The sequence below is a fragment of the Aureimonas ureilytica genome (assembly GCF_001475935.1).
Taxonomy (GTDB): Bacteria; Pseudomonadota; Alphaproteobacteria; order Rhizobiales; family Rhizobiaceae; genus Aureimonas; species Aureimonas ureilytica_A.
Genome location: NZ_LDQA01000015.1, coordinates 1 through 179336 on the forward strand (window position 1 = coordinate 1; position 179336 = coordinate 179336).

Below are 179336 nucleotides of genomic sequence, written 5' to 3' on the forward strand. Positions count from 1 at the left end.
CTTCCGCATGACGGATGCCGAGCGCGACGCGCTGATCCAGGCGGAAGCCTTGGAGATCGAAACCACCAACCGCCAAGTGGACGCGCGCAAGTCGGGCGCGTCTCAGGCTCCTGCCCTCAAGCGCGGAGCGCCCAGCGCATCTTCGGCCCGGCCTGTGTCCAAGGCCCCCGCGCGCGCTCCGGCACCGTCCGCTACGGGCAAGGGCGCGGCTCAGCCTGCCAACAAGCCGACCTCGCCCGCCAAGGCCCCGGCGGTGCATCTTGCCGATGCCGACGACCTGTTCGAAGCGGGCGATGCCAACCCCGTCCATTCGCTGCAAGCCAAGGCGGCCGGCTTTGCCGCCACGCAGCGCGACGTCAAGGGCGGCTTCTCGCTGGATCTCGGCGGCAACGATGGGTTCGAGCGCATGAGCCGCTGAGGCTCGTCGCGCCGTCAGGGCCGATCACGAAAAAGCCCGGCGCGGGACGGTCCCGCGCCGGGCTTCTTTTTTGAATGATTTGCGAGGCTTCACCGATCAGGCGCGAAGCGCACTTGCCTCGATCTCGACCTTCATTTCCGGCCGGATCAGCCCCGCCACGATCATCGTCGCGGCCGGACGAATCTCGCCGAACCAGCGACCTGTGACCGCGAAGACCGCATCCGCGAAGCGAACGTCTGTCACGATATAGCGAACGCGCACGATGTCGCTCATCGCAAAGCCGGCTTCGCGCAGCGCGGCTTCGATCGTCGCCAGCGCGTTCTCGGTCTGCTCGCCGACATCCTCCGGCATGGTCATCGTGCGATAGTCGTAGCCCGTCGTGCCCGACACTTCGCAGATGTTGCCGAGCGCCACGGCGCGGCTGTAGCCGGCCTGCCGCTCGAAGGGCGAGCCGGTGGAGACGAGCCGCCGGCTCCTGGCCTCACTCTCCATCAGGCCCAGGGGCGCTCGGCGCCGAGGCGCTGCTCGAAGCCGGAAATGGAGGCTTCGCGCTCCAGCGTCAGGCCGATATCGTCCAGCCCGTTGATGAGGCAGTGCTTGCGGAACGGGTCCATCTCGAAATGGATCACGCCGCCGTCCGGCCGGCGGATTTCCTGCGCTTCGAGATCGACGCTGAGCGTGGCGTTCGCGCCCTTCTCGGCGTCCGCCATCAGCGCGTCCAACTCTGCCTGGCTGACGCGGATCGGCAGAATGCCGTTCTTGAAGCAGTTGTTGTAGAAAATATCGGCGAAGGACGTCGAGATCACGCAGCGGATGCCGAAATCCAGAAGCGCCCAGGGCGCGTGCTCGCGCGAGGAGCCGCAGCCGAAATTGTCGCCCGCCACCAGAATCTCGGCCTTGCGATAGGCCGGGCGGTTCAGGACGAAGCTCTCGTCCTCCGACCCGTCTTCCTTGTAGCGCAGATTGGCGAAGAGCCCGACGCCGAGGCCCGTGCGCTTGATCGTCTTCAGGTAATCCTTGGGGATGATCATGTCGGTATCGACATTAAGCGTCGGAAGCGGCGCCGCGACGCCCGTCAGCTGATCGAACTTCTGCATGATGGCGATCCTTTCCCCTGAGGCTCGGATGGAATTTTCCTGAAGAGAGGCCGGAAAATTTTCGTGTCGGTGTCGTTACACCCTCCAATGCCCTTCGACCAACCCCTTTCGGCAGGAGGGGCGCTTTCGAAAATGCAGATGATGATGAAAAAACGCGTTGCAATGTTTATCGCGATAAACTAAAACCGAATCAACAGAGAGGAACACCAGGCCATGACGCGGTTGGAGCGTCCGATCCCGTTAGACGACAGGCTCTGCTTCTCGCTGTATGGCGCGTCCATGGCCGTGGGGCGAACCTACAAGCCGATCCTGGATCGGCTGGGGCTTACCTATCCGCAATATCTCGTTCTGTCCGTTCTCTGGGAGGGCGACGGGCCGAGCGTCAGCAGCATCGCCGACCGGCTCGACCTCGAGCCGAGCACGGTGACACCGCTGGTCAAGCGCCTGGAAGCATCCGGCTTCGTGACGCGCCGGCGCAATCCGGAGGACGAGCGACAGGTCACGGTGTCGCTCACCGAAGCGGGGCGCGCCATACGCGAGGAGAGCGCCTGCCTTGCCCAGGAGCTGCTGTCCGCATCCGGCATGTCGCTGGATCGGGTGATGGCCCTCAACGAAGAGGTTCGCGCCCTGCGGGATGCCTTGGCGAGCACCTACGGGCACCAGCGCCGGGCCGTCTGAGACGCCTCGACGATTTCGGTCGGCCCGCCTCGGCGGGCGTGGCCCTTCCGCGTGTCGCTTGTCGGGCGACGCGCTCCGTTCAACCCTTCTACTTCCCATAAATTCAAAGGACGATTCCCATGCCCGTTGACGTCATCTACAAGACCAAGGCCACGGCCAACGGCGGCGGCCGCGACGGCGCGGCGCGCTCCGACGACGGTTCGGTCGATGTGAAGCTCGTGGTTCCCAAGGAAATGGGCGGCCCCGGCGGCGTCGGCGCCAATCCGGAAAAGCTCTTTGCCGCCGGCTATTCGGCCTGCTTCCTGGGCGCCATGCGCGCGGTCTCGTCCAAGGTCGGCGTCAAGGTTCCGGCCGAGGCGACGGTGACGGCCGAAATCGGCTTCGGCCCGCGCTCGGAAGGCGGCTACGGCATCACCGCCGACCTCACGATCGACCTTCCGGGCGTGGATCGTGCAGAGGCCGAAAAGCTGATCGCCGCCGCGCACGAGGTCTGCCCCTATTCCAACGCCACGCGCAACAACGTCAATGTCGGCCTGACGTTGGCCTAAGCGCGGCGCTCATGTGAGCGCAAAGCTTGCCTGAGCTCTCGTCACGACTCGAGGCCGGGGCGCGTCCGCGCTCCGGCCTTTTTCATGGCCTTCTCCATCACGCCCGCCTTGAACAGGCCGGGGGGATCGGGCAGACCTTCACGCCATGACCGAAGCCGAACCGCTCCTGCGATCCGTTCTCTTCGTGCCCGCCGCCAACGGCCGGGCGCTCGACAAGTCCGCCACGCTGAAGGCCGACGCGCTGATCTTCGATCTGGAGGATTCGGCGGCCGATGAGGAAAAGGACGCCGCGCGCGAGCGCCTGCGCGCCCATCTTCTCGCCCGCCCGCCCGGTTCCATCCTGCGCGTCGTGCGCATCAATCCGCTCGCCACGCGGCATGGCACGGAAGACCTCCTGATGGCGCGCGGGGCTCGCGTCGATGCCATTCTCCTGCCCAAGGTCGAGGGGCCGCGTCAACTGCACGAGGCCGACGACGCGCTGGTGGAAACCGACGCGCCCAAAAGCCTCCGGCTCTGGGCCATGGTGGAAACGCCTCGCGGCGTGCGCCATGCCCCCGACATCGCGGAGGCGCGCCTGCGCCACCGGCTCGGCGCGCTCGCGATCGGGCCGAACGATCTCGTCTCGGCCGCCGATCTCCAACTCTCCCCCGGCCGCCCCGAACTCATGCCCTGGCTCGGCCCCGTTCTCGTCGCCGGCAAGGCGGCCGGCGTTCCCGTGCTCGACGGCGTCTGGTCCGATCTCACCGATATCGGGGGCTTCGAAGCCGAATGCGCGCAGGCGCGCCGCATGGGCTTTGCCGGCAAAACGCTTGTTCATCCCGCGCAGATCGCGGGCGCCAACGCGGCTTTCGGGCCATCGAGCGAGGAGATCGAGCGCGCCCGCCGCCTCGTTGCCGCCTTTGCCGCGCCGGACAATGCCGGGCGCGGCGTCATCCGCCATGAGGGGCGGATGGTGGAACTCCTACACTTACAGGCGGCCGAGCGCCTGCTCGCCCGCGCCGCTTCGATCGAGGAAAGAACAAACCCATGAAGCTCTATCGCCTGCTCACCGGCGTGGACGACGCCGCCTTCTGCCACAAGGTTTCGCTGGCCCTGTCCAAGGGCTGGGAACTCGCCGGCAGCCCGGCCTATGCGTTCGACGCAAAGGAAGGCGTCATGAAATGCGCCCAGCCCGTCACCAAGATCGTCGAGGGCAAGGACTATGATCCCGCGATGAAACTCGGCGAGCAATGAACCCGCTCGGTCTCGGCCGTCTGGGTCTGCGGGCCGGACGCGCAGGGCTGCGGTCTGGCGAAGCAGGGCTTCGCGAGGGCGAAGCCGGCTTGCGCCAAGCGGAAACGGCTCTGCGCGCGCTGGGCTCGCTCCGGGGCGCGCCCTTCGATCTTGGTGCCGAAGTGTTGCGCCGAGCCGGCGCTGCGGTCCGCACGGGACAGGACGCTGTGCGCCAAGGCGACGAAGGCCTTGCACGCGGGGAGGAGGCGCTGCGTCGGGCCGAAGAGCGGTTGCAGCGTCGAAGCGCGCGCCGCTCTTGAGGCGCTGGGGTCGGGCGCTCTTCGCCGCAGGAGTGGCGCTTGCCGCGAGCCTTACCGGCCTCGCGCTTCTGGCGCTCGCCATCCCGCGCGCGCCCGAAGTCCGCTTTCCGCCACCGGAGGCCGGCAACGAGCGGGTCGTGCTGCTGGCCGCCAACCCGATCCACACCGACATTCTCCTGCCCGCGACGCCGGATGTTTTGGCACGCTTCGCCTTTCTGGCCGGCGACGGGCTGCCGCTGGACGATCCGCGTGTCGGCGCCATCGCGGTCGGCTGGGGCGGGCGGGCCTTCTACACGCAGACGCCGGAATGGCGCGACCTGACGGTGGGCGCGCTCTGGCACTCCTTCACCTATGATCGCTCGGTGCTGCATCTCTCGCTCGCCCCCGCGCTGACGGGCGAGGAGCCCGGCCTGCGCCGCCTCAGTTTGAGCGAGCCGGCCTTCCAAGCGCTTCTGCGCTTCATCGATGCGAGCTTCCAGCGCACCCCATCCGGCGCGCCGGAGATCCTGCCCGGCTTCTCCTACGGCCCCTATGACCGCTTCTACGAAGCGCGCGGCGGCTTCAATCTCCTGTTCGGGTGCAACACCTGGACGGCGCAAGCCCTGCGCCAAGCCGGCCTCACCACCAGCCTCTGGTCCCCCTTGCCCCCGCTGCTTTTGTGGGGGCTGGACTGGCACGAGGCCAAGGTCTTGGGGTGATCAATCCGCCTCGGCCTCCAGCGCTTCCATGTCGTCGTCCGACAGGCCGAAATGGTGGCCGATTTCGTGGATCAGGACGTGGGAGACGAGGGCGCTGAGGGTTTCTTCGTGCTCGGCCCAATAGTCGAGGATCGGGCGGCGGTAGAGGAGGATGCGGTTGGGGAATTCGCCCGTCGCGCCGACCGCCATTTCCGCCACGGGCCGGCCTTCGAAGAGGCCGAGAATATCGAAGGGGCTTTCGAGATTCATCGCCTTGACCACCTCGTCCTCTGGGAAGTCGGCGATGTGGAAGCGAATTTCGCCCGACAGCGCGCGAAATTCGGGCGGCAGCTGCGCATAGGCGTCGAGCGCCAAGGCCTCGATCTCCTCCAGGCTCGGCGCCATGCGCTGGCCCCAGTCCCCCGCCTGATCGCGCTGACCCATCGCATTCCCTTTCCCAGTCCCACGAAGCTCATCGTGTCGTGGCATATCGCGGCGCACCCTGCGAGCCCGCTTCGGCTCACGAATGCGCGCGGACGCGCATCTTTCCCTATGAGAGACCCAAGCCCCCGGTTTTCCACAGGGCCGCGCAAGAGCTGTGAACAAGGAATGTAATCCTTGATGCTGATCGATTGACTCGAATCGGCAGCTCTGGAATTCATAGGAACATAGAGGGAACAGATGCCGTTTCGGACAAAGCCTCAGGGCTGACGAGGGTTTGTCCGAAGGAGACGTTCATGTCGGGGGTCCAACCAAAAGCCGCCTTTGCCGCGCCTTGGGATGAGGGGCCGGTGTTTGACAGATGTCTGGATTCATCCAGAGAAAACAAGGCTTCGTCAAGCGTTTCGGCGGACCCTCTATTGTCTGCCGACGCCGCGGGCGCGACCCCAAATGGGCGGCAGCTCAACACCCTGCGCGAGGCGATCCGCCGGATCGAGCACCGCCCATCCGAGACGTGGGATACTCCCCGTAAAGCGGGAACAGACGGTCCGGCACAAGCCGAGATCGAAAAAGCGGAAGAGGAATTTCGTCCTGCTCTGCCCGTCTGCCGGCTCGGCGCGGACAGGATCGACCAAGCGCTCGGCGGTGGCTTTCCCGAAGCCGGCCTGTCGGAAATCCGGGTCGAGACCGTGCGGGACGGAGGCGCGGGGCTCGGCTTCGCCTTGGCGCTCGCGGTGCGGCTGGGCGCTTCGCCTCGGCGCCCGCTCGTCTGGATCGCGCCCGCCGCGACGCTGACGGATGCCGGCTATCCCTATCGGCCGGGGCTCGTCGCCTTCGGGCTCGACCCCGCCGCGCTGGTGATGGTGCGCGCGCGCCGGCTGGAGGACGCGCTCTGGGCGGCGGAAGAGGCCGCGCGCTCCGGCGCGCCGGCGCTGACGCTTCTGGAGGTGCAGAACAACCCCGCCGCGCTGTCGCTGGAGGGCTCGCGCCGGCTGCACTGGCGCTCGCGCCACGCGACGCGGCCGGTTCTCGTTCTGCGACAGGGCGGCTCGGCCGAAACCACCGCCGCGCCCTTGCGCCTGCAACTTTCCGCCGCGCCGGCGGGCCGCGTGCCGGGGCTGGAGGTCCATTCCTGCCTCGGCGCGCCCGCCTTTGCCGTAGCGATCGAAAAATCCCGCGATGGCCGTCTTGGCCAATTCCATCTGGAGTGGAACGTCCATGAGCGTCGATTCGTCCAAGCCGAGCGTGCCGCCGCGCTTTCTCGCCCTGTTCTTTCCCCGCCTGCCGACGGACCGGCTGCGACGGCAGAAATTCGGTCGCTCCTGGCGGCTCGAGACGGAGGGAGTCGAAGGGCCGAGCCTCGCCTCCACGCCTCCTGACACGAGTGCTGGCGCGCCCGTCCTGACGCCGCGCCTGGGGGCAGGCAATGGCCATCGGCCGCCGGCCACCATGCCGCCCGCCACGCTGCGCCCCTCGCAGCGCGAGCCCGCGCCCGGCGCCGAGGTGCTGCGCCCGCTCGCCCTTTATGAACGGCAGAACGGCGCCGAGCGGCTCGTGGCGCTCTGCGATCTGGCAGCTCGGCTCGGTCTGCGTCCGGGGCTGGGCGTCGCCGAAGCGCGAGCGCGCTTTCCCGAACTGGAGCTGTGCGAGAGCGACCGCGCGGCCGACCGGCATCTTCTGGAAGCCTTGGCGGACGCGGCCGAGCGTTACACGCCGCTGGTCGCGTTGGATGGGCGGCAGGGGCTCGTGCTCGACATTTCCGGCTGCGCGCATCTCTTCGGCGGGGAAGGGGGCCTGTGCCGCGAGGTGCAGTTGCGGTTTCGCGCGCAAGGCTTCGCGCTCGGCTGGGGCCTCGCCTCGCATCCTGCGCTGGCTTCCGCCTTGGCGCGGCACCGGCCGGGCACCTGTCTGCTGGAGGGAGCCGAGCCGCCCGTCCTGACGGCGCTGCCGATCGCCGCGCTGCGGATCGGGGCAGAGGAGCGCGGGCGTCTCGCCCGGCTCGGCCTTGCGACCATCGGCGACCTTCTGGCCCTGTCGCGCGCGCAGCTCGCGCGGCGTTTTGGCTCGGGGCTTCTGACACGGCTCGACGCCCTGACCGGCCGCCATCGCCCACCGATCGAGCCGCGCCGCTTTGTGGCCTCGCTGACGCACGAGCGGCTTCTCTTCGAACCCGTGAGCCTGTCCGACGACATCCTGCGCATTGCGAACCACTTGGCGGGTCATCTCAAGCCCGAGCTGGAAGCGCGGGGGCAAGGCGCGCGGCGGCTGGAGCTCACGCTGTTTCGCGTCGATGGACGGGTGGAGCGGCTTCCCGTGCGCAGCGCCCGCCCCTTGCGCGATCCCCGGCGCATCGAGCGTCTCTTCGCCGAGCGGCTGAAGGGGATCGGCGACGATCTCGATGTCGGCTTCGGCTACGATCTCCTGCGCCTGTCGGTGGTGGAGACGGAGGCGATGGCGGAAGCGCAGACGAGCCTCACGCAAGAGGAGAGCGCGCCCGAAGCCTTGGCCGAACTTCTCGACCGCCTGTCCACGCGGCTCGGCGAAACCGCGCTGTTCTCGCTGGAGCCGGACGAGAGCCACCGGCCCGAGCGCGCCCAGCACCGCGTCCAATGGCTGAGTGCGTCGGACGCGGGCGGCTCGGACACGCCGCTCGCCCCCCGGCCGCTCCGGCTTCTCGTGCCGCCCGAGCCGGTGAGCGCCACGGCCGAGGTGCCGGACGGGCCGATCCGCCAGTTTCGCTGGCGGCGCGCACATTACCGCGTGGAGCGGATCGAGGGGCCGGAGCGCATCGCGCCCGAATGGTGGCGCGAGGATGCCGCGCCGGAGCGCGACTATTTCCGCGTCGAGGACGAGGGCGGCCGGCGCTACTGGATGTTTCGCGAGGGGGCGCGGCCGGACGGCGCGTCCGGCTGGTTTCTGCATGGGCTCTTCGCGTGACATCGGGCTTCCTGCCGCCCGGCCCCGGCTTTTGCGAGATCGGCGCGGCCTCGACCTTTTCCTTTCTGCGCGGCGTCTCGCAGCCGGGCGAGATGGTGGTGGCCGCCCAGGCGCTGGGGCTGGGCGGGCTGGGGCTGGCCGATCGCAACAGCGTCGCGGGCGTGGTGCGCGCCTATGGGCAGGCGCAACTGGTGCAGATGCCCTTTCGCGCCGGGACGCGCCTCGTCTTCCAGGACGAGACGCCCGACTTCTTCGCCTATCCGCGCGACCGCGCCGCCTGGGGGCGGCTTTGCCGGCTTCTGACAACAGGAAACCTGCGCGCGCCCAAGGGTGAATGCCACCTGACCTTGGCCGATCTCGTCGAATGGGGCGAAGGTCTCAGCCTCGCGCTGCTCGCGCCGGAGGAACTCGGCGGCGACGGGCAGGAAGCGCAGGAGGCGGAACGCCGGCTAACTCAGTCCCTCGCGCTACTCGTCACGGCCTTTCCCAAGGCCGTGCGCCTCGCGCTCGCCCCGTGCTTCGACGGCGGTGATCGACGGCGGATCGAGCGCGCCGAGGCGCTGGCGCAACGCTTCAAGGCGCCGCTTCTCGCGACCAATGACGCGCTCTATCACGGCACGGAGCGCCGGCCCCTGAGCGATGTGGTGACCGCCATTCGCGAGCATGTGCCGCTCGCCCAAGCCGGCTTTCGGCTGGCCCGCAATGCCGAGCGACGGCTGAAACACGAGGGCGAGATGCTGCGGCTGTTTCGCGGGCACGAGGGGGCGATCCAGGAGGCACGGCGCTTTTTCGAAGAGGTCGAGTTCGACCTTGCCAGCCTCAGATACGATTATCCCGACGAGGCGTTGGGCCTGTCCGTCAGCCCGGCCGAGGAGTTGCGGCGTCTCGCCTATGAAGGCGCGGCCTGGCGCTACCACCCCAAACCCGTTCCGCCCGCGATCTTCGCGCGGATCGAAAAGGAAATGGAGCTGATCGAGAAGAAGAAGTACGAGCCCTATTTCCTCACCGTCCACCGCATCGTGCAGGCCGCGCGCGATATGAAAATCCTCTGCCAGGGGCGCGGCTCGGCGGCCAACTCGGTGGTCTGCTACTGCATCGGCGTGACGGAGGTTCACCCCGACAAGGCCGGGCTGCTCTTCGACCGCTTCATCTCCGCCGAGCGCGACGAGCCGCCCGATATCGACATCGATTTCGAGCACGAGCGGCGCGACGAGGTGATCCGCTGGATCTACGATTTCTATGGGCGGGACTCGGCCGCGATCGCCGCCACCGTCATCACCTATCGCGCCCGCTCGGCGGCGCGCGAGGTCGGCAAGTGCTTCGGCCTGTCGGAAGACGCCTTGAGCGCCCTGTCGGGCTCGGTCTGGGGCTATTCGGCGAGCGATCTCGGCGCGGCGGAGGCCGAGGCGGCGGGCCTATCGGCTGGGGATCGCACGACGCGCCATGTGCTCGACTTCGCCCATCAACTCGCGGGCTTTCCCCGCCATCTGTCGCAGCATGTCGGCGGCTTCGTGCTAACGCGCGGCCGGGTGGACGAGACCGTGCCCGTGCTGAACACGGGGAGCAAGGGGCGCATCATCGTCGAGTGGGACAAGGACGATCTCGACACGCTCGGCATTCTCAAGATCGACATTCTGGCGCTCGGCATGCTCTCCTGCCTGCGCCGCGCCTTCGAGATGCTGAACCGATTTTATCCCGGCGAGGCGACGGGCGATGGGCGGGCGGCCTCGCTCGACACGCTGCCCGTCGAGCCACCCAATGCCCCGGTCTGGCGGATGACGCACCGGGCGGATACGCTCGGCACCTTCCAGATCGAAAGCCGGGCGCAGATGACCATGCTGCCCAAGCTCCGGCCCAACGAGTTCTACGATCTCGTCATCCAGGTCGCCATCGTGCGCCCCGGCCCGATCCAGGGCAACATGGTGCATCCCTATCTTCGGCGGCGCATGGGGCTGGAGAAGCCCGACTTTCCGAGCGAGGAATTGCGCGAGATTCTGGAGCGCACCTGCGGCGTTCCACTGTTCCAGGAACAGGCCATGCGTATCGCCATGGTGGCAGCCGGCTTCACGGGGGCCGAGGCGGACAAGCTGCGTCGCGCCATGGCGACCTTCAAGCGCTCGGGGCAGGTGACGCATTTCAAGGAGCGGATGATCTCCGGCATGATCGCCAAGGGATACGAGGCCGATTTTGCCGCGCGCTGCTTCAGCCAGATCGAGGGCTTCGGCGAATACGGCTTTCCCGAAAGCCATGCCGCCTCCTTCGCGCTGCTCGTCTATGCCTCGGCCTATATCAAGTGCCATTTCCCGGATGTCTTCGCCGCCAGCCTTCTCAACTCGCAGCCCATGGGCTTCTACGCCCCGGCGCAGATCGTGCGCGACGCGCGCGAGCACGGGGTGGAGGTGCGTGCCGTCTGCGTCAACCGCTCGCGCTGGGATTCCGCGCTGGAGCCCGGCCGCTTCGACCCGCGCGACATGCACCCGCGCCATCGCGAGATGGCCGGCGCGATCCGCACGCGCCATGCGCTGCGGCTCGGCTTTCGGCAGGTGAAGGGCTTGGGCGACGCGGATATGAAGCGATTGGTCGAGGCACGCGAGGCGGGCGGCCCCTTTCGCTCGTTGCACGACCTGCGCCAGCGCAGCGGCCTGTCCCGCCGCGCCTTGGAGCGGCTGGCCGATGCCGACGCCTTTCAGGACATGGGTCTCAAGCGCCGCGCCGCGCTCTGGGCGGTGCAGGGGCTGGACGAGCCGGTGGAGGACCTGCCGCTCTTTGCACTCGCCAAAGGGCCGGACCTGCGCCCCGAAGCGCCCGCCCAACTGCCTGACATGCCGGAGGGCGAGGAGGTGGTGAACGACTACCGCTTCCTGTCCCTTTCGCTGAAGGCGCACCCGATCTCCTTTCTGCGCGGGCACCTGAGCGATCTCGGCATCGTCCAGACGGCGGCGTTGGATCAGGTGAAGCCGGGGCGGCGGGTGGATGTCGCCGGGCTCGTCTTGATCCGCCAGCGGCCGGGCTCGGCCAAGGGCGTCGTCTTCATCACGGTGGAGGACGAAACGGGCGTCGCCAATATCGTGGTCTGGAAGACCATGTTCGAGCGCTTCCGATCCGTCGTGCTCGGCGCGCGCTTCATCCGCATCTCCGGACGCATCCAGCGCGATCATGGCGTGCAGCATCTCGTGGCCGAGCGGCTGGAAGACCTCTCGCCGCTTCTCGTTCATCTCTCGAAAGGTGGGCTGGAGCGCACCAACACGCTGCAACCGGCCGACCATGTGCGCAAACCCCTGCGCTATCACGGGAATGAGCGCGCGTTGCAGCGGCCCATTCCGGCCGATGTGGTGGAGGCGGCGAGCGCGCTCGGCGCGGTTCTCTCGCGCGCCGACGAGTTCCGCCGCCCGCAGCCCGAAGGCCGCGTCAACCTGCACCGAACCCCGCGCGAGGGCCGCGCCATGCCCGATGTGCCCTGGGAGGCGCGATTGGGCGAGCGGCCGGGCGCGGTGGAGGACGAGGCGCGGCGCACCCATGCCGTCCTGCCCAAGGGGCGCAACTTTCATTGAGAGCGTCGGGGTATCAGGCGTCCCGCGCCAAAATCTCCCGCAGCGCCTCCACCAGCCGCTCGCATTCGGCCGGTGTGCCGACCGTGATGCGCAGGAAATCCGCGATGCGCGGGCGCGCGAAATGGCGCACCAGAATGGCCCGCTCGCGCAGCGCCCGCGCGAGGTCGGCGCCCGCCCGCGCCGGGTGCCGAGCGAACAGGAAATTGGCGCGGGACGGCAGAACCCCGAAGCCGAGGCCTCCAAGCGCGACTGAAAGCTCGTCCCGCGCGGCGACCGTCAGCGCCGTGTGATGCTCGAACCAGTCCCGGTCCTGCCAGGCGGCAAGCGCGCCGGCCTGCGCCGGGCGGCCGAGCGGATAGGAGTTGAAACTGTCCTTCACCCGCTCCAGCGCCTCGATCAGCCCGCGCTGGCCGAGCGCGAAGCCGACGCGCAGGCCCGCCAGCGAGCGCGACTTGGAAAAGGTCTGCACCACCAGAAGGTTGGGATGGTCCCTGATGAGACCGGCTGCGCTCTCTGCGCCGAAATCCACATAGGCCTCGTCGATGACCACCGGCTGGTCGGGGTGATCCTCCAACAGCCGGCGGATCGCCGTCAGCGGCAAGGCGATGCCGGTCGGCGCATTGGGATTGGTCAGAATGATCGCGCCGCAGGGCCGGCGGTAATCCTCCACCCGCACCCGGAACCCCTCGTCCAGCGCCACGGTCTCGTAAGGAATGCCAAAGAGCCGGGCATAGGTCGGATAGAAGGCATAGGTGATGTCGGGGAAGAGCAGCGGCCGCTCGTGGTTCAGAAGCGCCTGGAAGACATGGGCCAGAACCTCGTCCGACCCGTTGCCGACGAAGACCTCGCCTGCCGACAGGCCGAAGCTCGCGCCGATCGCCTCGCGCAGCGCCAGCGAGGACGGATCGGGATAGAGCCGCAGATCGTCCGAGGCCGCCGCGCCGATCGCCTCCAGCGCGCGGGGCGAGGGGCCATAAGGGCTCTCGTTGGTGTTCAGCTTCAGAAGATTGGCGACGCGAGGCTGCTCGCCCGGCACATAGGGCTCCAGCGTGTGGACGATCCGGCTCCAGAAACGGCTCATGAAACGACAGCTCCCCGCGTTGCGCGCGCCTTTGATAGACCGGCGAAAGGCGCATTGGCGAGGGGCGAAGCGCTCCCATGTCGGCCGGCTCAGGTTGCCTTTCTTCCCATCCGTTAGCCCTATCCACAACTGCGAGTCGAGCGTTTACGGGTCTGTGATAGAGGTGTGAGATTGTCTCCGGCGGCCCACATCCGAGACAGTCCCTTGACCTATCTCCTGCTGAAATACCTGCATATTCTCGGCGCCACCGTCATTCTGGGGACGGGAACGGGCATCGCCTTCTTCATGCTGATGGCCCACCGCACGCGCGACGCCGCCTTCGTCGCGCGCACGGCCGGCGTGGTGGTGACGGCCGATCTTCTGTTTACCGCCTCCGCCGTGACGCTTCAGCCCATCACCGGCTATCTCCTGATGCGCGAAGCCGGCTATGCCATGAGCGAGCCCTGGGTTGTCGCCTCGCTGGCGCTCTATGGCGTCGCGGGCCTGTTCTGGCTGCCGGTGGTCTGGATTCAGGCCCGGATGCGCGATCTGGCGCAGGAAGCCGCCGCCCGGGCCGAGCCGCTGCCGCCGCGCTATCACAGGCTTTTTCGCATCTGGTTCGTCTTCGGCTTTCCGGGCTTCGGCGCGGTTGTTGCCATCCTCTGGCTCATGATCGCCAAGCCGAGTTTCTGACCGATGGCATCGCTCCCGACCATCGCGATCCTGGGTGCCTCCGGCCTGATCGGCGAGGCGCTGGCGCGTTACCTGCAGGCCGAAGGCTACCCCGTCCTGGCGCTTGCCCGCCGCTTCACGCCCGCCCAGCGCCAAGCCCTGCGACGCCCCGTCGAGACGCCGCTCGTGGAAGCGTCCGCTGCCGATCTCTCGCGCCTTCTGGACGCGGAAGGGGCGGAGATCGTCGTGAACTGCATCGGCGTGTTGCAGGACAGCCGAAAGGGCCGGGCGCGGGCGGTGCATCGTGATTTCGCCGCCCGGCTGGTGGAGGCGACGCGAACGCGCCTTCTCGTCCAGATTTCCATTCCCGGCCGCGAGGCGGAGGATCGGACAGGCTTCAGCCTCACCAAGCGCGAGGCCGAGCACCTGATCGCGCAGAAGGCCGTTTCGTTCGCGATCCTGCGCCCCGGCTTCGTCTGGGCTCCCGCAGCCTATGGCGGCAGCGCGCTGATCCGCGCGCTGGCCATGCTGCCCTTCGCCCTGCCGGCGCGCGAGGCCGCAAGCCCCTTTGCTGCGACGGATGTGCGCGACATCGCCCGCACGGTGGCCTTTCTCGCGCATCGCTGGGCCGAGGGTCAGCGAGACTGGCGCGTCACATGGGACGTGATGGAGTGCCGGCCCGGCACAGTGGAAACCGTGGTCGAGGCCGTGCGCCTCCATCTCGGCGGCCCGCCCGCGCGGCTGCGCCTTCTCGGTTTTCTGATGATGGCCGGCGCGCGCTTGGGCGATCTCGCCGCGCGCCTCGGCTGGTCGCCGCCCATCCGCACCACCGCGCTCATGGAAATGCAGCGCGGCGTTTCGGGCGATCCCGGCGTCTGGATGGAGGCGACGGGCCTCCAGCCCACCTCGCTCCTCGATGCTCTCTCCGGCACGCCCGCCACCGTTCAAGAGCGCTGGTTCGCGCGTCTTTATCTCCTCAAGGCTCTGGTTCTCACCATGCTCGTTCTGTTCTGGCTCGTGTCCGGCCTTGTCGCGCTCACGATCTCCTTCGAAGCGGCCACCGCGATCCTGATCGGACTCGGCCTGCCGGTGGGCCTTGCCAAGGGCGCGACGGTGCTGACCAGCCTTCTGGACATTCAGATCGGCACGATGATCGCCACCCGTCGCACCGCCCGTCTCGGACTCTGGGCCGCCATCGCCCTGTCGCTGGCCTATGTTCTCGGCGCGATCCTCTTCGACCCCGACCTCTGGCTCGACCCGCTCGGCTCCATGGTCAAGACCCTACCCGCCATCGTCCTCGCGCTGGTCGCACTCGCGCTGCTGGACGAGCGGTAGGAGTCGATCGAGACCTTTCCGTCACGCTGCGCCTAAGAGCGTCTAACAAAACCTCCGGGCGGAGGCTGGTCGAGGGATTTGCGTTAGCCCGCGCGGAGCGAAGCGCAGTCGATGCCGGCAGCATCAGCGATCATTCGCGGCAAAGCGGGTAGCGAAAAGACCCGACCAGCCGACCCGCGAGGTATTGTTAGGCGCTCTGAGTTCCATGACATCACGTGAGCGTGATGCCGCCAAGCGTCTGCCTGCGCATCGCCAAAAGCATCGTGCGCCATAGTTTGTCCCTTCAGGAACAGGGGCCGACGTCTTGAGGGAGACGGCGGCCGGGGGCAGGGCGCGGACGCGCCGGGGGAACGACGCTGACACGGGCCACTTCATCCACTCGAAGGCAAGGCTGCTGGCGCGACATCGCGCTCCCGCGAAGCGCCAAGCTCCCGCGAAGCGCCAAGCTCCCGCGAAGCGCCAAGCTCCCGCGAAGCGCCGAGCTTCCGCACAGCGCCAAGCTTTGGTGCGGTGCCAAGCCTGCACGAGGCCTCGCGCTTCGGCGCGCGGCGTCGCTTCTGCCGCTTCTTGCCCTCGCTGCCTGCCAAGGGCCGCAATCGACCTTCGCCCCGGCGGGCATGGAAAGCGACCGCGTGCTCGGCCTGTTCTGGGTCATGCTCGCGGGGGCTGTCGCCATCTGGCTCTTCGTCATGGGCATTTCGGTCTATGCCACGCGCAGCGAAAGCCGGCCCTTGAGCGACAAGGCCGGCCAGCGCTTCATCCTGTGGGGCGGCGTCGCCTTTCCCGTCGTGGTGCTGACGGCGCTTCTCGTTTTCGGTCTGCGTCTCATGCCCGAGTTCCGCGCTCCGGCCGATGGCCCGCGCATCGCCGTCTCGGGCGAGCGCTTCTGGTGGCGCGTTCATTACAACACGCCCGATACGCCGGGCGTCGCCAAGGCGCTGTCGGGCGAGGGCGTGCCCTCCGCCAACGAAATCTGGCTGCCGGTGAACCGGCGCTCCGAGCTGCTTCTGGGCTCGCCCGACGTCATCCACTCCTTCTGGGTGCCCAATATCGCGGGCAAGACGGACACGATCCCCGGCCGCATCAACCGGCTCGTGGTGGAGCCGACCAAGCTCGGCCTCTACAACGGCATCTGCGCCGAGTTCTGCGGCACGGCCCATGCACAGATGCTGTTTCGCGTGCGCGTCGTCAGCCAGGAGGAGTTCGACGCCAAAGTGGCAGCGGAGGCCGCGCCCACGAGTGTTCTCGACCACCCCGGCCGGATCGCCTTCGAGCGCAATGGCTGCGGCGCCTGCCACGCCGTGCGCGGCACGGACTCGGCCGGCCTCGTCGGCCCTGATCTCACGCATCTCGCCAGCCGCCAGACGCTCGGCGCGGGCATTCTGGACATGAACCCCGACAATATTATGCGCTTCGTCGCGCTCACCGAACACGAGAAGCCGGGCGTCGAGATGCCGTCCTTTTCCATGCTGCCGCGGGACGAACTCCGGCAGATCGCCGAATGGCTGGGGGCGCTGAAATGAGCATGGCGGCCGAACTCAATGCGATGCGCCGCCCCGAGGACCCGGACCAGGAGGACGAATCCGTCCGCAAGGCCCAGGCCGAACGCCTGATCGCCGTCTGGGACAGCCCCAAGGGCTGGCGCTACTGGTCCGACGTCAACAACACGACGGTCGGCGTCTGGTACACGGCGACGGCCTTCGCCTTCATGCTCTTTGCCGGCGTGCTCGGCCTGATGATCCGCGTGCAACTGGTCGCGCCCGACACCGACTTCCTGTCGGCGACCATGTACAATCAAGTCTATACGCTGCACGGCACGGTGATGATGTTCCTGTTCGCCGTGCCGATCTTCGAGGCGGTGGCGGTGATCCTCCTGCCGCAGATGCTCGGCGCGCGCGACCTGCCGTTCCCGCGCCTCTCAGCCTTCGGATACTGGTGCTTCCTGATCGGCGGCATCTTCGTCTGCGGTTCGATCTTCTTCGGGCAGGCGCCCAATTCCGGCTGGTTCATGTATCCCCCGCTGACCACGCAGGCGCGCTTCACACCGGGCTACGGGGCGGATATCTGGCTGCTCGGCCTGTCCTTCATCGAGGTCGCGTCCATCGCGGCGGCCGTGGAGCTGATCGTCGGCGCGCTGAAGTGCCGCCCGCCCGGCATGAAGCTGAACCTCATGCCGCTCTACGCCTGGTATGTCCTCGTGGTTGCGGCGATGATCCTCTTCGCCTTTCCGCCGCTGATCGCGGGCGACGTCCTGTTCGAGATGGAGCGCCTGTTCGACTGGCCCTTCTTCGATCCGACGCGCGGCGGCGATCCGATGCTCTGGCAGCATCTCTTCTGGATCTTCGGTCACCCGGAGGTCTACATCATCTTCCTGCCGACCATCGCGCTCTTTGCGATGATCATCCCGACCTTCGCGCGCCGCCCTCTGATCGGCTATTCCTGGATCGTGCTCGCGGCGGTCGGCACCGGCTTCCTGAGCTTCGGCCTGTGGGTCCACCACATGTTCACGACAGGTCTTCCCGCGATGTCGCTCGGCTTCTTCTCGGCGGCGTCGGAAGCGGTCGCGATCCCGACTGGCGTGCAGATTTTCGTGTTTCTGGCGACATGCCTTGCCGGCCGCGTGATCTTCGCCGTCCCGATGCTCTTCGTGTCCGGCTCGCTCGGCATTTTCGTGCTGGGTGGTCTCACCGGCGTCATGGTGGCGATCGCGCCCTTCGACTGGCAGGTGCACGACACCTATTTCGTCGTGGCCCATCTCCACTACGTCATCATCGGCGGCGTTCTGTTTCCGATCGTGGCGGGCCTCTACTATTATTGGCCGATCGTCTCCTCGCGCAAACTCTCGGACCGCTGGGGCAAGATCGCCTTCTGGCTGATGTTCGTCGGCTTCAATGTCGGCTTCTTCCCGATGCACTATTCGGGCATGATCGGGATGCCGCGCCGCGTCTACACCTATCCGGCCGCGCTCGGGCTCGAACTGCCGAACCTCATCTCGACAATCGGCGCCTTCATCTTCGCGGCCGGCTTCCTGATCGTGGTGGCCGACATGCTGCGCCCCCGCAAGGATCCCTATGCGGACCGCAATGTCTGGAACGCCGGCACGCTGGAATGGTCGGGCGAGGTGCCGGACCAGCCCTGGGGCGTGCGCTCCGTGCCGATCATCCGCTCGCGCTACCCGCTCTGGGATCAGCCTGGCTTCGTGGACGATATCGACAAGGGCCGCTTCTATCTGCCCGATGCGCAGGAGGGAAAGCGCGAGACGCTGGTGACGAGCGTGCTCGACGCCGAGCCGATCCAGTGCCTGCGCGTGCCCGGCCCGTCCTTCGTGCCGATGGGCGCGGCGGTCTTCCTGGGCGCCTGCTTCATCGCCGCGACCTTCCACTACTGGACGCTGACCATCGCCTCGCTGGTGATCGCGATCTTCGTGATCATGTTCTGGCTCTGGAAGGCCACCGCCGTCATTCCCGAGAAGGACGAGAAATATGTCGGGCTCGGCCTGACCCTGCCGACCTACATGTCCGGCCCGCATTCGGTCTCCTGGTGGGCCATGTTCATCACCATGATCGGCGATGCCACGGCCTTCCTCAGCCTCGTCTTCGGCTATTATTTCTTCTTCACGATCCACGAGAACTTCCCGCCGCCCGGCGACACCGGGCCGGGCCAGTTCTGGCCGAGCGTGTCGCTAGCGCTTTTCGCGCTCGGCTGGGGCGCGACGCTCCTGTCGCATCGCGTGTTGAAGCGTAGCAGTACGATGCTCGCTCGCGCTCTGATGGCGTTGGGGCTCGTGGCCTTCCTTGGCGCCGGCGCGGCCCTGCTCTGGGCACCGCATGTGACCGGGCTTCAGCCGACCGTCCATGTCTATCCCGCCACCGTCTGGATTCTCTGCATCTGGACCGCGATCCATGCCGGCGTCGGCGCGCTGATGCTGGCTTACTGTCTGGCGCGCTCCTTCGCGGGCAAGCTGACGGGGCGCTACGATATCGATCTGTCGAATGTCGCGCTCTACACGCATTTTGCGGCGGCCACCGGCCTCGTGACGGTGCTCACCGTCGGCTGGTTCCCTCTCGTGGCGGGGAGCTGATCCCATGCTCGGTCTGCGGCGCGGCACGCGCGACAGTCTCATCACCATGATCGCGACGCCCACCGTCTGGGCGCTGCATTTCCTCCTGTCCTATGTCTGGGTGGCGAGCGCCTGCGCGCCCAACGAGGACGTGTTCAAGTCCATCACCCCGGCGCGGATCGGGGTGGCCATCGCCACCGTTCTGGCGCTGGCCTTCTGCTTCTTTGCCGGCTTGCGCGCGTGGCGCGAATGGCGCGCGGAAGGCGGCGAGCCGCCGCATGATCAGCCCACGAAGGCCGACCGCGAGCGGCAGATGGAGATCGCCTCCGTGCTTCTGTCGGGCCTGTCCTTCCTTGCCATCATCTTCACGGCGCTGCCCGTGCTTCTCGTCGCGGATTGCCGATGAGCTCCCCCGCGCTCCGGCGGCATGGGCCGCTTGGTCTCGCCCTCCTGCTTCTCGCCATGCTCTGGGTCGGCCCCCTGCCGGCGCGGGCCGAAACCTCGTTTGCCGCGCATATGGTGCTTCATATGGGCGTCGTGGCGCTGGCCGCGCCGCTTCTGGCCTTCTCGCTCGGGCGATCCGGCCTTTTGCCGGCGAGCGGCGGCACCGGGCGCTTCGTCCTGCCCGCCGCGCTTCTCGAATTCCTGCTCATCTGGGGTTGGCACGCCCCGGCGCTGCATGACGCCGCGCGCCAGCATATCGGCCTCTTCGCTCTGGAACAGGGCTCGTTTCTCCTCGCCGGCCTGTTTCTCTGGACGACGGCGCTCGGGAGTCTCGGCAGCCCGCAGACCGGCGCGCGGGCGGCCGGGGCGGCGGGCCTGCTTCTCACCTCCATGCATATGACGCTGCTCGGCGCGCTTCTGCTTCTGGCGCCGCGCCCGCTCTATCGCTGCGGCACGCTCTGCTCGCCGCTGGCGACGCTCACCCCGCTGGAGGACCAACAACTCGGCGGTACCTTGATGCTGCTCGTCGGCGGCGCGGCCTATCTCGCGGGCGGGATCGCTCTGCTTGCCGGCGTCCTGAGAATACCAAAGGTCGAGGCGCGCCCATGAAGCGGACCATCAAGATCACCTGGACCCGCCTTGCGCTTCTGCCGGTTCTGGGCGTTGCCGGCGCGCTTCTCGTCGGTGGCTCCGGCCTCGTGTCGATCGCCGCCTCGTCGGGCCATTTCGCGCCGGTCGAATGGTTCCTCCACTGGACCTTCAACCGCGCCGTCTCGACCCAGTCTCTCCCGATCAAGGTGCCGGACGGCGTCGATCTGAAGGACCCCGTGCTGATCCAGCGCGCGGCCGGCCATTTCGCCAGCGGCTGCGCGCCCTGCCACGGCGGGCCGGCGGAGCTTCAGTCGCCGCTCACCTCCTACATGGTGCCGCCGCCGCCCCGGCTCGAAGCGCGCATCGGCGAGTGGAAGGATCGCGAGCTTTACTGGCTTGGCCTCCATGGCATCAAATATTCCGGCATGCCCTCCTGGACCACACAGACGAGGCCGGACGAAATCTGGTCGCTCGTCGCCTTCCTGCGCGCTCTGCCCGACATGACGCCCGAAAGCTATGCCGATCTGGCGCTCGGCGGCGCGGGCGGCGGCATGGGCGGCGCGCCCGTACCGGCGGCGTTGAAGCCGGCGCTGGCGGGCCTTGGGCAGAAAAGCGTGCCGGCGCTCGCCGACTGCGCGCGCTGCCATGGCTATGACGGGCGTGGCCGCGGCGCGGCGGGCTCCTTCCCTAATATCGCTGGCCAGCCGGAAGCCTATCTCGCCGAGACGCTGATCGCCTATGCCAATGGCACGCGCGAAAGCGGCATCATGACGCCCGCCGCCGGCATCCACGATCAGGCGGTCTTGCGCGAACTCGCCGCCTGGTATGCCAGCCAGGACCCCGGCCCGGCGGCCGGCGGAGACATTCCGCCGCCCTCGGGCGTCACGATCGGATACGAGGGCGCGGCACGCCTCCCGCGCGGCAGCGTCGGCACGAATGCGCCGGCGACGGAGCCCGCCGCCACCGGCTCGGCCGCCGATGTGGATCATGCCGCCGCGCACGGCCCGCCCTACAGCCCCTCGGGCCTTCTGGACCTCGGCCGGCGCATCGCGGAGGAGGGCCTGCCCGAGCGCAAACTCGCCGCCTGCGACACCTGCCACGGCGCGGCGGGGCGCGAGAAGAACCCGCATTATCCGCGCCTCGCTGGCCAGCCGGAATGGTTCATCGCCACGCAACTCCAGCTCTGGAAGGACGAGCACCGGGGCGGCACGCCGTTCAACCATGTGATGATACCGATCGCCACCAACATGACCGAAGAACAGATCGACGCGCTGGCGCTCTGGTATGCGCGCGCCGCGCCTTGAAGGCGGGTTTGGTCGGGAAGAGCGGTCCCGGCGCCTCCGCTCGACGGCCCAACACCCCGCGCCGAACCGCCAGGCAGCGGCGGAGCGCCGGTCTGTCGCTCCGTTTCATGCGGGCTGCGGTGGCGTCGGCGTGGGCCGGCGTCCGACCCATCCATCGGGATGCCCGCCTCGAAGTGGCCGTGCTGCTCGCCGGATCCTTCAAGGGGGGCAGCCCTTCCCAGCGCGACATCGGGGCGCTAAGCCGGCCTTTCGAACGAGCTGGCGAGCACGTGCCGGCTTTGTGGGGAAAGCCGACATGCCGCTTCATATCGAGACGCCTCTTATCGCTTCCTCGCCTTTGTCGAGGAAGGGGCTCGACGTCCTGTTGAAGCTCGAAGCTCTCCAGCCGCCCGGCTCCTTCAAGATCCGGGGCATCGGCCACGCCTGCGAGCGCCATGCGCAAGCCGGCAAGCGGCGTTTCGTCTCCTCCTCCGGCGGCAATGCCGGGCTCGCCGTGGCCTATGCCGGCCGCCGGCTCGGCCTGCCCGTGACGGTCGTCGTGCCGGAAACCACGAGCGCCCGCGCCCGTGCCCTGATCGAGGCCGAGGGTGCGGAATTGCGCGTCCACGGCGCGGCGTGGCACGAGGCCAACGCGCTGGCGCTGTCGCTCGTGGACGAGGCGACGGCCTTTCTTCATCCCTTCGACGATCTGCTTCTCTGGGAGGGCCATGCGAGCCTGATCGACGAGGCGATCGGCCAAGGCGCGCGCTTCGACGCGGTGGTGCTCTCGGTCGGCGGGGGCGGGCTTCTCGCCGGCGTGGTGGAAGGGCTGAAGCGCAATGGATTGAGCACGCCGGTCTTCGCGGTGGAAACGCACGGCGCGGCCTCGCTGGCGCGCTCGGTAGAGGCCGGGCATCGGGTGGAACTTTCGGAGATCGCGACCGTCGCGACCTCGCTCGCCGCCCGACAGGTCTGCGAGCAGGCGTTCGAGATGACCAAGCGCCACGACATCCGCCCCGTTCTCGTGAGCGACCGCGCGGCGCTGGCGGCCTGCGAGCGCTTTCTGGAGGATCACCGCATTCTGGTCGAACCCGCCTGCGGCGCGGCGCTGGCCGTTTTGGACGAGGGCGCGGCCGACCTTTCGGGCCTCCGTTCGGTTCTGGTCGTCGTCTGTGGCGGAGCGGTTGCGACGATCGACACGATCCGCGCCGCCCAAGCCGCGCTCGCGAATGCGGCCTGACGCGTTTCTACGGGATGCATGGTTTTCGCCTCGGCCCCTCTCGCCTCGCAGGCGTCGGCCGCGCATCATCCCGAGCTGATTCGGGGGAGCGGGCATGAGCATCTTGTTTCTGGGCATCGACGCGGGCGGTACGGCCTGCCGCGCCCGGCTGATCGACGAGAGCGGCGCGCTGTTCGGGGAAGGCGCGGCGGGGCCGGCCTCGGCGCGGCTGGGCGTCGAGGCGGTGTTCGACGCCATCATGTCGGCCGCGCGCGAGGCATGGCGGGCCGCAGACCTTGGCCCCTTCGCCTTCGGCCGGGTGCGCGCGGCGGCCGGCATTGCCGGCTTTCGTCGCGAGGGCGTGGCGGAGGATTTCGCCCTGCGGCCTCATCCGTTCGAAAGCCTGACTCTCACCGATGACGGCACGATCGCGTGTCTGGGTGCCCATGGCGGGGCGGATGGCGGGGTGGTGATCGCCGGCACGGGCTCGATCGCCTATGCGCTGCGGGGCGGGGAGACGCTGCGCTTTGGCGGCTACGGCTTTCCGGCGTCCGACGAGGGCTCGGGGGCGCGTCTCGGCCTCTCCGCCATGGAAGCGGCCTTTCAGGCGCTCGACGGCCGGCTTCAGCCGACGCCGCTGACCGAAGCGCTGCTGGATCGCTCCGGCGCGCGCGCTCCGGCCATGACGCATTGGTGCGACGGCGCGACGCCGACCGACTATGCCGCATTGGCTCCGCTCGTGACGCTCCATGCCGAGCGCGGCGACAAGGTGGCCCAGCTTCTGATGGAGAGCGCGGGCGACGCTTTGGCCGCGCTCGCCGCGACGCTGGAGGCCGCCGGCTGCCCGCGCATCGCGCTGATCGGCGGCCTGTCCACCGCGATCCAGCCCTATCTCCCCCAAGCGCTGGCCCGCCGGCTTGCCGAGCCGATGGGCGATGCCCTGGACGGCGCGCTGGCGCTGGCCGGGCTGCCGCTGGCGGGGGCGTCAGCATAAGGGCGTCAGGCGAAGCCTTTGGGCCGAACGTGGACAACACGTTTCCGTCCCTCCCGGTGGAGCGGAGCGCGTGGATGCGACGGGGCATGGGCAAGTCTTCGTGGGACGCGACCCACGCACCGTTCGACCATCTGGCTCGCAGAATGTTGTTGCGCTTTGCCGGCTTATCATCTGCTGATTTGCGTCCAGCGGACGCCGCCATGTCGGATAGACGCCCGTCCTTGTCGCTCGCATGGTGGCGCGACCCGCCTCGTATCGTGTAACGACAGCGCGAGGGAAATAGCCGTGTCGCACCGGCGCGGCCTTGCATGAGGAAGCGAAGACGATGAAATCACGTGCCGCCGTAGCCTGGGAAGCCGGCAAGCCGCTGACGATCGAGACCGTCGATATTCGCGGTCCGCAGCCGGGCGAAGTGCTGGTGGAGATCATGGCGACGGGCGTCTGCCACACCGACGCCTACACGCTGTCGGGTCTGGATTCCGAAGGCAAGTTCCCCGCCATTCTCGGCCATGAGGGCGCGGGCATCGTGCGCGAGGTCGGCGCGGGCGTCACCTCCGTGAAGCCGGGCGACCATGTGATCCCGCTCTACACGCCTGAATGCCGCAATTGTAAAAGCTGCCTGTCGCAGCGCACCAATCTCTGCACCGCCATCCGCTCGACCCAAGGCCAAGGCGTGATGCCGGACGGCACCTCGCGCTTCCGCTGCGATGAGGCGACCGTTTTCCATTACATGGGCTGCTCGACCTTCTCGAACTTCACCGTCCTGCCCGAGATCGCGGTGGCGAAGGTGCGCGAGGACGCGCCCTTCGACAAGATCTGCTATATCGGCTGCGGCGTGACGACGGGCATCGGCGCTGTCATCTACACGGCCAAGGTCTGGCCGGGCGCCAATGTCGTGGTCTTCGGTCTGGGCGGTATCGGCCTCAACGTGCTTCAGGGCGCGCGCATGGTCGGCGCGGACAAGATCATCGGCGTCGATCTCAACCCCGGCAAGGTCGAGATGGCCCGGAAGTTCGGCATGACCGACTATATCAACCCGAACGAGATCGGCCACGACAAGGTGGTTCAGGCGATCCTCGATCTGACGGGCGGCGGCGCGGACTTCTCCTTCGACGCGACCGGCAACACGACCGTCATGCGTCAGGCGCTGGAATGCTGCCATCGCGGCTGGGGCGAGTCGATCATCATCGGCGTGGCCGAGGCGGGCAAGGAAATCTCGACCCGTCCGTTCCAGCTCGTCACCGGCCGCGTCTGGAAGGGCACGGCCTTCGGTGGCGCGCGCGGCCGCACCGACGTTCCCAAGATCGTCGACTGGTACATGGACGGCAAGATCAACATCGACGACCTCATCACCCACAAGATGCCGCTGGACGAGATCAACACGGCCTTCGACCTCATGCACGAGGGCAAGTCGATCCGCTCGGTGGTGGTTTACTAAGATCGCTTTTGTCGATGCGGTCGGGCCTGTCCCGATCCTAGGGTCGAGCCCTGCCGCGTCCGCGCGGCGGGGTTTGTGCGTTGGCGCCGAGCTTGCCAGGGCGGGGGCTCGGCCCTTAGCATGACAGGGATCGGCGCCTTGCGACGTCCATGATTCTCTTGTCGGCCGTCCGGCCGACGAATGTCCAGACAGGTGCCGGGAATGACGGATGAGGAATGGCGCTGGCGGCGGTTCGATGAACTGACGGTTCGCGAACTCCACGACCTTCTGAAGCTGCGCTGCGATGTCTTCGTGGTGGAGCAGGCCTGCGCCTTCGCCGAAATCGACGGGCAGGACCCGGCGGCCTTCCATCTCCTGCGGCGGGAGGCGGGCTTCTTGGCCGGATGCCTGCGCGTCTTTGCGCCGGAACGGCTTGGCGAGCCGGCGCGCATCGGGCGCATCGCGACCTCGCCGGCGCATCGCGGCACCGGGCTCGGCCATCGCATGATGGGCGAGGCGCTCGATTTTTGTGCCGAGAATTTTGCCGGAGCCGACATCGTTCTGTCGGCGCAAAGCCATCTTCAACTCTTTTATGGCAAGCACGGCTTCCAGCCCGTGTCGGAGACTTATCTCGAAGACGACATTCCCCATGTCGATATGCGACGCCACGCGGGCGCCGCGTTTCATCCCTGATCGCTTCTCGCGCAAGGACCTTTGACCATGCCGCTCGATATCGTTTCCACCGCGAAGGCCCATGGCGGCACGCAGGGCGTGTATCGCCACCATTCGCGGGCGACCGACACGCTGATGACCTTTGCCGTGTTCGTGCCGCCGCAGGCGAGCGAGGGGCGCGTTCCCGTTCTCTGGTATCTTTCGGGCCTCACCTGCTCGCACCAGAACGCCATGGACAAGGCGGAATACCGGCGGCTCGCCGCCGAACTCGGCCTGATGATCGTTCTGCCCGACACCAGCCCGCGCGGGGCCGACGTGCCGGACGAGAAGGACAATTGGCAGTTCGGTTCGGGCGCGGGCTTCTATGTGGACGCGACGCGCGAGCCCTATGCCGAGAACTACCGCATGTACACCTACGTGACGGACGAGCTGCCCGGCTATCTCGCCACGCACTTCCCGGCCGACATGAAGCGCCAAGGCCTATTCGGCCATTCCATGGGCGGGCACGGCGCGCTCACCATCGCGTTGCGCAACCCCGAGACCTATCGCTCGGCCTCGGCCTTCGCGCCGATCGTCCAGCCGACCACGGCCGACTGGTCCAAGCCCGCGCTCGACAAGTATCTGGGCGTCGGCGCCAAGTCGCAGCGCCTCTACGACGCGACGGCGCTGATCGAGGACGGCCACCGCTTCCCGGAATTCTACGTCGATCAGGGCACGGCCGATTCGTTCCTCGACACCGGCCTGCGCCCGCAGCTTCTCGCCAAGGCCTGCGAGCGCGCCGGCATCAAGCTGACCCTCAACATGCGCGAGGGCTACGACCATTCCTACAACTTCATCTCCACCTTCATGGACGATCATCTGCGCTACCACGCGGACCGTCTGAAGGGCTGACGATCGGGTGGGGCGGCGGAGCGATCCGACCGCCCTTTTTCATGATGTGGACGGCGGCAGGCGGGATGCCGCAACAGGGGGACTGACGACATGAGCGAACAACAAGCCGATCTCGGCGTGCTCGGCATGGGCACGATGGGCGCCAATCTGGCGCTGAACTTCGCCGACAATGGCGGCTTCACCGTGGCGCTGGGCAACCGCACGGTGGAAAAGGCCTATGGCATCAGGGACAGCAATCCCGCGCTCGCCGAGCGCCTCGTGCCCGCCGACTCGATCGAGCATTTCATTTCGACGCTCAAGAGCCCGCGCGTCGTGGTCATCATGGTCAATGCCGGCAAGCCGGTGGATGAGCAGATCGACCTCGTACTGCCGCATCTCGCCCCCGGCGACATTCTGATCGACGCCGGCAATGCCGATTTCAACGATACGGTGCGCCGCGAGCGCGCGATCAAGGACACCGGCATCCACTTCGTCGGCATGGGCGTCTCGGGCGGCGAAGAGGGCGCGCGCCACGGCCCCTCCATCATGGTGGGCGGCGATCAGGCCGTCTGGCAGCGCCTAAAGCCGCTTCTGGAGCCGATCTCGGCCAAGTTCGACGCCAGCCCATGCGTGGACTGGCTCGGCACGGATGGCGCGGGCCATTTCGTCAAGACGATCCATAACGGCATCGAATATGCCGACATGCAGATGATCGCCGAGATCTACGGCGTCCTGCGCGACGGCATCGGCCTGTCGGCGGGCGAGATCGGGGACATCTTCTCCGACTGGAACACGCGCGGCCTCCAGTCCTATCTGGTCGAGATCACCGCCGTGACGCTGCGCGAGAAGGACCCCGAGACCGGCAAGCCGCTGGTGGACGTGATCGTGGACGAAGCCGGCCAGAAGGGCACGGGCCGCTGGTCGGTGATCGAGGCGCAGAAGCTCGGCGTCGGCGCGACCACGCTGGAAGCGGCCGTTTCGGCGCGCGGCATCTCTTCGCGCCGCGCCGAGCGCGCCGAGGCCGAAAAGCTGTTCGGTGATATCGAAACGGCGCGCGCGGAGTTCCATGGCGACCATGACGGGCTCGCGGAACTGGAAGCTGCGCTCGAGACCGCCAAGATCATCGCCTATGCGCAGGGTTATGCCGTGATGGCCGAGGCCAGCCGCGAGTTCGGCTGGAACCTGCCGCTCGGCGGCATCGCCCGTATCTGGCGCGCCGGCTGCATCATCCGCTCGCGCTTTCTGGACGACATCACGCAGGCCTACGAGGCGGGCGAGGTCGTCAACCTCCTCCAGTCCCCGCACTTCGCCAGCCGCGTGCGCGAGGGGCAGGCGAGCCTTCGCCGCGTCGTCGCCAAGGCGGCGCTGGCCGGGCTTCCCATTCCGGCCCTTTCGGCCGCGCTCGCCTATTTCGACGATTATCGTCACGCGCGCGGCACCACCAACCTGACGCAGGCGCAGCGCGATCTCTTCGGCGCGCACACGTTCCGCCGGCTCGACCGGGAAGGCGTGTTCCACCATAAGTGGCCGCAGGTCTGATCCGACCTCCCACGATCGTGAAGGGCTCGCGCAAGCGGGCCCTTTTCGTTGGAAAGCCATATGGAAGAAGGCTTTCAGGTCGAGCGCGCGCCAGACAATCGCGTCAACACGGATGAATCACATCGGCGCGAAGCCGGTTGTTGGGCGGCGGGCCGACGCCACTTGGCTGGGTCAGAGCGGCCGAAGAGTCGCTGCCTCCAACTCGTGAGACCCGACCCGATGCGCTCGTCATCCCGCCTTCTCGCCGTGCTTCTCGCTTCTACGCTTCTCAGCGCCGGCCCAGCCCTTGCCCAGGCCGAGGGCTCGCAGGCCGACCGCCTGTCGCATGTGGACGGCAACCTGCCGGATGCCGGCAACGCGCCCGGCCAGCCCGCCGAAACGGCCGAGGCCAACGCGCCGAACCAGAAACCCGCCTTCGAGAACCAGACGCGCGCGCCGCAGCCAGCCGAGCTTGCCAAGGTCACGACCACCACCGTTGTCGAAGACCTGCCGCATCTCTGGGCCATGGAGTTCCTGCCCGACGGCCGGATGCTCGTCACCGCCAAGAAGGGCGAGATGATGGTGCTCTCGGCCGACGGCAAGACCAGGACCACCGTCAGCGGCGTCCCGAAGGTGGAGTCCAGCGGCCAGGGCGGCCTGCTCGACGTCGCGCTCGCGCCGGGCTTTGCGGATGACGGCATGATCTACTTCACCTTCTCCGAGCCGCGCGAGGGCGGGGGCAACGGCACCTCGCTCGCCAGCGCCAAGCTCGTGATGGAGGGCGACGAGGCCAGGCTGGAGGGAATGAAGGTCATCTTCCAGCAGGTGCCCGCCTATGACGGCGACAAGCATTTCGGCTCGCGCATCGTGTTTGCGCCCGATGGCAAGATCCTGCTCGGCGTCGGCGAACGCTCCGACACGCCGATCCGCGATCAGGCGCAGGATCTGAATTCGGGCCTCGGCAAGGTCTTCCGCATCAACGCTGACGGTTCGATCCCCGAGGACAATCCTTTCGTGAAGCGCGAGGGCGCGCAAGGCGCGATCTGGAGCTATGGCCACCGCAACATCCAGTCCGCCGCGCTGGGTGCCGACGGGCGGCTCTGGACGGTGGAGCACGGCGCGCGCGGCGGCGACGAGCTGAACCGCCCGGAAGCGGGCAAGAACTACGGCTGGCCCGTCATCACCTATGGCATCGACTATGGCGGTGGCCCGATCGGCGAGGGCAAGACGGCGATGGAGGGCATGGAGCAGCCCGCCTATTATTGGGACCCGGTGATCGGCCCATCGGGAATGACACTCTATCGCGGCGAGGAATTTCCGGCCTGGCAGAACGCCTTCATCATGGGCGGTCTCGTCACGCAGGGTCTGGTGATCGTCCATCTCGACGGCGACCGGGTGAAGAGCGAGGAGCGCGTGCCGCTCGAAGCGCGCATCCGCGACGTGAAGGTCGGCCCGGACGGCGCGGTCTATGCGCTGACCGAGCGCCGGCAGGGCGAGGGCTCGTCCACCATCCTGCGCGTGGCGGCGGCGGACTGAGCGGCGTTCTCTCTTCTCATGAATCATGAAGAAGCCGGCTCGAAAGGGCCGGCTTTTGAACTCAGAGCGGAAACGCCATCGGGTCGCCCGAATGGGGATGCGGCATGACGGCCATGTCGAGCCCGTAGATGCGCTTGAGCGGCTCGGGCGCCACGACCTCACGCGGCCGCCCGCGCGCCACGACCCGCCCGCCTTTCAGCGCCAGGATTTCGTCGCAGAAGCGCGCGGCCATATTGACCTCGTGCAGGACGGCGACGACCCCAACACCCTTCTCGTGGCTGAGCCGGCGAACGAGATCCAGAATCTCGATCTGATGCGCGACGTCGAGCGCCGAGATCGGCTCGTCCAGGAGCAGGCAGCGCGCGTCCTGCGCCACCAGCATGGCGAGCCAGACGCGCTGGCGCTCGCCGCCCGACAGCGCGTCCACCGCCTGATCGCTCATCGCCTCCGTATCCGTCAGCGCCAAGGCCTCGGCGACTTTCCCCCGGTCGGCCGCGCTGAAGCGTCCGAACGGCCCGTGCCAGGGATAGCGGCCGAGGGCGACGAGTTCGCGCACGCTCATGCCCGGCGCGGCGGGCGTCGATTGCGGGAGATAGGCGACGGCGCGGGCGAAATCGCGCGAGCCCCATTGGCTTATGTCCCGGCCGGCGAAGGCGAGGCGACCGGCGCTCGGGCTTTCCTGCCGGGCGAGGAGTTTCAGAAACGTCGACTTGCCCGAGCCATTGTGTCCGACCAGCCCGACGACGCGCCCAGCGGGCAGGTCCAGCGTCACGTCATAGAGGAGCCGGCGACCCGGCACGTCGAAGGAGACGCCCTCCAGCGAGAAGCCATCAGGCTCAGGTGAGGCGGCTGCGGCGTGCGCGGGCGCGGGCGTATCGAGCATGGCGGACCTCATGCGGAGCGGCGGTTGAGAAGCAGCATCAGGGCCGGCGCGCCGATCAGCGCGGCGACGATGCCGGTCGGCATCTGCCAGGGATAGGCGAGGGTGCGGCCGAGCCAGTCGGCCATGACGAGAAGCAGCGCACCCGACAGGGCGGAGGCGAGAAGCGCGGGCGCGGCGCGGTGCAGCCCCAGAAGCCGCGCGGCATGAGGGGCCATCAGCCCGACAAAGGTAAGCGGGCCGACCAGCGGCGTGGCGGCGGCCGTGAGGCAGGCGGCCAAGAGGAAGAGATACAGCCGCGCACGGGCGAGCGGCAGGCCGAGCGAAGCCGCTCCGGCGGGGCCGAGCGGGAGGAGGCCGAGTGGGCGCGCGGCCAGAAGCGTCAGCGCCGTGAAGAGGACCGCGCCGCCGGCCGCCCAGAGCGATGTGGCGGCGTCGAGCCCGCTGGTGGAGCCCGCCATCCAGGCAAAGAGCATGAGCGCGCGGGGGTCTCCCGTCGCCGAAAGAAGCCCCACCACGGCGTCGAGCAGCGCGTTCAGCGCGATGCCGGCGAGCAGAACCCGCTCGGGCTGGAAGCCGGAGCGACGGCCGAGCGCCAGGATCGCGAGGATCACTGCGAGGCTGCCGAGCACCGCCATCAGACCGATCAGCGAGGCATGGGGCGTCGCCGCCAGAAACAGCGAAAGCGCGGCGGCAAAGGCCGCGCCGGCGCTGATGCCCAGCACTTCCGGGCTCGCCATCTCGTTGCCGGTGAGGCGCTGGAGAATGAAGCCGGCAAGACCCAGCATGCAGCCCGCCGCCGCCGCGCCCACCATGCGCGGCCAGCGCCAGGGTAGGATGTCCGCGAACTCGGCCGGCGCGAGCCAATGCCAACCGCCCGTCAGCTCGTCGCGGCCGAAGAAGAGGGCGAATATCATAAGCGCGAATGTCAGGCCGAGGATCAGCGCCTTGCGTGAGGCGGGCGACAGCGCCCAGTTCTGCGAGGCACGAACGGCTCCGAGCGGCGGGCGCTCGGCTTTGGGCAGGCGCGGCAGGAATAGGAGCAGGAGCGGCGAGCCGAGAAGCGCGGTCACGGCCCCGGTCGGCAGGAAGGCTTCCAGCGGCCCGGCCAGAAGCTGCACGCCGCTATCGGCCAGAAACAGAAGCAGCGCGCCGATCAGCACCGCCCCGAGAAGCCGGCTCTTGAGGCTGCGCGCGCCGGCGAGGCGCGACAGGATGGGCGCGACGAGGCCGATAAAGCCGATGACGCCGACCGTGCTCACCACGACGCTCGACATCACGACCGCGAGCCCCACCGCCAGCGCGCGCAGGCGGCCGGCATCGAGCCCGCGCGCCCGCGCGCTCGCATCGTCGAGATCGAGCAGCGCCAGGGGCCGCAGGATCAGGAGCACGAAGGGCAGAAGCACCAGCAGCCGCAAGGCCAGTTGCTGCACCGGCTGCCAGCTTTGCTGGCTGAGCGACCCCGCGCCCCAGATGAAGAGCGAGGCGAGATAGCGCTCGTTGAGAAGCGTCAGCAGGGCCGACAGCGCACCGGCATAAAGGCCGACCACGAGCCCGGCGAGGATCAGCGTGACGGCGGCAAAGCCGCGCCGACGCACCAGGGCGAAGACGAGAAGGGTCGAGAGCGCCGAGCCGCCCAGCGCCACGAGATCGCGCCCCAAGCCGAGCAGCCCCGGCGCCCAGAGCGTCGCGACCGCAAGCGCCAGCCGCGCGCCGGCATCGATGCCGAGCGTCGTGGGCGAGGCGAGCGGGTTGCGCAGCGCCTGTTGCAGGAGCGCGCCGGAGGCACCCAGCGCCGCGCCGCACAGAAGCGCCATGGCCGCGCGCGGCAGCGTCGCATAGAGAAACACCATGCGCGCGGGATCGTAGCCGGCTTCAAGCCCGCCGCCCCGCCAGAGATGAACCAGCGGCGGCCCGAGCAACGCCGCCGCCGCAACGAGGCTGAGCGCCAGGAGCGGCAGCACGAGAGGGGCCGCGCCGAGACGTGGGCGCAGGCGCGGGGCGGCGCGGGCCAGCGGCGACCCGCTCAAGACGCGCGCTCCGGCGGCAGCTGGTCCAGAAGGCGGGCGAAGCGCAGCGCCGAGGGCAGGGTGCCGAACATCAGCGAAGCCGGCATGGTGGCGACGCGCCCGGCGCGCACGAAGGGCAGCTCCGTCCAGAGCGGCGAGCGGGCGAGAGCCGGCCAGACATCGGGCGGCACGGGCTCGATGGCGACACACTCGGCCTCGCCGGCCTTCACCAGCTCCTCGACGCCGACCGTCGCGAAACCCCAGCTGTTGACCTCACCCGTCCAGGCATTGGCGAGGCCGAGCTTTGCCAGCGTGTTGCCGTAAAGGCCGGCCTCACCGTAAACGCGCACATGCCTCGGCTCCAGAAAGGACACGAAAAGCATGGGCCTTGGGTGCCGGGGGCGCAGCTTGGCGCCAAGCGCGGCGATCTCGGCGTCGAAATCCGCGATGGCTTTTTCGGCCTCGGCCTCGCGCCCGGTCAGGCGACCCAGCTCGCGCGTCACTTCGGCGGAGCGCGCCAGCGGGGCGTAGCCGTCCGCACCGCCATGGATCGTCAGCTGCCGGACGGGCGCGATGCGCCGCAGCGTCGGCTCGGCCATGGCGACATAGTTCGTTGTCAGGATGAGGTCGGGCTTGAGCGCCGCCAGCCGCTCGAAATTGGGCTCCACCGACGCGCCGAGATCGGCGACCTCATGGGGCAGGGCAGGCTCCACCACCCAGATTTTCCAGTCCGCTGCCGACATGACGGCGATCGGCGTGATGCCGATCAGCATCAGGGCCTCGGCCAGTCCGTAATCGATCACCGCAATGCGTCGGGGAAAGGTCTGCGCCTGCGCCCTGGCAGGCCAAGCTGCAAGACTCGCGCCCGCGAGGCAGAACCGGCCGAAGCTCCGGCGCGTGAGCGCGTTGCGGCTCATTCGATAATCCTGACTTTTTATTTCATGTTTCTCCTAGCGGCGGCGGCGGATGCGTTCAAGAGCGCTGTCACGCGCCTCGCGCTCGGCATCGGGCCAGCGAACGAAAAAAGGGCCGTGATGCGGCCCTTTCGTCTGGTCTTCAGGGAGGACGTGTCAGGCGCTGAGGCGCTCCCACTCGTCCGCGTCGTCCTGCCGGGCGGCGGGGCTGCGGGGCGGCTGTGGGCGCAGCTTCGTCACCTCGGCCGAGCGGGGCGCGGGGATGGACGCCTTCGGGGCTGCGGCCTCGGGAGCGGACGCGGCCAGCTGGAAGAAGCTGGAGCGCTCGTTGAGGCCCGCGGCTTCCGCTTGGAGCTGCGCTGCGGTGGCGGACATGCTGCCGGCGGCGGCTGCATTCACCTGCGTCACCTGTTCGAGCTGCTGGATCGCCTGATTGATCTGCTGCGCGCCGAGATTCTGCTCGTTGCAGGCGGCCGAAATCTCGCTGACCAGTTCGGCCGTGCGGTGAATGCCGGGCACGAGATCGCGCAGGAGATCGCCCGCTTCCTGCGATGTGGCGAGCGAGCTGCCGGACAGGTCGGCGATTTCGCCCGATGTGCGCTGGGCGCGCTCGGCGAGCTTGCGCACTTCCGAGGCGACCACCGCGAAGCCCTTGCCGTGCTGGCCAGCTCGCGCCGCCTCGATGGCGGCGTTCAGCGCCAGAAGATCGGTCTGGCGAGCGATCTCGCCGACCTCGGCGATCTTGCCGGCGATCTCGCGCATGGCCACCAGCGAGTTGGCCACGGCCTTTTCGCTGCGCTCGGCGTGATGGCTGGTTTCCATGGCGACCTTCTCCGTCAGGCGGGCATTGTCGGCCGTCTGGCGAATGGTCGCGCTCATCTCTTCCATCGCGGCGGAGGCCTGCTCGGTCGCGGCGGCCTGTTCACTCGCGCCCTGGCTCAGCTGCTCGGCCGTACTGGCGGAGAGGTGCGAGCCGCCGGCGACATGCTCCGCCGACTGGCGAACGCCTGTCACGATGTCGCGCAGTTGGGTGACCATATCGTTCATGGCAGTTTGCAGCGTGGTGATCTCGTCGCTTCCGCGCGTTTCGAGTGTCTGCGTCAGATCACCCTCGCCGATGGCACGCGCGAAACTCGCCGAGCGCGACAGGGCGCGGGAGATCGAAATCGCGATCCAGAGCGCGGCAAGGGTTCCGATCATCATCGCGCCCGCGACGATGGCGACCAGCGTCAGGCGCATCGTCTCGTAATTGCTGCGCGAGTGCTCGACATAGGTCTGGCTGATTTCCTGCGCGCGGCTCACCAGTTTGGCGACCTCGGCGGACACGGCCTTGGCCTTGGGAATGGCGGAGCCGTTCAGATATTCGAACATGGCTGCGTCGGTACGGTTCACGCCATCCTGCGTGATGGCGCGCCCGGTGGCGAACAGCGAATCGGCGCTGGCCTTCACGCGCGACAGGGCATCAGGCGCGACAGTGGGCAAGGTACGCAGCGCGGCAAGGCCGGAGGCGAAGGCGGTCTCGGCCGAGACGAGATCGCGGGCGGCTTGCTCACGCAAACCAACATCGGTGCTGGCAAAGGTGGAGACGAGCGCCAGACGCGCGGCCCCGGCGGCTTGTACCAGTTGCAGGGGAATGGGGCTCGCGGGATAGCGCGCGCCGAGCTCGCGGAGCTGCGTGTTCAGCGCGTTGAAGTCGTCGGCCGTGCGGGCCAGACTGGTCGCGACCGGCGCCTTGTCCTGTGCCTTGATCAGCGCCAGAGACTTGTCGATGATCTCGCGATAGGACTGGATAAGGCCAGGCAGATCGGCGACTTCGCTCTTTCGCGCTTCGGGGATGGCGGCCATGAACTGCTGGAGATCGGCGTCGATGGACTGCCAGATCCGCGCGAAGTCCTTTTGGATGGCGTCCTGGCTCTTGGCATCCTGATAGACGATCAGGGCCAGAAGCTGGCGACGTGTCGCCATCACGTCCGTGTCGAGCGCCTTGATCTGGCGGAGCTGCTCCAGCGGCTGCGCCGCGAAGGTCTCCATGCTCTTGTAGCTGTGGGACAGGCTGGATACGCCCGCATAGCCGGCGACCCCTGTCAGAAGCAAAAGACTCCCGAAGGAGGCGAGAAGTTTCGTCTTGATGGTCACGCGCATGATCAACCTGCCTCGTTGCATGGGATGCCGCCGCGACCAGGGACGCCACACGCCTCCCGCTCCCTGTCGCAACGTCGCCGCCGACTCGCCAAAGCCTTGATTCGCTAGGGCTCGCCGAGGCGGAAGGGGGCTCCCTTCTTCTGGATGCAGGGATACTGGTGAGCCGTTTAAGGAGTTTGTCCGGCGAAGCTTCAAATGCACCGGATCAGGTCAAGCGCAGGGGAGCCATGCGATATTGCAAGGGCTGGGCAGGTGTTTCAGCGCGTTGCCACTGCCGCGTCCGGCTCGGACGCCGTGTCCAGGAGAACCACCACGGAGAGACCGGGGGACAGCTCGTTCATCCGCGGCTGGCCGGGGTCGATGCGGATCCGCACGGGCACGCGCTGGGCGACCTTGGTGAAATTGCCCGTCGCGTTGTCGGGGCGCAGCACGGCGAATTCCGAGCCTGTCGCGGGCGCGAAACGCTCGATATGGCCGCTCATTTCCTGACCGCCGAACGCATCCACCAGGAAGCGCACGGGCTGGCCGACCTGCATTCCGGGAAGCTGGGTTTCCTTGAAATTCGCCACGATCCAGATCGCGTCCGGCACGACGCTGGTGAGCTGTGTTCCGGCCTGCACATATTGGCCGACCTTGACGCCGACTTCGCCGAGCTGGCCGGCCTTGGGCGCGAGAATGCGCGTGTTGGCGAGATCGATCTCGGCGAGCTTCACGGCGGCCTCGGCATTGTCCACCGCCGCTTCCAGCGTCTGGCGGTTGACGATCACGGTTTGAAGATCCTGCCGGGCGACTTCGAGCTGCGCCTTGGCCTGATCGAGCGCGGCGGCGGCCTGGTTGTTCTGGCGCGTCGCGACATCGAGATCGCTGCCTGGCACATAGCCCTGGCGGGCCAGGGGCTGGACGCGGGCGAGACTGGCGCTGGCGGTTTCGGCCGCCGATTGCGCGCTCTTCACCGCCGCTTCGTTGGCCGCGATCTTGGCCAGACTCGACTGGCGCTGCTGCTGCGAATTGGCGAGCGCGGCCTTCTGGCCCGCAAGACCCGCGCGCGCCTGCGCCAGACGCTGATTGAAGATGCGATCGTCGATCCGCGCGATGAGCTGGCCCGCCTCCACCGTCTCATAGTCCTGCACCGGAACTTCGGCGACGATGCCGGCGAGCTGGGGCGCGATGACCGTCACCTGACCCCGGACATAGGCGTCGTTGGTGCGCTCCACGCTGGAGGCGAAGGGCGGCAGGCGCCAGGCATAGAGCGCCAGAAGAACGCCGGCGAGGCCGACGAGAAGAGCGACATAGGTGCCAAGAGAGCGAAAGATGCGCATGGGAAACGGGTCCGGGCGAAAGATCAGGCGGAGGCCGGCGCGGGCGCAAGACGGGCGCGCAGTCCGTTGAAGGCCAGATGGAGAAGAAGAAAGGCAAGACCCATGGCTGCGAGCACCGCTGTCATGAGGAAAGCGTCGTTATAGGCAAGGATATTGGCCTCGCGCGTCGCTTGGCTGCCGAGCAGCGCCAGCCCTTCGGCCTGCCGCAGCACGGGGTCGGCGATGGTCGTGCGGTAGCTGTTGCCGAGCACCGCGATGCGCGCGGCCACGATCGGATCGGCCAGCGTGATGTTTTCCGCGATCTGGCTGGAATGGAACTTCTCGCGGATCGTGACGAAGGTGCGAAACAGCGAGGAGCCGATCGCCCCGCCGAGCGCCTGCGTCGTCAGGAAGATGATCAGGAAGGAGAGGATGTAGTTCATCCCCTTCTTCATGGCCGAGGCGAAGCCCTGCGCCATGGCGGGCGGCAGAAACAGAACGCCTGCCGCCGAAATGAGGCCTTGGCTCAGATACATCTGCTCGGGCCGGGTCAGCGAGGTCGCTCGGGCGTCCATGAGCGCGCCGGTGATCAGGAAAAGCAGCGCGACGATATGGATGTAAGGCGCGCGGCCGGGTTTCAGGATGGAGGCGCAGACGAGGCCCGCCGTGACGCCCGAGCCGAGCATCACGAGATAGAGAACCACCATCTGTTCGTTGCGCAGGCCGAGAACCTGGAAGAAGCCTGACGCGCCGCTCGTCTGCTCCGACAGAAGCAGGCGAAACAGAAGGATGACGCCGGCAAAGTGCAGCACCTCCTTGGAGGTGATCCAGCGCAGGTCCACCAGCGGATTGGTGCGGTTCAGCTCGATCACCGCCGCGACCGTGAGGCTCAGCGCGCCGGCGGCCAGCGCCCAGCCGATCCAGGGCGCTTCGAACCACCAGTCGAAGGGGCCGAGCGTCATGCCGATGGCGATGCAACCGAGCCCCAGAGCGATGAAGACATAGGACACGATGTCGAGCGTCTCGATCACCGGCGTCTTGGGTGGCGAGTTGAGCGGCAGGAGACGGATGGCGCAGAAGCTCATCAACGCCATCGCCGTTTCCAGCATGAAGAGCCCGTTCCAGTCGTCGATATCGAGCAAGGACGGCGAGATGAGGCGCGCCAGGGTGGGGGCGATGGCGGTGTTGGTGAGGGCCAGACTCATGCCGATGGACAGCTTCTTCTCGGGGGGGAAGCTTTCCAGCATGTAGAGAAAGGCGAGCGAGGACATGGGCGAGGCGGCCGCGCCCGCGAAGAAGCGGACCACCAGCGCCGACTGGAGATCGTCCACGAACAGATGCAGCAGCGTCACCGTGACGAAGCCGGCGATCGCCCATTCGGCGAAGTTGCGCAGGCCGAACTGCGCGCGCAGCTTGGTCAGAAGCAGCGTGAGGCTGACATTGGGGGCCAGATAGGCCGCGCTCAGCCAGACGGTTTCGTTCACGGTCGCGCCGAGCGGACCCTGAAGCTGGTAGAGATTGGCGGTGATGAGGTTGAGGCCGAGACCTTGCGTGGCCGCGATCAGTGTCGAGGCCAGCATATAGAGCGCCATCATGGCGTGTGGCTTGCGCACATAGGGCGCGGGCGCGGGCATGGGCGCGCCGCGCCGGCGCGGCGGAGCCGCCGGGCCGCTGTCGGGTCTGGTGTCGGACGGGGCCGGGCCGCCGATGGAGGCGGTCGGCTTCGTCGGCTCGACGTCCGGTTCGTTGCCACGAAGGGTTGCGCTATCCGCCATGGGTCCGATCCCGTTCGATGGCGTCCGACACCAGATGCAGAACCTTCAGGGCCGTCTGCATGTCGGCCTCCGGGACGTGGCGCAGGATGAGATCGCGCAGCTCATGCGAGATGCCCGAAACGACGGCGGCGGTTTCCGCGCCATGCGCGGTCAGCTCGATGCGCTTCAGACGCCGGTCTCCCGGCACTGGTGTGCGCCGCACGAGGCCTTGCTGCTCCATCCCGTCGAGAAGGCGCACGACCGTGGGTCCTTCCAGTTCCAGATCCTCGGCGAGTTCCCGCTGGGTCATCGGCTGGCGGCTGAGCGCGGCGAGCGCGCGGGCGCGGGGATAGGTGAGCCCACGCGCCACGACCCGCGCGTTGAAGCGGGTGCGCAGCTTGCGCGCCGTCTTGACCAGCGTTTCCGCAAAGGCGGCCTTCAGGTCGGCGGGCGCGAGTTGGAGATCAGCCTGTTCCATATCCCTCATATAGATAGGGGGCTCTTAATAAGCTATATATTATTTACGAAAAGCATTGGAATCGATCGGCGGGACGGCATGGTCCGGGCAATTGACGACACGTCGCCCGAGCCGGCACAAAGGTCGCAGCCCCCGCGAGCGGTTGGTTCAATCGCCCGATGAAACGCCGACGATCGAAGGAAAGCGCCCGATGTCCGATCTCGCTCCCACGCCCGGTCCCCGCGTCTCGATTCGCTACTGCACCCAGTGCCAGTGGCTCCTGCGCGCGGCCTGGCTAGCGCAGGAGCTTCTCTCCACGTTCGGACCCGACCTCGGCGAGGTGGCGCTGGTGCCGGGCACCGGCGGCGTGTTCGAGATTCATTGCGACGGGCAACAGGTCTGGGAGCGCAAGGCCGATGGCGGCTTTCCCGAGGCGAAGGTCTTGAAGCAAAGGGTACGCGACGTCATCGACCCTGAGCGAAGCCTCGGCCATAGCGACCGCTGAACGGGCCGAGTCCGTCTTTGAAACAAGAAAGGCCGTGCTCCCGCTGGCGGAAGCACGGCCCCTGATGGTCAGAAGACGAGGGCTGCCGCGCGGGGCTCAGCGCTCGACATAGGCGACCACGCGGCGGTCGGCCTTGGAGACGATCACCGGACGATCGTTGGTGTAGAAATAGACATAGTCCGGGTTGGACGGCACGGGCGTCAGCGTCACGGTTTCGGGCACCACATAGCCCGTCTTCACGTCGCCCTGCACGACGACCGGGTTGACCGGATTGGCGACGACATATTGCTGCACGTCGTCCGGGGCCGAGGCCGCGCCGCCGATCACCGTGCCCGCGACGCCGCCAACGACGGCCCCGACCGGGCCACCCACCAGCGCGCCCGCGACGGCTCCAGCGCCTGTGCCGGCCAGCGTGCCCGCTGCGCGCTCGCCATCGCTCTTGGGTTCGGTCGTGGTGACCACCGTGGTCTGAGCCAGAGCGGGGCCGGCGAGCAGTGCCAGGGCGGCGGAAGCGAGAATGATCTTACGCATGATATGGTATCCTTAAAGGTCCCTCGGCGGCCACAATGGCGGGACAGCCTGTTCCGTTCCCGCCGCCCCGCAGCAAAAGATGCTGCCGGGCGCAAAAGATGCGGATGGGAGGAAAATCAGCGATCCTCGGCCACCGCGATACGCACCTTGTCGGGATAGAAGGCGAGGTGGCCGGCGATGGCGCGGGCCGCTTCCTTGGGCTGCTCGTAGCTCCAGACGGCGTTCTGTGCGGCATAGCCCTCGGCCGAGATCGACCAGTAGCGCGCCTCGCCCTTGTGCGGGCAGGTCGTGGTCCGGTCGCTGTCCTGGAAGAAGGCCATCTCCACATCCTCGCGCGGAATGTAATAGACGGGTTCGCGCGTGCCTTCGATCAGCTTTAGCGCCCGCTTGGTGCTGCCGATCACCGCGTCGTGGAACAGGATCTGCACGGCGCGCGGCTCGGGTTCGATGCGGATGGCCGGGGTCTGGGGCATGGCGGGTCTCCCTTGAAAGAGGTCGAGCGGTTGTTTCCTGAACGAAAATAAGCGGGCGTCATGGCGTCGGGTTCCCTGCGGGTGACGCCCGATCGATGCTCCCCCGATTGACAAGCGGCGGCCGGACCTGTTCGGTGCGCCCGCTCGCCGGAGGAGACGGATGCCGCCACGATCCATGCCGAACACCTCTCGCGATCATCTCGCCCGCCGGCTCAATGCTGTGGCGGAGGGAGACCGCGAAGCGCTGCGCGACGTCTATGATCTGACCTCCGCGAAGCTTTTCGGCGTGTGCCTGCGTATCTTGAACGACAGGGTCGAGGCGGAAGACGTTCTGCAGGACGTCTATGTCACGGTCTGGCACAAGGCAGGGCGCTTCGACGCGGAGCGGGCCAGCCCGATCACCTGGCTGGCGACGATCGCGCGCAACCGCGCCATCGACCGGCTGCGGGCGCTCGGGCCGGCGCGTGCCGTGGCGAGGGATCTGGACGCGGCCGAGGCCGTGGCCGACGAGACGCCCGACGCGCTGGCTCAGCTGGAAGCGTCGGACGAGGCGGCGCGGCTGAAGAGCTGCCTCGAAGAGCTGGAAGGGCGCGCCCGATCAGCCATTCTGGGCGCCTTTTTCGGAGGGCGCACCTATGACGATTTGGCTTGCGAAGCGGGCGTTCCGCTCGGCACGATGAAGAGCACGATCAGGCGCGGCCTGATCCGATTGAAGGGATGTTTGGGCGAATGAAGGACGGCGAGGCCGATCGCGGCGGCGAGGACGGTGGAGAGAACTGGCTGGCGGCGGAATACGCGCTCGGCGTTCTGCCCGCGCCCGATCGCCTGCGCGCCGAGCGTCTCGCCCGGCAGAACCTGAGCTTCGCCGCCGAGGTGGAGGGCTGGGAACGCCGGCTCGCGCCGCTGGGCGAGGCGATCCGTCCGCAAACCCCGCCCGCCGCGCTTTGGGCCGCGATCGAGCGCGAGTTGCCAGCGCCTCGCCCCGTGCCCCGGCCCGTTCCGCAGCCGGCCCCCGGCGCACGCGTGGAGCGCCTGGTCGCGCCCGTCTGGCGCTGGTTCGCGCTCGGCTCCACCGGGCTTCTGGCGGCGAGCCTTGCGGCCATCACGCTGCTCGTCACCGCGCCCGCGCCCATGCCCGCCATGATGGCCTCCGTCGCGTCCGCTGACGGCGCGTCGCTGGTCACGGCCGTCTTCGATCCGGCCAGTGGCCACGCCATGCTCATGCCCGCCGACATGACCATGCCCGAGGGGCGCGTGCCCGAACTCTGGCTGATTCCAGACGGGAAGCCGCCGATCTCGCTCGGCCTTCTCCAGCCCGGCCGGTCCCTGCGCATCGAGTTGCCCCGCAGCGATATGTCGGAAGGCATGATGAAGCGCGGCGGAGTCACGCTCGCCATCTCGGCCGAGCCCGAGGGCGGCTCGCCGACGGGCCAGCCGACCGGCCCGGTCATGGGCACGGGCGCGCTGCGCTCGGTCTGAGAGACTGTTTGGAGTTCCGCCGGGTCGGCCCGGCGGTGCTTTTCGCTCAAGCCTTCGTTGTCGATGTCAGCCGATGCCGGCCATGGACGGGCACCGGCAACGATGCCCGGCGGCAACAAGACCGGGTGGACCGACCCGAAGGGGTCTGTCCCGGTTTTTAAGTCGGCGCACGCCCTTTCGACCCAACGATAAGCCGGCGGAACGCAGCCGGTTTGTTGGCAGGTGCCCGATGTCGGAAGACCGGCCCATCGCTCCGAAAAAAACGTCACGAAAAAAATGTCCGCGCCCCTGCATCCGCCGCACCGTCTCGCCTCGTAGCTCTGCCCGACCCCGCCGGAACAAGGCGGGACGCTTCAGGGGAGACTATCCATGATCCGCAAGTCCTTCGCCGTCCTGCTCGTCGCCGCTTCGCTGGGCGTGTCGGGCGCAGCCCTCGCACAGTCGCCCGTCATGGTCGGCGGCGCGCCGATGTATGCCAATAAGACGATCGCCCAGAACGCGCCCGAAGCGCCGAACCTCACGACACTGGTCGCCGCCGTGAAGGCCGCCGGCCTTGTCGATACGCTCGCGTCCAAGGGTCCGTTCACCGTCTTCGCGCCCACCAACGACGCCTTCGGCAAGCTGCCCAAGGGCACGGTGGAAACGCTGGTGAAGCCGGAGAACAAGGCGACCCTCACCAAGATCCTGACCTATCACGTCGTGGCCGGCGACTATTCGGCCGAGCGCCTGATGCGCGAAGCGCGCCGCAATGGCGGCGAGGTTCGTTTGAAGACCGTGGAAGGCGAGCCGCTGACCGTGAAGCTCTCCGGCAAGAAGCTCACCGTGATCGACCGCACCGGCAAGAGCGCCGCCATCCAGACGCCCGATGTGAAGCAGTCCAACGGCGTGGTGCATGTGATCGGCTCGGTGCTGATGCCCAAGATGAAGGCGGCCAAGGGCGCCTGATCGTTCGATCTTTGACCGCATGACAAGGCCCGGACGCCAGCGTCCGGGCCTTTTTCGTCGGCGGGGCGACGGCGCGCTCTTTTCCCGCTAGAGAGGGCCGAGATCGTCTAGCAAAACCTCCAGCCGACCCCGCGAGATATTGTTAGACGCTCTGAGGGCACCGGCGGCGCGCATGAACAAGATCTTCTCCTTTCTCATCATCCTCGTGATGGCCTTCCACATCTGGCGTCCGCTCGGCTGGCCGGGCCTGCGTCGGCGCGGCGATTTCTGGAAGATCGCGATTGCCGCCATGATCCTGTTCGGCCTCGACGTGGTGCTGCGCCCGCATTGAAGACCTCGCCTGCCACGATCACGAAAAAGCTTCGATGCGGTGGGAAGGCGCGACGAGGCGAACCGCTCAAATACCCGAATCGCTCGGGTGGCTGACGGATTTGCTCACCGGGGCTCGCTCGTGTAGAGCACCGGGCTTCGTCGCTTGTCGGCGCTGGAGGGGCCGCGTATTCGCGGAGTTCGTTTGGGACGGGGCTTCGCCTCGCCCCGAGAGACCGCGAATGACCGTATCCCCCGGCGCGGACCATCGCCATGTCTTGTCGGCTTCCCGCCGGCGAGCCGTCCCACCAGACTGCAAGGGCTTCTCATGGATCGGATTCGCATTCGCGGCGGCAACGCCCTCAACGGCACGATCGCGATTTCGGGCGCCAAGAACGCCGCCTTGCCGCTGATGATCGCCTCGCTCCTGACGGACGACACGCTGACGCTGGAAAACGTGCCGCATCTGGCCGATGTCGAGCAGCTGATCCGCATTCTCGGCAATCATGGCGTGGATTATTCGGTTTCCGGCAAGCGCCTCGCGACCACGATGGGCTCGGGCCGCACCATCCATTTCAACGCCCGCACCATCGTCGATACGACCGCTCCTTACGAACTGGTCTCGAAGATGCGCGCGAGCTTCTGGGTCATCGGCCCGCTTCTGGCGCGCATGCGCCGCGCCCGCGTCTCGCTGCCGGGCGGCTGCGCCATCGGCACGCGTCCGGTCGATCTCTTCATCGACGGCTTGCGCGCGCTCGGCGCGCAGATCGATATCGACGCCGGCTATGTCGTGGCCGAAGCGCCGAAGGGTCTCGTCGGCACGCATTTCTCCTTCCCTAAGGTTTCGGTCGGCGCGACGCATGTTCTCATGATGGCCGCCTCGCTCGCCAAGGGCGAGACGGTGCTGGACAACGCCGCGCGCGAGCCCGAAGTGCAGGATCTCGCCGCCTGCCTGAACGCCATGGGCGCGCGCATCTCCGGCGCGGGCACCTCCACGATCACGATCGAGGGCGTCGAGGCTCTGTCGGGTGCGCGCCACCGCGTCCTGCCCGATCGCATCGAGACCGGCACCTATGCCATGGCCGTCGCCATGACGGGGGGCGACGTGACGCTGGAAGGCACGCAGGGCGACCTCCTGCGCAACGCGCTGGTGGCGCTCGGCGATGCGGGCGCCGAGGTCAGCGACGTGCCGAACGGCATCCGCATCCGGCGCAACGGCAACGGCATCCGGCCCGTCGATGTCGTGACCGACCCGTTCCCCGGTTTCCCGACCGATCTCCAGGCGCAGTTCATGGCGCTGATGACGCGCGCCGACGGGGTGTCTCATATCACCGAGACGATCTTCGAAAACCGTTTCATGCATGTGCAGGAGCTGGCGCGGCTCGGCGCGAAGATTTCGCTGTCGGGCCAGATGGCGCGCATCGAGGGCGTGCCGCGCCTGGCCGGCGCGCCCGTCATGGCGACGGACTTGCGCGCTTCCGTCTCGCTCGTCATCGGCGGGCTGGCGGCCGAGGGCGAGACGACGGTGAACCGCGTCTATCATCTCGACCGTGGCTTCGAGCGGCTGGAAGAGAAGCTCGGCGCCTGCGGCGCGGAGATCGAGCGCATCTCTTCCTGACGCGATCCAGCGGCGCTGGACGCGCCAGCGTCGGAAACGCTTGCTTTTTCGCGCCCGAAGACCGATCTAGGGCGCGAATCCATTGATCAGACCTGCCGAAGGCGGGCCGTATCCCTTATCCGAGGGGCGGGGTCCGATCCCGCTGCCCCTATACCCGAAGGTTAACAGACGCATGGCGAAAGAAGAAGTTCTCGAGTTTCCGGGAGTCGTCACCGAACTCCTGCCGAACGCGACGTTCCGCATCAAGCTCGAGAACGACCATGAGATCATCGCGCACACGGCGGGCCGCATGCGCAAGAACCGCATCCGCGTTCTCACCGGCGACAAGGTGCTCGTGGAAATGACGCCCTACGACCTTACCAAGGGTCGAATCACCTACCGCTTCAAGTAAGCCCGCATGAAGCCGCCGAGCGCCCTGGTTCTGGCGTCGGCCTCGCCGCGCCGTCTCGAACTCCTCCAGCAGGCCGGGATCGAGCCCGAGCGCCTTCTGCCCGCCGATGTGGACGAGACGCCCGAGCGCTCCGAACACCCCCGCCATCTCGCCAAGCGCCTTGCGCGCCTCAAGGCGCTGAAGGCCTACGAGGCCCTGAAGGGGCGCGGGGAAACGGCCGGTCGCTTCACGCTGGGCGCCGATACGGTGGTCGGCGTCGGCCGGCAGATTCTGCCCAAGGCCGAGATCGAGGACGAGGCGATCGAATGTCTGCGTCTCCTGTCGGGCCGCACGCACCGCGTCTTCACGGGCGTGTGCACCATCTCGCCGAACGGGCGTGTGCGCGAGAAGCTGTCGGAAACGCGCGTGCGCTTCAAGCGCCTTTCGCGCGACGACATCTCGCGCTATATCGATTCGGGCGAGTGGCAGGGCAAGGCCGGCGGCTACGCCATCCAGGGTCTGGCCGGGGCCTTCGTCGTGCGCCTTGTCGGCTCCTATACGGGCGTCGTCGGCCTGCCGCTTTACGAGACGATGGCGCTTCTGCAAGGCGAAGGCTTCGTCATGCCCGCGGTTTCGGCGGGCCTTCCCGCCTGAACGAAAGGGTCATGCCATGAGCGCCAGCGTCACGCCGCTCCGCCCCCGTCGCAAATGTCCCGAATGCAGCCGGCCTTCCTCGCAGGCCGACTTTCCTTTCTGCTCCCCCCGCTGCAAGTCGGTGGACCTCCATCGCTGGCTGTCGGGCGCCTATGTCATTCCCGGCTCGGCCGACGAACCGGACGCTTCGCCGGGCGGCAGCGGCAGCGGCGAGGAGCGCTGACGGGGCGCGGACTTGAGCCGACCCGGCGCGGTGCCGGTGATGCGCTTGAAGGCGCGGCTGAAGGACGCTTCCGAATCATAGCCCAGCCGATGCGCGGCCTCCGAAATGCGCATTCCGTCGCGGCCGATCCATTGCCGCGCCTGATGGATGCGGATCTCAGTGACGTAGCGCGCCGGGGTCGTGCCCACCAGCGCGGTGAACTTCGCGGCGAAGCCCGAGCGCGAGACGCCCATCCGGTCGGCCAGGTCCGCCACCGTCCAGTCGCGCTCCGGCTCGGCATGGATCGCGGCCAGAACCTGGCCGAGCTGCGGATCGCGCAGGGCCGTCAGCCAACCCTTCGACAGATGGCAGCCGACCTCCACCCAGGATCGGATGATCTGCGCGGCCATCACATCGGCCAGCCGGGCCAGAATGCCGCTCGCCCCGACGCGGCTCATGGCGCACTCGCTCACCATGGCCTGGAGGAGATGCGGGATCGCCGGCTCGCTCACCATGAGTTCGCGCGCGCGCATGAGGTCGGGCATGAGCTTCAGGAGCGGATGCAGCCCGTCGAGATTGAAGCGCATGGAGCCGCAGAAGAGCAGCGTCTCCTCGTCGCTGTCCACATCCGTGGCGGTATAGTCGAAGACGCTTTCGCAGATGGCGAGGCATTCGCGGCGCGGAAAGGCGCGCGGCGTCACGCCCGGCGCGCTGGCCAGCGTATGGGCCGCGCCGCGCGGCACGAGAATGGCGTCGCCCGCCGTCAACTCGCTCCAGGTCCCGTCCGGCTCCTGCAGCCAGCAGCCCCGGCCCGCCACGAAGTGAAAATAGGCATGGGCCTGCGCCGGGTAATGAAAGCTCCACTCGCCCGACAGGCGGCAGCGGCCATAGTCCACCCCGTCGAGGCGAAGGCCCCGCAGCATATCCGTCAGTGCATCCATCGCCGATCCCTCGCCCGTTCGAGTTTTTCTGGCTCCAACACGCTTCGCTTGACCGCTCATCCTTGGGACCTTGGACGATCGGACAAGAAGTTGAGAGTTTCTAGCATGGAAGCGCCAAGGCCACGAGCCTATGGTGCGGCCATCTCGCACTGCACCAACCTGGAGGACATTCATGTCCGACACGATCTGCTCGCCTGATCTGGCCCTTGCGGAGGTTCGTCCGCCTGCGGAGCGCACGGCCTGGGCCCCCGTCGTCTCCTTGTCCTTCGGCGTCTTCGGCCTCGTGACGTCGGAATTCCTGCCGGTCAGCCTCCTGACACCCATGGCCGCCGATCTTGGCGTGTCGCACGGGGCCGTCGGGCAGGCGATCACGGCGACCGCCGTCGTTGCCGCCTTTGCCGGCCCGCTTCTGGTGCTCAGCTCCGGCCGGCTCGACCGGCGCAGCATCGTCTTCGCGCTGATGGCGCTTCTGATTGCCTCCAGCGTCATGGCGGCCTTTGCGACTGGCATCACCATGCTGCTTCTGGCGCGCGGCCTGCTCGGCTTTGCGCTTGGCGGCTTCTGGGCGATGATGACGGCGCTCGCCCTGCGGCTCGTGCCCTCCGCGCAGGTGCCGCGCGCCATTTCCATCATCATCATGGGCGTGTCGCTCGCCACCGTCTTCGCCGCCCCGCTCGGCTCGGCGCTGGGTGAACTCTGGGGCTGGCGCGCGACCTTCCTCGCGGCGTCCGGCATCGGCGCGGCCGCGCTCCTGTTTCAGCTGGTGACGCTCCCCTCGCTCCCGTCCAGCGCCGCGCCGAGCCTGTCGGACTTTCGCACGGCGCTGTCGCACCGGGCGGTCGCGGTGGGCCTCGTGACGGTGGTGATCGTCGTGTCCGGCCATTTCGCCGGCTTCACCTTCATCCGCCCGTTTCTGGAAGAGGTGCCCCGCCTTGGCGTCTCGACCATTTCGCTGACGCTTCTGGCCTTCGGCATCGGCGGCTTTCTCGGCAATGTCGCGGGCGGTGCCATTGCCGAGCGCAGCCCGGCCTGGGCCGTTGCCAGCGCCTCGCTTCTGATCGGTGTAACGGCGCTGGTTCTCGTCCTGCAAGGGGCTGTGCCCACGGTCGCCATGGCCGCGACGGCGGTCTGGGGTTTTGCCTTCGGGGGCTTTCCCGTCTCGGCCTCGATCTGGAACGCGCGTGCCGCGCCGGCTCTGGCCGAAAGCTCCGGCGCGCTCCTGTCTTCGGCCTTTCAGGTGGCGATCGCCAGCGGCGCGATCGTCGGCGGGCTGCTGGTGGACAGGTTCGGCCCGGTGGGCGTCACGCTCTACTCGGCGCTTGCCGTGACGGTCGGGGCCTTCGTCATGCTGACGATCGGCCGGGGCATCGAGCGCACACGGCTGGCGGCCTGACAGGACAGGGTGGGCGGCATGGGCCGCCCGCCTCCTTACTTCTCGACGGCGCTGACCAAAGGCTCGCCGTCGCGCTCGATCGAAACCCAGCGGCCGGGATGTTCCACCTGCTGGCGCTTGATGAAGCGGTAGGACACCTCGGTCCAAGGCCGCACGCGCCAGTCCAGATTGTCGAGCACGAAGTCGCCCGAGACCGTGCGCAGCGTCAGGATGGCGTGACCGGTGCCATCGGGCTTGCGCACCACCGTCATCAGAAGATCGCCCATGGGAATGCCGGCCTCGTGCAGGCGGCGGCGCTTTTCCAGCGCGTAGTCCTCGCAGTCGCCCTTACCCTTGGTCGGATAGGTCCAGTATTCCTCGGTGCCGTAGAGGTTCTGATCGGAGTCGGGGGCGATCTCGGTGTTCACGTCCGTGTTCACCTGCGCCACCAGAAGCTTCAGCTGAAGGTCGAGGGTCACAGGCGTGGCGGCCGGTCCCGCGATCGGATCGCACTCACCGGGCTGACGCAGGCAGAAGTCGCGATGGCCGAAGGGCTGAAGCGTCGGATCGCCGAGCGGCATGAAGGCGTCCGCCGCCAGAGCGCTCAAGGGCATGAGCGCCGAAAAAAGGCAAAGCGAAGCCGTTGCGCCCAATACGCGCCGAAAAATCATCGCGATCTCCGTCTTTGGACAGGCCCGTTTCCCTGGTCCGACCGCATCGTGTGTGCGGCGCGATAGCCTGTCAACCGGACGGGACGGGCAGCCGAGCTGCGATGGCCCCCTTATATCGAGAAGATAGGCGAAAAGGCGGCGCAAAATGGCGCAGCCGATAGGGAGGGCAAGGGTCTATCTCGGCGAAAACTCGCTGATTTACGCCGGGTTCGACGTCGTGACGTCGAAATGTTGCGTAACTGTCACAATTCTCGTGAAACAGCCGCGGTGGCCTCGTCGCTCAAGACTGCGCGAGTTCCAGAAAGCTCGCAACCGCCTTTTCCATGCGCGACAGATCCTCTTCGCGCGACAGGCGATGATCGCCACCCGGCACCAGCGTCAGCGCCACGCCTTCGCCCGGCAGAAAATTCAAAAGCTCCAGCGCATGGGTGTGCGGCACGTCGGGGTCCGCCATGCCCTGGATGATGTGGACCGGGCAGCCGGTGCGGATCGGGCCGGTCATGACGCTGGCGTTCCGCCCGTCTTCGATCAGCGTGCGCGTGTAGACGGTGGGGCGCGGGTCATAGGGCGAGGCTTCCGATACGAAACCGTTCTGCGCCATCTCGGCGCGTTGCGCCTCCGTCAAACGCGGCTCCAGGAGACGCGAGGTGAAGTCCGGCGCGGGGGCCAGAAGTACGAGGCCGGCGACGCGGCCGGGCTGGTCGGCCCAGGACATGGCAAGGCGCAGGGCGATCCAGGCGCCCATCGAGGAGCCGACGAGAACCAGCGGACCTTGGGGCGCGAGCGCCTCGATCGCGGCCCGTGCGTCTTCGGTCCAGGAGGAAATGGTGCCGTCCTCGAACCGACCCTCCGATTCGCCATGGCCGGAATAGTCGAAGCGCAGGAAGGCGTGGCCTGAGCGTGCGGCTTGCTCCGACAGGCGCTCGGCCTTGGTGCCGCGCATGTCGGAGCGAAAGCCCCCGAGCCAGACGACGGTCGGCGCGCGGCCCGCCACATGGAGCGCGGCGAGCCTGTGACCCTGAGGCGCGGGGACGGAAAGGGGGCTGTCGGCCGAGGATGTCACGGGTCTCTCCATCGTTCGGAGGGGGATCAGGAGTGGCATTAGAAGCCCGCGTCCTTGAGGTCCAGCACCCTGCGTACCGGAGCCAAAGCGCCGCTTGTCAAGACGGCTTTAAGGAAGACTTATGGAAAAAACTCGACAGGTCCGGTGAAATCGTGTCGCCACCGTGTTATATGAGAGGCCAAGACCTCGACTTGAGGGCAGCCTTCGCTTTCGCGGCGAGGTCGCCGCTTGGGCGAGGCATTGTTTCAAGACTTCGCACCACGTCGTCAACAGCGGGAGTGAACGACCATTCGCAGACCATTTCGTGCGCCGCCGACCCAGAAGGAAGGTCCGCGCTCCAACCGGGACATCCGCGTTCCCCAGATCCAGCTGATCGATGCGGACGGGCAGAACCGGGGTGTCATCAATACGGCCGAAGCCATGGCGCTGGCCGAAGAGGCCGGCCTCGATCTCGTGGAGATCGTGCCGAATGCCGTTCCGCCCGTTTGCAAGATCGTCGACCTCGGCAAGCTGAAATACGAAGGCCAGAAGAAGGCGGCGGAAGCGCGTCGTCGTCAGAAGGTCATCGAGGTCAAAGAGATCAAGATGCGCCCGAACATCGATGATCACGACTACGAGACCAAGATGAAGGCGGTTCGCCGCTTCTTCGAGGAAGGCGACAAGGTCAAGGTGACGCTGCGCTTCCGTGGTCGCGAAATGGCGCACCAGGAACTGGGCATGCAGCTTCTGAGCCGCGTCAAGGAAGACACGGCCGAAATCTCCAAGGTGGAAGCCGAGCCCAAGCTCGAAGGCCGCCAGATGATGATGGTTCTCGCCCCGCGCGGGTGAGCCTCTCCGTCATCCATGAACAAAAGGCGGCTTCGGCCGCCTTTTTTGTTGTCGGCTTCAGGTGCGTTGTTTCACGTGAAATCGAAGAGCGTTCGGTTTCCCCGCCGCTGCGGCCGGGTCAGCCCGCGCGCCAGCGCCAGACCGTCGTGCGCTTGACCTCCGCATCTTCCAGAATGCGCGTCACCGGCACCTCATAGACCGCCTGCTCGATCACGCGGGCATGGGGCAGATAGAAGCGACCGGGATCGCCGACATAGATGGCGACGCCGCTGGCCGCCAGCCGGTCGAACCAGGGCTCCAGCGTCAGCGAGAAGTTCGGGTCGTAGAACACGTCGCCGGCCAGAAGAATGTCCGTGTCCAGCGCTTCGCCGATCGCGTCCCGCCGCTCCAGCGTGAGGGCGACGCCATTGTGCTCGGCATTGAGCCGCGCCGCCTCCACCGCGAACGGATCGATGTCGAGCCCCAGCGCCGCAGCCGCGCCCGCCTTCATCGCGGCGATCGCGACGAGACCGGAGCCGGTGGCGAAATCCACCACGCGCCGGCCGGCAAAACGCTGGGGGTGGTCCAGCACGAAGCGGGCGAGCCCCTGACCGCCGGCCCAGGCAAAGGCCCAGAAGGGCGGCGGCAGGCCCTCGGCCTCCAGTTCTTCCTCGGTGCGAATCCAGAGATCATGCACCTCGCTCGCCAGATGCAACTCGAGCTCGGGCACATGGGGCGGGCGCAGACACGACGTGTTGGCGAGAATGAAGGCGCGCCGATCGGCTATCTGGCTCGTCATTGTTTGGCCGGCTGACGAAGGGCGGAACCATTCGAGCTCCCAGAGCCTTTTTCTCTCAACAAAAGACAGCAGGGAGTTCGTGCGATGCTCAAGGGTGGATTGTTGTGGTTGATCGGCATCCCGCTCCCCATCATCCTGATCATCTGGTTGCTCGGCTATCTCTGAGCCGAACGCAAGCACCAACAGGCAAGCACCAACATGCAAAAGCCCGCCGCGAGACCATCGCGGCGGGCTTTTGCATGATTACGACGAGGTGGCCCGCTCCAGAAAGCGGGCCTTTCTGTCTCAGGCGTTCTTGAGGCGTTTGCTCTTGCCCTGAAGCTCGTCGATCAGCTTCGAGGCGTCGGCCTTCGACAGGTCGGGGTTGAACGCCTGATCCGTCTCCTCGCAGAGCGTCTGCAGATAGGAGGCCTGCGCGCCCGTCATCGGCTCGTCGCCGGTGGTCCATTCGTCCGGGTTCTTCTCGGCGTTGGACGGCGCGTCGACCTTGGGCTGAGATGACGTCATGGGAACTCTCCTGATAGGGTCTGTTCCCAGAATGTTCTACCCTGCCCCAGGTTCCGCCCGCCTCCTGCGACGCTTTGAGCCGGCTCGGCCGATCAGCCGAGCGCCTTGGCCGGATCGAGCCCGCCCATTTCGCAGATGACGTGGAACTCCGCTTCCGTCACCGGCTGCACCGACAGGCGCGAATTGGTGGCGAGCACCATGTCCTTCAGGCGCGGCTCGGCCTTCACGACATCCAGCGACACGGGGCTCGGCATGTCGCAGACGGCGCGGATGTCCACGCATTCCCAGCGCGGGTCATCGGCGGTGGAATCGGGATGGGCGAGGGCCGAGACCTCCACCACGCCGACCACGGCCTTGCCCTCGTTGGAATGGTAGAAGAAGCCGCGCTCGCCGATCTGCATGGAGCGCATGAAGTTGCGCGCCTGATAGTTGCGAACGCCCGTCCATTCCGTGCCGGCCGCGCCGCAGGCCTTCTGCTCGTCGAAGGACCATTTGAACGGCTCCGACTTGAACAGCCAGAACGCCATGGGTCAGGCCTGCTCGGGATTGTTTACGGTCCAGTTCCAGCGACGGACGGTGACGGAGGAGAAGAGCCCGGCTTTGGCATAGGGGTCCTGATCGGCCAGCGCGCGGGCGGCCTCCAGGCTGTCGGCCTCGACCACGAGAAGGCTGCCGTTCGGCTTCTCGTCGGACCCGAGGAAGGGGCCGGCGAATTTCAGGACGGGGCCGAGCGCCTTCAGGTGCTCCAGATGCGCGGGGCGGGTTTCGGCGCGCAGCGAGCCGGCGTCGGTGCGGTCTTCGCAGAGAAGGGCAAACAGCATGGGGCGTCTCCGAATGGGCCGGCCGGAGCCGGCTGCGATGCTGCCCGCGTCTGGCCGATGGCGACGGGCTTTGTCAATCGAGGGCGTTTCTTCAGCGCTTCAATCGAACTCGCGCTTGAGTGGGCGGGCGAGCAGCGCGCGCATGGCGTCGGCCGCCGGCAGGCCCTCGTCCAGCATCGCGGCCACCGTCTCGATGATCGGTGCTTCGATGCCGCGCTCGCGCGCCAGCTGAGCTGCGATGGCGGCGGAATAGACGCCTTCGGCGAGCTTCAAGGTCCGCGTGTCCTCGCCCCGGCCGAGCGCCAGTCCATAGGCGAAGTTGCGGGACTGCGCGCCCGAACAGGTGAGTACGAGATCGCCGAGGCCGGACAGGCCGAGCAGCGTGTCGGGCCGCGCACCCAGCGCCTCGCCCAACCGGCGCAGTTCCACGAAGCCGCGCGTGACGAGGGCGGCGAGCGCCGAAGCCCCTAGGCCCAGCCCCGCACTGGCCCCGGCCGCGATGGCGAGAACGTTCTTCAAAGAGCCACCGGCCTCGACGCCCAGAATGTCATCCCCCGCATAGATGCGAAAGGCGGGCGAGGACAGGCGTTGGGCGAGGCTGGCCGCGAGCGCGCCCTCGCTGGCCGCCAATGTGACGGCGGTCGGAAGGCCCGCCGCGACATCCGAGGCGAAGCTCGGGCCGGAGAGAACCGCGACGGGGTGGCCCGGCAGTTCCTCCTCCACCACGGCGGAGGCGAAGAGCCCGGTGTCGCGCTCGATCCCCTTGGAGCAGAGGACGAGGGCCGCGCCGGGCCTCAGATGCGGTTTCAGGTCGCGGCAGGCGAGGCGCAGCGCCTGCGCCGGCAGGACGAGGAGCACGATATCGGCCCCCTCCAGCGCTAAGCCCAAGTCGTTCACCGCCTCCAGCGAGGCGGGCAGCGCGATGCCGGGGAGATAGCGGGGGTTCTCACGGGTCGTTCGGATCGCCGCGACGCTCTCGGCGTCCCGCGCATAGAGGCGCACGGGCTCTCCGTCCCGCGCGCGCATGGCGCCGAGCGCCGTGCCCCAGGCACCGCCGCCGATCACACTGACGCTCATGCCTTGGCTCCGCGCTTGCCGAAGCCGACCAGCGGCGCGGCGGTTTCGTCCAGCGGCCAGCGCGGGCGCACGGGGGCCGAAAGCGGATCGGTGAGCCCCGCTTCCAGCCGCTCCAGCCCGGCATAGGCGATCATCGCGCCATTGTCGGTGCAGAGCGCCAAGGGCGGCGAGACGAGGCGCACGCCCTGGCGCTCGGTCGCCTCGCGCAGCGCCGCGCGGATTTCGCCATTGGCCGCGACCCCGCCAGCCGCCGCCAGAACCGGGTGTTCGAGGCCGGGATAGGCTTCCCGAAACCGAGCCAGCGCCAGCGTCACGCGGTCCCGCACGCTCTCGGCCGCCGCGCGCTGAAAGCCGGCGCAGAGATCGGCCACGTCCTGTTCGCTGAGCGGCGCGTGGGCCAGCGCGATCTGGCGCACCGCCGTCTTGAGGCCGGAGAAGGAGAAGTCGAGCCGCTTCTCGCCCCGCAGCGGCCGGGGCAGGTCGAAGCGCTTGGCGTCGCCCTCACGCGCCATGCGCTCGACGCTCGGGCCGCCGGGATGGGGCAGTTCCAGAAGCTTGGCGGTCTTGTCGAAAGCCTCGCCCAGCGCATCGTCGATCGTCGTGCCCCAGCGCTCGTACTGGCCGAGGCCGGAGACGAGAAGGATCTGCGTGTGCCCGCCCGACACGAGCAGCAGGAGATAGGGATAGGCGAGCGCATCCGTCAGCCTCGGGGTCAGCGCGTGGCCCTCCAGATGGTTGACGGCCAGAAACGGCAGCTGGCGCGAGGCGGCGATGGCCTTGCCAACCAGCGCGCCGACGATGAGCCCGCCGACGAGGCCCGGCCCGCTGGTCGCGGCCACGGCGTCGATCTCGTCCAGCGTGACGCCGGCTTCCGCCAGCCCCGCCTCGACGATGGGGCCGATGCTTTCGGCATGGGCGCGCGCGGCGATTTCCGGCACGACGCCGCCAAAGGCCGCGTGCTCCTCGATCTGGCTGAGCACGACATTGGACAGGACCACGGGCCGCCCGTCCGCGCCGCGCCCGACGACGCTCGCCGCCGTTTCGTCGCAACTCGTCTCGATGCCGAGAACGAGCGGACGGACGGATCGGGCGGTGATGTTGGCGCTAGGCAAGGGACGAGCCGCTCTTTTGCTGAGGTCTTGCCTCGCGAGATAACGTCTCGCACGCGGTTTCGCCAGCGCGGACGCGCGCCCGAGGCCGATGGCCGATCCCACACGCGTCCGCCCTTCGCCGAAAAACCGCGCGGCCCCCCAGCCCGGCGAACTTGCAAACAGGCCGGGAGGCGATCAGAACACGCGCAAGACCCTGTTTCGAAGGGTTCCAGATCAGCGATCCCTTCAAGCTCCCTTGGCCCGGAGCCTGAGGCAAGGAAGGCAGACCCATGACCCAGCCCATCCGCATCGGCACGCGCGGCAGCCGCCTCGCGCTGGCGCAGGCCGAAGAGGTGCGGGCTCGCCTGATGGCCGCGCATGGCCTGCGCGAGGAGGATTTCGCGATCACCGTCCTGTCCACTTCGGGCGACAGGATTCAGGACCGGGCGCTATCGGAGGCGGGCGGCAAGGGGCTCTTCACCAAGGAAATCGAGGAAGCGCTTCTGGATGGGCGGGTTGATCTCGCCGTCCACTCCTCCAAGGACATGGCGACCCGTGTGCCCGACGGGCTGGCGCTCGCCGCCTATCTCCCGCGCGAGGATGTGCGCGACGTCTTCATCGGCCGCTCGGTCTCGCGCATCGCCGACCTGCCGCACGGCGCGCGCGTCGGCTCGGCTTCGCTACGCCGGCAGGCCCTTCTGCGGCGCATCCGGCCCGATCTCGAACTCGTGATCTTTCGTGGCAATGTGCAGACGCGCCTCGCCAAGCTCGCCGCGGGCGAGGTGGAAGGCACGCTTCTGGCGCTGGCCGGGCTGAAGCGCCTGGGTGACGCCGAGGTGGCGAGCGAGATTCTGGACAGCGCGAGCTTTCCGCCCGCGCCGGGGCAGGGGGCCATCTGCATCCAGATCCGGGACGGGGACGGGCGCATCGCCCCGCTCGTCGCGGCCGTCGATCATGCCGACACGCACGGCGTCCTGGCGGCCGAGCGCGCCTTTCTGGCGGTTCTCGACGGCTCCTGCCGCACGCCCATCGCCGCCCATGGCACGCTGAAGGGCGACCAGTTCCGCTTTCACGGCATGATCCTGACGCCGGACGGCGCGCGGATGCACGAGACGCATGTCGAAGGCAGCCGGGCCGACGCACTGCGCATGGCCGAGGATGCCGCGCTGCGGCTAGTGGCGGAAGCGGGCGCGGAGTTCTTCGAGGGCTGGCGGCGCTGAGCGCGCGGCCACCCCTTCGTCTTCTCGTCCTGCGCGAGCGCGAGGATGGCGAGCGCTCGGCCGCGCTTCTGCGTGAGGCCGGCTTCGAACCCGTTCTCCTGCCGCTGAGCATGATTGCGCCGCTCGACCCCGCGCCGCCCGAAATCCCGCTTGCCGGCTTGGTTGTCACCAGCCGCCATGCCGTGCCCTGGCTCGCGCGTCATTATCCTGGACGCGACCTGCCGGTTCTGGCTGTGGGGGAGATGACGGCCGAGGCCCTGCGCGCGGCCGGCTTTGCCGATGTGCGGGCGGGGCCGGGCCGGGCGGCGGATCTCGTGAGCCTCGCCGACATGCTGCCGACGCGGGCGGGCGAGACCTTTCTCTATGCTGCCGGGCGGGTGCGCCTGCCCGATCTGGAAGCGGGTTTTGCGGAAGCCGGCCTGCCGCTTCGGGTGGTGGAAGTCTATGACACGGTGCCTGCGATGCCGAGCGAGGCGGAGCTGGAACAGGCTCGCGCGGGAGGCCCGGCGCAGGGCGCGATCCTCCTCTCGCGCGGGCAGGCGCGGGCGTTCGAGCGCTTCGCGGAGCACGCGGGTCATGTCCTAGGGGAAGATGTCGCACTCTTCTGCCTTTCGGACGCGATCGCACTGGAACTTTCGCCCCAGTTTGGAAAGAATGCGGTGGTGGCCGAAGCTCCGCGCTTCGTCTCGCTGGTGGACGCGATCAAAAACTGGAGCGAAGGGCGCGATTGAGCATCTTTTCGTTGCAGCTTGCGGAGCGCACGCTAGATCGAGACGTTGACTCGTCCGATACATCGGCCGAAGGGAATTCGGCTCGCGCCGGCCGGTTCGCCAGCCAGCCGCCCATGGGATGCGACATGAAGGAGTTCTCGGATGGCCAATCGTCCGCGCCGGTCGAAGCCAGGCGCACGACCGGAAACCACGATCGACCTCGGAGCCGAGCGCGTCGCCAAGCCCGAGGGCGCCGAAAGTGATATTGAGACGGGCCCGGCCGCAGCGGCCCAACAGGACGAGACGCTTTCGATGAACGACACGACGAGGCCCCGCGACGAGGCCATGACGCCGGAAGAGCGCCACGAGGATGCGCTCCTCTCCGCCACGGCGGAGGACGCGGCGGCGCGCGAGCGCAAGAACGAGATCGCCAGCGGCAGCGCCTCGGCCGACGCGCTGGAGAACCCGGCTCTTGTCGCCTCCGCGCCCGCCACGACCACGCCCGCCGAGTCCGGCGCTGCGAGCGAGGCCGGACTTCTTTCGCCCGGCGCGGCCGACCCGCTTTCGCCCGAGGGCGACAAGTCGGTCGATCCCCTGCGCGAGGATGGCGTCGCGGCCAAGCGGCGCGATCTGGGCGAATTCGAGGACGACGAGACGGTTCTGCCCGGCGCGCATTCCGAGCCGGCCGGCCCCGACCCGCTGACCTCCAGCCCCTATCACGCGGCGGCCGGCGCTTCGCATGGCGGCCCCGGCTTCGGCCCGCTTCTGGGCGCGGGTCTGCTGGGCGCGGTGATCGCGCTCGGCGGCGGTGCGGCGCTTCTTTATTCCGGCGCGGTTCGCCCGCCGGCGGCGCAACAGGCGGCCGTCCCGACCCAGCAATTCGCCACGGCCGGCGAAGTGCAGAAACTGACCGGCGATATCGGCAATCTGCGCGGCACGGTCGAGCAGCTTCAGTCGGCCCAGGCGGCCGGCGGCGCGGGCTCGGGCAATGTCTCGCGCACCGAGTTCACCCAGCTCTCGGACCGAGTGACGGCCAACGAGCGCTATGCGCAGACCAACGGCGATTCCGCCGCCGCCGCCAAGGAGGCCAATGACGCGGCCACGAGCGCGCGCGACACGGCCACCAAGGCGGAAGCCGCCGCGACCGACGCGCAAGGCATCGCCACCCGCGCCGAAACCGCCGCCACGGCGGCCCAGACCGCCGCGCAGAACGCGCAGCAGGCGGCCCAGAACGCCCAGACCGCCGCCAATGAGACGCGCGAAACGGTCAACCAGATCGGCACCCGCGTCCAATCGATCGAGGAAGCCAACCGCCGCGCCGCCATCGCTCTTTCGGCGGCCGGGCTGAAAGGCGCGATCGACAGCGGTCGCCCCTTCATGCAGGAGCTGGAAAGCTTCGCCAAGGCGAGCGGCAACACGGGCGAGTCCGTCGCCTCGCTGCGCAATTTCGCGGCCTCCGGCGTTCCTACCACCGCCGCGCTGGACACCCAGTGGCGCGACGCGGAAGCGCAGATCCTGACCGCGCTGCGCCCGGTCGACAACACGGCCAACGTGAAGACGCAGGTGCTCGACAGCCTGCGCTCGCTCGTCACCGTTCGCCCCGCCGGCTCCAACGTGACGGCCGAGGCTCCGGGGCCGGAAGCGGCCGTCGCGCGCATGGACGAGGCGCTCCAGCGCGGCGACTTCGCCGGCTGGCTGACCGAGTGGGACAAGCTGCCCGAGGCCGCCAAGTCCGTCTCGCAAGGCTTCGCCGACAAGGTTCGCGCCCGCGCCAGCGCGGACGACCTCATTCGCCAGACCATCAACAGCGCCGTCGGCGCTTCCGCGTCGCAGGGCTGACATGCTGCGTATTCTCGCTTTTTTCCTCGTCGTGCTCGCGGGCGGCCTTGGCTTTGCCTGGCTGGCCGATCATCCGGGCTCCGTCTCCATCCTCTGGCAAGGCCAGGAGGTGGGCACGAGCTTCACCGTCTTCGTGATCCTTCAGATCGCGCTCGTGGTCGCGGCCGTGCTTCTGTTCTGGCTGGTGCGCGGCTTCTTTAAGGCGCCCGACCGCGTGTCGCGCTTCTTCTCGACGCGCCGCCGCGACAAGGGCTATCGCGCGCTTTCGGCCGGCATGATTGCCGCCGGCGCGGGCGATGCCGTCATGGCGCGCCGCCTCGTCAAGCAGGCGCAGAAGCAGCTTTCCAACCGGCGCGAGCCGATGGTGCGCTTCCTCGACGCGCAGACCGCGCTGATCGAGGGCGACCACGCCAAGGCGCGCTCCATTTTCGAGACGCTGGAAGGCGATCCCGAGACCCGGCTGGTCGGCCTTCGCGGTCTGTATCTCGAAGCCGAGCGCCTGGGCGACCGGGAAGCGGCGCGCTCCTATGCCGAGCGCGCGGTGCGCATCGCCCCGCATGTGCCCTGGGCCGGCGGCGCGGTTCTCGACCTCAAGGCCGCGCAGGGCGATTATGACGGCGCTCTGAACATTCTGGAGGCGCAGCGCGACTCGCGCCTGGTGGACAAGGCGGAAAGCCGCCGCCTGCGCGCCGTGCTCCTGACCGGTAAGGCGCAGGAACTCGCCGACAGCGATCCGGCCGGCGCCAGGAACGCCGCGCGCGAAGCGCAGAAGCTCGCTCCCGATCTGGTGCCCGCCGGCGTCATCGCCGCGCGGTCCATGATCCGGCTCAACGAGTATCGCGCGGCTCAGAAGGCGCTGGAAGCGGGCTGGAAGGCCAATCCGCATCCCGAGCTCGCCGCGCTCTACATCCATCTCTGGCCGGGCGACGGCGTGGCCGAGCGCTTCAAGCGCGCGCGCCATCTCGCCAGCCTCCAGCCCGGCCATATCGAATCGCGCATGGCACTCGCCCGCGCCGCGCTTGACGCGCGCGAGTTCGGCACGGCCCGCGTCGAAGCCATGGCGGCGACCGAGCAGGCGCCGCGCGAATCGGCCTATCTGCTTCTGGCCGATATCGAGGACGCCGAAACCGGCAATGACGCGCTGGTGCGCCAGTGGATGAGCCGCGCGCTTCACGCGCCCAAGGACCCGTCCTGGACGGTGGACGGCGCGCCGGCCGAGGGCTGGCGTCCGGTCTCGCCGACCACGGGCCGTCTCGACGCCTATGAATGGACGGTGCCGCAGGACAGCGATCCGGCTCTGGTCGCCCGCGTCGGGCGCATGATGCGCGGAATGCAGCATGTTCCCAACACCGACCCCAACCGCCGCGTCTTCATCGACGCGCGCTTGCCGGCGGACGAAGCGGAAGCCGCCGCTTTGAACGAAGCGGCCGCGGCTCACCACGAGACCGAAGGCAAGAGCGAGTCCTCGCTGGAGCGCACGCCGGCCTGACGCCGGTCATGGGAAGCGACGCTAACGCGCCACGCTGAACAACAAAAAGGCTCGGAGCCCAGCGCTCCGGGCCTTTTTGTTTCTAAAGGACTGGCGCCGCAGCGAAACAGATTGAACTCTGGGCCGCTCTCGACCGTTTTCGAAGCGCGGTCCTAAGCCGCATCGACGACCCGACCCATGCCACCCGACGACCCAGACCGGACGCCGCCCATGTTCGACGCCTTCAAGGACTTCCTGCGCAACCTGTCGGGCGAGCCGACCGGGCGTCTCGGCGGCGAGGACGATCCGCTGATCGCCGCCTCGGCGCTCCTGTTCCATGTGGCGGAGGCGGACGGCACGCTCACCCGGAGCGAAACCGACGCGCTGCGCGATGTCCTGATCCATGATTACGGGCTTGCCCCCTGGCGGGCCGAAGAGGTCCGACGCGCCGGGCGCGAGGCCGATGCCGAGGCGGTCGATCTCTTCCGCTTCACACATGTTCTTCTGCGCCATTGGAGCGCCGAGGAGCGTCTGCAATTCGTGGAACGTCTATGGGAGATCGTCTTCGCGGACGGAGATGTTCACGAGTTGGAGGATAACGTGGTCTGGCGCGTGGCCGAGCTTCTGGGCGTTTCCAGCCGGGACCGAATGCTGGCCAAGCGCGAGGCGCAGAACAAGGTACGCACGCCCCAGCATGGCTGATCTCCTTCCCCATTCCCGCTCCGAAAGCGCGGCCGCGCCCAAGCGCTTCACGCTGCACGATCCGCATGAAATCCGGCCGGTTCTGGTGGTTCTGCATCAGGAGACCTCGACGCCGGGGCGCGTCGGCCAGGTGCTGGAAGCGGCGGGCGTCCGGCTCGATATCCGCCGCCCGGTGCTGGGCGAAAAGCTGCCCGGCACGCTGGAGGGGCATCGCGGCGCCATCGTCTTCGGCGGGCCGCCAAGCGCCAACGATCCCGACGCGCACCTGCGCCATGAGATCGACTGGATGGAAATTCCGCTGAAGGAGAATCGCCCTTTTCTCGGTATCTGCCTCGGCGCGCAGATGCTGGCGAAACATCTCGGCGCGCCCGTCGGCCCGCACCCTGACGGTCTGGTGGAGATCGGCTATTACCCGATCGAGGCGACGGCGGCCGGGCGTGCCCTGATGCCGGGCTGGCCGTCCATGGTCTATCAGTGGCATGGCGAGGGCTTCGGCTTGCCACATGGCGCGACGCGGCTGGCGGAAGGCGAGGATTTCCCCAACCAGGCCATGCGCTACGGTGATCATGCCTACGGCGTGCAGTTCCATGCCGAGCTGACGCTCGCCATGCTGCATCGCTGGACGACTCACGGCCATGCGCGCTTGTCGCTGCCGGGCGCACAGCCGCGCCGCGAGCATTTTCACGGCCGCGCCATTCACGATGCGCCGGTGAAGCGCTGGCTGGAGCAGTTCCTGGCCGTCATCTTCGGGCGCAGCGCCAGCGGCAGCACGCTGGCCGCGCCGCCGCAGATGTGAAGCGCGCTTTGCACCGCAACAAAGCGCATCGCAAAGAGCGCCAAGTTTACTCGGGCTTTGCAGACGCGGGTGTAAGTCTGGAGCACGAACAGACGTAGGACGGCGGGGCGCTCACCCCTTTCCGTCTCCCGAGCACCACGCGAGGCCGCATGTCGACTTATGATCTCATCGTCATCGGAAGCGGGCCCTCCGGCCGCCGGGCTGCCGTACAGGCCGCCAAGCTCGGCCGCTCCGTTCTCGTCGTGGAGCGCAATCGCCGCGTCGGCGGCGTGTCCGTCCACACGGGCACGATCCCCTCCAAGACCATGCGCGAGACCGTCCTGAACCTGTCGGGTTGGCGCGAACGCGGCTTCTATGGCCGAGCCTACCGCGTGAAACAGGACATCTCGGCCGCCGACATCCAGGCGCGCATGAGCAAGACGCTGGAGCACGAGGTGGACGTGCTCGACCACCAGTTCGCGCGCAACGGCGTCAAGGTCATGCGCGGCGAGGCCTCCTTCCGCTCGCCGCACGAAATCGTCGTGCGCAACGAGGGCGAGGACGAGCGCGTCGTCACCGGCCATTTCATCCTGATCGCGGTCGGCACCAAGCCGTTCCGCCCGGACTACGTGCCGTTCAACGGCACCAATGTCTTCGATTCCGACGAGATCGTCTCCGTGCCGAAGCTGCCGCGCTCCATGACGGTGATCGGTGCGGGCGTCATCGGCGTCGAATACGCCACGATCTTCTCCGCGCTCGAGGTGCAGGTGACGCTGGTCGAGCCGCGTGCCAGCTTCCTCGATTTCGTGGACAAGGAGCTGATGGAGGATTTCGTCCACGATCTGCGCGACCGGAACCTGTCGCTGCGCTTGGGGGCGGAAGTCACCAAGATCGAGTTCGACGCCAATGGCCGCACGGTCTGCCGCATCGCCACGGGCCGCGACGTGACCAGCGACATGCTGCTCTTCGCCGCCGGGCGCATGGGCGCGACCGACAGCCTCAACCTCGAAGCCGCCGGGCTGGAGGTGGATCGGCGCGGGCGTATCAGCGTCAACGAGAAGACGCTTCAGACCAGCGTTCCGCATATCTACGCGGCGGGCGACGTGATCGGCTTTCCTTCGCTCGCTTCCACCTCGATGGAGCAGGGCCGCCTCGCCGCCTGCCACGCCTTCGGTCTTCAGCCGCCTCCGCCGCCCGAATTCTTTCCCTATGGCATCTATTCCGTGCCGGAGATTTCCACCGTCGGCATGAGCGAAGAGGACGTGCGCAAGCGCGGCATTCCCTATGAATGCGGCATCGCGCGTTTCCGCGAGACCTCGCGCGGCCACATCATGGGCCTCGACCGGGGCATGATGAAGATGATCTTCTCCAAGAAGACCCGCCGTCTCCTGGGCGTCCATATCGTGGGCGAGGGCGCGACCGAGCTGATCCATATCGGTCAGGCCGTTCTCAACCTGAAGGGCACGATCGACTATTTCATGGACAATACGTTCAATTATCCGACGCTCGCCGAGGCCTACAAGATCGCCTCGCTCGATGCCTGGAACCGCGCCTTCGCGCATTCCGCCGAGCCTCCCGTCGCGCCGATCTCGGCGGAGGACGAACTCGTCCACTGACAGGCCGTCATCATTCAGCTCATGAAAAAGGCCGGGGCGGCGATCGCCCCGGCCTTTTTCCATTACGGTTTTGAACGAGGTCTATTCGCGTGCGGCGAGGCTGCGGGCCTGCCGCAGCTGCGGGAAGGCGGCCGACCAGATGGCGGCGACCGCCACGGTCGCGATCCCGCCGATCACCACGGCTGGGACCGCGCCGAGCCATGCGGCCATCAGGCCGGCGCGAAACTCGCCCAGCTCGTTGGACGCGCCGACGAAAATGCCGTTTACCGCGTTGACGCGCCCGCGCACCTCGTCCGGCGTCCAGAGCTGGAGCAGGGTTTCGCGGATATAGACCGAGATCATGTCGGCCGCACCCATGAGGGCGAGCGCGGGGATCGACAGCCAAGGCGTCGTGGACAGGCCGAACAGCGCCGTGAACACGCCGAACAGGGCGACAAAGACGAACATGATATGGCCCGCGCGGTCCCGCACGGGATGGGCGGCGAGCCAGGCGGCGGTCAGAATCGCGCCGACGCCGGGCGCGGACCGCAAAAGCCCCGCGCCCCAGGGGCCGACGCCCAGAACGTCATGCGCGAAGACGGGCATGAGCGCGACGGCTCCACCCAGCAGCACGGCGAAGAGATCGAGCGAGATCGCGCCCAGCACCACCTTTTCGCGGAAGATGAAGCGGAAGCCCGCGACGACCGTTTGAAAGCTCGCGGGCTCGCCCGAGGAATGCTGCGCCGGCGCGGAGATGGACAGGACGAGACCCGAGCCCACCAGGAAAAGCGCGAGCGCCGTTCCATAGGCGATATGGGGCGACAGGCCGTAGAGCAGGCCGCCCGCCACGGGCCCGACGATCGAGGCGACCTGCCAGGAGGAGGAGTTCCAGGCGACCGCGTTAGCCAGTTCGTCCTTGGTCACGAGATTGACCACGAGCGAGGAGGCTGCCGGCCCGAAAAAGGCGCGCGCGATGCCGAAGCCGATCAGAATGACGAAGACCGGCACGGGCGATACGAGATCCATCCAGGTCAGCGCCAGAAGCAGCGCCGCGCCGATACCCTCCACCAGGGTCGAGAGGCCCATGATCCAGCGCCGCGAATAGCGATCGGCCACCGGGCCCGTCACCAGCACGAGCGCTAAGGCCGGCAGGAACTGGCACAGGCCGATCAGGCCGAGATCGAACGGGTCGCGCGTCAGGGCATAGATCTGCCACGTCACGGAGACCGAGACGATTTGCACAGCGAAGGCGGCGAAGAAGCGGGCCAGCCAGTAGCGAAGAAAGCGCTTGTTGCGGAAGGCGGCGAAGCGATCGTCCACCGGCGTATGGACCGGCGCGTCGCCGGAGGGAGAGGAGAGAGGTGCGTCGTCGCTCGGCATGATGGGTCCGGCCGTCTTGCGCGCCTGTCGCCCGGCCTTTGGCGCCTACCCTTATGGGGCCCGAGCCTTCGGCAAAGCGGGAGGTGGGGAAGGGGCCGCCTTTCGAGGGAACTGGGGACATGCGAATCGCCAGCGTCGCCCGGAGCTCCAGCCGGGGACGGCCGAAACTTCACTGCAAACGCAGGCGTGGCCACGTGTCCGGATCAGATCGCGCGGTCGCGGCAGAGATTCATAACCGGAGGTCCGGCGTCAAGTCTTTGTGAGGCAATCGCGTCGGATCGGATGCTGGGTTTTGAACGAATCCCGTCCTCCGGCTTCATTCGCTTCCGGGAGTGAACCACACGTGCTGCGCGAGAAGATGCATTGATGCGTCGCTATGCCGCGTCGGACTACCGCAAGAAACGATTCACTGCGATTCGAGGTGTTCGCGCCGGCTTCACGGATTGGCAGTCTTCTCGGCTTCTACTCCCATCAGAAGTTTAGGAGGGGTCCGTGAAACTATCGATCCGTACCAAATTGGCCGGTGGCTTTGCCGTCATGGTGTGTCTCAGCCTGTTTCTGGGCGGGATCGGGGCCTATAACCTGAAAGCCTCGCAGGACCGGATGGAGGCTCTGCGAACCGGGCCCATTGCGCAGAACGAGCGGCTGCTCTCGGTTCGCACGTCCGTTTCCGACATCGGGCGCTTGGTCAACACTTTGCCTTCGGTAGACGGCAGCACGTTCGGCGACACGCAAAAGGCCATTCAGGATCGAGCCGACAGCGCGTTCGCCACACTCGCGGAATATCGCGAACAGGCTCCCAAAACCGAGCGAGCGTCCGTTGATACGCTGAAGGGTGGTATCGAGACCTATCTGCGGATGACCAAGCAAGCTTCGGACTTGCTGACGACCCCCGCGAGCGATCCGACCCGGCGAGCCGAGGCTTTGGAGAGCGCGCGTTCGATCCTGGGCGGCGGAATGCAGCCGACCATGGTCGCCATGATCAGCCAGGTGAAGACGCAGCTGTCGCGCGAAAAGAAGCGCATGGACGCCTTGACGGCGGAAATCAACGCGGCCGACCACCAGACCTTCGTGCAATTGTCGGCTCTGGTCGGCGGCGCCGTCGTGATCGGTCTGGTTTTGGCGGCCTGGCTCGGCCTGTCGATCTCGCGCGGTCTGTCGCGCGCGGTTGAACTGGCGCGGCGCATCGGCTCGGGCGACCTGACGCAGCGCATCGAGGTGAAGGGCCGCGACGAACTGGCCGACCTTCAGCGCGCCATGAGCGACATGACGGTCAAGCTCTCCGAGATCGTCTCGGGCGTGCGCGCATCCTCGTCCTTGGTTGCGGCCGGCTCCGCCCGCTCCGCGTCCACCGCCGAGAAGCTGTCGTCGGGCTCGACCGAACAGGCCGCAGCCTCCGAGCAGGCCTCGGCGGCGATCGAGGAGATGACCGCCAATATCCGCCAGAACGCCGACAACGCGTCCACCACCGAGAAGATCGCAGCGCAGGCCGCCGAACATGCCGGCACCACAGGCGATGCGGTAGCCCAGTCCACGCAGGCCATGCGTGAGATCGCCGAGAAGATCGCCGTGGTGCAGGAGATCGCCCGTCAGACGGACCTGCTCGCGTTGAACGCCGCCATCGAGGCGGCCCGCGCCGGACAGCACGGCAAGGGCTTCGCGGTCGTCGCCTCGGAAGTGCGCAAGCTCGCCGAGCGAAGCCAGGCGGCGGCGACCGAGATCGGCGATCTTTCCTCGCGCACGCTGATCGTCGCCGAGGATGCCGGCTCGCGTCTGGAAAAGCTGGTGCCGGACATTAAAAAGACGGCGGAGCTGGTTTCCGAGATTTCAGCGGCCTGCCGCGAACAGTCGATCGGCATCGAGCAGATCAATCAGGCGATCGGGCAGTTGGATCAGGTCACGCAGGCCAATGCCGGCGCGGCCAACGAGATGACGGCGACGGCCGAGCAGCTGGCCTCGGAAGCAGGCCGCCTCGAAGAGCGCGCGGGCTACTTCCGCATGACGGATGCCGAGCGCGACGCGCTGATCCAAGCCGAAGCGCTGGAGATCGAAGCGACCAACCGCGAGACCGAAGCGCGCAAGACCGCGCGCAAGCCGGCATCCCCGGTCAAGACGGTGACCAAGGCGACGGCTTCGCCTGCCGCAAAGCCCGCCGCATCGGCCTCCGCCGCCGCGCCCAAGCCACAGCGCCCCGCCAAGGCCCCGGTGAAGCTGGCATCGGTCGAAGACGATCTTTTCGAAAGCGGCCCGGCCGCCAATCCCGTCCATTCGCTTCAAGCGCAGGCGGCGGGCTTTGCGGCGGCCAAGCCGGCGAGCAGCAGCGGCTTCTCGCTGGATCTCGACGGCGGAGACGGGTTCGAGCGCATGAGCCGCTAAGGCGCGCAAAGCCCTATCAGGACAGGCCGGGCGCGCAACAGTCCGGCCTGTATCGTTTCGGAGGGCTTTGTCTGCGTTGAGGGTCTCTCTGGAGACTTGTTGGCTGGAGAGGGGGTTGGGGCGGGCCGGCGGCTTTTCGCCATCGCTTCGTTGCCAATCCTGGGCCTTGCCGCCGGCACCCACTGCATCGGAAGCCTCGCGGCATCGGAAAGGCGCTTGCTGGCTCTACCCGTCGTGTTGCCAGCAGACCTATACGCGCGGTGGATGATCGCAGGCCAAACGCGCAAGCGGTCATCAAGCGTCCTGGCGCGGGAGGAAGGCGCCGAGCAAACCGGGGAAGCGGAGCCTGAAGGCCAATTCCCGCGCCCGCCGCACGACCGCAACCCGGCCACGCTCGGCGCGCAGGTCTGCTTCGCTCGCTTCACTTCAAATCTGACTGGAAAGCCGGTGAAATGGTGGAGCTGAGCGGGATCGAACCGCTGACCTCGTCATTGCGAACGACGCGCTCTCCCAACTGAGCTACAGCCCCGTCCACCGGTGAGAGCGGATTTAGATCGGGGAGGGGGTGACTGTCAAGCGGCCGCATCTGATTCGGCCCACGGCCTTCAAATTGGCGGCATGGGGATGGGCTGCGTTAGGAAAATCCCCATTTCCCTGACCGATTGTGCGATAGCACACAAGGTTCATCAGCCAGAGGCTCCCCATGCTTGCCGTCGTTCAGGTCGTTCTTCTGATCCTCAACATCCTCTGGTGGATCATTATCGTCTCGGCCATCCTGTCCTGGCTGCTGGCCTTCAACATTCTCGACTATCGCAACAATTTCGTGCGCACGGTCACCGATACGCTCAATCGCATGACGGAGCCGCTCTATCGGCCGATCCGCAATATGCTGCCCAATCTCGGCGGACTCGACCTGTCGCCGCTCGTGGTGCTGATTGCGATCTTCTTCCTGCAGCAGCTGATCTATCTCTACATCGTGCCGGCGATCTACCGCGCGGGCATCTGATGCTTCTGTCCGTGCGCCTGACGCCGCGCGCGTCGAGCGATCGGATCGACCGGATCGAGGCGTCTCCCGAGGGGTGGCGCATCGAGGCGCGGGTGCGGGCCGTGCCGGAAAAGGGTCTCGCCAACGAGGCCCTGATCCGTGTGATCGCGGACGGTCTCGGTGTTCCGAAATCCAGCCTCTCGATCGCCTCGGGCTCCAAGGGGCGGGAAAAGCGGTTGCGCTTCGAGGGCGACGAGGCGAGGCTGAACGAGGCGCTGCGCGCGCATCCGCTCACCCACTCCTCCCGAGCGCCTGAGGTCCGCCGTTCGGACGTACGAGACCGGCTTCGGTGCTTCCACAATGTCGGAACGTAAAAGGCGCGAGGCTCGATCGGAGCCCCGCGCCTTCTCAATTTGTTAGCCCCAATGGGAGCACGCGATCAGGCGTTTTCCTGGCCGACCGGCGTCTTGTTCTTTTCCTTTTCGGACGCTTCGTCGTAGCGCGTCACAGCTTCGGAAATGAGCTTGCGCGCTTCGGCCGCATCGCCCCAGCCGCCGATCTTCACCCACTTGCCGGGCTCCAGATCCTTGTAGTGCTCGAAGAAGTGCTCGATCTGCTTGAGCGTGATTTCCGGCAGGTCGGTATATTCCTCGACCTTCACGTAGCGCTGCGTCAGTGCCGGCGAGGGAACGGCGATGACCTTCTCGTCCAGACCCTTGTTGTCCTCCATCTTGAGGACACCGATCGGGCGGCAGTTGATCACGCAGCTCGGGAAGAGCGGGCGCGTCGAGCAGACGAGAACGTCGATCGGATCGCCATCGTCCGACAGCGTGTGGGGAACGAAGCCGTAGTTCCCGGGATAGGTCATCGGCGTGTACAGGAAGCGATCGACGAAGAGAGCGCCGGACTCCTTGTCCATCTCGTACTTGATCGGGTGGCCGCCGACCGGCACCTCGATGATGACGTTGATGTCCTCGGGCGGGTTCGTGCCCCGGGCGATGGCGTCGATGCGCATGGGAAAACTCCTCGAAAGCGTCGCGCGTGTCTAACCGCTCGCCGGCCCCGAGGCAATTGGAGGCCCTGATTTCCTTGCTGGACGGTTAAGATCGTCGCGGGCCAGTCTCAAACGAAGGCGACGCCGACCTCGCCTTCTCGAACCCCGATCGGAAACCTGCCTCAGGCGAAGGTAAAGGCCAGTTTGCGCAGGGTCACGTCCTCGAAGGTTTCAGTGCCCGAGGCGACGTCGAGACCCCCTTCCGCCTCGTAGAAGCGAACCGCGCCGTCATTGTCCTCAAGCGCCCAGACGGCGGTTCCTGTCAGGCCGCGCGAGCGGAGCAACATACGCGCGGCCGAGAAGAGCCGCCGCCCATATCCGATGCCCTGGAACTCGGGCCGGAGATACAGCTCGTAGACTTCGCCCTCCACACCCAGCGCGCGCGTGCGGTTTCGCCCAAGCGTCGCATAGCCGCCCATTTCGCCACCATATTGCAGGACGAGAATGGTCGCCTGATTGTGGATCGCGCTCTCCCACCAGGCTGGATTGCGGCGCTCGATCATGCGCGACAAAGCCTTGTGGGGGATCAGCCCGGCATAGGTGCCGCGCCAAGACGCTTCGTGTGTACGGGAAAGACCCGCCGCGTCGCGGGCCTCGGCCAATCGGATCTCTGCGGCGATCGTCTTCATCTGGCATTAACCATGATGGGCGATTTCCGATCCTGCGCGGGATAAAAAATCACGCGGCGATTCGGCAAGAGCATGGTTCATCGGGAAGGGTCGTACCCCCTCGGCGCCGGCTCGGCAACGGCTTGACGCGCGCGAAAATGCCTCGTCTGCTTCGCGCTTCGCCAGACCCTCAGCCGCGCCCGAGCACGCCGCCCGCCAGCGCCTTCTGAATGCCGGCAATGTTGGCCCCGCGCGACAGGTTCTGCGTGAAGGGCTGGGGCTGGCCCGACACCCAGATGCGCAATTCGGCATCCGTGTCGAACGAGCCGGCGGTTTCCACAGAGAACATGGTGACGGCGCGATAGGGGATCGAATGATATTGCCGCTTGCGCCCGGTCATGCCCTGCTTGTCGATCAGGATGACGCGCCGGTCGGTGAAGACGAGCTGGTCCCGCATCAGCTGAAAGGCGATCTCGATCCCCTCGTTGGGCAGGAGAACCGGCTCCAGTTCCCTCGACAGGCTGCCGACATCGAGATCGCTGGCAAGGCCGAGAAGCCCGTTGAGAAAGCCCATGGTTCTGGTCTCCGTTGGAAATTCCATCCGCTCCGCCGGGCGGTCGCGAAGGAGATGGGAGCACCGGACGTCGAGCGCGAGCCGATCCGCGACGTTTCCCGGTCACGAAACCGTGCGGGTGGCCAGGTCGGCGCGCCCGGCGATCAAGCGCTGCTGGCGTCCTTGTCCTCCCGCTCCGGCCAGCCGGCGACGACGACCTTGCCGAGCATCGTGCCGGTTTCGCTGAGCCTGTGGCCCTCGCGGATCGTCGCGGCCGAGATGGGGGAAAGCGTGCGCGTGCGGGTCGAGCGAAGCCGTCCGGCATCGACCAATCGCGAAATCTCCGACAGGAGGCGGTGCTGCTCGATCATGTCGGCGGTCTGGAAGAGAGGCCGCGTGAACATGTACTCGAAATGCAGCGAAACGGATTTGAAGCGGATCGGCGCGAGGTCCAGCGCGGCGCTGTCGATCACGCAGAGTTCGCCGAACGGGCGGATCAGCGCTCCGATGTCATTCATATGTGCAGGGGTCTGGCTCAGGGCGAAAACATAGTCCACCGGCCCGAGGCCAAGTTCGGCGATCTGCGGGGCCATGGGCCGCGAATGATCGATCACATGGTGGCAGCCATGCTCCAGGGCGAAGGTGCGGGTCTCCTCGCGCGAGGCCGTGCCGATCACGGTGAGCGCCGTCAACTGGCGCGCCAGCTGCGTGGCGATGGAGCCGACCCCGCCGGCAGCCCCGATCACCAGAAGCGTGCCGCGTTCGGTCTCGTCGGGTTGAATGCGGAACCGGTCGAACAGGGTTTCCCAAGCCGTGATGGCGGTCAGCGGCAGCGCCGCGGCGTCCGCGAAATCCAGGCGATCGGGCTTGCGCGCCACGATGCGCTCGTCCACCAGCTGGAACTCGGCATTGGAGCCCTGCCGATCCACCGCGCCGGCATAGAAGACAGCGTCGCCCGGCCGAAACAGGGTCGCGTCGTCACCCGCCGCTTCCACCACGCCGCTGGCGTCGAAGCCCAGAACGCGCGGGAATCGACCGGGATCGTCCAGCGGTCCGCGCTGCTTGGTGTCCACCGGATTGATCGAGACCGCTTCCACGCGCACCAGGAGATCGCGGCCCGTGGGAAGCGGGCGCGGCAGATCGAGATCGCTCAGATGCTCGACGGCCTTGTCGGGAGGCGAGGTTTCATATCCGACTGCCCGCATGTTGTCCTGTCCTTCAGCCTCGACGCGTCCTGTCTCTCGTTCCACTTCGAGCTATCGCGGGGCGAGGTGGGATCAAGCGGGATGGCGTCAAAAACCGTTGGGCCGCCTCAGCCGGAGGGCGGGGCATCCTGTGTCATGTTCGTTGCGATCTGCCGGCCCGTTTCCAGAAGCACGACCTGAAGCAGGCGCGAGACGATATCGATGCCCAAGCCTTCCGCCAGATCATGGGCTCGAATCAGCGTATCCACGAGTTCGTCCTCCGGGGCTTCGGAGACGGCCAGCGAGGTGCGCGCGGAGAGGATGAGGCCGACATAGGACCGGCAGCTTCCATCCGCCTCGCGCACCGGCAGGCCGAAGCTTCGCACCCAAATCACGCTCTGGGCCGGACCGAGCACGCGATAAATCTCGAAAAACGGATCCTGCCGCCGCCGAACGGCCGCCACACGCGCCGTCAGGGACACCCGGTCCTGGTGATGAAGCTGCTCGAGAAAGCGCTCGGATGAAACGCCCAGTCGGCCCCAGGCGGAGGGGAGGTCGAACAAGCGGCAAACGCGCTCATCGGCAAAGAACAGACCGGCGTCGAAATCCCAGCGCCATGTACCCGTAATGCCGGTCGGAAGAGAGATCGACGGGAGGACTGAGGAATGAGGCATGATGTTCCAAATCCCGCAGACACGACAAGTCCTACTTGAAACGCATTCCGCGTGGGGTGAAGCCAACTGTACGAAAAAGTTCGATAGGTGAGTAATTTCCAGCCGGAAAGTAAAGCGCGTTCGGGTTTATAAACATTCAGCCAACAAAAAAGGGACGCGGCCGAACGCCACGTCCCTTCGAGTTTTACAGATCGACCAGAAGCCTCAGGCGACCTTGCGGCTCTTTTCGAAACGCTTGCGCTCGTTCGGATCGAGATAGAGCTTGCGCAGGCGGATGTTCTTGGGCGTCACCTCGACCAGCTCGTCGTCCTGAATCCAGGAGAGAGCGCGGTCCAGCGTCATGCGGATCGGCGTGGTGAGACGCACGGCCTCGTCCTTGCCGGCGGCGCGGATATTGGTGAGCTGCTTGCCCTTGAGGACGTTCACTTCCAGATCGTTGTCGCGCGAGTGAATGCCGATGATCATGCCGGCATAAACCTTGACGCCGGGATCGATCACCATCGGACCGCGATCTTCGAGGTTGAACATGGCGTAAGCCACGGCCTCGCCCGCCGCGTTGGCGATGAGAACGCCGTTGTTGCGGCCCGGCAGCTCGCCCTTGTAGGGGGCGTAGGAGTGGAACAGGCGGTTCATGATCGCCGTGCCGCGCGTGTCGGTCAGGAGTTCCGACTGGTAGCCGATCAGGCCGCGCGTCGGCGCGAGGAAGACCAGACGCTGGCGGCCGCCGCCCGAAGGACGCAGCTCCTTCATCTCGCCCTTGCGCTCGCTCATCTTCTGAACGACGACGCCCGAATGCTCCTCGTCGACGTCGATCACGACCTCTTCGATCGGCTCCAGCGTCTCGCCCGTCGCTTCGTCCTTCTGCATGACGACGCGGGGACGCGACACGCCGAGCTCGAAGCCCTCGCGGCGCATGGTCTCGATCAGAACGGCAAGCTGAAGTTCGCCGCGACCCGAGACGAAGAACGAGTCCTTGTCCTCGGATTCTTCGATCTTGAGCGCCACATTGCCCTCGGCTTCCTTGAAGAGACGGTCGCGGATCACGCGGCTCGTCACCTTGTCGCCTTCGGTGCCCGCAAGCGGGCTGTCGTTGACGATGAAGCTCATGGTCACGGTCGGCGGGTCGATCGGCTGCGCGACGAGCGGCTCGTTCACCTGCGGATCGCAGAACGTGTCGGCGACCGTGCCCTTCTGCAGGCCGGCGATGGCGACGATGTCGCCCGCCTCGGCGTAGTCGATCGGCGTGCGCTCCAGACCCCGGAAGGCGAGGATCTTGGAGATGCGGCCCGATTCCAGCAGCTGGCCTTCGCCGTTCAGAACCTTGACGGCCTGGTTCGGCTTGATCGAGCCGGACTGGATGCGGCCCGTGATGAGGCGGCCGAGGAAGGGATTGGCTTCCAGGATCGTGCCGATCATCTTGAACGGCTCGTCCTTGCTGGCCGTGTCCGGCTCGGGAACGTGCTTCAGGATGAGGTCGAACAGGGGCTCCAGGCCCTTGTCCTGCGGACCATCGGGCGCATCGGCCATCCAGCCGCCGCGGCCCGAGCCGTAGACGACGGGGAAGTCGAGCTGGTCTTCGGTGGCGTCGAGATTGACGAAGAGATCGAAGATCTCGTTCAGAACCTCTTCGTGGCGCTCATCCGGGCGGTCGATCTTGTTGATGGCGACGATCGGCTTGAGGCCGACCTTGAGCGCCTTGCCGAGCACGAACTTGGTCTGCGGCATCGGGCCTTCGGAGGCATCCACCAGGATGACGGCGCCGTCCACCATGTTCAGGATGCGCTCGACCTCGCCGCCGAAATCGGCGTGTCCCGGTGTGTCCACGATGTTGATGCGGACATCCTTCCACACCACCGAGGTCGCCTTGGCGAGAATGGTGATGCCACGCTCTTTTTCGAGGTCGTTGGAATCCATCGCCCGCTCTTCGGTACGCTGGTTCTCGCGGAACGCGCCGGACTGGGCAAGGAGCTTGTCGACCAGTGTCGTCTTGCCATGGTCGACGTGCGCGATGATCGCGATGTTGCGAAGCTTCATGAAGGCTCACCGAAAGGAGTTGGAACGCGGCAAAGGGCGCGTCTCAAGGAAACGGCCCACCATTTCGCGGTCATTGGGTCGCTTCATAACGGATTTTTCGCAAAAGCGAAAGGGAGGGTCGGCAAAGACCCTCCTTTGCAGATTCGCGAGGGCTCCCGATCATGCCCTCAGGCGGCGAAGCCGCGCTTGCGCATCATGGCGTCCGGGTCCGGCGCACGTCCCCGGAACCGTTCGTAAAGAAGGGCCGGGTCGTCACTATTGCCAGCCGAGTAGATGAAGTCGCGAAGCTTGCGGGCCGTCTCGGGGTCGAATGCATCGCCGGTTTTCTCGAAGGCCTCGAAGGCGTCCGCGTCCAGGACTTCCGACCACATGTAGGAGTAATAGCCCGACGAATAGCCATCGCCCGAGAAGACATGAGCGAAATGCGGCGAGCGATGGCGCATCACCATTTCCGCCGGCATCCCGAGCCCGTCCAGAATCTCGCGCTCGCGCGCCATCGGGTCGGCGGGGGCTGTTCCCTCCTGGTGGAACAGAAGATCCACCAGCGCGGAGGACGTGTATTCCACCGTGTTGAACCCGGCATCATAGGTGCGCGCGGCCTTGAGTTTGTCGGCCTCCGTTTGCGGGAGCGGCTCGTCTGTCACCGCATGGCGCGCATGACGCTCCAGAATCTCGGGCACATCCAGCCAGTGCTCGAACAACTGCGAGGGCAGTTCCACGAAATCGCGCGAGACGGCGGTGCCGGCGAGCGAGGGATAGGTCACATCCGACAGGAGCCCGTGCAGGGCGTGGCCGAACTCGTGGAACAGCGTGCGCGCGTCGTCCACCGAGAGCAGCGCCGGCTCGCCCTTGGCCGGCTTGGCGAAGTTGCAGATATTGTAGATCACCGGCGTCTGGCCGCCGTCGATCCCGTGCTGCGAGCGCAGAGCGCTCATCCAGGCGCCGGAGCGTTTGGAGGAGCGGGCGAAATAATCGCCGATGAAGAGGCCGCGCGCCGTCCCGTCCCGATCCAGAACGCGCCAGCCTCGCGCATCCGGGTGCCAGGCCTTGAGACCGGGCAGGGGCTCGAAGCGCAGGCCGAACAGGCGGTTCGCCACGTCGAAGGCCGCCTCTATCATCCGATCCAGCGTGAAATACGTCTTGAGGGCGCTTTCATCGATGGCGAATTCGGCGTGCCGACGTTTCTCCGACCAGTAGCGCCAGTCCGCCGCCGTGAAGGGCGCGTTCGTGCCGCTGTCGGCCGCCAGGGCGCGCAGCGTCTCGGCATCGCGCAGCGCGGCGTCCCGCGCCTTCTCCCAGACGCGCGTCAGCAGCGCTTCCACGTTGGCCGGGGTCTTGGCCATCGTGTCGTCGAGCTTGTAATGCGCGAAACTCTCGAATCCGAGGAGCTTGGCCTTTTCGGCGCGCAGGCTGAGCATCTCGGTGATGAGCGGGCGGTTGTCATGCGCCGCGTCCATCTCGCCGCGCCGCGTCCAGGCCGCGAAGAGTTCGGTGCGCAGCGCCGGGTTCGGGCAGAAGGTCAGGAAGGGCACGATCACGGAGCGAGAAAGGGTGACGACGTGGCCCGTCAAGCCGCGCTCCTCGGCGGCATCCCGCATGGAGGAGAGGAGAAATCCGGGCAGACCGACCAGGTCCGCCTCCTCCACGGGACGCGCGAAGGCGCGCTCGTCATGCAGCACGTTTTGCGAGAACTGGGTTCCCAGTTCCGCCAGCCGGGCATTGATGTCGGACAGGCGCTCGCGCGCCTCGCCCTGGAGCTTGGCGCCCGAGCGCACGAAACTGGAATGCGTGCGCTCCAGAAGCCTTAGAGCCTCGGGCGAGAGGCCGAAATCGGCGCGCCGCGCGAAGACATGATCGATCCGCGCGAACAAGGCGGCGTTCAGCGTGATGCGAGAGGAATGGCGCGAAAGCTGAGGAGAAACAGTGCGTTCCACTGTCTGCAGATCGTCATTTGTATGGGCGCCGGCCAGAGCGTAGAACAGCGACGCGATGCGGCTGAGTGCGCGTCCCGACCGCTCCATAGCCAGAATCGTATTGTCGAAATCAGGCTCTGCCGGGTCCGCGGCGATGGCATCGATTTCCTCGGCGTGCAGCGCGATCCCCCGATCGAATCCTTGGGTGAAGTCCTGGGGCAACAGCGCGTCGAAATGCGGAAGGGTTTCCGGTGATTCGAAGGCCACACGAACGTCGAATTCGGCAATCTTTTGTTCGAGGGGGGCAGGTTCGATCATTTGCAGGCTTTTCATTAGGTTGGAACACGGTTAGTCGATAAGTGCTTTCCCTTAGAAAGGGCTTCTGGTTAGGACATTAGGCAAGTCTTCGGAAGATTACAAAAAATTTAGTAATTTGGGTCTATTATAAGTGACCCTGAGGAGCGTGGTCGCGACGTGTCTGAGCTTACAACAGGGAATATGTTCGGGTTCTTGCTGACAGATACATCTAGATTGTTTCGTCAGTATTTCGAACGAATGGTCAGCGAGAGCGGTTTCGGTCTGACGCCGGGCGAAATCCGCGCTTTGACGCATGTCTTGCGCTTTCGCGGCTCCCGTCAGGCGCTTCTGGCCGAGCGAATGGGCGTCGAGCCGATGACGCTTTCGGCCTATCTCGATCGTCTCGAAGCGCGCGGTCTCATCAAGCGCATGATGGATTCCAGCGACCGGCGCGCCAAGCTGATCGAGCCGACCGACGCAGCCTTCGTCATGATGAGCGAGCTGGAGCCGCTGTTCGGGCGCATCTTGCATCAGCTGATGCAGGGCATGAGCGAAGACGAGACCCTGGCCGTGACCAAGGGCCTGGAAAAGCTGCGCGCCAATCTCGTGTCCGACCCGCAACTCGTCTGCGCCTCCGCGTCCGCCATCGGCAACACGCCGCTCGCGGTGCTCTGACCCCACCCTGTTCCCGGCGGTTCCGGCCGCTGGCGCCTCTCAGGCGGCAAGGATGCCGCCCTCTCCTCATAGCGGCAACAATGCCGCTTATTCGGCCGCCATGGCCGACGCGCCCAGACACAACATCGCTTCGGCCGCGATGGCGAAGGAGCGCACTCTGGCCCGGTGGTCGTGGATCTGCCCGGTCAAGATGAGTTCGTCCGGCTTGTAGCGCTCGATCAATGCGGCGAGCCCCGTCTGAACCGTCTCGCGCGAACCCGACACCGACACACGCAACGCCTCATCCACACCCGGCCGGAAGGCGGGGTCGATCACCGCGTCGATATCGTCCACAGGGCGGGGAAGCGGGCCGGGATGGCCCGAGCGTAGATTGGCGAAGGCCTGCTGCATGGAACTCTTGAGGCGCAACGCCTCCCGGTCCGTTTCGGCCGCGAAGACATTGGCCGCCAGCATGAAATAGGGCTTGTCCAGCGTCGGCGAGGGCCGGAACGTCTGGCGATAGACCTCGATCGCATCCTCCAGCGCGCCCGGCGCGAAATGGGAGGCGAAGGCATAGGGCAGGCCGAGATGGGCGGCGAGTTGTGCGCCGTAGAGGCTGGAGCCGAGAATCCAGACGGGCACATGGGTGCCGACGCCCGGCACCGCGCGCAGTCGCTGGTGCGGCGCGGCCTCGTCGAAATAGCTCATCAATTCCACCACATCCTGCGGGAAATTGTCGGAGCTTTCCAGGTTTCGGCGTAGCGCGCGGGCCGTCAGCATATCCGTGCCCGGCGCACGGCCGAGACCCAGATCGATGCGACCGGGATGAAGCGTGGCCAGCGTCCCGAACTGTTCGGCGATCACCAGCGGCGCATGGTTCGGCAGCATGATGCCGCCCGCACCAACGCGGATGCGGCTGGTGCCGGTCGCGACATGGCCGATCACCACCGCCGTCGCCGCGCTGGCAATGCCCGTCATGTTGTGGTGTTCGGCCAGCCAGAAACGGTTATAGCCGAGTCGCTCGGTCTCGCGTGCGAGGTCCAAGGTGTTGCTCAGCGCATCGGCCGCGGTGCTGCCGTCCGGAATGGGCGAAAGGTCGAGAACGGAATAGGAAATCATCGTTCGGTCACCATATGGTTTTCTCCCAAGTGGGGAGGATGGTGGACGATGTGAAGACCGGGGAGCGAAAGCGGGCGGCGGAGCGGGCCGCTGCGGCGCTGGCTGCGCCGGGCGCTTGCGCCTCCAGCAGAGCGGCATCGAACGCGCTTCGATACCATGAAAAAGGCCGACGGATCGCTCCGCCGGCCTCGTCTCTCAAGGGGATGGGATCAGAGACCGTTGCGCTTGGCGAGCGTGCGCAGGCGGAGCGCATTCAGCTTGATGAAGCCGGCCGCGTCCTTCTGGTCGTAGGCGCCCTGGTCGTCCTCGAAGGTGACGAGCTTGTCGGAGTAGAGCGACTTGAGGCTCGTGCGGCCGGTGACCATGACATTGCCCTTGTAGAGCTTCAACGTCACCTCGCCCTCGACATGCTCCTGGCTCTTGTCGATCAGCGCCTGCAGCATCTCGCGCTCGGGGCTGAACCAGAAGCCGTAATAGATCAGCTCGGCATAGCGCGGCATCAGATCGTCTTTCAGATGCGCCGCGCCGCGATCCAGCGTGATGCTCTCGATGGCGCGGTGCGCAGCCAGCAGGATCGTGCCGCCGGGGGTCTCGTAGACGCCGCGCGACTTCATGCCGACGAAGCGGTTCTCCACAAGGTCGAGACGGCCGATGCCGTTGTCGCGGCCCAAATCGTTGAGCTTGGCAAGCAGCGTGGCGGGCGACAGGCGCTCGCCATTGATCGACACGGCGTCGCCGCGCTCGAAGCCGACCGTGATGATGGTCGCCTTGTCGGGCGCGGCCTCGGGCGAGATCGTGCGCATATGGACATATTCCGGCGCCTCGACGCTCGGGTCTTCTAGCACCTTGCCCTCGGAGGAGGAATGGAGGAGGTTCGCGTCCACCGAGAAGGGGGCCTCGCCCTTCTTGTCCTTGGCGACCGGAATCTGGTGCTGCTCGGCGAAGTCCAGAAGGTCGGTGCGCGACTTGAAACTCCAGTCGCGCCAGGGGGCGATGATCTTGATGTCGGGGTTCAGCGCATAGGCCGAAAGCTCGAAGCGGACCTGATCGTTGCCCTTGCCGGTCGCCCCATGGGCGATGGCGTCCGCGCCGGTGCGCTTGGCGATCTCGATGAGGTGCTTGGAGATGAGCGGGCGGGCGATCGAGGTGCCCAGAAGATAGACGCCCTCATAGACGGCGTTGGCGCGGAACATCGGGAACACGAAGTCGCGCACGAATTCCTCGCGCACGTCCTCGATGAAGATTTCCTTGATGCCGAGCATCTCGGCCTTGCGGCGCGCGGGCTCCAGCTCTTCGCCCTGGCCGAGATCGGCGGTGAAGGTGACGACCTCGGCGCCCAGCTCCGTCTGGAGCCATTTCAGGATGATCGAGGTGTCGAGGCCGCCGGAATAGGCGAGAACCACCTTCTTGACGTCGCGCGGAAGAGCCATGTTTCGGAAAGTCCCCGGAAAGATGAAACTGTCCTGCGGCTTAACTCAGGCGGCGGCGCGAAGAAAGAGCCAGCGCGTCCGCACCCATGTCATTCGGCCGGTTGAGGCGACATGCCGGGCCGCGCCGAGCAGCGGCTCGCGCCATTGCCCGTCCACACCGGCGTCGATCCGCGCGCCATAGGCATGGGTGATCGAGCGCAGCGCCAAAATCGTGGCGGCGACGATCAGCCAGGAGATCACGACGTCGGACAGGAAATGGCTGCCGAAGGCGATGCGATTGAGCGAAAAGACGAGGCCGGGCAGCGCGAGGGCAAGAGCGACCGGCGCCCGCCAGCCGCGCGGCGCGAGATAGGCCAGCGCCAGCATGGCCATGGCCGAGGCCGCTTCGCCTGAAGAAAAGGAGCAATTGCTGTGGCAGGCGTTCGATATCTGCCAGGGCAGGGTGAAGCTTTTGTCACCGCCGAAGGCCAGAATATGCTCCGGCCGCGCGCGGCCCATCGTGTTCTTCAGAATATGGACGATGCCAAGGCAAGCAACGAGATAGACGCCGAGCACATGAAGCAAGGCGTGGGGCGGGGGAAGGCGCGAGCGAGCACCCCAGACGCCGCGCCCGAGAAGCGCCACCAGAAGGGCGACCGCAATCCAGATCGGCAAGGCGCGGTTGAGATCGCGAATGGCGAGCAGCGTCTCGTTGCGCGCCAGCGGAAAGCCTTCGCCCGGAACAGCGAAAAGGCCGGATACGGCGAGGTCCAGCCCTGGAAACAGTGCGAAGGTGAGGCTGGCGAGGGCCAGAAGCACGAGGAGCGTGGCGACCGGCGCGCCTTGCGCGAGCGCCAAAGCGGCGCGGAGAGGCTGTCGCCGCGCGGGCGTACGGATGCGGGGTCTGCACCGATCGAAAGCCGACCCATCCGCCCAGATCATCCGCCCGCTCCCGTTGTCGATTTCCTATGAGGCGCGGGAAAATCCGCGCGAAGCAGGGTCCCAATACCAGAGGCGGCTTAAGGCTTTTTATTAAATCGATGTCATCTTCATGAAGGATACTTAGAGATACTGAATATCATCTAGGAGGAAAAGTAGAGCTGGTCCGAAGGGAGAGCGCTGCTCCGACCCACGCAACCGCCGGAGTGAAAAGCGGTGCCGTGTCGAGGGCCGCAAAGCAGAGGCCGTCACCATCCTTCCGGCGCCTTGGGTTCGCTCGAGCGCTGCTCGGCCTTCAGTCTGCAGGCGCTTGCCCCCGCCAGCGGAGCGCATGGTCGCAGGCTGTCCACTGATGGGAATTTCGAGCGAAGGGCAGGCGAGGAAGCGGTCCCTCACGTTGGCGTGGAACCGAACCTGTGCCGCGCCTCCGCTGATAGGGAGGGCGGTGTCAACCAACCCGAGACCGCACAGGCCGATATGATGGAGGTCGTCCGCTGCCCTCGAGCCGTTGGGCAGAGTTCATCCTGATGATGCCGCGCCGTGCCCCGTCGCCAAGCTTCGGCCAGCCGCCGCCACACGGAATTGCCGCCCGCAAGATTCCGGTTGCCAGCCGGTCGGTTTCGCGCGAATCCAAAGGGCCTCGCGCTCGAAAGACACGCTCTTGACCTTTCTGCCCGAATTCTCCGCCCTGCTCGCCTTCACGCTGGCTGCGATCGTTCTCACGGTCACGCCCGGCCCGGACATGACCCTGTTCCTCGGGCGCACGCTCGCGCAGGGGCGGCGGGCCGGAATCGCCGCCATGCTAGGGGCCTGCTCGGGCGTTCTCGTCCATACGACGGCGGCCGCGATCGGCCTGTCGGCTCTGGTGGCGGCCTCGCCGGAAGCCTTTCTGGCGCTGAAGGTCGCGGGCGCGGCCTATCTCGCCTGGCTCGCCTTCGGGGCGATCCGCAACGGTTCGTCCTTCTCGCTGGACAAGGAAGCCGTGCCGCCGCAATCCTTCTTCCGCAACTGGCTCACGGGCGTCGGGATCAATCTTCTGAACCCGAAGATCATCCTGTTCTTCGTCACCTTCCTGCCGCCCTTCGTGGCGGCGGGCGATCCCTATGCCGGGCAGAAGCTCTTCTTCCTAGGCGTGTATTTCATCGTGATCGCCGTGCCCATGTCGATCGGCATGATCTTCGCGGCCGACAGCATCGCCGCCACGCTCAAGCAGAAGCCGAGCGTCATGCGCGCGATCGACTGGGTGTTCGCCTCGGTCTTCTCCGCCTTCGCGGTCCACATCCTCCTGGCGCGCGCCTGAGGGGCGCCGGGCTAGCGGAGATCGTCGGGGAGCCTCGTGGGCTGGTTCGGTTGGGCGCTGGCCTCCGCCGCCTTCGCGGCGCTGACGGCGATCTTCGGCAAGATCGGCGTGTCCGGCATCCAGTCCGACCACGCCACCTTCCTGCGTACGCTGGTAATCCTCATGCTGATCGCGGGCATCGTGAGCGTCGGTGGCCATTGGCGCAGCCCGGCCAACTGCCCGGCCGCTCGCTCGCCTTTCTCGCTCTGTCCGGCCTCGCGACGGGCGCATCCTGGCTCTGCTATTACCGCGCGCTTCAGAGGGCCAGGCGGCTCAGGTCGCTCCGATCGACAAGCTGTTTGTCGTGCTCGTGGCCGTTTTCGGCGTCCTGTTCCCTGCGGAGCGCTTGAGCCCCACCGGCTGGGCCGGTGTGGCGCTGATCGCGCTCGGCGCGGTTCTGGTGGCTTGGCGATAGCGGGCGTCAGGCATACGCATAAGGCCCACCGCGTGCGAGGGCTGCTCCGTAGGCCGGGCGGGCGTGGATGCGCTCCAGAAAGGCCGGCAGGTTCCGCCGGCCCTCGAAGCCGACGCGCGAGCCCGCCGCCTCCAGCGGGAAGCTCATCATGATGTCGGCAAGCGTCATGTTCGGCCCGGCGAACCAGCCCGTGTCCGCCAGCGCCGCATCCCAATAATCGAAGAGATCGGCCAGGCGGGGGGCCAGCAAATGCTGGTCCACCCCGCGCATCAGCGCCTTGGCGACCGGGCGCACGACGAGCGGGGCTTGGGCCGGGATGCGGGCGAAGACGAGCTTCATGAAAAGCGGCGGCATGGCCGAGCCCTCGGCGTGATGTAGGAAATGCTGCATCCGCCACCAATCGGGCGAGCCGCGCTCGGGCTGGAGCCGGCCCGCGCCATAGGTCTCAGCAAGATAGGTGACGATCGCACCCGTTTCGGCGAGCGTCAGGCCGCCATCGGTGAGGACGGGCGACTTGCCGAGCGGGTGGACCTGTTTCAGTTCCGGCGGCGCGGCGAGCGAGGGAAGGCGCTTGTAGGACTTCACCTCGTAGCGCAGGCCCAACTCCTCCAGCAGCCAGAGTATGCGCTGCGAGCGGGAGTTTTCGAGATGGTGGATCGTGATCATCTGCGCCTCGGCTTCCCTGCCGTCCGATGCGCCTGAACCTGCGCCGCGCGCTCGCGCCGCAGGTAGCGCATGGGCGACCCCTGTGAAGCCGTAGAGCTAGGGCGGTCCTGGCAAAAGAGGATGGAGGGGCAAGAGCTAGGACGGCTTGCGCGTCGGCCCGTTCTGGCCGAACGTCGCGTCATGAACGACGCTCCCACATTTCACCTTCGTCTCGCGACGGATGCCGACCGCGAGGCGGTCAACGCCGTCTGGCACGCCAGCGCCAGCCTTCCCTCGGTCGGCCTTCCGGCCATGCCGAGTCGGGCGGCCCTGCGTGCGCGGCTGGATGTCGAATGGGTGTCGGGCTGGCGCGTGACACTGGCGGAGAGGGGGGATGAGATTCTCGGCTTTGCCGCGCTGAAACCCGCCGAGGCGATGCTGGATCAGCTTTTCGTGCATCCGGATGCGCTGGGGCAGGGCGTCGGGGCGGCGCTTCTGGACCATGCCAAGGCGGCGATGCCGGAGGGTTTCACGCTCTACACGATCTCCGCCAACACGCGGGCGCGCGCCTTCTACGAGGCGTCCGGCCTGACGCTCCTGCGCCATGCCCCGCATCCGCAGCGCTTCTATTCCATCACCTATTACGGCTGGGGAAGCGCGATCTGATCATGCGGTAGGCACCTCGCTCTTGCGGGAGCGAAGAGGTGGCGTTCCTCTTAGTCCAGCCGGGCCGCCTGACGCAGGGCGGCGTTGATGCGGTCCTGCCAGCCGGGGCCGTCCTCCTGAAACTTCTCCAGAACGTCGGCGTCGATGCGCAGCGTCACGCTTTCCTTCACACCCGGCACGCGCGGCGCTTCCGCCACGCGGGCGGCGGGCTTGGTGGTCGCGGATTTGAACGCCGCCTCGGCGGCATCGCGTGGGTTGATCGGGCGTCGGGCCATCGGGTCAGTCCTTCGAAGGGGCGGTGGTGGGAAGGCGGGCAACGGCTGGGCGGCGGCGGCCCGCGCCGTGGCCGGCCACGATCCAGTAGGTGAGGGCGAAGGCAAGCCCGGCGACGATCGTCGCGGTCTGCACTCGCATGTCGGTGGCGGCCGTGCCGGCATGGGCGGCGATGGCCCCGCCGATGAGACCTGCGATCAGATGGATCAGAATGGAGCGCAGGCGCAGCGCCTCGCTCAACACCAGAAAGACCAGAAAGGGCACCAGCGCCGTCCATCCGACCTGCGCGGCCTGCAAGGTGAACAGGAACACGAGATCGGCGATTTGCGCGGGGTTGCTCAGCGCGGCACCGGGCAGTTCCACGAAGGGCAGGATCAGCGCCGCCGCCCCCGCGCAGCAGGCGAGAACGAAGCCCATCGGGATCAGGAACAGAATGCGCAGGACGGCGCTCACACCGCGACAGCCGCCTCCAGCGCCAGACGATCGCCGCGCTTCATGCGCTCGGACTCGGACTTCAGCTGCCCGCAGGCGGCGAAGATATCCCGACCGCGCGGCGTGCGGATCGGCGAAGCGTAGCCGGCCTGATTGACGAGTTCGGCGAAGCGCTCGATCTGCTCCCAGTCCGAGCACTCATAGGGCGAGCCCGGCCAGGGATTGAACGGGATCAGGTTGATCTTGGCCGGGATGCCCTTGAGCAGGCGCACCAGCTCGCGCGCGTCGGCCAGGCTGTCGTTGACGCCCTTCAGCATCACATATTCGAAGGTGATGCGCCGCGCGTTGGAGAGGCCCGGATAGGCGCGGCAAGCGTCCATCAGCTCCTTGATCGGATATTTCTTGTTGATGGGCACGAGCACGTCGCGCAACTCGTCCGTCACCGCATGGAGCGAGATGGCGAGCATGACGCCCATCTCCTCGCCGGTCTTGGGGATCATCGGCACGACGCCGGAGGTGGAGAGCGTGATGCGGCGCTTGGACAGGGCCAGCCCGTCCCCGTCCGAGACGACCGACAGAGCCGACTTGACGTTGTCGTAATTATAGAGCGGCTCGCCCATGCCCATCATCACGACGTTCGACACGAGCCGGCCGTCGGACGGCACGATCGCGCCCTGCGGGGTGGACGCATCGGGAAAGTCGCCCAGGCGCTCGCGCGCCGTCAGAACCTGCCCGACGATCTCGGACGGCTCCAGATTGCGCACGAGGCGCTGCGTGCCCGTGTGGCAGAAGGTGCAGGTCAGCGTGCAGCCGACCTGGGACGAGACGCAAAGCGTGCCGCGCCCTTCCTCGGGGATATAGACGGTCTCGATCTCGACCGGCCGGCCGGCCCCCCGCGAGGGAAAGCGGAACAGCCACTTGCGCGTGCCATCGACCGAAATCTGCTCTTCCACGATCTCGGGCCGGCGGATTTCGAACTGCTCGTCCAGCGCCGCGCGCAGGTCCTTCGAGACATTGGCCATCTGGCCGAAGTCGGAGACGCCGCGCACATAAAGCCAGTGCCAGAGCTGCTGGACGCGCATCTTGGCCTGCTTGGCAGGAATGCCGGCCTCGATCAGCGCCGCGCCCATGTCCTCGCGCGACAGGCCAAGCAGCGATCGCTTGGCGGCGGCCGGCTCGGAAGCCGCGGCCGGACGAGGGCGGGCAGTGGCGTCGGAAAGGTCGATCGTCGCGCTCATGGGCAAATCCCGTCGCGCGGCATCGTGCGGGGCCACGCTGGTCTCAAAAAGGTCGGTCAGGCTCGGATCGAGATCAAATGAGCCCAATTGGCCGAAATCGCAAGTCCCCCCGAGCTTCAAGCTTGATTTCGAACGCGAAAAGGCCGGCCCGGAACTGTCCGAGGCCGGCTTGGGACGCGCGAGTGTCAGGCTGCGAAAACCTCGCGGCCTGCGCTTACTTGCACTTGGTGATGGAGTTCAGCGCCGCCGTCACGCCGGCGAGCGAATAGGTGTAGTTGGTCTTGGTGCCACGCTGGGACACGGCGTCCACCTTCAGCGACTTGCCGTTCTTGAGAGCCGCAACGAGCTTGGGCTCTTCGGCGGCGTTCTCCATCCAGGCGCTTTCGCCGCGCACGAACATGTTGAACTTCTTGCCGTCGACATCCACCACGACCTTGGAGCCCTCGCGCAGCGGATAGCCCATCACGACCTGCGGCTCGTAGGAGGTCTTGGCGCCCGGCTTCTGCGACACGAGGAAGAAGATGTCGCCGTGATCGACGCTGGCGGGCTGCATCGTCTTGGGCGTCGAGAGGACGTAGCAGACCTTGCCGCCGCTCGCATCGTAGGAATAGCTGCCCCAGTCGTTGAACTGGTTCATGCGCGTCGGCGTCTGCGCAGCCTGTGCCGCACCCGAGAGCAGGAGCAGAGCCGCTGCAGCCGTCAGTAGATGTTTCATGGAGATCCTCTCCTGTCGCAAACCCGATCGCCGCGCGCTTCGATCCGTTCGAATCCGCACGAATTCATCGTGCGTATGGTGAACGAAACCCCTTTCCACAGGGTAAACGATCTGGAAACCGGAGGGCGGGAATGGTCGCAAACCCGTGTCCGGCCCCTATCGCCCGGCCGGTCCGGCCGGTCCTTCGAAGGCGGTGAAGCCTCGTGGAAGCGGGTAAATGGGGCATCAGTGTGTTGAGACCGGGGAGAAAACCGGCCCGCCGCGCTAGGGAGAGCCGAGCCGACAGGTTCACACCTGTTTCGCTTGCCCCTCGGCCGGCGCTTCGTCCGGTGTCAGCACCTCACGCGCCTTGTCGTAATGCTCGGGGCGGATGTTGTTGCGCACGGCCGTGAAGGCGGCGAGCAGAATGGCCATGTCATCGGTATAGCCAAGGCCCACGATGAAATCGGGAATCGCGTCGAAGGGCAGCACGAAATAGGCAAGCGCGGCCAGAAGGATGCCGCGCGAGGCCGCCGGCGTCTTGGAATCCAGCGCGCAGTAGTAGGACGCGACGACATCCTCGGCAAAGGGGATATGGCGCATGGCGCGCTTCATGGTCTTGAAGAAGCCGCGCCGCACGCTGGCCTCCTGCTGGCGCTGCTCGGCCTCGGAGCCCGGCGGCAGGATTTCACCGACCAGCCCCTCCGGCAGGGGCGCGAGCGTTCCGGCCGGTGCCGTGCCTGCGGGGATCTCGGACATCTCGTCGCCTTTGTCGCTCATACCGCGCATTCTCCTGAAGACCCGACCGATATGGTGCGGGCTTTCGCGTTTCGAAAGCGGGCCCGAGCGGCCCGCTCCCGAAAGACGCGATCAGCGGAAGGCGGGTTCCAGAAACGCGCCGCCGAGCGACGCTTCGCGCGCGGTCGAGCCGCCCTTCAGCGGGAAGGCTTCTTCCAGGACATAAGGCCCGCCGCCCACCGAATCGCGCGAGGACAGGAGAACGAAGCGCCCGACCGTGAAGGGCGCGGTGCGAAAATCGCCCCGACCGGCGAGATAGCGGGCGACATCCTCGTCCTTGGCGTTGCGCAGTCGGGCGAGCGTCACATGCGGCGTGAAGCGGCGCGGATCGGGGGCGAGCCCGACGCGCCGGGCCAGCTTGTCCATCTCGTCATGCAGATGGTCGAGCGCGCGCGAGGGGTCGACGCCCGCATAGACCGAATGCGGCTTCTTGGAGCCGAAGGCTCCCATGCCGCGCAGGGCGAGAGGAAAGGACGCCTGATGCACCCGGTCCAGCCCGGCGACCAGCTCGTCGGCCGTGCGCGCATCGACATCGCCGAAGAAGCGCAGGGTAATGTGGTAGTTCTCGGCGTCGATCCAGCGCGCGGCCGGCAGGCCGCCGCGCAGGAAAGACAGGCTCAGCGCGGCGTCGCGCGGGATCTCGAGGGCTGTGAAAAGTCGCGGCATGCGTGAGATCCTTCCCGCTGTGAGGGGCCATCTCATGCCGGGCGTCCCTTCGGGCGTCCCCGCGAGCCGATGGCCGTCTATGCCATTCCATCTTCATGATGTTCATCACGCGCGCCTGACTTCAAGGTGACGCATGGGAGCCATGCATGTTGCCGGATTGCTGTTGCTGCGTTGCACTCTTAACCAATGGGTAACCCGAGCCGGTCTCGGCTCCTGTCACGCAGTCTCTCGCCATGTCCTTGATCCAGCCTCCCCACCGCTCCGGTCCGTCCGACGCGGCGGTGCATATCCGGCGTCTGCGCCGGTCCGACCGGGCGGAATTCCTGGCCCATCTTCTGCGCCTCGATGGTGAATCGCGGCGTATGCGCTTCGGATCGGCGGTCAATGACGGGTTTCTGACGCGCTACGCCCAATCGACGCTGGGGCCGGGCGGCATGGCCAAGGGCCTGTTCATCGACCGCACGCTGCGCGGCGTGGCGGAGCTGCGCGAGATCGACTCGCCCATGCCCGAGGCCGCGTTCAGCCTGGAGCCGCTCTGGCAGGGGCAGGGCTATGGAACGCGCCTGTTCTCCAGCCTGGTGGACGGGGCGCGCAATGCGGCGCTGCCGCATTTCAAAATTCAGTGCCTGCGCGATAATGTCGCCATGCAAAGGATCGCGCGCCGGCACGAGGCCGAGTTGCAATTTGCCGAGGGTGAGGTGGTTGCCGAACTGCGCCATCCCGGCGGCGACTTCGCCTCGCTGCTTCGGGAAGCGAGCGAGGAGCATTTCGCCCGCAGCCTCGCGGCCGCCGACCGCGCGCTGTATCGCATCGCCGCCGAGGCCGGCGTCGATCTGCGCCTGCGCCGGGCCTGACGCGAGCGGTCTAACCTTTCGCCAAGACCTGTTGGACGAGCGGCAGCATCCGCTCCACCACCACGGCCACCCCGTCCTTGTTGGGGTGCATATAGTCGGCCTGGTTCAGCGCCGCGACGGACGCCACCCCGTCCAGAAAGAACGGGTAATAGGCGACGCCATAGGTCTGGGCGAGTTCGGCATAGATCCGGTTGAAGCGCCGGGCGTAGTCCTCGCCCATGTTCGGCGGGCTGATCATGCCGGCCAGGATGACCTTCGTGCTTGGGCGCGCGGTCAGGCGTTTCAGGATTTCGTCGAGATTGCGCCTGGTGACATCGGGCGAGATGCCGCGCAGCGCGTCGTTGGCGCCGAGTTCCACGATCACGAGATCGGCGCTCGCCGGCACCGACCAGTCGAGCCGGGCAAGGCCCCCGGTCGTCGTGTCGCCGGACACGCCGGCATTCACGACCTTCACGTCCAGCCCCGCCTTGGCGAGCGCGGCCTGAAGCTGCTCGGGAAAGGATTCGCCCGGACCGACGCCGTAGCCGGCCGACAGGCTGTCGCCAAAGGCGATGATCTCAGTGGGTTCGGCCGGCGGGGCCGATTGCGCCTGCGCGGAGGCGAGCGCGCCCCAACTGGCGAGGCCGATCGTCACGAAGGCGAGAAGCTGTTGGAACCGACCCATGTGCCATCCATATTTCAAGGACTGCGAAATTCTGGCGACCGCGTTCGACCGGACCCACGTCCGGCGCCGTTCCATCGCCATATAGGAAGGCAAGGCGCGTGGCAGAACCGGCGATCCGATTACGAAAGGTTCATCTGACGCTCGGCCAGGGCCGGGGCGCGGTGCATGTTCTCAAGGGAATCGACCTCGACGTGGCGCGCGGCGAAAGCGTCGGCATCGTCGGCCCGTCCGGCTCCGGCAAATCGACGCTGCTGATGGTTCTGGCCGGTCTGGAGCGGGCCGACACGGGCGAGGTGGAGATCGCGGGCCAGCCGCTTCAGGGCCTCAGCGAGGACAAGCTCGCCGCTTTTCGCGGCCGCCATATCGGCATCGTCTTCCAGTCCTTCCACCTGATTCCCAACATGACGGCGCTTGAAAACGTCGCCGTGCCGCTGGAGCTCGCGGGCCATCGAAACGCCTTCGAGCGGGCGGAGGCCGAGTTGCGCTCCGTCGGCCTCGGCGCGCGCGTGTCGCACTATCCCGGCGAATTGTCGGGCGGCGAGCAGCAGCGCGTGGCGCTGGCTCGCGCGCTCGCGCCCGAACCCGCGCTCCTGATCGCGGACGAGCCGACCGGCAATCTCGACGCCGACACGGGCGCGCAGATCGCCGACCTTCTGTTCGCCGAGCAGAAGCGGCGCGCCATGACCATGGTGCTGGTCACGCATGACAAGACGCTCGCCGCCCGCTGCGGGCGCGAGGTCGCCGTGCGCTCGGGCGAGATCGAGCGCGACGGCTTCGCGCCCGCTCGCGCCTCGGCGGTGCCGGAACCGATGGTGGCGGAGGCCGCGCGGTGAGCCGCGCCGTCAGCGTTCCGGCCGCCGGCGCTGCCGCGTCTCCCCCCACCCGCCCCTCCGGCACGTTGAAGCTCGCCTGGCGTTTCGCGTTGCGCGAGATGCGCGGCGGCGTGCGCGGCTTCGTGATCTTCCTTCTCTGCCTGACGCTCGGCGTCGCCTCCATCGCCGCCGTCAATTCGGTGTCGGAGATGATGACATCGGGCATCGAGCGGGAAGGGCGCACGATCCTGGGCGGCGACATGCGCTTCGGCCTCAACGGGCGCGAGGCGAGCGAGGCCGAGAAGAGCTTCCTCGCCCGCTTCGGCACGCTGGCCGAGACCGCCAATCTGCGCTCCATGGCGCGCCTGCCCGATGGCACCAACCAGACGCTCTCCGAGGTCAAGGCGGTGGACGGGCAGTACCCGCTCTATGGGGCGGCGCAAACCGACCCGGCCGCGCCGCTCGGCGACCTCCTGGCAGAGCGGAACGGCCGCTTCGGGGCCGTCGCCGCGCCGGAATTCTTCGACCGTCTCGGCATCGAGCCCGGTGCGACCGTGCTTCTCGGCGGCATTGAGGTGGAGCTGCGCGGCCGGCTCACCCGCGAGCCCGATGTCCTGTCGGACGGTTTCATTTTCGCGCCGCGCCTTCTCATCTCGGGTGAGGCGCTGCGCGCGAGCGGGCTGATCCAGCCGGGCTCGCTTGTGGAATATGACTACAAGCTGCGCTTCACCGACCCCGCGCTCGACCCCGCCGGTGTCGAGGCGCAGGCCAAGGCCGACTTCCCGCAGGCGGGATGGAGCATTCGCGATGCGCGCGAGGCCGCGCCCTCGCTTCAGCGCAGCATCGACCGCTTCTCGCAATTCCTGACCCTGGTCGGCCTCACCGCCCTGATCGTCGGGGGCGTGGGCATCGCCAATGCCGTGTCGGCCTATCTCGACGGCAAGCGCACGGTGATCGCCACGTTCAAGAGCCTGGGCTCGGGCGGCGGCTTCGTGGTCTGGATCTATCTCATCCAGATCGGGCTTCTGGCGAGTCTCGGCATCCTTGCCGGCCTTGTGCTCGGCGCGCTCGCGCCCTTTGCGGCGGCCGGCTTTCTGGAAGCCTATATCCCGGTTTCGACGCACCCGTCCGTTTATCCCGGCGCGCTCCTGCTCGCGACCGCCTTCGGCTACCTCACGGCCTTCGCCTTCGCGATCCTGCCTCTCGGGCGCACCCGCGACATCGCGGCCACCGCCCTGTTCCGCTCCAACGAGGGGCCGGGCGCGCTGCGCACGCGGCTGAGCTATGCGCTGGCGGCCGGCGCGCTGGCGCTCGGCATCGCCGGCCTCGCCTTCGTGATGGCGGGCGACAAGCGCATCGCTTCGGTGTTTCTGGTTGCGACCGCCGTCGCCTTCGTCGTCCTGAGACTGGTCTCGGTCGCTATTCGCACGCTCGCCGCGCGCCTGCCGCGCGTGCGCTCCACGCCGCTGCGTTTGGCCATCGGCAACATCCACCGGCCGGGCGCGCTGACCCATTCGGTGGTCCTGTCGCTCGGACTCGGCTTGACGCTGCTGGTCACGCTGGCGACGATCGACAATGCGCTGCGGCGCGAGATCGGAACCAGCATCGCGGCGCGCGCGCCGAACTTCTTCTTCGTGGACATCCAGTCCGCCGAGATCGACCCGTTCCGTGGGCGCATCGCGGAGCTTGCGCCCGGCTCCTCGCTCGACGCCGTGCCCATGCTGCGCGGGCGCATCGTGAAGCTGAACGGCACCGATGTCTCGCAGCTTCAGGTGCCGCCCGAAGGCGCCTGGGTGCTGCGCGGCGACCGGGGCGTGACCTATGCCGCCGCGCCGCCCGAAAACACCACGGTGACGCAAGGGCAGTGGTGGGCAGCGGACTATGCCGGCGAGCCGCTTGTCTCCTTTTCGGCCAAGGAGGGCGGCGAACTCGGGCTGAAGCTCGGCGACACGATCTCCGTCAACGTGCTCGGCCGCGAGATCACGGCGCGCATCGCCAATTTCCGCGCGGTGGAATGGGAATCCATGTCGATCAACTTCGTCATGGTCTTCTCGCCCAACACGTTCGCGGGCGCGCCCCATGCCTGGCTCGCCACGCTTCAGATGCCGAACGCGACGGGCGAGGGCGAGCGCGCTGTCCTGCGCGGCATTTCCAACAGCTTCCCGGCGGTGACCACGGTTCGAGTGAAGGACGCGCTGGATGCCGTCAACGCGCTCGTCGCCCAGCTCGCGCTCGCCATTCGCGCGGCCGCCGCCGTGGCGCTGGTCTCCTCCGTTCTCGTCCTGTCGGGAGCGCTGGCCGCCGGCAACCGCACGCGCGTTCATGATGCTGTCGTGCTCAAGACCTTGGGCGCGACACGCGGCACGCTGATCCGGGCCTATGTCACGGAATATATGACGCTCGGCGCGGCGACGGCTCTCTTCGCCATCGGCGCGGGCGCGCTGGCGGCCTGGTATGTGCTGGCTCGCGTCATGCGCCTGCCTTTCGCTTTTGATGGCGGCGTGGCGCTCGGTGTCCTCGCGGCCGCCCTCGTGCTGACGGTCGGTTTCGGCCTTGCCGGCACATGGCGGGTGCTCGGCCAGAAGGCCGCGCCTGTCCTGCGCGAACTCTGACCCGGCCCCCAATTTGGCCGGATGGAGGAAATTTAATGGCCGCAGCGTCCTGAAACGGCGCGCTGCGGCCCTTTCCGCCCTTGTTCGTTTCGGCTCCTCTTCGCATATTCAGAGCAAGAGGGCTTGGCTGGACGTCCCGCCAGCTAGGCCCGGCCGGCAACGGCCGAGAGGGCGGGATGCAAGAAAGGAAACTGTCCATGGCTGACAAGTGGAACAGCGGCACACGCAGCGTCCCCCTGTCGCGGGGCCGCGCGGACGTCGCCATCGATCAGGGCCTGCGGAGCTACATGCTCCGGGTCTACAACCTCATGGCCATCGGCCTCGCCATCACCGGCGTCGCCGCCTACGGCCTCTTCTCCATGGCGACGACCAGCGATCCCTCGCTGGCGGTCGCCTCCATCCATGGCGTGGGGCTGACGCAGCTCGGCGTCACGGTCTTCACCTCGCCGCTGCGCTGGGTGCTGATGTTCGCACCACTCGCGCTGGTGATGTTCCTGTCCTTCCGGGTCGATCGGATGAGCACGCAGACCGCGCAGACGACCTTCTGGGCCTATGCCGCGCTGGTGGGCTTCTCGCTCTCCACGATCTTCCTCGTCTACACGCAGGAATCGATCGTGCAGGTCTTCTTCGTGACGGCGGCTTCCTTCGGCGCTCTGTCGCTCTTCGGCTACACGACGAAGCGTGACCTCTCGGCCATGGGCTCGTTCCTGATCATGGGCCTCTTCGGCCTGATCATCGCCTCGCTCGTGAACATCTTCCTGGCGTCCTCGGCGCTCAGCTTCGCCATCTCGGCCATCGGCGTCCTGCTCTTCGCGGGCCTCACGGCCTGGGACACGCAGCGCATCAAGGAACTCTACTGGGAAGGCGACGACACGCTGGTTGCCGGTCGCAAGGCCATCATGGGCGCGCTGACCCTTTATCTCGACTTCATCAACCTGTTCATGTTCCTCCTTCGCTTCCTCGGCACCAGCCGCAACTAAAGCCAAGGGGAACCGGACGGTTCTGAGACAGGGGCGGCCTTCGGGTCGCCCTTTTTCGTATGTGCCGTGCGGATCGAGATGGGGTATTTGACGGATTGAGGCGGACGCCACGCCCGCCTATGGTCCGCCCGGTTCACTCCGTAAGGCATCCCATTCATGAGCGCGTTCACCCTTCGCGAGGCCACTCTCGCCGACATTCCCGCCCTGTGCCGCATCTACGAACACGCGGTTCTCCATGGCACGGCGACATACGAGCTGACCCCGCCCGACGAGACCGAGATGACGGCGCGCTTTCTCAATCTGACGCGGCAGGACTATCCCTATCTCGTCGCCTGCAATGGGGAGGGGCGCGTCGTCGCCTATGCCTATGCCGGCCCCTTCCGCGCCCGCCCGGCCTATCGCTGGTCGGTGGAGGATTCGATCTATCTGGAGCCCGAAGCGCAGGGCCAAGGCATCGGCACGGCGTTGCTCGGCCGCCTTTTGGAGCTGTGCGAGGAGAAGGGCTTCCGGCAGATGATCGCGGTGATCGGCGGGGCCGACAATCACGGCTCCGTCAAGCTGCATCAGAAGCTCGGCTTCAAGCCGATCGGCCTGTTCGAAGGCTCGGGCTTCAAGTTCGGACGCTGGATCGACACGGTGCTGATGCAATACACGCTGAACGGCGGCAAGGAGACGCTGCCGGATGAAAGCCGCTATCCCGGCACGCTGGTCTGAGCCCGTCCATTAGGTGGGGCTGATAGCTCCATGAGATGCACGGTCGCCGCCTCGGGCGGCCGTTCGTGGGTATGTAGGACTAATCTGAGTGCCAGAACGTCCCGGTCAGGTGTCCGCCAGCTTCAGCGACTTGTCGAACACGCGCAGCACCTGCGGCAGATCCTGCCCGCGCTTCATCACCAGCCCGCCTGCGGCGTGGACGCTATAGGCCCCCTGGCGGCGCGCCAGTCGCGGCTCCTTCTCGATGCGAAACAGCGGCATTTCGGAACTGCGCCGGAAGATGGAGAACACGGCCCGGTCCTTGAGCGTGTCGATGGCGTAATCGCGCCATTCGCCCGCCGCCACCATGCGCCCGTAGATTCGAAGGATTTCGCCGAGTTCATGCCGATCGAAACTGACGACGGGCAGGGCGTTGGCAGCGCGCACCTCCGAGAGGTGGATCAGCGAGGCGGAGCGTTCGGTCGTGGGTTCGGTCAATCGCAATCCCTCCGGGGAACGCCGCAGGGCGCGGCGAGCCCTTCATCATCCTGTCATGGAAATGGGACCGCGCGAAGGGCGTTGCAACCGGACAGGCTGATGGCTCAAGCCTCGGGGCAGCGTATCGGCTGAGCCGCTGCGCTCGGGAGCGGGTCGGGATACAGAGTCGGACCAATCGTCCGAGGCTGCTGCGCCTTCTTTGTCAGCCGCTGTCGCCGTCCCCCTGGGGCGTCCCGCGACAGCGGAACATCCCACGCCCACCCGTCGCGGTTTGATCGCTCGGCAGACGCTCAGAAGGGCAGGGCCGCCGCTGCCAGAATCGGCCCCGGCCGGTCGTCCCGGTCCATCGCCTGGAGCAGCGCGACGCAGCCGCCCGGCTGCGTGTCGGGGTCGGCGATGAGGCCGAGCGGCATATCCACCGCGAGCCGGCCGTCGGCTCCGAGCAGGCCGACCGCGCGCCAGTCGCGCACCGCATGAGTGTTCAGGAGTTGGCGTCCCTCGTTTTCGCCGCGCGCGACCTCGGTGCGCGTGGTCTTGGCATAGGTCGCCAGAATCAGCGCCGGGGGCCTCGCGCCCTCCGGCAGCGCGCCGGCTTCGACGCGTAGGTGCAGGGTCTCGCCCCGAAGGCGCATCTCGATGCGGGGCGAGCCGTCCGCGCCGGCCAGCGGAGCCTTGGCCGTCGCAGCCTCGATCGCCGCCGCATCGAAGCCGGCCACCACCGCCTTGCCGTTGACGATGGCCTGGGGCGTCGTCAGCCCGCCGAGCCGCAGCGCCTTGGAATAGCTCTTCTGGCGCTCGGCATTGCGGCGCGAGCCGAGCGGGTCTTCCCAGCCGATATAGTCCCAGTAGTCCACGTGATAGGCGAGGGCGACCACATCGGGCCGCGCGGCGAGTTCCGCCAGAACCGCGTCGGCCTTCACGCATTCGCTGCATCCCTGGCTCGTGAAAAGCTCCACGATGCCGCGCACATTCTGGCTCGACGCTTCGTCGCTGCTCTCGTCGGCATGGGCGAGGCCGAGCGGCAGGACAGCGGCAAGGAGCAGGACGAACAGGGTCGGCGGGCTCATGGATCGGCATCTCCTTGGCTCCGGGATGGCCCGAAGAGAGATGGGACCATGGCGGGATAACCCCACGGAAGGCGAGCCTTGCGCCGTTCAATTGAGGGTGAGCCGGGCGCGAGGCGAGGCACATGAAAACGCCGCCGCCCTTGCGAGGAGGGCGGCGGCGCGAAAGCCAAGCGAAACAGCCCGAGGGTTGGCTCGCGAGATCGTGTGAACGGCTCGAGCCTTCGGGCCGAACTGGCGTTCGCCCTCAAGACCCATGTCCAGCCCTCAAGAGAGGGCACCGCCGAAGCGCGGAGGCTTCGGCGGGTGAGGCCTTAGGCCGCCAGCTGGCGCAGCACGTAGTGCAGGATGCCGCCGTTCTTGAAGTATTCCAGCTCGTCCAGCGTATCGATGCGGCAGAGCAGGGGAACCTTGACCACTTCGCCATTGGCGCGGGTGATCGTGGCGTCCATGGTCTGGCGCGGCTTGACCTCGGTCAGGCCTTCGATCGTCACCGTTTCCTCGCCCGTGAGGCCGAGCGACTGCCAGCTCGTGCCTTCCTGGAAGACGAAGGGCACGACGCCCATGCCCACCAGGTTGGAGCGGTGGATGCGCTCGAAGCTCTGCGCGATAACGGCGCGAACGCCCAGAAGCACGGTGCCCTTGGCCGCCCAGTCGCGCGAGGAGCCGGTGCCGTATTCCTTGCCGGCGAAGATCACCAGCGGAACCTCTTCCTGCTGGTACTTCATCGCCGCGTCGTAGATCGCCAGCTGCTCACCGGAGGGGAAGTGCTTGGTGATGCCGCCTTCCACGCCCGGAACCATCTGGTTCTTGATGCGGATATTGGCGAAGGTGCCGCGCATCATGACTTCGTGGTTGCCGCGACGCGCGCCGTAGGAGTTGAAGTCCACCGGGCGCACCTGGTGCGAGACGAGATACTCGCCCGCCGGGCCGTTCTTCTTGATCGAACCGGCCGGCGAGATGTGGTCGGTCGTGATCGAGTCGAGGAAGAGCGAGAGGATGCGCGCGCCCTTGATGTCGGTGACGGGCTTGGGCGTCATCGACATGCCCTCGAAATAGGGCGGGTTCTGCACATAGGTCGAACGGTCGTCCCACTCGTAGGTGAGGCCGCCCGAGACGTCGATCTTCTGCCAGTTCGGGTCGCCCTTGAAGACGTCCGAATAGCGGCTCTCGAACAGGTCGCGCGTGACCGTCTTGCGGACGATCTCGGAGACTTCCTGCGTGGTCGGCCAGATGTCCTTGAGGAAGACGTCCTTGCCGTTCTGGTCCTGGCCGAGCGGGTCCTTGGTGATGTCCACGAACATCGAACCGGCAATGGCGTAGGCGACGACGAGCGGGGGCGAGGCGAGATAGTTCGCGCGCACGTCCGGGTTCACGCGGCCTTCGAAGTTGCGGTTGCCCGAGAGCACCGAGCAGGCCACGAGGTCGTTCTTGTTGATGGCTTCCGAGATCGCTTCGGGAAGCGGGCCGGAATTGCCGATGCAGGTCGTGCAGCCATAGCCGACGAGGTTGAAGCCCATCGCGTCGAGATCGGTCTGGAGACCGGCCTTTTCGAGATATTCGGTGACGACCTGAGAGCCGGGGGCCAGCGAGGTCTTCACCCAGGGCTTCACCTTGAGGCCGAGCGCGTGCGCCTTGCGGGCGACGAGGCCGGCGGCGACCAGCACGTTCGGGTTCGACGTGTTGGTGCAGGAGGTGATGGCCGCGATCACGACGTCGCCGTCGGCGATGCCATGGTCCGCGCCTTCGACGGCGTGGCGAGCGGTCTCGGGCGTCTGGCCGGGGGCCGTCGCGCCTTCGTCCATGAAGCGCGAGTCACCGGTGGATGCCGGCAGCTCGTTCTTCTTGCGGCCGCCCTGAAGTTCGGCGAGCGCGGTGCGGAACTTCGGCGCGGCCTCGGTGAGGGCGACGCGGTCCTGCGGGCGCTTGGGGCCGGCGAGCGAGGGAACGACGGTGGAAAGGTCGAGCGACAGCGTGTCGGTGAAGACGGGCTCTTCCGACGAGGCGTCGAAATACATGCCCTGCGCCTTGGCATAGGCTTCGACCAGCGCGATGCGGTGCTTGTCGCGGCCGGTCGCTTCCAGATAGGCGATCGTGTCCTTGTCGACCGGGAAGAAGCCGCAGGTCGCGCCGTATTCCGGGGCCATGTTGGCGATGGTCGCCTGGTCTTCCAGTGTGAGGTTGGCGAGGCCCGGTCCGTAGAATTCCACGAACTTGCCGACGACGCCCTTCTTGCGCAGCATCTCGGTGACGGTGAGCACGAGATCGGTCGCGGTCGTGCCCTCGGGCAGCTTGCCGTCGATGCGGAAGCCGATGACCTCGGGGATCAGCATGGAGATCGGCTGGCCGAGCATGGCCGCTTCCGCCTCGATGCCGCCGACGCCCCAGCCCAGAACCGCGAGACCGTTGACCATCGTGGTGTGCGAGTCGGTGCCGACCAGCGTGTCGGGATAGGCGATCGTCTCGCCGTTCTCGTCCTTGGTCCAGACGGTCTGGGCCAGATATTCGAGGTTCACCTGATGGCAGATGCCGGTGCCGGGAGGCACGACGCGGAAATTCTGGAAGGCGCCCGAGCCCCAACGCAGGAAGGTGTACCGCTCACCGTTGCGGTCGTACTCGACCTCGACGTTCTTCTCGAACGAATCGGGCTGGCCGAAATAGTCCACCATCACCGAGTGGTCGATCACGAGATCGACGGGGACGAGCGGATTGATCTTCTGGGGGTCGGCGCCGAGATTGGCGGTCGCATCGCGCATGGCGGCGAGATCGACGACGGCCGGAACGCCCGTGAAGTCCTGCATCAGGACGCGGGCCGGGCGATAGGCGATCTCGTGACCGGCCGAGCCCTTGTCGTTCAGCCAGTTGACCACGGCGCGGATGTCGTCGGCCAGAACCGTGCGGCCGTCTTCGTTGCGCAGGAGGTTCTCGAGAATGACCTTCATCGAGTAGGGCAGGCGCGAAGCGCCCGACAGGCCGTTCTTTTCGGCCTCTTTCAGGTCGAAATAGACATAGGGCTTCCCGTCGACCGTCAGGGTCTTGCGGCTTTTGAAGCTATCGGGGTGGGACATAGGGTTCTCGTTCCTTCTCGAACCAAAAAATGTCCGAAAGGCGAACGACCGCGGCACGCGGCGAAGCGCGCCTTGGAAAATGCGGGTGCGACCATTTCCGCCCGTCCGCCTCAGTCCTCGCCGGGGAGGCGGGGCACGTGAGATCGGCGCTATGTGATCCACGCCGGTCGCTGGAGTGGGTGAGCGCCTTATAGGCAAGTTTGTAATTGCTATAAAGGGCCTTCTCGCATTCGCGCGCACCCATTCGGGGGAGCGCTCCTGCCTCACGCCATCTTCATTCGCCTTGCCTGGACAGCCTGACGGAGCCTCAAGGGGGCGGTGTACCGGGCCTCTCTCACCGCGCCGTCTCGCCGATGCTCGTCCCATGCCGGTGGCATGGGTGACATTCGGCGCGTCGCTGCGGCGAGAGATTCGCCAGTGTTCCACCCTGAGGTTCTGTCAGACCTTCGGGACGTCGCTCGCTCCGCCTTGCCGCTTGCCTTTCGGGTCCCGCCTCTCCACAACGAAGCCTTGGGATTGGAGCCCTTATAGCGCTCCAAAGTTGAGGAGTGGTTCCGGCGTGGCGGGCAGGCTCGTGATCAGAGGGCTGGCTTGCGGCCGGGGCGGGCGGCTGGTCGTGCCGCCGCTCGATCTGGCTCTATCGGCCGGCGAGGCCGTACTGGTGACGGGCGAGAACGGCGCGGGCAAATCGACCCTGCTGCGCACGCTGGCCGGCCTTCTGCCGCCGCTCGCCGGAGGCGTTCGCGTCGAGGGCTTGCCCGCTGCCGACGGCGAGCCGGCCCGAAGCCTCGCCGACATCGCCCACTATATCGGCCATCGCAACGCGCTGAAGGGCGCGCGCCGCGTTGGGGCGGAACTCGCCTTCTGGGCACGCTTTCTAGGAGGCGCGGGCGGCCTCTCGCCCGAAGCCGCGCTGGGTGCGCTCGGCCTGCCGGAGGGCGTGGCCCGGCTGCGCTGCTCCGATCTTTCGGCGGGGCAGGCGCGGCGCGCGGCGCTCGCCCGGCTTCTGGTCGCCCCCCGCCCGCTCTGGCTTCTGGACGAGCCGACCAATGCGCTGGACGCCGCGACGCAGGCGCGCTTCGCCGCGCTTTGCCGGCACCATCTCTCAAGCGGGGGCATGATTCTCGCGGCCACGCACCAGCCTGTCGATCTCGGGCCCGCCGCCCGCACGCTTGTTCTGGAGCCGCAGCCGGCAGGCCTGGCGCTCGCCGAATCGGGCGAGGACGAGGGCTGGGAGGCGATCGGCTGATGCTGGCTCTGTTTCGGCGCGATCTCGCGCTGCTCCTGTCCGGCTCGGGCGGCGGCGCGCCGGGCGTCGTGTTCTTTCTGGCTGTCGTCGCCGTCATCCCCTTCGGAGTCGGCCCGGACCTCCAGCTTCTCTCGCGCATCGGCCCGGCCTTTCTGTGGATCGGCGCGCTGCTTTCCACGCTCCTGTCGCTCGACCGCTTGTTTCAGGCCGACCGGGACGACGGCACGCTCGACCTGCTCCTCACCGGCCCCTTGCCGCTGCCGCTCGTGGTGCTCGCCAAATGTGCCGCGCTCTGGGTCGCGAGCTGCCTGCCGCTGGTTCTCGCCGCGCCGCTGCTGGGCCTCCTTCTGGCGCTGGAGCCGCTGGCGCTGGGGGCGAGCGCGCTGACGCTGCTGGTCGGCACGCCGGCACTCGTCTTGATCGGCGCGGTCGGCGCGGCGGTGGCCGCTGGCCTGCCACGCGGGGGCGTTCTCGTCTCGGTGCTGACCCTGCCGCTCGCGATCCCGATTCTCATCTTCGGCGTCGCTGCCACCAGCGGGGCTGTGAACGATCTCGCCCCCTTTCGCGCGCCCTTCCTGATCCTTCTGGCGCTGACACTGCTGTACGGCGTCCTCGGCCCCTTCGCCGCCGCGCTCGCGCTTCGCCAATCCAGCGATTGAGACGTTCCATGCCCCGCTTCGACCCCGCGCTCTATTCCTTCCACGTCGAGACGCCCGACAGCGAAAGCTATCGCCGCCTGCGCGCCGTCTCTGGTCTCAGCCCCAAGAGCGAGGAAGCCGCCCGGCGCGGCTTGCCGAACACGCTCCATGCCGTGATTGCGCGCTTCGAGGGACGCACCGTCGCCATGGGCCGCGTCGTGGGCGATGGCGGGGCCTTCTTTCAGATCGTGGACATGGCGGTGGAGCCTGCCCACCAGGGGCAGGGGATCGGCAAGGCGATCTTCGCCGCGCTGGTGGATTGGCTGCGCGAGACCGCGCCCGACAGCGCGCGAGTCAGTCTGACTGCCGGTGGCGATGCCCGCCATCTCTATGCCCAGTTCGGCTTCGAGCCCGTCATGCCGGAGGCGATCGGCATGGCGCTGATGATCCGGCGAGGCTGACGGCTGGTCGCGCTCAGCCATGCGATGGCTGCGGCGGGTCGCCGTCCATGAGCCGTTTCGTCAATTCGTCCGCGCCTCGTGCGACGCCCAGCCAATTCCGCTTCGGCTGGAAATGCTCTAGAACGGCGGCATGAGCGATCTCGCCGCCCGTCCCTCGCGCTTTGCGCTTCTGGCCAACCCGACGCGGTTTCTGGACCTGTCGGGCCGTCTCCAGCCCTGGCTCTATGCGCTGGCGCTGGCGCTTCTGGCGGTTGGCCTCGGCCTCGGCCTCGCCGCCCCGGAAGACTATCAGCAGGGCGCGACGGTTCGCATCCTCTTCATCCATGTGCCCTTCGCCTGGATCGCGATGATGGGCTGGACGGTCATGTCGGCCTCCGCGCTCGGCCTTCTCGTCTGGCGCCATCCGATCGCGGAAGTCTCGATCCGCGCCGCCGCGCCCATCGGCGCGGTGTTCACGTTTCTGTGTCTCTTCACCGGCTCGGTCTGGGGCCGGCCCATGTGGGGCACGTGGTGGGTCTGGGACGCGCGGCTGACCTCCGTTTTCGTGCTCTTCCTGATGTATCTCGGGCTGATCGCGCTGACGCGGGCCTTCGAGGAGCCGCAGCGGGCCGGGCGCATGGCCTCGGTCTTCGTCCTGGTCGGCTTTCTCCTGATCCCGGTGATCAAGTTCTCGGTGGACTGGTGGTCCACGCTGCACCAGCCGGCCAGCGTCCTGCGCCTGGGCGGCTCGACGCTGGACGATGCCTATCTCTACCCTCTCTTGATCTCGGCCGCCGGTTTCACCACGCTCTTCTTCGCGCTGCATCTCACCGCCATGCGTACGGAAATTCGCCGTCGTCGCCTGCGCAACATGGAGCGACGCCGGATGGGTCTGGCGGAGGGCTGACATCATGCAATCCAGCTATTTCGGCTTCATCGCCGCCGCCTATGGCATGGCGGCTTTCGCGCTCGGCGCCTTGGGACTCTGGACCTTTCTCGACGCGCGCTCGGTCTCGCGCCGCCTGAAGGCGCTGGAGAGCGAGCGCGGGGCGCGGCGCAAGCTGCCATGAGCGAGATGTCCGCCACCCCACCGCGCCGCCGTCGGCCGTTTCTCGTCGCCCTGCCGCTTCTCGTCTTCGGCGGGCTCGCCGCGCTGTTCCTGACACAGCTCGTCTCTGGCCATGATCCGAGCCAGCTTCCTTCCGCGCTGATCGGCCAGAAGGCTCCCGCCACCAGCCTGCCGCCGCTGGCCGGCCTACAGGGGGCCGATGGTGCGCCCGTGCCGGGCCTCGCCGTTTCGCCGGAGGGCGACGGCGCGCCGCGCCTCGTCAATGTCTTCGCTTCCTGGTGCGGCCCCTGCCGGCAGGAGCATCCGCTGCTCATGGCGCTGGCGAGCGACCCGGCGGTGCGTAACTCCGGCCTGCGCATCGAGGGGCTGAACTACAAGGACAAGCCGGATCAGGCGCTCGGCTTCCTCACCTCGCTCGGCAACCCTTACGCCCGCGTCGGCACGGACGAGCGCGGCACGGCAGCGATCGACTGGGGCGTCTATGGCGTGCCGGAAACCTTTCTCGTGACCGGTGACGGGCGCATTCTCTGGAAGCAGACCGGCCCGCTCGACGTCAAAGCCATCCGTGAGGGGCTGTTACCCGCGCTCGCCAAGTCAGGCTCACCCGCGCCCTGAACGGGCACTAAAGGCAGAAGCCGAACAGCATCAGCCCCACCAGGCGCGGCCCCTCGCTGAGCCAAAGCAGAGCGCCGACGCCGGACAGGAGCGCCAGCCCGGCGGGAAACAGAAACTCGGCCCGCGCCTTCATGCCGGCGCGCCCGCCGGAGTGAGCTTCGCATCGCGGATCGGCAGATTGGCCACGCCCGCCAGAAGCGCCAAGGCGATCGAGATCGTCCAGGCTGCGTCGTAGCTTCCCGTCCAGGCGAAGACGAGGCCCGCGCCCCAGGCCCCGAAAAACGCGCCGATCTGGTGGCTCATGAAGACGATGCCGAACAGGGTCGAAAGGTAGCGCACGCCGAAGATCTGGCCGACAAGCCCGCTCGTCAGTGGCACCGTGCCGAGCCAGAGAAAGCCCATGGCGCAGGCGAAGATCGTGACCGAAAGCGGCGTGAAGGGCACCGCGAGAAACAGCGCGATCACCACGGCGCGGCCGAAATAGAGCGCCGCCAGCACATATTTCTTGCGCAGCCGGTCGGCCGAAAGGCCGAAGACATAGGAGCCGAGAATGTTGAACAGGCCGATCAGCGCCAGCGCCCGCGCGCCGACCGATGGGTCGATCGCCTGATCGGCCAGAAAGGCCGGCAGATGCGTCGCGACGAAGGCGACGTGAAAGCCGCAAACGAAGAAGCCGACATTCAGGAGCCAATAGCCGGGATGGCGCGCGGCAAGCCGCAGGGCCGCGCCGAGGCTTTCGCTCTGGGCCGCGCCCGCGCTGGGAGCCGCCTGAGGCCGCCCGGCAATGCCGATCGCCAGAAACACCATGAGCGAGGCGAGGGCCGCGCCGAAGAGAAGCGCACCGCGCCAGCCGAAAGCCTCGACGGCCATCTGCGTGACCGGCACCAGAAGGAATTGCCCGACCGAGCCGCCCGCCGTCACGATGCCGAAGGCCATGCCGCGCCGCTCGGCCGGCACGAAGCGCCCGACCGCGCCGAGCACGACCACGAACGTGACGCCCGTCATGGCAAAGCCGACGAGAACGCCGAGCGACAGGTCGAGCGCCAGGGCGCTCGCCGCCGTGGAAGCCAGAACGAGACCCAGCGCATAGAGAAGCCCGCCGACGGCCGCGACGCGCCCCGCGCCGTGCCGATCGGCCAGCGCGCCGACAAAGGGCTGGCCGAGGCCCAGAACGAGATTCTGCAGCGCGATGGCGAGGCCGAACGCCTCGCGCCCGACGCCGATCTCCAACTCGACGGGCCGGAGCAGAAGGCCGAAGCCCTGCCGCAGACCCATGGCGATGGTGACGATCGTCGCCCCGCAGAGAAGCGCGATCCAGGGATTGCGAAGGGAGGCGGGGGCTGGGGTCATCTGCGGCTCGCGAACAGGTGTCTGACAGGCGTAGCGCAAATGCCGTGCGCTGCCGAGCCCTGATTCGTCAGTCGAGCTTTCGAATTCGGTGCGGCCAGCTATCTGTCTGATCGGTACGCGCCTCGACCGGCCACGCTCAGGCGATCAGGGGGGCAGCCTTGGCGCCGAGCACATCGCAGATCGCCTGCGGGGCGAGATGGATCTGCAAGCCGCGCTGGCCGCCATTGACGAAGACCTGTGCGTGCCGCAGCGCCTGCTCTTCAATCACCACCGGCACCCGCTTCTTCTGGCCGAAGGGGCTGATGCCGCCGACCACATAGCCCGTTGTCCGCTCGGCCTCGGCAGGCGGCATCATCTGCGCCGACTTGCCGCCCACGGCGCTGGCGAGGCGCTTCATCGAAACCTCCCGGTCGGAAGGCACGACCACGCAGACCGGCTTGCCGTCCACCAGCGTCATCAGGGTCTTCAGGACGAGATCGGGCGAAACGCCGATCGCTTCGGCCGCCTGCAATCCGATATGCTGGGCGTGCGGGTCGTAGGCGTATTCTTGCGTGGTGAAGGCGATGCCCGCTTGCGTCAGGGCCAGCGTGGCGCGTGTCGACTTGGACAAAGCTCGGCCTCATTCGTGGAGATGGTTCGGCGTGTCGCCCGTTCGGCCTATGCCTTCCGGGCGCAAAACGAAACGGGGTTCGCCATGAAAATCTGGGGTCGCAACAATTCCACCAATGTCCGCAAGGTTCTCTGGTGCGCGGCGGAACTCGGGCTCGCTTACGAGCACATTCCAGCGGGCGGCGCGTTCGGGCAGGTCCAGTCCCCGGCCTATCTTGCCCTGAACCCCAACGGCCTCGTGCCCTGCTTGGAGGATGAGGGGCTGGTTCTCTGGGAATCCAACGCGATCGTGCGCTATCTCGCCCGCCAATACGGAGCCGCGCCCTTCGCGCCCGGCGACCCGCGCGCCTTTGCCGTCGCCGACAAATGGATGGACTGGACCTCGCTCTCCTTCTCCGGTCCCTTCCGCGATCTGTTCTGGAACCTCGTTCGCGTCGCGCCCGATCAGCGGGACGACGCCGCGATGGAGCGAGGGGCGCACCAGTGCGCGGAGTTGATGCGCCGAGCCGACGCGGCCCTGCAAGGCTCGCCCTACCTGTCCGGCCCCGATTTCGGCATCGGCGACATCCCGCTCGGCTGCATCGCTTATGCCTGGTTTTCGCTCCCGATCGAGCGTCCCAGCCTTCCAGCGCTCGAAGCCTGGTACGAACGGATCGCGGCCCGGCCGGCTTTTCGCACGGGCGTCATGACCGGGATTTCCTGAGAGCGAACCGCTTCGATCGAGAGATTTCCCGCTCCTTCGCCCAGCCGGGGCTTGCGGCGAAGGGGCAAGCCGTCGCAAGAGGCTGGCGTCCATAAGGCGGGCGAACGATCTTGTGAATCGAGACCACCCGCCATTTTTCCTCGCGCTCCCAAGCGCTGAGGTATGAACCGGAGCCTCGCGCCATGTCTCACGCCCTGACCCGCCGCCGCTTTGCCGCTCTCGCCGGCGCAGGGTTGGCGCTTGGACTTACCGGCCTGACCTCCAGGCCCGCCCGCGCCGAAGCGGATTTGGACGCGCTCTGGGCCGAGATCGAAAGCCGCTTCTCGGCCCGGCTCGGTGCCTTCGTCTGGGACATGGAAACGGATCGGCGCTGGGCGCGGCGCGCGGACGAGCGCTTTCCGCTGTGCTCGACCTTCAAGCTCGTGGCCGCCGCCGGCCTCCTGGCTCGCGTGGATGCCGGCCAGGAAAACCTGTCGCGACGTGTGGTGATCGCAAAATCCGATCTCGTGACCTATTCGCCCGAGACCGAAAAGCATGTCGGCGGCGAAGGCATGACGCTCAGTTCCATCGCCGAGGCGGCGCTGACGCAGAGCGACAACACGGCCGGCAATGTGCTGATCGACCTTCTGGGCGGGCCGGAGGGCGTGACCCGGACGGCGCGCGGCTTCGGCGACGAGAGCTTCCGGCTCGACCGGCGCGAAACCGCGCTGAACGAGGCGAAGCCTGGCGACCCCAGGGACACGACCAGCCCGGCGGCCATGACAAAGACGCTCCACGCGCTTCTCTTCGGCAAGGCGCTGAAACCGGACTCGCGCCGCCAGCTGGCGGACTGGATGGTCGCGAACCGGACGGGCGACGCCAAGCTGCGCGCGGGCCTGCCGAAAGACTGGCGCGTCGGGGACAAGACGGGCGGTGGCGATTTCGGGACGATGAACGATGTCGCGGTGATCTGGCCGCCCGCAGGAAAGCCGATCCTGATCAGCCTGTATCTGACGGAAACGAAGGCCAGTTTCGACGAGCGCAACGCGGCCTTCGCCGAGATCGGCCGCGCGCTCGCCATGCTTCGCTGAAGACCGCGGGCGGCTTCGGGGCAGCCCCAAAGCCGCCCGTAAACCGGCCTTAGCCGTTGAAGACCACGGCGATCTTGTTGCCGCAGGGATCGCGCAGATAGGCGGCGTACCAGTCCGGCCCATATTGCGGGCGCAGGCCCGGCGCGCCTTCGTCCGTGCCGACCTGCGCCATTCCAGCGGCGTAGAAGGCGTCCACTTCGGCTTGCGAGGCGGCGGGAAAGCCGACCATCGCGCCGTTTCCGGCGCTGGCCGGCGCGCCGTCGAAGGGTTTCAAGACCCAGGCCGAAAAGCCTTCGCCCGTGCCGCCTCGAGAGTAGCCGCGCCCGCCCGCGAAGCTCGCATGGCTGCTCCAGCCGATCGCCGCCAGAACCGCATCGTAAAAGGCAGAGGACGGCTCGACCGGCGACGCGCCGATCGTGACATAGGGATGCATCGCCATGGTTGGGGCTCCGTTGGACCAGAGCCGAAGCGTAAAAGGGCGAACTGGTGCCGAGCCTGACCTAAGGGAAGGCCATGGCCAAATGCGCGATGGCCTCCATCTTGCCTCGCATGAGTGATCTTACCCCTGCCTTCTCCCTTCGCATTCCCGAGGACGATGCTCTCGCGCGGCGCGTCTGCGATCATTGCGGCTTCGTCGCCTATGAGAACCCGAAGATTGTCGTCGGCTCGGTCGTGCGGTTCGAAGATCGCATCCTCCTGTGCCGCCGCGGCATAGAACCGGGGCGAGGGCGCTGGACGATTCCGGCCGGCTATCTCGAACTGAACGAGACGCCCGATGCCGGCGCGGCGCGCGAGGCTCTCGAGGAGGCCGGGGCGCGGATCGACATTTCGCGGCTTCTGGCGGTCTATTCCGTGCCCCGCATCAGCCAGGTGCAACTGATCTACCGCGCGCGCCTCCTCGACCCCGCCATCCTGGCCGGCCCGGAAAGTCTGGAGGTCAAGCTAGTGCACCCGGACGACATCCCGTGGGACGACCTCGCCTTTCCCACAGTCCATTGGGCGCTGCGCCATGATGCGGAGGCGGAAGCGGGCGCGCCGCCGGTGCCTTTCGGCAATCCAGCCGGCGAGGCAGGAGACCGCCTGCCGGATGGAACGCCGGTGGGCGAGGACGCGCTGTAGCGGGGCGCAAACTTTCGGGCCGATCCGCCCGGTTTTTCAATTGAGGCGGCGCCGAGTTGCCGGAGACGGCTCGGCGCTGTTTCACGTGAAACGTTAAAGAAGACCGAATCCGATCAGTCCCGCGCCTCGTCCGTCGTGCGACGAATTTCCGAAACGAGTTCGGACGGCAGCTGAAGACGGGCGGCGAGAAGGTCGAGATAGGCGCGCTCGGCCGGCTGGTCCGGGTCGATGGCGAGGAGCGACGCGGTGTAGAGTTCGACCGCCACCTCCTGCGTCGTCGCATGGCGCACCAGCTCGTCCACCGAGAGCGGACGGCGGATTTCGTCCATCAGCAGGCCCTTTTCCTCGGCGTCGAGATCGAGATCCTCGATCCGCCCGAAGATGCGGCGCTCCTCGTTGGCATCGAGCGTGCCGTCCGCCTTGGCCGCCGCGATCATTGCTGACAGGAGAAGCTTGGCGCGGCGCTCGGCGTCCGAGCCGGCGGGGTGAAAGTTCGGGTCGCTCACCTCGGGAATGTCGCTGGCGGCGATGGGGCGGATCGGGCCGGGCTGCGAGGGCGCGAGACTTGGCTGGTTCTGCGCCTGCCAATTGGTCCAGGCCTTGTAGCCGAGACCGGCGATCAGGGCGAGGCCGCCGAGCTTCACGGCCTGTCCGCCGAAACCCTTCATGCTCTTCCCGCCGCCCCGGCGCAGAAGCTGCGAGACGAGACCGCCCGCCAGCGCGCCGCCGATGGCCTTGCCGGCGAGCGAGCCGCCGCCCGAGCGCCCGCCCGACAGGACGCTGGCGGCGAGATCGCCGATGCCGCCCCCTGAGCGCGCGCCGGTCCCGCCGAGCGCGCCGCCGAGCAGCTTGCCGAGCCCGTCCTGAAGCGTTTCGCCGGTGGAGGCGCGGCCGGTGCCCGATGGGAAAGGACTGCGCGTGCCGGCGGCGCGTCCCGTGCCGAGGAACTGGTCGAGAAGTTTCTGCGCGTCGATCATTCCAAGGGCCTCCGGATCAGGGATCAGAAGGCGCATTTGGGGAGCGCGAGGCGCGCGGCCAAGCGGCCGGCCCTCGCGATGCGATCACGGTTTCTTGTCGAAGAGCGGCTCCAGCGCATGGCGCTTGAGCAGCGGAAACTGCATCAGCATGAAGATCATAGTGATGGGCATGGTGCCCCAAACCTTGAACGCCACCCAGAAATCCGTCGAGAAGCAGCGCCAGACGACCTCGTTGAGGATGGCGAGGAAGACGAAGAACAGGCCCCAGCGCAGCGTCAGCTTGCGCCAGCCCTCGTTGTCCAGCTTGAAGGCCTGATCGAAGACATAGCCGAGCAGCGGCTTGCCGAAAGCGAGGCCCCCGAGCAACACGGCGGCGAAGAGCGCGTTGACGATGGTCGGCTTCATCTTGATGAAGACGTCGTCCTGCAGCCAGAGCGTCAGCGAGCCGAAGATCAGCACCACCGCGCCGGACACGATCGGCATGATCGGCAGGGTTCTCACCAGCACCCAGGAGGCAATGAGCGCCGCCACGGTCGCCGCCATGAACAGGGCGGTGGCCACGAAGAGCGGGCCGCCGAGCTTGGCCAGCGACGGGAAGGCCGTGACGATCGCCTCGCCCCGATTGTTGGCGAAGAAGAAGACGACAAGCGGCCCGAGTTCGAGCGCGAACTTGACGAGCGGGTTCATCTCGCGCCGGCCCGGCGTGTTCGGGGCCTTTTCGATGATCGGATCGGAGGACATGGACGGGTTTCCCTTTCGGGGATGGTGTCGGGCGGCGAGGCGGCGAAATTCAGGCGGTGAGGTCTTCGGTCGGTTTCAGCGCGGCCGAGTTTCAAACCGTGCCGGCGCGGCCGGCGATGGCATCGGCGAAATCGCGCGCCTTGAAGGGCTCGAGATCGTCCACGCCTTCGCCGACACCCACGAAGAAGACCGGCAGCTTATGCTTGGCGGCGATGGCGACCAGAATGCCGCCGCGCGCCGTACCATCGAGCTTGGTCATGACGAGGCCGTTGACGCCCGCCACATTGCGGAAAATCTCGACCTGATTGAGCGCGTTCTGGCCCGTCGTCGCGTCCAGCGTCTGGAGCACGGTGTGCGGCGAGTCGGGGTCGCGCTTCTGGAGAACACGCACGATCTTGGCGAGCTCGTCCATCAGCTCGGCGCGGTTCTGGAGCCGGCCGGCGGTGTCGATGATGAGAACGTCCGACCCGTTGGCGACCGCCTCGTCATAGGCCTCGAAGGCGAGGCCCGCCGCATCGGCGCCGATCTGCCGGGCGACGACGGTGGAGCCGGTGCGCTCGCCCCAGATTTTCAACTGCTCGACGGCGGCGGCGCGGAACGTGTCGCCCGCGCCCAGCGTGACCTGCAGGCCGCCGCGCGTCAGCTTGGCGGCGAGCTTGCCGATGGTCGTGGTCTTGCCCGTGCCGTTGACGCCGACCACGAGAATAACGTGCGGCTTCACTTCGAGGTCGAGTTCGAGGGGCTTGGCGACAGGCGCCAGCGCGCGCTCCACCTCGTCGGCCAGGATCTGGCGCACGGCCTCGCCCGAGATTTCCTTGCCGAAGCGCCCGTCCGACAGACGATCCGTAATGCGCATCGCCGTCTCGACGCCGAGATCGGCCTGGATCAGCACGTCCTCGAATTCCTGAAGCGTTTCTTCGTCCAGCTTGCGCTTGGTAAAGAGCGCGGTGATCTGGCCGGACAACTGGTTGGAGGAGCGTGCAAGACCTTCGCGCAGGCGCTGGAAGAAGGGCTTTCGCACCTCCGGCGCGGTCTGTTCGGCCCGTTCGCGCTCGCGCAGCGCCCAGCCTTCGCCATCGGTCGGCTGGCGCAGAGGGGAAAGCGGCGGCGCGACGAGGCCGGGCAGGGCGCCCGCCGCCGCCGGCAGGGCGACATCGGCGCGGTCCGGTGCGTCGGAGCCGAGCGCGGAGGACGTCGCCGTCTCGCTGGGTTCCTCGGGCGGCAGCGGCGCGTCGAGCCAGGCGAACTCGTCGCGCTCGCTCGTGTCTTCGGCGGCCGGAGCTAGGACCGGCGCGGCATCATGGATCGGCTCGGCCGGATCGACGGGCAGACGCGCCTCGGCGAGACTGCCGCCATCGCCCGCGACGATCGCGGCTTCCGCCGGGGCGAGGGGCGTGTCGGAGGCAGGCGCATCGTCCGCTTCGTCCTCCGCCGGCTCCGGCGCGTCCAGCCAGGAGAAGTCGGCCTCCGGCTCGGCCTCGGACGGGCGGGCCTCGTCCAGGAAGGCGAGGTCGTCGCTCTTGTCCTCAGCGCGGGGCTCAGGTTCGACAGGGGCGGCAAAGGTGGTTTCCACCGGCGTCGGCGTGGGAGCCAATGCGACGGGCGCGTCGGTCGGCGGTGTGGCGGGTGCGACGGAATCCTGCGTCAGGGGCGCGCGCGATTCGGGCGCGCGCTCTTGTTCGACGGGCCAGACAGTTTGAGCGGGCTCGACGTGCACGGCTTCTGCGGGGGAAGCGTCCACCGGCGAGGGGTTCGGAGCCCGCGAGACGGGCTCGTCGGCGGGCGCGAAGGGGCGCTCGAAACTCTCATCCACCTGCGGGCCGCGCGGTTCGGGCGCGATCCCCGCGTCAGGGGCGAGATGAACCGGCGCGGGTTGCGCCGGCTCCGGCTCAATTACGGAGTTTTTTTTTCAGCCGCGACGCCGTCCGCGTCTTCGCCGCTCTTCAGGGGGATGATGCCGCCTTCGTCCGGCGTCTGGACGGAGGCCCCGGCCTCGGTGTCGGTGTCGGTCGATGCGGCGGCGGGCTGGTGAATCTCGGGCGCGCTGGAATCGGGCCGGGCGGCCGTCGTGTCCTGCGTGCGCGCAAGGCCGCCTTCGTGCTGCGTGCGGTCCTCTTCCTTCGCTCCGAAGGAAAAGAGGCGGCGGAAAAAGCCCTTGTTCTCGGCCATGGCGGTCTGATCCGATCGAATGTCAGGCCGCCGCGCGGGCAGCCGAGGAGGGGACGGCGAGCAGGCGCTCGCCTGTCTCGCCCGTAATGGTAGCGTTCACGATCTCGCCGGGGAGGCCGCTGTGCAGTTCGGTCACGGTAAAGTCTTCCGTCCGACCCAGCCCCTCGCGCTCGATCAGCACCTTGGCCGTGCGCCCGACGGAGCGCTGGAGGTGCTGGCGATAGGCCGCGTCCCCGCTCGCGCGAAGCCGGGCGGCCCGTTCCTTGCCCACCGCTTTGGGAAGCTGTGGCATGCGCGCGGCAGGCGTTCCCTCGCGCGGTGAAAACGGGAAGACGTGAAGATGCGTCAGGCCGCAATCCTCCACGAGACGGAGCGTGTTCTCGAACATCTCGTCGGTCTCGGTCGGGAAACCGGCGATCAGATCGGCCCCGAACACGATGTCGGGGCGGGCTTGGCGCAACTCGGCGCAGAAGCGGATCGAATCCTCGCGCGCATGGCGGCGCTTCATGCGCTTCAGGATCATGTTGTCGCCGGCTTGGAGCGACAGATGGAGATGGGGCATGACGCGCGGCTCGGAGCCGATGGCCTCCACCAGGGCTTCGTCCGCTTCCACCGAATCGATCGAGGACAGGCGTAGGCGCTGGAGATCGGGCACATGGCGCAGGAGGCTTTGCACCAGCGCGCCGAGGCGGGGGCTGCCCGGCAGGTCCGCGCCCCAACTCGTCATGTCGACGCCCGACAGCACCACTTCGCCATAGCCGTTGCCGACGAGGCGCTTCACCTGTTCCACCGCCGCGCCCATGGGCACGGAGCGCGAATTGCCTCGCCCATAGGGGATGATGCAGAAGGTGCAGCGATGGTCGCAGCCGTTCTGCACCTGCACGATGGCGCGCGCGCGGCCCTCGATGGCGTCCACCATGTGGCCCGCCGTCTCGCGCACGCTCATGATGTCGTTGACGCGGATCTTCTCGGACGCCGCGACGCCGAAATCGGGCAGGGCGCGATAGCTCTCCGCTTGTAGCTTTTCCTCGTTGCCGATCACGGCGTCCACTTCCGCCATGGCGGCGAAGGTCGCGCCTTGCGTCTGCGCGGCGCAGCCGGTGACGACGATGCGAGCATTGGGATTGTCGCGCCGGGCGCGGCGCACGCTCTGGCGCGCCTGCCGCACGGCCTCGGCCGTGACGGCGCAGGTGTTGATGATGATGGCGGTCTGGCCATCCGCGCCGAGCCCGGCCGCGCCGGCCTCGCGCTTCATGACTTCCGCCTCGAACGTGTTGAGGCGGCAGCCGAAGGAAATGACCTCGATCCCGCCGCTCATGACGCGGTCTCCAAGGCCGCCTCGTCGCGTGAAAAGGCGCCCGTCTCGGGGTCCAGCGTGCCGGACCATTCCCACTCGGCCGGGCCGGTCATCAGCACGTGGTCGTTATCCAGCCATTCGATCAGAAGCTCTCCGCCGGCGGGCACGGTGATGGTGACGCTGCGCCCGGTGCGCCCGGTGCGCGCGGCGCAGACGGCGGCAGCGCAGGCGGCCGAGCCGCATGCCTTGGTGAGGCCGACGCCGCGCTCCCAAGTGCGCAGGTCGAGGCTTGCCTTCGACGTTACGCGGGCGAGCGAGATATTGGCGCGCTCGGGAAACAGCGGATGATGTTCGAGGATCGGCCCGAAGCGATCGAGCTGATAGGACCAGACATCCTCCGACACCCAGAAGATCGCGTGGGGATTGCCCATGGAGGCGACCGAGGGCGAATGGAGAATCGGGGCGTCGATCGGGCCGATCTGAAGTTCGATGGCGCGCGTGTCGGCGAATTCTTCCGAGAGGGGAATGGCCTGCCAGTCGAAGCGCGGCTTGCCCATGTCCACCGTGAGCATCCCGTCCTCGCGCTCACGCGCTTCCAGCAGCCCCGCGCGTGTTTCGAACACGAAGTCGCGCTCGCCCGTCTCTGCCGCCAGCGCCTGCACCACGCAGCGCATGCCGTTGCCGCAGGCGCCCGATTCCGAACCGTCCGAATTGATGATGCGGATATAGGCCGATGTTCCCGGCGTGACGGGATCGTGGATCGCCATGATCTGGTCGAAATGCGTCTCGGCCCGCGCCGCCAGCGCGCGGGCGGCGTCCGGCGTGATCCGCTTTGTCTGGCCGCGCAGATCCGCCACGAGAATCTCGTTGCCGAGCCCGTTCATGCGGGCAAAGGGAATCGCGTGGGCCATGGCGTTTGAAACCGAAACGGGGGCGGAATTCCCGCCTATATGGCAAGAACGCCCCCGCAATGCTACCCGCCCCGCTGTTTCAGGGCGTTCGGCGCTTACATCTCCTCGTGCAGCGCATAGACGCGCAGGCGGTGGCCGTCCGGGTCGAGCGCGACGAAGGAGCGGCCGAACTCGAGATCGACGGGGGCCAGCGGGATCCGCGCGCCCTTGGCCTGCCATTCGGCATGTGTGGCATCCACCGCCGCATCGTCCGCCAGCTTGAAGCCGATCTCGCAGCCGCCGGGCGCCACATCAGGAGCGGGTTGGACGCTCTCGCGCTTCCAGAGCCCGAGCATCATCCCCTCGCTGAGCGGCAGAAGGGCGAAGCCGGGGCTTTGCTCCACCGGCGCACGGCCGAGGATCGACTGGTAGAAAGCGGCGCTCCGGGCGGGCTCCGTGACATAGAGAAGGATGTTGGATGCGGTGAGCATGGGCTCGTCCTCGTTGGGGTGACGAGGCGAGCTTTAGGGGGCGTGAGTGTCAGCTTCTGTCAGCAGTCTTCAGCCGGCATTGCGGTGGAAGTAATAGGCCGCGAGCGCGAGGCCCACCGCGATCACGACGCCGCGAACGACGCCCTGCGGCAGGCGGCGCGCCGCCCAGACGCCGCTCCAGCCGCCCAGCGCCACGCCCGGCGCCATGAGCGCGGCATGAAGCCATGCCACGACGCCGCCCGACACGAAGACGGCGATGGCGACGATGGCGATCACCGTCGCCAGCATGTTCTTCAAGGCGTTCAGCCGGTGGTAGTCGCCGCTCTCCGTCAGGCCGAGCGTCGCCAGCATCATGATGCCCATGCCCGCGCCGAAGAACCCGCCATAGATGGCGGTGAAGAACTGGAGAAAGGGGCTCGCGAGGCTGCGGCCTCGGCTGGCCTCGTCCTGATGGGCGCGCTTGGGTGTCAGCCAGGGGCCGGCGGCAAACAGCGCGGTGGCGGCGACGAGCAGCCATGGGACCATGCTCTGGAACTGTGGGTTGTCGAGCGAGAGAAGAATCATCGCGCCGCCGAGCGACCCGAGCACCGAGACGAGCGCCAGAACCAGCGCGCCGCGCCACATGCGCTTGATGTCGCTCCAATAGGCCAGCGTCGAGGTGACATAGCCCGGAAACTGGACGATCGAGGAAGTCGCATTGGCCGAGATGGGCGAGATGCCACCGAGTGTCATGGCGCCGAAGGTGAGGAACGTGCCGCCCCCCGCCACCGCGTTGATCGCGCCCGCGAAGAAGCCGGACAGAAAGAGAAGCACGGCTTCGAGAAGGGACATGGCAACCGGATTGAACAGGCGGGACGTGGCGCGAACTTAGGCAAGGCGATGTGGCGCGGAAAGAGGCGAAGAAACGCAAAGCGAGACCAGGCGCGCCGCGCGACAAAATGGTGACGCCCGTCTCGACAAGCGGGCGCATGGCGTGTATAGGCCGCCTCGTTTTCCTCAGAAAAACTTGACCGTTCCGACGGCCATGACCGGGCAACCGGCATGTAACGAAGATGAGGCTATCGCCATGAATATCATCGCTGAACTGGACGCCCAAGAGGCCGCCCGCATCGCCGCTATCCGCACGCTTCCGGCCTTCTCGCCGGGCGACACGCTGCGCGTCAACGTGCGCGTCACGGAAGGCACCCGTACCCGCGTGCAGGCCTATGAAGGCGTGTGCATCGCGCGTTCGGGCGCAGGCTTCCAAGAGAGCTTCACCGTCCGCAAGATCTCCTACGGCGAAGGCGTCGAGCGCGTGTTCCCGGTCTACTCCCCGCAGCTGGAGTCGGTCGAAGTCGTGCGCCGTGGCCGCGTTCGTCGCGCCAAGCTCTACTACCTGCGTGACCGTCGCGGTAAGTCGGCCCGTATCGTCGAGGCCACCAACGTTCGCGCTCGCAAGCTGAACGACGATGCCCGCGCGGTGGCCGCCGAAGAGCGCGCCGCGAAGGAAGCCGCGAAGACGGCCGCCAAGAACGCTGCCGAATAATCGGGTCCGCTCCCGAATCGAGTTTTGAGAAAGGGCGGCCTTCGAGCCGCCCTTTCGCGTTTCGAGCCTATCTTGCCGCTTCGAACCTCGGAGGCTGTTATGGACGAGCATTTCGCGGCCAATCTGGCCAACTGGAACGAGCGCGCGCGGCTCCACGCCAGCGACACGACCGGCTCCTACCGGATCGCGCAGGTTCTCTCCGGCGGTTCCTCGCTTCACGCGATCGAAGCCGGCGAGATCGGCGATCTGGCTGGGCTCGATGTCGTGCATCTGCAATGCCATATCGGGCTCGACACCCTGTCGCTGAAGCATCTGGGCGCGCGGTCCGTCACCGGGCTCGACTTCTCGCCCGACGCGCTGGCCGCCGCGCGGGACTTCGCGGCGCGCGCGGGAACGAACGCCCGCTTCGTCGAAGCCTCCCTCTATGACGCGCCAGAGGCGCTCGGCGCGCAGTATGATCTGGCCTTCGTCACCTGGGGCGCGATCAACTGGCTGCCGGAGATCGCGGCCTGGGCCAAGGTCGTGGCCGATGTTCTGCGCCCCGGCGGGCGGCTTTATCTTCTGGAAGGGCACCCCGTTCTCAACCAGTGCGAATGGCGCGACGGGCAACCGGTCCTCACCTACGACCACCGCACGCCCACGGCCCAGCCGCTCGTCTTCGACGAGACGCAGACCTATACGGGCGATGCCCGGCCACTGACGCAGACGCGCAATTACGAGTGGATTCATGCGCTGAGCGACATCGTGAACGCGCTGATCGGCGCGGGCCTGCGGCTCGACTTTCTGCGCGAGCACGATCAGATCGCCTGGCGCGCCTTTCCCGATATGATCGAGACCGGCGTCGATCTGTTCTCCCTGCCGCCTGGCGTGCCGCGCCTTCCCATGAGCTTTTCGATCGGAGCGACCAAGCCGCTCTGATCTTCCCCCAAGCGCCGGCTGACCTCCATCGGGCCGGCGCACTCACCGCAGACCGACGAGGATGCGCGTCTCATGAGTTTCACCAGCCGCCTTCGGGCCATTCCCGTCGATCGCTTCCTTCTGATGCTGATCGCGACCGTCGGTATCGCTGCCGTCCTGCCGGCGCGGGGCGAGGTGGCGGAAGCCTTCGACTGGATCACCTACGGCGCCATCGCGCTTCTGTTCTTTCTGTATGGCGCGCGCCTGTCGCCGCAGGCCGTCTGGGCGGGCCTCCTCCATTGGCGTCTGCAAGGCCTCGTGTTTCTTTCGACCTTCGCACTGTTTCCCATCGTCGGGCTGCTCGTCGCGCCGCTGGCGGACCGCGTCATCCCGGGCGAACTGGCGCTCGGTCTTCTCTACCTCACGCTTCTGCCCTCCACGGTGCAGTCCTCCATCGCCTTCACCTCGATCGCGGGCGGCAACGTGCCGGCGGCGCTGACCAGCGCTTCGGTCTCCAACATGCTGGGCGTCATCGTCACGCCCGTTCTCGTGCTTCTGCTGGCGAGCGGCAGCGGCGACGGGGCCTTTTCCTTCGACGCCATCGAAAAGATCGCGCTTCAGATCCTCGCGCCCTTCGTCGCCGGCCAGATCGTCCGGCCGCTGATCGGCGGCTGGCTGGCGCGCCACAAGCCGGTGACGGTCGTGGTGGATCGCGGCTCGATCCTTCTCGTCGTCTATGCCGCTTTTTCGGAGGGGGTCGTCGCCGGCGTCTGGTCGAGCCTCGACTGGCAGGATCTCGCGATCGTCGTGCTGTTCGATATCGCGATCCTTGCCGTCTCGCTGTCGGTCACGACGCTCGCGGCCCGCAAGCTCGGCTTCAATCGCGAAGACGAGATCGCCATCGTCTTCTGCGGCTCCAAGAAGAGCATGGCGACCGGCATTCCCATGGCGGGCATCCTGTTCGCCGGCCATGCCATGGCGCTCGTCGTCCTGCCGCTGATGCTGTTCCACCAGATCCAGCTCTTCGCCTGCGCCGCGCTGGCGCAGCGCTATGCCCGGCAGACCAAGGCCGTGCCGACGCCCAGCGTTACGGAGGCTGCCGCCGAGGAGCGTGACAGCGTGGACAAAGCGGCCGCCACGACCAATCCTTGAGAGACAGGCTTTCTCTCTCAAAGCCCTGCCGCGAACGCTTCGTTCTTGGCAGGGCCGCCTCTGCCATGACACTTTCCCCGAGCCCGACCATCGCGGAACCCCAGCCCATGATCCACCGCCGCCTTTTCCTCGCCGCCGCTGCTCTCGCCCTCGCGGTGCCGGGCACGGCCTTCGCGCAAGGGGCCGCGCTGCCGGACCTCAAGGGCCGCGAGATCGTGGTGGTGACGGAGAATGCCTATCCGCCGCTGCAATATCTCGACGCCGCCAGCGGGCAGGCGGTGGGCTGGGAATATGACGCGATGAACGAGATCGCCCACCGGCTGAACGCCAAGGTCCGCTACGAGAACGCCTCTTGGGACGCGATGATCACGGCCGTCTCGGCCGGCCAGTACGATATCGGCATGACCGGCATCACCATTCGCGAGGATCGCAAGGAGAAGGTCGACTTCTCCGATCCCTACATGCTCTCGCAAATGGTCATGATCGTGCGCGCCGACGAAAACCGATTCTCGGACGCCGCCTCCTTCAAGGCGATGGACAAGGGGCTGGTGGGTTCGCAGGCGGGCACGACGCCCTTCTACACCGCCGTTTACGAGGTGCTGGACGGCAACGAACAGAACCCGCGCGTCAAGCTGTTCGAGACCTTCGGCGCGCAGATCCAGGCGCTGCGCGCGGGCGATGTCGATCTCGTCTTGAGCGATCTCGCCGGCGGTCAGGCCTCCGTCGCCGCGTCCAACGGCGCGCTCAAGATCGTGGGTAAACCGCTCGGCAAGGACGAGTTCGGCTTCATCTTTCCCAAGGGCTCCGATCTCGTCGCGCCCGTCAACGCCGCCATTGCCGCGCTCAAAAGCGATGGCACGCTCGACGCTCTCACGCAGAAATGGTTCGTGGACGCCAAGCTCGGTCAGCCGTGAGCCGCTTGCCCTTGGGGTTCAGGCTTCGTGCCCGGCTCGCCGCGCCGGATTTTCCCTGGTGGCTCGTCGCCCTGGCCGTGCTCGCTCTCGCCGCAGCCCTCGTCATCGCGGCCGAGGCTGGGCTGCGGCAGACCCTCGCGATTCTCGCCACGGGACTTCTGACCACCGTCGAAGTCACCGCGCTGGCCTTTGCCGGTGCGCTCGGGCTCGGCTTTCTCGTGGCGCTCGCCGGGCGCTCGCGCCGCCGCCTTCCTCGCAATCTCGCGCGCCTCTATGTCGAGATCGTTCGCGGCGTACCCGTGCTCGTGCTCCTGTTCTGGATCGCCTTTGCCGGCGTTCCCGGCACGGTCGCCGCCTGGAACTGGCTGGTGACACCCCTACGCGAGGCCGGCCTTCTCTCCGAACTCCTCGTGCGCGACGTCTCGCTGCTGATGCGCGGCGTTCTCGCCCTCGTCATCGCCTATTCCGCCTTTATCGCCGAAATCATCCGCGCCGGTCTCGAATCCGTGCCCAAGGGCCAGACCGAAGCCGCCGAAGCCTTGGGTCTCTCGCCCTTCCAGCGCCTGCGCCTCGTGATCCTGCCGCAGGCGATCCGCACCGTTCTGCCCCCGCTCGGCAACGATCTGGTTTCCATGGTCAAGGACTCCTCGCTCGTCTCCGTGCTCGGCGTCGCCGACATCACCCAGATGGGCAAGGTCTATGCCTCCGGCTCCTTTCGCTTCTTCGAAACCTATTCCGTCGTCGCCTATCTCTACCTCCTCATGACTGTCTCCCTCTCGCTCGCCGCCCGCGCGCTGGAGCGCCGCTTGCGGCGGTGAGGCGAGAGCCCGGCGGGGCTGCCGCCCCGAACCCCGCTCGGGAAGGACTTCCCGAACCCTTCCTTTCTCTTGGAACTTTTCCGAGATCAGGACGGGCCATCGGCCCGCCCTGATCTCGGACACATGCCAAGAGAAGAGGGGTCCAGGGGAAATCATTTCCCCTGGCTGGGGTGCAGGGGACGGCGTCCCCTGCCATGCCGTAACCTCACCCGCGCAACAGGGCATTGCGCAGCCGGGCGGGTGGGCGTATTTTGGAACGATGCGAAAGAGCGCGAAGTCCGAGGGCCGTTTGCCGACCACGCTGGGGTTTTCCCCGGTGGAGGATCGCGCACGGATGCCCGGCCGCTTTTTCTACCGGCAGATTTCGGCCGTACTGCTGACGCGCTGACGCCGCGCGGCCTCGGGGCCGCCGCCTTCTTCCTGTTCGATACTGTCAGGCGCGGTGGCCCTTGGGCCGACCGGCCGTTTTGAAGACGATAAGCTCATGAGCCAGACTGTGAAACCTCGCACGCTCTACGACAAGATCTGGGACGATCACCTGATCTCGACCGACGAGAACGGCGGCAGCCTTCTCTATATCGACCGTCATCTCGTGCATGAGGTGACGAGCCCGCAGGCCTTCGAGGGCCTACGCGCGGCGGGGCGCAAGGTGCGCCACCCGCAGCGCACGCTGGCGGTGGTGGATCACAACGTGCCGACCTATGACCGGCGCGGCGGCATCCACAACGAGGAAAGCCGCATCCAGGTCGAGACGCTGGCCAAGAACGCGGCCGAGTTCGGCGTCGAATATTTCAACGAGGTCGACAACCGCCAGGGCATCGTCCACATCATCGGGCCGGAGCAGGGCTTCACGCTGCCGGGCATGACGATCGTCTGCGGCGACTCGCACACTTCGACGCACGGGGCCTTCGGCGCGCTGGCGCATGGCATCGGCACGTCCGAGGTCGAGCACGTGCTCGCCACGCAGACGCTGATCCAGCAGAAGGCCAAGAACATGCTCGTCCAAGTGGACGGGGCGCTGCCCGAGAGCGTGACGGCCAAGGACATCATCCTCGCCATTATCGGCCAGATCGGCACGGCGGGCGGCACGGGCTATGTCATCGAGTTCGCCGGGGAGGCGATCCGCGCGCTTTCCATGGAAGGGCGGATGACGATCTGCAACATGACGATCGAGGGCGGCGCGCGCGCCGGCCTGATCGCGCCCGATCAGACGACCTTCGACTATATCGAAGGCCGTCCGCGCGCGCCGCAGGGGGCGGCGTTCGAGCAGGCCCTGTCCTACTGGAAGACGCTGCACACGGACGAGGGCGCGCATTTCGATAAGGTGGTGCGCCTCGACGCGGCGAACTTGCCGCCCATCGTCTCCTGGGGCTCCTCGCCGGAGGACGTCGTGTCGATCGACGGGGTGGTGCCGAACCCGGACGAGATCGCCGACGAGGCCAAGCGCGACACCAAGCGCCGTGCGCTGGACTATATGGGCCTCCAGGCCGGCACGAAGATGACGGACATCGCGATCGACCGCGTCTTCATCGGCTCCTGCACCAATGGGCGCATCGAGGATCTGCGCGCGGTGGCCAAGGTCGTGGAAGGTCGCAAGGTGGCCGATAGCGTGTCGGCCATGATCGTGCCGGGCTCAGGTCTCGTGAAGCTTCAGGCGGAGGCCGAGGGGCTGGACAGGATCTTCCGCGAGGCCGGGTTCGACTGGCGCGAGCCGGGCTGCTCCATGTGCCTTGGCATGAACGAGGACCGGTTGAAGCCGAACGAGCGCTGCGCCTCGACCTCGAACCGCAATTTCGAGGGCCGTCAGGGCTTCAAGGGCCGCACCCATCTCGTCTCGCCCGCCATGGCGGCGGCGGCGGCGGTGGCGGGCCGCTTCGTCGATATCCGCGAGTGGAAGTGATCTGACGCGTGAGCCCTTCCGGTGCGCCGGATGGGCTCACGCAGGGTCTTGAGAGCGTTGGACCGGCGAAGCGCAGTCGCTTCGCCGGTTGTCAGGCGGCCCGCCGGACCGGCCCTGCCGCCACTGCGAGCGTTGGAGCGATCTTGTCGGCCTCGACGCGGTTTCTCCCATGCGACTTGGCGATGTAGAGCAACTTGTCGGCGCGGCTCACCGCGTCCCAAAGGGACTCGTCCCGCTCGAGCGCGACGACGCCGAAGCTGGCGGTGATTTGCCGATCCTGAAGGTCGAACGGCCATTGAACCTGGCAGAGCGCCTTTCGGATCCGGTTGGCGAGGTCGCGCGCTTCGCCCAGCCTCATGTTCCTTTGGAACAAGGCGAATTCTTCGCCGCCGAAGCGACACACGCAACCCTGCGGCTTCGCCATTTCGCCCATGAGCGCAGCAAAGCCGCAGATAACGGCATCGCCCGCCTCATGGCCGTAACGGTCGTTGATCTGCTTGAAGAAGTCGAGATCGGCGACGATCAGGGCCGACGTCACGTCTGAAGAGGCGCCGCGCCGCAACTCCGTTACCCGCCGTTCGAAGCCGCGCCGGTTCAGGGCCAAGGTCAACGCGTCGAGATCGGACGAGCGGCGGTGGTGCTCGATCAGATCGAGGCCGATGGCCAGCAGCACCGCAAAGGCCATGGCGACGCCCGAGATCGCGCCGCTCAACTGAAACACGAAGGCCCATTGGGAGTCGCGCCAGTTGAGGCTCGTCAGGGGAACATCCTGAGGCAGGGCCATCAGGAGGACGTTCTGGAGCCCGAGGCTCGCGGCCACCATGACGCAAAGCCAGAAGAGCACGCGGTCGATACGGCGTTCCGCGCGCGGACCCATGCAGGTCGCGGCCAAAAGCATGAGCAGAGCGCAACCGGTCTGCACCACGAGAATATCGAGCGTCGCGCTACCGATTGGCCCCATCGCCAAACCGGACAGGATGCCTGTCACGACGATGATACCGGCAATGGCACCCAGCCGCGGCCGGCGTCCCATGCGGGCAGCCAGTGCGAGATTGGCACCGCCCAGAGCCAGGAGAAATACCATCGACTCGAAAACCGGCTTCAGGAAGGCGTGTTCCGCCGCAGGAAGGATGGTCGAGGCGAAGCCGATGGCGACGAGGGAGAAGCAAAGGCTCCACCCGTGCAGGCTGCGGTCGAAGCGCCCCAGCACGGCGAATCCAATTCCGAATGCCAGGAAGACAGCGGGAACCGCCCAAGCCAAGATGCTCGCCTGCATGGAACCTCGATATTTCGTCATGATCAATGCGGGGTCGGATGATCAACGGTTCAGAAAGGATGTTTGCTGATCTCGTCCGGCCACTGCACCTTTGACCGATGTAAGTTATGGCGGTGTTAACGGGCCTCTGATGGCGCGTTCCATCCGTATCGGCGCGCTGTCTTCCTGGGCGTGTCAGCCGTGCCCCGGGCCGGCGGACTCTACGAAAGCGCCTTGACCGGAGCCGCGTTCCGCCGCACATCGGGAGCATGAGCGCGAGCGAGCCCCTTCCTGATATCGAGATCGGCCTTCTCCGGCTGAAGGACGCGCGCGACCTGGCACCCCTGCTTTCAGCCTATAACCAGGCGATGTTCCGGGGCGCACCCGGCGCGCCCGATACATTCTATGCCGAGCAATTGCTACAGGACCGCACGGGCGAGATCCTGGGCGCGCGGGTGGATGGCGCGCTGGTCGGATTTCTCGTCTTCTACGATCTGCCCGATCCCTGGACCGGAATGCGCGCCGGCATGGCCGATCATGTGTTCGTGGATCAGGCGCATCGGCGCAAGGGCATCGCCAAGGCCATGGTCGATCTTTTGGCCGAGGAGGCCGATGGGCGGGGCTGGTCCCGGCTCGTGCTCCACGCGCCGCGACATGGCGGGTCGGGCCGCCATCTCTACGAGAAGGTGGCCGAGCCCGCCGACTGGTCGAGCTACGTCATCCGCTTTCTGGATCGCTAGCGCGCAGCGGCCGCGCGTCGCACACGCGGCGATATAATCGGTTTGGATCGTGCGCGGGCCTGAAACCTCGATTCTGCGGCTTGATTTCGCGCTGCGAAGGGGCTTTTAGAAATTCTCCAGATGCTGGGGACGGTCTTTTGCCGGCCGCGGCCGAACCGATTCACGACCGCAACCCATCAGCGACTGCTTCAGGAGCCGTTCTTGTCCAAGATCCAATCCCAACGGCCATTGTCGCCGCACCTGTCGGTGTATCGTTTCCGCCCGACCATGGCGATGTCGATCCTCCACCGCATCACCGGCGGCGCGCTCTATTTCGGCACCGTGCTCGTGGTCTGGTGGCTGATGGCGGCGGCGAGCGGGGAAGCCTCGTTCCACCATGCCTCGGCCTTCTTCGGCTCGATCTTCGGCCGTCTCATCCTGTTCGGCTATACCTGGGCGCTCCTGCACCATGCCGCCGGCGGCATCCGCCATCTGATCTGGGACACCGGCACCGGCCTCGGCCGCGAGGAGTCCACCCGTTTCGCCATCGCCACGCTGGTCGCCTCGCTCGTCGGGACGGTTCTTCTGTGGCTCGTCGTCGCCATCTTCTAAGGATCAGCGCCATGGATATGAGAACGCCCCTGAAGCGCGTGCGCGGCTCCGGCGCGACCGGCGAAGGCACCGGCCATTTCTGGCTTCAGCGCCTCACCGCCGTCGCCAACCTCTTTCTGATCGCCTTCTTCATCGTGCTGCTGATCTCGCTGCACGACGAGGGCTACGACACGGTGCGCGCGGCGCTCGCCAACCCGATCGTCGGCCTCGTGATGGCGCTTGTGGTGGTGGTGCCCTGCATCCATATGCGCCTTGGCATGCAGACGATCATCGAGGATTATTTCCACGGCGCGCTGAAGCTGCCGCTGATCATCCTCAACACCTTCTTCGCGTTCCTGGTCGGCGCCGCCGCCGTGTTCGCGATCATCAAGATGAGCTTCGGAGCCTGATATGGCCACAGCACAGCCGCATCGCACCGCCGCGCCGGGCCAGAACGGCAAGGCCTATGAGTTCGTCGATCACGTCTTCGACGTCGTGGTCGTAGGCGCCGGCGGCGCGGGCCTTCGCGCCACGCTCGGCGCCGCCCAGGCCGGCCTGAAGACCGCCTGCATCACCAAGGTCTTCCCGACCCGCTCGCACACGGTCGCAGCCCAAGGCGGTGTCGCCGCCTCGCTCGGCAATATGGGCGAGGACAACTGGCGCTGGCACATGTACGACACCGTCAAGGGGTCGGACTGGCTGGGCGATCAGGACGCCATCGAATATCTGGTGCGCAACGCGCCCGCCGCCGTCTACGAGCTGGAGCATTTCGGCGTGCCCTTCTCGCGCACGCAGGACGGCAAGATTTATCAGCGCCCCTTCGGCGGCATGACCACCGATTTCGGCAACGGCCCGCCGGCGCAGCGCACCTGCGCCGCCGCCGACCGCACCGGCCACGCCATTCTGCACACGCTCTATGGCCAGTCGCTGCGCTACTCGTCGGAATTCTTCATCGAGTATTTCGCGATCGACCTGATCATGGACGAGGACGGCGCCTGCCGCGGCGTTGTCGCCCTCAACATGGATGACGGCTCGATCCACCGCTTCACCGCCAAGAAGACGATCCTGGCGACCGGCGGTTATGGCCGCGCCTATTTCTCGGCGACCTCGGCCCATACCTGCACGGGCGACGGCAACGCCATGGTGCTGCGCGCCGGCCTGCCCTTGCAGGACATGGAGTTCGTGCAGTTCCACCCGACCGGCATCTACGGCGCGGGCTGCCTCATCACGGAAGGCGCGCGCGGCGAGGGCGGCTATCTGACGAACTCGGAAGGCGAGCGCTTCATGGAGCGCTATGCCCCCTCGGCCAAGGATCTGGCGTCGCGTGACGTCGTGTCCCGTTCGATGACGATGGAAATCCGCGAAGGGCGTGGCGTCGGCAAGAACAAGGACCACATCTTCCTGCATCTCGACCATCTCGACCCGAAGATCCTGCACGAGCGGCTGCCGGGCATTTCGGAGTCGGCGCGCATCTTCGCGGGTGTGGACGTGACCAAGGAGCCGATCCCGGTTCTGCCGACCGTTCATTACAACATGGGCGGCATCCCGACGAACTATCACGGCGAAGTCCTGACCAAGAAGGACGGCAATGCCGACACCGTCGTGCCCGGCCTGATGGCCGTCGGCGAGGCGGCCTGCGTGTCCGTCCACGGCGCCAATCGCCTGGGCTCCAACTCGCTGATCGATCTCGTGGTGTTCGGCCGCGCCGCCGCGCTGCGCTGCGCCGAAACAGTGACGCCGGGCGAGGGCCATGCGCCGCTGCCCAAGGATGCCGGCGAGAACTCCCTCGCGCGCCTCGACCGCTTCCGCTACGCCCAGGGTTCGACCTCGACGGCCGAGCTTCGCAACAACATGCAGCGCACGATGCAGTCCAACTGCGCCGTGTTCCGCACGGGCGAGGTGCTGGAAGAGGGCCACGAGAAGATCCATCAGGTCTGGCAGTCGTCCGATGACGTGCGCGTCACCGACCGTTCGCTGATCTGGAACACGGACCTGATCGAGACGCTGGAATACGACAACCTGATCTCGCAAGCCGTCGTCACCATGGACTCGGCTCTCGCCCGCCAGGAATCGCGCGGCGCTCACGCCCGCGAGGACTTCCCCGATCGCGACGACGCCAACTGGATGAAGCACACGCTCTCCTTCTGCGACACGCAGAACAAGACGGTGCGCCTCGACGATCGTCCCGTGCACACCTACACCATGTCCAACCAGATCGAGTATATCGCGCCCAAGAAGCGCGTTTACTGATCGGCGAATCATCGCTGCATCATCCAAGGCCGCCTTTCGGGGCGGTCTTTTTGTTGAGCTGGATGGCGCGCCACCTTTCCGATGCGGGGTGACTTCGCTATTTCGGCTGGAATGAGTGTCAGGGCGCTGAGCGCGATCGGTGAACATCTGCTACGGCGAAGCCGGATCCTGCGCTTTGCGGTGAAGCAGCGCCTGCGGCTGACCGACCAGCCGACCCTCGTGGTCTATCCCGGTCATCTCACCGGCGGGCGTCTGACGCTGCTCGGGCGTGTCTTGGAAGACGAGGGCGTCTTCGGTGCGGCGCATTCGAACTCGACCTTCCGCAACCTCTATCTCACCTTCAAGCGCTACGAGACCGACGAGATCGGCGGTGCGCGCCTCCAGTGGGAGGGGCTCGGACAATCGGGCGAAGTGGTGAGCCAGCGCGACGGTTATTTCCGCATCGAGGCGGAAGGGCTCACCATGCCCGAGGGCGACGCGCCCTGGGCGCAGATCCGCGTCACGCTGCAAAAGGCGCGCGGCTATGATTTCGCGCCGATGAGCGTGGAAGCGCGGGCGCGGGTCGTCTCGCCCAAGGCGCGCTTTGCCATCATCTCCGATATCGACGACACGATCATCCATACCGGCGCCTTCAAGATGCTGCGGCATTGGCGCATCGTCACGGCCAATTCGCCGGAAGCGCGTCTGCCCTTTCCCGGCGTGTCGCGCTTCTACCGCGCGCTTTGCGAGGGCGCGGCGGGAGCGGAGACCAATCCGGTCTTCTACGTCTCGTCCAGCCCCTGGAACCTCGCCGATATCTTCGAGCGCTTCATGGCGCTGCGCAGCATTCCGGTCGGGCCCATGCTCCTGCGCTCGCTTTCGTCCGACGCGCTCGGCTGGCTCCTGCGCCGCCACCACGGCCACAAGGACCGGATGATCGACGCGGTGATGGCGGCCAATCCGACGCTGCCCTTCATCCTGATCGGCGACAGCGGGCAGAAGGACGCCTCGGTCTATGCCAGCGCGGTGGAGCGCCATCCCGGCCGGGTTCTGGCGGTTCATATTCACGATGTCCTGCCCGCTGGCTCACCCATGGAAACCGTGAAGGCGGCGCTGCGGCGTATCGAGGCGGCGGGCGTTCCGACGACGCTGGGGCGCACGCTGGCCGACGCCGCGCGGCAGGCGGAAGGAGCGGGGCTGATCGCGCCCGGAACCGAGAACGCGGTTCTGGCCGAGATCGCGGCCGAAGAGGGCAAGCCCAGCCGTTTCGGCCGTTTTCCCGTGATCGTGCAGCCCTGATGGCAGGCTTCCGCCAGCCTCGAAAAGATTCCGAAAGCTGCGCGCGGCTACAATCGTTTAAAGCGGCGCTGCGTGCATCGGCCTTGTTGCACCGCCGCGCTATTCGTGTTTAGCCCCATTCTAAAGAACTGACGTCGCAGCGGAACACGCCCCATGGTGGAACTCAGCCTTCCCAAGAACTCCGTCGTCGGCAAGGGCAAGACCTGGCCGAAGCCGGCTGGCGCCTCGAATGTGCGCGAGTTCGGCATCTATCGCTGGTCGCCCGATGACGGCCAGAACCCGCGCGTCGACACGTTCTATGTCGATACCGACGATTGCGGCCCGATGGTTCTCGACGCGCTGCTCTGGATCAAGAACAATGTCGACTCGACCCTGACGCTGCGCCGCTCCTGCCGCGAAGGCATCTGCGGCTCCTGCGCCATGAATATCGACGGCTCCAACACGCTCGCCTGCACCAAGGGCATGGACGAAGTGTCGGGCGCGGTGAAGGTCTATCCGCTGCCGCATATGCCGGTCATCAAGGATCTGGTGCCCGATCTCACCGTGCCTTACGCGCAGCTCCGCTCGATCGAGCCCTGGCTCAAGACCGAGACGCCCGAGCCCGAGAAGGAATGGCGCCAGAGCCATGAGGACCGCGAGAAGCTCGACGGCCTCTACGAGTGCATTCTCTGCTTCTGCTGTCAGACCTCGTGCCCGAGCTACTGGTGGAACGGCGAGCGCTATCTCGGCCCGGCCGTGCTGCTCCAGGCCTATCGCTGGCTGATCGACAGCCGCGACGAGGCGACGGGCGACCGGCTGGACGAGCTGGAAGACCCGTTCAAGCTCTATCGCTGCCACACGATCATGAACTGCACGCAGGCCTGCCCCAAGGGCCTGAACCCGGCCAAGGCCATCGCCGAGATCAAGAAGATGATGGTCGAGCGCCGCGTCTGACGCATCTCGCGCGATCCATTTTCGCGCCCGCCTTGCATCCGCCGTCTTGCGCGCGCCGTATCTGGAGCGAACGAGACGGCGGAGCTTTTTCATGATGCGTTCGAACTTCGTGCGGCCGGGCGTGGTTGCCCTCGCCCTTCTGGCCAGCCTCGCGCCCGTGGCCGCGCAGGCCGAAGAGGCGATCTTTGCCGGCGGCTGCTTCTGGTCGATGGAAACCGATCTCGACCGAGTGGAGGGAGTCACCTCCACGACCTCGGGCTATATCGGCGGCACGCTGCCCAACCCGACCTATCAGGACGTCATCACCGAGCGCACCGGCCATTACGAGGCGGTGAAGGTGACCTACGACCCCGCCAAGATTTCCTATGAGAAGCTTCTCTCGGCCTATTTCCATTCGATCGACCCGACGGATGCCGGCGGCCAGTTCTGCGACCGTGGCCCGTCCTATCGCACCGCGATCTTCCCGCTCAATGACGCGCAGCGAAAGGCGGCCGAAGCGAGCGAACGGCAAGTCGCGGCCGATCTGAAGCAGGACATCGCCACGAAGATTCTGCCGACGGCGACCTTCTACCCGGCCGAAGAGTATCACCAGGACTTCGCCCGCAAGAATCCCGGCCATTACAACGCCTATCGCATGGGCTGCGGGCGGGACCGGGCGGTGCGCGCCGTCTGGGGCGACAAGGCGCAGATGGGCCTGAAGCCGGCGCACGGTTGAGGCTGCGACATCGCGCCCGCGCGAAAAATCCGTTCTGAGGTGGAACCGAAACGACGCCGCGCTCTTTTCCTGCACAAGACGCCGGCGCCATGACGCGCGCCGGCTTGCGTTTGAATGGTCGCAGGAGCTTTCGATGTCCAAGGCGGGCAAGACCCCCATCCATCCCACCAAGAACTCGATGAACGAGAACCTGCGGGCCTCGATGATCGAGCTTCTGCAGAAGCACCTGGCCTCCTCGATCGACCTCAGCTACCAGGCCAAGCAGGCCCACTGGAACGTCAAAGGCTCCAACTTCATCGGCGTCCACCTCATGTTCGACCGCCTTCATGAAGAAGCGGAAGGCTATGTGGACACGATCGCCGAGCGTCTGACGGCGCTGGGTGGGCAGGCGCGCGGCACGGTTCATGCCTCGGCTGAAGCGACGCTGCTCGATCCTTATCCGCTCGACCTCGTCGACTCGATGGACCATCTCAAGCGTCTGGCCGACTCCTATGCCAAGTGGGGCGGCGCGCTGCGCGAAGCCGTGGAAGAGGCCGACGAGGCAGGCGACGACCTCACCGCCGATCTCTTCACCGAAGTCGGCCGCGCGATCGACAAGTCGCTGTATTTCCTCGAAAGCCATTTCCAGCGCGCCTGAGAGAGCTTTCCTCTGGCCCATCGAGAAGGCGTCCGCGAGGGCGCCTTTTTCGCGTTTCGGGCACGGGTCGAGGCCACCGCGTCCTTGCCCGGACGAGCACCCCGCCTCACAATGAGGCTCCCGACAGGAGGCCATTCGCGAGATGAGACATCCCGACCTTCCGCTCGAAGGCGGCTGCCGCTGCGGCCGCATTCGTTTGCGCCTCTCGGCAGCACCGCTCGCCACCTTCGCCTGCCATTGCACGGGCTGCCAGCGGATGAGTTCCAGCGCCTATTCGCTGAGCGCCATGGTGCCGTCTGACGGATTCCAGATCCTCTCGGGTGAGCCGGTGCGCGGTGGCCTGAAACAGGGTGGCATCCATCATGTCTTCTGCCCGGACTGCATGAGCTGGCTTTTCACGCGCTGGGAGGGGATGGACGGGCTCGTGAACATCCGCCCGACCATGCTCGACGAGACCACGTGGTTCGCGCCCTTCATCGAGACCTATACGAGCGAGAAACTGCCCTTTGCGCAGACCGGCGCGCAGCGGAGTTTTCCGAAATTCCCCGACGAGGCGGAGTTTCCGGTGCTGCTTCAGGCCTATGCCGAGGCCGTCTCGCACGGGTGAAGATTGGGTGCGGCCTTGCTCCGGCCGCGAAGCGTCGCCATCTGAGCCCCATGCCCCTGGCGCGGCGCTTGCCTCGATGACACCAGCCTGCCATTCCGGGGTCATCCGCCGTTCCGCAGCCGAGCCGATCCGCCTTGTCCCTTCTCGGAGACCTTTTCCCGGCCCGCACCGTTCCGGTGCTGGTGCCCATGCCCGCCGAGCGGCCCTATAGCTATGTCGTGCCGGACGGGATGATGGTGCAGCCGGGCTCCATCGTGCAGGTGCCGCTGGGGCCGCGTCAGGTGGCCGGCGTCGTCTGGGACGGCGAAACGGACGCGGTGGACCCCAAGAAGCTGAAGGCGATCACCCACGCCTTCGACTGCCCGCCGCTGCCCGACGCCATGCGCCGCTTCATCGACTGGGTGGCGGAGTACACGCTCTCCCCGCCCGGCCTCGTCGCGCGCATGGTGTTGCGCGTGCCCGTCGCCTTCGATCCCGAGCCCTTCGTGGACGGGCTGCGGCTCACCGACCAGCGCCCCGAACGCCTGACGCCCGCGCGGCAGAAGCTTCTGGAAACCGCAACGGCCGGGCTCGAATGGACGCGGCCGGGTCTCCTCCACGCAAGCGGCGTGTCCGCCTCCGTGCTGGACGGGCTGGTGAAGGCCGGGTCGTTCGAGACGGTGAAGCTGCCGCCGCACCCGATCGTCTTCCCGCCTGACACGAGCTATGGCCGCGCGGACTTGAGCGACACACAGCGCGAGGCGGCCGACCGGCTGTGCGAAGCGGTGGGGGAGGGGGGCTTTTCCGTCTCGCTCTTGGAAGGCGTCACCGGATCGGGCAAGACAGAGGTCTATTTCGAGGCGGTCGCCAAGGCGCTGGAGGCAGGGCGGCAGGTCCTGATCCTGCTGCCCGAGATCGCGCTGACGCAGAGCTTCATCGACCGGTTTCACGCGCGCTTCGGCACCGAGCCGGCGCAGTGGCATTCCGACGTGCCGCCGCGCAACCGTGAGCGCGTCTGGCGGCAGGTGGCGGAGGGGCGGGTGCGGGTCGTCGCCGGCGCGCGCTCGGCGCTGTTCCTTCCGTTCAAGGATCTTGGCCTGATCATCGTCGACGAGGAGCACGACCCCGCCTACAAGCAAGAGGATCGCACCTTCTACCATGCGCGCGACATGGCGGTGGTGCGCGGCCATATCGGCGAATGCGCGGTTATTCTGGCGTCGGCGACGCCCTCGCTCGAAACGCGCGTCAACGCCCGCTCCGGGCGTTATCGCCATGTGCCGCTCACCGGGCGCTTTCAGGCTGCCGCGCTGCCGAGCCTTCAACTGGTGGATCTACGCCGCCACCCGCCCGCCAAGGGGCGCTTTATCTCGCCCGTGCTTCATACGGCGATCGAGGAAACGATCGCGCGCGGCGAGCAGGCGCTGCTGTTTCTCAACCGACGCGGCTATGCGCCGCTGACGCTCTGCCGCGCCTGCGGCCATCGCTTCCAGTGCCGGCAATGCTCCTCCTGGTTGGTGGATCATCGCCTGCGCGGCGTGCTCCAGTGCCACCATTGCGGCCATTCCGAACGCCGGCCCGAGGCCTGCCCGAGCTGCGGCACGCTGGATCATCTGGTGGCCTGCGGGCCGGGTGTGGAGCGTGTGGCCGAGGAAATGCTCCACGCCTTTCCGGAAGCGCGCACCATCCTTCTCTCCTCCGACCTGCCGGGCGGCGCGCGGCGGCTGCGGCGCGAGCTGGACGCCGTGGCCGAGGGCGAGGCCGATATCGTGATCGGAACGCAGCTCGTGGCCAAGGGCCATCACTTCCCGCTGATGACGCTGGTCGGCGCGGTGGATGCCGATCTCGGCCTCAACAATGGCGATCCGCGCGCGGCCGAGCGCACGTTTCAGCTTCTGCATCAGGTGACGGGCCGCGCCGGGCGCTCCGGCCTGCCGAGTCGTGGCCTGATCCAGACCTTCGCGCCCGAACATGCCGTGATGCAGGCGATCGCGGCCGGGGACCCGGAGCGCTTCTACGAGCGCGAGACGGCCGAGCGCGAGCGCGCCGGCCTGCCCCCGTTCGGACGATTGGCGGCGATCATCGTCTCAGCCGATTCGCGGCGCGAGGCGGAGGAATATGGTCGCCTCCTGCGCAAGGCCGCGCCGGAGGACGGCGATCTCGAAGTGCTCGGCCCCGCCGAAGCGCCGCTCGGCCTCGTGCGCGGGCGCCACCGCTTTCGGCTCCTGATTCAAGGAGGGCGGCGTGCGCCGATCCAGAGCTTCGTCCGAGCCATGGTGGCGAGCGCTCCGCGCCCGCGCGGCTCGGTGCAGATCCAGATCGACATCGATCCGCAAAGCTTCCTATGAGAGCGCAAAGACTTCGACGCGAAAGGGGAGGCGGATGACGCGGGCACGGATGGGGCGTGTGCAGCGCGCGGGCGGGGCGATCGTGCTGGGCTGGGCCTGTCTCGGCCCCGTGCAGGCCGCCGGGCTCGATACCCCGCCTTCCGATACGATCCTTTGGCCTCAGCCGCCCGCGCGCTGCCTCTTCTTCACGCCGGACGAGCAGATCGCCTTCCGGGCGGACGATCCCGCCACCTGGCGCTTTCGTCTCATGACCATGGCAGCGGCCAAGCCCGGCGAATCAGCCGAGCCGACCGAGCGCGGCTATGTCATGAAGGACGGCTTGCTCCGTGAACTGGAAAAGCTGCGCAGCGGGCCGGATGGCGAGGGCGCGAGCGTCACGGTCTGGCGCTCGGCCGGCGAGCCCCGCCTCAACATCACCATGACCCTGCGGCCCGCCGGCTCCGAAAAGGGCCGCAACCGTTTCACCGGCACGCTGGCGACGACGCGTGGCGAGGGGCGGGAGACGATCGACATCATTGGCTCCTGCGCCCCGTAACAGCGGCAGACCCTGGGCAGGGGAAACCATAGGGCACCTTGACCTTTCGTACCGTCTCGCCTCCTTGCGTCGGAAGACGCTCCTCCCCTTGATCACCTTTTCGCGAGCCTTTGCCCATGTCCCTCGAGCTTCCGACCAACCTGCCGGACCTTCTGCCCTTTATCGCGGCCTGCGTTTCCGTGCTCTACGGGCTCTTCGCCATGTTCGCGCCCCGCCTCTTTCTGCGCGCGCATGGCTTGGAAACCAGCGAGGCGAGACGCACGGGGCTGGCCGAGGTGCGAGGCACGATTGCCGGCTTTCCGCTGGGCCTGGGCGTAGCTCTCCTGACGCTCGGCTCCTACCAGACGTTGATCCAGATGGCTCTGGGCGCGGCCTGGCTCTTCGTCGCCTTCGGGCGGCTCGTGTCGATTCTCTCCGATCAGGGCGCGACGCTCCTGAACTGGACGCTGTTCCTGTTCAACCTCGCGCTCGCCTTCCTGTGTCTGGCGCCCGCGCTCGGCCTCGTCTCGGCTTGAGCAGCCGAAGGCAAGCCGCTTAACAACATCGGAAAATGGGCGCGAAAGCTCCATTGTCGTCCCCGGATCGCTGTGTTAGACGACCTTCATTCCGGCGCGGCGGGGTCTTTGTTCCCATCCGTCGCCATTTTTTTGACCCGTTTCCAGGTGTCGCGCTCGGCTCTTCCCGCGAGGCGCCTCGAACCAGACGTGAAGAGAAGCGCTCGTCCGTGGCCACATCATCCTCCCCGGTTTCCGGGGTCGCAGAACGCTACGCCCAGTCCCTCTTCGAGCTCGCGCGCGACGAGGGTTCGCTCGAGACGACCGAACAGGAACTGGTTCAGTTCCAGTCCTTGATCGATGAGAATGCGGACTTCCGCCGTCTGGTCGAAAGCCCGGCTTTCACTTCGGACGAGCAGCTGCGCGCGATCGGCGCGATCGTCGCCGCTGTCGGACCCAGCGTACTGGTTGGAAATTTCCTGAAGGTTGTGGCGAGCAATCGTCGCCTCTTCGCTCTCCCGTCCATCGTCCGGGGCTTCCGGCAGATGGCCGCCGCCCATCGCGGCGAGGTCGAGGCCGAAGTGGTCAGCGCCCACGCCCTGAACGACGAGCAGCGCCGCGAACTGGCGAGCGCGCTCGGTGCCTATACCCAAAAGACGGTGACGATGCGCGAAAGCGTCGATCCCGCGTTGCTTGGCGGCCTTGTGGTCCGCATCGGTTCGCGTCAGATCGACACCTCGCTTCGCACCAAACTCTCATCCCTTAAGCTTGCGCTGAAAGAGGTCGGCTGATGGACATCCGGGCCGCGGAAATTTCCGCAATCCTCAAGAACCAGATCAAGAACTTCGGCAGCGAGGCGGAAGTCTCCGAGGTCGGTACGGTTCTGTCCGTCGGTGACGGTATCGCCCGCGTCTACGGCCTCGACAAGTGCCAGGCCGGCGAGATGGTCGAGTTCCCCGGCGGCGTGCGTGGCATGGCGCTGAACCTCGAATCCGACAATGTCGGCGTCGTGATCTTCGGCTCCGACCGCGACATCAAGGAAGGCGACACCGTTCGCCGCACCGGCGCGATCGTGGACGTTCCCGTCGGCAAGGGCCTGCTCGGCCGCGTCGTGGACGGTCTCGGCAACCCGATCGACGGCAAGGGCCCGATCGATGGCTTCGAACGTCGCCGCGTCGACGTGAAGGCCCCCGGCATCATCCCGCGTAAGTCGGTGCATGAGCCCATGTCGACCGGCCTCAAGGCCATCGACGCTCTGATCCCGATCGGCCGTGGCCAGCGCGAGCTCGTCATCGGCGATCGTCAGACCGGCAAGACCGCCATTCTGCTCGACACGTTCCTGAATCAGAAGCCGGCGCATGACGCGGGCAACGAGAAGGACCGCCTCTACTGCATCTACGTCGCGATCGGCCAGAAGCGCTCGACCGTGGCGCAGTTCGTCCGCACGCTCGAAGAGCGCGGCGCTATGCAGTATTCGATCGTCGTCGCCGCGACCGCGTCGGACCCGGCTCCGATGCAGTATATCGCGCCCTTCGCGGGCTGCGCCATGGGCGAGTATTTCCGCGACAACGGCATGCATGCCGTGATCGCCTATGACGATCTGTCCAAGCAGGCCGTGTCCTACCGTCAGATGTCGCTGCTTCTGCGCCGTCCGCCGGGCCGCGAAGCCTATCCGGGCGACGTCTTCTACCTGCACTCGCGCCTTCTGGAGCGCGCGGCCAAGCTGAACGACGACATGGGCGCCGGCTCGCTGACCGCTCTCCCGGTCATCGAGACGCAGGCCAACGACGTCTCGGCCTATATCCCGACCAACGTGATCTCGATCACCGACGGCCAGATCTTCCTCGAGACCAACCTGTTCTACCAGGGCATCCGCCCCGCGGTGAACGTCGGTCTGTCCGTGTCGCGCGTCGGCTCCGCCGCGCAGATCAAGGCGATGAAGCAGGTGGCTGGCTCGATCAAGGGCGAGCTCGCCCAGTATCGCGAAATGGCGGCCTTCGCGCAGTTCGGCTCCGATCTCGACGCCGCGACGCAGCGCCTCCTGAATCGTGGCGCGCGCCTGACCGAACTCCTGAAGCAGCCGCAGTTCTCGCCGCTGAAGACGGAAGAGCAGGTCGCGGTGATCTTCGCCGGCACGCAGGGCTTCCTCGACAAGCTCAAGGTGACGGATGTCGGTCGCTTCGAAGAGGGCCTCCTCTCGATGCTGCGCACCGAGCACAAGTCGATCCTCGACACGATCGCGACCGAGAAGCAGCTGTCCGACGACACGCGCGGCAAGCTCAAGGCCGCTCTGGAACAGTACGCGAAGTCCTTCGCCTGAGGCGAGGGATTCTCGCCTGAGATCGGCCAAAGCCGGATAGGAGACGCACCAGACCCATGGCTTCGCTCAAGGATCTGAGAAACCGCATCGCCTCGGTGAAGGCGACGCAGAAGATCACCAAGGCCATGCAGATGGTCGCGGCGGCCAAGCTCCGTCGCGCCCAGGATGCGGCCGAGGCGGCGCGTCCCTATTCCGAGCGGATCGCGTCGGTGATGCGCAACATCGCGGGCGCGATGGAAGGCGGCGAGAATGTCTCGCCGCTGATGGCCGGCACCGGCAAGGACGACACGCATCTGCTGGTCGTCTTCACGAGCGATCGCGGCTTGTGCGGCGGCTTCAACGCCCAGATCGTGCGTCTGGTGCGCGAGCATGTTCGCCGTCTCGAAGCGGCCGGCAAGGTGGTGAAGATCATCTCCGTCGGCAAGAAGGGCACGGACATCATGCGCCGTGACTTCGGCTCGAAGATCGTGGCGCGTCTCGACCATAGCGGCCATCGCACGGCGAATTTCGCCGAGGCCGAAGCCGTGGCCGACATGGTGAGCGATATGTTCGCCAAGGGCGAGTTCGACGTCGCGACGATCTTCTTCTCGGCCTTCGAGAACGTCATCACGCAGCGCCCGACCGCTCAGCGCATCATTCCGGCCGATGTCGAAACGGCCGAGGATGCGGCCCCGGCTGCCAAGGGCGGCGCGCTCTATGAGTACGAGCCGGAGCCCGAGGCGATCCTCGCCGATCTCATTCCGCGCAACATCAAGGTTCAGATCTTCCGTGCTCTTCTGGAGAACGCGGCATCCGAACAGGGTGCGCGCATGAGCGCGATGGACAACGCCACGCGCAATGCCGGCGACATGATCAACAAGCTCTCGATCTCGTACAACCGTCAGCGCCAGGCGCAGATCACGACGGAACTCATCGAGATCATCGCGGGCGCCGAGGCGCTCTAATCGATTTCGGTCGGTTCCGCTGGCGGAGCCGACCAATCTCATCAGACGACGGACGCGGGAGGCGAAGACGCCGGACGCGCCGACACCCAAATTCGAGAGGAGGCCGTGATGGCTGACACATTGGATCGGAACGGCTCGATGGGCCGGGTTGCCCAGGTCATCGGCGCCGTCGTCGACGTCGAGTTCGACGGCAATCTGCCGGAAATCCTGAACGCGCTCGAGACGGACAATAACGGCAACCGCCTCGTCCTCGAAGTCGCGCAGCATCTGGGCGAGAACACCGTCCGCACCATCGCCATGGACCTGACCGAAGGTCTGGTGCGCGGCCAGCCTGTGTCCGACACCGGCGGCCCGATCCAGGTTCCGGTCGGCGACGGCACGCTCGGCCGCATCATGAACGTCATCGGCGAGCCGATCGACGAAGTCGGCCCGATCGAATACACGCAGAAGCGCGGCATCCACCAGCCGGCTCCTCCCTATGTCGAGCAGAATCCCGAGTCGCAGATCCTCGTGACGGGCATCAAGGTCATCGACCTGCTCGCCCCCTACGCGCGCGGTGGTAAGATCGGCCTGTTCGGTGGCGCCGGCGTCGGCAAGACCGTTCTCATTCAGGAACTGATCAACAACGTCGCGAAGGCGCACGGCGGTTACTCCGTGTTTGCCGGCGTCGGCGAGCGCACCCGCGAGGGCAACGATCTCTATCACGAGATGATCGAGTCCGGCGTGAACAAGGACCCGCATGAGAACGGCGGCTCCACCGCTGGCTCCAAGGCGGCCCTCGTTTACGGCCAGATGAACGAGCCTCCTGGCGCGCGCGCCCGCGTCGCACTGACCGGCCTCACCATCGCGGAAAATTTCCGCGACCAGGGCCAGGACGTGCTGTTCTTCGTCGACAACATCTTCCGCTTCACCCAGGCGGGTTCGGAAGTGTCGGCGCTTCTCGGCCGTATTCCTTCGGCGGTGGGCTATCAGCCGACGCTGGCGACCGACATGGGCGCCATGCAGGAGCGCATCACCACGACCACCAAGGGTTCGATCACCTCGGTCCAGGCCATCTACGTGCCCGCCGACGACTTGACCGACCCGGCGCCGGCCACCTCCTTCGCCCACTTGGACGCGACGACGGTTCTCAACCGCGCCATTTCCGAAAAGGGCATCTACCCGGCGGTGGACCCGCTGGACTCCACGTCGCGTATGCTTTCGCCGATGATCATCGGTGAGGTGCATTACGACACGGCTCGCAAGGTCCAGCAGATCCTGCAGAAGTACAAGTCGCTGCAGGACATCATCGCCATTCTCGGCATGGATGAACTGTCCGAAGAGGACAAGCTGACCGTGGCGCGCGCCCGCAAGATCGAGCGCTTCCTGTCGCAGCCCTTCTTCGTCGCTGAAGTCTTTACCGGCTCGCCCGGCCAGCTGGTTCCGCTGGAAGACACGATCCGCTCCTTCAAGGGCCTCGTGGAAGGCGAATACGACCACCTGCCGGAAGCGGCCTTCTACATGGTCGGCTCCATCGATCAGGCGATCGAAAAGGCCCAGAAGCTCGCGGCGCAGGCCTAATCCCAGAGCGGCTTCGGCCGGAGATGATGTCACGGCGCGGCGGATTTGGGTCCGCCGCTGCCCATCGAAGCAAAGCCGTTTCAACGGCATGGCTTTGAGCTTCGCGTCCATGTGGTGTCGCGAACCCTTTATCGGATAGACGGCGCCTTCGTTCGGGTCGGCGCCACCCAGTTGCCCCCTCTGCGGGAGCGTGGAAGGCAGGACCATCGTGGCTAGCGGTTTCAAATTCGAACTGGTGTCCCCCGAGCGTCTGCTCCTGTCGGAGCAGGTCACGTCGGTTCGCGCGCCCGGCGTCGAAGGCTATTTCACCATCATGGCCGGCCACGCGCCGCTGATGACGACGCTGAAGCCTGGCATGGTGGACGCGCAGCTGGCCTCGGGCGGCACCAAGCGCATCTACGTGCAGGGTGGCTTCGCCGACATCGGCCCGGACAGCTTCACGCTTCTGGCCGAGCACGCGACCCCGGCCGAGGAGATGAAGTCGGGCGAGTTCGATCGTCAGATCACTGAACTCGAGACGACGCTCTCGACCGTTGCGGACAATGACGATGCCCGCGCCCGCACGGAGCAGCGTTTGGCCGACCTGCGCAACGCGCGCGTCGAGCTCTGAGAAGCTCACTGTCGGACTCCTGAAAAAGCCCAGCCTTTCGGCTGGGCTTTTGTCGTTCAGGACCCCTAAATAACCTCCGACGTGTCTGGTGTCGGTCTGTGCTGAAAGCCTCGTCTCAAGCGTAGGCAAGCGGGCGTCAAACGCGGGAATCGCCAGCGCTTGCGTCGACTGTCGCGCGGAACGGCGCTGGCGCGTTGCCAACGCCGCCCGTGGATCTCAGATAATGTCTTCGCCGCCAAAGGCGCTCGGATACCGCAGGATGCCGCTCCAGCCATCGAGGGCCTGAGGCACGAGTTCGAGAGCTTGGAAGTGCGGCCCAGCCCAAGGCACGGCCGCGCCCCGCGCCAGCCGCGCTTCGAAGCCGAGGCGGCCGTAGAAGGCGGGATCGCCGAGCACGAAGACGGAGCGCCAGCCCGCTTCCCGAGCGCGGTCGAGCCCATAGCGAATCAGATGGCTGCCAATGCCCGAACCCTGCTGATCGGGCACCACCGCCACAGGGCCTAGAGCCAGCGCGCCATCCGCGCCGCGCAGCGCCGAAAACAGCGCATGGGCGACGAGATAATCTCCCTTGGCGGCGACAACGGAGAGAATCTCGTGCCCGTCATTGATGATGGCCTGAGGCAGACGCGCTTCCTCGTCGCGTCCGAAGGCGCTGGCATGGATCGTTTCGATCGCGGCCAATTCCCCATCCTGCATGTCGCGGTAAACGACGGGGCCCTGCGAGGAGAAAGCCATCACTCGGCGCTTTCGAGGTGTCGGAACTCGGCGATCATGGCCTCGTAGACGCCGCGCTTGAACGGCACCACGAGGTCCAGCGCCTCATCCATCGTCTTCCAGCCCCACTCATCGAACTCCGCCGAGTGGCCGCCGGGCGGAGGATTGATCTGCACTTCGCTGTCCTCGCCGAGAAAGCGGAAGGCGAACCACATCTGCTTCTGGCCCCGGAACTTGCCCTTCAGCGCGATGCCGACGAGTTCGGGCGGCAATTCGTAGGTCAGCCAGTCCGCCGTCTGCGCCAGGAGCGACACGGAGCGAATGCCGGTTTCCTCGAACAGTTCGCGCTCGGCGGCGAGGCGCGGGTTCTCGTCCTCATCGATTCCGCCCTGCGGCATCTGCCAGAGCTTCGACGCCCCGTCCATCTCGCCTTGGGGTTCCGCGATGCGCCGGCCCAGGAAGATCTTGTTCTCCCGGTTCAGCACCATGACGCCCACACAGGGGCGATAGGGAAGAGTTTCGGGATCGACGGTCACGCAGCACCTCTCGAATCAGACGGGTGGGCCAAGCTACCGCAATGCGGTAGGAATCGGGAGATGGTTAATGATTTCCAAAGGCGAGCCGGCCTGTTTCCCACCGGCCATCTGGCCATCTAGCCATCTGGCCATCTAGCCATATGGCCATCGGCGAGGCGACAAGGGCCGTCAGCCTCGCGCCTCGGGATCATAGGCGAGCGCTGAGATGGGTACGATCTCAATCCCGCGCGCCTCGGCCTCCTTGGCCCAACGCGCGATGGAGGCGATCGTCGTGTCGAACGCGCTGGCCACGCCGATCGCCGTGCCCTTGGCGCGCGCGATTCGCTCCAGCGTGTCGAGCTGGCGCGCAATGGCCTCGGACGTGCGGTCCTCGTCCAGCACCAGATCGGACGAGGCGAAGGGCGTGCTGCCAGCGACCGCAACATCGCGGCTGACCGATCGCGGCGACGTGCCGTCATCGAGATAGAGTAGTCCGCGCCGCGACAGCTCGCCGAGGAAGGGCTCCAGCGCGCGTGGGTCGGAATTGAAGCGCGCGCCCATGAAGTTCATGACGCCCACGTAATTGGTGAGCCGACCCATGGCCCAGTGAAGCGCGTCGAAATTGCCGCTCTCGGCGCTCGCCACCGTCTGCGTGTGTTCGCCCGGCGAGACCTGCGGATAGCCGAAGGGCTCCATCGGCGCTTGCAGAAGAAGCTCGTGCCCGTTGCGGCGTGCCGCCTGCATCCAGCGATCGAGGCTGTTGCCCGCCGCCGCGAAGGCAAGGGTGACGCCGGGCGGCAGGTTCTGGACCGCCTTCTGCGTACCCGTCTGGCTGATGCCGAGGCCGCCCACGACGATGGCTACCCGCGTGCCGCCTGCTCGTGCGGGTGCGCCGGCATAGACATCGAGCGGGCGGCGCCCGTCACCGGCCCGCACGGGCAGGCGCCCGAAGGCGCTGCCTTCGAGCAGGGCGTCTTCGGGCAGATGGGCGAAGGACGGCGACTGGCGCAGCGATCCCGGTTCGAGAACGCGCACCGAGCCGGTCTGGACACTATCCAGCCCCTCGCTCTGGCGGATGACGCCGTCGCCGTCGGCGATCGTCACGCCGCCGCCTTCACTGGGACGAACGATCGTCGGACCTTTGGGGGCAGCGGGCGCTTCCACTTTCGCGACGATCGCCAGAGGGGCGGGCGCGGGGGGCGGAGCGAAATCGGGTTGGAGAAGCACGCTGGCGAGGGAGCCGCCGAGAAGCGCCGCGCCGGACAGGCCTAAAAGCACGTGCGAACGGATACGCCGCGCCTTCGACGCATCCTTGGTCACCGTCCGGTCCAGCCCCAAAGGGCGATACAGCTCTTCGCGCATAAGCTCTTCTAGGATCTCAGGCTGGATTGGAGCTTTCAGGCGCTCGGGTATCGTGGCAGGCCGCGTGCGTTCCCAAGATCGATACCAACGAAAAAGGCCCCGGCGCGGACGCCGAGGCCTTTCGATCGCTGTTGAAGCTTGGCTCAGTTCGCGACGGCGGCCGCGTTCTGCTTCGGCACGGCGGCCGAATCCTGCTTGGGCGGGAAGGCCGGGTCCGTCTTGGAGCCGCGCAGGAGTTCCAGCGCGGTCTGAAGTTGGATGTCGTCCTTGGCGTCCGGCGGCACGTAATCGAGCGAGCCGGAGCCTTCCTTGTCTTCTTCCTTGCCCTGGATGTGGCCGCGCAGCGACGACTCGCCCATCTTCAGGTCTTCGTCCGCGCCAAGGCCCATCTGCGCCTTGATTTCCTCGGGCAGGGGCTGTTCCACCACGATGTCCGGGCGGATGCCGCGACCCTGGATCGAGGAGCCCGACGGCGTGTAGTAGAGCGCCGTGGTCAGACGCAGCGCGCCGTTGGCACCCAGCGGAATGATGGTCTGGACCGAGCCCTTGCCGAAGGACCGCGTGCCGAGCACCGTGGCGCGGCGCTGATCCTGCAAGGCGCCTGCGACGATTTCCGAAGCCGAGGCCGAGCCGCCGTTGACCAGCACGATCAGCGGCTTGCCGTCGATGTCGTCGCCCGGACGGGCGTTGTAGCGGCGCGTTTCCTCGGCGTTGCGGCCGCGCGTCGAGACGATCTCGCCGCTGTTGAGGAAGGCGTCGGACACGCTGACGGCTTCGTCCAGAAGACCGCCGGGATTGCGCCGGAGGTCGAGCACATAGCCCTTGAGCTTGTCGGCCGGGATCTTGGCCTTGATGTCCTTGATCGATTCTTCGAGGCCGGTCGTGGTCTGCTCGTTGAAGCGCAGGAGCTTGATATAGCCGACATCGTTCTCGACCGTGTGGCGCACGGAAGGAACCTTGATCTCGGCGCGCTCCAGCGTCAGGCGCACGGGCTGGGCCGCGCCTTCGCGAACGATGGTAAGCTCGACCTTGGTGCCGATCTCGCCCTTCATCTTCTCGACGGCCTGCGCGAGGTTGAGGCCGCGCACCTGCTCGCCGTTGATCTCGGCGATCAGATCACCCGCCAGGACGCCCGCCTTGTCGGCCGGTGTGCCTTCGAAGGGCGAGATGACCTTGACCAGCTCGTTCTCCATCGTGACCTCGATGCCGAGGCCGCCGAACTCGCCGCGCGTTTCCGTGCGCATGTCCGCCGCTTCCTTGGCGTTCATGTAGCTGGAATGGGGGTCGAGCGAGGTGAGCATGCCGTTGATGGCGGTCTCGATCAGCTTCTGATCGTCCGGTACATCGACATATTGCGCGCGCACGCGCTCGAACACGTCACCGAAGATCGCCAGCTGACGATAGGTGTCCGAACCCGCCGCATTGGCGACGCCGCTGTGCGGGCCGACGAACGCGGTCATGGCGGTGGCACCCAGAAGCGCTCCCGCGAAGAGAATGGAGAGCTTACGTATCATTCCTCGTCCTTCCAGATGATCCATCCGTCCACCAGGGATTCGGATCGACCGGTTTCCCGTCCTTGCGAAATTCCACGTAGAGCGAGGGTTCGGCACTCGACATGTCCGTTTTCGCGGCGCTCGCCACCCGCATCGCGCCCATGGTAGCCAGCGGCTCGCCCGCAAGCACGGACTGCCCGACCGCCACGTCGATACGGCCCATGCCGGCCAGAACGATATGATAGCCGTCGCCCGCGTCGAGGATCAAGAGCTGGCCATAGGAACGGAATGGAGCCGAGTAAAGAACCGTGGCATCGGCAGGAGCGGTCACCACGTCGCCGACACGCGCCGCGAAAGTGTCGCCCAAAGCCAGACGCCCGGTTCCATCATCCTGCCCGAACCGACCCGTTTCCCGGCCCGCGACCGGTTTGACGAGGCGCGATTTCATTGTCGAAAATGCGGCAGTGGGCGCAAGCCGCGTCATTTTGCGCCTTAGCTCGGCGATGTCGTAAGCTTTGCGGGCCGGGGCGGTGGGGCTCGCGTCTTCGCTGGGGGGCGGCTGCCCGGAAGCCTTGGCCTTGTCCTCGGCTTGCCGGCGCGCTTCGTCCGCCGCGCGGCGCGCGAGCTCGGCGGCCAGCCGCTCGCGCTCTTCCACCTCTTTGGCGCGCTGCGTTTCCTGCTCCAGCGAGGCGACGAGTTCCTGCAGGCTGGTGGCCTGCGCGCCCAGTTCGGCGGCGCGGCGCGTTTCCTCGCCGATCCGGCCGCGGCCTTCGGCTTCGAGCTTCTGCTTCTCGTCCATCAGACGAGACAGACGCTCTTCCTCTTCGCGGCTCTTGGCGAGCGCATCGGCAAAGCGTGTCTTTTCGTCGGAGAGCTGCGCGCGAACGGCCACCAGCCGCTCCAGATCCGTCTTCAGCGCCTCGGTCTGCGCGCGGATCTCGGGCACGACGGCCCCCAGGAGAATGGCGCTGCGCACCGAGCCCAAGGCATCGTCGGGCCGCACGAGAAGGGCGGGCGGCGGCTTGCGGCCCATGCGCTGGAGCGCGGCCAGAACCTCGGCGAGAACGCCGCGCCGCTCGCGCAGCGACAGCTTGATGCGGCCTTCCTCCTGGCCCAGACCCGCGATGCGGTCCTCGCTCTTGGTCAACTCGCCCGACAGGCGCTTTTGCTCGGCGGCCGACTCGATCAGGGCGGACCGAATGCGTTCGCGATCGGCCTTGATGGCGGCGACCTCGCGGTCGATCCGCTGGGCAGCTTCCTTGGACAGCGAGATTTCCGCGCTGATGCGCTTGAGATCGGCTTCGGTGCGCGCCCGCTCGGCGGCGAGCGCCTCGGCGCGCGAGCGGTTCGGGCTGGCTTCCGTGGTGGCCGCGATCTCGCCGTCGGCGGCGCGCGACAGGACGATCGAGCCGACGGGGGCTGGGTCGAGGTCTCGGTCGTCCCGCGACAGGGCGGGCTGGGCCGACGCGAGCGACAGGAGCGCGACCAGAGCCAAGCCGGAGGCCCGCTCGCGGACGAAGCGATGCGCGCTTCCTCTCGGTCTCATCTGTTCGCGCTTCGAATGTTCGCGCTTCAAACGCAATCCGCCTTTGGCATCCCCATGCGAGTGTTGAACGCTAGACGGGGAAGCTTAACATTCCATCAACCATGCGGGCGCGCCAGCATCCCTTTGCGATCCAGCCGAGAATGACGATCGCTTACGAGCGATGATAGGGGTGGCCCGCCAGGATGGTCGCCGCGCGGTAAAGTTGCTCGGCCAGGAGAATGCGCACGATCTGATGCGGGAAGGTCAGGCGACCGAAGGCGAGCACGCGCAGGGCGCTCTTTCGCATTTCGTCCGACAGCCCGTCCGGCCCGCCGATCACCAGCGCCAGATCGCGCAAGCCTTCGTCGCGGATCGTGGCGAGATCGGACGCAAAGTCTTCCGACGAGGGTGTCTTGCCGGTTTCGTCCAGAACGATGAAGCGGCAACCCTCGGGCAGCGCGGCTTGCAGGCGCGACGCTTCGTCGCGCTTCCGCTCCATGACGGTCGAGAAGCGGGATTCGGGCAGCTCCACGACGCCCGCGAAGTCGAGCCCCAGCGGCGGCCCGGCCTTGCGCAGACGATCGAGATAGCGCGCCGCCAGTTCCTGCTCTGGTCCGGCCTTCATCTTGCCGATGGCGGCCAGCGTCAGGCGCATGGATCAGGCTTCACGGCCGGGCGGCAAGGCCACCCGGCAACGCATGGGAAGCGGCGTCGGCTCAATGCAGCTTCGACTCGCTGCCTTCGGCCACGCTCCACATCTTCTCGATATTGTAGAAGCTGCGCACTTCGGGGCGGAAGATATGGACGATGATGTCGCCCGTATCGATCAGAACCCAATCGCCGTTCTCGATACCTTCGACCTTGGCCTGGCCGAAGCCGCCTTCCTTCAAATCGCGCAGGAGATGGTCTGCGACGGCGGAAACGTGGCGGTGCGAGCGGCCGGAGGCGATGACCATATGGTCGGCCAGCGCGGAGCGGCCCGCAAGATTGATCGCAACCACGTCTTCGGCCTTGGAATCGTCAAGGCTCGCGGTCACGACGTCGAGGACGGACCGGGCCGTGGACGTGTCGGCGGCGGTGACGTCGGAAGGAGCGGCAAGACCGTCCTTCAGTTCAGCGGCAGAAGTCAGCGAATTTCTCCTTCGAGGGTCGCGATCGGGGGTGAAACCCCACGGATCGCATTAAAAATGGCAAGGAATGCTGTCTCTTTCAAGACGAAGCACTTGCCCGCAGAAGCGTGGACGAAAGCCGGGAGCAGGGTCCGTGCAGGAACACCCAGGCCGGCGGCGGTTTGAAGGCGAGGCGCTGGGCTTCCCCTTCGGGTAGTCGATAGCGCGCGAGCGCCCGCCCCGCGCGGGACGAGAGCGGGGCCAGCGTCGAGCCCGGCCGATCCACCACCGCGATCGGCATGGCGCTCGCGATGGCGCGCCAGTCCTGCCAGCGGTGGAAGCCGGCCAGACTGTCCGCGCCCATGACCCAGACGAAACGCGCGCCCGTACAGCGACGCTTCACGAGACGAACCGTATCGGCGCTGTAGCGGATCTGGTGCGCCGCCTCGAAGGCGGTGACCACGATGCGCGGGTCCTCCGCCAAAGCGCGGGATTGCTCGATGCGCTCCAACAGAGGGCGCAGGTTGCGATGGTCCTTCAGCGGATTGCCGGGCGAGACCATCCACCAGATGCGGTCGAGTTCGAGCCGTCGCAGCGCTGTTTCGGCGACGAGGAGGTGGCCCTCATGCGCCGGGTTGAACGAACCGCCGAAGAGCCCGATGCGAAGGCCCGGCACGACGGGGGGGATGGACAGCTCGGCCTTGGTCAGCCCCTCCGTTCCGAACCGGGGGGAACTCACGGACGAATCTGGCCCGAGCCGGAAACGCGATAGTTGAAGGTCGTCAGCTGCTCGACGCCGACCGGGCCGCGCGCGTGCATCTTACCGGTCGCGATGCCGATTTCGCCGCCGAAGCCGAACTCGCCGCCATCGGCGAACTGGGTCGAGGCATTGTGCAGGAGAATGGCCGAATCCACCGAGCGGAAGAACCGCTCCACAGCCTCGGCATCCTCGCTCACGATCGCTTCCGTGTGGTGCGAGGAATAGCGCGCGATATGCTCGATCGCCCCGTCCACGCCGTCGACCAGCGCGACGGAGATGATCGCGTCGAGATATTCGGTGCGGAAATCCTCGTCGCTGGCCGGCAGCGCCTTGGGGTCGAGCCGGCGCACATCCTCAGTGCCCCGCACCTCGCAGCCGGCCTCGCGCAGCGCGTCGAGGATCGGCACGAGATGGGTTGTCGCGACCGTCTCGTCCACTAGCAGTGTCTCGGCCGCGCCGCAGATGCCGGTGCGCCGCATCTTGGCGTTGACGGCGATGCCCCGCGCCATGGCAAGGTCCGCCGCGCGGTCGATATAGAGATGGCACAGCCCTTCGAGATGGGCGAAGACCGGCACGCGCGCTTCCGATTGCACGCGCTCCACGAGGGAGCGCCCGCCGCGCGGCACGATCACGTCGATCGCCCCGTTCAGACCCTTCAGCATTTCGCCCACCGCCGCGCGATCCGTCACCGGCACGAGCTGGATCGCGTCCGCCGGCAGGCCCGCCTGTTCGAGCCCGGCCTGAAGCGCGCGGTGGATCGCGCCTGAGGACGCCGCCGAATCCGAGCCGCCGCGCAGGATCACGGCGTTGCCGGCCTTGAGGCACAGCGCGCCGGCATCCGCCGTCACATTGGGTCGGCTTTCATAGATCACGCCGATCGTGCCGATGGGCGTGCGCACGCGCCGGATCAGGAGCCCGTTCGGCCGCGTCCATTCGGACACAGTGGAGCCGACCGGATCGGAGAGGGCGGCGATCTCGCGAAGGCTGCCGGCGATGGCGCGGATACGCCCCTCGTCCAGCCGCAGCCGATCGCGGAACGAGGCGGCCATGCCGGCCTCTTCGGCTTTGGCGAGGTCGGTCGCGTTGGCTTCGATGATTTCGGGAACAGCACGCTCCACGGCCTCGGCCATGGCGAGGAGGGCGGCGCTCTTCTGTTCGGCCGGGGCCAGCGCCAGAACGCGCGCGGCGCTGCGCGCCCGCGCGCCCATGTCCTGCATCAGCGCGGCGACATCGGTCTCAGAACCGGGGACAGAACCCTTCGGGTCGGCCGACCGGGTCTTGTTCCCGCCGGACATCGTTGCCGGTGCTCGTCCATGCACTGCATGGCCTGCGCCCGGCGTCTCGCCGGCAGAAACAATCCCTCGATCGCCCTTCGCCGAATGGTTCTGTCCCCGGTTCTTATCCAGCATGTTCGCTTCCCTCCACGGTTTCGTCCTGGCCCGTGCGGCCCATCACGAGGTCGTCGCGGTGGATCATCGCCGTGCGGGAAATCTCGCCCAGCCGCTCCTCGACCTCGGACGAGCGCAAGCCCGCGATCAGCCGCGCATCGCCCGAATCATAGGCGACGAGCCCGCGCGCGACTTCCGCCCCGGATTCGTCGAGCACCAGGATCGTATCGCCGCGCCGGAACTCGCCGTCCACCCGCTTGACGCCCGCCGGCAGCAGGCTCTTGCCGGCCTGGAGCGCGCGCACAGCACCCGCATCCACCGTCAGGCGGCCGGTCGCGTTGAGATGGCCGGCGATCCAGCGCTTGCGCGAGCGCACGGGGTCGGTGCCGGCGCGAAACAGCGTCTGGCGCTCGCCCCGGCGGATCGCGTCGAGCGGGTTCTCGCGATTGCCGAGCGTGATGATCATGGCCGTGCCGGCATGGGTCGCGATCTTGCCGGCGTCGATCTTGGTCTTCATGCCGCCGCGCGAGAAAATGGAGGCGGCGCCCCCCGCCATCGCCTCGATCTGCGGCGTGATGCTCTCCACCACGGGAATGTGCCGGGCGTTCGGGTCCTGCGCCGGGGGCGCGGTGTAGAGTCCGTCGATATCGGACAGAAGAATCAGAAGGTCGGCCGACATCATGGTCGCGACGCGCGCGGCGAGGCGGTCATTGTCGCCATAGCGAATTTCGGCGGTCGCCACCGTGTCGTTCTCGTTGATCACGGGAACCGCGCCGAACTGAAGCAGCGTGCCGATCGTGGCGCGCGCGTTGAGATAGGGCCGGCGCTCCTCGGTGTCGCGCAGCGTCAGCAGGATCTGGCCGGCTTCCAGCGCATGGCGGCCAAGCGCTTCGCTATAGGCGCGCGCCAGGGCGATCTGCCCGACGGCGGCGGCCGCCTGCGCTTCTTCGAGCTTCAAGGCGCCGGGCGGCAGCTTCATGATGGCGCGGCCAAGCGCGATCGCGCCCGACGACACCAGCAGCACCTCGCGCCCTTCGCGGGCGAGCGCCGCCACGTCGTCGGTCAGCGAGCGCAGCCAGTCGAGCTTCAAGCCCCGCTCGCGATCCACCAGAAGGGCCGAGCCGATCTTGACGACGATGCGGCCGTAACCTTGCAGCGCGTCGCTCATCCCCGCCAGTCCTCGTCGGATAGGGTGGCGCCGAAGCGGCGACGGTCGTCCTTGGCCTGATCCTCCGCCGCCTCGCCGTCAAAATCGGCGATCTCGCGGCGCAGGCGACGCAGCGCCTCAGGCATTCCGTGGCGCGTCACGGCCGACAGCACGATGGGCTTGACGCCGGCCACGGCTTCCAGCTGCTCCAGCTTGTCGCGGCGCGTTTCGTCGTCCACCGTGTCCACCTGGCTGAGCGCGACGATCTCCGGCTTTTCGATCAGCCCGGGGTCGTAAAGCTCCAGCTCACGGCGAACGGTCTCGTAAGCCTTGGCGACGTCTTCTTCCACGGCCGACACCAGATGGAGAAGAACGCGCGTGCGCTCGACATGGCCGAGGAACCGGTCGCCGATGCCCACGCCCTCATGCGCGCCCTCGATCAGGCCGGGAATGTCGGCGATCACGAATTCATGCCCATCGACGGTCGCGACACCCAGATTGGGATAGAGCGTCGTGAACGGATAATCGGCGATCTTCGGCCGCGCGGCGGTGCAACTGGCGAGGAAGGTGGACTTGCCGGCATTGGGCAGGCCGACCAAGCCGGCATCGGCGATCAGCTTGAGCTGGAACCAGAGCGTCAGTTCCTCGCCCTCTAGCCCCGGATTGGCGCGATAGGGTGCCTGATTGACCGACGACTTGAACTGCCAGTTGCCGAAGCCGCCATTGCCGCCGGCGGCGATGCGCACCTTCTGGCCGATCTCGGTGAGGTCGGCGAGCAGCGACTCCTCGTCCTCGGCATAGACCTGCGTGCCCACGGGCACCTTCAGCGTCACGTCGTCGCCCTTGGCGCCCGTGCGGTTGCGACCCATGCCGTGCATTCCGGTCTTGGCCCGGAAATGCTGCTGGTAGCGATAGTCGATCAGCGTGTTGAGGCCCGAAACGGCCTCGATGAAGACATCGCCGCCGCGCCCGCCATCGCCGCCATCCGGCCCGCCGAACTCGATGAACTTCTCGCGGCGGAAGGACACGGCGCCGGCACCGCCGTCGCCCGAGCGCACATAGACTTTGACTCGGTCCAGAAATTTCATCGCTTCGTCTTTCGGGTCCTGCTGCCAGCCATCGGCCGGATCGAATAGGGTCGAACGGGGTCGTCCGCTCGATGGGTCTTGTTGGCCCGCCGTCAGCGGGAGTGATCCTATGGACGCCGCTCTCTGGCAAGATGGCGCGCGAGATCGCCTTGCGTCTTGGCGAAGGTGACGTCGGAATGCGCCAGCGGCAAGCCGAGAAGACGCACCGTCACGTCATTGCTCAGCGTTCCGTCGCCGTTCGGTCGGATCTCGTGCCGAAACCGCAGTTTCAGCGAACCGCCGCCCGGCGCGAAGCCTGTGTAGCGCAGCACGATATGGGCATCGTCTCGCTCGCCCTCCACCGGCACGGGCGCATGGAGCGCGCCGTCCGAGCCTTCCGTCTCGACCGTGCCCCGGATCAGAGGCCCGTCGAACCGCAGCACCCAGCGTTGCAGCCGCTCGCCATCGGGAAAGCGAAACCGCTCGTCGAGACGAAGCGTCTGGCCCGACGTCCGCCCGGTAAAGCGCGCCGTGAAGGCTTCGCGCGAAACGAGGAGCGTGCGCACCTCGCCGGCGCTGACGCTTTGCCCGGCAAAGAAGCTCGCCAGATCGAACAGATTGTCCGCGCGGGCCGGCCCTGCGAAACCCAAGGCCGCGATAAGGGCCAGCGCCGGCAGGCTTCTTGCCAAGGTCAGCACCAGCCGCGCCCGCCCCAGGCCTTCAGGGATTCCCATGTCCGCCGGTCCATCGCATAGGTTTCGCTGGCGACGCGCCCCGCCACCAGCGAGGTGGACAAGCCCGTGCCGCGATAGCCGAAGCCGCATTTCTGGATCACCCGGCGCGAGGCCCCGTTGATCACGCGGCAGCGCACCTCCACCGTGGTCAACTCCAAAGCGCGAAAGGCATAATCGATCATGGCCTGCGCGGCCTCGGTCGCATAGCCCTTGCCCCAGAAGGAACGGCCGATCCAATAGCCGAGTTCGGCCGTGTTCTCGCGCTCCGTCGCCTGCAGGCTGCAGAGTCCCAGAAACTCGCCCTCGTCTCGCGTGGTGATCGCAAAGATCAGCTCGCCGTCCACCGAAGCCAGGAAGCTCTCGGCATGGCCGAGGCTGTAGGGATGGGGAATGCGCGAGGTCATCTCGGCGATCTGCCGGTCGTTGGCATGGCGCGCGATGGCGGGCGCGTCGGCCATGCGCGCCAGGCGCAGGACGAGCCGCAGGGTCTCGAGTCGACTTTCGTCTTCCTCGGGTGGAATCTCCGATGACATCATGGGACCGGCCCTTCGGGTGGAAACGGAAAACGGGGAGATGGCACCCCATCTCCCCGTTTCGCATCCTGTCCCGTCGGAGCGGGTCAGAGGCCGGGTCGTTGGGACGCCGGCGCTCTGAAGCAACCGGTCACTCGGCGGCTTCTGCTTTCGGCATGACGGACACGTAGGTTCGGCCCTGGGCCTTCGCCTGGAAAACGACGGTGCCATTGCTGGTGGCGAAGAGCGTGTGGTCGCGGCCGATGCCGACATTGGTGCCCGGGTGCCAGCGCGTGCCGCGCTGACGCACGAGAATGTTGCCCGAAACGACGTTCTCGCCGCCGAACTTCTTCACGCCAAGGCGCTTGGACTCGGAATCGCGACCGTTGCGGGAAGAACCGCCAGCCTTTTTGTGTGCCATGGGAAGTCTCCTGAATTCGTCTGCCGCGACGGGGGACCGCTGGAAGCGATCACGCAACGCGCCGCGTTGGGTTCACATCTTGTCGTTCGGTGCCGCCGGCGCAAGCCCTCAAAGGACCGCAGCGGCAGCGCCGGGGATCGAGCCTCGACTTACGAGGCCGCGCCGGTGAGGATCTCGGAGATGCGCACCAGGGTCAGATCCTGACGGTGGCCGCGCGTGCGCTTGGAGTTCTGGCGACGGCGCTTCTTGAAGGAGATGACCTTCGGGCCGCGCGTCTGCTCGACGATCTCAGCGGTCACGCTGGCGCCGGCCACGAAGGGCGCGCCGATCGTGGTGTCGATCATCAGAACTTCGGTGAAGGAAATGGTGTCGCCGGCATTGCCCGGCAGACGCTCGATCTCGAATTCGTCGTTGGCGGCAACGCGGTACTGCTTGCCACCGGTCTTGATCACTGCAAACATGGTCAACCTTTCGGTCCGGCTCTCGGCGCTTCGAAGCGCCCGACCGTCTTCTTTTGGTTCTTGGGATGCCCCCGGGCGCGATAGGGGCGCACCTTGAGACGCGTGTGCCTTAACCGTCCTGCGGCTCTGCGTCAAGGTTACGCATCGCTTCGAGGCGCGGTCTGTCTCTCGCAGCGTGCGGCGGCGGCGGCGGCGAGAATCATCGGGCAGGACCGATTGCGTCGCAAAAACGCGAACACCCTTGCAAGAGAGCTCTTGGTGCCCGCTTCGCAGATGCCGCGCCACCTGAGAACCACATCCAAGTGGGTTCGCATGGCGTTTTGCGCCATCTCCCATGTGCTCAAGATGCGGCCGAACGGGGTACTTCCCTCAAAAGAGTGGCGCTTTCGCCCCAGCTCCCGCGACTCTTCAACAATTCAAGGCGACGGTTCGCACTATTGGTTGGGGGATGCCTTGACTTTGCGGCAGGGAAGTACAAAAAATCCCACCTAACAGAGAGTTAATGTTTCTCGATGAATTGTCCGCTTCGCGAAGGGGAACGCGGATATAGGGCTGAGAAGGTTGGGCCAGAGGCAAAGGATTGGTTCTTTTCCATCAGGAGAAGAAAGGTCTCGTCTTCCGTTACGGTAGGTCAGTTGGTCCGGCACACGTTCGTTCATGTGCGGGACGGTCGATAGATCACGTAAGTTGAGCTGACCGCCTCGTCGGCTCGGAACGCATTGCGCTGCCGCAAACGCAAGGTTTGTGCGCCAATACATCTATAAGATAGACATATAAGGACATCCATGGCGACCGTGAATACGATCACCGGCACTGCGGCCGGCGAAATCCTCAATGGAACAGCAGTGGCGGACCTGATCCAGGGTCTCGACGGCGACGACACCATTTCCGGTTTCGGCGGCGAGAACCTGCTGTACGGCGGCGCCGGTGCCGACTCCATTACCGGTGGCAACGACAATGACCTGCTCAACGGGGGCATCGGCATCGATCTGCTCTTCGGCGGCGGTGGCAACGATACGATCTACGGCGGCGCCGGCGACGACAAGATCTACGGCGGCGCAGGCGACGACATGCTCTATGGCGGCGCGGACAACGATCTGATCTACGGCGATGCCGGCAATGACATGCTGAACGGCGGCGAAGGCCAGGACACGCTCTACGGCGGCGACGGCAACGACACCGTGTTCGGTGGTCTCGGCAATGACGAGCTGCATGGCGGCCTGGGCGACGACAAGATCTACGGCGATGCCGGCAACGACACGCTTTATGGCGATGCGGGCAATGATGTGCTCGTGGGCGGCGACGGCGACGACAACCTTCAGGGCGGCCTCGGCAACGACATGCTGCAAGGCGATGCCGGCAATGACGTGCTCTTCGGCGGCTCGGGCAACGACACGGTGATCGGCGGGATCGGCAACGACACGCTGAACGGCGGTGCCGGCGACGACCTGCTTTCGGGCGGCGACGGCAACGACCAGCTCTACGGCAACGGCGACAACGACATCCTCTCGGGCGGCGCCGGAAACGACACGCTCGACGGCGGCGACGGCAACGACACGCTGTATGGCGATGCGGGCAATGACCGTTTGGTCGGCGGCGCCGGCAACGACGTGCTTCATGGCGGCATCGGCGATGACTTCCTCCAGGGCGATGCGGGCAACGACGTGCTGATCGGCGATGCCGGCAACGACACGATGCTGGGCGGCGCGGGCGACGACAAGCTGCAGGGCGGCGACGGCGACGACGTTCTCAATGGTGGCGAAGGCAACGACCAGCTCTTCGGCGACGCCGGCAACGATACGGTCAGCGGCGGCATCGGCGACGATCGGATCGAGGGCTATACGGGCGACGACAAGCTCTATGGCGATGCCGGCAACGACACGATCAGCGGCGGTCAGGGCAATGACAGCCTCTTCGGCGGTGATGGCAACGACCTCCTGAAGGGTGGCGCGGGCGACGATCTCCTGGTCGGCGGCGCGGGCAGCGACACGTTCGAATTCTCGGCCGGCTTCGGCAACGACCGCATCTCGGACTTCAACGCGAGCGAAGACACGATCGTCTTCCGCGCGGGCACCTTCGCGGACGCGGCCGATGTTCTGGCCAATGCCGAGCAGGTCGGCACTTCGGTGGTCATCACGCTCGACGCCAACGACACGCTGACGCTCACCGGCGTCAGCCTGTCCGATCTGTCGGCGTCGGACTTCACCTTCGTCGCCTGATACGAGACACGTGGGAAAACACTGAAAAGGCCGGGTGCGCGAGCGCCCGGCCTTTTCGTTTGAGCGCCCGGACGAGGCGGGGGCCGAGCGCCCCGTGTCGCCTTCGCGGGGCGAGGCGCTGAAAGGGGGACGCGATCTCTGTGCCGGGGGCCCATGAAAAACGCCGCCTCCCTTGCGGGACGGCGGCGTTCTGAAGCCCAGTCGCGTAAGACCGGCGGTCAGCTGTCCATCTTCAGCGCGGCGATGAAGGCCTCCTGAGGAATGTCCACCTTGCCGAACTGGCGCATCCGCTTCTTGCCCTCTTTCTGCTTGTCGAGGAGCTTGCGCTTGCGCGACGCGTCGCCGCCATAGCACTTGGCCGTCACGTCCTTGCGGAGCGCCGAGATGGTTTCGCGCGCGATCACCTTGCCGCCGATCGCCGCCTGAATCGGAATCTTGAACAGGTGGTTCGGGATCAGCTCCTTCAGCTTCTCGCACATGGCGCGGCCGCGCTTCTCGGCCTGCGTCCGATGCACCAGCATCGAGAGCGCGTCCACCGGCTCGGCATTGACGAGCACCGAAAGCTTCACGAGGTCGCCCTCGCGGTAGTCCGCGAGCTGGTAATCGAAGGACGCATAGCCCTTGGAAATCGACTTCAGGCGGTCGTAGAAGTCGAAGACGACCTCGTTCAGCGGCAGCTCGTAGGTCACCATGGCGCGCTTGCCGACATAGGACAGATCGACCTGAATGCCGCGCCGCTCCTGGCATAGCGTCAGGATATTGCCGAGATAGTCGTCCGGCGTCAGGATCGTCGCCTTGATCCAGGGCTCGAAGATCGATTCGATCTGCATCGTATCAGGCATGTCGGCCGGGTTATGCAGCGGGATCGTCGTGCCGTTGGTGAGCTTCAGGTCGTAAACGACCGAGGGCGCCGTCGCGATGAGGTCGAGGTCGAACTCACGGCTCAGACGCTCCTGGATGATCTCCAGGTGCAGCAGGCCGAGGAAGCCGCAGCGGAAGCCGAAACCGAGCGCGGCCGAGCTTTCCATCTCGAACGAGAAGCTCGCGTCGTTGAGGCGCAGCTTGCCCATGGCGGCGCGCAGGTCGTCGAACGCGGCGGCGTCGGTCGGGAACAGGCCGCAGAAAACCACGGGCTGGGCGGGCTGGAAGCCCGGCAGCATCTCGGCCGTCTGGCGCTTGTCCTCGGTGATCGTATCGCCGACGCGCGTATCGGCCACTTCCTTGATGGAGGCGGTGATGAAGCCGAGCTCGCCGGGGCCGAGCGAGTCCATGTTGACCATCTTGGGCGTGAAGACGCCGACCCGGTCCACCGGGTACTTGGCGTCCGTGCCCATCATGCGGATGACCTGGCCCTTCTTCAGCTCGCCGTCGATGATGCGCACGAGGACGACGACGCCGAGATAGGCGTCGTACCAGGAGTCCACCAGCATCGCTTTCAGCGGCGCCGATCGGTCGCCGGTCTTGGGGGCGGGCAGGCGCGTGACGATGGCTTCAAGCACGTCCTCGATGCCGATACCGGATTTCGCCGAGATCAGGACGGCCTCGGAGGAGTCGATGCCGATGACCTCCTCGATCTGCTCCTTCACCTTATCGGGCTCGGCCGCCGGCAGGTCGATCTTGTTGAGGACCGGCACGATCTCGAGATTGTTGTCGAGCGCCAGATAGACATTGGCGAGCGTCTGCGCCTCGACGCCTTGCGCGGCGTCCACCACCAGCAGCGCGCCCTCGCAGGCGGAGAGTGAGCGCGAGACCTCGTAGGCGAAATCGACGTGTCCCGGCGTGTCGATGAGGTTCAGGACATAGGTATGCCCATCCTTGGCGAGATAGGTGAGGCGCACGGTCTGCGCCTTGATGGTGATCCCGCGTTCCTTCTCGATGTCCATATTATCGAGAACCTGCTCCTTGCCGGCCATCTCGCGCGCGTCGAGACCGCCCGTCAGCTGGATCAGCCGATCGGCAAGGGTGGATTTGCCATGGTCGATATGGGCGACGATGGAGAAGTTGCGGATGCGGGAAAGAGGCGTCTGGCTCATGACGCCCGCATATATTGAATTTAAGCCGAAACCGGAAATGAAATCGCGTGGGCCGACATCACACGGTTTCGGCCGGCCTGTTTGACCCTGTAAAGCGCGCGGTCGGCGGCCTCCATGCTGTCGCAGAAGCTGGTGCCGGGGGAGACGTCCGCCAGGCCGATCGAGACAGTGGCCGGGATGAGGCCGCCGCGCCAGGGCGTCGGCGTTTCGGCAAAGAGCCGGCGCAGGTCTTCGGCGCGCTGGTCCGGGCTGCGGCCGCCTCGCTCACCCGCCAGCACCAGCACGAATTCCTCGCCGCCCGTGCGGGCCAGGAGGTCGCCCGGACCCAACTGGCGCCGGGCGAGCGCTGCGAAACGCTGCAGCACCTCGTCGCCGGCGGCATGGCCGAAGCGATCGTTGATCAGCTTGAAATGGTCGAGATCGACGGCCAGCACCGTGCGCCCGGCAAGGCGGCCGCCGCGCGCGAGCTGATATTCGAGCCCGGTGCGGTTCAGGGCGCCGGTCAAGCCGTCCTGAAGCGCCTGCGCCTCCAGCGCCCGGCGCGAGCGCTTCAACGTCACCGAAAAGAGCGAGACGACGAGAATGCTGCAGATCACCTGATCGGACAGAAGCAGGAACGTGGCGTTGTCGAAACGACCGGCCACCGAGTCGATGGCGGAGATCGCATAGACCGGGACATAGGCGAAGAGCGCAAGCCCGCAGGTGCGGCGAGGCAGGGAGCGGCGATCTTCGCCGCGTCGCAGCGTATAGAGCGAGGCTCCGCCGGCCATCAGCGTCAAAGCCAGAAACCCGAAGGCCGCGGCCAGATTGGCCGGCAGCGTCTCGATCACCAGAAGATGGGCCGGGAAGCTCATCAGAGGCAGCCACAAAAGGGGCGGCTTGAACGGTCGGCGGCCATCGAAGCTGCGCATCCCCATCCAAAGACATTGAATGGCCACGACGACGCCCAGAATCAGCAGGCTGACGATGCCGGGATAGGCGCGCGGTGCATAGGCGAACCCGGCGACGCAGATCGCGTTCACGAGAAGGCTGGCGGCCCAGAACAGGAAATGCCGTTCGCTTCGTTGAACGCTCCATGCGCCCAGGAACATGAGCCCATAGGTGGCGCTCAAAAGGGCATTGCAGACATGGAGCGTCGTGCTGTCGAGGGACACGGGGAGATACCGCCTGGGTTGAAAAACGATCTGCGGCACGCAATGGCTGCAACTGCAGATATTAAGCCCAGTACGGATTAATGGCCGGTCAACGATTCCTGAGGTGCCTATCTCAACGGAAGAAGATGGGGCGCAGCCGAACGCCCGCGACATTGCCGGCAAAGGCGGCGACCAGCCAGAGCCAACCATGGAGACTTCCAGACGAAATACCGGAAAAATAGGCTCCGATATTGCAGCCATAGGCAATGCGCGCACCATAGCCGAGCAGGAGGCCGCCGATCACCGCCGCGACCAAAGATCGCAAGGGAATCCGCAGGCTCGGCGCGAATCGCCCGGCCAGTCCTGCCGCCAGCATCGCCCCGGCGATGATGCCGAAATTCATCACCGAGGTGACGTCGGTGAACACGCTGCTCGAGAGCGCCTGCGCATTGGCCGGCGTCTGCCAATAGCTCCAGGAGGCCGGATCGAAGCCGAGAGCGGCGGCACCCTTGGCGCCCCAGAGCGCGAAGGCGGAGGTGATACCCCAGGGGCGGCCGGCGAGCGCGAGGGTGACGAAGTTCAGGAGCGCCAGAGCGATGGCGCCCGCCACCACCGGCCAGGGGCCGCGCGCGAAACGGGCGAACCCTTGCGTGGGCGAGGGAGCCTCGCGCTCCAGCGCGCCATGGCGGCGTCGCTCGACGAAAACAGTGATCGCGGCAATGGCGGCGAACAGTGCCAGCGACAGGGCGATGCCGCCGGCCGCGCCGAAGCTTTGCACCAGCGAAACGGGCGGGAGCGCGGGCAGCGACAGCCACCAGTCGAAATGGACGGTGCCGAGCACCGAGCCGATGACGAAGAACAGAAGCGTCACCAACATGCGCGCATTGCCGCCGCCCGCCGTGAAGAGCGTGCCGGAGGCGCAGCCGCCCCCCATCTGCATCCCGATGCCGAAGATGAAGGCGCCGAACACGACGCCGGTGGAGAGTGGCGCGAGCGAGCCCTTCACCGGCGTGCCGAACAGCGCGCCGGAGGCGAGAACCGGAAAGAACAGGAGAACGGCGAGCGCCAGCATCACCATCTGCGCGCGCAGGCCCCTGCCGCGCCCTTCCGCGATGAAGACGCGCCAGGCGGAGGTGAAGCCGAAGGAGGCATGGTAGAGAACGAGGCCGAGAGCGCCGCCCAGAAGAAACAGCGCGCCCTGTCTCGGACTGACGACAGCCCCGATCGCCCCCGTGCCGAGAAGGAGCGCGAGAGCCGCCAGAAGCGCCGGAGGCTGGATTTTCGGTGCGGGCAGGGCAGGAGCGGAGAGTGCGCGGCTCATGCCGGGCCTCCTTTGGGATAGGGTACGGATCGTTATTCGTAAGCTAAGCTTCCGGTTTCGACCCGGCAAAGAACGCCGTTCCAACATTCGATTGCAAATGGGTCGCGGTGATCGTCCATCAGAGTGACGGCGAAATCCTGTTCCGCAGGATGCGGGCGGGTGCATTCGCCCGCATCGATGCCGCTGGGTATAGCTCCGAGCGGCACGCTGGGGGCGGTGCTCGGCACGAGCGCTTCGACACGAGGACCATAGCGGGCCGGGCTGTGTAGGCTGGAGGTCGGGCCACCATCCTGGAGCCAATCCCTGAAGGCCGCGCGCCGATGCCCTCAATCCCTGCGGATGGCGAGGCAGCGGATTTCATCTGCGGAGAGTTCCCGCGTTTGGCCCTTGGCCAAGTCGCCGAGTTCGAGACTGCCGATCGCCACGCGCACGAGGCGCAACGTTTCCAGCCCGAAGGCGTCGAGAAGCCGGCGAATATGGCGGTTGCGCCCTTCGCCGAGCACGATCTCCAGCCAGGCCGTCTTGTCGCCCTGCCGCAAAAGGCGAACCGAAAGCGTGCCGAGCCATTCGCCGCGATCTTCCACGCCGCCCGCGATGCGCGTGAGAAGCGCCTCGTCGGGCAGGCCGTCCACCTGCACGTGATAGGTCTTGGGCGCGTGCTGGCCGGGGTCGAGAAGCGCCTGCGCGAAGGTCGTGTCGTTGGTGAAGAGAAGCAGCCCCTCGCTCGCCTTGTCGAGCCGGCCGACCGGCGAGACGTGGGGCAGGTCCAGCCCTTCGAGGCAGCGGAACACCGTGTCGCGGCCTTCCGGGTCGTCCCGCGTCGTCACGAGCCCGCGCGGCTTGTTGAGCATCAGCACGACGCGTCGCTCCGCCGAAACGGGGTGCCCGTCCACGGTCAGCCTCATCGTGGCGGCGTCGGTGCGGTGTTCGGGGTCGCGGATGACACGCCCGTCCACGCAGACGCGCCCCTCGCGCACCAGCGCCTCGCCCTGGCTGCGCGAGCAATAGCCGAGCTTGGATAGAACCCGCGCCAGCCCATGTCCGACCTTCGCCGCCGGTTTGGGCGGACGCGAGGAAACGGGCGAGGCAGCGTGGGGTGGGCGCGGGCGTTTCATGAGAGGCACGGGACGAGCGACATAGCGGCGTCGTAGCTCTTTGAGCGCTGCGGCACTAGCTCCGTCTCGGCTTCAACGTTCGCGGACGCGGCTCAACGTGCTTCCAGCGCTGGGTCCAAGCTGGAGGCGGAGTTTGCCAAAGCAGCCATCGTCAGGTCGCTTCGAACCCGGTTCTTCTGCTCGGCTACCATACCAGGAATCAGTATCGCATCGACAATCAGCCAGATGCCGACACCGATCATCACAAGCAGGCCAATGCCGATGACCGAGGTGATGATGCCGACCACGCTCAAACACAGCAGGGCGATGGCGCTACCGGTTCGACCCAAGTAGAAGCGATGGCCGCCAAATCCACCGAGAGCAAGCCATAGGATATAGGCGGTGCCCGTGGATTTGGCCTCGTTCGTGACCTTCTGCTCGATCAGGATTTGCTCTTGCGTCGAAAGCGCCATGTCGTTCCCCCAGAAATCGGCATGAGCCTCCCAACCCTCGGCACGAAGGGAGAGGATATGCGACCGATGAGGGGGTAACGTATCAGCACAACCCTAAAAAGAAATTCGTAAAGCCGAGCCTTAAACCTCCGCGCGGCGGCGCTCGGCTTCGGGCGGTTCGGGAGGCGCGGCGCCGTTCGGCTCGTCAGCGCTCAGGGCCAGAAGCGACTGGATGCGCTTGGCGAAGGCCTTGGGGCTTTCCGCCAGAAGACGCTCGCAGCGGCGGATGGCGCTGGCGCGCAGCTCGCTCTGATGCCGGTCGAGAAGCGCCAGAACCACGTCGAGATCGGCCCGCGCACCGAAGCTTTCGGGCTCGGCGGCCATTTCCGCACGCAGCACCGCATAGTCGTGATCGCGACCGAGCTCCTCGGCGGCCTGCTCGGCCTCCTCGCGCAACGGGGCCAGAGCCTCGGGCCAAGCCGGCTCCAGAAGCTTGAAATGCATGGAGAGATATTTGACGCGCTTGCGCAGATCGTGAAACGCCTCCGACTCGCCGGTCGAGAGCGCGACGTCGAGATCGGCGACGGCGCGCGCGTAATTGGCCCGAAGCCCCCGGCGCAGAATGGCGTCTTGCCGCTTGGCCGGCAGCCGGAACGCCTCGGCCGCGCCCTTGGCCTCTTCCAGTGCCGAGAGCGTCTGCGACAGATGATCGGTCCCGTCGCCCAAAGCCTCCTGCGCGGCCTCGCGCTTCAGCTCCAGCGCAGTGCGCACCACGGCGAAGGACTGCGTTTCCACCTCGTCGTGGAAGCGCTCCTGCAAGCCGTCCAGCGCCTCGATCAGCGCCGTGCGGTCGCGCACGCCCGAGAGATGGCGCGCGGCGTCGCGGTAGCGGACATTCTCGTTTCGCGCGAAAGCCGGCGCGCCCGTGCGCACCAGCCGCAACAAGCCGCGCAGCTTCTTGAGGCGCTTGCGCGCCTCGTGAATGCCCTCGTGCCGATCGCCTTCTTCGTCGGTCAGGTCGCGGATCGCCTTCTCGATCTGCTCGCCCGCGATGCGGCGCAGATTGGCGTCGAGAAGGTGGCGGGGATTGAAGCGATAGGCCATCGGGGTCTGCTCGTGCCCTTTTGTCGGTTGAGGTGGCGTCGGGGGAAGCGCGCGAGGGTGAAACGGGTTGCAAGGCGGGCCGCGTCAGCGGGGCGGCGGCCGCCCGGCCATGGCGAGCGCGGCATTGGTGTAGCGGCCGTCCTCCGTCACCTCCTCGCCCAGCCAGTCCGGCAGATCGACGGCGTGATCTTCCGCCGGCAGTTCGATCTCGGCCAGGACGAGCGGGGCGAGATCGCCGGAGAAACAGTCCACTTCCACCACCAGCGCGCCCAGCGGAACGCGAAAGCGGCGCTTGGCGATGAGCGAGCCGACGCGCACGGCCTCAAGCTCCCGCGCATCGGCCAGCGGAATCTCGTATTCATATTCGCCGCGCGTCATGCCCACGCCGCTCTTGATCGTCAGAAGGGCCTTCGCCTCGCCCTTGATGCGCGCGCGAACCGTCAACCCCTCGCGAATCGCCAGATAGAACTGGCGGATGTCGGTTCCCTCATCGGCCGCAGCGCGCCATCCGTCGCCGCTCAAGAGAAACTTGCGTTCGATCTCGGTTCCCATGGTGGGAGGATGGCGTATCCGCTGGGGAAGGGAAGAGGCTCGTGAGCGATTTCGTGCCTCTTTGACGCAGGCTCCGGCCTGTTATGAAGGGCGGGAACAGGGGAGGTTGCTATGCTGGACGGGACGCGAGACGGAGCCAAGGGCTTTTTGACAGACATGTTCGGCGCGGCGGTGCGGAGCGCCGATCCGCGCAGTGTTCTCGAAGGTTTCCTACCTGAGAAGCCGAAGGGGCGCTGCGTCGTGGTGGGCGCTGGCAAGGCGGCCGCCCTGATGGCGGCGGCTTTGGAGGACGCCTGGCCCGATGTCCCGCTCGAAGGCACGGTCGTCACGCGCTACGGCCACAGCGTGCCGACCCGGCGGATCGAGGTGCTGGAAGCGGCCCATCCCGTGCCGGATGCGGCGAGCGAACACGCCGCGCGGCGCATCCTCGCGCGCCTCCACGGGTTGACGCCGGACGATCTCGTCCTGGCACTGATCTCGGGCGGGGGCTCGGCGCTGCTCGCCCTGCCGGCGGACGGGCTGACGCTCGAGGATAAGATGATCGTGAACCGCCTGCTTCTCGCCTCGGGTGCCGGCATCAACGACATGAACCGCGTGCGCCGTCGCCTGTCGGCGATCAAGGGCGGGCGGCTGGCGCTGGCGGCGCGCCCGGCGCGCCTCGTGACGCTCGCGATCTCCGACGTACCGGGCGACGATCCGCGCGCCATCGCCTCAGGGCCGACCGTGTTCGACCCGGAAGCGGCCGACGATCTCGGCGACCTCGCGCGGCGTCTGGGGCCGGATCTGCCCGAGGGCGCGCGCCGGCCTCTGACGAGTCCGCAGCCGGCATCGGAACCCTTCGAAGCCGACTATCGCCTGATCGCGACCCCGCAGATGGCGCTGGAAGCGGCTGCCGCACACGCGCACAAAGCCGGCGTCACGCCGCTGCTCTTGGGTGATGCGCTGGAGGGCGAAGCGCGCGAGGCCGGCATCCTCATGGCCGGCATCGCGCGCTCGGTCCGCCGCCACGGTCACCCCGCGCCCGCCCCGCTTCTTCTTCTGTCGGGTGGTGAGACGACGGTGACGATCGGTGCCGGCAAACCCGGCCGGGGCGGGCGCAACACGGAGTTTCTCCTGTCGCTCGCCGTGGCGCTAAAGGGGGAAGCCGGCGTCTACGCGCTGGCCGGGGACACGGACGGGATCGACGGCACGGAGGACGCGGCGGGGGCCTTCGTCGCGCCCGACACGCTGGCGCGGGCTCACGGCATGGGGCTCGACCCGGCGGCGTTTCTTGCCGGCCATGACAGCTACACGCTGTTCGACCGGCTGGGCGATCTCCTGCGCACCGGCCCGACGCTGACCAATGTCAACGACATCCGGGCGATCCTGATCGCTTGAGAAGCCATCCGAAGTCCGGGGATCAATCAGCCGGCTGTGCTTAGGGCGCTACCGTCATTTCCGGGAACGGCCCGGCGGCGCGGCGATTGCTGGTGCGATCGTAACAGACGGGCCGGCACGGCTGCGCGGCCCGTTTCGACCGGAAAAGGACGTGACCCAAGATGGCCAAGCCCAAGACCCTCGAAGACGCTTTCTACGAGACCCTGAAGGACGTGTACTACGCCGAGAAGCAGTCGGTGCGCGCGCTCAAGAAGTCCGCCAAGTCGGCGCAGGCCGAGGAACTGCGCGAGGCCTTCGAGGCCCATGCCGAGGAAAGCCAGGGGCAGGTGGAGCGCTTGCAGCAGGTCTTCGAGATGATCGGCCGCAGCGCGCGCGCCAAGACCTGCGAGGCCATGCAGGGCCTGACCTCCGAGATGGAGGAGGATCTGGAGGATTTCGGCCAGACCGACGCCGCCGATCAGGTGCTGATCGGCTGTGCGCAGGCGATCGAGCATTACGAGATCGCGCGGTATGGCCTGCTCAAGACCTGGGCGACCAAGCTCGGCTATGACGACGCGGCCAAGCTTCTGGACGAGACGCTCCAGGAGGAAAAGGCGACCGACGAGAAACTGACGGCCATTGCCGACCAACTCGACTACGCCCGCTCGGAAGCCGCCTGATCCATCACGCTGCGTTCGAATGACAACCCGTCCGTTTTCCGAGAACGGGCGGGTTTTTTGTCGGGCTAACAATAGTTTGGCAACGTTTCGCGTCTCTTGAAAAGTATTGTTCTGAACCGGAACGGCGCGCTCCAGAATTTCTTCCTCTCTTGGAGATTTCATCCCAATCGAAGAGGACGAGAGCATGTTCTATACCGACGGAAAACTTCAGTTTCCGGTTCGAGTCGAACGGCCCAATCCGGTGTTCGCCAAGGCTCTGCAACAGGCGATCGGCGGCGTCGAAGGCGAGATTCGCGTCGCCATGCAATATATGTTTCAGGCCTTCGGCGCGCGTGGCCCGGCCAAGTATCGCGACATGCTGCTGAACACCGCGACCGAAGAACTCGGCCATATCGAGATGCTGGCGACAGCCGTCGCGCTCAATCTCGAAAAGGCCCCGCTGTCGATACAGGAGGACATCTCGGCCGATACGGCGGCGGGCGCCGTCCTGAACGGCATGGACATGCGCCATGTCCTCTCGGCTGGTCTCGCGGCTATGCCGGTGGACGCCAACGGCGTGCCTTTCGACATGTCGCATATCTACGCTTCGGGCAATCTGGCGGCCGACATGTATTCCAATGTCTGCGCGGAATCGACGGGCCGAGCGCTCGCGGTGCGGCTCTACAACATGACCGACGATACCGGCATGAAGGAGATGCTGGCCTTCATGATCGCGCGCGACACGATGCACCAGCAGCAATGGCTGGCCGCGCTGGAAGACATGGGCGGTGACGAAATGAACCTGCCGATCCCCAATTCCTTCCCGCAGGAGAAGGAAAACCAGACATACTCCTATGCCTATTTCGGCCACATGGTGGACGGCTCCATCCCGGAAGGCCGCTGGACGGCCGGCCCGTCGATGGACGGCAAGGGCGAGTTCACCGCCATGCGCTCCGAGCCCATGGGCGGCAAGCCGTCGCTCGCCCCCGCGCGGCCCGATGGCGGCGCGCAGGTGGCCCAGACCTCGAAATCGGGCACGACGGGCCTGCTTGGCAGCATCGAAGGCGCGATCGAGCGCAACATCTGATCTGGAGTGAATGAGAACGGCCGGCGAATCGGGACCGCCGGCCAAAGGACGGGGCGGGTCGAGGGATCAAACCTTCGGCTCGCCCTTTTCGCGTTGGAGGGAGGTCGCAAGAACGGTCAGCACTACGTCCGCGCCGAAGGCCGGATCGCGCTCGGGCAGGTGGATGCGGCGCACGGAAAGGCCGGCGATCGGCACGAAGGAGGGCTCGGGCAGGCGCTCCAGCGCCTCGCGACCAGAGAGGTCCACCACGAGCGCCACGCGCGCTTCGCCCGCGAAGGGCTGCTGGAGGATGCCGACGCCCCGGATTTCGATGAGGCCGGCGATGGCGGGCGGGGCGTGGCCGAACACATCCTCCCCGCGCGCTTCCACGAAGACCTGATCGTCCGCCACGAGCCTCGCATGGTGGCCGGCGGCCTCCGCCCGACGCAGGAGCGAGATGGCGAGCGAGGACTTGCCGCCGCCCGATGCGCCCCGGATCAGGATGCCGGCGCCGTCGATCACCACCAGCGTGGCGTGGAGATGGGCCGGCATCAGTCTTCGGCCGGAAGCGACACGGTGAAGCGCGCGCCCGCGAGCGTGCCGTCCGGCCGCGTCAGGTTCTCGGCCGAAATCTCGCCGCCATGCGCTTCGACGATCTGGCGCGAGATGGACAGGCCGAGGCCCGAATTCTGGCCGAAGGATTCGGCGCCCGGTCGGTCCGTGTAGAAGCGCTCGAAGATGCGGTCGATCTTCTCGGCCTGGATGCCCGGCCCATTGTCCTCGACCGTGGTGATGATGCGCCGGTTCTGGCGGCGCAGCCGAATGGTGATCTCACCGCCCGTTTCCGGCACGAAGGAGCGGGCATTGTCGATCAGATTGGTGAAAACCTGGCTGAGGCGCAGATCGTGCCCGGCGGTCTTGTAGCTCTTGCCCGGCGGCAGAGCCGCCACGTGATACTCGATCCGCGTGTCGCGCCCGGCCTTCAGATGCGCGCGCGCCCCGTCCACAACCGAGCCGATCAGCGGAGAGAGATCGACGCGCCCGGCGACTTCCCGCGCGAGTTCCGCGTCGAGCCGCGAAGCGTCGGCAATATCGGTGATGAGCCGGTCGAGGCGCTTCACATCGTGCTGGATCACGGCGAGCAGGCGCTCGCGCGAGTTCTCGTTGCGCGCCAGCGGCAGCGTCTCGACGGCCGAGCGCAGCGAGGTCAGCGGGTTCTTCAACTCGTGGCTGACATCGGCCGCGAAGCTCTCGATCGCGTCCATGCGGGCATAGAGCGCGTTGGTCATGTCGCGGATGGCGGAGGCGAGATGGCCGACCTCGTCGGCGCGGTCGCCGAAATCGGGGATCTCCTCGCGCGCGTTGACGCCCCGGCGCACGCGGATCGCGGCGGCCGACAAGCGGCGCAGCGGCGTCGCGATGGTGGAGGCAAGAAGGATCGACAGGACCACGGTGACGAGGGCCGCGACCGCGAAGGTGCGCACGATCGCCATGCGCTCGGCCTGCACGATCTTATCGATGTCGCCGCCCTGCGTGGACAGGAGCAGAACGCCGAGCACGGCGCGGAACCGCTGGATCGGGACGGCGACGGAGACGATCAACTCGCCATTCTCGGTGGAGCGCACGACCGTCGAGGGACCGCCCGTCAGGGCGCTCATGACCTCGGGATAGGTCGCGCCGGAGCCGCCCGGCGTTTCCTTGTAGATCGGCAGGTCGCCATGGCCGAACAGGCGGGCGGTGCGCGAGCCCAGCCATTCGAAAAAGTCCTCGTCCTCCTTTTCGACCGGCGGCAGGCTGTAGCGCAGGATCTGGCCGCGCGAGTAGAGATGGCGCGAGTCGAGAATGAGATTGGCGTCCCGGTCGTAGAGGCGGGCGCGGGTGCGCGTCGGCGAGATCAGGCGGCGCAGAAGCGGGGCCACGCGCTCCGGGTTGATCGGAAAATCGAGCGATTCCGACAGGTCGGGGTTGGGCTGAAGCGTCGAGCCCGCCTGCATTTCCAGAAGCCGCTCCGGGTCGAGCGTGATGGAATTGGTATCCACCGTGGCCGAGGAGGCGATGGCCCCGGCGATGATTTCGCCCTGCGTCAGCAGGCTTTCCACGCGCGCGTCGATCAGCCCGGCGCGGAACTGGTTGAGATAGAGAATGCCCGAAACGAGGACGATCAGCGCGACCAGATTGAGAAAGACGATGCGCCGCGTCAGCGACGAGAAGATGGAATGGCCGAGCAGCCAGCGCAGCCGGATCAGGCTGCGGCGCACGAAGGGCACGCGCCGCCAGCGCGGGCGCGACGAGGCGACCCGCCGCGCGGGCGGGCTCTCGTCCTGGGTGTCTGTCGTGCTGTCGGCCAAGAAGGCTCCCGCTACACTGTCGCTCAGGCTTCGCGGAAGCGATAGCCGACGCCGTAGAGCGTTTCGATCATGTCGAAATCGTCGTCGATGGCTTTGAACTTCTTGCGCAGGCGCTTGATGTGGCTGTCGATCGTGCGATCGTCGACATAGACCTGCTCGTCATAGGCCGCGTCCATCAGCGCGTCGCGACTTTTCACGACGCCCGGCCGCTGCGCCAGCGAATGCAGGATCAGGAATTCGGTGACGGTCAGCGTCACCGGCTGACCCATCCAGGTGCAGGTGTGGCGCTCTTGGTCCATCACGAGCTGGCCGCGCTCCAGCGAGGATTCTGGCGAAGGGCCGGTCTTGCCCGCGGCGCCAGGGGCGGCCGCGTCGCGCGGCTGGCCGCGCCGCAGAATGGCGCGCACCCGCTCCACCAGAAGGCGCTGCGAGAAGGGCTTTCGAATATAATCGTCGGCACCCATCTTGAGGCCGAACAACTCGTCGATCTCCTCGTCCTTCGAGGTGAGGAAGATCACCGGCAGATCCGACTTCTGGCGCAGGCGGCGCAGAAGCTCCATGCCGTCCATGCGCGGCATCTTGATGTCGAAGATCGCCAGATGCGGGGGATGCGCAGAGAGGCCCTCCAGCGCCGACGCGCCGTCGGTGTAGGTCTCGACCCGGTAGCCCTCGTTCTCGAGCGCGATCGAGACCGACGTCAGGATGTTCCGGTCGTCATCCACCAGCGCAATCGTCGGCATGAAATCTCAACTCCATGATCTGCGTTCGACGGGAGGCGCACCACCCGAGTTCTTCGGTCGTGCCCTGTCGCTTCACCGCTTTTCGGGGAGGGTGCAAGCCTCCCGTCGTCAGCGCGAAGGGCCGGGCGATTCGGTTCTCCTCATGCCCATGCCTGTCAAATGTGGCGTTCGTGACACTTTTTCAAACCATCGACAGCGCGAAGAGGATTTCGCGTCCCCCCGACCGCTCTGCCGAAGGCTGCGCGATGTCACATTCTGGACGATTTTTTACTTCGAATTCTTACCTGTTCGACGTGAGAACTAGTGTTCTTTGCGCGATAGATGCTTGTCGTTCGGAAGCCTGTTTTATGATCTGAGATAAACCCTACCTCGAATGGGGAGTTTTCATGCTGAACCCCCTATCATGTCGATTACCGTCTGCGCATGGCCGATGGCGTCACCTATCGCTGGTTCAACGCCACCGGCGGCTGCACGCGCGATGCGGCAGGCGATCCGGTTCGCATCGGCGGTTCGCTGAGCGACATTCATGCGCGCAAGACCATGGAACAGAAGCAGGCGACGCTGCGCGAAGCCCAGATGGGCGCGACATCCGCAGCCTCGTCCGCCATGGAAGAGATGGCATCCAATATCGCGCAGAACGCCTCCAACGCCGCACAGACCGAGCGCATCGCCAACGAGGCGCGTGACAATGCCGAGCGCAGTGGGCAGGCCGTGGCCAAGTCCGTGGATGCGATGCGCCAGATCGCCGAACGCACCAAGATCGTCCAGGAAATCGCCCGTCAGACCGATCTTCTGGCACTGAACGCGGCCATCGAAGCGGCTCGTGCCGGACAGCACGGCAAGGGCTTCGCGGTCGTGGCGTCCGAGGTGCGCAAGCTGGCCGAACGCTCGCAGCATGCGGCCGCCGAAATCGGCGCGCTGTCCGTCTCGACGCTCAAAACCTCCGAAGAGGCGGGGAATATGCTGGTTGATCTCGTGCCCGGCATTCGGCGCACGTCGGAACTGGTGCGCGAAATTTCGGCCGCCTGCAGCGAGCAGAACGCCGGCGCGCAGCAGATCAACGAGGCTCTGCTTCGCCTGAACTCGCGCTTCGACCTGGCCGACGGGATGTCTGAGGAACGCTGGACGAGCGGCCCGGCCTTGCGTCGGGTCGCCTGACCCCATCCTCCACCTTGAAGCTTCGGGTCGGCCGCTTGGGCCGGCCCGAAATGTTGATGACTGTCTGGAGACGGTGGCGCCCTGGTAGTGCCCCGTCTTCGCGAGGGGCGTTCGCGCTTAGAGCTGAACCTTCACGTTCTCAGTCGTATCGGGCTGCGGCTTGTCGCCGATATAGGCCTTGGCGAATTCCCAAGCCTGCGTCAGCTTGTTGGATGTCACGTCCCAGATTTCGGCCTGCGAGGGCGTGACGACGAGCACGGCGACATTGGGGCCATCCTTGCCCTGCGGCATCCAGGCTTCGGCCTCGTCGTCCCAGATTTCGTCGATCAGCGCCCGGTCCTGGCTGACCCGCGCGGTGCCGGACACGGCCACATATTCGTTCTTCTGCGTGAAGCTGCAGGCGACCTGCGGCTCGGCCTCGACCTCGTCCACCTTGTGGGAGGTCGCGTCGGTCAAGAACAGGATCTCGCCGCGCTCGCGCGAGAGATAGGGCGCCATGGGGCGGGAGCGCAGGCGCTGGCCATCGCGCGTCGTGACCATGCAGGTCGAGAAGTCTTCGGCCATGTCCCAGAACTTGTCGGTCGCTTCAGCAGCCATGTGGTTTCCCTTGCGTCTGGTGCGGACAGGACAAGTCCGCTTGGAGAGGCCAGAACGCATGGCCAGCCGAAAGGTGCCACGCAGAATCGGTCCGAGTGAGTAAGACGACGATTCTTGAAACGGGATGCAAAAAAAATCCTTCGGCACTTAATGCGATTAAAACCGCGATTGAACCGATTTAGACTGTCATGTAAAAAATCTAAACCGATTAAACGACTGAAATCATTTCAGTTTTAGTGTTTCGATCTGTTGATGAAGCTCGGTCGTTGAGTTATCTCGTTTCCGTGAGGCGGCGTTGCTTGTGCGCAGCGTGATCAGGAGACGGACCCATGGAAGAAACCGGAATCCGCAATTCCCGCATTGGAATCGAATCGACCGGACTGTCGGGCCTTTCTTCCCTTCGCTGGAATGCCGGCGAGGCGGAACTGGTCGAGACCGCGCTCCAGCGTGGCGAAGGTCGTCTGACCGCACACGGCGCGCTGGTCGTCACCACGGGTCAGCACACCGGGCGCAGCCCGAAGGACAAGTTCGTCGTGCGCGACGAGACCACCGATCCGCGCGTCTGGTGGGACAACAACAAGCCGATGGACCCGGCCGCCTTCGAGCGCCTCTATGAGGATTTCAAGGCTCAGGCGGCGGGGCGCGACCTCTTCGTGCAGGATCTCGTCGGCGGCGCCGACGAGGCGAACGCGATCCGCGCCCGCGTCGTCACCGAATTCGCCTGGCACTCGCTCTTCATCCGCAATCTTCTGATCCGCCCGACGGCCGAAGAGCTGGAAAGCTTCGTGCCGGAGCTGACGATCATCGACCTGCCCTCCTTCAAGGCGGACCCGGAGCGCCATGGCTGCCGCACCGAAACGGTGATCGCCTGCGACTTCACGCGCAACATCATCCTGATCGGCGGCACGACCTATGCCGGCGAGATGAAGAAGTCGGTCTTCACCGTCCTCAACTACCGCCTGCCGGAAACCGGCGTCATGCCCATGCACTGCTCGGCCAATATCGGCGCGAACGGCGACACGGCGGTTTTCTTCGGTCTGTCGGGCACCGGCAAGACGACGCTCTCGGCCGACCCGCGCCGCACGCTGATCGGCGATGACGAGCATGGCTGGGGCGAGGACGGCGTCTTCAACTTCGAAGGCGGCTGCTACGCCAAGACGATCCGCCTCTCGGCCGAGGCCGAGCCGGAAATCTTCGCCACGACCCGCATGTTCGGGACGGTGCTCGAAAACGTCATTCTGGACGAGAACCGCGTTCCCAATTTCGACGACGGTTCGCTGACCGAGAACACCCGCGCCGCCTACCCGCTGCATTTCATTCCCAATGCCAGCGACACGGGCCGGGGCGCGCACCCCAAGAACATCATCATGCTGACGGCCGATGCCTTCGGCGTGATGCCGCCGATCGCCAAGCTCTCGCCCGCCGAGGCCATGTACCACTTCCTGTCCGGCTACACCGCCAAGGTCGCCGGCACGGAAAAGGGCGTGACCGAGCCGGAGGCGACCTTCTCGACCTGCTTCGGCGCGCCCTTCATGCCGCGTCATCCGGCCGAATACGGCAATCTCCTGCGCGATCTCATCGCGCGGCACGAGGTCGATTGCTGGCTGGTCTCGACCGGCTGGACGGGCGGCGCCTACGGCACGGGCCGGCGGATGCCGATCAAGGTGACGCGCACGCTCCTGAACGCGGCGCTGGACGGCTCGTTGAAGAATGCCGAGTTCCGCACCGACCCGCATTTCGGCTTCCAGGTGCCGGTCGCGGTACCGGGCGTCGAAACTGCCATTCTCGACCCGCGCTCGACCTGGGCGGATGGGGTCGCCTACGACGCGCAGGCCCGCAAGCTCGCCGACATGTTCCGCCGCAACTTCGAGAAGTTCGAAGCGCATGTGGACGGCTCGGTGCTCGGCGCCGCCCCGGCCTCGCTGCCGCTCGCGGCCGAGTAGGTTTCGCTCCATCGCAGGCCGCCGATTTCGGCCGCCGGCCTGCGAACCATCTATAAGGGCTTCTCTGGGAGGAGGAGCGAGGGCTTGCGACCGAAAGGGCGCAGGCCCTCGTCGTTTGAGGGGGGTGCCGCTCGCGGCTTGACAGGGCGGCGGGCTTTGCCCGAACGAGGGCCTCGCGCGAAGCCTCACTGGGTTCCTCTCGGCTTGGCGCGTTCAAGACCTTGCGGCCGATCGCGGCCCAGCGCGAGGCGGCGAAAAGGGCGCGTCATGGAACAGGAGATTCGCGGGCTTCGGGTGAGCCATCGCACGATCATTCCCGAAGACGAGATCGAGGAGGTGTTCATCCGCGCGGCCGGGCCGGGCGGGCAGAATGTCAACAAGGTCTCGACCGCCGTTCAGCTTCGCTTCTTCGCCAGCGCCTCCACCGTTCTGGGCGAGGACGTGAAGGAACGTCTTCTGAAGCTTGCCGGCCAGCGCGCCACGAAGGCGGGCGAAATCCTCATCGAAGCCTCGCGCCATCGCACGCAGGAGCGCAACCGCGAGGATGCGCGCGAGCGTCTGGTCGCGCTGATCCGCGAGGCCCTGGTGCCACCCGCGCCGCCGCGCAAGAAGACGCGTCCCTCGCGCGGGGCCGTGGAGCGCCGGCTGCAAGCCAAGAAGGGCCGCTCGGACACCAAGCGAATGCGCGGGCGCGTTTCGGATTAAGGGTGCGGTCACGCTTTCGTGATCGTAAGTCAATGAAACCGATTGTTAGCAGTCTTCGTACCTTGGGCAGCCTCCCGATCGGGATGGTTCACAAGAGGAAACCCGACATGCTTCAGTCCCTCATCCGCTCGGCCGCTCTGGGTCTCGTGCTCGCCGGCAGCGTCGCAGGTGCCAGCCATGCCCAGTCGGGCGCGTCGGTGGAGGTCGGCGGTGCGCCGATGTACGCCAACAAGACCATTGCCGAGAACGCGCCCAACGCCTCGAACCTGACCACGCTCGTCGCCGCCGTGAAGGCCGCCGGCCTTGTCGATACGCTGAACGGCGCCGGTCCCTTCACCGTCTTCGCGCCCACCAACGCGGCCTTCGAGAAGCTTCCGGCCGGCACGGTCGAAACGCTGGTGAAGCCCGAGAACAAGGCTCAGCTGACCAAGATCCTGACCTATCACGTGGTCCCGGCCAAGGCGACGTCCGAGGCGGCCATGAAGATGATCAAGGACGATGGCGGCAAGCACATGGTGAAGACCGTCGAGGGCGAGGAACTGACCCTCGCCATGAAGGGCGACAAGCTCACCGTGACCGACGCCAAGGGCAATGTCGCCACCGTGACGCAGGCCGACGTCATGCAGAAGAACGGCGTCGTGCATGTCATCGACACCGTGCTGATGCCCTGATCGATCTGCCACGGCAGAGCCGCGCTCGGAACGAGCCTTGCCGCAGCCCCTAGCCTGGCTGCGGTGAAGCGAGGCGGCCGAGGGGCCGCGATTGCTGGGGCCGGCCGTGTCGCTCTGCTTGAACCTGCTCAACCGGCGTCCCATTCTCCAGACGGGAATGGGGCGCCGATCCGTTTCCCACCCTTGGAGGCCCGTCATGAATCGCCGTCGTTTTCTCTTGTCCGGATCGCTGGCCGCGCTCGCGCTCGGCGCGGGAAACGCGCTCTGGCGCGACGAGGCGGAGGCCGAGACCTTTTCCGTGACCTATAGCGAGCGCGAATGGCGCGCGCGTTTGAGCCCCGACGCCTTTGCCGTGCTCCGGCAGGAGGCGACTGAGCGTCCTTTCACCAGCCCGCTCCTGAACGTTCATGAGAGCGGCCTCTTCAACTGCGCGGGCTGCGACAACGCGCTTTATTCCACCGACACGAAGTTCGATTCGGGCACGGGCTGGCCGAGCTTCTGGGACGCGGTGGACGGCAGCATCGGCACCAGGACGGACTATGTGCTGGTCTATCCCCGCACCGAGGTTCACTGCGCGCAATGCGGCGGTCATCTCGGCCACATCTTCGACGACGGCCCACCGCCGACCGGCAAGCGCCATTGCATCAACGGCGTGGCGCTTCAGTTCGAAGCCGGCAAGTCCCAGTCCTGACCACGCGTCTTCGGCATTAGCGCTCCGTCAAGCTTTCGGGTTCTTCATAGGGGTTGGATCGGTGGCGCATTGAAGCGGGCCGGTCCAGCAACCATATTCGAAACGGATCGGCCGTGATCGCCGCTTGAATGGGGTTGCAGCCGATAAGTCGCTTGAAACAAGGGCTTGCCGAGAGATGAACAGGTTCACGCCGTTTTCCAGTCCGTTGCTGCTCGGCTTTGATGGAGTGGAACGTACGCTCGAACGTCTGGGGAAGGGGAGCGATGGCTACCCGCCCTTCAACATCGAGCGGATTCGGACGGAGGCTGCGGACGGGAATGCAGGCGGAGACGCCATTCGCATCACCCTGGCCGTGGCGGGCTTTCAGCCCGAAGACCTGGAGATCACGACAGAAGAGAACCAGTTGACCATCCGGGGCGCACAGAGCGACCGGACGGACCGTGAATTCCTGCACCGGGGCATTGCGTCGCGCCAGTTCCAGAAGAGCTTTCTCTTCGCCGATGGCATGCGCATCCTGGGCGCGCAGCTGAAGAACGGTCTTCTGATGGTCGATCTGGTCAAGCCTGAACCAGAGCGAGTGGTGAGGAAGATCGCGATCGCCGTGGATGAATGAAACCCGCCGACCCGATCGCCCGTTTGTTTTCGAAGGAGATGATCATGACCATCACGTACCATTCGAGCAGGGTGTCCCAGTCCGATCTCGCCGCGCTCGGCGAAGGCCATCTGGCCTATCTCCGTCGCATGTCGTCCGACGATATTCGCGCCCGCTTTCCCTCCGCCCAGGCCATTCGGCCCGGCCTCAAGCTCTGGGCGCTGTTTTCCGCCGACGGCACGCCTTTGGCCGTGTCGGATGATCGGGGCTCCATCCTGGCGAGCGCCACAGAAAACGAGCTGATGACGGTGAGCCTGCATTGAAGAGGCACTGACCGCTTCAGAGGCAAAGGCAGCCTCCCGAAAACGCAGCCGGCCGAGGATGATCCTCCGGGCCGGCTTTTTCATGGGCGAACGCGTTCAGGACTGGAATTCGACCTGTGTCATCAGATGGTGCAGCGTTGCCGCGTCGCGGCCGGCGCGCAGCTCGCTGATGGCGCGCGGATTGCGCAGGAGGCGCGCGATCTTCGACAGGGCCTTCAAATGGTCCGAGCCCGCCGTTTCGGGCGCAATCAGAAGGAACACGAGATCCACGGGCTGATCATCGACCGCTTCGAAATCGACGGGCTTGTTGAGCCGTCCGAAGACGCCGTGAATGCGCGGAAGGTCGTTGAGCTTGCCATGGGGAATGGCGATGCCGTTGCCGATGCCCGTAGAGCCCAGACGCTCGCGCTGGAGCACGGTCTCGAAGATGGTACGGGCCGAAAGTCCGGTAAGTTCGGCCGCTTTTTCCGAAAGGTCCTGCAGAACCTGCTTTTTGGAATGAGAGCGAAGGGCAGGCAGAATGGCGTCCTCGGCGATCAAATCGGCTAGAACCACGTTTAATGCCTTCCACGTCGCCCGGCGCTCAAGCGCCGGAAGACCCGATCGGGCTGGAGACCCGGTCAGGTCGGAGAGATCGTCGCGAGAGGAGCCGCTGCCGGCCTCTCCCGCGCTCTGGAGTTGCGCTCCGTTATCAGGCTTGGGGGCGCACTGTCGAGGGGTCGATCCAGCCGACATTGCCGTCGGCGCGTCGGTAGACGATGTTCACGGTGTCGCTCGCGCCGTTGCGGAAGACCACGACGGGCCCGTCTCGCCGGTCGAGTTCCATCACGGCATTGGCGACGCTCATCGTGCCGAGCATCATGGAGGTCTCGGCGATCACGGCGGGTGCGAAGTCTTCGGCGACCTCCTCTTCCTCGTCCGGCACCGCGCTCATGACGGTATAGGCGATCTCGCGCGAGGTGTTGGCGTTGGCCTTGTGATCCTTCAGGCGACGCTTGTAGCGACGCAGACGCTTTTCGATCTTCTCCATCGCCTCGATGTACGAGGACTCGGGATCATGCGACTCGGCCGTGGCCTGGAAATACACGCCGCTGTCGAGATGAAGCGTGACGTCCGCGCAGTAGCGGGCGGATTCCTTGGAGATGACGACGGAGCCGTTGAAATTGCCGTCGAAATATTTGGCGACCTGATCGTTCAGCCTCTCGTCGATCCGAGTGCGAAAGGCCTCGCCGACATCCATGTGACGGCCCGATACACGAATTGCCATTCGTTTCTCCTTCCTAACGTCCGGCGGCCCGTTCCTTCTCTGAACCATCGGCTCGCCGCCCTCTTCCAAGACGTTGCGATGCCTTTGGTTCCGGCCACTCGGAACCGTCATATTCCAGCGCAAAACGGAGCGGAGCGAAAGACTTGATCTGCGCCGGAAACAGGATCAGACTTCGCTCCAAATCGCCCCGACATGACGCTCGAGGACCTGTCGAACCGTACAGGGAAACCCTGCGGTTCTGGCCCGCCATGCGCCGATCATGCCCTCGCTCGACGGAGGATCGCGGTCAGCCCGCGAGGCGTCTGGCGTTGAGTTCGCGTCGGCGCTGAACCGACGACGGAAGGCCGAGGGCTTCGCGATATTTGGCGACGGTGCGGCGGGCGAGTTCGATGCCGTCTTCCCGCAACTGGGCGGCGATGTCATCGTCCGACAGGACATGATCGACGGTTTCAGAGGCGATCATGCGGCCGATTCGCAGCTTCACGCTCTCGGCCGAATGCGCGTCGCCCCCGCCCGACGCGGCGATCGCGACGGTAAAGAAAAATTTCATTTCGAACGTGCCGCGCGGCGTCGCCATGAACTTGCCGGAGGTGACGCGGCTGACCGTCGATTCGTGCAGGCCCAGCGCCTCGGCAATGTCCATCAGCGTCATGGGGCGCAGACCCGCGACGCCCTCGGCCATGAACCCGTCCTGACGGCGCAGGATTTCGCCGGCGACTTTCAGGATGGTGCGAGCGCGCTGCTCCAGCGAGCGCTGCAGCCAGCTGGCCGATTGCTGGCATTGGGTCAGGAAGCCGCGCTCACCGGCGCGGAATGCGCCAGCGGGCGCGATGCTGTCGGGCGCGCGCAGAACGAGGCGCGGAAAGGCGGCGGCGTTCAGCTCGGCCTGCCAAAGGCCGGTCTCGGCGTCCTCGCGCACCACGATGTCGGGCGTGACGGGCGTGGCTTCGGGCTCACCGAGCCCCGCGCCGGGGCGCGGGTCGAGCGTGCGGATTTCGCTCAGCATCTCGGCGACATCGGCTTCGCTTTCGCCCGTCAGCCGAGCGAGCGCGGCGAAGTCGCGCCGGGCCAGAAGCGGCAGATGCGCGAGCACGCAGGCGATCACCGGGTCGAAGCGCCCACGCCGACGAAGCTGAATGGCGAGGCACTCGGCCAGATCGCGCGCAAACAGCCCAGCGGGCTCGGCGGAGGCCTGAAGCCGCATTAGGAGCGCCTCGGCCGCCTCAAGCGCTACGCCCAGCTCGGCGGCGCGCTCGGCCGGGTCGGCCGCGAGATAGCCGGCCTCCGTCAACTCGGCGAAGAGCGTTTCCGCCAGCGCGCGCTCAGTGGCGTGGCCGAACGTATCGTGTATTTCGCCCAGCGCATGGTCGCGCAGGGACCGAACCCCTTCGCCGATGCGCTCGATACCGTCGTCTTCGGCCGCGAAGCCGGACAAGACCAGCCCTTCGCCCGAAAAGGCGAGATCGTCCCGCGCGGCATCGGCATTGTCGCCGATGCGCTCGGCCGCGTCCGCGAAAACCTCGCCATCGTCGCGTGTGCCGGTCAGCGGCGCCAGATCGGCTCCCGGCGACAGGGGAGCGAGGTCATCGGGGGCGTCGCCGCCCTCCGGGGCGCTTTGCGCCGTTCCGGCCTCGACCTCGATCAGCGGATTGGCCTCGGCCTCCCGCTCCAGAAAGGCCTGAAGCTCGGCATGTTGAAACTGGAGAAGCCGGATCGACTGGAGAAGCTGCGGCGTCATCACCAGGGACTGGCTTTGACGCATCTGGAGGTTCACAGACAGATTCATGCCTCCAGCCCTCCTTGGATACCGAAACGGCCGGCGCGGCAGGCCGGCGATGGGGTGGTCCGACCTGTCTGGATCGACCAGCGGACGGCCCCTCATGCTCGCGTCAGGAAACTGGTCCGCAACTTGCTTGTCAAGGGCGGGAGGCGATCACACGCTCAGTAGGTAAACTGCTCGCCGAGATAGATGCGGCGCACGTCGGCGTCCTCGACGATCTCCTGCGGCGCGCCGTGGGTCAGCACCGCGCCGGCATGCATGATATAGGCGCGGTCGATCAGGCCCAGCGTTTCGCGCACATTGTGGTCGGTTACGAGAACCCCGATCCCCCGACGCGTCAGATGACGCACGAGCTCCTGAATGTCTGCCACGGCAATCGGATCGACGCCCGCGAAGGGCTCGTCCAGAAGCATGAAGGTCGGGCGCGAGGCCAGCGCGCGGGCGATTTCGCAACGCCGCCGCTCGCCGCCCGACAGCGCCGTGGAGGGCTGCTTGCGCAGGTGCGCGATGCGGAACTCTTCCAGAAGCGCGGTGAGCTGGCGCTCGCGCTCCGCCTTGTCGGGCTCCACCATCTCCAGAACGGCGCGGACATTGTCCTCCACCGATAGGCCGCGAAAGATCGAGGCTTCCTGCGGAAGGTAGCCGATGCCGAGCCGCGCGCGGCGATACATGGGCATCTGGGTGATGTCGTGCCCGTCCAGCTCGATGCGCCCGCCATCCACCGGCACGAGCCCGGTGATCATGTAGAAGCAGGTCGTCTTGCCCGCGCCGTTGGGGCCGA

The 179336-nt window shown here is 66.8% G+C and carries 182 protein-coding genes, 1 tRNA gene and 2 pseudogenes; 97 read left to right on the forward strand and 88 right to left on the reverse strand.

Translation table 11 applies throughout. The features are described 5' to 3' along the window. A pseudogene (locus NS365_RS24435) lies at window positions 1-418 on the forward strand (hypothetical protein); the annotation flags it as partial. Window positions 419-514: 96 nt separating this feature from the next. On the opposite strand, the gene NS365_RS05940 reads toward NS365_RS24435, so the two are convergent. After that, window positions 515-910: a RidA family protein gene (locus NS365_RS05940; RefSeq protein WP_058599366.1), complete on the reverse strand. Its 396-nt coding sequence runs from the start codon at window positions 908-910 to the stop codon at window positions 515-517. Continuing rightward, a complete protein-coding gene (gene leuD, locus NS365_RS05945; RefSeq protein ID WP_058599367.1) occupies window positions 910-1515 on the reverse strand; it encodes a 3-isopropylmalate dehydratase small subunit in 606 nt (201 codons plus the stop codon). The genes NS365_RS05940 and leuD overlap by 1 nt, the downstream gene beginning before the upstream one ends. 213 nt (window positions 1516-1728) lie before the next feature. Between leuD and NS365_RS05950 the strand changes: the two genes are divergently transcribed. The 6 genes from NS365_RS05950 to NS365_RS05975 all read left to right on the forward strand — a co-directional run bounded on the left by NS365_RS05950 (window position 1729) and on the right by NS365_RS05975 (window position 4971). Next, window positions 1729-2193, forward strand: a complete 465-nt coding sequence (locus tag NS365_RS05950; protein ID WP_058599368.1) for a MarR family winged helix-turn-helix transcriptional regulator — start codon at window positions 1729-1731, stop codon at window positions 2191-2193. Window positions 2194-2312: 119 nt separating this feature from the next. After that, entirely contained in the window at window positions 2313-2741 is a 429-nt protein-coding gene (locus NS365_RS05955; RefSeq protein ID WP_058599369.1) for an organic hydroperoxide resistance protein, read from the forward strand. 145 nt (window positions 2742-2886) lie between these two features. Further along, window positions 2887-3771: an HpcH/HpaI aldolase/citrate lyase family protein gene (locus tag NS365_RS05960; RefSeq protein WP_058599370.1), complete on the forward strand. Its 885-nt coding sequence runs from the start codon at window positions 2887-2889 to the stop codon at window positions 3769-3771. Continuing rightward, entirely contained in the window at window positions 3768-3974 is a 207-nt protein-coding gene (locus NS365_RS05965) for a DUF1737 domain-containing protein (protein ID WP_058599371.1), read from the forward strand. Before NS365_RS05960 ends, NS365_RS05965 begins: the two co-directional genes overlap by 4 nt. Continuing rightward, a complete protein-coding gene (locus NS365_RS05970; protein WP_058599372.1) occupies window positions 3971-4273 on the forward strand; it encodes a hypothetical protein in 303 nt (100 codons plus the stop codon). Before NS365_RS05965 ends, NS365_RS05970 begins: the two co-directional genes overlap by 4 nt. Before the next feature lie 32 nt (window positions 4274-4305). After that, entirely contained in the window at window positions 4306-4971 is a 666-nt protein-coding gene (locus tag NS365_RS05975) for a TIGR02117 family protein (protein ID WP_058599373.1), read from the forward strand. Here NS365_RS05975 and NS365_RS05980 read toward each other — a convergent pair whose 3' ends face one another. Next, window positions 4972-5394, reverse strand: coding sequence for a metallopeptidase family protein (locus tag NS365_RS05980; protein ID WP_058599374.1), 423 nt, complete (start codon window positions 5392-5394; stop codon window positions 4972-4974). A gap of 416 nt (window positions 5395-5810) precedes the next feature. On the opposite strand from NS365_RS05980, the gene NS365_RS05985 reads away from it, so the two are divergent. From NS365_RS05985 to NS365_RS05995, 3 genes are all read left to right on the forward strand, one after another. Then, window positions 5811-6770 carry an ImuA family protein gene (locus NS365_RS05985; protein WP_058599375.1) on the forward strand — a complete coding sequence of 320 codons (960 nt, stop codon included), beginning with the start codon at window positions 5811-5813 and terminating at the stop codon, window positions 6768-6770. A 70-nt stretch (window positions 6771-6840) separates the two neighbouring features. Next, window positions 6841-8328 (forward strand): Y-family DNA polymerase, encoded by a 1488-nt coding sequence (locus NS365_RS05990; protein WP_244498387.1) that lies wholly within the window; start codon window positions 6841-6843, stop codon window positions 8326-8328. Then, complete coding sequence (locus NS365_RS05995; protein ID WP_058599376.1) at window positions 8325-11879, forward strand: error-prone DNA polymerase; 3555 nt, start codon at window positions 8325-8327, stop codon at window positions 11877-11879. The genes NS365_RS05990 and NS365_RS05995 overlap by 4 nt, the downstream gene beginning before the upstream one ends. A gap of 13 nt (window positions 11880-11892) precedes the next feature. Here the strand turns inward: NS365_RS05995 and NS365_RS06000 are convergent, their stop codons facing one another. After that, complete coding sequence (locus NS365_RS06000) at window positions 11893-12960, reverse strand: pyridoxal phosphate-dependent aminotransferase (protein WP_058599377.1); 1068 nt, start codon at window positions 12958-12960, stop codon at window positions 11893-11895. Window positions 12961-13164: 204 nt separating this feature from the next. Between NS365_RS06000 and NS365_RS06005 the strand changes: the two genes are divergently transcribed. From NS365_RS06005 to NS365_RS06070, 14 genes are all read left to right on the forward strand, one after another. Further along, on the forward strand, window positions 13165-13632 hold the full coding sequence (locus NS365_RS06005; protein ID WP_058599378.1) for a DUF2269 family protein: 468 nt from the start codon (window positions 13165-13167) through the stop codon (window positions 13630-13632). A 3-nt stretch (window positions 13633-13635) separates the two neighbouring features. Continuing rightward, on the forward strand, window positions 13636-14946 hold the full coding sequence (locus tag NS365_RS06010) for an SDR family oxidoreductase (RefSeq protein WP_058599379.1): 1311 nt from the start codon (window positions 13636-13638) through the stop codon (window positions 14944-14946). 617 nt (window positions 14947-15563) lie between these two features. Next, on the forward strand, window positions 15564-16469 hold the full coding sequence (locus NS365_RS06015) for a cytochrome c oxidase subunit II (RefSeq protein ID WP_244498379.1): 906 nt from the start codon (window positions 15564-15566) through the stop codon (window positions 16467-16469). Beyond that, the gene (ctaD, locus tag NS365_RS06020) at window positions 16466-19027 is read left to right on the forward strand and encodes a cytochrome c oxidase subunit I (protein ID WP_058599381.1); all 2562 of its coding nucleotides are present in this window, start codon (window positions 16466-16468) and stop codon (window positions 19025-19027) included. The genes NS365_RS06015 and ctaD overlap by 4 nt, the downstream gene beginning before the upstream one ends. A 4-nt stretch (window positions 19028-19031) precedes the next feature. Then, entirely contained in the window at window positions 19032-19412 is a 381-nt protein-coding gene (locus tag NS365_RS06025; protein ID WP_058599382.1) for a hypothetical protein, read from the forward strand. Then, window positions 19409-20059 carry a cytochrome c oxidase assembly protein gene (locus tag NS365_RS06030; protein ID WP_058599383.1) on the forward strand — a complete coding sequence of 217 codons (651 nt, stop codon included), beginning with the start codon at window positions 19409-19411 and terminating at the stop codon, window positions 20057-20059. The genes NS365_RS06025 and NS365_RS06030 overlap by 4 nt, the downstream gene beginning before the upstream one ends. Further along, complete coding sequence (locus NS365_RS06035; protein ID WP_058599384.1) at window positions 20056-21345, forward strand: c-type cytochrome; 1290 nt, start codon at window positions 20056-20058, stop codon at window positions 21343-21345. Before NS365_RS06030 ends, NS365_RS06035 begins: the two co-directional genes overlap by 4 nt. Window positions 21346-21640: 295 nt before the next feature. After that, window positions 21641-22564 carry a pyridoxal-phosphate dependent enzyme gene (locus tag NS365_RS06040; protein ID WP_058599385.1) on the forward strand — a complete coding sequence of 308 codons (924 nt, stop codon included), beginning with the start codon at window positions 21641-21643 and terminating at the stop codon, window positions 22562-22564. Window positions 22565-22658: 94 nt separating this feature from the next. Next, window positions 22659-23537, forward strand: coding sequence for a BadF/BadG/BcrA/BcrD ATPase family protein (locus NS365_RS06045; protein ID WP_058599386.1), 879 nt, complete (start codon window positions 22659-22661; stop codon window positions 23535-23537). Window positions 23538-23862: 325 nt separating this feature from the next. Beyond that, window positions 23863-24975 (forward strand): S-(hydroxymethyl)glutathione dehydrogenase/class III alcohol dehydrogenase, encoded by a 1113-nt coding sequence (locus NS365_RS06050; protein WP_058599516.1) that lies wholly within the window; start codon window positions 23863-23865, stop codon window positions 24973-24975. A gap of 201 nt (window positions 24976-25176) precedes the next feature. Further along, window positions 25177-25647, forward strand: a complete 471-nt coding sequence (locus tag NS365_RS06055; RefSeq protein WP_058599387.1) for a GNAT family N-acetyltransferase — start codon at window positions 25177-25179, stop codon at window positions 25645-25647. A gap of 27 nt (window positions 25648-25674) precedes the next feature. Then, on the forward strand, window positions 25675-26517 hold the full coding sequence (gene fghA / locus NS365_RS06060) for an S-formylglutathione hydrolase (protein WP_058599388.1): 843 nt from the start codon (window positions 25675-25677) through the stop codon (window positions 26515-26517). Between the two features lie 90 nt (window positions 26518-26607). Further along, window positions 26608-28035, forward strand: coding sequence for an NADP-dependent phosphogluconate dehydrogenase (gene gndA / locus NS365_RS06065; RefSeq protein WP_058599389.1), 1428 nt, complete (start codon window positions 26608-26610; stop codon window positions 28033-28035). 219 nt (window positions 28036-28254) lie between these two features. After that, a complete protein-coding gene (locus tag NS365_RS06070; RefSeq protein WP_058599390.1) occupies window positions 28255-29550 on the forward strand; it encodes a PQQ-dependent sugar dehydrogenase in 1296 nt (431 codons plus the stop codon). A gap of 61 nt (window positions 29551-29611) precedes the next feature. On the opposite strand, the gene NS365_RS06075 is transcribed toward NS365_RS06070, so the two are convergent. The 7 genes from NS365_RS06075 to NS365_RS06105 all read right to left on the reverse strand — a co-directional run bounded on the left by NS365_RS06075 (window position 29612) and on the right by NS365_RS06105 (window position 39025). Next, on the reverse strand, window positions 29612-30433 hold the full coding sequence (locus NS365_RS06075) for an ABC transporter ATP-binding protein (protein WP_058599391.1): 822 nt from the start codon (window positions 30431-30433) through the stop codon (window positions 29612-29614). An 8-nt stretch (window positions 30434-30441) separates the two neighbouring features. After that, the gene (fhuB, locus tag NS365_RS06080) at window positions 30442-32460 is read right to left on the reverse strand and encodes a Fe(3+)-hydroxamate ABC transporter permease FhuB (protein ID WP_082684457.1); all 2019 of its coding nucleotides are present in this window, start codon (window positions 32458-32460) and stop codon (window positions 30442-30444) included. After that, window positions 32457-33356 carry an ABC transporter substrate-binding protein gene (locus NS365_RS06085; protein ID WP_082684458.1) on the reverse strand — a complete coding sequence of 300 codons (900 nt, stop codon included), beginning with the start codon at window positions 33354-33356 and terminating at the stop codon, window positions 32457-32459. Before NS365_RS06085 ends, fhuB begins: the two co-directional genes overlap by 4 nt. A 153-nt stretch (window positions 33357-33509) precedes the next feature. Continuing rightward, window positions 33510-35495, reverse strand: coding sequence for a HAMP domain-containing methyl-accepting chemotaxis protein (locus tag NS365_RS06090; RefSeq protein ID WP_058599392.1), 1986 nt, complete (start codon window positions 35493-35495; stop codon window positions 33510-33512). 257 nt (window positions 35496-35752) lie between these two features. Continuing rightward, entirely contained in the window at window positions 35753-36814 is a 1062-nt protein-coding gene (locus NS365_RS06095; protein ID WP_058599393.1) for an HlyD family secretion protein, read from the reverse strand. A 23-nt stretch (window positions 36815-36837) separates the two neighbouring features. After that, on the reverse strand, window positions 36838-38427 hold the full coding sequence (locus NS365_RS06100) for an MFS transporter (RefSeq protein WP_058599519.1): 1590 nt from the start codon (window positions 38425-38427) through the stop codon (window positions 36838-36840). 130 nt (window positions 38428-38557) lie between these two features. Continuing rightward, the gene (locus NS365_RS06105) at window positions 38558-39025 is read right to left on the reverse strand and encodes a MarR family winged helix-turn-helix transcriptional regulator (protein ID WP_058599394.1); all 468 of its coding nucleotides are present in this window, start codon (window positions 39023-39025) and stop codon (window positions 38558-38560) included. Window positions 39026-39215: 190 nt separating this feature from the next. Between NS365_RS06105 and NS365_RS06110 the strand changes: the two genes are divergently transcribed. Beyond that, window positions 39216-39509 carry a SelT/SelW/SelH family protein gene (locus tag NS365_RS06110; protein ID WP_058599520.1) on the forward strand — a complete coding sequence of 98 codons (294 nt, stop codon included), beginning with the start codon at window positions 39216-39218 and terminating at the stop codon, window positions 39507-39509. Between the two features lie 96 nt (window positions 39510-39605). Here NS365_RS06110 and NS365_RS06115 read toward each other — a convergent pair whose 3' ends face one another. Then, window positions 39606-40040, reverse strand: a complete 435-nt coding sequence (locus NS365_RS06115) for a DUF1236 domain-containing protein (RefSeq protein ID WP_058599395.1) — start codon at window positions 40038-40040, stop codon at window positions 39606-39608. Between the two features lie 116 nt (window positions 40041-40156). Further along, window positions 40157-40513: a DUF427 domain-containing protein gene (locus NS365_RS06120; protein ID WP_058599396.1), complete on the reverse strand. Its 357-nt coding sequence runs from the start codon at window positions 40511-40513 to the stop codon at window positions 40157-40159. A gap of 175 nt (window positions 40514-40688) precedes the next feature. On the opposite strand from NS365_RS06120, the gene NS365_RS06125 reads away from it, so the two are divergent. The 8 genes from NS365_RS06125 (at window position 40689) to yacG (ending at window position 46111) form a co-directional block, all read left to right on the forward strand. Then, entirely contained in the window at window positions 40689-41246 is a 558-nt protein-coding gene (locus NS365_RS06125) for a sigma-70 family RNA polymerase sigma factor (protein WP_244498380.1), read from the forward strand. Next, on the forward strand, window positions 41243-41992 hold the full coding sequence (locus NS365_RS06130; protein WP_058599398.1) for an anti-sigma factor: 750 nt from the start codon (window positions 41243-41245) through the stop codon (window positions 41990-41992). The genes NS365_RS06125 and NS365_RS06130 overlap by 4 nt, the downstream gene beginning before the upstream one ends. 369 nt (window positions 41993-42361) lie before the next feature. Beyond that, window positions 42362-42937 (forward strand): fasciclin domain-containing protein, encoded by a 576-nt coding sequence (locus tag NS365_RS06135; RefSeq protein WP_058599399.1) that lies wholly within the window; start codon window positions 42362-42364, stop codon window positions 42935-42937. Between the two features lie 172 nt (window positions 42938-43109). Beyond that, entirely contained in the window at window positions 43110-43268 is a 159-nt protein-coding gene (locus NS365_RS24440; protein ID WP_192843374.1) for a hypothetical protein, read from the forward strand. A 306-nt stretch (window positions 43269-43574) separates the two neighbouring features. Next, window positions 43575-44864, forward strand: coding sequence for a UDP-N-acetylglucosamine 1-carboxyvinyltransferase (gene murA / locus NS365_RS06140; RefSeq protein WP_058599400.1), 1290 nt, complete (start codon window positions 43575-43577; stop codon window positions 44862-44864). A gap of 172 nt (window positions 44865-45036) precedes the next feature. Then, window positions 45037-45255, forward strand: coding sequence for a translation initiation factor IF-1 (infA, locus tag NS365_RS06145; RefSeq protein WP_019994787.1), 219 nt, complete (start codon window positions 45037-45039; stop codon window positions 45253-45255). A gap of 6 nt (window positions 45256-45261) precedes the next feature. Next, a complete protein-coding gene (locus tag NS365_RS06150; protein ID WP_058599401.1) occupies window positions 45262-45888 on the forward strand; it encodes a Maf-like protein in 627 nt (208 codons plus the stop codon). A gap of 16 nt (window positions 45889-45904) precedes the next feature. Beyond that, a complete protein-coding gene (gene yacG / locus NS365_RS23490; protein WP_062219996.1) occupies window positions 45905-46111 on the forward strand; it encodes a DNA gyrase inhibitor YacG in 207 nt (68 codons plus the stop codon). Here the strand turns inward: yacG and NS365_RS06155 are convergent. After that, complete coding sequence (locus NS365_RS06155; RefSeq protein ID WP_058599402.1) at window positions 46039-47031, reverse strand: AraC family transcriptional regulator; 993 nt, start codon at window positions 47029-47031, stop codon at window positions 46039-46041. The genes yacG and NS365_RS06155 overlap by 73 nt on opposite strands. Window positions 47032-47203: 172 nt before the next feature. On the opposite strand from NS365_RS06155, the gene NS365_RS06160 reads away from it, so the two are divergent. Further along, complete coding sequence (locus tag NS365_RS06160) at window positions 47204-48424, forward strand: MFS transporter (protein ID WP_082684462.1); 1221 nt, start codon at window positions 47204-47206, stop codon at window positions 48422-48424. A 35-nt stretch (window positions 48425-48459) separates the two neighbouring features. Here the strand turns inward: NS365_RS06160 and NS365_RS06165 are convergent, their stop codons facing one another. After that, window positions 48460-49017 carry a transglutaminase-like cysteine peptidase gene (locus NS365_RS06165; protein WP_244493374.1) on the reverse strand — a complete coding sequence of 186 codons (558 nt, stop codon included), beginning with the start codon at window positions 49015-49017 and terminating at the stop codon, window positions 48460-48462. Window positions 49018-49354: 337 nt separating this feature from the next. Then, window positions 49355-50137: an alpha/beta hydrolase gene (locus NS365_RS06170; RefSeq protein WP_244498381.1), complete on the reverse strand. Its 783-nt coding sequence runs from the start codon at window positions 50135-50137 to the stop codon at window positions 49355-49357. 288 nt (window positions 50138-50425) lie between these two features. Here NS365_RS06170 and infC point away from each other — a divergent pair, with 288 nt between their 5' ends. Next, on the forward strand, window positions 50426-50965 hold the full coding sequence (infC, locus tag NS365_RS06175; protein ID WP_082684463.1) for a translation initiation factor IF-3: 540 nt from the start codon (window positions 50426-50428) through the stop codon (window positions 50963-50965). Between the two features lie 118 nt (window positions 50966-51083). Here the strand turns inward: infC and NS365_RS06180 are convergent, their stop codons facing one another. The 6 genes from NS365_RS06180 to tsaD form a co-directional block, all read right to left on the reverse strand. Then, on the reverse strand, window positions 51084-51743 hold the full coding sequence (locus tag NS365_RS06180; RefSeq protein ID WP_058599406.1) for a class I SAM-dependent methyltransferase: 660 nt from the start codon (window positions 51741-51743) through the stop codon (window positions 51084-51086). Between the two features lie 285 nt (window positions 51744-52028). Further along, a complete protein-coding gene (locus NS365_RS06185; RefSeq protein WP_058599407.1) occupies window positions 52029-52250 on the reverse strand; it encodes a DUF3072 domain-containing protein in 222 nt (73 codons plus the stop codon). 92 nt (window positions 52251-52342) lie between these two features. Then, window positions 52343-52777, reverse strand: a complete 435-nt coding sequence (locus NS365_RS06190) for an EVE domain-containing protein (RefSeq protein ID WP_058599408.1) — start codon at window positions 52775-52777, stop codon at window positions 52343-52345. A 3-nt stretch (window positions 52778-52780) separates the two neighbouring features. Beyond that, window positions 52781-53071, reverse strand: coding sequence for a YciI-like protein (locus tag NS365_RS06195; RefSeq protein WP_058599409.1), 291 nt, complete (start codon window positions 53069-53071; stop codon window positions 52781-52783). A gap of 99 nt (window positions 53072-53170) precedes the next feature. Further along, window positions 53171-54148, reverse strand: a complete 978-nt coding sequence (locus tag NS365_RS06200) for an NAD(P)H-dependent glycerol-3-phosphate dehydrogenase (RefSeq protein WP_058599410.1) — start codon at window positions 54146-54148, stop codon at window positions 53171-53173. After that, complete coding sequence (gene tsaD, locus NS365_RS06205; RefSeq protein WP_244498382.1) at window positions 54145-55260, reverse strand: tRNA (adenosine(37)-N6)-threonylcarbamoyltransferase complex transferase subunit TsaD; 1116 nt, start codon at window positions 55258-55260, stop codon at window positions 54145-54147. Before tsaD ends, NS365_RS06200 begins: the two co-directional genes overlap by 4 nt. A gap of 269 nt (window positions 55261-55529) precedes the next feature. Here tsaD and hemC point away from each other — a divergent pair, with 269 nt between their 5' ends. The 7 genes from hemC to sthA all read left to right on the forward strand — a co-directional run bounded on the left by hemC (window position 55530) and on the right by sthA (window position 63569). Beyond that, window positions 55530-56459 (forward strand): hydroxymethylbilane synthase, encoded by a 930-nt coding sequence (gene hemC, locus NS365_RS06210; protein WP_058599411.1) that lies wholly within the window; start codon window positions 55530-55532, stop codon window positions 56457-56459. A gap of 68 nt (window positions 56460-56527) precedes the next feature. After that, entirely contained in the window at window positions 56528-57190 is a 663-nt protein-coding gene (locus NS365_RS06215; RefSeq protein ID WP_275477549.1) for a uroporphyrinogen-III synthase, read from the forward strand. Window positions 57191-57331: 141 nt separating this feature from the next. Then, a complete protein-coding gene (locus NS365_RS24445) occupies window positions 57332-59008 on the forward strand; it encodes a hypothetical protein (protein ID WP_058599413.1) in 1677 nt (558 codons plus the stop codon). 1 nt (window position 59009) lies between these two features. After that, window positions 59010-60497, forward strand: coding sequence for a heme biosynthesis protein HemY (locus NS365_RS06225; RefSeq protein WP_244498383.1), 1488 nt, complete (start codon window positions 59010-59012; stop codon window positions 60495-60497). A gap of 177 nt (window positions 60498-60674) precedes the next feature. Then, a complete protein-coding gene (locus NS365_RS06230; protein WP_306302745.1) occupies window positions 60675-61178 on the forward strand; it encodes a TerB family tellurite resistance protein in 504 nt (167 codons plus the stop codon). Continuing rightward, on the forward strand, window positions 61171-61974 hold the full coding sequence (locus NS365_RS06235) for a glutamine amidotransferase (protein WP_058599415.1): 804 nt from the start codon (window positions 61171-61173) through the stop codon (window positions 61972-61974). The genes NS365_RS06230 and NS365_RS06235 overlap by 8 nt, the downstream gene beginning before the upstream one ends. Before the next feature lie 149 nt (window positions 61975-62123). Continuing rightward, window positions 62124-63569 carry a Si-specific NAD(P)(+) transhydrogenase gene (gene sthA / locus NS365_RS06240; RefSeq protein WP_058599416.1) on the forward strand — a complete coding sequence of 482 codons (1446 nt, stop codon included), beginning with the start codon at window positions 62124-62126 and terminating at the stop codon, window positions 63567-63569. Window positions 63570-63650: 81 nt separating this feature from the next. On the opposite strand, the gene NS365_RS06245 is transcribed toward sthA, so the two are convergent. Then, window positions 63651-64928 carry an MFS transporter gene (locus tag NS365_RS06245; RefSeq protein WP_244498384.1) on the reverse strand — a complete coding sequence of 426 codons (1278 nt, stop codon included), beginning with the start codon at window positions 64926-64928 and terminating at the stop codon, window positions 63651-63653. Between the two features lie 492 nt (window positions 64929-65420). Here NS365_RS06245 and NS365_RS06250 point away from each other — a divergent pair, with 492 nt between their 5' ends. Further along, the gene (locus tag NS365_RS06250; RefSeq protein ID WP_153003678.1) at window positions 65421-67304 is read left to right on the forward strand and encodes a HAMP domain-containing methyl-accepting chemotaxis protein; all 1884 of its coding nucleotides are present in this window, start codon (window positions 65421-65423) and stop codon (window positions 67302-67304) included. Between the two features lie 453 nt (window positions 67305-67757). Here NS365_RS06250 and NS365_RS06255 read toward each other — a convergent pair. Beyond that, window positions 67758-67833: transfer RNA gene (locus NS365_RS06255), tRNA-Ala, on the reverse strand. Window positions 67834-68007: 174 nt separating this feature from the next. On the opposite strand from NS365_RS06255, the gene NS365_RS06260 reads away from it, so the two are divergent. Together NS365_RS06260 and NS365_RS06265 are read left to right on the forward strand one after the other, a co-directional pair. Further along, a complete protein-coding gene (locus NS365_RS06260) occupies window positions 68008-68310 on the forward strand; it encodes a YggT family protein (protein WP_058599418.1) in 303 nt (100 codons plus the stop codon). Further along, a complete protein-coding gene (locus NS365_RS06265) occupies window positions 68310-68663 on the forward strand; it encodes a DUF167 family protein (RefSeq protein ID WP_082684466.1) in 354 nt (117 codons plus the stop codon). Before NS365_RS06260 ends, NS365_RS06265 begins: the two co-directional genes overlap by 1 nt. A gap of 65 nt (window positions 68664-68728) precedes the next feature. Here NS365_RS06265 and ppa read toward each other — a convergent pair whose 3' ends face one another. The 7 genes from ppa to NS365_RS06300 all read right to left on the reverse strand — a co-directional run bounded on the left by ppa (window position 68729) and on the right by NS365_RS06300 (window position 76627). Next, window positions 68729-69304 carry an inorganic diphosphatase gene (gene ppa, locus NS365_RS06270; RefSeq protein WP_058599419.1) on the reverse strand — a complete coding sequence of 192 codons (576 nt, stop codon included), beginning with the start codon at window positions 69302-69304 and terminating at the stop codon, window positions 68729-68731. Window positions 69305-69465: 161 nt separating this feature from the next. Continuing rightward, a complete protein-coding gene (locus NS365_RS06275) occupies window positions 69466-69972 on the reverse strand; it encodes a GNAT family N-acetyltransferase (RefSeq protein ID WP_058599420.1) in 507 nt (168 codons plus the stop codon). A gap of 169 nt (window positions 69973-70141) precedes the next feature. Then, window positions 70142-70525 (reverse strand): PH domain-containing protein, encoded by a 384-nt coding sequence (locus NS365_RS06280; RefSeq protein WP_058599421.1) that lies wholly within the window; start codon window positions 70523-70525, stop codon window positions 70142-70144. A 143-nt stretch (window positions 70526-70668) separates the two neighbouring features. Beyond that, on the reverse strand, window positions 70669-71709 hold the full coding sequence (locus NS365_RS06285; protein WP_058599422.1) for a zinc-binding alcohol dehydrogenase family protein: 1041 nt from the start codon (window positions 71707-71709) through the stop codon (window positions 70669-70671). Between the two features lie 107 nt (window positions 71710-71816). Next, entirely contained in the window at window positions 71817-72362 is a 546-nt protein-coding gene (locus tag NS365_RS06290; RefSeq protein ID WP_058599423.1) for a PAS domain-containing protein, read from the reverse strand. A 204-nt stretch (window positions 72363-72566) separates the two neighbouring features. Continuing rightward, window positions 72567-74396 carry a translational GTPase TypA gene (gene typA / locus NS365_RS06295; RefSeq protein WP_058599424.1) on the reverse strand — a complete coding sequence of 610 codons (1830 nt, stop codon included), beginning with the start codon at window positions 74394-74396 and terminating at the stop codon, window positions 72567-72569. Between the two features lie 167 nt (window positions 74397-74563). After that, window positions 74564-76627 carry a M3 family metallopeptidase gene (locus NS365_RS06300; protein WP_058599524.1) on the reverse strand — a complete coding sequence of 688 codons (2064 nt, stop codon included), beginning with the start codon at window positions 76625-76627 and terminating at the stop codon, window positions 74564-74566. 237 nt (window positions 76628-76864) lie between these two features. On the opposite strand from NS365_RS06300, the gene NS365_RS06305 reads away from it, so the two are divergent. After that, window positions 76865-77281 (forward strand): MarR family winged helix-turn-helix transcriptional regulator, encoded by a 417-nt coding sequence (locus NS365_RS06305; RefSeq protein WP_244497090.1) that lies wholly within the window; start codon window positions 76865-76867, stop codon window positions 77279-77281. An 87-nt stretch (window positions 77282-77368) separates the two neighbouring features. Here the strand turns inward: NS365_RS06305 and NS365_RS06310 are convergent, their stop codons facing one another. The 3 genes from NS365_RS06310 to NS365_RS06320 all read right to left on the reverse strand — a co-directional run bounded on the left by NS365_RS06310 (window position 77369) and on the right by NS365_RS06320 (window position 80730). Next, window positions 77369-78379, reverse strand: a complete 1011-nt coding sequence (locus NS365_RS06310; protein ID WP_058599426.1) for an LLM class flavin-dependent oxidoreductase — start codon at window positions 78377-78379, stop codon at window positions 77369-77371. A 209-nt stretch (window positions 78380-78588) separates the two neighbouring features. After that, on the reverse strand, window positions 78589-79809 hold the full coding sequence (locus NS365_RS06315; RefSeq protein ID WP_058599427.1) for an argininosuccinate synthase: 1221 nt from the start codon (window positions 79807-79809) through the stop codon (window positions 78589-78591). Window positions 79810-79854: 45 nt separating this feature from the next. Continuing rightward, a complete protein-coding gene (locus NS365_RS06320) occupies window positions 79855-80730 on the reverse strand; it encodes a phosphatase PAP2 family protein (RefSeq protein ID WP_082684467.1) in 876 nt (291 codons plus the stop codon). Window positions 80731-81388: 658 nt separating this feature from the next. Here NS365_RS06320 and NS365_RS06325 point away from each other — a divergent pair. Both NS365_RS06325 and NS365_RS06330 read left to right on the forward strand, forming a co-directional pair. Then, window positions 81389-82027, forward strand: a complete 639-nt coding sequence (locus NS365_RS06325) for a LysE family translocator (protein ID WP_058599429.1) — start codon at window positions 81389-81391, stop codon at window positions 82025-82027. Window positions 82028-82063: 36 nt separating this feature from the next. Then, window positions 82064-82481 (forward strand): annotated as a pseudogene (locus tag NS365_RS06330) (EamA family transporter). Between the two features lie 6 nt (window positions 82482-82487). Here the strand turns inward: NS365_RS06330 and NS365_RS06335 are convergent. Next, on the reverse strand, window positions 82488-83147 hold the full coding sequence (locus NS365_RS06335) for a glutathione S-transferase family protein (RefSeq protein ID WP_058599430.1): 660 nt from the start codon (window positions 83145-83147) through the stop codon (window positions 82488-82490). Window positions 83148-83327: 180 nt separating this feature from the next. Here NS365_RS06335 and NS365_RS06340 point away from each other — a divergent pair, with 180 nt between their 5' ends. Next, a complete protein-coding gene (locus NS365_RS06340; protein WP_058599431.1) occupies window positions 83328-83792 on the forward strand; it encodes a GNAT family N-acetyltransferase in 465 nt (154 codons plus the stop codon). A 50-nt stretch (window positions 83793-83842) separates the two neighbouring features. Here NS365_RS06340 and NS365_RS06345 read toward each other — a convergent pair whose 3' ends face one another. The 6 genes from NS365_RS06345 to thpR all read right to left on the reverse strand — a co-directional run bounded on the left by NS365_RS06345 (window position 83843) and on the right by thpR (window position 87893). Next, complete coding sequence (locus NS365_RS06345) at window positions 83843-84067, reverse strand: BrnA antitoxin family protein (protein WP_058599432.1); 225 nt, start codon at window positions 84065-84067, stop codon at window positions 83843-83845. A gap of 4 nt (window positions 84068-84071) precedes the next feature. Next, window positions 84072-84518 (reverse strand): hypothetical protein, encoded by a 447-nt coding sequence (locus tag NS365_RS06350; protein WP_058599433.1) that lies wholly within the window; start codon window positions 84516-84518, stop codon window positions 84072-84074. Then, window positions 84515-85735 (reverse strand): 23S rRNA (adenine(2503)-C(2))-methyltransferase RlmN, encoded by a 1221-nt coding sequence (gene rlmN, locus NS365_RS06355; protein ID WP_058599525.1) that lies wholly within the window; start codon window positions 85733-85735, stop codon window positions 84515-84517. Before rlmN ends, NS365_RS06350 begins: the two co-directional genes overlap by 4 nt. Before the next feature lie 214 nt (window positions 85736-85949). After that, a complete protein-coding gene (locus NS365_RS06360) occupies window positions 85950-86450 on the reverse strand; it encodes an invasion associated locus B family protein (protein ID WP_374700756.1) in 501 nt (166 codons plus the stop codon). Between the two features lie 288 nt (window positions 86451-86738). Further along, window positions 86739-87209, reverse strand: a complete 471-nt coding sequence (locus tag NS365_RS06365) for a YkvA family protein (RefSeq protein WP_082655741.1) — start codon at window positions 87207-87209, stop codon at window positions 86739-86741. A 90-nt stretch (window positions 87210-87299) separates the two neighbouring features. Beyond that, on the reverse strand, window positions 87300-87893 hold the full coding sequence (thpR, locus tag NS365_RS06370; protein WP_058599434.1) for an RNA 2',3'-cyclic phosphodiesterase: 594 nt from the start codon (window positions 87891-87893) through the stop codon (window positions 87300-87302). A gap of 233 nt (window positions 87894-88126) precedes the next feature. Here thpR and NS365_RS06375 point away from each other — a divergent pair, with 233 nt between their 5' ends. Next, the gene (locus tag NS365_RS06375; RefSeq protein ID WP_058599435.1) at window positions 88127-88747 is read left to right on the forward strand and encodes a GNAT family N-acetyltransferase; all 621 of its coding nucleotides are present in this window, start codon (window positions 88127-88129) and stop codon (window positions 88745-88747) included. Window positions 88748-88757: 10 nt separating this feature from the next. On the opposite strand, the gene NS365_RS06380 is transcribed toward NS365_RS06375, so the two are convergent. Next, window positions 88758-89411, reverse strand: coding sequence for an arylesterase (locus NS365_RS06380; RefSeq protein WP_058599436.1), 654 nt, complete (start codon window positions 89409-89411; stop codon window positions 88758-88760). 98 nt (window positions 89412-89509) lie between these two features. On the opposite strand from NS365_RS06380, the gene NS365_RS06385 reads away from it, so the two are divergent. From NS365_RS06385 to NS365_RS06400, 4 genes are all read left to right on the forward strand, one after another. Beyond that, window positions 89510-90244: an ABC transporter ATP-binding protein gene (locus tag NS365_RS06385; RefSeq protein ID WP_058599437.1), complete on the forward strand. Its 735-nt coding sequence runs from the start codon at window positions 89510-89512 to the stop codon at window positions 90242-90244. Window positions 90245-90342: 98 nt separating this feature from the next. Then, the gene (locus NS365_RS06390) at window positions 90343-92835 is read left to right on the forward strand and encodes an ABC transporter permease (RefSeq protein ID WP_058599528.1); all 2493 of its coding nucleotides are present in this window, start codon (window positions 90343-90345) and stop codon (window positions 92833-92835) included. 197 nt (window positions 92836-93032) lie between these two features. Further along, the gene (locus tag NS365_RS06395; RefSeq protein WP_058599438.1) at window positions 93033-93815 is read left to right on the forward strand and encodes a Bax inhibitor-1/YccA family protein; all 783 of its coding nucleotides are present in this window, start codon (window positions 93033-93035) and stop codon (window positions 93813-93815) included. A 156-nt stretch (window positions 93816-93971) separates the two neighbouring features. Further along, window positions 93972-94529 carry a GNAT family N-acetyltransferase gene (locus tag NS365_RS06400; RefSeq protein WP_058599439.1) on the forward strand — a complete coding sequence of 186 codons (558 nt, stop codon included), beginning with the start codon at window positions 93972-93974 and terminating at the stop codon, window positions 94527-94529. Window positions 94530-94634: 105 nt separating this feature from the next. Here NS365_RS06400 and NS365_RS06405 read toward each other — a convergent pair whose 3' ends face one another. From NS365_RS06405 to acnA, 3 genes are all read right to left on the reverse strand, one after another. Next, window positions 94635-94973, reverse strand: a complete 339-nt coding sequence (locus NS365_RS06405; protein WP_244493385.1) for a DUF2794 domain-containing protein — start codon at window positions 94971-94973, stop codon at window positions 94635-94637. A gap of 323 nt (window positions 94974-95296) precedes the next feature. Beyond that, window positions 95297-96073: a DUF1223 domain-containing protein gene (locus NS365_RS06410; RefSeq protein ID WP_058599441.1), complete on the reverse strand. Its 777-nt coding sequence runs from the start codon at window positions 96071-96073 to the stop codon at window positions 95297-95299. A gap of 311 nt (window positions 96074-96384) precedes the next feature. After that, window positions 96385-99138 carry an aconitate hydratase AcnA gene (gene acnA, locus NS365_RS06415; protein WP_058599442.1) on the reverse strand — a complete coding sequence of 918 codons (2754 nt, stop codon included), beginning with the start codon at window positions 99136-99138 and terminating at the stop codon, window positions 96385-96387. Between the two features lie 559 nt (window positions 99139-99697). Between acnA and ccmA the strand changes: the two genes are divergently transcribed. From ccmA to NS365_RS06440, 6 genes are all read left to right on the forward strand, one after another. Further along, window positions 99698-100387 (forward strand): heme ABC exporter ATP-binding protein CcmA, encoded by a 690-nt coding sequence (gene ccmA, locus NS365_RS06420; protein ID WP_058599443.1) that lies wholly within the window; start codon window positions 99698-99700, stop codon window positions 100385-100387. Next, the gene (gene ccmB, locus NS365_RS06425; RefSeq protein ID WP_058599444.1) at window positions 100387-101046 is read left to right on the forward strand and encodes a heme exporter protein CcmB; all 660 of its coding nucleotides are present in this window, start codon (window positions 100387-100389) and stop codon (window positions 101044-101046) included. Before ccmA ends, ccmB begins: the two co-directional genes overlap by 1 nt. 8 nt (window positions 101047-101054) lie before the next feature. Next, a complete protein-coding gene (locus tag NS365_RS06430; protein WP_058599445.1) occupies window positions 101055-101486 on the forward strand; it encodes a GNAT family N-acetyltransferase in 432 nt (143 codons plus the stop codon). A 130-nt stretch (window positions 101487-101616) separates the two neighbouring features. Continuing rightward, entirely contained in the window at window positions 101617-102372 is a 756-nt protein-coding gene (locus tag NS365_RS06435) for a heme ABC transporter permease (protein WP_058599446.1), read from the forward strand. Between the two features lie 4 nt (window positions 102373-102376). Then, window positions 102377-102535 (forward strand): heme exporter protein CcmD, encoded by a 159-nt coding sequence (ccmD, locus tag NS365_RS23500; RefSeq protein ID WP_082684470.1) that lies wholly within the window; start codon window positions 102377-102379, stop codon window positions 102533-102535. Further along, window positions 102532-103149 (forward strand): DsbE family thiol:disulfide interchange protein, encoded by a 618-nt coding sequence (locus NS365_RS06440; protein ID WP_058599447.1) that lies wholly within the window; start codon window positions 102532-102534, stop codon window positions 103147-103149. The genes ccmD and NS365_RS06440 overlap by 4 nt, the downstream gene beginning before the upstream one ends. 7 nt (window positions 103150-103156) lie before the next feature. Here NS365_RS06440 and NS365_RS25185 read toward each other — a convergent pair whose 3' ends face one another. From NS365_RS25185 to ybaK, 3 genes are all read right to left on the reverse strand, one after another. Then, window positions 103157-103282, reverse strand: a complete 126-nt coding sequence (locus NS365_RS25185; protein ID WP_275477548.1) for a hypothetical protein — start codon at window positions 103280-103282, stop codon at window positions 103157-103159. Continuing rightward, the gene (locus NS365_RS06445) at window positions 103279-104499 is read right to left on the reverse strand and encodes an MFS transporter (RefSeq protein WP_058599448.1); all 1221 of its coding nucleotides are present in this window, start codon (window positions 104497-104499) and stop codon (window positions 103279-103281) included. The genes NS365_RS25185 and NS365_RS06445 overlap by 4 nt, the downstream gene beginning before the upstream one ends. A 136-nt stretch (window positions 104500-104635) precedes the next feature. Further along, window positions 104636-105109, reverse strand: a complete 474-nt coding sequence (gene ybaK / locus NS365_RS06450; protein WP_058599449.1) for a Cys-tRNA(Pro) deacylase — start codon at window positions 105107-105109, stop codon at window positions 104636-104638. 84 nt (window positions 105110-105193) lie between these two features. Here ybaK and NS365_RS06455 point away from each other — a divergent pair, with 84 nt between their 5' ends. Further along, window positions 105194-105811 (forward strand): glutathione S-transferase family protein, encoded by a 618-nt coding sequence (locus tag NS365_RS06455; RefSeq protein WP_058599529.1) that lies wholly within the window; start codon window positions 105194-105196, stop codon window positions 105809-105811. 182 nt (window positions 105812-105993) lie between these two features. Next, window positions 105994-106881 carry a class A beta-lactamase gene (gene bla, locus NS365_RS06460; RefSeq protein ID WP_058599450.1) on the forward strand — a complete coding sequence of 296 codons (888 nt, stop codon included), beginning with the start codon at window positions 105994-105996 and terminating at the stop codon, window positions 106879-106881. A 49-nt stretch (window positions 106882-106930) separates the two neighbouring features. Here the strand turns inward: bla and NS365_RS06465 are convergent, their stop codons facing one another. Beyond that, window positions 106931-107314: a VOC family protein gene (locus NS365_RS06465; RefSeq protein ID WP_058599530.1), complete on the reverse strand. Its 384-nt coding sequence runs from the start codon at window positions 107312-107314 to the stop codon at window positions 106931-106933. 80 nt (window positions 107315-107394) lie between these two features. On the opposite strand from NS365_RS06465, the gene NS365_RS06470 reads away from it, so the two are divergent. Continuing rightward, window positions 107395-108000, forward strand: a complete 606-nt coding sequence (locus tag NS365_RS06470) for an NUDIX hydrolase (RefSeq protein ID WP_244498385.1) — start codon at window positions 107395-107397, stop codon at window positions 107998-108000. Between the two features lie 113 nt (window positions 108001-108113). Here NS365_RS06470 and NS365_RS06475 read toward each other — a convergent pair whose 3' ends face one another. The 8 genes from NS365_RS06475 to NS365_RS06510 all read right to left on the reverse strand — a co-directional run bounded on the left by NS365_RS06475 (window position 108114) and on the right by NS365_RS06510 (window position 115396). Further along, the gene (locus NS365_RS06475) at window positions 108114-108977 is read right to left on the reverse strand and encodes a tellurite resistance TerB family protein (RefSeq protein ID WP_082684478.1); all 864 of its coding nucleotides are present in this window, start codon (window positions 108975-108977) and stop codon (window positions 108114-108116) included. An 84-nt stretch (window positions 108978-109061) separates the two neighbouring features. Continuing rightward, entirely contained in the window at window positions 109062-109718 is a 657-nt protein-coding gene (locus NS365_RS06480; protein ID WP_058599452.1) for a septation protein A, read from the reverse strand. Between the two features lie 91 nt (window positions 109719-109809). Then, entirely contained in the window at window positions 109810-111219 is a 1410-nt protein-coding gene (ftsY, locus tag NS365_RS06485) for a signal recognition particle-docking protein FtsY (RefSeq protein ID WP_430515414.1), read from the reverse strand. A gap of 392 nt (window positions 111220-111611) precedes the next feature. Then, complete coding sequence (locus tag NS365_RS06490; RefSeq protein WP_058599454.1) at window positions 111612-111887, reverse strand: hypothetical protein; 276 nt, start codon at window positions 111885-111887, stop codon at window positions 111612-111614. Between the two features lie 22 nt (window positions 111888-111909). After that, a complete protein-coding gene (gene mtaB, locus NS365_RS06495) occupies window positions 111910-113205 on the reverse strand; it encodes a tRNA (N(6)-L-threonylcarbamoyladenosine(37)-C(2))-methylthiotransferase MtaB (protein ID WP_058599455.1) in 1296 nt (431 codons plus the stop codon). Next, window positions 113202-114095 (reverse strand): diaminopimelate epimerase, encoded by an 894-nt coding sequence (dapF, locus tag NS365_RS06500; RefSeq protein ID WP_058599456.1) that lies wholly within the window; start codon window positions 114093-114095, stop codon window positions 113202-113204. The genes mtaB and dapF overlap by 4 nt, the downstream gene beginning before the upstream one ends. Window positions 114096-114190: 95 nt before the next feature. After that, window positions 114191-114565, reverse strand: coding sequence for a VOC family protein (locus NS365_RS06505; protein WP_058599457.1), 375 nt, complete (start codon window positions 114563-114565; stop codon window positions 114191-114193). 69 nt (window positions 114566-114634) lie between these two features. After that, window positions 114635-115396, reverse strand: a complete 762-nt coding sequence (locus tag NS365_RS06510) for a sulfite exporter TauE/SafE family protein (protein WP_058599458.1) — start codon at window positions 115394-115396, stop codon at window positions 114635-114637. A 235-nt stretch (window positions 115397-115631) separates the two neighbouring features. Between NS365_RS06510 and rplS the strand changes: the two genes are divergently transcribed. The 6 genes from rplS (at window position 115632) to leuC (ending at window position 121771) form a co-directional block, all read left to right on the forward strand. Continuing rightward, entirely contained in the window at window positions 115632-116090 is a 459-nt protein-coding gene (rplS, locus tag NS365_RS06515) for a 50S ribosomal protein L19 (protein ID WP_058599459.1), read from the forward strand. A 99-nt stretch (window positions 116091-116189) separates the two neighbouring features. Continuing rightward, complete coding sequence (locus NS365_RS06520) at window positions 116190-117008, forward strand: class I SAM-dependent methyltransferase (RefSeq protein WP_058599460.1); 819 nt, start codon at window positions 116190-116192, stop codon at window positions 117006-117008. A gap of 72 nt (window positions 117009-117080) precedes the next feature. After that, window positions 117081-118139 (forward strand): bile acid:sodium symporter family protein, encoded by a 1059-nt coding sequence (locus NS365_RS06525; RefSeq protein WP_058599461.1) that lies wholly within the window; start codon window positions 117081-117083, stop codon window positions 118137-118139. A gap of 107 nt (window positions 118140-118246) precedes the next feature. Continuing rightward, window positions 118247-119053 (forward strand): transporter substrate-binding domain-containing protein, encoded by an 807-nt coding sequence (locus NS365_RS06530; RefSeq protein WP_058599462.1) that lies wholly within the window; start codon window positions 118247-118249, stop codon window positions 119051-119053. After that, on the forward strand, window positions 119050-119871 hold the full coding sequence (locus tag NS365_RS06535; protein ID WP_058599463.1) for an amino acid ABC transporter permease: 822 nt from the start codon (window positions 119050-119052) through the stop codon (window positions 119869-119871). The genes NS365_RS06530 and NS365_RS06535 overlap by 4 nt, the downstream gene beginning before the upstream one ends. Before the next feature lie 484 nt (window positions 119872-120355). Then, window positions 120356-121771, forward strand: coding sequence for a 3-isopropylmalate dehydratase large subunit (leuC, locus tag NS365_RS06540; protein WP_058599464.1), 1416 nt, complete (start codon window positions 120356-120358; stop codon window positions 121769-121771). A gap of 91 nt (window positions 121772-121862) precedes the next feature. On the opposite strand, the gene NS365_RS06545 is transcribed toward leuC, so the two are convergent. Next, a complete protein-coding gene (locus tag NS365_RS06545; RefSeq protein ID WP_058599465.1) occupies window positions 121863-123047 on the reverse strand; it encodes a GGDEF domain-containing protein in 1185 nt (394 codons plus the stop codon). 248 nt (window positions 123048-123295) lie between these two features. On the opposite strand from NS365_RS06545, the gene NS365_RS06550 reads away from it, so the two are divergent. The 17 genes from NS365_RS06550 (at window position 123296) to NS365_RS06630 (ending at window position 139543) form a co-directional block, all read left to right on the forward strand. Then, window positions 123296-123766 carry a GNAT family N-acetyltransferase gene (locus NS365_RS06550; RefSeq protein WP_058599466.1) on the forward strand — a complete coding sequence of 157 codons (471 nt, stop codon included), beginning with the start codon at window positions 123296-123298 and terminating at the stop codon, window positions 123764-123766. A 201-nt stretch (window positions 123767-123967) separates the two neighbouring features. Continuing rightward, window positions 123968-124357 (forward strand): succinate dehydrogenase, cytochrome b556 subunit, encoded by a 390-nt coding sequence (gene sdhC, locus NS365_RS06555; RefSeq protein WP_058599532.1) that lies wholly within the window; start codon window positions 123968-123970, stop codon window positions 124355-124357. Between the two features lie 11 nt (window positions 124358-124368). Further along, the gene (sdhD, locus tag NS365_RS06560) at window positions 124369-124746 is read left to right on the forward strand and encodes a succinate dehydrogenase, hydrophobic membrane anchor protein (protein ID WP_058599467.1); all 378 of its coding nucleotides are present in this window, start codon (window positions 124369-124371) and stop codon (window positions 124744-124746) included. A 1-nt stretch (window position 124747) separates the two neighbouring features. Continuing rightward, complete coding sequence (gene sdhA / locus NS365_RS06565; RefSeq protein ID WP_058599468.1) at window positions 124748-126586, forward strand: succinate dehydrogenase flavoprotein subunit; 1839 nt, start codon at window positions 124748-124750, stop codon at window positions 126584-126586. A gap of 111 nt (window positions 126587-126697) precedes the next feature. After that, a complete protein-coding gene (locus NS365_RS06570; protein WP_058599469.1) occupies window positions 126698-127864 on the forward strand; it encodes an App1 family protein in 1167 nt (388 codons plus the stop codon). Between the two features lie 153 nt (window positions 127865-128017). Next, window positions 128018-128797, forward strand: coding sequence for a succinate dehydrogenase iron-sulfur subunit (locus NS365_RS06575; protein ID WP_058599470.1), 780 nt, complete (start codon window positions 128018-128020; stop codon window positions 128795-128797). Between the two features lie 91 nt (window positions 128798-128888). Then, window positions 128889-129512 (forward strand): peptide-methionine (S)-S-oxide reductase MsrA, encoded by a 624-nt coding sequence (gene msrA, locus NS365_RS06580; RefSeq protein WP_153003680.1) that lies wholly within the window; start codon window positions 128889-128891, stop codon window positions 129510-129512. A gap of 133 nt (window positions 129513-129645) precedes the next feature. Then, window positions 129646-130149: a DNA starvation/stationary phase protection protein Dps gene (gene dps, locus NS365_RS06585; RefSeq protein ID WP_058599471.1), complete on the forward strand. Its 504-nt coding sequence runs from the start codon at window positions 129646-129648 to the stop codon at window positions 130147-130149. A 142-nt stretch (window positions 130150-130291) separates the two neighbouring features. Then, window positions 130292-130756, forward strand: a complete 465-nt coding sequence (locus NS365_RS06590) for a GFA family protein (RefSeq protein ID WP_058599472.1) — start codon at window positions 130292-130294, stop codon at window positions 130754-130756. A gap of 134 nt (window positions 130757-130890) precedes the next feature. Further along, window positions 130891-133080, forward strand: a complete 2190-nt coding sequence (locus NS365_RS06595) for a primosomal protein N' (protein ID WP_193753402.1) — start codon at window positions 130891-130893, stop codon at window positions 133078-133080. 34 nt (window positions 133081-133114) lie between these two features. Further along, window positions 133115-133615 carry a hypothetical protein gene (locus tag NS365_RS06600; RefSeq protein ID WP_153003681.1) on the forward strand — a complete coding sequence of 167 codons (501 nt, stop codon included), beginning with the start codon at window positions 133115-133117 and terminating at the stop codon, window positions 133613-133615. A 116-nt stretch (window positions 133616-133731) separates the two neighbouring features. Then, complete coding sequence (locus tag NS365_RS06605) at window positions 133732-134130, forward strand: DUF4345 family protein (protein WP_058599474.1); 399 nt, start codon at window positions 133732-133734, stop codon at window positions 134128-134130. Window positions 134131-134339: 209 nt separating this feature from the next. Next, window positions 134340-134900 (forward strand): F0F1 ATP synthase subunit delta, encoded by a 561-nt coding sequence (locus NS365_RS06610; RefSeq protein WP_058599475.1) that lies wholly within the window; start codon window positions 134340-134342, stop codon window positions 134898-134900. After that, complete coding sequence (gene atpA / locus NS365_RS06615; protein ID WP_058599476.1) at window positions 134900-136429, forward strand: F0F1 ATP synthase subunit alpha; 1530 nt, start codon at window positions 134900-134902, stop codon at window positions 136427-136429. The genes NS365_RS06610 and atpA overlap by 1 nt, the downstream gene beginning before the upstream one ends. Window positions 136430-136485: 56 nt before the next feature. Then, window positions 136486-137373: a F0F1 ATP synthase subunit gamma gene (locus NS365_RS06620; protein WP_058599477.1), complete on the forward strand. Its 888-nt coding sequence runs from the start codon at window positions 136486-136488 to the stop codon at window positions 137371-137373. A gap of 108 nt (window positions 137374-137481) precedes the next feature. Beyond that, entirely contained in the window at window positions 137482-138933 is a 1452-nt protein-coding gene (gene atpD / locus NS365_RS06625) for a F0F1 ATP synthase subunit beta (protein WP_058599478.1), read from the forward strand. Between the two features lie 208 nt (window positions 138934-139141). Further along, window positions 139142-139543, forward strand: a complete 402-nt coding sequence (locus tag NS365_RS06630; protein ID WP_058599479.1) for a F0F1 ATP synthase subunit epsilon — start codon at window positions 139142-139144, stop codon at window positions 139541-139543. A 216-nt stretch (window positions 139544-139759) separates the two neighbouring features. Here NS365_RS06630 and NS365_RS06635 read toward each other — a convergent pair whose 3' ends face one another. The 15 genes from NS365_RS06635 to rplU all read right to left on the reverse strand — a co-directional run bounded on the left by NS365_RS06635 (window position 139760) and on the right by rplU (window position 152751). Beyond that, the gene (locus NS365_RS06635) at window positions 139760-140278 is read right to left on the reverse strand and encodes a GNAT family N-acetyltransferase (protein WP_206612118.1); all 519 of its coding nucleotides are present in this window, start codon (window positions 140276-140278) and stop codon (window positions 139760-139762) included. Next, window positions 140278-140793 carry an RNA pyrophosphohydrolase gene (locus NS365_RS06640; RefSeq protein WP_082684474.1) on the reverse strand — a complete coding sequence of 172 codons (516 nt, stop codon included), beginning with the start codon at window positions 140791-140793 and terminating at the stop codon, window positions 140278-140280. Before NS365_RS06640 ends, NS365_RS06635 begins: the two co-directional genes overlap by 1 nt. A gap of 168 nt (window positions 140794-140961) precedes the next feature. After that, on the reverse strand, window positions 140962-142134 hold the full coding sequence (locus NS365_RS06645) for a divergent polysaccharide deacetylase family protein (protein ID WP_058599480.1): 1173 nt from the start codon (window positions 142132-142134) through the stop codon (window positions 140962-140964). Window positions 142135-142277: 143 nt separating this feature from the next. Then, window positions 142278-143648, reverse strand: coding sequence for a S41 family peptidase (locus NS365_RS06650; RefSeq protein WP_058599481.1), 1371 nt, complete (start codon window positions 143646-143648; stop codon window positions 142278-142280). Then, complete coding sequence (locus tag NS365_RS06655) at window positions 143638-145173, reverse strand: murein hydrolase activator EnvC family protein (protein ID WP_153003682.1); 1536 nt, start codon at window positions 145171-145173, stop codon at window positions 143638-143640. Before NS365_RS06655 ends, NS365_RS06650 begins: the two co-directional genes overlap by 11 nt. Window positions 145174-145324: 151 nt before the next feature. Continuing rightward, window positions 145325-145807: a 23S rRNA (pseudouridine(1915)-N(3))-methyltransferase RlmH gene (gene rlmH / locus NS365_RS06660; protein ID WP_058599483.1), complete on the reverse strand. Its 483-nt coding sequence runs from the start codon at window positions 145805-145807 to the stop codon at window positions 145325-145327. Window positions 145808-145868: 61 nt separating this feature from the next. Beyond that, a complete protein-coding gene (rsfS, locus tag NS365_RS06665) occupies window positions 145869-146264 on the reverse strand; it encodes a ribosome silencing factor (RefSeq protein WP_374700757.1) in 396 nt (131 codons plus the stop codon). Between the two features lie 97 nt (window positions 146265-146361). Then, window positions 146362-147000: a nicotinate-nucleotide adenylyltransferase gene (locus NS365_RS06670; protein ID WP_082684475.1), complete on the reverse strand. Its 639-nt coding sequence runs from the start codon at window positions 146998-147000 to the stop codon at window positions 146362-146364. Continuing rightward, on the reverse strand, window positions 146997-148238 hold the full coding sequence (locus NS365_RS06675; RefSeq protein ID WP_058599538.1) for a glutamate-5-semialdehyde dehydrogenase: 1242 nt from the start codon (window positions 148236-148238) through the stop codon (window positions 146997-146999). The genes NS365_RS06670 and NS365_RS06675 overlap by 4 nt, the downstream gene beginning before the upstream one ends. A 181-nt stretch (window positions 148239-148419) precedes the next feature. Further along, window positions 148420-149577, reverse strand: coding sequence for a glutamate 5-kinase (gene proB / locus NS365_RS06680; protein ID WP_058599485.1), 1158 nt, complete (start codon window positions 149575-149577; stop codon window positions 148420-148422). Further along, complete coding sequence (obgE, locus tag NS365_RS06685) at window positions 149574-150644, reverse strand: GTPase ObgE (protein ID WP_058599486.1); 1071 nt, start codon at window positions 150642-150644, stop codon at window positions 149574-149576. Before obgE ends, proB begins: the two co-directional genes overlap by 4 nt. Window positions 150645-150751: 107 nt before the next feature. Next, complete coding sequence (locus NS365_RS06690) at window positions 150752-151357, reverse strand: DUF3833 family protein (protein WP_058599487.1); 606 nt, start codon at window positions 151355-151357, stop codon at window positions 150752-150754. Further along, complete coding sequence (locus NS365_RS06695; protein ID WP_058599488.1) at window positions 151315-151893, reverse strand: GNAT family N-acetyltransferase; 579 nt, start codon at window positions 151891-151893, stop codon at window positions 151315-151317. Before NS365_RS06695 ends, NS365_RS06690 begins: the two co-directional genes overlap by 43 nt. A 127-nt stretch (window positions 151894-152020) precedes the next feature. Beyond that, window positions 152021-152290 (reverse strand): 50S ribosomal protein L27, encoded by a 270-nt coding sequence (rpmA, locus tag NS365_RS06700; RefSeq protein WP_058599489.1) that lies wholly within the window; start codon window positions 152288-152290, stop codon window positions 152021-152023. A gap of 149 nt (window positions 152291-152439) precedes the next feature. Continuing rightward, window positions 152440-152751: a 50S ribosomal protein L21 gene (gene rplU, locus NS365_RS06705; RefSeq protein ID WP_082655748.1), complete on the reverse strand. Its 312-nt coding sequence runs from the start codon at window positions 152749-152751 to the stop codon at window positions 152440-152442. Between the two features lie 785 nt (window positions 152752-153536). Here rplU and NS365_RS06710 point away from each other — a divergent pair. After that, window positions 153537-154970, forward strand: coding sequence for a calcium-binding protein (locus NS365_RS06710; protein WP_058599490.1), 1434 nt, complete (start codon window positions 153537-153539; stop codon window positions 154968-154970). A gap of 218 nt (window positions 154971-155188) precedes the next feature. On the opposite strand, the gene lepA is transcribed toward NS365_RS06710, so the two are convergent. The 7 genes from lepA to NS365_RS06745 all read right to left on the reverse strand — a co-directional run bounded on the left by lepA (window position 155189) and on the right by NS365_RS06745 (window position 162659). Beyond that, window positions 155189-157003: a translation elongation factor 4 gene (gene lepA, locus NS365_RS06715; protein ID WP_058599491.1), complete on the reverse strand. Its 1815-nt coding sequence runs from the start codon at window positions 157001-157003 to the stop codon at window positions 155189-155191. 20 nt (window positions 157004-157023) lie between these two features. Then, window positions 157024-158157: a GGDEF domain-containing protein gene (locus NS365_RS06720; protein ID WP_058599492.1), complete on the reverse strand. Its 1134-nt coding sequence runs from the start codon at window positions 158155-158157 to the stop codon at window positions 157024-157026. Between the two features lie 112 nt (window positions 158158-158269). After that, window positions 158270-159457 carry a YeeE/YedE family protein gene (locus tag NS365_RS06725; RefSeq protein ID WP_058599493.1) on the reverse strand — a complete coding sequence of 396 codons (1188 nt, stop codon included), beginning with the start codon at window positions 159455-159457 and terminating at the stop codon, window positions 158270-158272. A 326-nt stretch (window positions 159458-159783) separates the two neighbouring features. Further along, entirely contained in the window at window positions 159784-160572 is a 789-nt protein-coding gene (locus NS365_RS06730; RefSeq protein ID WP_058599494.1) for a pseudouridine synthase, read from the reverse strand. Between the two features lie 92 nt (window positions 160573-160664). Then, on the reverse strand, window positions 160665-161024 hold the full coding sequence (locus NS365_RS06735; RefSeq protein ID WP_058599495.1) for a TM2 domain-containing protein: 360 nt from the start codon (window positions 161022-161024) through the stop codon (window positions 160665-160667). A 120-nt stretch (window positions 161025-161144) separates the two neighbouring features. Further along, window positions 161145-162107 (reverse strand): CHAD domain-containing protein, encoded by a 963-nt coding sequence (locus NS365_RS06740; protein ID WP_058599496.1) that lies wholly within the window; start codon window positions 162105-162107, stop codon window positions 161145-161147. A gap of 84 nt (window positions 162108-162191) precedes the next feature. Next, the gene (locus NS365_RS06745; RefSeq protein ID WP_058599497.1) at window positions 162192-162659 is read right to left on the reverse strand and encodes a CYTH domain-containing protein; all 468 of its coding nucleotides are present in this window, start codon (window positions 162657-162659) and stop codon (window positions 162192-162194) included. Between the two features lie 111 nt (window positions 162660-162770). Between NS365_RS06745 and NS365_RS06750 the strand changes: the two genes are divergently transcribed. The 3 genes from NS365_RS06750 to NS365_RS06760 all read left to right on the forward strand — a co-directional run bounded on the left by NS365_RS06750 (window position 162771) and on the right by NS365_RS06760 (window position 165761). Further along, entirely contained in the window at window positions 162771-164036 is a 1266-nt protein-coding gene (locus NS365_RS06750; RefSeq protein WP_058599498.1) for a glycerate kinase type-2 family protein, read from the forward strand. A 161-nt stretch (window positions 164037-164197) separates the two neighbouring features. Further along, window positions 164198-164695 (forward strand): ferritin-like domain-containing protein, encoded by a 498-nt coding sequence (locus tag NS365_RS06755; RefSeq protein ID WP_058599499.1) that lies wholly within the window; start codon window positions 164198-164200, stop codon window positions 164693-164695. A 184-nt stretch (window positions 164696-164879) separates the two neighbouring features. Then, on the forward strand, window positions 164880-165761 hold the full coding sequence (locus tag NS365_RS06760; RefSeq protein WP_058599500.1) for a manganese catalase family protein: 882 nt from the start codon (window positions 164880-164882) through the stop codon (window positions 165759-165761). Window positions 165762-165827: 66 nt separating this feature from the next. On the opposite strand, the gene NS365_RS06765 is transcribed toward NS365_RS06760, so the two are convergent. Genes NS365_RS06765 through NS365_RS06775 form a run of 3 tightly spaced genes read right to left on the reverse strand, consistent with a single transcriptional unit; the run spans window position 165828 to window position 168828 of the window. Further along, a complete protein-coding gene (locus NS365_RS06765) occupies window positions 165828-166292 on the reverse strand; it encodes an HPr kinase/phosphorylase (protein WP_058599501.1) in 465 nt (154 codons plus the stop codon). Next, window positions 166292-168088 carry a sensor histidine kinase gene (locus tag NS365_RS06770; RefSeq protein ID WP_058599502.1) on the reverse strand — a complete coding sequence of 599 codons (1797 nt, stop codon included), beginning with the start codon at window positions 168086-168088 and terminating at the stop codon, window positions 166292-166294. The genes NS365_RS06765 and NS365_RS06770 overlap by 1 nt, the downstream gene beginning before the upstream one ends. Window positions 168089-168111: 23 nt before the next feature. Further along, window positions 168112-168828 carry a response regulator transcription factor gene (locus tag NS365_RS06775; protein WP_058599503.1) on the reverse strand — a complete coding sequence of 239 codons (717 nt, stop codon included), beginning with the start codon at window positions 168826-168828 and terminating at the stop codon, window positions 168112-168114. Between the two features lie 423 nt (window positions 168829-169251). Between NS365_RS06775 and NS365_RS06780 the strand changes: the two genes are divergently transcribed. Continuing rightward, window positions 169252-169986 (forward strand): methyl-accepting chemotaxis protein, encoded by a 735-nt coding sequence (locus NS365_RS06780; RefSeq protein ID WP_058599504.1) that lies wholly within the window; start codon window positions 169252-169254, stop codon window positions 169984-169986. A gap of 117 nt (window positions 169987-170103) precedes the next feature. On the opposite strand, the gene NS365_RS06785 is transcribed toward NS365_RS06780, so the two are convergent. Further along, entirely contained in the window at window positions 170104-170583 is a 480-nt protein-coding gene (locus NS365_RS06785; protein ID WP_058599505.1) for a pyridoxamine 5'-phosphate oxidase family protein, read from the reverse strand. 329 nt (window positions 170584-170912) lie between these two features. Here NS365_RS06785 and NS365_RS06790 point away from each other — a divergent pair, with 329 nt between their 5' ends. The 6 genes from NS365_RS06790 to NS365_RS06815 all read left to right on the forward strand — a co-directional run bounded on the left by NS365_RS06790 (window position 170913) and on the right by NS365_RS06815 (window position 175508). Further along, window positions 170913-172526, forward strand: a complete 1614-nt coding sequence (locus NS365_RS06790) for a phosphoenolpyruvate carboxykinase (protein ID WP_058599506.1) — start codon at window positions 170913-170915, stop codon at window positions 172524-172526. Between the two features lie 267 nt (window positions 172527-172793). Further along, complete coding sequence (gene arfB, locus NS365_RS06795) at window positions 172794-173231, forward strand: alternative ribosome rescue aminoacyl-tRNA hydrolase ArfB (protein ID WP_058599507.1); 438 nt, start codon at window positions 172794-172796, stop codon at window positions 173229-173231. A gap of 107 nt (window positions 173232-173338) precedes the next feature. Further along, a complete protein-coding gene (locus NS365_RS06800; RefSeq protein ID WP_058599508.1) occupies window positions 173339-173902 on the forward strand; it encodes a fasciclin domain-containing protein in 564 nt (187 codons plus the stop codon). A gap of 196 nt (window positions 173903-174098) precedes the next feature. Next, window positions 174099-174593 (forward strand): peptide-methionine (R)-S-oxide reductase MsrB, encoded by a 495-nt coding sequence (gene msrB, locus NS365_RS06805; RefSeq protein WP_058599509.1) that lies wholly within the window; start codon window positions 174099-174101, stop codon window positions 174591-174593. 175 nt (window positions 174594-174768) lie between these two features. Then, window positions 174769-175206: an Hsp20 family protein gene (locus NS365_RS06810; RefSeq protein WP_058599510.1), complete on the forward strand. Its 438-nt coding sequence runs from the start codon at window positions 174769-174771 to the stop codon at window positions 175204-175206. Window positions 175207-175250: 44 nt separating this feature from the next. After that, window positions 175251-175508, forward strand: coding sequence for a DUF1150 family protein (locus NS365_RS06815; protein ID WP_244493382.1), 258 nt, complete (start codon window positions 175251-175253; stop codon window positions 175506-175508). A gap of 96 nt (window positions 175509-175604) precedes the next feature. Here the strand turns inward: NS365_RS06815 and ptsN are convergent, their stop codons facing one another. The 4 genes from ptsN to lptB form a co-directional block, all read right to left on the reverse strand. After that, a complete protein-coding gene (gene ptsN / locus NS365_RS06820; protein WP_058599511.1) occupies window positions 175605-176063 on the reverse strand; it encodes a PTS IIA-like nitrogen regulatory protein PtsN in 459 nt (152 codons plus the stop codon). A 136-nt stretch (window positions 176064-176199) separates the two neighbouring features. After that, window positions 176200-176775, reverse strand: coding sequence for a ribosome hibernation-promoting factor, HPF/YfiA family (gene hpf, locus NS365_RS06825; RefSeq protein ID WP_058599512.1), 576 nt, complete (start codon window positions 176773-176775; stop codon window positions 176200-176202). Window positions 176776-177061: 286 nt separating this feature from the next. Beyond that, a complete protein-coding gene (gene rpoN, locus NS365_RS06830) occupies window positions 177062-178561 on the reverse strand; it encodes an RNA polymerase factor sigma-54 (RefSeq protein WP_058599513.1) in 1500 nt (499 codons plus the stop codon). 155 nt (window positions 178562-178716) lie between these two features. Then, the coding region (gene lptB / locus NS365_RS06835) for an LPS export ABC transporter ATP-binding protein (protein ID WP_058599514.1) at window positions 178717-179336 on the reverse strand (620 nt) is incomplete at its 5' end.

Coding starts and splice junctions, on each gene's coding strand:
- NS365_RS05940 (WP_058599366.1), bottom strand. CDS start 910: ATGGAGAGTGAGGCCAGGAGCCGGCGGCTCGTCTCCACCGGCTCGCCC.
- leuD (WP_058599367.1), bottom strand. CDS start 1,515: ATGCAGAAGTTCGATCAGCTGACGGGCGTCGCGGCGCCGCTTCCGACG.
- NS365_RS05950 (WP_058599368.1), top strand. CDS start 1,729: ATGACGCGGTTGGAGCGTCCGATCCCGTTAGACGACAGGCTCTGCTTC.
- NS365_RS05955 (WP_058599369.1), top strand. CDS start 2,313: ATGCCCGTTGACGTCATCTACAAGACCAAGGCCACGGCCAACGGCGGC.
- NS365_RS05960 (WP_058599370.1), top strand. CDS start 2,887: ATGACCGAAGCCGAACCGCTCCTGCGATCCGTTCTCTTCGTGCCCGCC.
- NS365_RS05965 (WP_058599371.1), top strand. CDS start 3,768: ATGAAGCTCTATCGCCTGCTCACCGGCGTGGACGACGCCGCCTTCTGC.
- NS365_RS05970 (WP_058599372.1), top strand. CDS start 3,971: ATGAACCCGCTCGGTCTCGGCCGTCTGGGTCTGCGGGCCGGACGCGCA.
- NS365_RS05980 (WP_058599374.1), bottom strand. CDS start 5,394: ATGGGTCAGCGCGATCAGGCGGGGGACTGGGGCCAGCGCATGGCGCCG.
- NS365_RS05990 (WP_244498387.1), top strand. CDS start 6,841: ATGCCGCCCGCCACGCTGCGCCCCTCGCAGCGCGAGCCCGCGCCCGGC.
- NS365_RS06000 (WP_058599377.1), bottom strand. CDS start 12,960: ATGAGCCGTTTCTGGAGCCGGATCGTCCACACGCTGGAGCCCTATGTG.
- NS365_RS06010 (WP_058599379.1), top strand. CDS start 13,636: ATGGCATCGCTCCCGACCATCGCGATCCTGGGTGCCTCCGGCCTGATC.
- NS365_RS06015 (WP_244498379.1), top strand. CDS start 15,564: ATGGAAAGCGACCGCGTGCTCGGCCTGTTCTGGGTCATGCTCGCGGGG.
- ctaD (WP_058599381.1), top strand. CDS start 16,466: ATGAGCATGGCGGCCGAACTCAATGCGATGCGCCGCCCCGAGGACCCG.
- NS365_RS06025 (WP_058599382.1), top strand. CDS start 19,032: ATGCTCGGTCTGCGGCGCGGCACGCGCGACAGTCTCATCACCATGATC.
- NS365_RS06030 (WP_058599383.1), top strand. CDS start 19,409: ATGAGCTCCCCCGCGCTCCGGCGGCATGGGCCGCTTGGTCTCGCCCTC.
- NS365_RS06035 (WP_058599384.1), top strand. CDS start 20,056: ATGAAGCGGACCATCAAGATCACCTGGACCCGCCTTGCGCTTCTGCCG.
- NS365_RS06040 (WP_058599385.1), top strand. CDS start 21,641: ATGCCGCTTCATATCGAGACGCCTCTTATCGCTTCCTCGCCTTTGTCG.
- NS365_RS06045 (WP_058599386.1), top strand. CDS start 22,659: ATGAGCATCTTGTTTCTGGGCATCGACGCGGGCGGTACGGCCTGCCGC.
- NS365_RS06050 (WP_058599516.1), top strand. CDS start 23,863: ATGAAATCACGTGCCGCCGTAGCCTGGGAAGCCGGCAAGCCGCTGACG.
- NS365_RS06055 (WP_058599387.1), top strand. CDS start 25,177: ATGACGGATGAGGAATGGCGCTGGCGGCGGTTCGATGAACTGACGGTT.
- fghA (WP_058599388.1), top strand. CDS start 25,675: ATGCCGCTCGATATCGTTTCCACCGCGAAGGCCCATGGCGGCACGCAG.
- gndA (WP_058599389.1), top strand. CDS start 26,608: ATGAGCGAACAACAAGCCGATCTCGGCGTGCTCGGCATGGGCACGATG.
- NS365_RS06070 (WP_058599390.1), top strand. CDS start 28,255: ATGCGCTCGTCATCCCGCCTTCTCGCCGTGCTTCTCGCTTCTACGCTT.
- NS365_RS06075 (WP_058599391.1), bottom strand. CDS start 30,433: ATGCTCGATACGCCCGCGCCCGCGCACGCCGCAGCCGCCTCACCTGAG.
- NS365_RS06085 (WP_082684458.1), bottom strand. CDS start 33,356: ATGAGCCGCAACGCGCTCACGCGCCGGAGCTTCGGCCGGTTCTGCCTC.
- NS365_RS06090 (WP_058599392.1), bottom strand. CDS start 35,495: ATGCGCGTGACCATCAAGACGAAACTTCTCGCCTCCTTCGGGAGTCTT.
- NS365_RS06095 (WP_058599393.1), bottom strand. CDS start 36,814: ATGCGCATCTTTCGCTCTCTTGGCACCTATGTCGCTCTTCTCGTCGGC.
- NS365_RS06100 (WP_058599519.1), bottom strand. CDS start 38,427: ATGCCCGCGCCCGCGCCCTATGTGCGCAAGCCACACGCCATGATGGCG.
- NS365_RS06105 (WP_058599394.1), bottom strand. CDS start 39,025: ATGGAACAGGCTGATCTCCAACTCGCGCCCGCCGACCTGAAGGCCGCC.
- NS365_RS06110 (WP_058599520.1), top strand. CDS start 39,216: ATGTCCGATCTCGCTCCCACGCCCGGTCCCCGCGTCTCGATTCGCTAC.
- NS365_RS06115 (WP_058599395.1), bottom strand. CDS start 40,040: ATGCGTAAGATCATTCTCGCTTCCGCCGCCCTGGCACTGCTCGCCGGC.
- NS365_RS06120 (WP_058599396.1), bottom strand. CDS start 40,513: ATGCCCCAGACCCCGGCCATCCGCATCGAACCCGAGCCGCGCGCCGTG.
- NS365_RS06125 (WP_244498380.1), top strand. CDS start 40,689: ATGCCGAACACCTCTCGCGATCATCTCGCCCGCCGGCTCAATGCTGTG.
- NS365_RS06130 (WP_058599398.1), top strand. CDS start 41,243: ATGAAGGACGGCGAGGCCGATCGCGGCGGCGAGGACGGTGGAGAGAAC.
- NS365_RS06135 (WP_058599399.1), top strand. CDS start 42,362: ATGATCCGCAAGTCCTTCGCCGTCCTGCTCGTCGCCGCTTCGCTGGGC.
- NS365_RS24440 (WP_192843374.1), top strand. CDS start 43,110: ATGAACAAGATCTTCTCCTTTCTCATCATCCTCGTGATGGCCTTCCAC.
- murA (WP_058599400.1), top strand. CDS start 43,575: ATGGATCGGATTCGCATTCGCGGCGGCAACGCCCTCAACGGCACGATC.
- infA (WP_019994787.1), top strand. CDS start 45,037: ATGGCGAAAGAAGAAGTTCTCGAGTTTCCGGGAGTCGTCACCGAACTC.
- NS365_RS06150 (WP_058599401.1), top strand. CDS start 45,262: ATGAAGCCGCCGAGCGCCCTGGTTCTGGCGTCGGCCTCGCCGCGCCGT.
- yacG (WP_062219996.1), top strand. CDS start 45,905: ATGAGCGCCAGCGTCACGCCGCTCCGCCCCCGTCGCAAATGTCCCGAA.
- NS365_RS06155 (WP_058599402.1), bottom strand. CDS start 47,031: ATGGATGCACTGACGGATATGCTGCGGGGCCTTCGCCTCGACGGGGTG.
- NS365_RS06160 (WP_082684462.1), top strand. CDS start 47,204: ATGTCCGACACGATCTGCTCGCCTGATCTGGCCCTTGCGGAGGTTCGT.
- NS365_RS06165 (WP_244493374.1), bottom strand. CDS start 49,017: ATGCCCTTGAGCGCTCTGGCGGCGGACGCCTTCATGCCGCTCGGCGAT.
- NS365_RS06180 (WP_058599406.1), bottom strand. CDS start 51,743: ATGACGAGCCAGATAGCCGATCGGCGCGCCTTCATTCTCGCCAACACG.
- NS365_RS06185 (WP_058599407.1), bottom strand. CDS start 52,250: ATGACGTCATCTCAGCCCAAGGTCGACGCGCCGTCCAACGCCGAGAAG.
- NS365_RS06190 (WP_058599408.1), bottom strand. CDS start 52,777: ATGGCGTTCTGGCTGTTCAAGTCGGAGCCGTTCAAATGGTCCTTCGAC.
- NS365_RS06195 (WP_058599409.1), bottom strand. CDS start 53,071: ATGCTGTTTGCCCTTCTCTGCGAAGACCGCACCGACGCCGGCTCGCTG.
- NS365_RS06200 (WP_058599410.1), bottom strand. CDS start 54,148: ATGAGCGTCAGTGTGATCGGCGGCGGTGCCTGGGGCACGGCGCTCGGC.
- hemC (WP_058599411.1), top strand. CDS start 55,530: ATGACCCAGCCCATCCGCATCGGCACGCGCGGCAGCCGCCTCGCGCTG.
- NS365_RS24445 (WP_058599413.1), top strand. CDS start 57,332: ATGGCCAATCGTCCGCGCCGGTCGAAGCCAGGCGCACGACCGGAAACC.
- NS365_RS06225 (WP_244498383.1), top strand. CDS start 59,010: ATGCTGCGTATTCTCGCTTTTTTCCTCGTCGTGCTCGCGGGCGGCCTT.
- NS365_RS06230 (WP_306302745.1), top strand. CDS start 60,675: ATGCCACCCGACGACCCAGACCGGACGCCGCCCATGTTCGACGCCTTC.
- NS365_RS06235 (WP_058599415.1), top strand. CDS start 61,171: ATGGCTGATCTCCTTCCCCATTCCCGCTCCGAAAGCGCGGCCGCGCCC.
- sthA (WP_058599416.1), top strand. CDS start 62,124: ATGTCGACTTATGATCTCATCGTCATCGGAAGCGGGCCCTCCGGCCGC.
- NS365_RS06245 (WP_244498384.1), bottom strand. CDS start 64,928: ATGCCGAGCGACGACGCACCTCTCTCCTCTCCCTCCGGCGACGCGCCG.
- NS365_RS06260 (WP_058599418.1), top strand. CDS start 68,008: ATGCTTGCCGTCGTTCAGGTCGTTCTTCTGATCCTCAACATCCTCTGG.
- NS365_RS06265 (WP_082684466.1), top strand. CDS start 68,310: ATGCTTCTGTCCGTGCGCCTGACGCCGCGCGCGTCGAGCGATCGGATC.
- ppa (WP_058599419.1), bottom strand. CDS start 69,304: ATGCGCATCGACGCCATCGCCCGGGGCACGAACCCGCCCGAGGACATC.
- NS365_RS06275 (WP_058599420.1), bottom strand. CDS start 69,972: ATGAAGACGATCGCCGCAGAGATCCGATTGGCCGAGGCCCGCGACGCG.
- NS365_RS06280 (WP_058599421.1), bottom strand. CDS start 70,525: ATGGGCTTTCTCAACGGGCTTCTCGGCCTTGCCAGCGATCTCGATGTC.
- NS365_RS06285 (WP_058599422.1), bottom strand. CDS start 71,709: ATGCGGGCAGTCGGATATGAAACCTCGCCTCCCGACAAGGCCGTCGAG.
- NS365_RS06290 (WP_058599423.1), bottom strand. CDS start 72,362: ATGCCTCATTCCTCAGTCCTCCCGTCGATCTCTCTTCCGACCGGCATT.
- typA (WP_058599424.1), bottom strand. CDS start 74,396: ATGAAGCTTCGCAACATCGCGATCATCGCGCACGTCGACCATGGCAAG.
- NS365_RS06300 (WP_058599524.1), bottom strand. CDS start 76,627: ATGATCGAACCTGCCCCCCTCGAACAAAAGATTGCCGAATTCGACGTT.
- NS365_RS06305 (WP_244497090.1), top strand. CDS start 76,865: ATGGTCAGCGAGAGCGGTTTCGGTCTGACGCCGGGCGAAATCCGCGCT.
- NS365_RS06310 (WP_058599426.1), bottom strand. CDS start 78,379: ATGATTTCCTATTCCGTTCTCGACCTTTCGCCCATTCCGGACGGCAGC.
- NS365_RS06315 (WP_058599427.1), bottom strand. CDS start 79,809: ATGGCTCTTCCGCGCGACGTCAAGAAGGTGGTTCTCGCCTATTCCGGC.
- NS365_RS06320 (WP_082684467.1), bottom strand. CDS start 80,730: ATGATCTGGGCGGATGGGTCGGCTTTCGATCGGTGCAGACCCCGCATC.
- NS365_RS06335 (WP_058599430.1), bottom strand. CDS start 83,147: ATGATCACGATCCACCATCTCGAAAACTCCCGCTCGCAGCGCATACTC.
- NS365_RS06340 (WP_058599431.1), top strand. CDS start 83,328: ATGAACGACGCTCCCACATTTCACCTTCGTCTCGCGACGGATGCCGAC.
- NS365_RS06345 (WP_058599432.1), bottom strand. CDS start 84,067: ATGGCCCGACGCCCGATCAACCCACGCGATGCCGCCGAGGCGGCGTTC.
- rlmN (WP_058599525.1), bottom strand. CDS start 85,735: ATGAGCGCGACGATCGACCTTTCCGACGCCACTGCCCGCCCTCGTCCG.
- NS365_RS06360 (WP_374700756.1), bottom strand. CDS start 86,450: ATGAAACATCTACTGACGGCTGCAGCGGCTCTGCTCCTGCTCTCGGGT.
- NS365_RS06365 (WP_082655741.1), bottom strand. CDS start 87,209: ATGAGCGACAAAGGCGACGAGATGTCCGAGATCCCCGCAGGCACGGCA.
- thpR (WP_058599434.1), bottom strand. CDS start 87,893: ATGCCGCGACTTTTCACAGCCCTCGAGATCCCGCGCGACGCCGCGCTG.
- NS365_RS06375 (WP_058599435.1), top strand. CDS start 88,127: ATGTCCTTGATCCAGCCTCCCCACCGCTCCGGTCCGTCCGACGCGGCG.
- NS365_RS06380 (WP_058599436.1), bottom strand. CDS start 89,411: ATGGGTCGGTTCCAACAGCTTCTCGCCTTCGTGACGATCGGCCTCGCC.
- NS365_RS06390 (WP_058599528.1), top strand. CDS start 90,343: ATGCGCGGCGGCGTGCGCGGCTTCGTGATCTTCCTTCTCTGCCTGACG.
- NS365_RS06395 (WP_058599438.1), top strand. CDS start 93,033: ATGGCTGACAAGTGGAACAGCGGCACACGCAGCGTCCCCCTGTCGCGG.
- NS365_RS06400 (WP_058599439.1), top strand. CDS start 93,972: ATGAGCGCGTTCACCCTTCGCGAGGCCACTCTCGCCGACATTCCCGCC.
- NS365_RS06410 (WP_058599441.1), bottom strand. CDS start 96,073: ATGAGCCCGCCGACCCTGTTCGTCCTGCTCCTTGCCGCTGTCCTGCCG.
- acnA (WP_058599442.1), bottom strand. CDS start 99,138: ATGTCCCACCCCGATAGCTTCAAAAGCCGCAAGACCCTGACGGTCGAC.
- ccmB (WP_058599444.1), top strand. CDS start 100,387: ATGCTGGCTCTGTTTCGGCGCGATCTCGCGCTGCTCCTGTCCGGCTCG.
- NS365_RS06430 (WP_058599445.1), top strand. CDS start 101,055: ATGCCCCGCTTCGACCCCGCGCTCTATTCCTTCCACGTCGAGACGCCC.
- NS365_RS06435 (WP_058599446.1), top strand. CDS start 101,617: ATGAGCGATCTCGCCGCCCGTCCCTCGCGCTTTGCGCTTCTGGCCAAC.
- ccmD (WP_082684470.1), top strand. CDS start 102,377: ATGCAATCCAGCTATTTCGGCTTCATCGCCGCCGCCTATGGCATGGCG.
- NS365_RS06440 (WP_058599447.1), top strand. CDS start 102,532: ATGAGCGAGATGTCCGCCACCCCACCGCGCCGCCGTCGGCCGTTTCTC.
- NS365_RS25185 (WP_275477548.1), bottom strand. CDS start 103,282: ATGAAGGCGCGGGCCGAGTTTCTGTTTCCCGCCGGGCTGGCGCTCCTG.
- NS365_RS06445 (WP_058599448.1), bottom strand. CDS start 104,499: ATGACCCCAGCCCCCGCCTCCCTTCGCAATCCCTGGATCGCGCTTCTC.
- NS365_RS06455 (WP_058599529.1), top strand. CDS start 105,194: ATGAAAATCTGGGGTCGCAACAATTCCACCAATGTCCGCAAGGTTCTC.
- bla (WP_058599450.1), top strand. CDS start 105,994: ATGTCTCACGCCCTGACCCGCCGCCGCTTTGCCGCTCTCGCCGGCGCA.
- NS365_RS06465 (WP_058599530.1), bottom strand. CDS start 107,314: ATGCATCCCTATGTCACGATCGGCGCGTCGCCGGTCGAGCCGTCCTCT.
- NS365_RS06470 (WP_244498385.1), top strand. CDS start 107,395: ATGGCCAAATGCGCGATGGCCTCCATCTTGCCTCGCATGAGTGATCTT.
- NS365_RS06475 (WP_082684478.1), bottom strand. CDS start 108,977: ATGATCGACGCGCAGAAACTTCTCGACCAGTTCCTCGGCACGGGACGC.
- NS365_RS06480 (WP_058599452.1), bottom strand. CDS start 109,718: ATGTCCTCCGATCCGATCATCGAAAAGGCCCCGAACACGCCGGGCCGG.
- NS365_RS06490 (WP_058599454.1), bottom strand. CDS start 111,887: ATGGCCGAGAACAAGGGCTTTTTCCGCCGCCTCTTTTCCTTCGGAGCG.
- mtaB (WP_058599455.1), bottom strand. CDS start 113,205: ATGAGCGGCGGGATCGAGGTCATTTCCTTCGGCTGCCGCCTCAACACG.
- dapF (WP_058599456.1), bottom strand. CDS start 114,095: ATGGCCCACGCGATTCCCTTTGCCCGCATGAACGGGCTCGGCAACGAG.
- NS365_RS06505 (WP_058599457.1), bottom strand. CDS start 114,565: ATGCTCACCGCATCCAACATCCTTCTCTATGTCACGGAGCCCGCCCGG.
- NS365_RS06510 (WP_058599458.1), bottom strand. CDS start 115,396: ATGTCCCTTCTCGAAGCCGTGCTTCTCTTTCTGTCCGGCTTCTTCGCG.
- rplS (WP_058599459.1), top strand. CDS start 115,632: ATGAATATCATCGCTGAACTGGACGCCCAAGAGGCCGCCCGCATCGCC.
- NS365_RS06520 (WP_058599460.1), top strand. CDS start 116,190: ATGGACGAGCATTTCGCGGCCAATCTGGCCAACTGGAACGAGCGCGCG.
- NS365_RS06525 (WP_058599461.1), top strand. CDS start 117,081: ATGAGTTTCACCAGCCGCCTTCGGGCCATTCCCGTCGATCGCTTCCTT.
- NS365_RS06530 (WP_058599462.1), top strand. CDS start 118,247: ATGATCCACCGCCGCCTTTTCCTCGCCGCCGCTGCTCTCGCCCTCGCG.
- leuC (WP_058599464.1), top strand. CDS start 120,356: ATGAGCCAGACTGTGAAACCTCGCACGCTCTACGACAAGATCTGGGAC.
- NS365_RS06545 (WP_058599465.1), bottom strand. CDS start 123,047: ATGCAGGCGAGCATCTTGGCTTGGGCGGTTCCCGCTGTCTTCCTGGCA.
- NS365_RS06550 (WP_058599466.1), top strand. CDS start 123,296: ATGAGCGCGAGCGAGCCCCTTCCTGATATCGAGATCGGCCTTCTCCGG.
- sdhD (WP_058599467.1), top strand. CDS start 124,369: ATGGATATGAGAACGCCCCTGAAGCGCGTGCGCGGCTCCGGCGCGACC.
- sdhA (WP_058599468.1), top strand. CDS start 124,748: ATGGCCACAGCACAGCCGCATCGCACCGCCGCGCCGGGCCAGAACGGC.
- NS365_RS06570 (WP_058599469.1), top strand. CDS start 126,698: ATGAGTGTCAGGGCGCTGAGCGCGATCGGTGAACATCTGCTACGGCGA.
- NS365_RS06575 (WP_058599470.1), top strand. CDS start 128,018: ATGGTGGAACTCAGCCTTCCCAAGAACTCCGTCGTCGGCAAGGGCAAG.
- msrA (WP_153003680.1), top strand. CDS start 128,889: ATGATGCGTTCGAACTTCGTGCGGCCGGGCGTGGTTGCCCTCGCCCTT.
- dps (WP_058599471.1), top strand. CDS start 129,646: ATGTCCAAGGCGGGCAAGACCCCCATCCATCCCACCAAGAACTCGATG.
- NS365_RS06590 (WP_058599472.1), top strand. CDS start 130,292: ATGAGACATCCCGACCTTCCGCTCGAAGGCGGCTGCCGCTGCGGCCGC.
- NS365_RS06600 (WP_153003681.1), top strand. CDS start 133,115: ATGACGCGGGCACGGATGGGGCGTGTGCAGCGCGCGGGCGGGGCGATC.
- NS365_RS06605 (WP_058599474.1), top strand. CDS start 133,732: ATGTCCCTCGAGCTTCCGACCAACCTGCCGGACCTTCTGCCCTTTATC.
- atpA (WP_058599476.1), top strand. CDS start 134,900: ATGGACATCCGGGCCGCGGAAATTTCCGCAATCCTCAAGAACCAGATC.
- NS365_RS06620 (WP_058599477.1), top strand. CDS start 136,486: ATGGCTTCGCTCAAGGATCTGAGAAACCGCATCGCCTCGGTGAAGGCG.
- atpD (WP_058599478.1), top strand. CDS start 137,482: ATGGCTGACACATTGGATCGGAACGGCTCGATGGGCCGGGTTGCCCAG.
- NS365_RS06635 (WP_206612118.1), bottom strand. CDS start 140,278: ATGGCTTTCTCCTCGCAGGGCCCCGTCGTTTACCGCGACATGCAGGAT.
- NS365_RS06645 (WP_058599480.1), bottom strand. CDS start 142,134: ATGCGCGAAGAGCTGTATCGCCCTTTGGGGCTGGACCGGACGGTGACC.
- NS365_RS06650 (WP_058599481.1), bottom strand. CDS start 143,648: ATGATACGTAAGCTCTCCATTCTCTTCGCGGGAGCGCTTCTGGGTGCC.
- NS365_RS06655 (WP_153003682.1), bottom strand. CDS start 145,173: ATGAGACCGAGAGGAAGCGCGCATCGCTTCGTCCGCGAGCGGGCCTCC.
- rlmH (WP_058599483.1), bottom strand. CDS start 145,807: ATGCGCCTGACGCTGGCCGCCATCGGCAAGATGAAGGCCGGACCAGAG.
- NS365_RS06675 (WP_058599538.1), bottom strand. CDS start 148,238: ATGCAGGACATGGGCGCGCGGGCGCGCAGCGCCGCGCGCGTTCTGGCG.
- proB (WP_058599485.1), bottom strand. CDS start 149,577: ATGAGCGACGCGCTGCAAGGTTACGGCCGCATCGTCGTCAAGATCGGC.
- obgE (WP_058599486.1), bottom strand. CDS start 150,644: ATGAAATTTCTGGACCGAGTCAAAGTCTATGTGCGCTCGGGCGACGGC.
- NS365_RS06690 (WP_058599487.1), bottom strand. CDS start 151,357: ATGGGAATCCCTGAAGGCCTGGGGCGGGCGCGGCTGGTGCTGACCTTG.
- NS365_RS06695 (WP_058599488.1), bottom strand. CDS start 151,893: ATGATGTCATCGGAGATTCCACCCGAGGAAGACGAAAGTCGACTCGAG.
- rpmA (WP_058599489.1), bottom strand. CDS start 152,290: ATGGCACACAAAAAGGCTGGCGGTTCTTCCCGCAACGGTCGCGATTCC.
- rplU (WP_082655748.1), bottom strand. CDS start 152,751: ATGTTTGCAGTGATCAAGACCGGTGGCAAGCAGTACCGCGTTGCCGCC.
- NS365_RS06710 (WP_058599490.1), top strand. CDS start 153,537: ATGGCGACCGTGAATACGATCACCGGCACTGCGGCCGGCGAAATCCTC.
- lepA (WP_058599491.1), bottom strand. CDS start 157,003: ATGAGCCAGACGCCTCTTTCCCGCATCCGCAACTTCTCCATCGTCGCC.
- NS365_RS06725 (WP_058599493.1), bottom strand. CDS start 159,457: ATGAGCCGCGCACTCTCCGCTCCTGCCCTGCCCGCACCGAAAATCCAG.
- NS365_RS06730 (WP_058599494.1), bottom strand. CDS start 160,572: ATGAAACGCCCGCGCCCACCCCACGCTGCCTCGCCCGTTTCCTCGCGT.
- NS365_RS06735 (WP_058599495.1), bottom strand. CDS start 161,024: ATGGCGCTTTCGACGCAAGAGCAAATCCTGATCGAGCAGAAGGTCACG.
- NS365_RS06740 (WP_058599496.1), bottom strand. CDS start 162,107: ATGGCCTATCGCTTCAATCCCCGCCACCTTCTCGACGCCAATCTGCGC.
- NS365_RS06745 (WP_058599497.1), bottom strand. CDS start 162,659: ATGGGAACCGAGATCGAACGCAAGTTTCTCTTGAGCGGCGACGGATGG.
- NS365_RS06750 (WP_058599498.1), top strand. CDS start 162,771: ATGCTGGACGGGACGCGAGACGGAGCCAAGGGCTTTTTGACAGACATG.
- NS365_RS06755 (WP_058599499.1), top strand. CDS start 164,198: ATGGCCAAGCCCAAGACCCTCGAAGACGCTTTCTACGAGACCCTGAAG.
- NS365_RS06760 (WP_058599500.1), top strand. CDS start 164,880: ATGTTCTATACCGACGGAAAACTTCAGTTTCCGGTTCGAGTCGAACGG.
- NS365_RS06765 (WP_058599501.1), bottom strand. CDS start 166,292: ATGCCGGCCCATCTCCACGCCACGCTGGTGGTGATCGACGGCGCCGGC.
- NS365_RS06775 (WP_058599503.1), bottom strand. CDS start 168,828: ATGCCGACGATTGCGCTGGTGGATGACGACCGGAACATCCTGACGTCG.
- NS365_RS06780 (WP_058599504.1), top strand. CDS start 169,252: ATGGCCGATGGCGTCACCTATCGCTGGTTCAACGCCACCGGCGGCTGC.
- NS365_RS06785 (WP_058599505.1), bottom strand. CDS start 170,583: ATGGCTGCTGAAGCGACCGACAAGTTCTGGGACATGGCCGAAGACTTC.
- NS365_RS06790 (WP_058599506.1), top strand. CDS start 170,913: ATGGAAGAAACCGGAATCCGCAATTCCCGCATTGGAATCGAATCGACC.
- arfB (WP_058599507.1), top strand. CDS start 172,794: ATGGAACAGGAGATTCGCGGGCTTCGGGTGAGCCATCGCACGATCATT.
- NS365_RS06800 (WP_058599508.1), top strand. CDS start 173,339: ATGCTTCAGTCCCTCATCCGCTCGGCCGCTCTGGGTCTCGTGCTCGCC.
- msrB (WP_058599509.1), top strand. CDS start 174,099: ATGAATCGCCGTCGTTTTCTCTTGTCCGGATCGCTGGCCGCGCTCGCG.
- NS365_RS06810 (WP_058599510.1), top strand. CDS start 174,769: ATGAACAGGTTCACGCCGTTTTCCAGTCCGTTGCTGCTCGGCTTTGAT.
- NS365_RS06815 (WP_244493382.1), top strand. CDS start 175,251: ATGACCATCACGTACCATTCGAGCAGGGTGTCCCAGTCCGATCTCGCC.
- hpf (WP_058599512.1), bottom strand. CDS start 176,775: ATGGCAATTCGTGTATCGGGCCGTCACATGGATGTCGGCGAGGCCTTT.
- rpoN (WP_058599513.1), bottom strand. CDS start 178,561: ATGAATCTGTCTGTGAACCTCCAGATGCGTCAAAGCCAGTCCCTGGTG.